Source organism: Sphingobium algorifonticola, assembly GCF_004005485.1.
In the GTDB taxonomy this organism is placed as follows: Bacteria; Pseudomonadota; Alphaproteobacteria; order Sphingomonadales; family Sphingomonadaceae; genus Sphingobium; species Sphingobium algorifonticola.
This window is the reverse complement of record NZ_RZUL01000001.1, coordinates 222,168-446,013: the sequence shown is the minus strand read 5'-3', so window position 1 is coordinate 446,013 and position 223,846 is coordinate 222,168. Positions and strand designations below refer to the sequence as shown.

At 64.4% G+C, this 223,846-nt stretch carries 224 protein-coding genes, 1 tRNA gene and 1 riboswitch (2 of these 226 only partly in view); of the genes, 124 read left to right on the top strand and 101 right to left on the bottom strand.

Annotated elements, in window-relative coordinates; all coding sequences use genetic code 11:
- Positions 1-630, bottom strand: partial view of an HNH endonuclease gene (locus ENE74_RS02240; RefSeq protein WP_127689006.1) — the 5' portion only. 84 nt of this gene lie to the left of the window's left edge; only the first 630 of its 714 coding nucleotides appear in the window; it begins with the start codon at positions 628-630; the stop codon falls past the left edge of the window.
- A 194-nt stretch (positions 631-824) separates the two neighbouring features.
- Here ENE74_RS02240 and ENE74_RS02235 point away from each other — a divergent pair, with 194 nt between their 5' ends.
- Complete coding sequence (locus tag ENE74_RS02235) at positions 825-1,088, top strand: glycerate kinase (protein ID WP_127689005.1); 264 nt, start codon at positions 825-827, stop codon at positions 1,086-1,088.
- 17 nt (positions 1,089-1,105) lie between these two features.
- Here ENE74_RS02235 and ENE74_RS02230 read toward each other — a convergent pair whose 3' ends face one another.
- The 5 genes from ENE74_RS02230 to ENE74_RS02210 all read right to left on the bottom strand — a co-directional run bounded on the left by ENE74_RS02230 (position 1,106) and on the right by ENE74_RS02210 (position 9,763).
- Complete coding sequence (locus ENE74_RS02230; RefSeq protein WP_127689004.1) at positions 1,106-2,008, bottom strand: sugar phosphate isomerase/epimerase family protein; 903 nt, start codon at positions 2,006-2,008, stop codon at positions 1,106-1,108.
- A gap of 19 nt (positions 2,009-2,027) precedes the next feature.
- Positions 2,028-4,268 (bottom strand): outer membrane protein assembly factor BamB family protein, encoded by a 2,241-nt coding sequence (locus tag ENE74_RS02225; protein ID WP_127689003.1) that lies wholly within the window; start codon positions 4,266-4,268, stop codon positions 2,028-2,030.
- 70 nt (positions 4,269-4,338) lie between these two features.
- Positions 4,339-7,212, bottom strand: coding sequence for a TonB-dependent receptor (locus ENE74_RS02220; RefSeq protein WP_127689002.1), 2,874 nt, complete (start codon positions 7,210-7,212; stop codon positions 4,339-4,341).
- A 38-nt stretch (positions 7,213-7,250) separates the two neighbouring features.
- Positions 7,251-8,411 (bottom strand): iron-containing alcohol dehydrogenase, encoded by a 1,161-nt coding sequence (locus ENE74_RS02215; RefSeq protein WP_127689001.1) that lies wholly within the window; start codon positions 8,409-8,411, stop codon positions 7,251-7,253.
- On the bottom strand, positions 8,408-9,763 hold the full coding sequence (locus ENE74_RS02210; RefSeq protein WP_127689000.1) for an FGGY-family carbohydrate kinase: 1,356 nt from the start codon (positions 9,761-9,763) through the stop codon (positions 8,408-8,410). Before ENE74_RS02210 ends, ENE74_RS02215 begins: the two co-directional genes overlap by 4 nt.
- A gap of 336 nt (positions 9,764-10,099) precedes the next feature.
- Between ENE74_RS02210 and ENE74_RS02205 the strand changes: the two genes are divergently transcribed.
- From ENE74_RS02205 to ENE74_RS02175, 7 genes are read left to right on the top strand one after another with little or no spacing between them, the layout of a single operon-like run.
- Positions 10,100-10,927, top strand: coding sequence for an IclR family transcriptional regulator (locus tag ENE74_RS02205; protein WP_127688999.1), 828 nt, complete (start codon positions 10,100-10,102; stop codon positions 10,925-10,927).
- On the top strand, positions 10,899-11,639 hold the full coding sequence (locus ENE74_RS02200; protein WP_127688998.1) for an SDR family oxidoreductase: 741 nt from the start codon (positions 10,899-10,901) through the stop codon (positions 11,637-11,639). The genes ENE74_RS02205 and ENE74_RS02200 overlap by 29 nt, the downstream gene beginning before the upstream one ends.
- Positions 11,640-11,663: 24 nt before the next feature.
- Positions 11,664-13,133, top strand: coding sequence for an FAD-dependent oxidoreductase (locus ENE74_RS02195; RefSeq protein ID WP_127688997.1), 1,470 nt, complete (start codon positions 11,664-11,666; stop codon positions 13,131-13,133).
- Positions 13,130-14,695, top strand: a complete 1,566-nt coding sequence (locus ENE74_RS02190) for a glycerol-3-phosphate dehydrogenase/oxidase (RefSeq protein ID WP_127688996.1) — start codon at positions 13,130-13,132, stop codon at positions 14,693-14,695. The genes ENE74_RS02195 and ENE74_RS02190 overlap by 4 nt, the downstream gene beginning before the upstream one ends.
- Positions 14,692-15,543, top strand: coding sequence for a class I fructose-bisphosphate aldolase (locus tag ENE74_RS02185; RefSeq protein ID WP_206517620.1), 852 nt, complete (start codon positions 14,692-14,694; stop codon positions 15,541-15,543). The genes ENE74_RS02190 and ENE74_RS02185 overlap by 4 nt, the downstream gene beginning before the upstream one ends.
- Entirely contained in the window at positions 15,540-16,952 is a 1,413-nt protein-coding gene (locus ENE74_RS02180) for an MFS transporter (RefSeq protein WP_127688995.1), read from the top strand. The genes ENE74_RS02185 and ENE74_RS02180 overlap by 4 nt, the downstream gene beginning before the upstream one ends.
- A 25-nt stretch (positions 16,953-16,977) precedes the next feature.
- The gene (locus ENE74_RS02175) at positions 16,978-19,674 is read left to right on the top strand and encodes a hypothetical protein (protein WP_127688994.1); all 2,697 of its coding nucleotides are present in this window, start codon (positions 16,978-16,980) and stop codon (positions 19,672-19,674) included.
- A 43-nt stretch (positions 19,675-19,717) separates the two neighbouring features.
- On the opposite strand, the gene ENE74_RS02170 is transcribed toward ENE74_RS02175, so the two are convergent.
- The 7 genes from ENE74_RS02170 to ENE74_RS02140 form a co-directional block, all read right to left on the bottom strand.
- Positions 19,718-20,509 carry an SDR family NAD(P)-dependent oxidoreductase gene (locus tag ENE74_RS02170; RefSeq protein ID WP_164847356.1) on the bottom strand — a complete coding sequence of 264 codons (792 nt, stop codon included), beginning with the start codon at positions 20,507-20,509 and terminating at the stop codon, positions 19,718-19,720.
- 217 nt (positions 20,510-20,726) lie between these two features.
- Positions 20,727-22,925, bottom strand: coding sequence for a TonB-dependent receptor (locus ENE74_RS02165; RefSeq protein ID WP_127688992.1), 2,199 nt, complete (start codon positions 22,923-22,925; stop codon positions 20,727-20,729).
- A 5-nt stretch (positions 22,926-22,930) separates the two neighbouring features.
- On the bottom strand, positions 22,931-23,776 hold the full coding sequence (locus ENE74_RS02160; RefSeq protein ID WP_127688991.1) for a fumarylacetoacetate hydrolase family protein: 846 nt from the start codon (positions 23,774-23,776) through the stop codon (positions 22,931-22,933).
- Positions 23,777-23,816: 40 nt separating this feature from the next.
- Positions 23,817-24,548 (bottom strand): SDR family oxidoreductase, encoded by a 732-nt coding sequence (locus ENE74_RS02155; protein WP_127688990.1) that lies wholly within the window; start codon positions 24,546-24,548, stop codon positions 23,817-23,819.
- Positions 24,549-24,552: 4 nt separating this feature from the next.
- On the bottom strand, positions 24,553-25,371 hold the full coding sequence (locus tag ENE74_RS02150) for an amidohydrolase family protein (protein WP_206517619.1): 819 nt from the start codon (positions 25,369-25,371) through the stop codon (positions 24,553-24,555).
- Positions 25,365-26,405, bottom strand: a complete 1,041-nt coding sequence (locus ENE74_RS02145) for an aldo/keto reductase (protein WP_241241779.1) — start codon at positions 26,403-26,405, stop codon at positions 25,365-25,367. Before ENE74_RS02145 ends, ENE74_RS02150 begins: the two co-directional genes overlap by 7 nt.
- On the bottom strand, positions 26,402-26,719 hold the full coding sequence (locus ENE74_RS02140) for an L-rhamnose mutarotase (RefSeq protein ID WP_206517618.1): 318 nt from the start codon (positions 26,717-26,719) through the stop codon (positions 26,402-26,404). Before ENE74_RS02140 ends, ENE74_RS02145 begins: the two co-directional genes overlap by 4 nt.
- Positions 26,720-26,853: 134 nt before the next feature.
- Between ENE74_RS02140 and lldD the strand changes: the two genes are divergently transcribed.
- Together lldD and ENE74_RS02130 are read left to right on the top strand one after the other, a co-directional pair.
- Complete coding sequence (lldD, locus tag ENE74_RS02135) at positions 26,854-28,011, top strand: FMN-dependent L-lactate dehydrogenase LldD (RefSeq protein WP_127688986.1); 1,158 nt, start codon at positions 26,854-26,856, stop codon at positions 28,009-28,011.
- Positions 28,004-29,275 carry an L-fuconate dehydratase gene (locus ENE74_RS02130; protein WP_127688985.1) on the top strand — a complete coding sequence of 424 codons (1,272 nt, stop codon included), beginning with the start codon at positions 28,004-28,006 and terminating at the stop codon, positions 29,273-29,275. The genes lldD and ENE74_RS02130 overlap by 8 nt, the downstream gene beginning before the upstream one ends.
- Before the next feature lie 114 nt (positions 29,276-29,389).
- On the opposite strand, the gene ENE74_RS02125 is transcribed toward ENE74_RS02130, so the two are convergent.
- On the bottom strand, positions 29,390-30,274 hold the full coding sequence (locus tag ENE74_RS02125; protein ID WP_127688984.1) for a LysR family transcriptional regulator: 885 nt from the start codon (positions 30,272-30,274) through the stop codon (positions 29,390-29,392).
- Positions 30,275-30,368: 94 nt separating this feature from the next.
- Here ENE74_RS02125 and ENE74_RS02120 point away from each other — a divergent pair, with 94 nt between their 5' ends.
- Complete coding sequence (locus ENE74_RS02120; RefSeq protein WP_127688983.1) at positions 30,369-31,868, top strand: CoA-acylating methylmalonate-semialdehyde dehydrogenase; 1,500 nt, start codon at positions 30,369-30,371, stop codon at positions 31,866-31,868.
- Positions 31,869-32,083: 215 nt separating this feature from the next.
- On the opposite strand, the gene ENE74_RS02115 is transcribed toward ENE74_RS02120, so the two are convergent.
- From ENE74_RS02115 to lnt, 3 genes are all read right to left on the bottom strand, one after another.
- Positions 32,084-33,391 (bottom strand): GntP family permease, encoded by a 1,308-nt coding sequence (locus ENE74_RS02115; RefSeq protein WP_127688982.1) that lies wholly within the window; start codon positions 33,389-33,391, stop codon positions 32,084-32,086.
- Between the two features lie 316 nt (positions 33,392-33,707).
- Complete coding sequence (gene metK, locus ENE74_RS02110; RefSeq protein ID WP_127688981.1) at positions 33,708-34,907, bottom strand: methionine adenosyltransferase; 1,200 nt, start codon at positions 34,905-34,907, stop codon at positions 33,708-33,710.
- A gap of 50 nt (positions 34,908-34,957) precedes the next feature.
- Complete coding sequence (lnt, locus tag ENE74_RS02105) at positions 34,958-36,565, bottom strand: apolipoprotein N-acyltransferase (protein ID WP_241241778.1); 1,608 nt, start codon at positions 36,563-36,565, stop codon at positions 34,958-34,960.
- Positions 36,566-36,617: 52 nt separating this feature from the next.
- On the opposite strand from lnt, the gene ENE74_RS02100 reads away from it, so the two are divergent.
- Complete coding sequence (locus ENE74_RS02100) at positions 36,618-37,091, top strand: VOC family protein (protein WP_241241777.1); 474 nt, start codon at positions 36,618-36,620, stop codon at positions 37,089-37,091.
- A gap of 333 nt (positions 37,092-37,424) precedes the next feature.
- Here the strand turns inward: ENE74_RS02100 and ENE74_RS02095 are convergent, their stop codons facing one another.
- Positions 37,425-38,078: a YqaA family protein gene (locus ENE74_RS02095; RefSeq protein WP_127688978.1), complete on the bottom strand. Its 654-nt coding sequence runs from the start codon at positions 38,076-38,078 to the stop codon at positions 37,425-37,427.
- A 129-nt stretch (positions 38,079-38,207) separates the two neighbouring features.
- Between ENE74_RS02095 and ENE74_RS02090 the strand changes: the two genes are divergently transcribed.
- The 4 genes from ENE74_RS02090 (at position 38,208) to ENE74_RS02075 (ending at position 41,703) form a co-directional block, all read left to right on the top strand.
- Entirely contained in the window at positions 38,208-38,873 is a 666-nt protein-coding gene (locus tag ENE74_RS02090) for a glutathione S-transferase family protein (protein ID WP_127688977.1), read from the top strand.
- A gap of 170 nt (positions 38,874-39,043) precedes the next feature.
- Complete coding sequence (locus ENE74_RS02085; RefSeq protein ID WP_127688976.1) at positions 39,044-39,430, top strand: VOC family protein; 387 nt, start codon at positions 39,044-39,046, stop codon at positions 39,428-39,430.
- Between the two features lie 216 nt (positions 39,431-39,646).
- Complete coding sequence (locus tag ENE74_RS02080; protein WP_164847355.1) at positions 39,647-40,309, top strand: hypothetical protein; 663 nt, start codon at positions 39,647-39,649, stop codon at positions 40,307-40,309.
- A gap of 62 nt (positions 40,310-40,371) precedes the next feature.
- Positions 40,372-41,703 (top strand): DNA-packaging protein, encoded by a 1,332-nt coding sequence (locus ENE74_RS02075; protein ID WP_127689522.1) that lies wholly within the window; start codon positions 40,372-40,374, stop codon positions 41,701-41,703.
- 251 nt (positions 41,704-41,954) lie between these two features.
- On the opposite strand, the gene ENE74_RS02070 is transcribed toward ENE74_RS02075, so the two are convergent.
- Positions 41,955-42,302, bottom strand: coding sequence for an endonuclease domain-containing protein (locus tag ENE74_RS02070; RefSeq protein ID WP_127688974.1), 348 nt, complete (start codon positions 42,300-42,302; stop codon positions 41,955-41,957).
- A 103-nt stretch (positions 42,303-42,405) separates the two neighbouring features.
- On the opposite strand from ENE74_RS02070, the gene ENE74_RS02065 reads away from it, so the two are divergent.
- From ENE74_RS02065 to gp17, 10 genes are all read left to right on the top strand, one after another.
- Entirely contained in the window at positions 42,406-43,701 is a 1,296-nt protein-coding gene (locus ENE74_RS02065; RefSeq protein WP_127688973.1) for a phage portal protein, read from the top strand.
- 133 nt (positions 43,702-43,834) lie between these two features.
- Positions 43,835-44,146: a DUF6127 family protein gene (locus ENE74_RS02060; RefSeq protein WP_127688972.1), complete on the top strand. Its 312-nt coding sequence runs from the start codon at positions 43,835-43,837 to the stop codon at positions 44,144-44,146.
- Positions 44,143-44,622 carry an HK97 family phage prohead protease gene (locus tag ENE74_RS02055; RefSeq protein WP_277601344.1) on the top strand — a complete coding sequence of 160 codons (480 nt, stop codon included), beginning with the start codon at positions 44,143-44,145 and terminating at the stop codon, positions 44,620-44,622. The genes ENE74_RS02060 and ENE74_RS02055 overlap by 4 nt, the downstream gene beginning before the upstream one ends.
- A gap of 222 nt (positions 44,623-44,844) precedes the next feature.
- A complete protein-coding gene (locus ENE74_RS02050; protein ID WP_164847354.1) occupies positions 44,845-45,135 on the top strand; it encodes a DUF1902 domain-containing protein in 291 nt (96 codons plus the stop codon).
- A gap of 17 nt (positions 45,136-45,152) precedes the next feature.
- Positions 45,153-45,347, top strand: coding sequence for a type II toxin-antitoxin system HicA family toxin (locus ENE74_RS02045; RefSeq protein WP_127688969.1), 195 nt, complete (start codon positions 45,153-45,155; stop codon positions 45,345-45,347).
- Positions 45,348-45,408: 61 nt separating this feature from the next.
- Positions 45,409-45,975 carry a hypothetical protein gene (locus ENE74_RS02040; RefSeq protein ID WP_127688968.1) on the top strand — a complete coding sequence of 189 codons (567 nt, stop codon included), beginning with the start codon at positions 45,409-45,411 and terminating at the stop codon, positions 45,973-45,975.
- A gap of 132 nt (positions 45,976-46,107) precedes the next feature.
- Positions 46,108-47,250 (top strand): phage major capsid protein, encoded by a 1,143-nt coding sequence (locus ENE74_RS02035; RefSeq protein WP_127688967.1) that lies wholly within the window; start codon positions 46,108-46,110, stop codon positions 47,248-47,250.
- A 220-nt stretch (positions 47,251-47,470) separates the two neighbouring features.
- The gene (locus ENE74_RS02030) at positions 47,471-48,013 is read left to right on the top strand and encodes a head-tail connector protein (RefSeq protein ID WP_127688966.1); all 543 of its coding nucleotides are present in this window, start codon (positions 47,471-47,473) and stop codon (positions 48,011-48,013) included.
- 11 nt (positions 48,014-48,024) lie between these two features.
- On the top strand, positions 48,025-48,228 hold the full coding sequence (locus ENE74_RS02025) for a hypothetical protein (protein ID WP_127688965.1): 204 nt from the start codon (positions 48,025-48,027) through the stop codon (positions 48,226-48,228).
- Positions 48,225-48,623: a tail completion protein gp17 gene (gene gp17, locus ENE74_RS02020; protein WP_338142971.1), complete on the top strand. Its 399-nt coding sequence runs from the start codon at positions 48,225-48,227 to the stop codon at positions 48,621-48,623. The genes ENE74_RS02025 and gp17 overlap by 4 nt, the downstream gene beginning before the upstream one ends.
- A gap of 112 nt (positions 48,624-48,735) precedes the next feature.
- Here gp17 and ENE74_RS02015 read toward each other — a convergent pair whose 3' ends face one another.
- A complete protein-coding gene (locus tag ENE74_RS02015) occupies positions 48,736-48,960 on the bottom strand; it encodes a DUF3800 domain-containing protein (protein ID WP_338142977.1) in 225 nt (74 codons plus the stop codon).
- 503 nt (positions 48,961-49,463) lie between these two features.
- The gene (locus ENE74_RS02010) at positions 49,464-49,802 is read right to left on the bottom strand and encodes a hypothetical protein (protein WP_127688964.1); all 339 of its coding nucleotides are present in this window, start codon (positions 49,800-49,802) and stop codon (positions 49,464-49,466) included.
- 85 nt (positions 49,803-49,887) lie between these two features.
- Between ENE74_RS02010 and ENE74_RS02005 the strand changes: the two genes are divergently transcribed.
- From ENE74_RS02005 to ENE74_RS01955, 11 genes are all read left to right on the top strand, one after another.
- A complete protein-coding gene (locus ENE74_RS02005) occupies positions 49,888-50,295 on the top strand; it encodes a phage tail tube protein (protein WP_127688963.1) in 408 nt (135 codons plus the stop codon).
- A gap of 98 nt (positions 50,296-50,393) precedes the next feature.
- Entirely contained in the window at positions 50,394-50,720 is a 327-nt protein-coding gene (locus tag ENE74_RS02000) for a gene transfer agent family protein (protein ID WP_127689520.1), read from the top strand.
- A gap of 211 nt (positions 50,721-50,931) precedes the next feature.
- Positions 50,932-51,153, top strand: a complete 222-nt coding sequence (locus tag ENE74_RS01995; protein WP_127688962.1) for a phage tail assembly chaperone — start codon at positions 50,932-50,934, stop codon at positions 51,151-51,153.
- Positions 51,146-51,730 carry a tail tape measure protein gene (locus tag ENE74_RS01990; RefSeq protein WP_127688961.1) on the top strand — a complete coding sequence of 195 codons (585 nt, stop codon included), beginning with the start codon at positions 51,146-51,148 and terminating at the stop codon, positions 51,728-51,730. Before ENE74_RS01995 ends, ENE74_RS01990 begins: the two co-directional genes overlap by 8 nt.
- Positions 51,731-51,967: 237 nt before the next feature.
- Positions 51,968-54,295 carry a DUF2460 domain-containing protein gene (locus tag ENE74_RS01985; RefSeq protein ID WP_206517643.1) on the top strand — a complete coding sequence of 776 codons (2,328 nt, stop codon included), beginning with the start codon at positions 51,968-51,970 and terminating at the stop codon, positions 54,293-54,295.
- On the top strand, positions 54,292-55,113 hold the full coding sequence (locus ENE74_RS01980; protein ID WP_127688959.1) for a DUF2163 domain-containing protein: 822 nt from the start codon (positions 54,292-54,294) through the stop codon (positions 55,111-55,113). The genes ENE74_RS01985 and ENE74_RS01980 overlap by 4 nt, the downstream gene beginning before the upstream one ends.
- A 170-nt stretch (positions 55,114-55,283) precedes the next feature.
- Positions 55,284-55,682: a peptidoglycan endopeptidase gene (locus ENE74_RS01975; protein ID WP_127688958.1), complete on the top strand. Its 399-nt coding sequence runs from the start codon at positions 55,284-55,286 to the stop codon at positions 55,680-55,682.
- A 130-nt stretch (positions 55,683-55,812) separates the two neighbouring features.
- Positions 55,813-58,050 (top strand): GTA baseplate fiber-binding domain-containing protein, encoded by a 2,238-nt coding sequence (locus ENE74_RS01970; protein WP_127688957.1) that lies wholly within the window; start codon positions 55,813-55,815, stop codon positions 58,048-58,050.
- A gap of 142 nt (positions 58,051-58,192) precedes the next feature.
- Positions 58,193-58,693 (top strand): DUF2793 domain-containing protein, encoded by a 501-nt coding sequence (locus tag ENE74_RS01965; protein ID WP_127688956.1) that lies wholly within the window; start codon positions 58,193-58,195, stop codon positions 58,691-58,693.
- 231 nt (positions 58,694-58,924) lie between these two features.
- Positions 58,925-60,001, top strand: coding sequence for an OmpA family protein (locus ENE74_RS01960; protein WP_127688955.1), 1,077 nt, complete (start codon positions 58,925-58,927; stop codon positions 59,999-60,001).
- Between the two features lie 198 nt (positions 60,002-60,199).
- A complete protein-coding gene (locus ENE74_RS01955) occupies positions 60,200-61,207 on the top strand; it encodes a bifunctional helix-turn-helix transcriptional regulator/GNAT family N-acetyltransferase (protein ID WP_127688954.1) in 1,008 nt (335 codons plus the stop codon).
- Here the strand turns inward: ENE74_RS01955 and ENE74_RS01950 are convergent.
- The 4 genes from ENE74_RS01950 to ENE74_RS01935 are packed head-to-tail and all read right to left on the bottom strand — an operon-like array spanning position 61,136 to position 63,797.
- Positions 61,136-62,191: a nucleotidyltransferase domain-containing protein gene (locus tag ENE74_RS01950; RefSeq protein ID WP_127688953.1), complete on the bottom strand. Its 1,056-nt coding sequence runs from the start codon at positions 62,189-62,191 to the stop codon at positions 61,136-61,138. The genes ENE74_RS01955 and ENE74_RS01950 overlap by 72 nt on opposite strands.
- The gene (locus tag ENE74_RS01945) at positions 62,188-63,054 is read right to left on the bottom strand and encodes an HprK-related kinase A (RefSeq protein ID WP_127688952.1); all 867 of its coding nucleotides are present in this window, start codon (positions 63,052-63,054) and stop codon (positions 62,188-62,190) included. Before ENE74_RS01945 ends, ENE74_RS01950 begins: the two co-directional genes overlap by 4 nt.
- The gene (locus tag ENE74_RS01940; RefSeq protein WP_127688951.1) at positions 63,051-63,335 is read right to left on the bottom strand and encodes an HPr-rel-A system PqqD family peptide chaperone; all 285 of its coding nucleotides are present in this window, start codon (positions 63,333-63,335) and stop codon (positions 63,051-63,053) included. Before ENE74_RS01940 ends, ENE74_RS01945 begins: the two co-directional genes overlap by 4 nt.
- 45 nt (positions 63,336-63,380) lie before the next feature.
- On the bottom strand, positions 63,381-63,797 hold the full coding sequence (locus tag ENE74_RS01935) for a hypothetical protein (protein ID WP_127689519.1): 417 nt from the start codon (positions 63,795-63,797) through the stop codon (positions 63,381-63,383).
- 84 nt (positions 63,798-63,881) lie between these two features.
- Here ENE74_RS01935 and ENE74_RS01930 point away from each other — a divergent pair, with 84 nt between their 5' ends.
- Both ENE74_RS01930 and ENE74_RS01925 read left to right on the top strand, forming a co-directional pair.
- Positions 63,882-65,141: a sensor histidine kinase gene (locus ENE74_RS01930; RefSeq protein ID WP_127688950.1), complete on the top strand. Its 1,260-nt coding sequence runs from the start codon at positions 63,882-63,884 to the stop codon at positions 65,139-65,141.
- Entirely contained in the window at positions 65,138-65,857 is a 720-nt protein-coding gene (locus ENE74_RS01925) for an aspartate/glutamate racemase family protein (protein WP_127688949.1), read from the top strand. The genes ENE74_RS01930 and ENE74_RS01925 overlap by 4 nt, the downstream gene beginning before the upstream one ends.
- A 212-nt stretch (positions 65,858-66,069) precedes the next feature.
- Here the strand turns inward: ENE74_RS01925 and ENE74_RS01920 are convergent, their stop codons facing one another.
- Complete coding sequence (locus ENE74_RS01920; protein ID WP_127688948.1) at positions 66,070-66,825, bottom strand: Bax inhibitor-1/YccA family protein; 756 nt, start codon at positions 66,823-66,825, stop codon at positions 66,070-66,072.
- A gap of 280 nt (positions 66,826-67,105) precedes the next feature.
- Positions 67,106-67,651: a superoxide dismutase family protein gene (locus tag ENE74_RS01915; protein WP_164847353.1), complete on the bottom strand. Its 546-nt coding sequence runs from the start codon at positions 67,649-67,651 to the stop codon at positions 67,106-67,108.
- Positions 67,652-67,987: 336 nt separating this feature from the next.
- Between ENE74_RS01915 and ENE74_RS18120 the strand changes: the two genes are divergently transcribed.
- Positions 67,988-68,164: a hypothetical protein gene (locus ENE74_RS18120; RefSeq protein ID WP_164847352.1), complete on the top strand. Its 177-nt coding sequence runs from the start codon at positions 67,988-67,990 to the stop codon at positions 68,162-68,164.
- Here the strand turns inward: ENE74_RS18120 and ENE74_RS01910 are convergent.
- Both ENE74_RS01910 and gph read right to left on the bottom strand, forming a co-directional pair.
- Complete coding sequence (locus ENE74_RS01910; protein ID WP_127688947.1) at positions 68,149-68,901, bottom strand: enoyl-CoA hydratase/isomerase family protein; 753 nt, start codon at positions 68,899-68,901, stop codon at positions 68,149-68,151. The two genes, ENE74_RS18120 and ENE74_RS01910, sit on opposite strands and share 16 nt — an antisense overlap.
- Complete coding sequence (gene gph / locus ENE74_RS01905; RefSeq protein WP_127688946.1) at positions 68,898-69,581, bottom strand: phosphoglycolate phosphatase; 684 nt, start codon at positions 69,579-69,581, stop codon at positions 68,898-68,900. The genes ENE74_RS01910 and gph overlap by 4 nt, the downstream gene beginning before the upstream one ends.
- 88 nt (positions 69,582-69,669) lie before the next feature.
- On the opposite strand from gph, the gene glmU reads away from it, so the two are divergent.
- The 5 genes from glmU to glmS are packed head-to-tail and all read left to right on the top strand — an operon-like array spanning position 69,670 to position 73,638.
- A complete protein-coding gene (glmU, locus tag ENE74_RS01900) occupies positions 69,670-71,016 on the top strand; it encodes a bifunctional UDP-N-acetylglucosamine diphosphorylase/glucosamine-1-phosphate N-acetyltransferase GlmU (protein ID WP_127688945.1) in 1,347 nt (448 codons plus the stop codon).
- Between the two features lie 30 nt (positions 71,017-71,046).
- The gene (locus ENE74_RS01895) at positions 71,047-71,187 is read left to right on the top strand and encodes a ribbon-helix-helix protein, CopG family (protein WP_127688944.1); all 141 of its coding nucleotides are present in this window, start codon (positions 71,047-71,049) and stop codon (positions 71,185-71,187) included.
- Entirely contained in the window at positions 71,184-71,429 is a 246-nt protein-coding gene (locus ENE74_RS01890; protein WP_127688943.1) for a ribbon-helix-helix domain-containing protein, read from the top strand. The genes ENE74_RS01895 and ENE74_RS01890 overlap by 4 nt, the downstream gene beginning before the upstream one ends.
- 3 nt (positions 71,430-71,432) lie before the next feature.
- A complete protein-coding gene (locus ENE74_RS01885) occupies positions 71,433-71,798 on the top strand; it encodes a type II toxin-antitoxin system VapC family toxin (RefSeq protein WP_127688942.1) in 366 nt (121 codons plus the stop codon).
- 16 nt (positions 71,799-71,814) lie between these two features.
- Positions 71,815-73,638 carry a glutamine--fructose-6-phosphate transaminase (isomerizing) gene (gene glmS / locus ENE74_RS01880; protein ID WP_127688941.1) on the top strand — a complete coding sequence of 608 codons (1,824 nt, stop codon included), beginning with the start codon at positions 71,815-71,817 and terminating at the stop codon, positions 73,636-73,638.
- A gap of 21 nt (positions 73,639-73,659) precedes the next feature.
- Here the strand turns inward: glmS and ENE74_RS01875 are convergent, their stop codons facing one another.
- Together ENE74_RS01875 and ENE74_RS01870 are read right to left on the bottom strand one after the other, a co-directional pair.
- Positions 73,660-74,838, bottom strand: coding sequence for a PepSY-associated TM helix domain-containing protein (locus ENE74_RS01875; protein ID WP_127688940.1), 1,179 nt, complete (start codon positions 74,836-74,838; stop codon positions 73,660-73,662).
- A 10-nt stretch (positions 74,839-74,848) separates the two neighbouring features.
- On the bottom strand, positions 74,849-77,032 hold the full coding sequence (locus tag ENE74_RS01870) for a TonB-dependent receptor (protein ID WP_127688939.1): 2,184 nt from the start codon (positions 77,030-77,032) through the stop codon (positions 74,849-74,851).
- A 198-nt stretch (positions 77,033-77,230) separates the two neighbouring features.
- Between ENE74_RS01870 and ENE74_RS01865 the strand changes: the two genes are divergently transcribed.
- Positions 77,231-77,944 carry a L,D-transpeptidase family protein gene (locus ENE74_RS01865; RefSeq protein ID WP_241241776.1) on the top strand — a complete coding sequence of 238 codons (714 nt, stop codon included), beginning with the start codon at positions 77,231-77,233 and terminating at the stop codon, positions 77,942-77,944.
- 129 nt (positions 77,945-78,073) lie between these two features.
- On the opposite strand, the gene ENE74_RS01860 is transcribed toward ENE74_RS01865, so the two are convergent.
- The 9 genes from ENE74_RS01860 to ENE74_RS01825 form a co-directional block, all read right to left on the bottom strand.
- The gene (locus ENE74_RS01860; RefSeq protein ID WP_127688938.1) at positions 78,074-79,003 is read right to left on the bottom strand and encodes an electron transfer flavoprotein subunit alpha/FixB family protein; all 930 of its coding nucleotides are present in this window, start codon (positions 79,001-79,003) and stop codon (positions 78,074-78,076) included.
- Positions 79,000-79,749: an electron transfer flavoprotein subunit beta/FixA family protein gene (locus tag ENE74_RS01855; protein WP_127688937.1), complete on the bottom strand. Its 750-nt coding sequence runs from the start codon at positions 79,747-79,749 to the stop codon at positions 79,000-79,002. The genes ENE74_RS01860 and ENE74_RS01855 overlap by 4 nt, the downstream gene beginning before the upstream one ends.
- A 128-nt stretch (positions 79,750-79,877) precedes the next feature.
- A complete protein-coding gene (gene sucC / locus ENE74_RS01850) occupies positions 79,878-81,077 on the bottom strand; it encodes an ADP-forming succinate--CoA ligase subunit beta (RefSeq protein ID WP_127688936.1) in 1,200 nt (399 codons plus the stop codon).
- Positions 81,078-81,197: 120 nt separating this feature from the next.
- Positions 81,198-81,530: a hypothetical protein gene (locus tag ENE74_RS01845; protein WP_127688935.1), complete on the bottom strand. Its 333-nt coding sequence runs from the start codon at positions 81,528-81,530 to the stop codon at positions 81,198-81,200.
- A 215-nt stretch (positions 81,531-81,745) separates the two neighbouring features.
- Complete coding sequence (locus tag ENE74_RS18115; RefSeq protein ID WP_164847328.1) at positions 81,746-81,910, bottom strand: hypothetical protein; 165 nt, start codon at positions 81,908-81,910, stop codon at positions 81,746-81,748.
- A gap of 153 nt (positions 81,911-82,063) precedes the next feature.
- Positions 82,064-82,258 carry a hypothetical protein gene (locus ENE74_RS01840; protein ID WP_127688934.1) on the bottom strand — a complete coding sequence of 65 codons (195 nt, stop codon included), beginning with the start codon at positions 82,256-82,258 and terminating at the stop codon, positions 82,064-82,066.
- Positions 82,259-82,398: 140 nt separating this feature from the next.
- Complete coding sequence (locus ENE74_RS01835; protein WP_127688933.1) at positions 82,399-82,605, bottom strand: cold-shock protein; 207 nt, start codon at positions 82,603-82,605, stop codon at positions 82,399-82,401.
- A gap of 350 nt (positions 82,606-82,955) precedes the next feature.
- Positions 82,956-83,195: a hypothetical protein gene (locus ENE74_RS01830; protein WP_127688932.1), complete on the bottom strand. Its 240-nt coding sequence runs from the start codon at positions 83,193-83,195 to the stop codon at positions 82,956-82,958.
- Between the two features lie 248 nt (positions 83,196-83,443).
- On the bottom strand, positions 83,444-86,110 hold the full coding sequence (locus ENE74_RS01825) for a M1 family metallopeptidase (RefSeq protein ID WP_127688931.1): 2,667 nt from the start codon (positions 86,108-86,110) through the stop codon (positions 83,444-83,446).
- Positions 86,111-86,301: 191 nt separating this feature from the next.
- Here ENE74_RS01825 and ENE74_RS01820 point away from each other — a divergent pair, with 191 nt between their 5' ends.
- The 3 genes from ENE74_RS01820 to ENE74_RS01810 all read left to right on the top strand — a co-directional run bounded on the left by ENE74_RS01820 (position 86,302) and on the right by ENE74_RS01810 (position 88,936).
- Entirely contained in the window at positions 86,302-87,864 is a 1,563-nt protein-coding gene (locus ENE74_RS01820; protein ID WP_127688930.1) for an alkaline phosphatase D family protein, read from the top strand.
- A gap of 74 nt (positions 87,865-87,938) precedes the next feature.
- The gene (locus ENE74_RS01815; protein WP_127688929.1) at positions 87,939-88,139 is read left to right on the top strand and encodes a hypothetical protein; all 201 of its coding nucleotides are present in this window, start codon (positions 87,939-87,941) and stop codon (positions 88,137-88,139) included.
- Complete coding sequence (locus ENE74_RS01810; protein ID WP_127688928.1) at positions 88,139-88,936, top strand: SDR family NAD(P)-dependent oxidoreductase; 798 nt, start codon at positions 88,139-88,141, stop codon at positions 88,934-88,936. The genes ENE74_RS01815 and ENE74_RS01810 overlap by 1 nt, the downstream gene beginning before the upstream one ends.
- Positions 88,937-88,987: 51 nt before the next feature.
- Here the strand turns inward: ENE74_RS01810 and ENE74_RS01805 are convergent, their stop codons facing one another.
- Positions 88,988-90,181, bottom strand: a complete 1,194-nt coding sequence (locus ENE74_RS01805; RefSeq protein WP_206517616.1) for a PKD domain-containing protein — start codon at positions 90,179-90,181, stop codon at positions 88,988-88,990.
- A gap of 440 nt (positions 90,182-90,621) precedes the next feature.
- On the opposite strand from ENE74_RS01805, the gene ENE74_RS01800 reads away from it, so the two are divergent.
- The 4 genes from ENE74_RS01800 (at position 90,622) to ENE74_RS01785 (ending at position 96,456) form a co-directional block, all read left to right on the top strand.
- Positions 90,622-90,945: a c-type cytochrome gene (locus tag ENE74_RS01800; RefSeq protein ID WP_164847351.1), complete on the top strand. Its 324-nt coding sequence runs from the start codon at positions 90,622-90,624 to the stop codon at positions 90,943-90,945.
- On the top strand, positions 90,942-91,337 hold the full coding sequence (locus tag ENE74_RS01795; protein WP_127688926.1) for a c-type cytochrome: 396 nt from the start codon (positions 90,942-90,944) through the stop codon (positions 91,335-91,337). Before ENE74_RS01800 ends, ENE74_RS01795 begins: the two co-directional genes overlap by 4 nt.
- Before the next feature lie 304 nt (positions 91,338-91,641).
- Positions 91,642-94,617 (top strand): TonB-dependent receptor domain-containing protein, encoded by a 2,976-nt coding sequence (locus ENE74_RS01790; protein ID WP_164847350.1) that lies wholly within the window; start codon positions 91,642-91,644, stop codon positions 94,615-94,617.
- Positions 94,618-94,638: 21 nt separating this feature from the next.
- Entirely contained in the window at positions 94,639-96,456 is a 1,818-nt protein-coding gene (locus ENE74_RS01785) for an outer membrane protein assembly factor BamB family protein (protein WP_164847349.1), read from the top strand.
- Between the two features lie 40 nt (positions 96,457-96,496).
- On the opposite strand, the gene ENE74_RS01780 is transcribed toward ENE74_RS01785, so the two are convergent.
- The 4 genes from ENE74_RS01780 to ENE74_RS01765 are packed head-to-tail and all read right to left on the bottom strand — an operon-like array spanning position 96,497 to position 99,818.
- Positions 96,497-96,928 (bottom strand): HIT family protein, encoded by a 432-nt coding sequence (locus tag ENE74_RS01780; RefSeq protein WP_127688923.1) that lies wholly within the window; start codon positions 96,926-96,928, stop codon positions 96,497-96,499.
- Positions 96,925-98,004, bottom strand: a complete 1,080-nt coding sequence (locus tag ENE74_RS01775; protein ID WP_127688922.1) for a CDP-alcohol phosphatidyltransferase family protein — start codon at positions 98,002-98,004, stop codon at positions 96,925-96,927. Before ENE74_RS01775 ends, ENE74_RS01780 begins: the two co-directional genes overlap by 4 nt.
- A gap of 16 nt (positions 98,005-98,020) precedes the next feature.
- Entirely contained in the window at positions 98,021-99,154 is a 1,134-nt protein-coding gene (locus ENE74_RS01770) for a glycosyl transferase (RefSeq protein ID WP_127688921.1), read from the bottom strand.
- Position 99,155: 1 nt separating this feature from the next.
- Entirely contained in the window at positions 99,156-99,818 is a 663-nt protein-coding gene (locus tag ENE74_RS01765) for an HAD family hydrolase (RefSeq protein ID WP_127688920.1), read from the bottom strand.
- Between the two features lie 129 nt (positions 99,819-99,947).
- Between ENE74_RS01765 and ENE74_RS01760 the strand changes: the two genes are divergently transcribed.
- The 15 genes from ENE74_RS01760 to gcvPB all read left to right on the top strand — a co-directional run bounded on the left by ENE74_RS01760 (position 99,948) and on the right by gcvPB (position 116,849).
- Positions 99,948-100,733, top strand: coding sequence for a succinate dehydrogenase iron-sulfur subunit (locus ENE74_RS01760; RefSeq protein WP_127688919.1), 786 nt, complete (start codon positions 99,948-99,950; stop codon positions 100,731-100,733).
- 4 nt (positions 100,734-100,737) lie between these two features.
- Complete coding sequence (locus ENE74_RS01755; RefSeq protein WP_127688918.1) at positions 100,738-101,208, top strand: PaaI family thioesterase; 471 nt, start codon at positions 100,738-100,740, stop codon at positions 101,206-101,208.
- A gap of 4 nt (positions 101,209-101,212) precedes the next feature.
- A complete protein-coding gene (gene zapE, locus ENE74_RS01750; protein ID WP_127688917.1) occupies positions 101,213-102,325 on the top strand; it encodes a cell division protein ZapE in 1,113 nt (370 codons plus the stop codon).
- A 120-nt stretch (positions 102,326-102,445) separates the two neighbouring features.
- Entirely contained in the window at positions 102,446-103,408 is a 963-nt protein-coding gene (gene mdh, locus ENE74_RS01745) for a malate dehydrogenase (protein ID WP_127688916.1), read from the top strand.
- Complete coding sequence (locus ENE74_RS01740; RefSeq protein ID WP_127688915.1) at positions 103,405-103,701, top strand: hypothetical protein; 297 nt, start codon at positions 103,405-103,407, stop codon at positions 103,699-103,701. Before mdh ends, ENE74_RS01740 begins: the two co-directional genes overlap by 4 nt.
- A gap of 15 nt (positions 103,702-103,716) precedes the next feature.
- Entirely contained in the window at positions 103,717-104,601 is an 885-nt protein-coding gene (sucD, locus tag ENE74_RS01735; RefSeq protein ID WP_127688914.1) for a succinate--CoA ligase subunit alpha, read from the top strand.
- 204 nt (positions 104,602-104,805) lie between these two features.
- Complete coding sequence (locus ENE74_RS01730; protein ID WP_127688913.1) at positions 104,806-107,622, top strand: 2-oxoglutarate dehydrogenase E1 component; 2,817 nt, start codon at positions 104,806-104,808, stop codon at positions 107,620-107,622.
- A 9-nt stretch (positions 107,623-107,631) separates the two neighbouring features.
- A complete protein-coding gene (gene odhB, locus ENE74_RS01725; RefSeq protein WP_127688912.1) occupies positions 107,632-108,882 on the top strand; it encodes a 2-oxoglutarate dehydrogenase complex dihydrolipoyllysine-residue succinyltransferase in 1,251 nt (416 codons plus the stop codon).
- Between the two features lie 83 nt (positions 108,883-108,965).
- Positions 108,966-109,232, top strand: coding sequence for a GIY-YIG nuclease family protein (locus ENE74_RS01720; RefSeq protein ID WP_277601354.1), 267 nt, complete (start codon positions 108,966-108,968; stop codon positions 109,230-109,232).
- A 55-nt stretch (positions 109,233-109,287) separates the two neighbouring features.
- Positions 109,288-110,688 (top strand): dihydrolipoyl dehydrogenase, encoded by a 1,401-nt coding sequence (lpdA, locus tag ENE74_RS01715; protein ID WP_127688910.1) that lies wholly within the window; start codon positions 109,288-109,290, stop codon positions 110,686-110,688.
- A gap of 153 nt (positions 110,689-110,841) precedes the next feature.
- The gene (locus ENE74_RS01710) at positions 110,842-111,999 is read left to right on the top strand and encodes a deoxyguanosinetriphosphate triphosphohydrolase (RefSeq protein ID WP_127688909.1); all 1,158 of its coding nucleotides are present in this window, start codon (positions 110,842-110,844) and stop codon (positions 111,997-111,999) included.
- Between the two features lie 75 nt (positions 112,000-112,074).
- Positions 112,075-112,172: riboswitch (glycine riboswitch) on the top strand.
- A 191-nt stretch (positions 112,173-112,363) separates the two neighbouring features.
- Positions 112,364-113,521: a glycine cleavage system aminomethyltransferase GcvT gene (gene gcvT, locus ENE74_RS01705; RefSeq protein WP_127688908.1), complete on the top strand. Its 1,158-nt coding sequence runs from the start codon at positions 112,364-112,366 to the stop codon at positions 113,519-113,521.
- 2 nt (positions 113,522-113,523) lie between these two features.
- On the top strand, positions 113,524-113,895 hold the full coding sequence (gcvH, locus tag ENE74_RS01700) for a glycine cleavage system protein GcvH (RefSeq protein WP_127688907.1): 372 nt from the start codon (positions 113,524-113,526) through the stop codon (positions 113,893-113,895).
- 21 nt (positions 113,896-113,916) lie between these two features.
- Positions 113,917-115,275 (top strand): aminomethyl-transferring glycine dehydrogenase subunit GcvPA, encoded by a 1,359-nt coding sequence (gcvPA, locus tag ENE74_RS01695; protein ID WP_127688906.1) that lies wholly within the window; start codon positions 113,917-113,919, stop codon positions 115,273-115,275.
- Positions 115,272-116,849 (top strand): aminomethyl-transferring glycine dehydrogenase subunit GcvPB, encoded by a 1,578-nt coding sequence (gene gcvPB / locus ENE74_RS01690; protein ID WP_127688905.1) that lies wholly within the window; start codon positions 115,272-115,274, stop codon positions 116,847-116,849. The genes gcvPA and gcvPB overlap by 4 nt, the downstream gene beginning before the upstream one ends.
- Before the next feature lie 35 nt (positions 116,850-116,884).
- Here gcvPB and ENE74_RS01685 read toward each other — a convergent pair whose 3' ends face one another.
- The 7 genes from ENE74_RS01685 to ENE74_RS01655 all read right to left on the bottom strand — a co-directional run bounded on the left by ENE74_RS01685 (position 116,885) and on the right by ENE74_RS01655 (position 121,384).
- Positions 116,885-117,760, bottom strand: a complete 876-nt coding sequence (locus ENE74_RS01685; protein ID WP_277601353.1) for a DMT family transporter — start codon at positions 117,758-117,760, stop codon at positions 116,885-116,887.
- A gap of 150 nt (positions 117,761-117,910) precedes the next feature.
- Positions 117,911-118,669 (bottom strand): class I SAM-dependent methyltransferase, encoded by a 759-nt coding sequence (locus ENE74_RS01680; protein WP_420902559.1) that lies wholly within the window; start codon positions 118,667-118,669, stop codon positions 117,911-117,913.
- Between the two features lie 304 nt (positions 118,670-118,973).
- A complete protein-coding gene (gene rplA / locus ENE74_RS01675; RefSeq protein ID WP_127688903.1) occupies positions 118,974-119,672 on the bottom strand; it encodes a 50S ribosomal protein L1 in 699 nt (232 codons plus the stop codon).
- Positions 119,673-119,676: 4 nt separating this feature from the next.
- The gene (gene rplK, locus ENE74_RS01670) at positions 119,677-120,108 is read right to left on the bottom strand and encodes a 50S ribosomal protein L11 (protein ID WP_127688902.1); all 432 of its coding nucleotides are present in this window, start codon (positions 120,106-120,108) and stop codon (positions 119,677-119,679) included.
- 260 nt (positions 120,109-120,368) lie between these two features.
- Positions 120,369-120,905 carry a transcription termination/antitermination protein NusG gene (gene nusG / locus ENE74_RS01665; RefSeq protein WP_127688901.1) on the bottom strand — a complete coding sequence of 179 codons (537 nt, stop codon included), beginning with the start codon at positions 120,903-120,905 and terminating at the stop codon, positions 120,369-120,371.
- Positions 120,906-120,955: 50 nt separating this feature from the next.
- The gene (gene secE, locus ENE74_RS01660; RefSeq protein ID WP_127688900.1) at positions 120,956-121,156 is read right to left on the bottom strand and encodes a preprotein translocase subunit SecE; all 201 of its coding nucleotides are present in this window, start codon (positions 121,154-121,156) and stop codon (positions 120,956-120,958) included.
- A gap of 152 nt (positions 121,157-121,308) precedes the next feature.
- Positions 121,309-121,384 (bottom strand) — tRNA-Trp (locus tag ENE74_RS01655).
- Positions 121,385-121,565: 181 nt separating this feature from the next.
- Between ENE74_RS01655 and aat the strand changes: the two genes are divergently transcribed.
- Positions 121,566-122,297 (top strand): leucyl/phenylalanyl-tRNA--protein transferase, encoded by a 732-nt coding sequence (gene aat / locus ENE74_RS01650; RefSeq protein ID WP_127688899.1) that lies wholly within the window; start codon positions 121,566-121,568, stop codon positions 122,295-122,297.
- Between the two features lie 209 nt (positions 122,298-122,506).
- Here aat and ENE74_RS01645 read toward each other — a convergent pair whose 3' ends face one another.
- The 14 genes from ENE74_RS01645 to flgB all read right to left on the bottom strand — a co-directional run bounded on the left by ENE74_RS01645 (position 122,507) and on the right by flgB (position 133,282).
- Positions 122,507-122,905 carry an NADH:ubiquinone oxidoreductase subunit NDUFA12 gene (locus ENE74_RS01645; RefSeq protein ID WP_127688898.1) on the bottom strand — a complete coding sequence of 133 codons (399 nt, stop codon included), beginning with the start codon at positions 122,903-122,905 and terminating at the stop codon, positions 122,507-122,509.
- A gap of 72 nt (positions 122,906-122,977) precedes the next feature.
- Positions 122,978-124,018, bottom strand: coding sequence for a flagellar motor protein MotB (locus ENE74_RS01640; RefSeq protein ID WP_127688897.1), 1,041 nt, complete (start codon positions 124,016-124,018; stop codon positions 122,978-122,980).
- A 3-nt stretch (positions 124,019-124,021) separates the two neighbouring features.
- Positions 124,022-124,885: a flagellar motor stator protein MotA gene (motA, locus tag ENE74_RS01635; protein ID WP_127688896.1), complete on the bottom strand. Its 864-nt coding sequence runs from the start codon at positions 124,883-124,885 to the stop codon at positions 124,022-124,024.
- Positions 124,886-125,043: 158 nt separating this feature from the next.
- On the bottom strand, positions 125,044-125,883 hold the full coding sequence (locus tag ENE74_RS01630; RefSeq protein ID WP_127688895.1) for a flagellin: 840 nt from the start codon (positions 125,881-125,883) through the stop codon (positions 125,044-125,046).
- Between the two features lie 15 nt (positions 125,884-125,898).
- Complete coding sequence (gene flgK, locus ENE74_RS01625; protein ID WP_127688894.1) at positions 125,899-127,233, bottom strand: flagellar hook-associated protein FlgK; 1,335 nt, start codon at positions 127,231-127,233, stop codon at positions 125,899-125,901.
- Positions 127,230-127,568, bottom strand: a complete 339-nt coding sequence (locus ENE74_RS01620; protein WP_127688893.1) for a rod-binding protein — start codon at positions 127,566-127,568, stop codon at positions 127,230-127,232. Before ENE74_RS01620 ends, flgK begins: the two co-directional genes overlap by 4 nt.
- Positions 127,568-128,710 carry a flagellar basal body P-ring protein FlgI gene (locus ENE74_RS01615; RefSeq protein ID WP_420902558.1) on the bottom strand — a complete coding sequence of 381 codons (1,143 nt, stop codon included), beginning with the start codon at positions 128,708-128,710 and terminating at the stop codon, positions 127,568-127,570. The genes ENE74_RS01620 and ENE74_RS01615 overlap by 1 nt, the downstream gene beginning before the upstream one ends.
- A gap of 11 nt (positions 128,711-128,721) precedes the next feature.
- On the bottom strand, positions 128,722-129,393 hold the full coding sequence (locus tag ENE74_RS01610; protein ID WP_206517641.1) for a flagellar basal body L-ring protein FlgH: 672 nt from the start codon (positions 129,391-129,393) through the stop codon (positions 128,722-128,724).
- 14 nt (positions 129,394-129,407) lie between these two features.
- Positions 129,408-130,196 (bottom strand): flagellar basal-body rod protein FlgG, encoded by a 789-nt coding sequence (flgG, locus tag ENE74_RS01605; protein ID WP_127688891.1) that lies wholly within the window; start codon positions 130,194-130,196, stop codon positions 129,408-129,410.
- 39 nt (positions 130,197-130,235) lie between these two features.
- On the bottom strand, positions 130,236-130,979 hold the full coding sequence (gene flgF, locus ENE74_RS01600; RefSeq protein WP_127688890.1) for a flagellar basal-body rod protein FlgF: 744 nt from the start codon (positions 130,977-130,979) through the stop codon (positions 130,236-130,238).
- A gap of 29 nt (positions 130,980-131,008) precedes the next feature.
- Positions 131,009-131,839 (bottom strand): flagellar hook-basal body complex protein, encoded by an 831-nt coding sequence (locus ENE74_RS01595; protein ID WP_127688889.1) that lies wholly within the window; start codon positions 131,837-131,839, stop codon positions 131,009-131,011.
- A 26-nt stretch (positions 131,840-131,865) separates the two neighbouring features.
- A complete protein-coding gene (locus ENE74_RS01590) occupies positions 131,866-132,519 on the bottom strand; it encodes a flagellar hook assembly protein FlgD (RefSeq protein WP_127688888.1) in 654 nt (217 codons plus the stop codon).
- Entirely contained in the window at positions 132,516-132,929 is a 414-nt protein-coding gene (gene flgC / locus ENE74_RS01585) for a flagellar basal body rod protein FlgC (protein WP_420902555.1), read from the bottom strand. Before flgC ends, ENE74_RS01590 begins: the two co-directional genes overlap by 4 nt.
- A complete protein-coding gene (gene flgB / locus ENE74_RS01580) occupies positions 132,926-133,282 on the bottom strand; it encodes a flagellar basal body rod protein FlgB (protein ID WP_127688886.1) in 357 nt (118 codons plus the stop codon). Before flgB ends, flgC begins: the two co-directional genes overlap by 4 nt.
- Before the next feature lie 269 nt (positions 133,283-133,551).
- Between flgB and ENE74_RS01575 the strand changes: the two genes are divergently transcribed.
- The 8 genes from ENE74_RS01575 to ENE74_RS01540 all read left to right on the top strand — a co-directional run bounded on the left by ENE74_RS01575 (position 133,552) and on the right by ENE74_RS01540 (position 139,984).
- Positions 133,552-134,235: a MotA/TolQ/ExbB proton channel family protein gene (locus ENE74_RS01575; RefSeq protein ID WP_127688885.1), complete on the top strand. Its 684-nt coding sequence runs from the start codon at positions 133,552-133,554 to the stop codon at positions 134,233-134,235.
- Entirely contained in the window at positions 134,235-134,726 is a 492-nt protein-coding gene (locus ENE74_RS01570) for a flagellar motor protein MotB (RefSeq protein ID WP_127688884.1), read from the top strand. Before ENE74_RS01575 ends, ENE74_RS01570 begins: the two co-directional genes overlap by 1 nt.
- A gap of 78 nt (positions 134,727-134,804) precedes the next feature.
- Positions 134,805-135,359, top strand: coding sequence for a flagella basal body P-ring formation protein FlgA (locus ENE74_RS01565; RefSeq protein WP_127689513.1), 555 nt, complete (start codon positions 134,805-134,807; stop codon positions 135,357-135,359).
- Positions 135,360-135,434: 75 nt separating this feature from the next.
- A complete protein-coding gene (flgM, locus tag ENE74_RS01560; RefSeq protein WP_127688883.1) occupies positions 135,435-135,710 on the top strand; it encodes a flagellar biosynthesis anti-sigma factor FlgM in 276 nt (91 codons plus the stop codon).
- A gap of 7 nt (positions 135,711-135,717) precedes the next feature.
- Positions 135,718-136,020 carry a hypothetical protein gene (locus ENE74_RS01555; protein ID WP_127688882.1) on the top strand — a complete coding sequence of 101 codons (303 nt, stop codon included), beginning with the start codon at positions 135,718-135,720 and terminating at the stop codon, positions 136,018-136,020.
- Positions 136,021-136,238: 218 nt separating this feature from the next.
- Positions 136,239-137,087, top strand: a complete 849-nt coding sequence (locus ENE74_RS01550) for a lytic transglycosylase domain-containing protein (protein WP_127688881.1) — start codon at positions 136,239-136,241, stop codon at positions 137,085-137,087.
- A gap of 9 nt (positions 137,088-137,096) precedes the next feature.
- A complete protein-coding gene (gene flhA / locus ENE74_RS01545) occupies positions 137,097-139,232 on the top strand; it encodes a flagellar biosynthesis protein FlhA (protein WP_127688880.1) in 2,136 nt (711 codons plus the stop codon).
- 14 nt (positions 139,233-139,246) lie between these two features.
- Positions 139,247-139,984 carry a sigma-70 family RNA polymerase sigma factor gene (locus tag ENE74_RS01540; protein WP_127688879.1) on the top strand — a complete coding sequence of 246 codons (738 nt, stop codon included), beginning with the start codon at positions 139,247-139,249 and terminating at the stop codon, positions 139,982-139,984.
- Positions 139,985-140,007: 23 nt separating this feature from the next.
- Here ENE74_RS01540 and mdoH read toward each other — a convergent pair whose 3' ends face one another.
- The 3 genes from mdoH to ENE74_RS01525 all read right to left on the bottom strand — a co-directional run bounded on the left by mdoH (position 140,008) and on the right by ENE74_RS01525 (position 144,653).
- The gene (gene mdoH / locus ENE74_RS01535; RefSeq protein ID WP_241241775.1) at positions 140,008-141,987 is read right to left on the bottom strand and encodes a glucans biosynthesis glucosyltransferase MdoH; all 1,980 of its coding nucleotides are present in this window, start codon (positions 141,985-141,987) and stop codon (positions 140,008-140,010) included.
- Positions 141,988-142,082: 95 nt separating this feature from the next.
- Complete coding sequence (locus ENE74_RS01530; RefSeq protein WP_127689511.1) at positions 142,083-143,588, bottom strand: OpgD/OpgG family glucan biosynthesis protein; 1,506 nt, start codon at positions 143,586-143,588, stop codon at positions 142,083-142,085.
- Positions 143,589-143,843: 255 nt separating this feature from the next.
- Positions 143,844-144,653 carry a flagellin N-terminal helical domain-containing protein gene (locus tag ENE74_RS01525; protein WP_127688878.1) on the bottom strand — a complete coding sequence of 270 codons (810 nt, stop codon included), beginning with the start codon at positions 144,651-144,653 and terminating at the stop codon, positions 143,844-143,846.
- Between the two features lie 386 nt (positions 144,654-145,039).
- On the opposite strand from ENE74_RS01525, the gene ENE74_RS01520 reads away from it, so the two are divergent.
- The 19 genes from ENE74_RS01520 (at position 145,040) to ENE74_RS01430 (ending at position 161,533) form a co-directional block, all read left to right on the top strand.
- Positions 145,040-146,311 carry a sigma-54 interaction domain-containing protein gene (locus ENE74_RS01520; protein WP_127688877.1) on the top strand — a complete coding sequence of 424 codons (1,272 nt, stop codon included), beginning with the start codon at positions 145,040-145,042 and terminating at the stop codon, positions 146,309-146,311.
- A 16-nt stretch (positions 146,312-146,327) separates the two neighbouring features.
- Positions 146,328-146,690 (top strand): flagellar hook-basal body complex protein FliE, encoded by a 363-nt coding sequence (fliE, locus tag ENE74_RS01515; RefSeq protein WP_127688876.1) that lies wholly within the window; start codon positions 146,328-146,330, stop codon positions 146,688-146,690.
- A gap of 3 nt (positions 146,691-146,693) precedes the next feature.
- Positions 146,694-148,445, top strand: a complete 1,752-nt coding sequence (gene fliF / locus ENE74_RS01510; protein WP_127688875.1) for a flagellar basal-body MS-ring/collar protein FliF — start codon at positions 146,694-146,696, stop codon at positions 148,443-148,445.
- Positions 148,438-149,445, top strand: a complete 1,008-nt coding sequence (gene fliG / locus ENE74_RS01505) for a flagellar motor switch protein FliG (protein WP_127688874.1) — start codon at positions 148,438-148,440, stop codon at positions 149,443-149,445. The genes fliF and fliG overlap by 8 nt, the downstream gene beginning before the upstream one ends.
- Entirely contained in the window at positions 149,438-150,091 is a 654-nt protein-coding gene (locus ENE74_RS01500) for a FliH/SctL family protein (protein ID WP_127688873.1), read from the top strand. The genes fliG and ENE74_RS01500 overlap by 8 nt, the downstream gene beginning before the upstream one ends.
- 9 nt (positions 150,092-150,100) lie before the next feature.
- A complete protein-coding gene (locus ENE74_RS01495) occupies positions 150,101-151,432 on the top strand; it encodes a FliI/YscN family ATPase (RefSeq protein ID WP_127688872.1) in 1,332 nt (443 codons plus the stop codon).
- A complete protein-coding gene (locus ENE74_RS01490) occupies positions 151,429-151,851 on the top strand; it encodes a hypothetical protein (RefSeq protein WP_127688871.1) in 423 nt (140 codons plus the stop codon). Before ENE74_RS01495 ends, ENE74_RS01490 begins: the two co-directional genes overlap by 4 nt.
- On the top strand, positions 151,848-153,419 hold the full coding sequence (locus tag ENE74_RS01485) for a flagellar hook-length control protein FliK (protein ID WP_127688870.1): 1,572 nt from the start codon (positions 151,848-151,850) through the stop codon (positions 153,417-153,419). Before ENE74_RS01490 ends, ENE74_RS01485 begins: the two co-directional genes overlap by 4 nt.
- A gap of 58 nt (positions 153,420-153,477) precedes the next feature.
- On the top strand, positions 153,478-154,146 hold the full coding sequence (locus ENE74_RS01480; RefSeq protein ID WP_127688869.1) for a flagellar basal body-associated FliL family protein: 669 nt from the start codon (positions 153,478-153,480) through the stop codon (positions 154,144-154,146).
- Positions 154,147-154,199: 53 nt separating this feature from the next.
- Positions 154,200-155,069 carry a flagellar motor switch protein FliM gene (locus ENE74_RS01475; protein ID WP_127688868.1) on the top strand — a complete coding sequence of 290 codons (870 nt, stop codon included), beginning with the start codon at positions 154,200-154,202 and terminating at the stop codon, positions 155,067-155,069.
- Positions 155,070-155,079: 10 nt separating this feature from the next.
- The gene (gene fliN, locus ENE74_RS01470) at positions 155,080-155,421 is read left to right on the top strand and encodes a flagellar motor switch protein FliN (protein ID WP_127688867.1); all 342 of its coding nucleotides are present in this window, start codon (positions 155,080-155,082) and stop codon (positions 155,419-155,421) included.
- Between the two features lie 40 nt (positions 155,422-155,461).
- On the top strand, positions 155,462-155,785 hold the full coding sequence (locus ENE74_RS01465) for a FliO/MopB family protein (RefSeq protein ID WP_127688866.1): 324 nt from the start codon (positions 155,462-155,464) through the stop codon (positions 155,783-155,785).
- 106 nt (positions 155,786-155,891) lie between these two features.
- Positions 155,892-156,671, top strand: a complete 780-nt coding sequence (gene fliP, locus ENE74_RS01460) for a flagellar type III secretion system pore protein FliP (protein ID WP_127688865.1) — start codon at positions 155,892-155,894, stop codon at positions 156,669-156,671.
- A 144-nt stretch (positions 156,672-156,815) separates the two neighbouring features.
- Positions 156,816-157,088, top strand: coding sequence for a flagellar biosynthesis protein FliQ (gene fliQ, locus ENE74_RS01455; protein ID WP_127688864.1), 273 nt, complete (start codon positions 156,816-156,818; stop codon positions 157,086-157,088).
- Positions 157,085-157,867 (top strand): flagellar biosynthetic protein FliR, encoded by a 783-nt coding sequence (fliR, locus tag ENE74_RS01450; protein ID WP_127688863.1) that lies wholly within the window; start codon positions 157,085-157,087, stop codon positions 157,865-157,867. The genes fliQ and fliR overlap by 4 nt, the downstream gene beginning before the upstream one ends.
- A 6-nt stretch (positions 157,868-157,873) precedes the next feature.
- Entirely contained in the window at positions 157,874-159,016 is a 1,143-nt protein-coding gene (locus tag ENE74_RS01445) for an EscU/YscU/HrcU family type III secretion system export apparatus switch protein (protein WP_127688862.1), read from the top strand.
- 85 nt (positions 159,017-159,101) lie between these two features.
- Positions 159,102-159,581, top strand: a complete 480-nt coding sequence (locus ENE74_RS01440; RefSeq protein ID WP_127688861.1) for a hypothetical protein — start codon at positions 159,102-159,104, stop codon at positions 159,579-159,581.
- A gap of 85 nt (positions 159,582-159,666) precedes the next feature.
- A complete protein-coding gene (gene fliD / locus ENE74_RS01435) occupies positions 159,667-161,064 on the top strand; it encodes a flagellar filament capping protein FliD (RefSeq protein ID WP_127688860.1) in 1,398 nt (465 codons plus the stop codon).
- A 52-nt stretch (positions 161,065-161,116) separates the two neighbouring features.
- Entirely contained in the window at positions 161,117-161,533 is a 417-nt protein-coding gene (locus tag ENE74_RS01430; RefSeq protein ID WP_127688859.1) for a flagellar export chaperone FliS, read from the top strand.
- A gap of 131 nt (positions 161,534-161,664) precedes the next feature.
- On the opposite strand, the gene ENE74_RS01425 is transcribed toward ENE74_RS01430, so the two are convergent.
- Entirely contained in the window at positions 161,665-163,842 is a 2,178-nt protein-coding gene (locus ENE74_RS01425; protein ID WP_127688858.1) for a xanthine dehydrogenase family protein molybdopterin-binding subunit, read from the bottom strand.
- The gene (locus tag ENE74_RS01420; RefSeq protein ID WP_127688857.1) at positions 163,839-164,312 is read right to left on the bottom strand and encodes a (2Fe-2S)-binding protein; all 474 of its coding nucleotides are present in this window, start codon (positions 164,310-164,312) and stop codon (positions 163,839-163,841) included. Before ENE74_RS01420 ends, ENE74_RS01425 begins: the two co-directional genes overlap by 4 nt.
- A 308-nt stretch (positions 164,313-164,620) precedes the next feature.
- On the opposite strand from ENE74_RS01420, the gene ENE74_RS01415 reads away from it, so the two are divergent.
- The 6 genes from ENE74_RS01415 (at position 164,621) to queE (ending at position 169,949) form a co-directional block, all read left to right on the top strand.
- The gene (locus tag ENE74_RS01415) at positions 164,621-165,817 is read left to right on the top strand and encodes an aspartate aminotransferase family protein (RefSeq protein ID WP_127688856.1); all 1,197 of its coding nucleotides are present in this window, start codon (positions 164,621-164,623) and stop codon (positions 165,815-165,817) included.
- 159 nt (positions 165,818-165,976) lie between these two features.
- Positions 165,977-166,906, top strand: coding sequence for an ornithine carbamoyltransferase (gene argF, locus ENE74_RS01410; protein WP_127688855.1), 930 nt, complete (start codon positions 165,977-165,979; stop codon positions 166,904-166,906).
- 124 nt (positions 166,907-167,030) lie between these two features.
- The gene (gene hslO, locus ENE74_RS01405) at positions 167,031-167,951 is read left to right on the top strand and encodes an Hsp33 family molecular chaperone HslO (RefSeq protein WP_127688854.1); all 921 of its coding nucleotides are present in this window, start codon (positions 167,031-167,033) and stop codon (positions 167,949-167,951) included.
- A 177-nt stretch (positions 167,952-168,128) separates the two neighbouring features.
- The gene (locus ENE74_RS01400; RefSeq protein WP_127688853.1) at positions 168,129-168,539 is read left to right on the top strand and encodes a hypothetical protein; all 411 of its coding nucleotides are present in this window, start codon (positions 168,129-168,131) and stop codon (positions 168,537-168,539) included.
- A gap of 65 nt (positions 168,540-168,604) precedes the next feature.
- Positions 168,605-169,312: a 7-cyano-7-deazaguanine synthase QueC gene (queC, locus tag ENE74_RS01395; protein WP_127688852.1), complete on the top strand. Its 708-nt coding sequence runs from the start codon at positions 168,605-168,607 to the stop codon at positions 169,310-169,312.
- A 4-nt stretch (positions 169,313-169,316) separates the two neighbouring features.
- Complete coding sequence (queE, locus tag ENE74_RS01390) at positions 169,317-169,949, top strand: 7-carboxy-7-deazaguanine synthase (RefSeq protein ID WP_127688851.1); 633 nt, start codon at positions 169,317-169,319, stop codon at positions 169,947-169,949.
- Positions 169,950-169,971: 22 nt separating this feature from the next.
- Here the strand turns inward: queE and ENE74_RS01385 are convergent, their stop codons facing one another.
- From ENE74_RS01385 to lipB, 3 genes are all read right to left on the bottom strand, one after another.
- Entirely contained in the window at positions 169,972-170,664 is a 693-nt protein-coding gene (locus ENE74_RS01385) for a hypothetical protein (RefSeq protein WP_127688850.1), read from the bottom strand.
- Positions 170,665-170,767: 103 nt separating this feature from the next.
- On the bottom strand, positions 170,768-171,037 hold the full coding sequence (locus ENE74_RS01380) for a hypothetical protein (protein ID WP_420902554.1): 270 nt from the start codon (positions 171,035-171,037) through the stop codon (positions 170,768-170,770).
- A gap of 111 nt (positions 171,038-171,148) precedes the next feature.
- Positions 171,149-171,841: a lipoyl(octanoyl) transferase LipB gene (gene lipB, locus ENE74_RS01375; protein WP_420902553.1), complete on the bottom strand. Its 693-nt coding sequence runs from the start codon at positions 171,839-171,841 to the stop codon at positions 171,149-171,151.
- A 69-nt stretch (positions 171,842-171,910) separates the two neighbouring features.
- On the opposite strand from lipB, the gene ENE74_RS01370 reads away from it, so the two are divergent.
- The gene (locus ENE74_RS01370) at positions 171,911-172,717 is read left to right on the top strand and encodes a hypothetical protein (protein WP_127688848.1); all 807 of its coding nucleotides are present in this window, start codon (positions 171,911-171,913) and stop codon (positions 172,715-172,717) included.
- A 12-nt stretch (positions 172,718-172,729) separates the two neighbouring features.
- Here the strand turns inward: ENE74_RS01370 and ENE74_RS01365 are convergent, their stop codons facing one another.
- Genes ENE74_RS01365 through ENE74_RS01355 form a run of 3 tightly spaced genes read right to left on the bottom strand, consistent with a single transcriptional unit; the run spans position 172,730 to position 174,663 of the window.
- Positions 172,730-173,314, bottom strand: coding sequence for a GNAT family N-acetyltransferase (locus ENE74_RS01365; protein ID WP_127688847.1), 585 nt, complete (start codon positions 173,312-173,314; stop codon positions 172,730-172,732).
- Between the two features lie 6 nt (positions 173,315-173,320).
- The gene (gene hemF / locus ENE74_RS01360; RefSeq protein ID WP_127688846.1) at positions 173,321-174,208 is read right to left on the bottom strand and encodes an oxygen-dependent coproporphyrinogen oxidase; all 888 of its coding nucleotides are present in this window, start codon (positions 174,206-174,208) and stop codon (positions 173,321-173,323) included.
- A complete protein-coding gene (locus ENE74_RS01355; RefSeq protein ID WP_127688845.1) occupies positions 174,205-174,663 on the bottom strand; it encodes a tRNA (cytidine(34)-2'-O)-methyltransferase in 459 nt (152 codons plus the stop codon). Before ENE74_RS01355 ends, hemF begins: the two co-directional genes overlap by 4 nt.
- Before the next feature lie 213 nt (positions 174,664-174,876).
- Here ENE74_RS01355 and petA point away from each other — a divergent pair, with 213 nt between their 5' ends.
- The 7 genes from petA (at position 174,877) to ENE74_RS01320 (ending at position 184,532) form a co-directional block, all read left to right on the top strand.
- The gene (gene petA / locus ENE74_RS01350; protein ID WP_127688844.1) at positions 174,877-175,443 is read left to right on the top strand and encodes a ubiquinol-cytochrome c reductase iron-sulfur subunit; all 567 of its coding nucleotides are present in this window, start codon (positions 174,877-174,879) and stop codon (positions 175,441-175,443) included.
- A gap of 11 nt (positions 175,444-175,454) precedes the next feature.
- A complete protein-coding gene (locus tag ENE74_RS01345; RefSeq protein ID WP_127688843.1) occupies positions 175,455-176,768 on the top strand; it encodes a cytochrome b in 1,314 nt (437 codons plus the stop codon).
- 15 nt (positions 176,769-176,783) lie between these two features.
- The gene (locus tag ENE74_RS01340) at positions 176,784-177,626 is read left to right on the top strand and encodes a cytochrome c1 (RefSeq protein ID WP_127688842.1); all 843 of its coding nucleotides are present in this window, start codon (positions 176,784-176,786) and stop codon (positions 177,624-177,626) included.
- 108 nt (positions 177,627-177,734) lie between these two features.
- Positions 177,735-178,271: an adenine phosphoribosyltransferase gene (locus tag ENE74_RS01335; protein WP_127688841.1), complete on the top strand. Its 537-nt coding sequence runs from the start codon at positions 177,735-177,737 to the stop codon at positions 178,269-178,271.
- A 332-nt stretch (positions 178,272-178,603) separates the two neighbouring features.
- On the top strand, positions 178,604-179,878 hold the full coding sequence (locus ENE74_RS01330; protein ID WP_127688840.1) for an efflux RND transporter periplasmic adaptor subunit: 1,275 nt from the start codon (positions 178,604-178,606) through the stop codon (positions 179,876-179,878).
- A complete protein-coding gene (locus ENE74_RS01325) occupies positions 179,878-183,069 on the top strand; it encodes an efflux RND transporter permease subunit (protein WP_127688839.1) in 3,192 nt (1,063 codons plus the stop codon). The genes ENE74_RS01330 and ENE74_RS01325 overlap by 1 nt, the downstream gene beginning before the upstream one ends.
- On the top strand, positions 183,066-184,532 hold the full coding sequence (locus tag ENE74_RS01320) for an efflux transporter outer membrane subunit (protein ID WP_241241774.1): 1,467 nt from the start codon (positions 183,066-183,068) through the stop codon (positions 184,530-184,532). The genes ENE74_RS01325 and ENE74_RS01320 overlap by 4 nt, the downstream gene beginning before the upstream one ends.
- A gap of 107 nt (positions 184,533-184,639) precedes the next feature.
- Here ENE74_RS01320 and galE read toward each other — a convergent pair whose 3' ends face one another.
- From galE to ENE74_RS01305, 3 genes are all read right to left on the bottom strand, one after another.
- Positions 184,640-185,641: a UDP-glucose 4-epimerase GalE gene (galE, locus tag ENE74_RS01315; RefSeq protein ID WP_127688838.1), complete on the bottom strand. Its 1,002-nt coding sequence runs from the start codon at positions 185,639-185,641 to the stop codon at positions 184,640-184,642.
- A 224-nt stretch (positions 185,642-185,865) separates the two neighbouring features.
- On the bottom strand, positions 185,866-188,043 hold the full coding sequence (locus ENE74_RS01310) for a 3-hydroxyacyl-CoA dehydrogenase NAD-binding domain-containing protein (protein ID WP_127688837.1): 2,178 nt from the start codon (positions 188,041-188,043) through the stop codon (positions 185,866-185,868).
- A gap of 125 nt (positions 188,044-188,168) precedes the next feature.
- Positions 188,169-189,377, bottom strand: a complete 1,209-nt coding sequence (locus ENE74_RS01305; protein WP_127688836.1) for an acetyl-CoA C-acetyltransferase — start codon at positions 189,375-189,377, stop codon at positions 188,169-188,171.
- Between the two features lie 268 nt (positions 189,378-189,645).
- On the opposite strand from ENE74_RS01305, the gene ENE74_RS01300 reads away from it, so the two are divergent.
- Positions 189,646-190,890 (top strand): cytochrome b/b6 domain-containing protein, encoded by a 1,245-nt coding sequence (locus ENE74_RS01300; protein WP_127688835.1) that lies wholly within the window; start codon positions 189,646-189,648, stop codon positions 190,888-190,890.
- Here the strand turns inward: ENE74_RS01300 and ENE74_RS01295 are convergent.
- Together ENE74_RS01295 and ENE74_RS01290 are read right to left on the bottom strand one after the other, a co-directional pair.
- Positions 190,887-191,519, bottom strand: a complete 633-nt coding sequence (locus tag ENE74_RS01295; RefSeq protein WP_127688834.1) for a nucleotidyltransferase family protein — start codon at positions 191,517-191,519, stop codon at positions 190,887-190,889. The two genes, ENE74_RS01300 and ENE74_RS01295, sit on opposite strands and share 4 nt — an antisense overlap.
- A 2-nt stretch (positions 191,520-191,521) precedes the next feature.
- Complete coding sequence (locus tag ENE74_RS01290) at positions 191,522-192,460, bottom strand: XdhC family protein (RefSeq protein ID WP_127688833.1); 939 nt, start codon at positions 192,458-192,460, stop codon at positions 191,522-191,524.
- Between the two features lie 157 nt (positions 192,461-192,617).
- Between ENE74_RS01290 and folE the strand changes: the two genes are divergently transcribed.
- A complete protein-coding gene (gene folE, locus ENE74_RS01285) occupies positions 192,618-193,199 on the top strand; it encodes a GTP cyclohydrolase I FolE (RefSeq protein ID WP_127689508.1) in 582 nt (193 codons plus the stop codon).
- Entirely contained in the window at positions 193,196-194,053 is an 858-nt protein-coding gene (locus ENE74_RS01280) for an SDR family oxidoreductase (RefSeq protein WP_127688832.1), read from the top strand. Before folE ends, ENE74_RS01280 begins: the two co-directional genes overlap by 4 nt.
- A 151-nt stretch (positions 194,054-194,204) precedes the next feature.
- Here ENE74_RS01280 and ENE74_RS01275 read toward each other — a convergent pair whose 3' ends face one another.
- Positions 194,205-194,990, bottom strand: a complete 786-nt coding sequence (locus ENE74_RS01275; protein WP_127688831.1) for a 3-hydroxybutyrate dehydrogenase — start codon at positions 194,988-194,990, stop codon at positions 194,205-194,207.
- Positions 194,987-196,204: a DUF3734 domain-containing protein gene (locus ENE74_RS01270; RefSeq protein WP_127688830.1), complete on the bottom strand. Its 1,218-nt coding sequence runs from the start codon at positions 196,202-196,204 to the stop codon at positions 194,987-194,989. The genes ENE74_RS01275 and ENE74_RS01270 overlap by 4 nt, the downstream gene beginning before the upstream one ends.
- A 149-nt stretch (positions 196,205-196,353) precedes the next feature.
- Here ENE74_RS01270 and ypfJ point away from each other — a divergent pair, with 149 nt between their 5' ends.
- Positions 196,354-197,229 (top strand): KPN_02809 family neutral zinc metallopeptidase, encoded by an 876-nt coding sequence (ypfJ, locus tag ENE74_RS01265; protein ID WP_127688829.1) that lies wholly within the window; start codon positions 196,354-196,356, stop codon positions 197,227-197,229.
- Positions 197,230-197,283: 54 nt separating this feature from the next.
- On the opposite strand, the gene ENE74_RS01260 is transcribed toward ypfJ, so the two are convergent.
- Positions 197,284-198,507, bottom strand: coding sequence for a polyhydroxyalkanoate depolymerase (locus ENE74_RS01260; RefSeq protein ID WP_127688828.1), 1,224 nt, complete (start codon positions 198,505-198,507; stop codon positions 197,284-197,286).
- A gap of 214 nt (positions 198,508-198,721) precedes the next feature.
- Here ENE74_RS01260 and ENE74_RS01255 point away from each other — a divergent pair, with 214 nt between their 5' ends.
- From ENE74_RS01255 to ENE74_RS01240, 4 genes are all read left to right on the top strand, one after another.
- Positions 198,722-200,542 carry an ABC transporter transmembrane domain-containing protein gene (locus tag ENE74_RS01255; RefSeq protein ID WP_127688827.1) on the top strand — a complete coding sequence of 607 codons (1,821 nt, stop codon included), beginning with the start codon at positions 198,722-198,724 and terminating at the stop codon, positions 200,540-200,542.
- 86 nt (positions 200,543-200,628) lie between these two features.
- The gene (locus ENE74_RS01250) at positions 200,629-201,111 is read left to right on the top strand and encodes a RidA family protein (protein ID WP_127688826.1); all 483 of its coding nucleotides are present in this window, start codon (positions 200,629-200,631) and stop codon (positions 201,109-201,111) included.
- 88 nt (positions 201,112-201,199) lie between these two features.
- On the top strand, positions 201,200-201,631 hold the full coding sequence (locus ENE74_RS01245; RefSeq protein ID WP_127688825.1) for an OsmC family protein: 432 nt from the start codon (positions 201,200-201,202) through the stop codon (positions 201,629-201,631).
- A gap of 51 nt (positions 201,632-201,682) precedes the next feature.
- Complete coding sequence (locus tag ENE74_RS01240; protein ID WP_127688824.1) at positions 201,683-202,693, top strand: LLM class flavin-dependent oxidoreductase; 1,011 nt, start codon at positions 201,683-201,685, stop codon at positions 202,691-202,693.
- On the opposite strand, the gene ENE74_RS01235 is transcribed toward ENE74_RS01240, so the two are convergent.
- From ENE74_RS01235 to groES, 3 genes are all read right to left on the bottom strand, one after another.
- Positions 202,668-203,822, bottom strand: coding sequence for an acyltransferase family protein (locus tag ENE74_RS01235; RefSeq protein ID WP_241241773.1), 1,155 nt, complete (start codon positions 203,820-203,822; stop codon positions 202,668-202,670). The genes ENE74_RS01240 and ENE74_RS01235 overlap by 26 nt on opposite strands.
- A 211-nt stretch (positions 203,823-204,033) precedes the next feature.
- A complete protein-coding gene (gene groL / locus ENE74_RS01230) occupies positions 204,034-205,686 on the bottom strand; it encodes a chaperonin GroEL (protein ID WP_127688823.1) in 1,653 nt (550 codons plus the stop codon).
- A 50-nt stretch (positions 205,687-205,736) separates the two neighbouring features.
- Entirely contained in the window at positions 205,737-206,024 is a 288-nt protein-coding gene (gene groES, locus ENE74_RS01225) for a co-chaperone GroES (RefSeq protein ID WP_127688822.1), read from the bottom strand.
- A gap of 314 nt (positions 206,025-206,338) precedes the next feature.
- Here groES and sppA point away from each other — a divergent pair, with 314 nt between their 5' ends.
- Entirely contained in the window at positions 206,339-208,222 is a 1,884-nt protein-coding gene (gene sppA / locus ENE74_RS01220; protein ID WP_127688821.1) for a signal peptide peptidase SppA, read from the top strand.
- Positions 208,223-208,378: 156 nt separating this feature from the next.
- Complete coding sequence (locus ENE74_RS01215) at positions 208,379-208,684, top strand: hypothetical protein (RefSeq protein WP_127688820.1); 306 nt, start codon at positions 208,379-208,381, stop codon at positions 208,682-208,684.
- A gap of 116 nt (positions 208,685-208,800) precedes the next feature.
- Here ENE74_RS01215 and ENE74_RS18110 read toward each other — a convergent pair whose 3' ends face one another.
- The 9 genes from ENE74_RS18110 to ENE74_RS01175 form a co-directional block, all read right to left on the bottom strand.
- Positions 208,801-208,950, bottom strand: coding sequence for a hypothetical protein (locus tag ENE74_RS18110; RefSeq protein WP_164847348.1), 150 nt, complete (start codon positions 208,948-208,950; stop codon positions 208,801-208,803).
- 169 nt (positions 208,951-209,119) lie between these two features.
- Complete coding sequence (locus ENE74_RS01210; protein WP_127688819.1) at positions 209,120-209,764, bottom strand: trimeric intracellular cation channel family protein; 645 nt, start codon at positions 209,762-209,764, stop codon at positions 209,120-209,122.
- 209 nt (positions 209,765-209,973) lie between these two features.
- Positions 209,974-211,425, bottom strand: coding sequence for a 2-oxo acid dehydrogenase subunit E2 (locus tag ENE74_RS01205; RefSeq protein WP_127688818.1), 1,452 nt, complete (start codon positions 211,423-211,425; stop codon positions 209,974-209,976).
- Positions 211,426-211,430: 5 nt separating this feature from the next.
- Positions 211,431-212,447 carry an alpha-ketoacid dehydrogenase subunit beta gene (locus ENE74_RS01200; RefSeq protein ID WP_127688817.1) on the bottom strand — a complete coding sequence of 339 codons (1,017 nt, stop codon included), beginning with the start codon at positions 212,445-212,447 and terminating at the stop codon, positions 211,431-211,433.
- Between the two features lie 19 nt (positions 212,448-212,466).
- Positions 212,467-213,429, bottom strand: coding sequence for a thiamine pyrophosphate-dependent dehydrogenase E1 component subunit alpha (locus ENE74_RS01195; protein ID WP_127688816.1), 963 nt, complete (start codon positions 213,427-213,429; stop codon positions 212,467-212,469).
- Between the two features lie 33 nt (positions 213,430-213,462).
- Positions 213,463-214,671, bottom strand: a complete 1,209-nt coding sequence (locus tag ENE74_RS01190) for an acyl-CoA dehydrogenase family protein (protein ID WP_127688815.1) — start codon at positions 214,669-214,671, stop codon at positions 213,463-213,465.
- A gap of 2 nt (positions 214,672-214,673) precedes the next feature.
- Positions 214,674-215,819, bottom strand: a complete 1,146-nt coding sequence (locus tag ENE74_RS01185) for a thiolase family protein (RefSeq protein WP_127688814.1) — start codon at positions 215,817-215,819, stop codon at positions 214,674-214,676.
- Positions 215,816-216,094 carry a Zn-ribbon domain-containing OB-fold protein gene (locus tag ENE74_RS01180; RefSeq protein ID WP_338142970.1) on the bottom strand — a complete coding sequence of 93 codons (279 nt, stop codon included), beginning with the start codon at positions 216,092-216,094 and terminating at the stop codon, positions 215,816-215,818. The genes ENE74_RS01185 and ENE74_RS01180 overlap by 4 nt, the downstream gene beginning before the upstream one ends.
- Before the next feature lie 311 nt (positions 216,095-216,405).
- Positions 216,406-217,287, bottom strand: a complete 882-nt coding sequence (locus ENE74_RS01175; protein ID WP_241241772.1) for a helix-turn-helix transcriptional regulator — start codon at positions 217,285-217,287, stop codon at positions 216,406-216,408.
- Between the two features lie 213 nt (positions 217,288-217,500).
- On the opposite strand from ENE74_RS01175, the gene ENE74_RS01170 reads away from it, so the two are divergent.
- The gene (locus ENE74_RS01170; protein ID WP_127688812.1) at positions 217,501-218,592 is read left to right on the top strand and encodes an acyl-CoA dehydrogenase family protein; all 1,092 of its coding nucleotides are present in this window, start codon (positions 217,501-217,503) and stop codon (positions 218,590-218,592) included.
- Between the two features lie 79 nt (positions 218,593-218,671).
- Here ENE74_RS01170 and ENE74_RS01165 read toward each other — a convergent pair whose 3' ends face one another.
- The 3 genes from ENE74_RS01165 to ENE74_RS01155 all read right to left on the bottom strand — a co-directional run bounded on the left by ENE74_RS01165 (position 218,672) and on the right by ENE74_RS01155 (position 221,113).
- A complete protein-coding gene (locus tag ENE74_RS01165; RefSeq protein WP_127688811.1) occupies positions 218,672-218,965 on the bottom strand; it encodes a putative quinol monooxygenase in 294 nt (97 codons plus the stop codon).
- Between the two features lie 42 nt (positions 218,966-219,007).
- Entirely contained in the window at positions 219,008-219,430 is a 423-nt protein-coding gene (locus ENE74_RS01160) for a nuclear transport factor 2 family protein (RefSeq protein ID WP_127688810.1), read from the bottom strand.
- Between the two features lie 123 nt (positions 219,431-219,553).
- Positions 219,554-221,113, bottom strand: coding sequence for a fatty acid--CoA ligase (locus ENE74_RS01155; protein WP_206517615.1), 1,560 nt, complete (start codon positions 221,111-221,113; stop codon positions 219,554-219,556).
- Positions 221,114-221,241: 128 nt separating this feature from the next.
- Here ENE74_RS01155 and ENE74_RS01150 point away from each other — a divergent pair, with 128 nt between their 5' ends.
- Positions 221,242-222,003 (top strand): SDR family NAD(P)-dependent oxidoreductase, encoded by a 762-nt coding sequence (locus tag ENE74_RS01150; protein ID WP_127688808.1) that lies wholly within the window; start codon positions 221,242-221,244, stop codon positions 222,001-222,003.
- Between the two features lies 1 nt (position 222,004).
- Entirely contained in the window at positions 222,005-222,757 is a 753-nt protein-coding gene (locus tag ENE74_RS01145) for a ThuA domain-containing protein (RefSeq protein WP_127688807.1), read from the top strand.
- 70 nt (positions 222,758-222,827) lie between these two features.
- Here ENE74_RS01145 and ENE74_RS01140 read toward each other — a convergent pair whose 3' ends face one another.
- Positions 222,828-223,193 carry a Rieske (2Fe-2S) protein gene (locus ENE74_RS01140; protein ID WP_127688806.1) on the bottom strand — a complete coding sequence of 122 codons (366 nt, stop codon included), beginning with the start codon at positions 223,191-223,193 and terminating at the stop codon, positions 222,828-222,830.
- Positions 223,194-223,327: 134 nt separating this feature from the next.
- Here ENE74_RS01140 and ENE74_RS01135 point away from each other — a divergent pair, with 134 nt between their 5' ends.
- A protein-coding gene (locus ENE74_RS01135) for an NADP-dependent oxidoreductase (protein WP_127688805.1) crosses the window boundary here: on the top strand, positions 223,328-223,846 show its 5' portion. The gene runs 492 nt beyond the window's last position; 519 of the gene's 1,011 nt are visible here — the first part of the coding sequence; it begins with the start codon at positions 223,328-223,330; its stop codon lies beyond the right edge, outside the window.

Below are 223,846 nucleotides of genomic sequence, written 5' to 3'. Positions count from 1 at the left end.
TGCCACCCAGCGCTCGTAACTGCGAGCATGAAGCTGGAAATCGGCGATGATCGCTTGTTCTGCGGGCGTGAAAGCATGGACGCCTTCGTTTAGAACCTCAGCGATGCGGCGATTATTCGGTACGATCGTCCCCAGTCGCTCAGAAAGCCAAACAGCATAGGCTGCATCGTTATTTGGGTTTTTGCGCGCGAAGTCGGACAGTGGGCCGTAGTTCAACCAAACCTGATGGTTGGCGGCAAGCAACGGTGAAATTTCACGCGCTATCGCCTGCTTGTCGGTCGCTGGCACTGCATGAAGCCGCAATCGAACGAAGGCTTCGTGGTCAGCCTTGATCTGGTGCAAAAATTCGACCGGGAATCGTCCTTCGTTTTCGGCACGATCGATGAGGGTGTGATGAGTGGGGCACAAGAGAATGAGATTCTGATAGTCATCCCGCTCTTGAGGCGTCTGCGCTGCGTTATGGCGGTTTGCGCCGGGTTGGTCACCGCAAATATGCGCCATCTCGCCCAATGTGTAAGGAGCAAAATCACCGGCTTCGCTGAAAGTCAGTCGCTGTCGACAATCAGGAAACGCACATAGCCCGCCCGAAGCGGACCAAAGAATCTTTATTGATTTTTGGGTAATTGCCATGCCGCTACTGCTTCATTTCGCATATCCGTTCAGACCGCCACCCATTCCCCATTGGCTGCAATCTTTGTGTTGGCAGAAAGCGAAGCATATCTTTCTGGGTGCACGGTATGTATCGGCAAAAGGCGTTGCGGCGCAACGGCCTGTGCCATTCGGTATAGGTCTGCGCTGGAAGCGTGGCCGGAGCTGTGAACGATATGGAAATCAATTTCCTTGCGCTTCGCCCACATGCCGCGGGCAAGCCCGTCGTCGCCCTGGCCGGTGCCGTGCCGCCGGATGCCGATGATGCACCGCACCGGCTGTTTGATGCGCTGCTGCCGATTGGCCCGCATCCGCGCACAGTCGCTGCCGCGATCGCCGCCACCGAACCCGATCTTGTCCGCACAGCCAAATCGATTGGCGACATCATGCATCTGGCCGGGCCGTGGCAAGGTCCGCCGACCGCACTCCCGGTTAGCTGAGATACTGGTGGCCCGCGCTAGATGTCGAATATCTTCTTGATATATTTGCGACTGGCCGCATAGGATTGCCAGACCGGCTGCGTTGGCGTGAAGCCCTTTTCAAACGACAGTTCCACCGCAAGACCGCCGCTAAAGCCTATCCTGTCCAGCGCCGCTGCGATGGCTGGAAAGTCGGTTGCACCTTGGCCCAGATATTCGGTCCAGCGGCCGTCGGCATATTGATCGCGCAGATGCAGATAGATGATCCTGCTGCCGAACATTTCTATGAACGACGCCGGGTTCATCCCCGCCCGCGTGAGCCAGTTTACATCAGGACCCAGCATCAGGTCCGGCACACGTTTCAGGGTTTCGCGCAGGTCGAACATGTCGTCGGCGATCTCGTGCACATGGTTGTGGAGCGACGCGGCAATGCCGTGCTTTGCACATAGGGCGAGAATGTATTTCAGAATATCCGCCTGCGCATCCAGCTCTGCGGATGTCTTGCGCCGGCCCGCATCCCCGACGTTCAAATTGAACGTGGAAACACCGATTGCCGCCATCCGTTCGATCATGGGGGTGACATCGGAAACGATGTGCGAGTGCCGTGCCTTGTCCCACATGGGCTCATTGTAGGTGCAGCCGGTCAACGGCAGGCCGAATTGCTTGCCGAGCCGCTTCATGTCGGAAACGACGTTCGGCTGGCGCATGTTGTAGGAATAGAATTCGAAGCCGTCATAGCCCAGCGGCGCCAGCTCCCGGATGGCCCTTTCGGTTCCTGGCAACGGGTCCAGTCCGACGGTATGGGCGTCGTAATAAGCGTAGAGATTGGCGATGACCTTGGGCTTTGGTCGACGCGATCTCGCCAGCGCGGACTGTGACGATGACCCGCACAGACATGCATAGCCAGCCGCTTGCAGGACGGATCGCCGATTGATGAACATCGCATTTGTCTCCGGGAAATCAGGGATTGCCGTAGGCCTGCGTCAAATAGTCGACGACCCGTGCCGCCTTGGCATCGTCGCCGGGCGCGCCGCGCCCGCGCATATCGCTTACCGTGTCGCGCCAGTCGCGCGCCGTCCGCCGACGCATGAGCGACGTGGTTACGTCATGGCACGCCGTGCACATTTCAACGAAGGCCGCTTTGCCCGGCAAGGGTGCCAGTTCCTCCACCGTGCGTGGCAGGGGGGCTGACGATACGGCTGCGGTCTCGACCTTGGCCTGCGCGGCCTTTCCTGCCGACCGCGGCGCGATGTCGATCGTGCGCTCTCCGGGCCGTGGAATGGCAAAGGCAATCAGACTGTTTTCCTCGCGGGATCGGCCGCCCGCGATCACGACATATTGCCTGCCGCTCTTGCCGATATAGGTGATCGGCGATCCGGTTGCATGGGCAGGCAGATTGTGCACCCACAATTCCTTGCCGGTAAACCCGTCGAAGGCCCGAAAACGCGCGTCGCTGGTCGCGCCGATGAATATGAGGCCTCCAGCCGTCGCGACGGAACCGCCATTGCCGGGATTGCCGACCGACAGCCCCCGTTCGCCCAGCGCCTCCACGATACCCAGCGGCCGCCGCCACGCGACATCACCCGTCGAAGCGTTGATCGCGATCAGTTCGCTCCAGGGCGGATTGGCGCAGGGAAGGCCCTGATCGTCGGTCAGGCCGCGATAGGGCCCCTTGATGCGGATTCCGCCTTTGCCATCCTCTTCCACCGCATGATAGCCAATAGCCCGCCGGGTATGGATGTAGATATAGCCGAGGTAGGGATTGATCGACGCGCCCCCATAAGTGCCGCCTGCCGCCGAATTGTTGCTCGGCGCGACCACTGTGCCGCCGTGCAGCCGTGTCGGCTGATAGATTTCGCTGTCGCGCAAGCCCTCCCGGTCCCAGCGCGCGTTGCAGGCGCGATTGGATTCGGGGGTTACCTGGGTCATGTCGGCGCGGCGAAACCCGAGCGGAACGAGCGGCAGCGGCTTGATCGGGAACGGTTGGGTCTCGGCCGCGATTTCGCCCGGAATCTCGCTGCGCGGCACCGGACGATATTCGACCCCGAATACGGGCTTGCCGTTTCGCCGGTCCAGGATGAACATCAGGCCGGTCTTGCCCACCTGCACGATGGCCGGTATCTTTTTGCCGCGAACCACGATGTCCATCAGGGCCGGTGGCGACGGCAGGTCATAATCCCATATGTCATGGCGCGTCGTCTGAAAGTGCCAGCGATAGCGGCCCGTCCGTGCGTCGAGCGCGAGTATGGAATTGGCGTAAAGATTGTCGCCGGGGCGATCCATGCCGAGCATGACGGCATTGGCCGTTCCGACCGGAACATAGACCAGACCCAGTGCGGGATCGACCGCCATGATGGCCCAGGCGCTGGGGCCGGTCCGGTTCTTCCAGCTGTCGCCTGCCCACGTCCCGAAATTGCGCTGGCCCGGCCGCGGCACCAGGTTGAAGCGCCATATCTGCTTGCCAGTGCGAATGTCATAGGCGCGCGGATCTACCGAGGCGCCCTGGCTTGTGAACTGGACACGCGACGTTGCGCCGCCGACGATCAGAAGATTCTCGAAAATCGCCGGAGGGGATGTGATTTGCCATTCATTGTCCGGCCAATCCTCCGTGATCCCCTTGCGCAGATCGATATAGCCATGGCCATCGCCAAAGTCGGCGATCGGACGGCCGGTCGCCGGATCGAGCGCGTAGACGCGGTCATAATGGCCAAAGATGATGCGGGGACCATGTGTGGCGTCGCCGGGCCAGTAGCTGATCCCGCGTACCCGCAATTTGCGGTCGGGAACCCGGAAGGTCCAGAGCACCTTGCCCGTTTCCGGGTCAAGCGCCACGGCCCCATCATACGGATCGGTCAGATACATGACCCCGTTGACGACAAGCGGCGTCGCCTGCCACACGCCCGCCGTCGCATCCGGGCCGGGGCTGTATTTCCATATGGCCTTGAGCTGTGAAACGTTGCGCACGTCGATCTGGTTTGCATTCGAAAACCGCAGGTTGCCCGCCGTATTGCCCCAGTGCGCCCATGTCGCCGTGTCGGGGATCATGCCTTTCGGCACGGTAAGCGGTGCCGCTTCCCCCATCTGATGGAACGGCATGGGGTCGGCGGCGACCAGCGAAGAGACGCCCAGGCTTGCGGCAACGCTGCATGTCCACGCGACAGACAGGCGATGCTTGATGAAACGGCCGAGAGCATCGTGCATTATGGGATCCGCATTCGGTGATGATGCGGAGGGCCGTCCAGATATCGGAATGCCCTCCGCATGCAGGCGTTCAGAAGCTCATCGAAAGCTCGAGGCGATATTGTGCGCCCGGATTATGCAGGCGGAGTGGCAGCGAGGTGATGCCGTCATCCTGTGACGTGAGGGTTTTGGCTTCGAGTATGTTCGTGCCGTCCAGGCTCAGCTGGAGCGCCTTGCCCATCAATTCGAATTTGTAGCGCGCTGACACATCGACCTGAGAGCGTGCCTGCTCCCGCTGTACGGCATTGACGAAGCCGTTTGTCGGGGCCCCGGCCACCACACGCGATGCCTGACGCACCCAGCTTACGCGGAGCGACAGATTGTCGTTTTCGTAATAGCCGATCAGATTGTAGATGCGCGGCGCGATCGCGGTCACCACATTGGTGTCGCCGTCGTCGACATAGGTGAATGACGCGTTGAAGCCGATCCCCTTGAACAGGAAGTCGAGAGGTTGCACCCAGGTTGCTTCCAGTCCCTTGAGTTTCACGACATCCGTGTTGACCGGGCGGCTGATAATGATCGGCGCGTTCAGGCCGCCATTGGCGTTGACCGCGTCTTGCTGAAACGCCAGCAACGCACTGATGGGAATGCCCAGATCGCCAAATATGGCGTTGGTGAACTGGGTTGTCGGAAATCCGGTTACCTTCTTGGTAAAGCCGCCCAGCGCGACATAGCCTGACTGGCTGAAATAATATTCCAGGCCCAGATCATAATTGTCGGAGAAATAGGGCTTGAGTTCCGGGTTGCCCGCGCGCGCATTCTGCACGGTGGCATCGGTAATCACCGTGCCGGGCAGAATCTGTTGCGGATTGGCGCGGGTCATGGTGCGTGAAACCGCCCCGCGGACGATCAGATTGTCCATCGGTTCGTAAGACAGGTTGAGCGACGGCAGCCACGCGTCATAATTTGTCTCGATGTCCTGAAAACTGATGACAGTGCCCAGCTGGATCGGCCCGGACACGATCTGATCGGTCGCCGTGTAGCGAACACCGCCGCTGATGCGCAGGTCCCGGTCAAAGATCTGGGTGGTGCCGGAGAATTGCAGATAGGCGCCTTTTACCTTTTCCTCGACATCGCCGATGCTCGTGCCCAGGGCCGTCAGCGTGCGCAAGGGGGCGTTTGCTTCCAGCTCTTCGAGGTTGGTCGCCGCCAGCAGCTTTTCGCGATCGACAACAGTGTAGGTGGTATATCCCCGGTTCGGGATGCCGCGCGGTGTGATCGTCGTCAGATAATTTGCGATCTGATCCTGTGGTATCTGGGATCGCAAGGCTGCCGTGGCGTCCGCGCTGTAGGCGAGGATCGATCGTTTCGACTGGTCATAAGCGCCGCCGAACGACACCCGAAAATCCGGGTCCACATCATAGCGGAAATTGAGACGCGCACCCTTGCTGTCCGTTGTGCGTTCCTCGCGCTGGACCGTTTCGTTTTCCCACGTCCAGATGCCCGAGGTTGGATTGGCGACATCGAAGTTGAAGGAGACCGTTGGGACCTTCTGATCCGCGCCATAGCTGTAGTTCGCCGTGATGCCCTGATTGAGGCGTGTCGTAATCCACAGGGTCGGAATGCTGCGCTTGAGTTCGGCCTGGCTGTAATAGCCGCTCAGATCGATTTCCAGATTGTCGGCGGGATTCCAGAATACGGACGGATTGACGTGATAGAAATAGCTGCGGTCGACCGTGTGCCGCTGCGTGACGAAGAAGTTGGAATTGGCGAACGTGCCGGATGTCACGACATTGTTTTCGTCGACCTTGACATTGATGGGCACCATGCCACCCGTGGTTGCCGGCGCGCTGCTGCGAACATACCAGTTGGAGTTGTAGCGGTCGAAGACATTGCGGGTCTTGTTCCCCATGGCGTCAACGGTAAAGCGCAGACTATCGCTCGGCCGCCATTCCAGGGAGACAAGGCCGGTCCCGCGCTTCGTCGTTCCCGAAAGATATTCATGCCGGTCGGCGCGGGGCAGATAGGCGTTTGTCAGCTGGTTCCCGGTCAGGCCGGGGTTGAGCGCCAGCAACGTGTTGAGCGTGATCGGCGTGCCGGCGACCAGCCCGTTCCCGGAATTGGCGGGGACGGATGTGGCAAAGGTGAACTGGTTGCTCTGCGTATTGTCGCATCCGGCGCAATTGAGATTCGCGTTCGTCCAGCCGCTCGACCAATAGGCGTCGTTCGAATAGCGACGGACATTGCCGACCGCGCCGATCAGAATGCCGAAATTGTCCCAGGTGTTCGAATAGATCAGCGACGCGCCATATCCGGCCTTGCGTGCGCTCGTGCTGTAGCTGCTGTTGGCGGCCAGGTACATGTGCTGCCCGGGCTTGTCGAAGGCGTGCGCGGGTCTCAGATTGACCAGCGACAGGCCGCCTTCCAGCTGTTCGGGCTGCGCCGACTTGGAGATTTCGAGTTTCGTGAACAGTTCGGACGGAAACAGATTGAGATCCACTTCACGGCCGTTGGAATTGTCGTCGATACCGCCATCGGTCGCCGGATTGATCGGCGTTCCGTTCAGAACAACGCGCGTGAAGCTCGGGCCCAGGCCGCGCACACGGACTTGGGTGCCTTCGCCGCTGGAGAGATCGCGCGAAATCTGGACGCCGGGGACACGCTGCAACGATTCAGCCAGGTTGAGGTCGGGAAATTTGCCGATGTCGCTGGCATTGACGGATTCGGTGAAATTGATGGCATCACGCTTGGAGCGTGCCGCGCTTTCAAGGCTGGCGCGATAGCCGGTGACGACGATGTCCGCCACGCTGGCGTCGGCCTGGGCCTCCTGCGGCTGACTGGATGATGCCTCGGGGGCGGGAGGAGGCGTCTCGGTCTGGGCGTCTGCGGTTCCCATGCTCAGCGCCAGTGCGCTGACGCTGCAGGCCGCGCTTGCGAGCATTTTCCGTGAAATGTGCATTTTCATGATGTCCTCCCTTTGTTTTCAGATGATTTATGTTTTGGTCAGTAGGCTTCTTCGTAAAGGCGGATGATCTGCGCCGCGTCCGGCACGACCGGATTATGGTTGGCGCTGCCGGATGCCAGCGCATCCTCGGCCATCTTGGCCTTGACTGCATCGAAGGCATCGCCGCTCACACCCCGGCAGTGTCGCAACAGCGGCACCGACAGATCATCGTTGAGTGCGATCAGCCATTCGATCAGCCTGGCGCAGGCCACGCCATCGTCCTGATCCGGCGTCGCCGCGCCGACCGCATGGGCAACCTCGGCATAGCGTTTCGCATTGCCGTCGATGGAAAAACGCGTGACCGTCGGCAGGAGCACTGCGTTCGACAGGCCGTGCGGCACATGGAACAGCGCACCGATCGGGCGGCTCATGGCATGAACCAGCGCCACGCTGCTGTTGGTGAAGGCCATCCCCCCCATCATTGCCGCGCGCATCATTCCGTCGCGGGCATCGTGATTGTCCGGCTCTGCTACCGCCGTACGCAGATGGCGCGCGACAAGCCGCACGCATTCCAGCGCAAACAGATCGCTGATCGGCGTGGACCGGCGCGACACATAGGCTTCGATACCGTGCGTCAGCGTGTCGATGCCTACAAATGCCGTCAATGATGCGGGCATCGACAGCGTAAGTTCATAGTCCACGATCGCGACGGTCGGCATGACGAAGGGATCGAGCAGCAACATCTTCACCTGCCGCTGCGTATCCGTGATGACCGCAACCTTGGTGGCTTCGCTGCCCGTGCCTGCCGTGGTCGGAATGGCGATCAGCGGCACGCCCCTTATGGGCACATTGCCGACACCTTCCAGCGCCGCAAGCGGCACATCATTTGTCGCGAGAACGGCCGCCGCCTTGGCGGTGTCCATCGCGCTGCCGCCGCCCAGGGCCACGATCGCATCGCCGTCCATTTGCTTGAGCGCCGCAACCGCGGCCGCCACATTGAGGTCGGTGGGATCGGGCTGGATGTCGTCGAAGATTTCGAGATGATATCCATAGGCGCGGACCGCGCCCGCCACCGCCGCCGCGACGCCGTTCGCCTGCATGAACGGGTCGGTTATCAGCAGGATGCGTGACGTCCCGAGGCGGCGCAGCTGCGGCGCAAGGTCCGCCAGCGCATTGCCACCGTAGATGATGACCGGCGGCGCATGAAAGGTGGCCGTCATGCCGCGCGCTCCAGCTCGCGAACGTAACGCGCATAACGCTGTTCATATTCGCCGAACGGATGGAATGCCGCAAAATTGGCGGTCATGACGGCCTGCGCAACGGGCAGGTCGTCATATATGCCGCTGGCGACCGCCGCGATCATCGCAGCGCCCAGCGCCCCGATGTCGCTGGTTTGCGATACGAGCACCGGCAACCCCAGAATATCGGCGAACAGCTGGCTCCACAACGGGCTGTACGATGCGCCGCCGGTCAGCCTGGCGCGCAGCGGTGCAACGCCGGCATCCCGCAAACGATCGATGTGATGGCGATGGGCAAAGGCCACGCCTTCCATGACGGCGAAGGTCATCGTGTCGATGGAGTCGGATGCTTGCAGTCCGCTGAAACGGGCACCGCCTTCAAACAGGCCAGGCACGAAAATGACATTGCCGGGCCCATGCCGTGCCGCCTGTTCGGCGGCATGCGCGAAATCGTTCGACCGGCGGACTGCGCGGATCATCCAGTCGAAGTGGCTGGCCGAATTGGGGCTGCCATCCAGCAGCAGCCAGCGGTCTGCAAAAACCGAAGGGTTGGAAAGGAATATTTCGCCCGTGCGCGCGGGGCGATCCGAATAGCTCTGGTTGATGCTCCAGGAGCCTGCAACGATCGACACTTCGTGCGCAGGCTGCAATCCGCATCCGATCGCCGCCGCCTCGAAATCGACGCAGCCGACGGCAACCGGAATACCCGCCTTGAGACCGGTCTGCGCCGACGCGCGCGCTGTTACATATCCTGCGGTCTCGAGACTGGACTTTATCGGCGGCACTGCGCGATGCGGCGCATCCGGCGCGCAGCCATCTTCGTCGAGCAGGCCGCCAGCACCGGCATCGGTGAAGTCCGTCGCCAGCCCGTCCGTCAGGCGCAATCGCACATAATCTTTCCAGAACAGTGCCGAACCCAGCGCAGGTCTGTGGCCGTCATGCAGGTCATCGTACCATTGCAGGAGCCATTTGAGCTGTCCCGGATAGGCCTGCATGCGGGGCAGCGCCTCTGCGTCCACATATTTCCGGGCGCGCCGATCCATCGCCAATATTCCCGGCGCGATCGCATTGCCCTCTTTGTCGAGAAACACGGCGCCATTGCCGCATCCGGTTACGCCTATGCCCAGGATGGGCTGCGTGGGCAGCGCATCCACGACATCCCTGATCGCAGCGCATGTCAGCGCCCAGCACAGATCGGGATCACGTTCAACCGTGCCCTGTTCAGAGACCACTGAGGGCAAGGCTCGGCTTGCCTGCGCAAGGGCACGGCCGGTGGCATCAAAAGCAGCGACCTTGATGGCCGAACTGCCGATGTCGATGCCAAGCAACGCCATAATCGCCTCACCCTCCTCGTCGCTTGTCCGGCCGCTTTCCACGCATGCCGCCACAGCGCCTTGTTGGTTGACGATATATAGAACGTTGGTCTATGAGTCAATCACATCAAGTATGCTTTCATGGCTACCAGTGGAAAAGGGTTGCTCGACGGCCAGTGTCAGGACCGGCGACCGCACAGCAAAAGGGCTTTGCCGGCAGCTCGATGACGATGGGGTTTGACAGCACCAAGCGAGGATGTTTGACAAAATGGCTTGCGTCGATCATCTACAGACCATATATAAAACATCGATCTATAAATCGACCAAGCTCGAAAATAGTCAACAGGAACATGTGCTATGAGCAAGGTTGATGAGTTTCAGGTGCCGGCATTGGATCGCGCCCTGACGATATTGGAACTTCTCGCCAGTCATTCTGATGGGATGCGCATGCGCGAAATCGCAGACCATCTCGAATTGCCGCCGAACAGCGTATTTCGCATCACCGGTGCGCTGGAGGCGCGCGGCTATCTCAACCGGGATGGCGACATGCGCTACCGGCTCACGCGCAAGCTGCTGTCGCTCGGCTATGCCGCGATCGGCGAAGACAAGCTGATCGAACATGCCATCGATGTGATGCAGGGGCTGCGGGATGCCACCGGCGAGACGGTTCTCATCGGTGTCCGCGTCGATATGCAGGGTGTGGTGCTGGAGCAGGTTGCCGCCAGCAATCCCATCAAATTCCTGGTCGATCCGGGTACGCATTTCCCCTTGCATGCTTCGGCGCCGGGTAAAGTGTTCATTGCCTATATGCGCGCCGCCGAGCGCAATGCCCTGCTGGACCGCATGACGTTCACGCGCTTCAACGAACGCACGATCGACAGCCGTGAACGCTTCGATCAGGAAATCGAAAAGGTTCTCGCGGACGGCTTCGCCATCGACTGTGGCGAGGAGATCGAGGGGTTGCGCTGTGTTGGCGCACCGATCTTCAATCATCGTGGCGCGCCGACTGCGGCAATCTGGGTGACCGGGCCGAGCTTCCGTTTCGATGACGCGCAACTGAGGGTGATCGGCAGGCAGGTGGCCGCTGCGGCCGCTACGATATCCAGACGGTTTGGGTTTGAATTGCTGCCGGACAAGAAAAAAGACAGGAGACAAGATGTACAAGGGAATGCAGCCGCTCACTGACAGCGTCGCGATTGTAACGGGGGGAGCCAAGGGCTTCGGCCTGGGTATCGCCAAGGCCCTTCATGGTCGGGGCGCGCGCGTCTATATTACTGGCCGAGACGAGGCTGCACTTGCTCGCGCTGCCGATGGAACCGGCTTGATCGCCGTGAAGGCCGATGCGACGAGCGGTGCCGACTGGGATGCTCTCATCAAGCAGGTTGTGGATGAAGCCGGTCGCCTGGACATATTGATCAACAATGCTGGCGGTGGCGGTCGCATCCTTGCGATCGGGGAGTTGACGGACGAGGATATCGAATCGGTCGTCAGTCAGAATTTCGTTGCACCTCTGCTCGGTTGCCGACGCATCGCGCCGCTGCTGGCGGCACAGAAATCCGGCACGATCATCAACGTATCGAGTGTTGCGGCGCATCAGGCCTGGCCCTGCTGGGGCTTGTATGGGGGCGCAAAGGCAGGCCTCGCTCATTTCTCCAAGGCGCTGTACGGGGAACTGCGGGAACAGGGTGTCCGCGTGACGACCTTCACGCCGTCCTGGGGCGCGACCGAGTTTGACGGCGCCGCCGGGCTGCCCGCGCGTGACGCGGACACCGTAGCGCGCTGTATCCAGCCCGAAGAGATCGGTGAAATGATCGCCGATATCTGTGCCCTGCCGGCGCATTTGTGGGTCCAGGAAACGATCCTCTGGCCGATGGTGCAGGAAGTCGTTCCGCTCTGACCGGAGGCCATCGGGAGCGGTATCATGAACCTGCATTATAATCTCGTCGTCATCGGCGGTGGCAGCGGCGGCTTCGGATCGGCGCTCGCGGCGGCACGGCTTGGCATCCGCGTCCTTCTGGTGGAGCAGTCCGACATGCTCGGCGGCACCGCAACCCGTGGCGGCGTCAACAATTGGGAGCCGGGCGTCGGCGGCACCGGCATCGCCTTCGATCTGTATCGCAGGCTCCGTCGGCACGAAAATGCCATCGGCATCTACCGCTATCACCGCCATTTCAAATGGCAGTCCGGCCCGACCAATCAGCCTGTCGTGCCCGGGTCGGAACTGCTGATCGATCCCGCGAGACAATATCTCGACTCGCTTCGGCGGCATGGTGCGGGGCCGTTCGCCGAAAGCGAAGCCTTCATCCGCAGCCACTGGTCGGGCGTGCCCTTCGAACCCGCGATTTATGCGGCCGAAATGGAAGCGATGCTGCTGGAAACGGGATGCTGCACCATCTGGAAAACCACGTCCTTCCTGCGGTGCGCCGTGGCAGGGACGCGCATCGATACCCTGTTTTTCGACAATGATGCGGCGGTCACGGCCGATTTCGTCATAGATGCGACGGCCAACATCCTAGTGGCCAAAGATGCAGGATGTCAGACTCTGCTGGGCCAGGATGCCCGATCGCGCTTCGATGAGCCAAGTGCGCCCGTCACGCCCAATGATCGCCTGAATGGCGCCACGCTCATTTATCGGGTCAGTCGCATGGGCAAGGCCGCGCCGGGCACGGACCCGCTGCCCGCCGATATTCCTGCGGATTGCTGGTGGGCCGATGCTTTTCCGCCGGCCGTGTTCACGCAATATCCCAATGGCGACTTCAATGTAAACGCGCTCCCCACCATGTCCGGTCGAGAGGCGATGGACCTGGGCTATGCCGCAGCGCGCGCAGAATGCATGCGGCGCATCCGGGCGCACTGGCACCATGTCCAGACGATTTTTCCCGAATATCAGGCTTTTCATATGGTCTGGATCGCACCGGGGCTTGGCGTGCGGGAGGGCCCGCGCATCATCGCGCGCAAGATGCTGACCGAACATGATTTGCTCGCAGGCATCAGCGCGCAGACCGATCCCGACATCGTCACGATTGCCGATCACGCGCGCGACACGCATGGGGCGGACACCGGGCGCGCCGGTTGCGGCGAACTGGACCAGCCTTATGGCGTTCCCTTCCGTTCTCTGCTGCCGCTGGATGTCGACAATCTGGCGGTGGCCTGCCGTGGTGCGGGCTTTTCCTCGGTCGCGGCGTCAAGTTGCCGACTGTCGCGCACGATGATGCAGCTTGGCCAGGCCGCCGGAACCGCGGCCGCGATCGCCCTCGAACAGAATGTGGACAGCTTTGCCGAAGTCGACGCTTCGGACTTGCGTCGCGCGCTCGCCGCGCAGCATGTCGAACTGTCCTGGCCGCGCACGCCAGCCATGCTGGATTATCTGGCGAACGAGGCCGCAGCATGAAGCTGCCCGCGCGACCCGAAGCCCTGGCCCGCCTCGAGAAGATGCAGGACGTCGATGTGCTGATCGTCGGCGGCGGGATAAACGGTGCGGGTCTGCTGCGAGAGCTGGCCATCAACGGCGTGGCGGCATTGCTGGTGGACAAGGGCGATTTCGCCAGCGGGGCAACCGCCGCTTCGTCCCGGATGATCCACGGTGGTCTGCGCTATCTCGAAAATGGCGAATTCCGGCTCGTCGCCGAATCCGTGGCGGAGCGGGACCGGCTTTTGCGCAATGCGCCTCATGCAGTGGAGCCGCTGGCGACGACCATTCCCGTGCTGCGGCGCTGGGCGGGCATCGTGGACGCGATCCTGCGGCCGTTCCGCCGCACCGGACGACCGCCCGTTCGCGGTCTCTGGCTGATCCGCATCGGATTGACCATCTATGATGTGCTGACAGCCCGGCGCGGCATTCTCCCGCGCCACCGGATCGAAAACCGCCGCGAAGCCCTGTCGCGGCACCCGCTCCTGCGGCAGGATATCGTCGGCACCGCCACCTATCATGATGCCATGGTGGCGCTGCCGGAACGGCTCTGCCTCGAACTGATCGACGATGCGCTCGCCGCTTCCCCGGACAGTCTCGCCGTCAATTATGTCGCGCTGGACGGCATCGCCGGGGATGGCGTCGTTCTGGTCGATGTCCTGTCGGGGCATCGCCATACGGTCCGTCCGCGGATCATGGTCAACGCAACGGGGGCGTGGATCGACATCGCGAACGCGGCGGTGGGGACGAGCACCCGCTTCATCGGCGGCACCAAGGGATCGCATCTCGTCATCGATCATCCCGACTTGCTGGCGACATGCGCCGGACATCAGATTTTCTACGAGAACGCGGAAGGCAGGATTTGCATCACCTTTCCGGTCAACGGACGCATGCTGGTCGGTTCCACGGACTTGCGGATCGACCATCCCGATCAGGCGCGCTGCACGGATGAGGAAGTGGACTATATCCTCGCGTCGCTGCGATCCGTCTTTCCCGCGCTTCAGATCGATCATGGCCATATCGTGTCGCGTTTCTGCGGCGTACGCCCCTTGCCGCGCAGCGATGCCGGAAGCACGGGGCAGATCAGCCGCGACCACCATATCGCCGACTTGCCGCCCGATGCCGATCGCCCCTTTCCCGTCCTTTCCATGATCGGCGGAAAATGGACCACATTCCGCGCCTTTGCTGAACAGGCTGCCGATCGGATATTGCCGCTGCTGGGCCGGACGCGCGTGGCCGATTCGCATATGCTGGCGATCGGCGGCCATTCCCCGGCGCCCGCTGACGCCGATGATGCCGCCATTGCCGCGGCCTGTGTCCATGAAGCGGTTGTGCATCTCGATGATCTGCTGCTGCGCCGCACCGCAATGGGCCTGTTTCGTCCCCCGGATCGCGAACGGCTGGAGGCTGTCGCCCGCATCGCCGGCGCGGCGCTCGGGTGGGACGAGGTACGGATCAACAGCGAGGTCGAACGCACCACGCGCGTCCTCAGCGAACGTCACGGCGTGATGATCGCGCCAGTCAAGAAAATGGAGAAAGCATGATGTTCAATTCCCACAAGCCGCGGATCAACCGGTTCCTGGCTGCGGACGGCAAATGCCTCGATGTCGCGATAGACCATGGCATCTTCAACGAGCCAAGTTTTCTGGACGGCTTGCAGGACATGGCCGGTGTCGTGGATGCGCTGGTGAAGGCCGCTCCCGATGCCATTCAGATGAACATCGGGCAGGCCGATCTGCTGCAATCCGTCGCAGGCCCGCACAAGCCGGGTCTCGTGCTGCGCACCGATGTCGGCAATCTCTACAATCCCGTCACCCATGCCGTGATGTACGATCAACTGGTCCATTATGACGAACCGATCATCGGCGCGCTGAAGGCCGATGCCGCCGCCGTCGTCGTCAATCTGCTGCTCATGCCCGGCCAGCCGGACCTGCATCGCCAGTCGGTCCTGAATGTCGGTCGCCTGCGCGCCGCCTGTGACCGCTACGGCATGCCGCTGATGGTCGAACCGCTGGTGCTCAAGTCCAACGAAAATGGCGGCGGCTATCAGGTCGATGGCAACAAGCGGCTGATCGTCTCGCTCGTGCGGCAGGCGCGGGAACTGGGCGCCGATGTCATCAAGGCCGATCCGACGGACCATGCCGACGATTATCATGAAGTGGTGCAGGCGGCGCGCTGCCCGGTTCTCGTCCGTGGCGGCGGACGCAAGCCGATCGAACAGGTGTTCGCGGAGGCCGCTGCATTCCTGGCGCAGGGCGCACATGGTCTGGTCTATGGGCGCAACATCTATCAGCACCCCAATCCGGCACGCATCGTGGCGGCATTCATGGCGATGATCCATGATGGCGCCGATGCGGAAAAGGCACTCGCCATCTATCGGGATGAAGCGTGACCACGCCTGCGCAAACGATGCCTGCCAGCGACGGGGCCGACCGGGTTCCGTCGGGCCGCAAGGCGCGTTTCGCAACAGGGGGGCTGGTGGCGGGCTTCACGCTGAATGCGCCCAACTATCTCGCCAATCCCATTCTCAACCTGACACTGGGCGTCAATCCGCTGTGGATTGGCGTCGTCATCGCGCTTGCCCGTTTCTGGGATGCCGTAACCGACCCGCTGTTCGGCTATCTTTCCGACCGGACATCGACCCGATGGGGGCGGCGCAAGCCCTATCTGTTTGTTTCGGCCTTTCTTCTCGGCGCATCCTTTACAGCCATGTGGTGGATACCGCGCGGCGCAGGAGAAACATTCTATGTCATCTGGTTTCTGGTGTGGAGCCTGATCTTCTACACCGCGGCGTCGGCTTTTCTGGTGCCCTGGCAGGCGCTGGGGATCGAACTTTCGTCCGATTATGATGAGCGTACGCGCATCAACGCGTTCGTTGGCATCGCACACAAATCGGTCGGCATGACCTATGCCTGGCTGTTCCCGCTCGCCCAGCTCGCGATCTTTCAGGATACGCTGACAGGCGTGCGCTATGTCGGCCTGGGCTGCGGCCTTCTTCTGACGGCCGCCTGCCTTGTCGTCGCGATCGGCGTTCCCGAACCGCGCCAGCCACGGCAGATCGTCGAGAGGCCCAGAGTGCCTTTCATGGAATCGATGCGGTTCATCTTGTCATCACCGGATTTCATGCGGGCCACCCTTGCCAGCGTGCTGACGATGATGTCGCTCATGACCGTGTCGTCGCTCTCCCTGTATATCAACATCTACTGGGTGTTCGGCGGCGACAAGGTGGCGGCCGCGACGATGGCGGGGCTTTTCGGCATCGTGTTCAACACGCTGGCAATATTGGCTGTGCCGTTCGTCACGCGCCTGTCCCAGTTGCTCGGAAAACATGGCGCGATGATGCTGTGCCTGGGATTGATAGCAATATCCGCGATCCTGAAGTTCTTTGCATATTCGCCGCAATGGCCATGGGGCCAGTTCCTGATTGCGCTTCTCCACGCACCGGGCCTGTCGGCATTCTATGTCCTGATGTCGTCGATGACGGCGGATCTGACCGATGCCGATGAGTTGCGCTCCGGGCAACGCAACGAGGCCCTGCTTGCCGCGGCCAACCAGTGGATCACGAAGCTTGGCATGTCGCTGTCCTACATCTTCGCGGCGCTCATTCTCAATCTGTCGGGTTTCGATGCGTCGCTGCCCCTCCAGCATCCGGATACGGTCCTGATGATGCGGATATTGTTCTGCGCCGTACCCTTCACCGGCGTGACGCTGGCGATCCTCTGCCTGCGAAAATACTCGCTGACCGCCGCCGAACTGACGCGCGTTCAGACACAATTGCGCGGTCGTGCATCGACCGGGTGAAACATTACCGAATGGGAGAGAGACAATGACGACGATCAGAAACATCGCGTTTGCCCTGATACTTGGAAGCAGCCTGCCGACGCTGGCCATCGCACAGACCGCCCAAAATTTTTATGTCGATCCGGCGCGGGGAAACGACACCAACAGCGGCACCGGTGCCGATCGCGCCTTCCGGTCGATCAGCGCCGCACAAAAGGCCGTTCGCAAGGCGAAACACATATCCGACATCACGGTGCATTTGCGCGGCGGCTATTATTTCGTCGATCGCACCCTCGTTTTTGGCCCTGAAGATGGCGGTGGCGCCAAGGCCAGGGTTGTTTATCGCGCTTATGCCGCTGACGAACGCCCGGTCATCAGCGGCGGCGTGAACCTGACCGGAAAGTGGAGCGACCCGGACGGCGACGGCATCTTCGAGGCACCGGTGCCTGCGGGCACACGATCGCGCAACCTCTATGTCGGCGGCACGCCTGCGTCACTGGCGGCGGGGCCAAGTCCGTTCAAGTCGGTGACGATCACGGACACGGGCTTTGTCGGCGATGGAACCGCGATACCCGCCTATCGCAATCCCGATCTTGTCGAGTTCGTCTGGCCGGGGTCTTGGAAGTGGCGCATTCTGTCGATGTCCAGGGCGGAGCTGATCGATGGCAAGACCGTGGTGACGATGAAGCAGCCCGGCTGGAGCCTGCGCAGCGGCGGCCGGGATTCCATCGAAAATCCCGGTTCGCCGATGCATGAGGAGTTGATCGCGAATCCGACCGAGGTGCGCAACGCTTTCGAACTGCTCGACCAGCCGGGCGAATGGTATCTCGATACGGCGCGAGATCGGATATTCTACAAACCGGTCGTCGGCACGGACATGGCCGCTGCGGAAACGATACTGGCTGTCGTGCCGGACACGCTGGTGCGGATCAATGGGACTGCCAAGCGCCCCGTGCGCAACCTTGTTTTCGAGAACATTGGTTTCGCACATGCCACGAACCTGCGGCCGCAATCTTCGTTCGGGCACATCGGAAATCAGTCCAACAGCTTGCGCGACAAAGCGGGCAGTTGGGAAGTGGGAAGCCCACCGGCCACGGTTCACACCCGCTTTGCCGATGCCGTTGCGTTCAGCGGTGTGCATATCTTCAACTCGGGCACTGCCGGTCTGTTTTTCGATCGCGGATCGAAGAACGGGACAGTGTCGGGCGCGACGATCGCCAATCTCGGCGGCAATGGTGTCCAGATCGGCGATCTTCGTCGTTCGATCGACGACATCGATTCATGCGTCGGATGCAATTCCAGATCGGCTGCGGATCGTGTGACCGCCGTTGCCGTCAACAACAACCATATCTATCGGATCGGACTGGATGCGCCCAACGCCGCCCAGGCCATTCACGCGGCGATGGCGGATAATGTTCTGGTAGCGCACAACGATATTCATGATGTGGGGTATACGCCCATCGCGCTTGGCTATCGCTGGAGCGACACGCCCGGCCCCTATGGGTCGAACCGCGTCATTGCCAATCGCCTGTACGATATCGTCAAGGCGGGCCGCGACGGCGGCGGCATCTACAACGTCGGCAATCAGCGGGGCACGGGGCAGCCCACGATCATAGCCGGAAATCACATCTTCATGATGCGGCACGATTTTGCGGCGCTGTATCCGGACGAGGGCAGTTCCGACATCCTGTGGGAGGGCAATGTCATCGAGAACATGGGGGAACGGACGTGGTTGCATAACAATTCCTATGCCCAGGGCATGAGTCAACGTGACCTGGTTATCCGCAACAACTTCAGCGACACCCCGTCCGCCAATTACGGGGGAACCCGCACAATCGATGCCGCGCGTTTCTTCCTTCCCGGCGCCCGACCCGTCGAAACCGATGCGATCGTTGCCAAGGCCGGTTTGGAACCTGGCCATCGTGCGATGCTGGCCTATGCGCCGATCTATCAGGCGGAACATGGCACCGGCTGCGTCGCCACCAGTCAGCATATCTCCGGCTTCAACGGGTCCGGTTATGCCTTGTGCGAAGGCGGCAAGCCACTCAAGATCATGCTGGACGCCGGTTTGGGAGGCCGCGCGTCCCTGTCGCTGCGTCATGCGGTTCAGGCGGACACCAAAGTCGATATCCGCATCGGCAAGCAGCGATATGCCGCAACGCTGAAAGCGGCGGATGCGGGCGGCTGGTCTACGGTCGCGGTGCCGATCATGACGACCAGGGGGCAGAATGAACTGACGATCATTCCCGAAAAGAGCATCAGCCTTGACCAGGTGACTCTCGGCGGCACGATCGCCGCGAATGGCCCGGACGATCTGGTGCCGGTTTCCGGCGCGCTGACGCGGCGCTCGACGATTGATCCCGATGCGGACTGGGATAATCTCGACCGCGTGGTCGACGGCAGCATTACAAGCGGAGAGGCCGTCGCCAAAGGCGCGGAAGCGTCGATCAGTTTTACGCTGGACGGTCGCTATCGTCGGATCACCGCAACCCTGACAGAGGACAATCAGGGCAAGGATCAGGTTACCGCCTGGCGCCTGCAACTCGAAAAGGACGGCAAGTGGGTCAGCCTGTCACCCTGGCTCAATTCCAACACCGATGCACCGCAGACCTATGCCATACGGAGAGATCATACATCGGGAAAACTGCGCGTTCTGCTGAAGAATGACGCGCCGGGTGGATCGGTTGGTCTGGTGGAGTTTCGCGCTTTCGGTGCCGACGCCGCATTGCCGCCGATGGAATGACCGGCGGACCGGCGGTCGCTTTTCGCCAGTGGCTATTGGGCGGCTATTCGAATGACCGCCTGACATTTTTCAGGAACAGACGGCTGGGCAGCACAAGCTTCATATAGGGCAGTATCTTCGCCAGCGCCCCGATGCGGATGATGTGCGGCCCGCCCGATCCTTGGGCGCGTTTGAGTATCATCTGCGCCAGATCGGCCGGTTCCATGCCGCTATCCTGATCCTCGATGAACGCCGCGATGGCGCGATCCCTGCTGCCGTCATAAACAGGCAGACGGGCGGCGGACCGTATACTCTTGCTTGATGCCGATGTGCGCACACCTGTGGTGAGGACGGTGATGACGTCGATATTGAACGGGGCCATTTCATGCGCGAGGCATTCGGCGAACGAGGCGATCGCCGCTTTGCTCGCGCTATAGAAACCGTGAAACGGTATCGCCGCGTCAGCGGCGCTGGACGCCATGATGATGATCTTGCCTGAGCGTTGCTCGCGCAGTTTCGGCAGAAAGGCCTGGATGACCGCTATCGTCCCGAAAACATAGGTGTCGAACTGCGCCTTGCCCTCGTCGATCGACGTTTCCTCAATAGCGCCAGCCGTATAGGCCCCCGCACTGACAACCAGCATGTCGATCCGGGCGAAGCGCGCAAGCGTCGCTTTGGCAAAGGCGTCAATCGAAGGCAGGCTGGTGATATTGACCGGTTGCCAGCCGATTGACGGTGCCGCCCATGTCGATGGACTGCGACTGCCGGCCTGAACGACATGGCCTTGCGCCGCCAGGGCTTCCGCCAACGCACGGCCAATGCCGCTGCTGGCCCCGATAACAACGCTGTTTCCCATGACGCCACTTTCTGCTGTTTCGGCAGTTGGCACCTGGTCTCTGAATATTGCTGCCTTATGTTTGATGATCTTTTTTTCCTCGACGACGCTCTGCTGCTGGACGCCGAGGCCCTCGATGCCCAGCCGGACGCTATCCCCCGGTTGCAGATAGACGGGCGGTTTCTGCCCCAGGCCGACGCCGGACGATGCGCACTTTCGACACGATCGGTTCCCCCCGTCAGAAATTGCGGACGGGCGCAGCCAAGTCCGCATCGCTGCCTGCAACTTTCGTAGCGCCCAGTCCAAATCGAAAGACAAGGAAAACGCTGCTGTCACGCACACGGCGGTCGCCGATCTCCTGCACCAGTTCATTTTTCGTGCGTGTCTTGACGTTTTGCCAGCGAAAGGGATTGTTGAAAGTCACATTCGCCGCGATGCGGGAGGACAAGCGGCGTTGATAGGACAGGTTGGTCGTAAGCAACGATCCTTTGATGCCCTGGCCGGTAAGGATACGGTTCGAAGCCTCGAAATTGGCTTGGATCTGATCGTCATCCGTAACGCGATAGTCTGCGCCGACCTTCACACTGGGGGCAAATATGCGGTCTTGCTGCGGATCACCAAACAAGCCCGTATAGTTGACTTGCATAATGGCTAGAACGCTGCTCAGCGACACACTAAAGCCCTGCGCAATTGCGTGCTTTCCACTTACATCGAGCCCATAGCTTTTTGCAGACCCGCTATTGACCTTGGTAGCCAGCAAGACGGATGATTGGATTAAATCCAGCCTGTCCACGATGTAACCCGCGGTATCGCGATAGAATAGTTTTCCGCTGAATTGCTGACCGCCGCCTTCCTTGCTCAATCCCAATTCCAAGAGATCAATGACTTCCGGTTTCAGGTCGGGATTGCCTTGGTACAGATTGAAGAGGTTGCCGAAGATTATGGCCGGGTTAAGGTCGGTAGGGACTGGCCGCTGAATGCGCCGCGCATAGTCAAACCGCACATTGGCACCAGATCTGGTTTTCAACGCCGCCGAAAAACTTGGGTTGAACCGGTCCGGTCCTTGAGACATCCAGCTGCGTTCGCCTATTTTCTGGCGGGCGTGTTCATATCGGACGCCAACACCCAGTAAAACTCCGCCAAGGCGCAAATCACTTTTGGCATAAAGCCCCAATATGGCGCGTTTATATGCGAAACTGGAAACAAAATCGCCGTTCTCGGTCGTTACATCCGTGTCAGGGTCTATCAGGAACGCAGAGTTCTCATATGCCTGATCCAGGCGTTCGAACTGTCCACCCATAGCCAAGTTCAGGCGCCCGGCCTTGCGCTGATAGTCTGTGCCCAGCGTTAAAAATCGATTGTCCCGTCGCTCGATCAGATAGTCGATATAATCTGATCTGACAGGAACCGAGAACTGGTTGAGAACGAAGTCGAATCCGTCGAAAGATGTCTTCCCGATACTGGCATTCAAGGACAACGAGTCTTTTTTGCCGTTATGTGCGTAGCGGGCGGTTGCCTCGGCATCATATCGCCGGTCATAGCTGCGCAGAGCCGTCCGCATGAGGTCTAGAAGTGTGATCCCGCTTTGTGCAAATTGCTGCTGCCGCGCGTCGGACTGACAATCCCCTCTGCGTCCCCACATGGTTCCGCCAAGGGTGACAGTATCGATGGACGAGAGGTCGGCAGAGGCGCTGCCGCCCAGATCCCATCTTTTTTGCGCACATCGGTTGTTGCGCGCGATGGTCAGGCGGGTAGTCTCGCCGGTATCGGGGTCTGTCGTGATACGATCAGTCCCGTTGATGCTGCCGGGATAATCGCGCCGATAGCCCGCATTGCCTTCAACACGCGCCCCTGATAGCTGCCCGCTGCCTGACAACGACACCTTGTACCGCCTGCTGGAGCCAACTGCGGCAAGCGCAGAGCCCTTGGGGCGTGTGTCGCGCGTCTTTCGCGTCACAAGGTTGATGACGCCGCCGCCGCCGTTGCTGGTGAACTGGACTGGCGGCGTTGTGTACACTTCCACACGCTCAAGCTGATCGGCGGACATGGATTGTAGAGCCACGGCCTGCTCGTCACCCTGAAGCGAGGTCGCAAGCTTGCCATCGATCAAGATCGTCACATCTTCCTGACCGCGCAATGCGACTTTGCCGTCAGGGTCGACACTGACCGAGGGCACGCGATTGAGTGCATCGGCGACGGTGACCGTCGCATTGCTGGTGGCGGCCTGAACATTGTAGGTCACGCGGTCGGACGGGCCGGATCGTGTCGCCGTCACTACGATATCATTGGCTTGCTCTACCGGGGGCTGCGGGGGATTGGCGCTCCCTTGCACTTCGGCCGGCGTATCTTTTTGAGGCAAGGGGCGCCCAGTTTCGGGAAGAGGCGGCGCATCGGAGAGGGTCGCCATAGCTATCAGGGAGACTATGGCCGCGCTCATGTCGCTCACCCTTCCTCGACGACGCTCTGCTGCTGCACGCCCAGCCCGTCGATGCCCAGCCGGACGCTATCCCCCGGTTGCAGATAGACGGGGGGTTTCTGCCCCAGGCCGACGCCGGCCGGCGTTCCGGTCGTAACGATGTCGCCGGGCTGGAGGCTCATGAACTGGCTGATATAGGACAGCAGAAAGGCAGGGCGGAAAATCATGTCTGCGGTGCTGCCATCCTGATAACGACGGCCGTTGACCTCAAGCCACATCCGGCGATCGAGGATGTCGTGCGCCTCGTCGGCGGTGACCAGCCACGGGCCGATCGGACCGAAGCTGTCGCACCCCTTGCCCTTGTCCCACGTTCCGCCGCGTTCCAGCTGGAATGCCCGCTCGGACACATCATGGCAGACGAAATATCCCGCGATCGCCGCGGCGGCCTGCGCTTCGTCGACATACCGGCATTCGGCACCCACGACGAACGCCAATTCGACTTCCCAGTCCAGCTTCTGCGCGCCGCGTGGGCGGATCACCGGGTCATTCGGGCCGGACAGCGCGCTCGTCGCCTTGGCGAACAGCACCGGTTCTTCGGGTATCGCAGCGCCGGTTTCGCGGGCATGATCGTGATAGTTGAGGCCGATGCACAGGAACTTGCCGGGTCGGCCGACGCAGGGCCCGATCCGCACGTCGCCGGAAACGACTGGCAAGGTCGATGGATCGATAGCGCGCAGACGGTCGATCGCGCCGCTGCCGAGCATGGGGCCATCGATATCCGTCACGATCGCCGACAGATCGCGGATTTGATGATTGGCGTCCAGAAGGGCGGGGCGTTCCTGTCCCGCGGTGCCATAGCGTAACAGCTTCATCGCATATCCTTTAACGGGGTGGAATAAGCGGGAGCGGGCGTCAGTTCGCCCATCCGCCATCGATCACATGCACCTGACCGGTCGTGAAGGCGGCGTCATCCGATGCCAGATACAGCGCCAGCGCCGCAATTTCCTCAGGCCGTCCGATCCGCCCCATGGGTTGTCTGGCGGTGAAGGCGGCCCAGGCGGCCTCATAGTCGCCCGTCGCCCGCAGGCGGTCATGCAGCGACGGGGTGTCGACCGTTCCGGGGCAGATGGCGTTGCACCTTATGCCGCGCGTGACATAGTCCATCGCCACCGACTTGCTCAGCCCGACAACGGCGGCCTTGCTGACGCTATAGGCAAAGCGATTGGGCACGGCCTTTACCGATCCGGCGACCGACGCCATGTTGATGATCGATCCGCCGCCGTTGTCGATCATGGCGGGCAAGGCGGCCTTCACCATCGTCGCCATGGCCGTGACGTTGAGGTCAAGGGAAAAGGCCAGGTCCGCCTCGGTGCATTCCAATATGGCGCCGTTGGCAACGAACCCCGCGCAGTTGAAGAGAACGTCGAGCGGGCCACTTTCGGCAAGCAAGGCCTCTATGGCCTGTGCATCCCGCACATCCAGTTGCCGCACGATCAGGCCGTCTGCATCGGCAAGCGGTTCGACATTGATGTCCGTCGCAAAAACCTGCGCGCCTTCCGCCGCGAACAGTTCCGCCGTCGCACGGCCGATCCCCTGTGCCGCCGCGGTTACCAGCGCGACCTTGCCATTCAAACGGCCTTTCATCCTGTCATCCCCTGTCAATGCCATAGATACGCAGCGCGTTTGCGCCGAAAACTGCGGAATGCTGGGCCGCCGGTACGGATCGACGGCAAAGGTCGATCCAGTCGCCATAGCGGCCCGCCAATGTCAGGACAGGCCAGTCGCTGCCCCAGATCAGCCTGTCCGGTCCGAACAGATCGACAAGCACTGCGATCGTCGCAACAAGGTCTGCTTCGGTGGCACCGGCGGTCATTTCCGTCATCAGGCCGGACAGCTTGCAGGCGATGTTCGGCCGCAGCGCCGCCTCGCCAATTGCTGACCGCCACACCGCTTCGGCCGCCCTGTCGCCGATCGCTGGCTTGCCCGCGTGATCGATCACGATGGTCAGTCCGGGAAATCGGTCAGCGAGCCGGGTGATTGCGGCGATCTGGTCGGGGCGCACCAGCGCATCGAACACCATGCATCGATCGGCCATCGCGCAAAGGGCTGGTTCAAGGGCCGTCCCCAATATCCACTCCCTGTCCGCCATGTCCTGCAACATCGGGCGCAAGCCGACGCAGGGGCCAGCGCGTTGGGCAACCCTGGCCGCCGCGTCTGGGGCCGCGAGATCAATCCAGCCGACAATCCCGACGACCCATGGCGTCGCACGGGCCAGTGCGATCATATAGTCGGTTTCGGCCTCGGTTTCCGCGGCCTGGACAAGAATGGTTCCGGTAACGCCATGGGCGCGAGACTGATCAATCAGGTCAGCAGGGCCGAACACCCGGTCGAGCGGCGAGCCCGGAGAAAGCCAGTGATAGTCGCCGCGCGACGGATCCCAGAAATGCTGATGCGCGTCGATCAGCACGGTGTCGGCAATCCGGGCAAGGGCGCATCCGGGCGCACCAGACCCTCGGCACGAAGCTGCGCCCAGAAGTCGCCGGGAATGGCCTGCGTCGCCAGCGCCTGCGTCTGCTGCACCCGCGCCACACTGCCCAGGCCCGGAATGACGCTGGCCACCGCAGGATGCGCCAGCGGAAACTGAAGCGCGGCGGCGGCAAGCGGTATGTCATGATCGCGGCACAGGGCCTCGATGCGCGCAACTTTTTCGACCACATGTGCCGGGGCCACCCCGTAATCATAGTGAACGGGCCCGGCCTGACGGGTGCCGGTGGCGAGGATCCCCGAATTATAAGGGCCACCGATGACCACTGCCGTCCCTGCGGCGAGGCAGGCCGGCAGCATGTCATCAAGAGCGTCTTGTTCCAGCAGCGTATAACGGCCAGCCAGCAATATCGCATCGAGCTGCGCATGCGCCATCACCTCCGCGCACGCTTCAAGCTCGTTCACCCCTATGCCGAAGCCCGATATGACGCCTTCCTCGCGCAACGCCTCCAGCGCGCGCAGCCCGCCGCCCGCTACCAGCGCGTCCATGTGCTGACCGTTCGCCGCGCCATGGGTGCGATGGCCGATGTCGTGGATGTAGAGCAGGTCGATCCGCGCCAGGCCGAGCCGCTGAAAACTGTCCTCGACCGACCGCATGATCGCGTCATGACTATAATCGTAATGCGGCGCGAACGGCATGGGGGAGCAGAAGCCGTGCCGTTCGCGATCGTCGCCCACCGAAGGATCGGGGCGCAGCAGTCGCCCGACCTTTGTTGAAAGAACGATATCCTTGCGTCCCCGCACCACATCGCCGACACGCCTTTCGGACAGGCCGAACCCGTAATAAGGCGCGGTGTCGATATAGGTCATGCCCGCATCAAGGGCGGCCAGAACGGTCGCCTCGGCCTCCGCATCCGAAACCGGTCGGTAAAGATTGCCTATCGAAGCCGCGCCGAAGCCCAGCGCCGGAAGGGCCAGGCCGGATTGGGCAAGCCGGTTCACCAAAGGGCTGCTCACGTCTCGGTATCCGGCAAAATGAAGATACGTTTCATCTCCAGCCATTTTGCATCGGGCGAGGCCGCCGGCAGTGGCTTCTGGTACAACAGCATCTCGTTTTCCCATTGTACGACGCGGGAATGGGGCGGCAGCGGGCGGGGATAGTCTTCCGAAACCTCGCACAGCATCACCAGACGATCCGCCGCGCGCCATATCTCCATCTCGATGACGCCCTGCTGCCGGATGTGGCGCAGGACTTCGGGCCAGACGGCACCTGGTGCATGACGTGCTTCGTAAGCGGCGATCAGGTCGCGGTCGCTTTTCAGGTCCAGCACGAAGCATCGCCGCATGCCTCTCTCCCTTATTGCTTGACTATTTCTTCCAATATATAGAATGTCGATCTATCAGTAAATCAAAATCGTTCGTTTTGAACGGCGGTGTTTCAATTGCAATCGGATCTGCCAGAAATATGATCGCCCGTTCTCCAGCCGATTTCCGTACCTTGGCGAAACGGCGACTGCCGAGATTCCTGTTCGACTATCTGGATGGCGCGGCCCAATCGGAAGGCACGGCGGCGCGCAACGTCCGCGATCTGGCCGCAATCCGCCTGCGCCAGCGGGTACTGCAGGATGTGTCGCGCATAGACTTGTCCACCAATCTTTTCGGCACGCATCAGTCCATGCCGATCGGACTTGGTCCCGTTGGCATCGCCGGGCTTTATGCGCGGCGCGGAGAGGTGCAGGCGGCGCGGGCGGCGCAGGCAGCCGCTATTCCCTTCGCGTTATCCACGGTATCCCTGTGCAGCCTCTCGGAGGTCGTACGCGACAGCGGTGCCACACCATGGTTCCAGCTTTATGTGATCCGCGATCGCGGCTTCATGAAGGAACTGCTGGCCGAAGCGCGGTCGCAGGGATGTCCCGGGCTTTTCTTCACCGTCGATATGCCTGCCCCCGGCATCCGGTATCGGGATGCCTATTCCGGCATGTCAGGCCGCCACGCGCCGGCGCGACGCGCACTGCAGGCGCTGACGCATCCCCGATGGCTTTGGGATGTGGGCATCCGGGGCCGTCCGCATGTGCTCGGCAATGTAGCGCCGGTCCTCAAGCAGGGTAGCGGCCTTGAGGATTTCATGGGCTGGCTGGGTGCGAACTTCGACCCGTCGATCGCCTGGCGCGATATCGCCTGGCTGCGCGAGCAATGGGACGGGCCACTGGTCATCAAGGGCATATTGGATGCCGGTGACGCGCTCCAGGCCGAAGCCCTTGGCGCCGACGGCATAGTGGTATCCAATCATGGCGGCCGACAGTTGGACGGTGCGCCATCCACAGCAGAGGCGCTGCCGCACATTGCGAAAGCGGTGGCGGGGCGCATGGTCATTCTCGCTGACTCCGGTATCCGGTCGGGTGTGGATGTGTTGCGGATGCTGGCGCTTGGCGCGAATGGCGTACTGCTGGGGCGTGCCTGGGTCTATGCGCTGGCCGCCGGAGGTGAAGCGGGCGTGACTCGCCTGCTGACTTTTCTGGAAAGCGAATTGCGGGTCGCGATGGCGCTGACCGGCTGCGTTTCGGTCGCGTCGATCCATAATGGCGTGCTGTACGACACAAAAAAAGGTGAGGATGATGCCTAAGATTACTGCAATGCGCGTGCTCGATATCCGCTTTCCCACGTCACTATCCCTCGACGGGTCGGATGCGATGAACCCGGAACCGGACTATTCGGCCGCCTATCTGATCCTCGAATGCGACAACGGTTTTGCCGGACACGGGCTGACCTTCACGATCGGTCGCGGAAATGAAATCTGCTGTGCCGCCATCCGTTCGCTCGCGCCAAGAGTCGTGGGCCTCGATCTCGACTGGATCCGCGAAGACGGCGGGCGCTTCTGGCGGCACATCACCGGCGACAGCCAGCTTCGCTGGATCGGGCCGGACAAGGGGGCGATGCATCTGGCAACCGGGGCGGTCGTCAACGCCGTCTGGGATCTGTGGGCAAAGACGCAGGGCAAGCCGGTCTGGCGCCTGATTGCCGACATGGCACCGGCAGACATCGTGCGGCTGGTGGATTTCCGCTATCTTACCGACGTTCTGCCGCCGGAAGAGGCGCTGGACCTGCTTGAAGCCAGGGCAGACGGCAAGGCAGCGCGGATTGCCGACCTCGAAACGAACGGATATCCCTGTTACACGACATCCGCGGGGTGGCTGGGCTATGCGGACGACAAGCTGCGCCGCCTGTGCCAGGAAGCGGTCGATGCCGGTTTCCAGCATATAAAGCTGAAAGTCGGTGCAAGCCTTGATGATGATATTCGCCGCGTACGGATTGCGCGGGAGGTTATCGGCAACGACCGGCAGCTGATGATCGACGCCAATCAGGTCTGGGAAGTCGATCAGGCGATCGCATGGGTGAACGCGCTCGCATTTGCCGAGCCTTGGTTCATCGAGGAGCCCACCAGCCCGGACGACATCATCGGGCATCGGCGCATTCGCTCCGCTGTGGCGCCGGTGAAGATTGCGACCGGCGAGATGTGCCAGAACCGTATCCTGTTCAAGCAATTCATGGATCAGCAGGCCATCGACGTCGTGCAGATCGATGCGTGCCGCATCGGCGGCCTCAACGAAGTGCTCGCGGTGTTGCTGATGGCGGCAAAGTTCGACCTTCCGGTCTGCCCCCATGCCGGCGGCGTGGGGTTGTGCGAATATGTGCAGCATCTCGCCATGATCGACTATGTCGCGATCGCCGGCAGCCGGGAAGGGCGGGTCATCGAATATGTCGATCACCTGCACGAGCATTTCGTCGATCCCTGCATCGTCCGCAACGCCGCATATATGCCTCCGGCTGCACCGGGCTTCTCCATAGAAATGAAGCCGCAATCGATCCTCGATCATTTGTGGAGCTGACATGATCGCCCCGCGCTTCGTCGGCTAGGTCATCGCTCGAAGCGCGCCGATCCGGGGACGACGTTGTTCCTCCTGCCGATGCGGACGTGACGGCACCGTCGGCTTTTCGGGCGATCAGCTGCGATCGATCATATGGTCCACCAGTTCGCCGAGGAAATCGACGACCGCACGAATGCGAGGCATTTTCTGCTGGTCGGCGTGCATGACCAGCCAGTAGCTGCGCCGCACCTCGACGAGATCGGGCAATATGCGGGTGAGCCGCTGGTCACGCTCGGCCGCTATGCAATGCAGCATCGCCAGTCCCGCTCCGGCGGCGACGGCGGCCTGCTGCGCGGAGCTTGAGCTTGACCGGAACACGGTCGCAACACCGGGCAGCGCCGTTTCCAGTGCGTTCAATTCCGGATAATCGAGCAACTCGTCGATATAGGATATGAAGGCGTGCCCAGATAGCGCCGCTCTGTCCGTGATCGGGCCATGCGCCGCAAGATAGCTTCGCGCGGCATACATGCCGATACGATAATCGGCCAGCTTGCGCGCCACCAGCCGTCCGCGCGGTGGAGGCTTCAGCGCAATCGCGATATCCGCTTCGCGCTTGGAAAGACTGACAAACCGGCTTTCCGGTGCCAATTCCAGCACCAGGGAGGGATATCGCGATCGGAATTCGGCCATGCGCGGCGCAACCAGCGATGTTCCAAACACCTCAGGCGTGGCGAGCCGCACGGTGCCGGTGATTTCGCCGTCCGCGCGCGCGACGCAGGAGGCTGCGGCGATCAGTTCTGTTTCGATCCGTTCCGCGTGGCCGATCAGCGCGCCCGCCGCCTCTGTTGGGGTCAATCCTCTCGGCGAGCGGTCAAAAAGCCGCGCGCCCAGTGCCCGCTCCAATGCCGTGAGGCGACGCGACACCGTGCTGTGATCGACCCCCAGCCGCTTGGCCGCCGCGAGCGTATTCCCAAAGCGCAGAATGGCGAGGAAAACACGTAGCTGTTCGGAATCGAGCATTGGTATCTCTGCACAATGGATATGCATCCATAGGCCTGTTTGTGCAAAGCTGACAAGTTTATGTCGCGACTCTCAATCGGACCTGGAGGGTATCTTGCGCAGCATCACGCATTTCATCGGAGGCAGATCGGCAACGTGGGACGGCACCCACACCAGCGATGTCTATGACCCGTCAACGGGCCAGGTGCAGGCGAAGGTCAGTCTGGGCGACGCGTCTCAACTCGCGCGTGCCGTGGAAAACGCCCGGACTGCGCAGCCGGAATGGGCCGCGCTCAATCCGCAGCGCCGCGCCAGGGTGATATCCCGGTTCAAGGATCTGATCGAGCAGAACATGGACGACCTTGCCCGCCTGCTCTCTTCGGAACATGGCAAGGTGATCGCCGATTCCAAGGGGGACATTCAGCGCGGGCTGGAGGTCGTCGAGTTTGCATGCGGGATTCCCCATCTGATAAAGGGTGAGTACACGGAGGGCGCTGGTCCTGGCATCGACGTCTATTCGCTGCGTCAGCCTCTGGGCATCTGCGCTGGCATCACGCCTTTCAACTTCCCGGCCATGATCCCGTTGTGGATGGCCGCGCCCGCAATCGCCTGTGGCAACGCCTTCATCCTCAAGCCATCCGAGCGCGATCCGTCCGTGCCCGTGCGCCTGGCCGAGCTGGCGCTGGAAGCGGGGCTGCCCGAGGGCATCTTCAATGTCATCCACGGAGACAAGGAAATGGTCGATGCCATTCTCGATCATCCCGACATCAAGGCGGTCAGCTTCGTGGGATCATCGGACATTGCGCAATATGTCTATGGCCGGGGGGCATCACAGGGCAAGCGGATGCAGTGCATGGGTGGTGCCAAGAACCATGGCATCGTCCTGCCCGATGCGGATATGGATCAGGTCGTGGCCGATATCGTGGGCGCTGCCTTCGGTTCGGCAGGCGAGCGGTGCATGGCGCTGCCGGTCGTGACGCCCGTGGGTGACGCGGTTGCGACCGAGCTGCGGCAACGACTGGTCGAAGCAATCGGCAAATTGCGGGTCGGCATCGCTACCGACCCGGACGCGCATTACGGCCCTGTCGTCGGCGCGCAGCACAAGGCGCGGATCGAAAGCTATATCCAGATGGCGGTCGATGAGGGCGCTGAATTGGTGATCGACGGCCGTGGCTTCAGCCTTCAGGGCTATGAGCAGGGGTATTTTCTTGCGCCGACGCTGATCGATCATGTCCGGCCGGACATGACCAGCTATCAGGAGGAGATATTCGGACCCGTTCTCCAGATCCTGCGGGCGCAAAGCTTCGATGAGGCCCTCAGCTATCCGTCACGTCATCAATATGGGAATGGCGTTGCGATCTTTACGCGCAATGGCGACTATGCGCGCAAATTCGCGAGCAGCGTGGACGTTGGAATGGTCGGCATCAACGTGCCGATCCCTGTTCCGGTGGCCTATCACAGTTTCGGCGGCTGGAAGCGGTCAGGCTTTGGCGACCTGGACCAATATGGGGAAGATGGCATCCGCTTTTTCACGCGCACCAAGAAGGTAACGCAACGCTGGCCATCGGGCGGGGCCGTGATCGACCAGAGTTTCGTCATACCGACGATGAAATAGGGGGCGATTGCCCCGTCAGGCATGGATGTCTCGTTCCCCTGCGAAAGCAGGGGGGCAGGGCCTGAAATGCTGGTCCGAGCGGCCCTGGGCGCCCCGCTTTTGCGGGGGAACCATACCCTGGTTGCCGGAACAGTAGAGCGGCCAAACAGGCATCTGTGCCAATTCGTGGTCGCGCCGCAATGCCTGCCGAAGTGCCGCGTCAGCGCATTGGCCGTTCAAACCAGAGCGTCGATCAGCAGTACCATGATGATCCCCACGAGTCCCACCAGGGTCTCCATGAGCGACCAGGACTTGATCGTCTCCGCAATGGTCAGGCCGAAATACTCCTTGAACATCCAGAAGCCGGAGTCGTTGACGTGGCTGAACATCAGGCTGCCCGCGCCCACGGCCAGCACCATCATGGCGGGATCGGTGCCGGAGGCCGCGAGGAGGGGGGCGACGATGCCCGCAGCCGCAAGGCCCGCGACCGTTGCCGAGCCGAGCGCCGCACGCAGCAGCGCCGCCGTCCCCCAGCCGAGGATCAGAGGATTGAGCGGGATGTCGGCCAGCCCCTCCGCCAGCGAACCGCTGACGCCGGTAACGGTCAGCACCTGCTTCAACGCGCCGGCGCCCGCAATGATCAGCAGTATCGGGGCGACGGATGCGATGGCATCATTGAAGCTGGCCATCAGCGGTGGCAGTGCCCGCCCCGCGCGGATCCAAAGGACGTAGGTCGCGACGACCAGCGATAGCAACAGGGCCGTCATGGGATGGGACAGCAGGGCAAACCACCCGCTGCCCGTCGCGCCCGCATGACCGGACGACAGCACGGTGCCCGCTATCGCAAGGATCGGCAGCAAGGCCATGGCGAAGCTTGCCAATGGCGAGGGCAAGTCATCCGCCGGTGCCGAGGCGGCGTTGCCCTGGTCGATGGGTGACGATGCGCCTTTGGGCATCAGCCGCAACGTCAGCAGGACGGCAATGAACAATGTCGGCAACGCCACCATCAGGCCGTACAGCAACGTTCTTCCGATATCGGCCTGGAACTGCGCGACGAGCGCGAGCGGGGCGGGGTGCGGCGGGAGGAAACCATGGGCGACCGACAGCCCCGAGAGTAACGGAATGGCTATTACCGTCGGTGATGCGCGGGCCTGCTGCACCAGGGCCAGCACGAGGGGGACGAGCAGCACAAAGCCGACGTTGTACAGCAGCGGCAGACCCACCACGAACCCGGTCAGCATCAGCGGTACCGTCAGCGCGTTGCCACTGAACCTTCCAAGCAAGGACTGCGCGATCTGTTGCGCTGCGCCGCTTTTGGCAATGAGCTGCCCGAACATCGCGCCAAGACAGATAATCACCGCAAGCGAACCCAGCATGTCGGCAATGCCCCGCTCGATCGTCGGCGCGATCTGCTCCGGCGGAAGCCCGAGCAGGATGGCGCAGCTGATCGCGGAGACCAGAAATGCGACGAATGGCTGGATTTTCAGCCACCCGATCAACACAATCAGAATAACGATCGGTAGCGCCGCGAGGATGTAGATCATCGATCAACCTTGACGATGGGCATCATGAAGAGGTGATTGACCGAATGTCCCGCCGATCGCCCCTGATATGTCTATGGCATCGATCTCCCCGCCGATCCATACCGGTTCGGCACGGACCCATTCGCGGCGGTCGCCGACGATTGGTGGCAGCGGATGTGAAAGGGATGCCGAGAGGTCGGCGTTGCCCGCCGCCGCTGCTGTTCGCCGGGGCCGACAGCGTGCAGCACTATGGTTGGACCCCGATCGCCGCGATGTCACGCGCGATGTCCGGTTCGGTGCGACAGTCTTGCCGGACCGGACACCGCGCCGGGCGCTATCAGCCCAGTTTCGCCTTGAGCTGATCGACCAGATCGGTCTTTTCCCAAGGGAAGAAGTCGCCATCGGGCGCGCGGCCGAAATGGCCGTAGGCGGCGGTCTTCTGGTAGATGGGCTTGTTGAGCTTCAGATGAGTGCGGATGCCCTTGGGCGTCAGGCGGACGAGCGTGGGCAACACCGCCTCGATCGCGCTTTCGGGCACGGTGCCGGTGCCGTGGGTATCGACATAGAGCGACAGCGGTTCGGCGACGCCAATGGCATAGCTGAGCTGGATCGTGCAGCGGCGGGCAAGGCCGGCGGCGACGATGTTCTTCGCCATATAGCGGCTGACATAGGCAGCCGAGCGGTCGACCTTCGTCGGGTCCTTGCCGCTGAACGCGCCGCCGCCATGGGGCGATGCGCCGCCATAGGTGTCCACGATGATCTTGCGGCCGGTCAGCCCCGCGTCGCCATCCGGTCCGCCGATTTCGAACAGGCCGGTGGGGTTCACGTAAATCTGCGCGTCGTCCGGCATCCAGCCTTCCGGCAGCACATCGGCCATCACGCCTTTGACATAGGCGCGCAGCTTGGCGCGGCTTTCGTCATTGTCCATGCCCGCGGCATGCTGCGTCGAGACGACCAGCGCGGTCGCGCGGACCGGCTTTTCGTCGATATATTCGAGGGTGACCTGGCTCTTGGCGTCCGGCTCCAGGAAATCGACCACCTTGGCGTGGCGATCATGGGCGAGGCGCTCCAGAATCTTGTGGCTGTAATAGAGGGTCGCGGGCATCAGGTCGGGCGTTTCGTCCGAGGCATAGCCGAACATGATCCCCTGATCGCCCGCGCCTTCATCCTTGTTGCCGCTTTCATCGACGCCCTGCGCAATATGGGCGGACTGGCCGTGAAGATTGTTTTCGAAGCGGAAGCTTTCCCAGTGGAAGCCGTCCTGCTCATAGCCGATGCGCTTGACCGTTTCCCGCACGACCTGCTCGACACGCTCGGGGATGCCGGGTGCCCACTGGCCGTCCTCATAGATGCCCTTGCCGCGGATCTCGCCCGCCAGCACGACAAGCTGGGTCGTCGTCAGCGTTTCGCAGGCGATGCGCGCCTGATCGTCGATCGACAGGAACAGGTCCACGATCGCGTCGCTGATCTGGTCGGCGACCTTGTCCGGATGGCCTTCGCTGACGCTTTCGGACGTGAAGAGAAACTGGCTGCGCATGGGACTCCCGTCATTCTGAACTGATATAAACAAAAGTTTATATAGGCCCTTTAATGACGGTTGCGGCGTGTGGCAACCGCCAAGGCGACGAGCGCGAGCATCAGGGCGAGCGCGGCCCAGTTTCCGACCCGGGAAAAGAGCGTTCTGCCGCCCGGCGGGGGAAGCAGCGCGTCGATGAAGCCCGCCGTGCGGTGCGGCAGGCTGTCGACGATGCGGCCCTGCGCGTCGACCAGCGCGGAGATGCCGGTGGGGGTGGAGCGGATGACCGGTATCGCTTCCTCGATCGCGCGCAGCCGCGCCTGCGCCAGATGCTGGGGCGGACCCCAGCGCCCGAACCAGGCGTCGTTGGAGGGATTGAAAATGAAGTCCGGCCGGTTGGCCTGATCGACGACATGGCCGGAAAAGATGATTTCATAGCAGATCTGCACCCCCATTTTGAGCGGCGGGCGACCGGTGCCCGCAGGCAGGGGCAGGGAGCGTGCGCCGGGACCGGGCCAGAAGTCCACGTCACCGGGGACGAGGCGGGAGAGGCCGAGCGGCGTGAGCAGCTGCCGCATCGGCAGATATTCGCCATAGGGGACGAGATGCGCCTTGTCATAGCGGCCCAGCAGCCGCGCGCGGGCGTCGACGATCCACAGGCTGTTGTGCGCGCCGGAGAGGACCTGGCTGGTATAGCCGTTCACCGTCCTGTCCTCGAAATAGACTTTCTCGCCGCCGGTCAGCAGCAGGTCGCCTGGCCCCAGCAGGCTGGCGAGGCGGGCGCGCCATTGCGGCTCCATGTCCAGCCAGGCGGGAATCGCCGCTTCGGGCCAGAAGATGAGGCGGCTGCGCGGTTCCGCCGCGCCAGAGAGCGACGCGAGCTTGCCGAAATTGGTCGCCTCCATCGCCGGGCTGTATTTCACGTCCTGCCCGATATTGGGCTGAACGATGCGGATCGCGGGGGCGGTCTGCCGGGCGGGCGGCAGGACGGTGAAACTGCTCCACAGCAGGCCGATGGCAGCCGCCCCGGCGAGCGGCAGCGCCATCGCCAGCGCCGAGCCGATGCGGCGGCCGAGCGCGAGATGGAGCGCACCCGCCGCGACGATCGCCAGCCCCGAAAGGCCGTAGGTGCCGACCAGCGTCGCGCTGTGCGCCAGCGATGTCGGCAGCCAGATAATGCCGAGCGGGTTCCAGGCAAAGCCGGTGAACAGGGTGGCGCGCAGATATTCGGTGCCGATCCAGCTTGCCCCCAGCAGCAGCGAGAGCGCGGCGCTGACGCGGGGAACCCGGCCATTCACGCGCCGGGGCGGCGGCAGGCGGCGCGCGCCTTCCCAGGCGATCAAGGTGGCGAGGCCGGGATAGACCGCGAGATAGAGCGAGAGGAGGACGACCGCGCCATAGCCGAACCAGTGCGGCATCGCATCCTGATAAGTGAAGGCATGGGCGATCCAGTTGAGACCCGCGGCGAAATGGCCGACGCCGAACAGCCAGCCGAGCAGGAAGGCATGCCGTCTGCCCTGCGACGCCTGAAGCAGCAGGATGAGCAGCGTGAGGCACAGCAGCGTGATCGGCCAGAGCGAGAGCGGCGCAAGGCCGACCGCCGAGGCGAGGCCCGCGAGCAGCGCGGTGACAGAGGGATGCGCGGCGAGCAGGGCAGGTAAAGGGGGGCGTTGGGGCACGGATGCTGCTATTGCGCGCTTTGGTGACAGTTTCAATGACGGAGCGACTTCAATGACCGAGGAACGGGCGATGCCCAAGGCCGTCATCCGGCCCTTTCATCTGGCCTTTCCGGTGCATTGCCTGGCGGCGGCGCGACGCTTTTATGGCGGCGTGATGGGATGCGCGGAAGGGCGCAGCGCCGACCAGTGGATCGATTTCAACCTGTTCGGCCATCAGATCGTGGCGCATCTGGTGCCGGGCCAGGGCGGGGCGGGCCAGGGCGGGCCCGCCCATCACAATCCGGTGGACGGGCACGACGTGCCGGTGCCGCATTTCGGGGTCGTGCTGGAGCGGGCGGACTGGGACGCCCTCGCCGCGCGGCTGACGGCGGCGGGTGTGACATTCGGCATCGCGCCGCATGTGCGCTTTGCCGGGCAGGCCGGGGAGCAGGCGACGATGTTCTTCCACGACCCGAGCGGCAATGCGCTGGAGTTCAAGAGCTTTGCCGACGATGCGATGCTCTTTGCCACTGAGATCCTCCCCTGAAGGGGGAGGGGGATCGCCCGCAGGGTGGTGGAGGGGTGTCCCGCTGTCGATAGGGTGACACCCCTCCGTCATCGCTTCGCGATGCCACCTCCCCTTCCAGGGGAGGATCGGGGGTGCGCCGCCGCCGCCCCGCTCTGTTACCCGTCACCCCAGCGACGGCTGGGGTCCCAGGCGGCGACATTCGACCTGGAGGCACGAGACCCCAGCCTTCGCTGGGGTGACGGATGGGGGCTGAGGTGATGTGTAGGGGCAGCGGACCTTTGGTTGGCGCTCGCCTTGCGCGCGCATACCCCTCACCCTCCCACCGCTGCGCGGCGGGCCCCTCCCTCTCCCTCAAGGGGAGAGGGGTTTTCCAGCTGTGGCCGCCACCGTCGCGCGGCTGCACTTGTCGGTCTTGCCTTCGCCGCTGGTCAGCAGCGAGGCGGCGATGAAGCCGCCGACGACGAGGACGAGGAACAAGGCGGAGAGCCAGGCGAGATATTTTTCGATGAACGCCTTGATCGGTCGCCCGAACTTCCAGAACAGAAAGCCGACGATCATGAACTGGAAGGCGCGGCTGGCGATGCTGGCCCACAGGAAGGTGAACAGCGGCAGGCCGACGAAGCCCGCGGTGATCGTGATGAGCTTGAAGGGGATGGGCGTCGCGCCCTTTATCAGGATGATCTGCGCGCCATATTCGCGCAGATAGCATTGCGCGGTCGGGAAGCTTTCCGCCAGCCCCAGCGTATCGAGAATCGCGGCGCCGAACAGGGTGAAGAAGAAATAGCCGATCGCATAGCCGAGCAGCCCGCCGAGCACCGACGCCAGGGTGCAGACAAAGCCGTAGCGCAGCGCCTTTTCCGGCCGGGCGAGGCACATGAGGCCGAGCAGCGGATGCGGCGGAATGGGGAAAAAGCTCGATTCCATGAAGGAAATGGCGAACAGCCACCGTTCCGCATGGCGGTGGGCGGCCTTGGCCAGGGTCCATTGATAGAGGCGGGTGAGCATGCTGCGCTGCGGTAGCGCGAAGCCGACGCCGGAGCCAGCGCAGAAAATCGTTGCAATATGCAACCTGTTGGATAGAATGCGCGCCTGTCCAACAGGGCATCCGACAACGGACCAGCGGGAGAGCATGAAATGATCCTCTACGGGATGCGGCCTTCGCCTTTCGTGCGCAAGGTGCTGCTGTTCGCCGCGGAAAAGGGCATCGCGCTGGACTTGCAGCCCGCCGGGCTGGGGCGCGGCAACGATATATTTGAAAAGGCGTCGCCTTTCGGCAAGATGCCGGGCTTTGCCGACGCGGATTTCGCGATCAGCGACAGCAGCGCGATCGTGCATTATCTGGATGCGCAATATCCCGAGCCGGCCCTGATCCCCGCCGAACCGCGCGCGCGGGCGCGGACGATCTGGTATGACGAGTTCGCCGACACGATATTGTTCGCGACCGGCGGCAAGCTGTTCTGGAACCGCATCGTCGCGCCCAAGTTCATGAAGGTGCCGAGCGACGCGGCGGTCGCCGATGCCGCCGAGCGCGACGAACTGCCCCGGCTTTTCACCTATCTGGAGAGCGTGATCCCCGACAGCGGCTTTCTGGTCGAGGATCGGCTGACACTCGCGGATATCGCTGTCGCATCACCTTTCATCAACCTGGCCTATTGCTGCCCCCCGGTGGACAAGGCACTCTATCCCCGCATCTGCTCATGGCTGTCGGCGATGAAGGCGCGGCCCGCCTTTGCCGCGGTGCTGGAAGCGGAGAAGCCAATGATCGAAGGGATGGCGGATCGGCCCGAGCTGGTGGTGTAGCGGATAACTGAATTGTACCTGGCGACCATGGCCGTCCCTACCATATCTTCCGTTCCCCTGCGAAAGCAGGGGTCCATCGTCGCATAAAGCCGTCCTTCATTGCCCTGGACCCCGGCTTTCGCCGGGGAACGGGTTACGCGATCGTTTTTAACCTGAAAGGAGACGAGACCATGTTTAGCCATATCGTGCTGGGAGCGGAGGATGTCGATGCGTCCAAGGCATTTTACGATGCCACCCTGGGGGTGATCGGCGTGGCGCCGGGCAATCCGACGCCGGATGGCGGCCGCGTCGTCTATATGTCGCCGTCGGGCGGGCTGCTCATCATCGGCAAGCCGATCAACGGCGAACCGGCGAGCTGCGCCAATGGCGGCACCATCGGCTTTTCGATGACATCGGGCGATCAGGTCGATGCCTGGCACGCGGCGGGCGTGGCACACGGCGGCACCCCGTGCGAAGACCCGCCGGGTATCCGCCAGGGGCCGTTCGGTCCGCTCTATCTGGCCTATATGCGCGATCCGGCGGGGAACAAGCTGTGTGGGGTCTATCGCGCGGGGTAACACCCCTCCACCACCGCTTCGCGGCGGTCCCCCTCCCCTTCAAGGGGAGGAATTGTGTAACCAGATAGGCACAAATGTCTTGACAGCGTGACGCTGATCTGGCATATGAGTCGATATTGGGAAAAGTGAGTCGCCGCCGCAGGGTGTGCAAGCAAGGGTCGGTCCGTGAGGGTCGGCCCTTTTGCTTGTGCGCGGCCCGCGGGCGGGGCTTGGCGCATGCGGGAGGCGGACATGGCGAACGGCGGCAAGGGGAAGGGGCGCGCGCGACAGGATGGCGGGATAGCGGTCTATTCCGGTCCGCTGGTGCTGCAATCCTGCGCGCGGGGGGATGGCACAACGCGCAGGCAGCTGCGCAAGGCGCGCAAGGACGGGTGGACCGACGCGCGGCGCGCGCTGTTCCTGCAGGTGCTGGCGGCGACATGCAATGTGCGCGAGGGATGCCGCGCGGCGGGGCTGCATTATTCCAGCGCCTATGATCTGCGCCAGCGCGATCCCGCCTTTGCCGAGGCGTGGGACGATGCGATCGAGCAAAGCTATTGCGAGCTGGAGATGCGGATGCTGCGCGATTGCCTGCACGGGGCGGAGCGGGTGGAAGTGATCCGTGAGGGCCATGGCCCCATGGCGCGGGTGAAAGCGACCAAGACGGTGACGGCGGTGCCGCATGCGATCGCGCTGCGCCTGTTGCAGGCGCACCGGGCGACGGTGGAGGCGCGGCGCGCGGCGCGGCTGGCGATGCAGCAGGGTGGGCAACAAGGCGGGCAGCAGGGCGCGCGGCCCGACGCGCCCGATGTGGTGGCGCGGATGAAGGCGGAAATGGACGCGATGGCGGCCCGCTATGCGGCGAACCGGGCGATGATCGAAGCGCAGGCCAGGGGGTGACGGGCGTGACGGAGGTGAAGCAGGCCCATGGGGAAGCGGACCATCCGGGGGGCCTGGCGCGGATGGAAATGCTGCTGCGATCCGACCGGGCGGCGCGCGATGCGCTGTTCGCGCGGCTGGGCGCGGCAGGCGTGGCGGCGATGCGGGCCGACTGGATGCAGCAGGCGCGGCCCGCGCAGATCGCGCCGGAGGGCGACTGGCGCATCTGGATGCTGATGGCGGGGCGCGGTTTCGGCAAGACGCGCGCCGGGGCGGAATGGGTGCGCGGCATTGCCGAAGGCGACGGTCGCGCGCGCATCGCCCTGATCGGGGCCAGCCCGGCAGAGGCGCGCAGCGTGATGGTGGAAGGCGAAAGCGGCCTGCTGGCGATCGCGCCGGAATGGAACCGGCCGATGTGGTATCCGGCGCTGCGGCGGCTGCAATGGCGATCGGGCGCGGTGGCACACATCTATGGCGCGTCGGACCCGGAGGCGCTGCGCGGGCCGCAGTTCAGCCATGCCTGGGCCGACGAGATCGGCAAATGGCCGCTGGGAATAAAGGCGTGGCGCAACCTGGAGCTGGCATTGCGGCTGGGCGAGCGGCCGCGCGTGGTGGCGACGACGACGCCGCGGCCGGTGCCGCTGGTGCGGGCGCTATTGGGTCGTATCGAGCAGGATGTCGTGCTGACGCGCGGGGCGACGCTGGAGAATGGCGCGAACCTGCCGCCTGCCTTTCTGGAAAGCGTGACGGCGCAGTTCGGCGGCACGCGGCTGGGGCGGCAGGAGCTGGACGGGGAGCTGGTGGAGGATATCGACGGTGCGCTGTGGACCCGCGCCCTGATCGAGCAGTGCCGGGTGGCGCATGTGCCGGGCGGGGATGCGGGGGGTGTGGACTCGCCGGTGCTGACGCGCGTGGTGGTGGCGGTCGATCCGCCGGCCGGGGCGGGAGATGGCGACGCGTGCGGCATCATCGTGGCGGGGACGGGCGGCGACGGGCGCGCCTATGTGATCGCCGATGCGAGCGTCGCGGGCCTGCGTCCCGAAGGCTGGGCGCGCGCGGTCGTGCATGCGGCGCATGCTTATGGTGCGGACCGGGTGGTGGCGGAGGCGAACAACGGCGGGGCGATGATCGAAAGCGTGCTGCGCGCGGTGGACGCGAACCTGCCGCTGCGCCTCGTCCATGCATCGCGCGGGAAAGTGGCGCGGGCGGAACCGGTGGCGGCCCTGTACGAAGCGGGGCGCGTGGCGCATCGCGGCGCTTTCCCGATGCTGGAGGACCAGATGTGCGGGATGCTGACGGGCGGAGTCTATGCGGGGCCGGGACGATCCCCGGACCGCGCGGACGCGCTGGTGTGGGGGATCAGCTGGCTGATGCTGGGGAAAGGCGGGGGTGAGGCTAGGGTGCGGGGGGTGTGAGAGGGGCGTCGTTGCTGGCGGGGGAACGCCTCTCCAAGCTGCGGTAGGCAGCCAGGCTGCCAACCTTCGCTATCCTCTCCGTCCGGAGAGGCGGTGGGGGGCTGCGTCGGGTGCGGAGACAAAGGTGCGCTGCCTTTCTCTCCTCTCCGTTGGGAGAGGATACGTAGACTTGGCCGCAGGCCTAGTCGCAGTTGGAGAGGGATTGCGCCGCCTGTGATGATGCGCAGGATGCCGGGGGGGGCGAGAGGGGATCAGTCGCCTGTGATGATATGCAAGGTGCGGCGGATTTCCTCCACGACGCCTTCGGTATTGCCCAGCACATCATGGTTCCAGAAGCGCAGGACGGTGTAGCCCTGGCTTTGCAGGATGGCGGTGCGGTTGGCGTCCTGTTCGGCGTCGATCGCGTGCTGGCCGCCGTCTATTTCGATGACGAGTTTCGCGCGGGCGCAGAGATAATCCGGGATATAGTCGCCGACCGGGGACTGGCGACGGAAATGGTGGCCGTCGAGGCGGTTGGCGCGGAGGTGGGGCCAGAGGGCTTTTTCGGCGTCGGTGGGGTTGCGGCGGAGGGACTTTGCGAGGGTTGTTCTGCGTCTCATCGTTCGGAACGCCTCTCCAAGCTGCGGTAGGCAGCCAAGCTGCCAACCTTCGCTATCCTCTCCGTCCGGAGAGGATAATACAGGATAACAGGAGCACACACACATGAAATGGTTCGGCTTCAAGGCCGCGCAGGCGATTGCGCGGCCTTTTTTTGCGCGGCCTTTTGGCGGGGGATGGGGCGGGGGTGCCGTGACGCCGCTGGGGGACTGGCCCGCGTCCTACGAGGCGCAGGTGCGCGCCGGGGTGATCGGCAATCCGGTGGCGCAGCGGGCGGTGCGGCTGGTGTGCGAAAGCGTGGGCAGCGTGCAGGTGCTGGCGAGCGGCGGCGGCGCTGACGCCTCCACAGACGCACTACCCCTCCCCGCACAAGCGCAGCCCGATGCAGCAGAGGGGCCATCCGCCGTGCAGGCCTCCGCGCGACTCTCCGCGCAATCCTCCGCTCGGGCCTCCGCTCAGGCCGCGGCTCTTGCGCTGATCGACCGGCGATCGGGCGGGCAGCGGCTGATCGAGACGCTGGCGATGCACCTGTTGCTGCACGGCAATGGCTATGTGCAGATCGCCTGCGATGCCGACGGCATGCCCGCCGAGCTGTTCGCGCTGCGCCCCGAGCGGGTGAGCGTGGAGGCCGACACGCGCGGCTGGCCGATGGCCTATCGTTATCGCGTGGGCGACCATGTGACGCGGCTGTGGTCCGAAGATGCAGCGGGGCGCATCGCGATCATCCACCTGAAAAGCGCGCATCCGCTGGACGATCATTACGGCCTGGGCTGCGCGGGCGCGGCGGCGGGCGCGGTGGCGATCCACAATGCGGCGACGCTGTGGAACAAGGCGCTGCTGGACAATGCGGCGCGGCCTTCCGGCGCGCTGGTGCATGATCCGGGGGCGGACGGCGTGCCATTGTCCCCCGACCAGTTCGACCGGCTGAAGGCGGAGCTGGAAAGCGCCTTTCAGGGGGCGGGCAATGCCGGGCGGCCGATGCTGCTGGAAGGGGGCCTCAAATGGCAGTCGATGAGCCTGACGCCCGCCGACATGGACTTCGTGGGGCTGAAAAGCGCGGCGGCGCGGGAAATCGCGCTGGCCTTTGGCGTGCCGCCGATGCTGATCGGCCTGCCCGGCGACAATGCTTATGCCAATTATCGCGAGGCGAACAAGGCGCTGTGGCGGCAAAGCGTGCTGCCGATGGCGGCGATGATCCTGGGCGGGATTGCGCAGGGATTGTCGGGCTGGTGGCCGGGGCTGGTGCTGCGGGTGGACATGGATGCGGTGCCTGCACTGGCGGATGAACGGTCGGCATTGTGGGAGCGGGTGGCGGCGGCGGATTTCCTGAGCGGCGAGGAGAAAAGGGCGATGCTGGGGATCGGGGTGGGGGGGAGGAGGAGGCTTCCGAGCTGTCCATGAACCGTTCGGGCTGAGCGAAGTCGAAGCCTTCCACTGAACGAAGTGAAGTGCCTTCGCTTACGCTCAGGCTGACCCTTCGACTTCGCTCAGGGCGAACGGGGAGGGAGTGTGTTTGTAAAGATGGAGCGGTTTCATGCACGATACGGACATGCTGGCGCGGCTGGTGAGCCAGGCGGAAGCCGATGGCGGCGATCTGGTGATGATCCGCGCGCTGGTGGAGGAGGCGTCGGACCTGGGCGCGGGGCGGGCGCTGGAGCGGCTGGGGCTGGCCGATCGCGGCGCGGAGAAGGATGTGGCGGAGCTGCGCGAGCTGCTGCGTGCGTGGCGCGACGCGAAAAAGACGGCGCGGGCGGCGGCAATCGGCTGGGCGGTGCGCGGGTGCCTGGCGCTGGTGCTGATCGGGATGGCGGTGAAGATGGGGCTGTTTGCGCTGGTGCGGTCGTGAGGGGGGGTGTGGCCGTGGATCAATCGGACAGGCCCTCCCCAGACCCCTCCCGCAGGCGGGAGGGGGGCTTTGGCGACGGTGAGGGGCTTAGGTTTGCGGGCTATGCGGCGGTGTTCGATGCGGTGGATCGCGGGGGCGATGTGGTGCGGCGGGGGGCGTTCGGGGCGCTGAAGGGGCGGCAGGTGCCACTCTTGTGGCAGCATCGGCCCGATACGCCGCTGGGCTATGTAGAGACGCTGGCCGAGGACGCCCGCGGCCTGCGCGTGGTGGCGCGGGTGAGCGGGCGGACGGCGGCGGGGCGGGCGGCGATGGCGATGCTGCGGGAGGGGGCGATGGGCGGGCTGTCGTTCGGATACCGGGTGAAGGCGGCGCGGGGGGCGCGACCGCGGGAATTGCTGGCGCTGGATCTGGTGGAGGTGAGTCTGGTGCGGGCGCCGATGCAGCCGCTGGCGCGGGTGGTGGCGGTGGAGGGGTGAGATGGGTACAACGCAGTACGCACAACATGCGTTGTAAACACAATTGCGATTTTCATACTGAGTATGTAATCGTCACGGAACTATCGAGGGGGAATATATGCTGACCGTTGTATGGTCGTTCGACGACACCATATGGAATATCGGAGCATTATGAGTCGCTTTATAGCTTTTCAATCTTTGTGGGGCACCATTAGCAGGGGGCTGCAATGGAGCAATCGGACCATGAACGAGACGTTCGAGCTGACTGTACACATCGCCTGCGATGATGAGACAAATCGCTGGTACGTTGCGGAATCCGATATCCCCGGCCTGTGGCTGGAAGCCGATGACCCTTGGTCGCTTATCGAGCGCCTTAAGGAAGCTGCGCCCGAAATGATCGCGCTTAACGAGCAAGAGATCATCGCTGCCTGCCTCGCGAAAGCAAAGCCGGTAAAGCATGGTGCCCTATCCGACGATCGACCCCGCCCCACCATCCGGCCTATTTTCGATAGTCCGCTGCAACTCGCCTACTGACAGGCAAGCCGGGCGGCGTGGCAGGCTATTACGGTGATGTGAAAGCCTTATTGCTGGCCGCAGGATGTAGCTTCGTCCGACATGGCAAGGGCGATCATGAAATCTGGTACAGCCCGATAACCGATCGCCATGTAACCTTGGATCGTGGCGTGAAGGTGAAGCATACCGCCAATGGAACGTTGAAGGATGCGGGGTTGCCCAAGGCGTTTTGAGGGGGTGTGCGGATATGCTTGGCACGAAGTGGTCCCGCGATTTTCAGTCACGGAGCAAGCGATGATCGGATGGGTACGTTTTACAACGGGATCGGTGGTTGCGATAGTTGCCATGGGACAGGCCCATGCCGGAGTCATCGAATATGACTGCGATACGCGGGCGGGTCGCTATTCGCAGGTCAAGATGGAGCAATCCGGGCCGGACTATGTGTTGCGCGGCACGGTGAATGCCGTGGAATTGCTTTCGGATGCACAATATATGCCGGTTGCCAATGCCCGGCTCCAGAGTGTTGATGGCAATCATATGGTCGGCATTCGCATAACAGCCGAAAGACAACAGAAAGCCGTAAAAAAAGGTGAAGTCTTTGTGGCATTCCAGTCGAGTAACAATAGCCGCGAGCCGGAGGTGTTCGGCAAAGTAGGCATGAATGTCGCTGTTCCCTTCGCAATCATCACTGATGGAAAGGGGAAGGCCAAAGTTACATTTGCCGGTGTCGAACGCATTCTGCCGTTCAAGATTGAGGGACCGGTCATCGCATCGGCAAGTTGCTCCACCGGGCAGTTCTATTTCAAGAGCCTGGACATGCAGGCTGCGGCATCATCAGATGGCGTCGATGTGCAGCGATAGGTTTCGGCTTTAAGCCCATCAACGCCTGAGATCCCTGCCTGCGCAGGGGTGACGATATAAGCGGTTTTCACGAGCGGTCCTTCGGGGCCGCTTTTTTTGTGCCGTTTGAAGATCACCAAAGAGGAGAAGTCTATGTTGGAAGTGAAGGCGGATGCGCTGGAGAGTGCGTTTGACGCGGTTCTTCAGGGCGAGAAGATCGCGGCGCTGGAGGCGGATGTCGCTGCCTTGCGCCATCAGGTGACGGCGCGGGGCGTTGCGGCGCAGCGGCCTGCGCTCGATGGCGTCAAGGGCATAGCGGAGGATGATCCGGCGCGGACCGCGTTCGTCGAACGCTATCTGCGGCGCGGGCAGGAAGCGGGGCTGGAGCTGAAGAGCCTGTCGGGCGCTTCGGGTCCGGTGGGCGGCTTTGCAGTGCCGCGCGAAATCGATGCGTCGATCGACGGGGTGCTCAAGGCCGCCTCGCCGATCCGCGCCATCGCTAATGTCGTGCGGACGGGCACGGCGGGATATCGCAAGCTGGTGGCGACGGGCGGCATCGCTTCGGGCTGGGCCGCGGAGACGGGTGCGCGGGCGGAAACGGCGACGCCGAACTTCGCGGAAATCGCGCCGCCCTCCGGTGAGCTGTTCGCCAATCCCGCCGCGAGCCAGGCCATGCTGGACGATGCCGCGTTCGATGTCGAAGGCTGGCTTGCGCAGGAAATCGGGCGCGAGTTTGCGGCGGCGGAAGGCGCGGCGTTCGTGACCGGCAACGGCACCAACCGGCCCAGGGGCTTCCTGACCTACACCACCACGGCCGAGGCGGACGGGGTGCGCGCGTTCGGATCGCTGCAATATGTGGCGAGCGGGGCGGCGGGCGCCTTTGCCAGCGGCGCGGGGGCGGACAGGCTGATCGACTTGGTGCAGGCGCTGCGTGCGCCTTATCGCCAGGGGGCGAGCTTCGTGATGAACAGCAAGACGCTGGCGACGATCCGCAAGCTCAAGACCGCCGATGGCGCGTTCCTGTGGCAGCCGGGGCTGAACGGCGGCGCGCCCGCGACCTTGCTGGGCTATCCCGTGGTGGAGGCCGAGGACATGCCGGATATCGCGGCGGACAGCCTGTCGATCGCGTTCGGCAATTTCATGACCGGCTATGTGATCGCGGAGCGCAGCGAAACGAGCATCCTGCGCGATCCGTACAGCAACAAGCCGTTCGTGCATTTCTATGCCGTCAAGCGGATCGGCGGCGCAGTGGCGAACAGCGAGGCGATCAAGCTGATGAAGTTTGCGGTGTCGTAGGCAGGATGAGAACGGACCTACATTCCGTTCGCCCTGAGCCTGTCGAAGGGTTCGCCTGAGCCGTAGGCGAAGGCCCTTCACTCCGTTCAGGGGAAGGCTTCGACAAGCTCAGCCCGAACGGGTTGTGGGGTGCGAACGGGTGGAGGGGTTAATGAGGACCGCCCGGTGTGTGGTGCGCCGGGCGGTCCTTTTTCTGACGGAAGCGGGAAAGGACAGGCCGATGGGACTGGCGATTGTCGAGGCGGCGGGGCTGGCGGTGCCGGTGGCCGACCTCAAGGCCTATCTGCGGATCGACAGCGGCGGCGAGGACATGCTGCTGGAGCGGCTGATCCGCGCGGCGACCGACCTGTGCGAGCGGTTCATCGGCCAGTGGCTGATCGTGCGGGCAGGCGAGGATGTGATGCCGGTGCGGACCGGGACATGGCAGCGGCTGGATGCGCGGCCGGTGGTGGCGATCGAAAGCGTGACGGGGGTGCCGGCGGAGGGGGCGGCGTTTGCTCTGGCGGTCGACGCTTATGCGATCGACATCGATCGGCACGGCGATGGCTGGGTGCGGGTGATGGAGCCAGGGGCGGCGGGCCGCATCCGGGTGCGGTATCGCGCGGGCATTGCGGACGATGCGGCGGCGATCCCCGAAGGCATCCGGCACGGCATCGTGCGGATGGCGGCGGAGATGCACGGGCTGCGCGAAGGCGATGCGGCGACGCCGCCCGCTGCGGTGACGGCGCTGTGGCGACCCTGGCGGCGGATGCGGCTGGCATGAGGAGGATGGGCATGAGGGGCATATTGGAGCGGGGCCGCGCGATCGGGGAACGGGCGGCGGATCGGCTGCGCGACCGGGTAGCCGACGAGGCACGCGCCGTGCCGGGTGTCACGGTTTCGACCGAGGGCGACGCTATCGTGATCGAAGGCCGCGCGCTGATCGACCGCTGGGTTGAGGATGCGCGGCTGCGCTATGTCGGGAGGACGGGCGGATGAGTGCGGAAATGGCCCCGGAAATGGCGGTGCGCGCGGCGGCGCTGGCGGCGTTGCGCGGGGATGCGGCGCTGGACGCGCTGCTGAACGGCATGTTCGACGGGCCGCCGGGCAAGGCGAGCGCGCCTTATGCGATCCTGGGCGACTGCATCGGCGCGGACTGGGGCACGAAGGACGCGCCGGGCCGCGAAGTGCGCCTGACGCTGATCGTGCAAGACAAGGGCGAGACGGGCGCGGCGCTGGCGGAGATGCTGGCGCTGGCCGATGCGGCGATCGGGCGGATCACGGTGCCGGGCTGGCAGGTGGCAAGCGCGCGACTGCTGCGATCGCGGATCGTGCGGGCGCGGGAAGAAGGCTGGCGCGCGACGGTGGATTATCGGGTGCGGGTGTTGGGGTGAGTTGACAAGTCAATTGACTTTTGTAGCAATTTTGCTACATTATCAACAAATGGACAGGGGGTTGTTCCCAGTCGGCGTCATGGCCTCGGTGTAACCGGGGCCCTTCGCTTTTTTAGGGAAAGCACTTCAGGCCTATGCCGTCGAATCTGCCATTTGCACTGCGGTGAAACTTGGTGGTGATGATATCATAGGCCCTGTTTACCTGCTCCGGGCGTAGTCGTTTTATACCGATGGGCCTGGCGATCAGATCGGCCAATTGCAGGCCGCCCGAGTTGGCTTTCTTGTCTGTGAAGATCATTTCAAGAACAGATTTGCAAGCGCAACCCCTTGACCGAATCTGCGACTCGCGGGATAACCTTATTCGGTAGTCACACTACCCCACATTTTGAACTCCGACCCAAAGTCCCTTTTACGCGCGAGGGGCACGGGGCTTCTCGGAGGGTTGGCCTCAAGCCAACGTCCAAAATGTGAGGTGTGTTATGAAGCGCGTATTCGTACGTTCTTATACTCGCTGGCGATTTGGGTCTTTGGAAAGTGTGCGACAACACACTCGCCGGTGGCCCCGCCAGTATTCGTTTGGTTTCTAAAGCAAAGACCCTGACGATAAGGTAGTGTGACTATCACTGCAGCGGATGGATGCTGCGTTGCGCATACTGTGAAAAAAAATTGCAATCGTCAAGTTGCGCTGACACATAAGCAAAAGTTTATATGCCAGCATTTCTGCGGTTTTGTCACGCAATTGACGACCGGTAGATTGATACGCTGGCTGCGCAACCCCTCTCCAAGTTTCGGTAAGCCTTCGGCTAACCTCCACTATCCTCTCCCACTGGAGAGGAGGGGTTATGCCCCCGGCGGTGCCGCGTTGCTCTGATAGTCCTCATATTCGGATGTGAACTTGTCGAGATATTCGGCGATCTGGTCGTCGGCGTCGGCGGCGGAGTCTTTCGCGTTCATGCCGTCCGCCTTGTCCGAGGCGAGGATGGCGGTGCGGAAGGCGGCTTCCTGGTCGGCGCATTTGGCTTTCAGCGCGCCCTTATATTCATCCTTGTCCATCTTCCGCTCCAGCGCGTCCTGCATGAAGCGGGAGAGGCAGGCCGAATAATCCTGCCGGGCCTTGCCCATCGTGTCGGCCGGGTTGGCGGCAAGCATGAGCATCAGTGCGGATGTGAAAGCGATCATGTCCAGGTTCCTCTCCCTTGCGCGACATCAAAAGCTGTCCGGCCCGTTGCGGGCCTGTGACCAATCATGAACGGAGACATGCGATATGGCTGTGGAAAATGGAAGTAGCTTTCTGTTGAAGGTGAGCGATGGCGCGGTGCCGCCGGGCTATGAGACCGTCGCGGGGCTGCGCACGACGCAGATGTCGGTGAGCGGCGAGGCAGTGAACATCACCAGCAAGGACAGCGGCGGATGGCGGGCCTTGCTGTCGGGCGCGGGGGTGCGTGCCGTCAGCGTATCGGCGGCGGGGATCTTTACCGGATCGGCGGCCGAGGTGCGCATCCGCAACCATGCGCTGGCGGGGACGATCGACGATTTCGAGCTGAGCTTCGACAGCGGCGAGCGGATGCGCGGGCGGTTCCTCGTCACGCGGCTGGACTATGCCGGGGATTATAACGGCGAGCGCAATTATACCGTGAGCCTGGAAAGCAGCGGGCCGGTGGTGAGCCTGTGACGGGCAAGGTGGCGGCGGGCGGTGCGCGGGGTGCCTCGACCTTGGCCTGTCCTGAGCGCCTGCCTTCGCAGGCAGTCGAAGGGCTCGGCACGAACGGAGTGGGAGTATGGAGTGATCCGCCCAATATCGCGCGGGGTGAGGCGGGGCTGGTGATCGGGGGCGCGACGCTGGTGGTGCGACCGAGCTTTGCGGCGCTGGTGGCGGCGGAGGCGGAACTGGGGCCGCTGTTTGCGCTGGTCGAGCGGGCGGCGGCGGGGGAGCTGGCGCTGGGCGAAATGGCGGCGCTGTTCTGGCATTGCCTGGCCGCGCGACCCGAGGGGATGACGCGCGCGGCGTTCGGCGAGGCGCTGGTGCAGGGCGGGGTGGCGCAGGCGATGCCGGTGCTGCGGACCGTGCTGCGGCAGGTGCTGGAGGGGGCGGGGTGAGAATTGGGTTCGCGCGGAGGCGCGGAGGCGCGGAGGGAATGGGCTTGGGGCGAGCATCTCCGTGCCTCCGCGGCTCCGCGCGAAATCTTGTTCTCCTGCGGAAGCAGGAGTCCAGTGTTCCGGGCGCGGTGCGTGCCGCTCTGGACACCCTTCGACAGGCTCAGGACGCAGCCTGCTTTCGCAGGAGAACGGCTGTGAACAGGGCGATCTCATGACGCAATTCACCGACACTGCCATTCGCCTCTCCGGCGTGACGGCGCTGGTGCTGGGGTGGGTGCCCGACGTGTTCTGGGGGGCGACGCCCGATGAGCTGGGGGCGATACTGGATGCGGCGAACAGCGGGACGGTGCCCTTTGGCGGGGGCGGGGGCGGGGGTGCGCCGCCCGACGCCGCAACGATCGCGCGATTGATGGAGATGTATCCCGATGGATGAGGAAGTGGAACGGCTGGTGGTCAGCGTCCGGGCCGATGTGCAGGGCTTTGCCCGCGATGTCGAGGCGATGCGCGGTGGCCTGGAAGGGCCGCTGGCGGCAGGCGCGGACCGGGCGGGGCGGGCGATCGAAAGCGGGCTGTTGCGCGCGGTGCGGACCGGCGCGTTCGGGTTCGAGGATCTGCGGCGGGTGGCAGTGGGGGTGCTGGACGAGATCGCGCGATCGGCGCTGCGCAGCGGGATCGGGGCGCTGGGTGGCGGGTCCGGCGGCGGTGGCGGATTGCTGGGGCTGGCGGGCAGCGTGGTCGGCGGATTGCTGGGATTGCCGGGGCGGGCGACGGGCGGGCCGGTGGTCGGCGGGCGCGGCTATATCGTGGGCGAGCGCGGGCCGGAACTGTTCGTGCCGACGTCGAGCGGGCAGGTGGTGCCGGGCGGCGGCACGGGTTTCGGCATGGGCGGCGGCGTGCGCGAGGTGCGGGTGGTGGTGAACGTCAACGGCGCGGGCGGCGATGCGCCGCGCGCCCTGGCGCGGAGCGCGCGGCAAGTGGCGCGGGCGGTGCGGGGGGCTGTGGGGGATTAGCGGGGGGCGCACTGTTGCTCCTTAAATCCTCTCCTGTGGGAGAGGATAGGGGAGGTTTGCCAAAGGCTTACCGGACCTTGGAGAGGGATTGCGCGCTATCGATAGGGCGCGGCCCCTCTCCCGCTGCGACTAGGCAGCACGCTGCCAAGTCTCGCTGCCCTCCCCCAATGGGGGAGGAGGATTTGCGGCGCGCGAAAATCCTCCCCTGCAAGGGGAGGATTTATAGGGGAAATCATGATGGATCACTGGTTGGCGGATGCCCGGGCGGGGCAGGAGGGGGCGTGGATGAAGCGGTTTGCCGCGCCCTATTGGACAGTCAATTTTCCGCGGCCGATGATGGCGGCGGTGACGACGACCGGGCCGGACAGTCTGCGCGTCGATGCCACATTTTGCGGGTCGGGCGATCTGGCCGGGCTGATCTGGGACGCGGAGGACCGGTGGGATCACCCTTTGCTCGTCTATGAAACGAACCGGGATTTCCGGGGCTGCGTGTTGCGGTTTCGCTGGCGGAGCGGGGGAATACTGCCGCTCGACGCGATCAATGGCCCGACCTTGACGATCGAGGGTCGCGACGCCGCCGGAAATCCGCGAAGCTGGTATGTGCGGCTGTGGAATTATGCCGTCGGAACGCCGGAGGATGCGACGATCAGCCTTGATTTCGCGGCGCTCGACGGCGGCTTCCTGCTGCCGGGCGAGGCCGATCCGGTGTGGGCGGGGGACGTGGACCGGATGTTCGTGTCGCTGGTGCCGCCGGGCTATGACGAAGGCGGCACGCCCTTTGCCGCGCCGGTCGAAGGCTGGGCGGCGATGACGGACATGGCCTGCGACGGGGCGGGATCGGTGCTGGCGGTCGGCGACGTGATGCTGCCCGAACATGGGATCGGCATCGCCAACGGTTACGACGACTGTTTCAACCAGACGTCCGAACGGCTGATCCGGGCGATGCTCGCGCTCGGCTATCGCGGCGACATTCTGCATTATGTGGGGATGAGCCATTATTTCGCGCTGGCGCGTGACGGGGCGGGGTGGATCGCGACCGGCGCTGGCGGCGCGGCGCTGAACGCGCCGTGCGTGGCCTGGCACCGGGACTTTGCGGAACGGGCACAGGCGCTGGGCTTCGGCATCATCTGGTCGCTGTCCTACGAACTGTTCGACGCGCATTGCCCGCAGGCGTGGAAGCAGCGGGCGGAGAACGGCGATCCGGCGCTGACGGGGTGGGTGCCGCCCTCCACCCTGCTGTCGCCTGCCAATGCGGCGGCGATGGGCTATTTGCAGGGCGTCGCGCAGGCATTCGTGGGGATCGCGCTGGACGCGGGATTGCCGGTGCAATTTCAGGTGGGGGAACCCTGGTGGTGGGTGTTGCCCGCCGACGGGCGGATATGCCTGTATGACGATGCGGCGCGGGCGCGGTTCGGCGCGGCGCTGGTTTCCATTCCCGATGTGCGGGGGAGCAAGGATGCGGCGCAGCGGGCGCTGCTCGATCTGGCGGGCGTGGTGCTGGCGGAGTCGACGGCGGCGCTGTGCGCGGCGGTGAAGGCGGTGGCGCCCGACGCGGTGACGCATCTGCTCGTCTATCTGCCGACGATCCTGGACCCTGACGCGCCGGAAGCCAAGCGTGTGAACATGCCGGTCGGCTGGGCGGCCCCGGCGTTCGACGTGCTGCAACTGGAGGATTATGACTGGGTGACGCAGGGGCGCGTGGCGCTGACCGCGCGGGGGATCGCGGAAGCCACGGCGCGGCTCGGCTATCCGGTGGCGGCGCAGCATTATCTGTCGGGCTTCGTGCTGCTGGCGCAGGATGCGGCGGCGCAATGGCCAAGGATCGTGGCGGCGGCGCGGGCGGCGCGCGACCGGGGGACGGCGCGGACCTTCCTGTGGGCGCTGCCGCAGGTGGCGCGCGACGGCCTGACCCTATTCACGCTGGACGAGGAGAGCGATGTGCAGGCGTTCGACGATGTGATCTTTCCGCTGGCGCTGGGACGCGAGGCGAGCGTCGTTCCGACATTTTCGACGCAGACGGTCGAGAGCCTTTCGGGGCATGAGCGGCGCAGCAGCGACTGGGCGGATGCGCGGATGCGCTATGATGTCGGGCCGGGGGTGCGATCCGAAAGCGACGTGGCGACGCTGATCGCCTTTTTCCGGGCGCGACGGGGGGCGGCGCGCGGCTTTCGCTTTACCGATCCGTTCGACGACCGGTCCTGCGCGCTGGGCGACACGCCGGGGCCGCTCGACCAGTTTCTGGGGACGGGGGACGGCGCGGCGAGCGCGTTCCAGTTGTGCAAATATTACGGAGCGGGCGGGGACGCGCAGCAACGGATCATCACCCGGCCGGTGGCGGGGAGCATCAGGATCGCGGTGGACGGTGTGGAGCGTACGAGCGGGTGGAGCCATGCGGGGCTGGGGGTGATCGCCTTCGATATCGCGCCCGCCGCCGGGGCGGCGATCACGGCCGGTTTTCGCTTCGACGTGCCGGTGCGCTTTGCCGAGGATGCGCTGGAAGTGAGCCGCGCAACGCATGCGGCGGGCGAGGTGCCTTCGGTGCCGCTGGTGGAGCTGCGCGCATGAGCGCGGCGGCGATACTCGGGCAGGATCTTTCGGCGCTGGCCTTTTGCTGGCGGCTGGCGCGGCGCGACGGCGTGACGATCGGCCTGACCAGCCACGACCGCGATCTGACGGTCGGCGGGGTGCGGTATCGCGCGGCACCGGGGCTGGTGCCCTCGGCCATCCGGCAGGGGACTGAGCTGGAACCGGAGAGCATGGACGTGCGCGGCGCCCTTTCCAGCGATGCGATCACGGTGCGCGATCTGGAGGCGGGGCGCTGGGACGGCGCGGCGGTGACGCTGGCGCTGACCGAGTGGACCGATCCGGGTGCGCTGTGGCTGGTGCTGGCGCAGGGCACATTGGGCGCAGTGGAGCGCGAAGGCGCGGCGTTCACGGCCGAGCTGGCGGGCGCGGCGGCGGTGCTGAACGCGCCGGTCGCGCCCGAGACGACGCCCGATTGCCGTGCGACCCTGGGCGACAGGGATTGCCGCGTGGACCTGGCCAAATGGCGGCGGGTGGCGGTGGCGAGCGGGGCGGACGATGCCGTGGTCGGGATTACGGGCGGGATGGGGGCGGAAGAGTATTACGCGTTCGGGACGCTGCGCTGGCTGGGCGGGGCGAATGTCGGGATCGTGCAGGCCATCGTGGCGGGCGACGCGGACGGCGTGACGCTGGCCGATGCACCGCCCTTTGCCGTGACGCCGGGGACGCGGGTGCTGCTGACGCAAGGCTGCGACCGGCGGCTGGAAAGCTGTGTGGGGCGCTTTGCCAATGCGGTCAATTTTCGCGGCGAGCCGTGGCTGCCGGGCAACGATCTGCTGACGCGCTATCCGGGGGCGTGAGCGTGGTTCGCGCGGAGGCGTGGAGGCGCGGAGGGCTATTTTGCTCGCCGCGTCTTTGCGTCTTTGCGCGCGATTTTGTTCTCCTGCGAAAGCAGGAGTCCAGGGTTGCCGGGTTCTGACCAAGAGACACTGGGTTCCTGCTTTCGCAGGAACACCGAAGGGGAAGGCACATGAAGAGAGGCGACAGGATCGTCGCGGCGGCGCGGGCGCTGGTCGGCGTGCCGTTCCGCCTGCATGGGCGGGTGGCGGAGAGCGGGCTGGATTGCGTGGGGCTGGTCGCCTGCGCGCTGGCGGCGGCGGGGCATCGGGCTGCGGTGCCCGAGGGCTATGGGCTGCGCGGCGGCGATCCGGCGCGCTTTGCCGGATGGCTGCGGGCCGCCGGGCTGCGGCGGGTGCGGACAGGCAAGCCGGGCGATGTGCTGCTGGTGCAGGCGGGACCGGCGCAATTCCACCTGATGCTGCGGGTGCCGGGCGGGTTCGTGCATGCGCATGCGGGCTTGCGGCGGGTGGTGGAGATGCCGGGCGCGGCGCTGTGGCCGGTGATCGGGATGTGGCGCTGGGGGCGGTAGGGGGCGCGCTTGGGCGGAACCCCTCTCCAAGTTCCGGTAGGCCGCACGCGGCCAACCTTCACTATCCTCTCCCACCGGAGAAGAGATGCTGGCCTCTCCCGCTGGAGAGGAGAGTTACAGGGAATATCATATGGCGACGATTGTGCTGGGGGCGGTGGGGACGGTGCTGGGCGGGCCGGTTGGCGGGGCGATCGGGGCGCTGGCTGGGCGGGCCTTCGATCAGGCGGTGCTGTTTCAACCGGGGCGCAGGCAGGGGCCGCGCCTTACCGAATTGCAGGTGCAGACATCCACCTATGGCACGCAGATACCCCGCGTGTTCGGCACGATGCGGGTGGCGGGCACGGTGATCTGGGCGACCGACCTGCGCGAGACCGCCACGAACAGCGGCGGCGGCAAGGGACAGCCGGGGGTGACGACGTTCAGCTATGCGGCGAGCTTTGCCGTGGCTCTATCGGCGCGGCGGGTGCTGCGCATCGGCCGGATATGGGCGGACGGCAATCTGCTGCGCGGGGAAGCGGGCGATTTCAAGAGCGAGATCGGCGCATTCCGCCTGCATGACGGCGGCCCGGATCAGGCGGTCGATCCGCTGATCGCGGCGGCGGAAGGCGTGGGGCAGACGCCCGCGCATCGCGGCATCGCCTATGCGCTGTTCGAGGATCTGCAACTGGCCGATTATGGCAACCGCATTCCTTCGCTGACGTTCGAAGTCGTCGCCGATGACGGGCCGGTATCGGCAGGGGCGATCGTGGCGGATCTGACCGGGGGTGCGATCACGGGCGGGGCGACCGCGGCTGAGGGCGAGAGCGTCGATGGCTATGCCGCGAGCGGCGAGGATATCGCGGCGGCGATCGATCCGCTGGTGCAGGCGCAGGGGCTGGTGCTGACCGCGCGCGCCGACGGCCTGTCGCTGACCCAGCCACAACCGGGCGGGACGATCGGCCTGCCGAGCCTGGCGGCGCGGATCAACGGTACGGCGGAAGCGGCGCGCAGGGCAGCGCGCGACCCCGCCGAGGATGTGCCGCTGCGCCTTGGCCTGCGCCATTATGCGCCCGCGCGCGACTATCAGGCGGGCATGCAGACAGCCGTGCGGCCGGGCGTGGGGCGCGTCGCGCGGACCATCGACCTGCCCGCCGCGATGGATGCGGAGGCGGCGAAGGCGCTGGCGCAGGCCCGGCTGACGCAGGCGTGGCGCGCGCGCGGGCGCATCGACCTGCTGTGCGGATGGGATGCGCTGTTGCATGTGCCGGGCAGCATCGTGACGGTTGCAGGGGATGCGGGCGAGGGGGAGGCGGGCATGGGGGAAGCCGGGCGCTGGCGGGTGGAAACGCGCGAATGGGCGGACATGGGCGTACGCCTGCGCCTGCGCGGCTGGCCCGGTGCGGCCGCCCCCGTCACGGCGGCGAGCGGCGGGCGCGTGCTGCGCCAGCCGGATGCGCCGCATGGGGCCACCCGGCTGATGATCGCGGAATTGCCCGTCGTCGGCGACAGCGCGCCGGATGCGCCGGTGGTGATGCTGGCGGCGGCGGGGGTATCCGAAGGATGGCGGCGCGCGGCGCTGTTCACGGTCGATCCGGCCAGCGGCACCGCCAGCCCTATCGGCCGGACGGCACCCGCCGCTGTGATGGGCCATGTGGTCGTGCCGCCGGGTGCAGGATCGGCAAGCCTGTTCGACCGGCACGGCAGCATCGACGTGGCGGTGCCGACCGGTGGCGCGGCGCTGACGGGGGCGGACGACGCGGCGCTGCTGCGCGGGGCCAATCTGTGTCTGGTGGGCGAGGAGCTGATCCAGTTCGGGCGCGTGCAGCCGATAGGGCCGGGCCAGTATCGGCTGACGCATCTGCTGCGCGGGCGTCGGGGCACCGAATGGGCGATCGCCGGGCATGCCGCCGGTGAGGCGTTTCTGCTGATCGATGCCGACCGGCTGGTCGCGGTGCCGGGCGAGGCGGTGGCGCGCGGGGCGCTGTTTCAGGCGATGGCGATCGGGATCGGCGACACGGTGCCGGTGGACGCGGTGCGGCTGATCCGGGGCGAGGCGATGCTGCCGCTCGCGCCGGTGCATCTGGCGGCGCAGGCGGAGGGCGCGGGCGACTGGCGCATCAGCTGGATACGCCGCAGCCGGACCGGATGGGACTGGGCCGATGGCGTGGATGCGCCGCTGGGCGAGGAACGCGAAGGCTGGGCGATCGCGGTGGTGGCGGGCGGGGCAGTGCTGCGGACGGTCGAGACCGACGTGGCGTCCTGGCTCTATCCGGCGGCCGACCGGGCGGCGGACCTGGCTGCGGCGGGCGGCGGCGCGATTACGCTGCGGGTGCAGCAGCGCGGGACGCATGGCCTCGGCCGTCCTGCGATGCTGGGGATCGGGGGGTGAGGATCACATACAGCGGGCGGTTCCCCTGCGAAGGCAGGGGGCCAGGGCAACGAAGGGCAATTCCATGTGGCCCTGGGCCCCTGCTTTCGCAGGGGAACGGGATGGGGCTGAATACGAGCCTTAAACCATGCAAGGAGACGGAATGATGGCGAATGAGAGCGCGCGACTGGCGCTGCCCCTGTTGCAGGCGGGGCAGGCGCAGAAGGAACTGACGCATAACGAGGCGCTGACGCGACTCGACATCGCGGTGCAGCCGCTGGTGGAAAGCGCGACGCTGGCCAGCCCGCCGCCAAGCCCCGTGCCCGGCCAGTGCTGGATCGTCGCGGCATCGCCGACCGGGGCCTGGGCGGGGCAGGCGGACGCGATCGCCGGATGGACCGAAGGGGGATGGCGCTTCGTCGCGCCGGTCATGGGCATGGCGGCGCACGTGCGCGATCGCGGCCATGCGATGGCATGGGACGGCACAGCCTGGCGCGACGGGGCGGTGCGCGCCGACGGCTTCTATCAGGGCGGCCTCCGCGTGATCGGCGGGCGCGGCGCGGCGATCCCCGACCCCTCCGGCGGGGGTGTTATCGACGTCGAGGGGCGGGCGGCGACCGGGGCGATATTGGCCATGCTGCGCCTGCACGGTATGATCGCCTGAATGCTGATCTGGAGCGCGACTTTCGCGCACCGTTCCGCAAAGCCAACAAAAAAAATGCACGAGCGAAACTATGCAAGAAATGCAGCAATTCCAAGGGTATCGAAGGCGAGATTTGGTTGCGGCACTGCGGCATTTTGGCCACAGTTCCGCGATTTGCGCACTTGCCATGAAACTTTCCACAAGCTAGACGGTTTCCGCAGTCCTTCGTGACCATTTTGAAAGGGGAATATTATGCGGAAGCTTGCCCTCGCAGCAGCGCTCGCTACCACGGCCTTGGCGACCCCCGCCATGGCGCGTGATGATGCCTGGTACATCGGCGCCAACGCCGGTGGCATGATCGTGGAAGACATCGATCTGACGATCATCAACCCGGTTGCCACGGCCGACTACAACACCGGCTATGATGTCGATGGCGTCATCGGTTACGATTTCGGCGGCTTCCGCCTTGAATCGGAAGTCGCGTTCAAGCGCGCCTACACCGACGTCGTGGCCTACAGCAACGGTGTCAACAGCACGCGCGGCAACGTGCGCTCGCTCAGCTTCATGGTCAACGGCCTGCTTGACTTCGGTCCCGACGATGGCCTTCAGGGCTTCATCGGCGGCGGTGTCGGCGTTGCCCGCACCTATCTCTACACGCTGACCACCGATGATTCGGACACCGGTTTTGCATGGCAGGCTATCGCCGGCGTGCGCTTCCCGCTGACCGACAAGCTCGATGCTTCGCTGAAGTATCGCTTCTACAACCACCCCGACATGGGCCTGGTCACCAGCAACCGCCCCGATCCGCGCTTCAACGCGGCCGGTTCGGACGTCGATGCCCGCCTGCGCACCCACAGCGTGCTCGTCGGCCTGAGCTACAACTTCGGCGAACCGGCAGCTCCTCCGCCGCCCCCGCCGCCGCCGCCTCCCCCGCCGCCCCCGCCGCCGCCTCCCCCGCCGCCTCCGCCGGCTGTGGAATGCACGCCTGGGCCGTACATCGTGTTCTTCGAATGGGACAAGTCGAACATCACCCCCGATGCCGCGACCATCCTGGACAACGCGATTTCGGCGTACAGCAACTGCGGTTCGGCGCAGGTCATGCTGGCCGGTCACGCGGACAAGTCGGGTTCGGCTTCGTACAACGTCGGCCTGTCGCAGCGTCGCAACGACGCGGTGAAGAGCTACCTGACGTCCAAGGGCATCCCCGATGGCGTGATCTCGACCGAAGCGTTCGGCGAGAGCAAGCCCCGCGTGGAAACCGCCGATGGCGTTCGCGAACTCCAGAACCGTCGCGTGGAAATCACCTACGGTCCGGGTTCGGGCATGTAAGCCTTGCCGTCAGCCCTTCGGGACTGATGCAAAAGAAGGGGCTGGTCGCAAGACCGGCCCCTTTCTTTTTGTGCCGTCGCTGCGGGATGCGGGAATGAGATCAGTGTTGCCGATGCGTCCGCTTCGTTTCTTCAAAAATCGGCGATGTACATATGTAGATAGTTGACACAGTCAACAAATCGGGCTGAATGGGGGGGCATGGACCAAGCCATCGAATCCGTTCGCGCTTTCAACCGCTTCTTTACCCGGCATGTCGGAGCAATTGATGCGCGGTTTCTCGACACGGATGTCAATCTGGCGGAGGCAAGACTGCTATTCGAAATTGCCCGGCAACAGCCCGTGCTGGCCAATGCGCTCCAGGATACGCTGGGGCTTGATCGCGGCTATCTGAGCCGGATGATTGCCCGGTTCGAGACTCGTGGCTGGGTGATCCGGGATCGCCTTTCCGAAGATGCTCGCGCCCGTCCCATTGCCCTGACACCGAAAGGCCATGCGATCTTCACGCTGATCGATGAGCGGCAACGCACGGCTGTCGCGCAGGATCTGGATCGGCTGAGCGTCGTGGAGCGCGATGACCTGATGCAGGCGCTGACAAAAGCGCGCCTGCTGCTCGATCCGCAGGCCTGCGCCCGTTTTACGATACGGCCTGCGCGGACCGGCGAAGTCAGCCAGGTCGCCACGCGCCAGTCCATTTTATACGCGCAAAGCCATGGCTGGGGCCGTGAACTGGAGGCGCTGGAGGCCGAGACGACCGCCGCATTCCTCCGCAATTTCAAGCCGGACCGTGAGCAATGCTGGGTGGCCGATATCGAAGGCGTGATGGCCGGCGCGGTTTTCCTGACCGATGAGGGCGAGGATGTTGCCCGCCTTCGCCTGTTGCATGTGGAACCCTTTGCCCGACAACGCGGAATCGGCGATGCGCTTGTCCGCACTTGCATCGGCTTTGCGCGGGACAAGGGCTATGCCGCAGTCACGCTGTGGACTCACACTGTGCTGGATGCAGCGCGGCGCATCTATGCGCGCAACGGCTTCACATGCGTCTCCACCGATGTGCATCACGCCTTTGGCGATCCGGTGCAGGGCGAGACATGGCACCTGCCGCTGAGCCAGGCCGCGATAGGGCCGCACGCTCGATCACCCCGGCCGGTGCCCCTTGCGCCATTTGGTGAGGAGGTGGCGGGCGAGCATCGGGGGGGGCATGCGTAGCAGGTGGGAGCGGACGTAGAACAACTGGCGAAGTGCCTTGTGCGTTTCGCGGCCCCAGCCGTCGCGCGCGAGGAGGCGCGTGAGGAACAGGCGGTCGCTGGGCCGTAGCCGAAGGTCGAGCGAGATTGGCGCGCTGTAGGCTTTGACCGGCGTTCCGTAGAGATGATGCGCCAACCGCAGGGCGCGGGCGACGGGCGCGGCGAGATCGTGCCGGGCGGCTTCTTCCATCAGGCTTAGGGTGAAATCCTCTTGCGCCGCGCCGGATGCGCTGCACAGACAGTGAATATCCCACAGATTGCGCAGGCCGCCCGCCAGATCGCCATCGGCAAGCAGATGCGCGGCGGCATGGCAGACCCTATGTTCGAGCGACAATATCCGCAGGCCGCCGGGCAGCGCGATGCTGGCCGCGATCATGGCTGCGATATCGGGCTTTGGCCGCGCGGTGAGCGGCAGAATCGTGTGATGCACGTCGATCATCCGGTCGCGGTCGCGGTGGATGAGCGGGGGCAGCTCGTGCATCCACTGGCGGTAGTAAGCGTCGTCATAGGGATCGGGCTTCACCCATTCCCAGCCTGCATCCAGCAGCGCCGCCTCGACCGCATCCAGCGCGTCGCGGGGCACCAATATGTCGAGATCGCCGATGAAGCGGCCCAGTGCAGGGGAGAGGGGCGCGGCCAAGAGTCCGGCGGCGGCATAAGCGGTGCCCTTGAGCAGGATCACCGGGATAGCGAGAGGCGCGAGGGCGGCGGCGGCGCGATCGGCCTCCCACAGGGCGGTCTGCGCCTCCCGCGCGGCATCGAAGCGGGCATCGGCGAGGATGGGGCGGACGGCGGGCGGCACAGCGACGCCTTCGAGCCGGAAGGCGAGCGTGCCGATCAGCCGTTCGGCGCGGGCGGCGGCGATCAGCGCGTTCCACTGCGCGCCCGACAGCCCGGCGACGGACGCGGGATCGCGCAGCGCAGCGACGAGAAGCGCGGCGCTCACCGCAGCGCGTTCCACAGATCATCGACCAGCGCCAGGGCGCTGTTCCCGTCGGGAAAGTCGATGGCCTGGGCGGGAATGGTCTGAACGAAGCGACTGAGACAATCGAACCCCGCTTCGCCGAGCGCGGTGTAATTGGTCGAAGCCTGCGTCAGCCGCATGAAGCATTCGCCGGGATCGACGGGGCGGATATCGACAGGCTGGCCATAGCGCGGGAAGAGCAGCAGCGCCGGCGTGGCGGGGCGATCCATCCGCGCGATCGCATCGGCGCGCGGGCGCAGATGGCGGATGTCGCCTTTCGCCGTGCCGCGCAGCAACGGGCCGAAACGGGCGGCGTCCGCCACCTGCGCCTCCATCGCCGCAATCGCGCTGTTCTTGAGCGAAATGAGGCGGGGGAAGGCATGCACCGCCCCCGTCGCCGGATCGAGCAGCGCGAACTCGTCCCCCATGAAGCGCCAGCCGCGTTCGCCGAGCATCGCGGCCAGCGTGGATTTGCCCGAGCCGGATTCGCCGGTCATCAGCAGCGCGCGGCCATCCTTTTCCACGCAGGCGGCATGCAGCAGCAGATGCCGCCGCCAGCCGAGCGCCATTTGCAGGTTCATCCCCATTTCCGCGGCGAGCAGCCCGTGGGCGAGCGCCATCGGCGCGGCATCGGCCAGGCCATGATCGCCGGTAATGTGGATCGACGGGCGGATGTAGCGCCGCCAGGGCCGGACCGGATCAAGCCGCACGGTGAAATCGGCAATGCCACCGGGCGGGGCGGGATAATCATGATAAAGTGCGGCGAGCCGCGCCACCGGTGCGCGCCATGCGGCGCCGATGCGGAAGCTGGCCGGGCCGATGGTGAGGGCGATGCGATGCTTCATGCGGCGCGGATCAGGCCGAGCGCCGCCATTTCGGCGAGATGCGTGGCGATGGCGGCGCGCGCCTCATCAGGATCGCCCAGGTCGTAGCAGGTGGCGAGGCGCGCATGGATGGCGTGGCTGTCTAGCGGATGCGCGCCTAGCGCGGCCAGGATTTCCGGTACGGGGCTGGCGACCATATGCGTCTGGCCGGACGGGCGATGATAGAGGAGGGTGATGTCCGCGAGTGGCCGGATGACAAGATCGGTGGCCGGGATGGCACGATAATGGGGAAGGCTGGTCATCGCGCCGCGCATTCTATTGCGCGCCGGTTAAAAAAGCGCGGTCAATCAGCGCGGCATCTGGAGCGAGGCATAGCAGGTGAAGCCGCTTTGCCCGGATTGCAGGCGGCGGATATAGTTGAGATAGGCCTGGCTCTGCTGATAGCTGGCGCCCGGCAGGGTGCGGCCGCGCAGCGCCGCGCGCACTTCCTCCCCCGTGAAGGGGCGGCGCGACCCGGCGAAGGCGCCCTTCGTGCCCGCTGGCACCAGCGATCCGTTGGCCGCGATGTGACTGGCCGAGCGCGCGGGATCGGGCACCGGGATCTGGCAGGAAAGCACCGAGGCCGCCGTCTGCGCCAGCGCGGGGCGGATCGAGATGATCGCCGAAGCCGCCGCCGCACCGCCCATCAGCAACTGTCGCCGCGACGGTGCGCCGGAACGGGTTTGATCGGGGCCGATGGGGTCGCGGCCGGTTCCCTCCGGCATGTCCCCGTTCGGGCCGTCAGTTTCTTGCGCGCTCATGGCGATTAGCCATCGCAGCAATTGCGCGAATAATCTAGGCCGGTAACCATGAATCGCACCAGCCCGCTCCAGAACATCGTATCCGTCGCCGTGGTGCTGGCGGGGGCGGCGGGCACCTATCTGTTCGGCGGTCATTGGGAAAGTGGCGTGATCGCAGGGGTGGCCGGGCTGCTTGCGCTGTTCATCATGGCCGACAGCGCGCCGCCGCCGACCGCCGCGACGATCGACCAGCCCGCAGGGCCGACGGCGGTCGATCTGCTCGACCATCCCGACTTTCCCGCCGTGCTGGAAGGGATATCCGAACCGCTGCTGATCGCCGCGCGGGGCAAGGTGGTGCGGGCGAACCGCGCGGCGCTGCGCCTGCTGGGCACGCATATCGTGGGGGAGGATGCCCGCATCGCCATCCGCCACCCCGCCGCCGCCGAGCGCCTTTCCAGCCCCGGCCCGATGGCCGAGCCGGTGTCGATCAATCTGGTCGGGCTGGGTACGCGCGAACAGCGATGGGAAATGCGGATAGCGGCGCTGCCCTCGCATGACGACAATGCCGTCAGCGGCGACGACAAGCGCCGCATCGTGCATCTGATGGACCGCACCGGCAGCTATGCCGCGGAACGGATGCGCGTCGATTTCGTCGCCAATGCCAGCCACGAACTGCGCACCCCGCTGGCCGCGATCCTGGGCTTCATCGAAACGCTGGCCGATCCGATCGCGGCGGAGGACAAGAATACGCGCGGCCGCTTCCTGAAGATCATGGACGGCGAGGCGCGGCGGATGCAGCGGCTGGTCGACGATTTGATGTCGCTTTCGCGCATCGAGGCGGAGAAATATCGCACCCCGGACGATGCGATCGACCTGCGTGAGCTGGCGGCCGAAGTGGTGGCGGTGTTCCGCGACAGCCACGGCCCGCGCGGGCAGGATGTGGTGGCGCAGATCGATAGCGCCGCGCCGCCGGTGCAGGGCGACCGCGCGCAACTGTCGCAGGTGCTGCACAATCTGGTCGGCAATTCGGTGAAATATGCGCGGCCGGGCACGCCGATTACCGTCAGCCTGACGGGCGGCGCATCGGGCATGGTGCGCCTGTCCGTGGCGGACGAAGGCGAAGGCATCGGCCCGGACCATCTGCCGCGCCTGACGGAGCGTTTCTATCGCGTCGATTCAGGCCGCAGCCGCGCGATGGGCGGCACCGGCCTTGGCCTTGCGATCGTGAAGCATATCGTGGAGCGGCACCGCGGCCGGATGGACATCGCCAGCATCGTGGGCAAGGGAACGACGATCACGATCTTGCTGCCGGTGGCGGAAGAGGCGTGAAAACCATCGGCCTGGTCGGCGGTATGAGCTGGGAAAGCTCCGCCCATTATTATCGCATCATCAACCAGGCGGTGCAGGCGCGGCTGGGCGGGGTCCATTCGGCGCGATGCCTGCTCTATTCGCTGGATTTCGGGGATATTGCCGCCAAGCAGCATGCGGGGGACTGGGACGCACTGACCGCCGACATGATCGACGCGGCGCAGCGGCTTGAACAGGGCGGGGCGGACGTCGTCCTGATCTGCACCAACACCATGCATCTGATGGCCGATGCGGTCGCGGCGGGCATCAGGGTGCCGCTGCTGCATATTGCCGATGCGACCGGCGCAAGGATCAGGGCGGACGGGCTGGAGAAGGTCGCGCTGATCGGCACGGCCTTCACGATGGAGCAGCCCTTCTACACCGCGCGGCTGGCCGAGCGGTTCGGGCTGGAAGTGATAGTGCCCGAGGCGGATGACCGCAGGACGGTGCATGCGATCATCTATGACGAGCTGGTGAAGGGCGTGGTCAATCCCGCCTCACGCGTGGCCTATCGCGAGGTGATGGCCCAACTGGCGGCGCGCGGGGCGCAGGCGATCATCCTTGGCTGCACGGAAATCATGCTCCTGGTGGAGAAGGGCGACGCCAGCGTGCCGCTGTATGATACAACCACGCTGCATGCGATGGCGGCGGTGGAGATGGCTCTGGCGGTGGATAGCCCCAAAGAATTGAGGCTGTAACGCTCTCCCTCGAAAGTCGGAGAGGGCAGGCTTAGCTGCAAAAAATGTCCGAAAGCGGATATTTGAAAGCTGTGTCCGAAGCGCAACAGGGAGCTACAGCCCCCTCTCCCCGGCCCTCTCCCCTGAAGGGGAGAGGGGGTTGGCGCACACGAAAAGGCCCGGCGGATTGCTCCGCCGGGCCTTCGCGTTTTTGTTCGCTTTTCGGGCTGCGATTATTCGCGGTTGCCCAGGAAGCGGAGGAGGAACAGGAACATGTTGATGAAGTCGAGGTAGAGCGTCAGCGCGCCCATCACTACCGACTTGCCCATGAACTCCGTACCCGCGACATAGGCGTACATGCTCTTGATCTTCTGCGTGTCATAGGCCGTGAGGCCCGCGAACAGCAGCACACCGACCGCGCTGATCGCCAGGTCCATGACCGGCGAGCGCAGGAAGATGTTGATGAGCGATGCCACGATCAGGCCGATCACGCCCATGATGAGGAACGTGCCGAAGCCCGACAGATCCTTCTTCGTGGTGTAGCCCCAGAGGCTCAGCCCCAGGAAGGCCGCGGCCGTGGCGAAGAAGGTCGTCGCGATCGACGCGCCGGTATAGACCAGGAAGATCGTCGAGAGCGACAGGCCCATCACCGCGGCATAGACCCAGAACAGCGCCTGCGCCGCCGTGGTCGACAGCTTGTTGATGCCGAAGCTCAACACCATCACGAACACCAGAGGCGAGAACATGATGACATATTTCAGGATGCCCGGACCCATCATGATCTGGGCAGCCGGGGAGCTTGCGCCACCCCAGGAAAACAGCATCGCGACGAGACCCGTCAGGAGGACGCCACTCGCCATGTAATTGTAAACGGACAGCATATAGGACCGCAGCCCCGCGTCGAACGCAGCGCCGCGCGTCTCCGCGCCTGCGCCGAAGCCCGTGCGAAAGCCGGTGTCCGGCGTCCGGGGGTCAGACCAGTTAGCCATTGTAATCGTCTCCTTTGCGGCGGCACATGCTTGTACCGCCATACCGCTATAATATCGTGGACGTGCAGGCATATTCAAGGAAAACCGGGCGCCGTCCGTCGAATTAACCTTCAAATCGTTCGAGCAATGTTCCAGCAATGTTTGCGGGATGGTGCTGGTGTGCGGGTTTGCTGTGCCGTCGGAATATTGGCTGTTCCCCGGCGAAAGCCGCTGCCCAGCATGACGACGTGCAATCCTTGCCGCCCTGGACCCCGGCTTTCGCCGGGGAACAGCCAGAAGCCTAACCCTTCGCGAGCACGCCGCAGGCGATGCGGCCGCCTGCGTTGCCCGCCGGGTCGCTCACATTGTCATCCGCCTTGGCATGGATGACGATCGCCGCGCCGTCGGCATCGAACAGCGGGTTGGCGCCATCGGTGAGGGTGCCGCCGGCGATCGTGTAGACGAGCGTCCCCGTGCCATCCGCGCCCACGGTCATGTTGGGCATGTCGCCCATATGGCTGCCATTGGGATTGTCCATGCCATGCTGCCTGCCCATCGGGTTCCAGTGGCCGCCCGCGCTGGCGAAATCGGGCGCGGTGCAGGTGCCGGTGGTGTGGACGTGGACGGCGTGGATACCCGGCGGCACGGCGATTGCCGAGAGCGTGACGGTCAGCCCGCTGGTCGTCTGTTCGATGCGCGCCGTGCCGTGCGCGGTGCCGTCAGCGCCCCGCAGGGCGGCACTGGCCGAGGGGGCGGCGGCGCTTTCACCCATCGTCGTGCAGGCGGGCAGGGCGGCGAGGGCGACGAGAGCAGTGGCGAAAGCGAGGCGGGGGTGGAGGCGAGTCATGGGGAGTCTCCTGACGGGGCTGTTGTGGCGGTATAGCGCACTATTCTGTCATGCAAACGCGGGACATGCGGGGGAGTTGCAATCGGGGTTTGCCGAGGCGTGATGTTCCCCAGCTTGCGCGAGACTTCTACGAAATGTACAAAGCCATATATTTGTCCGTCATCCCCGCGAAGGCGGGGACCCATCTCACGACACATTGCTAAGGTGCGAATGGCAATATGGGTTCCCGCCTTCAGCCTTTGGCTGAAGTTTATCCTGAGCTTGTCGAAGGGCAGGAATGACGACGATCTTTATTGATTCTCTTTTCGCGCGGGAAAAGTTTGAAAGGCAGCCACCATGTTTATCGACGAGCATGGATATTTCACCGGTCCGCCGCCTGCGGAGCCGCCCCCGCCCGCCTTTCGCCATGAAGCGGCGGTGAGCCGGATCGTGCTGGGGGTCATGCTGGCGCTGCTGCTGCTTCCGCTGTCGGCCGAGGGACTGGCGGCGCTGGTGCGCTATGTTTTGCGCTGAGCGAAGGCGGCGACGCGGGCGGCGAACTCCGCGCGGGTGAAGGCGTCTCGGAAAAGGGCAAGGGTTTCGGCGTCGTCATCGCTCTGGCCGTCCAGGATCTTGCGGACGATCGCCTTGGTCGCGCGCACGGAATGCTGTGCATTGGCGGCGATGCCATGGGCAAGCGAGATAGCGCGGGCGCGGGGATCGTCCGCCCGCTCGTCGATCAGGCCGATGCGCAGCGCCTCCTCCGCATCGATCAGCATGCCGGTGAACAGCAGGCGTTTCGCCTGACCCGGCCCGACGAGATCGACCAGCAGTTTCGTATCGAACAGGCTGTAGACGATGCCGAGCTTGGCAGGCGTGATGCCGAGCCGTGCGGCGGGGGCGGCGATGCGGATGTCGCAGGCCATGGCGAGGCCGCAGCCGCCGCCGATGCCATCGCCGTCGATCGCCGCGATCACCGGCTTTGGCGCATGGGCAAGGGCGGCATGGGCGGCGCGAATCGCCGCCTGATTGGCGACGCGCCAGTCCGCATCACCGCTGCTTTCCGCAAACTCGCCGATGTCCGCCCCGGCACAGAACAGGCCGGGGGTGGCTGAGGCGAGGATGAGCACGGCGATGCGTTCATCGGTCATCGCCTGATCCACCAGCGCGGGCAGTGCCGCCCACATCGCCTGCGTCATCGCGTTGCGCTTGTCCGCGCGATCGATCAGCAGGGTGGCGACCGGGCCGTCGCTTTCGAGGCGCAGGGTCATGACGGCCAGCGTTCGAGCGTGGGCAGCAGATCGTCGAAATGATCGATCACGGCGTCCGCGCCCAGACTATCCACTGCGCCTTCCAGAAAACCGAAGCTGACGGCGATGCTGGCGATGCCGGCGTTGCGCGCGCCGGCGATGTCGTTGATCGTGTCGCCGACGAAAAGGCAGCGGGGGTTTTTCATGTTGGCGCCGCCCGCGCGGGCGATCATCGCGCGGATCGGCGCGGGATCGGGCTTGGCGCTGCCCACCGTGTCGCCGCCGATGATGCTGGCGAAGCGATCGGCGAGGCCCAGTTGCTGCATCAGCGGAACGGCAAACCGCTCCGCCTTGTTGGTGCAGATCGCAAGGCGCAGGCCGCGTGCCGCAAGCGCATCTAGTGCGGCGACGCAGCCGGGATAAGGCAGGCTGTGGATGGCGAGGTTCTGCTGATAATAATCGAGCAGCACCGGCAGGCGATCCTCCACCAGCTCTGCGGTGCAATCGCCCGATGCGGCGAGCGCCCGTTCCAGCATGATCCGTGCGCCCTTTCCGACGAAAGGCCGGATCGCATCGGCGGGATAGGCAGGGCGGCCGATGGCGGTGATCGCATGATTGACCGCCGCCGCCAGATCGCCGCTGGTGTCGATCAACGTGCCGTCGAGATCGAAGCCAATAATATCGAAAGGAATGTCTGCCATCCCCGCCGCCATGCCTGCTGCGCAGTGGCTAATGCAAGCCAAACATGGCAGAGGGTGAGCCGTAAACAGCGCAGGACATCCCCCGATCGTGACACGCCCCGTTGCCGCCATCATCCTTGCCGCAGGGCAGGGGACGCGTATGCAATCCAAGCTGCACAAGGTGCTGCACCCGATTGCGGGTCGGCCGATGCTGCTGCACCTGATCGCCAGCCTGGCGGAATTGGGGCCGGAGCGGCAGGTGGTCGTGGTCGGCGCGGGCCGCGAGCAGGTCGAGGCGGCGGTGGCCGGCCGGGGTGTTGCGATAGCCGTGCAGGCGCAGCAGCTTGGCACAGGCCATGCCGTCGCGCAGGCGCATGATGCGCTGGCGGGATTCGTGGGCGATGTTTTGATCCTCTATGGCGACGTGCCGCTGGTGAGCGCCGCGACGATGAAGGCGTTGCTCGATCGCCTGAACCGGGGCGATGATCCGCGCGCAGTGGTGCTGGGCTTCCGCCCGGACGATCCGGCGGCTTATGGCCGCATCATCGCCGACGGGCAGGGGATCATCGAGAAGATGGTCGAATATAAGGACGCAAGCGAGGCGGAGCGCGCCGTGACATTGTGCAACAGCGGGCTGATGGCGGTGCGGTCCACCGACCTGTTCGTCCTGCTCGACCAGATCGGCAACGACAATGCGGCGGGGGAATATTATCTGCCCGATATCGTCATGCTGCCGGGGCAGAAAAGCGCCGTGGTGGAGACCGATCCGCTGGAAGTGGCAGGCGTGAACAGCCGCGCCGAGCTGGCGGGGGTGGAGGCGGCGTGGCAGGCGCAGCGGCGGACGGCGGCGATGCGCGACGGGGTGACGCTGGTGGCGCCGGAGACGGTGTTCTTTTCGCACGACACGGTGCTGGCGCGCGACGTGACGGTGGAACCGCATGTCGTCTTCGGCCTTGGCGTGGTGGTGGAGGAGGATGTGGTGATTCACGCCTTTTCGCATCTGGAGGGCGCGGTGGTGCGCAAGGGCGCGGAAATCGGCCCCTATGCGCGGCTGCGGCCCGGCGCGGATATCGGGATGAAGGCCAAGGTCGGCAATTTCGTGGAGATCAAGAAGGCGACCCTGGGCGAGGGCGCGAAGGCCAATCACCTGTCCTACATCGGCGACGCCAGCGTGGGCGCGGGCGCGAACATCGGCGCGGGCACGATCACCTGCAACTATGACGGGTTCCTGAAATATCGCACGGAGATCGGCGCGGGAGCGTTCATCGGCTCCAACAGCGCGCTGGTGGCGCCGGTGACGATCGGCGATGGCGCGATCGTGGGGGCGGGATCGGTGGTGACGCGCGATGTGGAGGCCGATGCGCTGGCGCTGGCGCGGGGCAAGCAAGAGGCGTTACCCGGCTGGGCAAAGCGGTTTCGCGCGAAGATGGCGGAGCGGAAGGCGGGGCGGTCTTGACATGATATCATGATGTGATATCATTGTGGCATGACACGCATTCTTGCTGATCTGCCTGATGAGGATATTCAGTGGCTCGACCAGCGTGCCGCCAAGCAGGGCAAGTCGCGTGCGGCGCTGCTGCGTGAGATTGTCGTTTGGTATCGGGCCAGAATGAGTGCTGCGAAATGAGAATCCTCACCGACATACCCCAGGAAGATATCGAGAAGCTGGATGCTCTCGCCGCCAGGTCGAAGCGTTCGCGGGCGGCGGCTATTCGCGAGGCGGTGAAGCTGTATCTGGTGAGCAACGCGAACAACAACGACTGGATTGCACGGGGGGCCGGTTACTGGAAGGGACGCGACGATATCGGCGATGGAGTCGAGTATCAGCGGGCCATGCGGGAAGATCGCACACCCTATGACGAAATCTGAATTGTGTCCGACCCGTTCTTCGACACCAATATCCTGATCGACTGGCTGAAAGACAAGCCCCAGGCAATTGCCGAGTTGTCGCGATACAAACGGCATCGGATCAGCAGGGTCGTATGGACCGAAGTGCTGGCTGGCGAGCCGCTGGAGCAGCGGGATGTCGTGGAGCACCTCATAACCCCATTCGAGATCGTCGAGATCGACAGCCACATCGGCAGGACGGCAGCGGACATCAGGCACCGGACCAAGATGAAGTTGCTGGATGCCTATATCCTCGCGACGGCGCAGGTGAATGGCGCTATCCTCATCACCCGCAACACCAGGGATTTTCCGGCGAACATGCCGGGTATCCGCGTTCCCTACCAACTCTGAAAGGCTCCCCCCAGGCATGTGTGGCATTATTGGTATCGTCGGAGCGGGAGACGTTGCCGAGCGGCTGGTCGACGGGCTGAAGCGGCTGGAATATCGCGGCTATGACAGCGCGGGCGTCGCCACCGTTCATGATGGCGCGATCGAGCGGCGGCGGGCCGAGGGGAAGCTGGTCAATCTGGTGCGCGAGTTGCGGGACGAGCCGCTGCCCGGCGTGACCGGCATCGCCCATACCCGCTGGGCGACGCATGGCGCGCCGACGACGAGCAACGCCCATCCCCACGCTACCAGCGAAGTCGCACTGGTCCACAACGGCATCATCGAGAACTTCAAGCCGCTGCGTGATGCGCTGGTCGCGCGCGGACGGCATTTCGACAGCGAGACCGACACCGAAGTCGTCGCGCATCTGGTGAGCGAGAAGATCGAACAGGGCCTGTCCCCGAAAGACGCAGTGGCGCAGGTGCTGCCGCAACTGCATGGCGCGTTTGCCCTGGCGATCCTGTTCCGCAGCCATCCCGACCTTCTGATCGGCGCGCGGCTGGGATCGCCGCTGGTGGTCGGCTATGGGGACGGCGAGACCTATCTGGGGTCCGACGCGCTGGCGCTGGCACCGCTGACGCAGAAAATCGCCTATCTGGAGGAAGGCGACTGGGTCGTCATCACCCGCGAGGGCGCGGAGATTTTTGACAAGGACAACCAGCCCGTCGCGCGCGCCGTAACCCTTTCCGGCGTGTCCGGCGCGCTGATCGACAAGGGCAATCATCGCCATTTCATGCAGAAGGAAATCTTCGAGCAGCCGGTGGTCGTGGCGCAGACGCTACGATCCTATCTGCGGCGCATGGAAAATCAGGTGGCGCTGCCCGACATGGATTTCGACCTGGGACAGGTGAAGCGCATCACCATCGTCGCCTGCGGCACCAGTTTCTACGCCGGGCTGGTCGCGAAATACTGGTTCGAGAAGTTCGCACGGGTGCCCGTGGACATCGATGTGGCGAGCGAGTTCCGCTATCGCGATCCGGTGCTGGAAAAGGGTGGCCTCGCGCTGTTCATCAGCCAGTCGGGCGAGACGGCCGATACGCTGGCCGCGCTGCGCCATGCGAAGGCGGCGGGGCAGATCATCGCCGTGGTGGTGAACGTGCCGACCAGCTCCATGGCGCGGGAGGCCGACCTGCTGCTGCCCACCCATGCCGGGCCGGAAATCGGCGTGGCATCGACCAAGGCGTTTACCTGCCAGCTTGCGGTACTCGCGGCGCTGGCGGCCAATCTGGCGCGGGCGGCAGGGCACCTGAGCCCGGAGGAGGAAGCCGAGATCGTCTGGCACCTGTCCGAAGCGCCGGCCGCCATGAACCAGGCGCTGGGCCATGATCGCGAAATCGAGGCCATGGCGCATCTGATCGCGCCCGCACGGGACGTGCTGTATCTGGGGCGCGGGCCGGATTATCCGATGGCGCTGGAAGGGGCGCTGAAGCTGAAGGAAATCAGCTATATCCATGCCGAAGGCTATGCGGCGGGCGAAATGAAGCATGGGCCGATCGCGCTGATCGACGAGCTGGTCCCGGTGATCGTCATTGCGCCGTCCGGGCCGCTGTTCGACAAGACCGTGAGCAACATGGCCGAAGTGCAGGCGCGCGGGGGTAAGGTGGTGCTGATTTCCGACGCGGACGGCATCGCGCAGGCAGGCGAGAATTGCATGGCGACGATCGAGATGCCCAAGGTGCATCCGCTGATCGCGCCGCTCGTCTATGCGGTGCCGGTGCAGTTGCTCGCTTATCATGTCGCGGTGCTGAAGGGCACCGATGTCGATCAGCCGCGCAATCTGGCGAAGTCGGTGACGGTGGAATAGGCGCGTCGCGTGCCCGGATGATCAGGCGCGCAGCATGCGCCAGCGGCCCGTCGTCCGCCCCGCGACCTGTGCCCTCGCCCGGCGCTTGCGTGCCCAGATGGTGACGCCGGTAATGATGACGAGGCTGAGCGCGAGACCGGATAACGCAATCGCGATCCGGCCGGTCCAGCCAAACGCCTTGCCGCTGTGCAGCGGAAACATCCACGCACTGAAGACGTCGCCTGCGCTGCCCTGCGCCATATGCCGGTCGGACAGGATCGCGCCGTCGCCGTAGCGCACCACGATCCAGCGACGGCCGCTGTCGTCCAGATCGCGCGAATCGAACAGCCGCAGCCAGTACACGCCGAGATCAGGGTGAAGCGATATTGCCTGGACATTCTGGCCGCCCGCCTTCCGCTCCGCCAGCGCGACAGCACGATCGAGCGACAGCGCGGGGGCATGATCGGGCCGCGCCAGGGGTTTGAGATCGTCGGTCGGAAAGCCGCTGGTCGGCGAAAAGACCCGCACGGCGGAGTCAAATGTCTCCGGCCAGGTGAGCGACAGGCCGCTGATCGCCAGCATCAGGGTGATCGGGAACAGCCACAGGCCGATGGCGCGATGCAGATCGAAATGCCGTTTGTAGCCGCTGACGCCACGGCGGATGCGGAAGCTCTCGCGCCAGCGCCGCGGACTGGGGAAGCTCAGCAATGCCGAGACGATATGGTCGAGCGTCCACAACAGCGCCAGCAGGCCGAGCAGCCAGGTGGCCACCGGACCGAGGCTCAGATCCATATGCAGCTGATAGAGAAATTGCGCGAGGCGGCGGCGGTCCAGCCCGGCCTCGCCGAAAATGCGTGTACCTAATATCCGGCCGTCATGCGGATCGACATAAATCTGCCGATAGACGAAATCGTCCGGGGCCTTTGCGCCCGGCGCGAGGCGCGGGCCGACGAAGGCGAGGATGCTGTCGCCCGGATGCTGCGGCAGCATGAGATAGTCGAGGGCGCTGCCCGGCTGATACGCCTCGACCGAAGCCCGGATGTCGTCCAGCGGGGCGGTGCCCGCCCGGATTGCGACGCTGCGCAGGTCAGGATTGAGGCTGCGGTCGATCTCGTCGTAGAACACGATCAGCGAGCCCGTGATCGCCAGCAGCAACAGCCAGAGCGCGGCGATCAGGCCGAACCAGCGGTGCCACAGCAGCAGGGCGTTGCGGATCGACACGGGGTCGCCGCTATAACTCGGTCGACAGCGTCAGGCGAATGGTGCGCGGGGCACCGGGCTGCGCCGTGAAATCGGTCGACTGATAATAGCTTTTGTCGAAGACGTTGCTGACGTTGATGCGCGCCGTCAGCGGCCTTCCGCCCGCCGCAAAACGATAACGCGCGCCGACATCGAAGATCGTGAAGCCGGGGATCGTGCGGACGTTGGACGTGTCATAGACCTGCCCACTGCTGTAACGCATGTTGGCAAGCAGCGCCGCGCCGGGAAGGCCGGGCACGTCGGCGTCGCCGCCCAGGACCAGCACATGCTTGGGCACCGACACCGGCCGGTTGCCGTTCACTGCAGGATCGGCATTTTCCAGCAGTTCGGCATCGAGATAGGCGTAGCTCGCCAATATGCGCACGCCCGGCAGGGGTGTGCCGAACAGGTCCAGCTCCACACCGCGATGCCATTGCCGCCCGAACACGTCATAGCGCCCGAACGTCGGCGAGGCGGGATCGCGATCGATATAGGCGGACGGACGCTCGATGTCGAACACCGCCGCCGTTGCGCCGAAACTGCCGAAATTGGCCTTGACCCCCCCTTCATACTGGCGGGACACGCCCGGCGGGATGATCTGCCCGTTGTTGCTCGCCTCGATCGGTGCGGTGGAGCCTGCTTCCACGGCTTTGAGATAATTGGCGTAGACCGAGACATTGGGTGTCAGCTTGAACAGCGCGGCAAAAGCAGGCGACCAGTCGTCGGAACGATAGGATCGTACTTCGGCCGGCGTGGTTGGCGCGGCGTAATTGAAGCTGTCGATCGCGATCTTCGTATAGCGCGCGCCGACCGTCACCAGCAGGCGATCGTCGAACAGCGCCAGTTCATCGGCGATGACGACGCCTTGCGTCTCACTGTCGCTGAGCGGGAAGAAGGTGCCCGTGCCGGACAAAGCAGGGGCGGGCAGGTTCTGGCTGGCATCGTCGTAGATGTTGAAGCGCGGGACGGCATAGGCCGGATCGGTTGACAGATCGGAATATTGCGGCTTGGAGCGGATCACGCCGTAGGACAGCGTGATGGCATGGCCGACGGGGCCGGTGCGGAAACGCCCGCGCAGGCCAACGTCGATGTTGTAGCCGTCGCCCCATTCCACTTCGCCTTCCTGCGCGAAGGCACCGCCCTCGGCATTGCCCGCGGCGTCGATCACGCTGTTGAAGAAGCCGACATAGCGTTCCTGGCTGCGCAGCAGACCGCCGACGGCAAAGGCGCTCCATCCCTCGGCGAGGCGGACGTTGACCATCGCGCGCACGAACTGGTCATGCTGCATGCGGCGGTCCCAATCAGGCCCGCTGACCCGGTCGCCCTGCGGCGCGGGGCCGATCGGCACGCCGGGCGCGAAGCTGTACCCGCCCGCGCCGCCGCGCGTCAGCGAATAGAAATTGCCATATTGGAGGTCGAGACTGACCGGTCCCTTGCGCCAGTTGAGCGCGAGATGGGCGACATTGCTCTTTTCCTCGATATCGTCGATCGCGCTTTCGCCGTCGCGCAGCGAGAGATTGGCGCGCACCCCGAACTGGCTGTCCGGCCCGAACCGGCGGCTGATATCCAGCAGGCCGCCGAATGTCCCCTGCGAGGCGAACAGGCCGGTGACGCGCGTGAGCGGCGTATCCAGCGGCTTTTTCGACACATAGTTGATCGTGCCGCCCACGCCGCCGACGATGCCGGTGAACACGGCCGTCGGCCCTTTCAATATGTCGACGCGCTCGAGCATTTCGATCGGGTAGCGGCGCGTGGCGACGGTGGCGAAGCCGTCATAGCTCGATTCGAACGGTTCCATCCGAAAGCCGCGCAGCCGCCCTGCGCCCGCCCCGTTCAGCGTCGTTGCGTTGGTGATGGAGAAGGAGGCGTCGCGCGCGACGATGTCGTTGGATGTGAGCGCGATCTGATCGGCGATATAGGCTTCGGTGAAGGATTTGGTGCTGACCGGCGTGTCGAACAGGTCGCGATCGCCAAAGGCCCCCAGTGTCGCGCCGCGCGCCACTTGCCCGCCCTCGATATCCGGCAGACGCTGGCCGGTGACGATGATGCCGCGATCGTCGGCGCTGTCCGCGCTGTCGGCGGGGGCGGCGTCTTCGGCGAAAGCGGGTGACCAGGATGCGGCGGCCAGCAGGCTGGATGCGCCAAGCAGCGCGGCGGCGATAGGACGATGGACCACGGGAACCCTTTAATGCAAATCAGTCGCAAACGCATGCCATCGCCGGAATTGCGAGTCAATCGCAATTGCAGGAAATGCCGTGGTTCGATGTTCCGTTAACGGGCGAGGGGCCGATCGTCCCGGAGCGGCACAGGCAAAATCAGGGTCTGGCTTTTCCCGCCGGTGCCGATATGCAGGCCGTCAGGAGTCCCCCGGCCCATGAATATCGTTAACAAAATCAGGCAGCTGCGCCCGCAAAGCTGGGTGCGTTTCGGTCTTTTCCTGGCCCTCGTCGGCACGGCCATCGCCGCGACCAACATGCCGGGCGGGGCACGGCCCCGCGCCGAGCCGCCTGCCGCGCCGCCTGCCGTCAATCAGGGCAAGCCGATCGTCGTCGCGGTGACGAAAGCACCGGCATCCGCAGCCAAGGCCGCAGTGCCGACACCGGCCGACGATCCGATGGCCGACGATCCGATGACAGTCAAACGCGTGCTCAAGATCGACGGGCCGTTCGAACATGGCGACTATGTGTGGGACGACAAGGGCGTGCCCGCCGGGCCGCTCATCATCACGGTGGACCTGAAAGCGCAGACGCTGTCGGTGTTTCGCGCCGGATATGAAATCGGCGCGGCGGTGATCGTTTATGGCGCGACGGACAAGGCGTCCCCGGTCGGCACCTTCCCGATCACGCAGAAGGATGCAGACCATGTGTCCAACCTGTATGACGCGCCAATGCCCTATATGCTGCGGCTGACCAATGACGGCGTCGCCATCCACGGCAGCGATGTGAAATGGGGCAATGCGACGCATGGCTGCATCGGCGTGCCGACGCCCTTCGCGAAGCTGCTGTTCGCGCAGGCGAAACTGGGCGACCGAGTCATCATCACCGACGGCAAGATGCTGGATGTAAGTGGAGCGGCGACAGCTTCCTGATTCCTCCGCTGACAGGGGAGGTGGCAGTGCGTAGCACTGACGGAGGGGTGTCACCATCACGATAGGGGGACACCCCTCCACCACCCTGCGGGCGGTCCCCCTCCCCTTACAGGGGAGGACTTTAGCGGATCAGAGCTTTTCCGTCAGTTCGGGCACGATCTTGAAGAGGTCGCCCACAAGGCCGATGTCCGCGACCTGGAAGATCGGGGCGTCCTCGTCCTTGTTGATCGCGACGATGGTCTTTGAGTCCTTCATGCCGGCCAGATGCTGGATCGCGCCGGAAATGCCGACTGCGACATAGACTTCCGGCGCAACGATCTTGCCGGTCTGGCCGACCTGATAGTCGTTGGGCACATAGCCTGCGTCCACCGCCGCGCGCGATGCGCCGACCGCCGCGCCGAGCTTATCGGCCAGCGGATAGATGGTCGCTTCGAAGGTCGGGCCGTCCTTCAGCGCGCGACCGCCCGACACGATGATTTTCGCCGATGTCAGTTCCGGCCGTTCGAGCTTGACGATCTCCGCGCCAACGAAGCTGGACGTGCCAGCGTCGCCGGTCGCCGCGACGGCTTCGATCGTGCCGCTGCCGCCTTCCGTCGCTGCCTTTTCGAACGCCGTGCCGCGCACGGTGATGACTTTCTTCGCGTCCTTCGACTTCACGGTGGCGATGGCGTTCCCCGCATAAGTGGGCCGCGTGAACGTGTCCTCGCTTTCGACCGACAGGATGTCGCTGATCTGCATGACGTCCAGCAGAGCGGCGACGCGCGGCGCGATATTCTTGCCATGGCTGGTCGCGGGCGCGAGGAACGCATCGTGATGGCCCATCAGGTCCACGATCAGCGGCGCGACATTTTCAGCGAGCGCATGCGCATAGGCGGCGTCATCCGCGACGTGGACCTTCTGCACGCCCGCGATCCGCGCGGCGGCATCGGCGACCGCGCCGACGCCTTCGCCCGCGACGATCAGATGGACTTCGCCCAGCTTCGATGCGGCGGTGACGACGGCGAGCGTCGCATCCTTCAGATGGCCGTTCTCATGTTCGACCCAGACGAGCGTCTTCATGCTGCCACTCCCATTGCCTTGAGCTTCGCCACCAGTTCATCCACATCGGCGACCTTGATCCCCGCCGACCGCTTGGGCGGTTCGACGACCTTCAATGTTTCGAGGCGCGGCGCGATGTCCACGCCGTAATCGGCGGGGGTTTTCTGCGCGAGCGGCTTGCTCTTCGCCTTCATGATGTTGGGCAGCGAGGCGTAGCGCGGTTCGTTCAGGCGCAGGTCGGTGGTGATGATCGCGGGAAGCGAGAGCTTCACGGTTTCGAGACCGCCGTCGACTTCGCGCGTGACCGACACGCTGTCGCCTTCGACTTCGACCTTCGACGCGAAGGTGCCCTGCGGACGGCCGAGCAGTGCAGCGAGCATCTGGCCGGTCTGATTGCTGTCGTCGTCGATCGCCTGCTTGCCCAGGATGATGAGGCCAGGCTGTTCTTCCTCCACGACCTTGGCGAGCAGCTTGGCGACGCCGAGCGGCTCCACTTCGTCATCGGTCTGGATCAGGATCGCGCGATCGGCCCCCATGGCGAGCGCGGTGCGGAGCGTTTCCTGCGCCTTGGCGACGCCGATCGAAATCGCGACGATTTCGGTCGCGGCGCCCTTTTCGCGCAGGCGAATGGCTTCTTCCACCGCGATCTCGTCGAACGGGTTCATCGACATCTTGACGTTGGCGAGGTCCACGCCGGTGCCGTCCGCCTTCACGCGCGGCTTTACGTTATAGTCAATCACCCGCTTCACGGGCACCAATATCTTCATTTCACGAGCCTCCAGTCATGCCTCTTCCCGGGGAGTTATCGGCATCAGATGGGCTTTTCGCCTGCCCAAAGCAAGGGTATCGCAGGGGCCGGGCGGTGCCGTAGCGTCGCCCGGTCGCCGCGCCCGAATCACGCCGCCTGCTTCACCTGCGCGACGATCTTGCGCGCGGCATCGCCCAGATCGTCGGCCGACACGATCGGCAGACCCGATCCGGCCAATATGTCCTTGCCCTGCTGCACGTTCGTGCCTTCGAGACGGACGACGAGCGGCACCGAAAGGTTCACTTCCTTGGCCGCCGCGACAATACCGTCCGCGATGATGTCGCAGCGCATGATACCCCCGAAGATGTTGACCAGAATGCCCTTCACCGCCGGATCGGACAGGATGATCTTGAACGCGGCCGTCACCTTTTCCTTGCTGGCGCCCCCGCCGACGTCCAGGAAGTTGGCAGGGAACATGCCGTTCAGCTTGATGATGTCCATCGTCGCCATGGCAAGGCCCGCGCCGTTCACCATGCAGCCGATGTCGCCATCCAGCTTGATATAGGCGAGGTCATATTTGCTGGCTTCGAGTTCGGCGGGGTCTTCCTCCGTCTCGTCGCGCAACTCCATCAAGTCCTTGTGACGGAAAAGGGCGTTGCCGTCGAAGCCGACCTTCGCGTCGAGCACGAGCAGATTGCCCTGTTCGGTCTGCGCCAGCGGATTGATTTCGATCTGCGCCGCGTCGGTCGCGAGGAAGGCGTCGTAGAGCGACTGCGCGACTTTTGCGGCCTGCTTCGCGAGATCCCCGGTCAGGCCGAGCGCAGCGGCCACGGTGCGGCCATGATGCGGCATGAAACCGGTGGCGGGATCGACCGAGAAGGTGTGAATCTTTTCGGGTGTCGAATGGGCCACTTCCTCGATATCCATGCCGCCTTCGGTCGACACGACGAACGCGACTTCGCTGCTGGTGCGATCGACCAGCAAGGCGAGATAATATTCCTTCGCGATGTCCGCGCCGTCGGTGATGTAGAGGCGGTTGACCTGCTTGCCGGCGTCACCCGTCTGGATCGTCACCAGCGTGTTGCCGAGCATGTCGGTGGCGTGGGCCTTCACTTCATCGAGGTTGAAGGCGAGACGGACGCCGCCCTTGGCATCCGGTCCAAGCTCCTTGAACTTGCCTTTGCCGCGACCGCCCGCGTGAATCTGCGCCTTCACCACATAGAGCGGTCCGGGCAGCTTGGCGGCAGCCTCAACCGCTTCCTCCACCGTCAACGCGGCATATCCAGCCGCAATCGGTGCGCCATATTTCGCCAGCAGTTCCTTGGCCTGATATTCATGAATGTTCATGGACGCCGCCTCTTTCGTGCAGAATGGGAAGGGAATGGCAGCCCCTAAAGCACAGGCGGCGCGGCAACGCCAGTGTGACTTCGCAAATCGATTTTGCAAAATTGCAAAGTCGATTTGCCGTCAGCCCTCGATGGCGCAGACCAGCGCGGCCTTGCTGGTGACGGTCAGGATCTCGGGGTCCTGAAGCGCGCGGACGCGGAACAGAAATTGATCGACCGAAATGGTACGAAAATCAGTCTTTCCGACCTTCGACAGCGACTGGAGGCGGCGCAACTGCACCAGGCTGAGCCGATCGACCATCCGGTCCGCCATGCAGGCCGCCATCCGGGGAGAAATGCCCGCATCGACCAGCCCGGCCTCGACGCGGTTTTGCGGCGTCGCGCAGGCGGACAGGGCGGCGACAAGGAGGAGGGTGGCAGCGTATTTGCGGCGCAGGGCAGTGGGCAGGATCATCCGTGCACAGTCGCATGGCGCAGATGAATGGCGCTTTTACGAAAGCACATGGGGGATTATCCTCTTCAAGCAAATAGATGCTGTTCCCCTGCGGAAGCAGGGGGCCAGAGTCTCAAAATACCGTCCCAGGCGACCCTGGACCCCTGCTTTCGCAGGGGAACACAAGGCACAGGTTCGCAGCATATGTAGCCGACATCACGCGTACCGGCTGTGGATCAATGCACGGATGCGGCGCGGTTGCTGTCGCGATAGGCATTCACGCGCGCGCGATAGGCGCGGGCCTGATCTTCCAGCACGGCACGGGTGGCGGCGCTTTCGGCGCGCGCCGCGCGCAGCAGCGAGATTTGCTGGCGGTGCAGAAGGTCGTTTACATCCATCATGCCGTCACTCCTCTCCAGACATCCGCGCCGACGGTCGCGAAGGACTCGCCGATGCCATCCTATTGTTTCTGGAAGGTAGCAGATGCGACGAAGCGAGTCGCGTCTTTCCATCGCATGTGCCCGTCGGGCAGTCGCGAAAGCGGGACAGCGCCCCTATAGGAGGCGGGTGGTGGCGGACGCGGCTTCGCGTGTGGCGCGCTCGACCGCAACGCGTTCGGCGCGGTCGGCCATTTCGGTCCACGCGATCATGGAACGCAGGCATCGGTCACGGACATTGTCCAGCGAAGTGGCGTCGGCATCGGCCTGAGCCTTGGCGGCCTGGGCGCGGCAAAAATCGGAATGCGACATGGCAAGGTTCCCGGAGGCGAGAGAAGGCGGACCGGTCGGCACGCAGCGCCAGATGTACGGCGGCAGATTGTATGGCGGCGAGACTATACGGCGGCGGAGAGGGCGTCGCCGCCCCCGATCCGCCGCGCGCATCCGTGCCGTCAGGCCGCTTGCAGGTTTACCGCCGCAGGCTTGCCACGACGATCCGGTTCCAGATCGTAGGTGACGCGCTGGTTCTGCGTCAGGGTGTGCATGCCCGCTGCTTCAACCGCAGTGATGTGAACGAAGGCGTCATTGCCGCCTTCTTCCGGGGCGATGAAGCCATAGCCCTTGTCTGCGTTGAAGAATTTTACGGTGCCGATAGGCATAGGTCGTTCCTTTAAGGTCGTCTGTCATGCGGCGGCCGCAGCCGGGCGCATGTCGATAATGGGCCGGATAGTCGAATATGACAGCGCATTGTCCGGCTCCGGCCAATACGTCGAAACTGTCGCCTGTCGTGGCGTCCGTCCGGCGAAGAGCCGGGCTGGACGCGCCTGACGGGGCGGAAAACTGGCAAGAGGTCTTTGGAAGAGACGCTCTACTCCGGCTGGCAAGCGGGAGCGCATCGGGTCTCTCGGCCGCGTGAACGCTTGCGTTCGGTGTCACGCGATGGACGTGGCCCTAGCAGCATTGTCGCCGCCTGTCGCCTTTAATCGGCGGACGGCGCGGCCAAACGGGCCTAGTGCCGGTCGAACGGCAGCGGGCGGCGCGCCATGTAGAGGCCCGAACGCGTCACCGGACCCGTCAGCACCTGATCCTTCATGCGCTTGCGCAGGCTGTCGGCGCCATCCATGCTGAGCAGCACGACTCGGGTGCCGCCGGATTCCAGCGGCTCGATGCTCGAAATGCGGATGGCGTGCTTGGCACAGAGGGTGGTGACGGCGGCGGGCGCGGCAGACAGGTTGATGGCGCGGCTCATGCGGTAATTCCTTCGGCAGGTCAGAGGGGGCGAGCGGTTGACGCTCTCCCACCGCGGCATGCTCGGTCAATGCTGGCGCGCGATGGCTTGGCCCCTAGCAGGCTTGTGCCGGAAAGTCGCGCTGTTTCGGCGCGGGGGTGATCGTACCCCGCGATTATCCACTGCGCGTCGGCATTTCCTGTTCCCCAGCTTGCGCCGGGGAACAAAATATCCATGTTCGAAGGGGACAATCGCCAAAGACGTTTACCTCATTTCTTCGCGAGCCAGGTGGCGATGTCGGGGGCGATGCGGGCGCGGGTTTCGGCGCGGGCCTTGATCGCGGCGATGGCGCGATCGACGACCTTGCGCGATTCCGGCGTCAGATATTGCGTGGCATAGGCGTCAAGCTTGGTCACCATCGCCAGGTCCGCCGAACTGCCGCCCAGCCGCGCCAGTGCCTGCGACCGCGCCGACACGTCGATCATCGCTTCATATTGCGCGCGATGGGCGAGCACGAAGTCGACGGCGAGCATGCTGTGCGTATAGCCCACCGATGCGATGATCGCCGCGCTCGTCGTCTTGCCCGGCTCGTCAGTCAGCGCGAGGTCGAGCGCCTGCTGCGCCAGCTTCGGGTCCTTGGCTTCGCCGAGCAGCGCGAAAAGCTGGCTCTTTTCGAGGGCCGTCGGTGCGGCATTGGCCATGGCGCGCAGCCTGTCCCACGTCGCCTGATCGGCATTGGTCGCGACGATGCCGAGCCACACATTCTTGAGCGGACCGTCGAGCGCGGCGGGATCGTTCGCCAGCGCGGCGAAGCGCCTGCCCGCTTCGGCAACGACCGTCCGGTCGCCCATGGCGCCCAGCGTATCGACAAGAGTCTGGCGGAGCAGCGGCACCTGCGGCCCTTCGCCGGGCTTTGCGTCATAGCCGATGGCGGCGAGCACGGGCGTGAGCTTCGCCGAGGCATAGGCCGACACCTTCGCTTCCATGTCGGGCTTGCCCTCGAACATGAAATAGGCCCCTTGCAGATAGCCGGGGAGCGCCGCGAGCACCGCAGGGCTGGCATCGGCAGGCACGGCGGCGATCATGTCCAGCGGCCGGGCGATCGGCTGATAGCCCGCGATGCCGAGCGCCCAGTTGTCCGCGAGCAGGCCAAGCTGGTCGATGGCGGGCAGTTTCGTGAAACTGCCTGTCAGCGCGGACAGATTGTCCGCCGGATAGAGCGTGCGGTAATAGCCTGCCTGGCCCGTGTTGACGACATAGCCGCCGCAACCGGGCAACGTCATCGTGCCGCTGCCGTTCAGGATCATCCGCTGCGCTGCTCCGCCGATCGTCTGCGCCATCACCGGCACATGCCAGCGCAGCGGCGTCTTGCCCTTCGCGTCGCGGCTGAACTCGCCCTGTTTCAGGCTGAGCGTCGTCATGCCGCCCTTGCACTGCGCGCTCTCGACGGTGACGAGCGGAATGCCGGGCTGCGACGTGAAATCATGCGCGATCGTCACCAGTCCCTGCGCGCCCGCGCCTTCGACCGCGCGCCACAGATCGTCGGTCAGCGTGTTTCCATAGGCATGCTTCTGCATATAGGCGCGGATGCCGGTGCGCCACACGTCCTCACCCGCGTAGGATTCCAGCATGGTGATGACGGCTTCGCCCTTCTGATAGGCAATCGCATCGAACGCCTGGTTCACTTCATCGACCGTCGTGATTTTCTGAACGACGGGATGGGTGGTGGCGAACGCATCCAGCGCCATCGCCGCTTCCTTGCCGCCCACGCGCGTCAGCAGCATTTCCCACTGGGGTTTCAGCTTGTCGGTCACCTTGGTCGCCATCCAGCTTGCGAAGCCTTCGTTCAGCCACAGGTCGTCCCACCAGGCCATGGTGACGAGATCGCCGAACCACTGGTGCGCCATTTCATGCGCCACGGTTTCGTAGATGCGGCGTGTCGTCGCTTCGGACGTGAACTTGGGATCGACCAGCAGCGCGCGTTCGAAGGTGAAGATCGCGCCCCAGTTTTCCATGGCGGAAAAGAACTGACTCTGGCCCGGCCCGGCGACATTGTCGAGCTTCGGCAGCGGGTAGGGGGTGCCGAAATAGTCGTTGAACCAAGGCAGGATTTCAACGGCCCCGTCGAGCGCGAGTTGCGCCTTGCCGGTGTTGCCCTTGCCCGTCACCACCCCGATTTCCGTCGCCCCCGACATTTTCGTCGCGCGGTCCAGCTCGCCCAGACCGAAGAAGAGGAGATAGGAGGACATCTTGGGCGTAGTGCCGAATGTCACCAGCGTCTTCCCGGTCGCCGTCGCGGTCTTGCTCTTGACCGGCATGTTGCCGACGGCAAGCTGGTCTGAGGGAATGACGGCGCTGAGGTCGAACGTCGCCTTGTAGCTCGGCTCGTCCCAGCTCGGCACGAAGCGGCGGGCGTCGGGTGCCTCGAACTGGGTGAAAAGGGCGCGCTTGTCCTGGCCCGCATTGTCCTTGTAGTCGAGTGCGAACAGGCCGTTCGCCTGGGTGTTGATGACCCCGGCATAATCGATGAACAGGCTGTAGCGGCCCGGCGTCAACGCCTGCGGAAAACGGAGCGTCGCGGTCTGCGCCGCTGCATCGACCGTGGCGGTGCCTTCCGTGGCCGCCATCTTGCCGCGGGCGATCGACACCTTGCCGAAGGTCAGGTCGGCGGCGTTCAGCGTGATGCTGTCGGTCGCCTTCGTCACCATGATCTCGATCGTCACCTGGCCGGTGAACGTCAGCTTCGGCGCGTCGGGCGTGACGGTGATGGCATAATGGGTGGGGATGACGTTGCGCGGCAACTGCGTGGTGACCGTGTCTGCGGGGCCGCCGCCGGGGGCAGGCATCGGGGCGGGCGGCTGGGCAAGCGCCAGCGGGGCGGTGCCAAGGCAGAGGGCGAGCACGGCGGCCTTGAACGGCGAGGAGGCGAGCGACATGAAGGGACAACTCCGGGAAATACAAAAAAGGGCGTCGCAGCGCGCCCGATGGCATCGGTTTGCCACTTTGCGCCATCGCGTCAAGCCCTGAAGGATATAGTGTCTCGACAGCGTGTCGATCGTTTCGCCATAGTGTCGCAAAGCATCGGTAGGCAGACGAAGCCCATTCTCGACGACGGAACCTTGTCCGCATGACCAACGCTATTTCCCGCCGCACCTTGATCGGCAGCATCGCCGCAGGGTCCGCGCTGATGACCGCGCCCGCCATCCTGCGCGCGCAGCAGCTTTTCGTGGCCTATCCCTTTCGGCTGGGCGTGGCGGCGGGCGATCCCGCAGCGGACGGGTTCGTCATCTGGACGCGGCTGTGCCCCGATCCGCAGGACGCGCATGGCGGCATGCCGATGGCCCCGGTCGACGTTGATTGGGAAGTGGCGAGCGACAAGGCCATGCGCACGATCGTCGCCAAGGGCACGGCGAAGGCGCGGCCGGAGCTGGCGCACAGCGTGCATGTCGAAGTGGCGGGGCTGCAACCCGCGCGGCCCTATTGGTATCGCTTCTCGATCGGCCGGGAGCGGTCGATGCGCGGCAAGGCGATGACGTTGCCTGCGCCGGGCGCGTCGGTCGATGCGCTGCGTTTTGCGGTCGCGGGATGCCAGAATTACGAGGACGGCTGGTACACTGCCTATCGTCACCTGGCCCATGACGACCCGGCGTTCGTCTATCATTATGGCGACTATATCTATGAAGGGCGCAGTGCGCCGGTGCCGTTCGGCTATGACGGCCTGCCCCGGCCGTTCGTCCGCGCGCATGAAGGGCAGTTGCTCTACAGCATCGAGGATTACCGGCGTCGCTATACGCAGATCAAGCTGGACCCCGACTTGCAGGCCGCGCATGCCGCCGCCGCCTGGTTCCTGACGCCCGACGATCATGAGGTCGAGAACAACTGGGTCGGCCTGATCGACCGGGACAATAATCCGGCCGAAATCTTCGCGCTGCGCCGTGCCGCGGCGTTCCAGGCCTATTATGAGCATATGCCGCTGCGCCAGTCGTCCTTTCCCGCAGCGGGCGGCATGCAGCTTTATCGCCGCGCGCTCTATGGCAATCTGCTTGACCTGCATCTGCTCGATACGCGCCAGTTCCGCACCGACCAGCCGTGCGACGACGGCTTCAAGACCGTCTGTGCTGGCGTGTCCGACCCCAAGGCGCAGGTGATCGGCGAGGCGCAGGAAGCCTGGCTGGACCGCAACCTGAAGCAGAAGGCCGCGCGCTGGAACGCGATCGCGCAGCAGATCATGGTGATGCCGCTCGACCGGCGCACCGGCGACGAGCCGGAGGTGATCCGCAACATGGACAGCTGGGGCGCCTATGACGCGCCGCGCGAGCGGCTGCTGGCGCGCGTGAAGGGCCTCAATAATGTCGTCGTACTGACGGGCGACGAGCATCAGAACTTCGCAGGCGAGCTGCGCCAGCGGCAGGGCACGGGCGACGCCGTGGCCGTCGAGTTCGTCAGCACGTCGATATCCTCGGGCGGGGACGGCGCGGACAAGCGCGCCAACACCGACCGGATCATCGCGCGCAACCCGTTCCTCAAATATACCGGCGACCGGCGCGGCTATCTGTTGTGCGACGTGACCGCCGCGACATGGCAGAGCCGCTGCCGCGTGGTGCCGATGGTGAGCGAGAAGGGCGCGCCGGTATCGACGGCGGCGACGATCACGGTCGAGCACGGACGGCCCGCGCTGAACATCGGCTGATCCGTTCGCCTTGCCCGACGACGGTTGCACTCCGGGAGCGAGGCCCATAGATGCGTCCGAAAGGAGAAGTTCGCATGAAATCCGTCACCCTGACCTTTACCGAGGACGAAGCCGAAATCCTGGTCGATGCGCTGGAAACCGATCTGGAAGGCTATGAGGATTCGGCCAAGGACGCCCGCGCCAATGGCAATCGCGCCGATGTCGCGACCTTCACCGAAGCGGCAGGGCGCATCAAAGCGGTACGGGATCGCATCCGCGCCGCCATCGACGCCTGATGACCGATATCTTTTCGCGCGGCTCGCTTTTCTCGCTGGCGGGGAAGACCGCGATCATCACCGGTTCCTCGCGCGGGATCGGCAAGGCGATAGCGCAGGCCTATGCCGCGCAGGGCGCGAATGTCGTGATATCCTCTCGCAATCAGGACGCGTGTGACGCCGTCGCCGATGCGATCAATGCCGAGGCGGGTGGCCGCGCCATCGCGATCGCCGCCAGCATATCGGCCAAGGCGGACCTGGCGCGGCTGGTCGAGCAAGCCGAAGCGGCGTTCGGCGGCATCGACATTCTCGTCTGCAACGCGGCCGCGAACCCTTATTATGGGCCGATGGCGGGGATCAGCGACGCGCAGTTCGAAAAGATATTGCGCAACAATGTGCTCGCCAATCACTGGCTGATCCAGGCGGTGTCGCCCGGCATGGTCGCGCGGCGGGATGGCGCGATCATCATCGTCTCGTCGATCGGCGGCTATCGCGCATCGCCCGTGATCGGCGCATATAATGTCTCGAAGGCAGCGGACTTTCAGCTTGCGCGCAATTATGCGGCGGAACTGGGCCATGCCAATGTGCGGGTGAACTGCATCGCGCCGGGGCTGGTCCGCACCGATTTCGCCCGCGCCCTGTGGGAGGACGAGGCGAACCTGACCGAGGCGCTGCGCGGTACGCCGCTCAAGCGGATCGGCGAGCCGGAGGACATTGCCGGCGCGGCCGTCTTTCTGGCCGCGCCCGCGGGACGCTATGTCACGGGCCAGTCGATCGTCGTGGACGGCGGCGCGACGGTGACGATCGGCGGCATATAGGCCACCGACGCTTTCAGCGCGGATCGGCGCGGTCGCCGATCGGCAGGACGATCAGCGAAGCTGCACGTCCCAGACTTTCGAACGGCGCGCCGTGCCGTCAGCCCCCGTCACGTCGAGGATGACGACATAATTGCCCGGCTTGGCGTAGCTGTGCTGGGGATGCTGCTCGGTCGAGAACGACCCGTCGCCGAAATCCCATTTCCAGCTGCGGATGTCGCCCGCGCTTTCATCCCGGAACGCCACCAGCCTGCGATCCATGTCGACGACGGTGAAGGACCATTGCGCATCGGGCGACCGGCGCGATCCCGCCTCCATCGGCATCAGCCGGAACAGCGGCAGATCGGACGCATTGCCGAACATCCGGCGCTGCTTCGACAAGGTCCAGAAGCCGTTGTTTTCGGACTTCTTCACGTCGTCATAATCGATCACCACCCAGCCAAGGCCAATCAGCTTGTTCTCGCGCAGGACCGATTCGACGGCGCGCTCCGGCCCTTCCGCGCCCGCATAGTCATAGGGGGTGATCCAGAACTCCAAGGTCAGCCGCCCTGCCTGGCCGGGCTGAAAATCATATTCCACTTTGGCATTGGCATAAGGAAAGGCCTTGATCCAGGTCGGCGACCCCCAGGCCATCGTCCAGTCCTTGTCGCGGGCGGGCGTGAACACATGATAATTCTGCGCATGCACCCCGTGATTGGCCCAATGCGCTTCCGCCACGCTGATGCGCGGATCGCGGACCGCGCGCGCCGCACCGACGACATCAGGCGTCCAGACATCCTTGTGCCCGTTGTCGATGAGCGGGCCGCCCGAGGCATCGCCGTCAACCACCACCTCGAACGTGTCGTTGTGCAGGCCGGGCAAGGCGAAATCCCAGTAATCGTCATAGGCTTCATACAGGAAATAGAGCCGGTTGAGGCCCTTGACCCAGCCGACCTTGACGCTGATGTCGAGTGTCGCGGGGTTCGGCCCGGCATGCTTGCCGTCATTTTCTGTCATGTGCGCGGTGGTGACGGCATAGCTTTGCGGGACCATCGCCCAGTCGGCGGCGTCGCCGTCGATCCGGGGCATGCCGTCGGCGGGAAACTGGAAAATCTGGAACGTCGGCGTACCGTCCTGCGCCGTTGCGGAGGCAAATGGCATCGATACCGCCAACGTGCCGCCGGTCAGCGCGAACAGGGCGCCGCGCACCCACCTTCGCACGTGCCGCCACGGCGGGCAAAGCACGGGGGAAGCGGCAATGGGTGCCACGCTCTGCTTCCTGATCAATCCCCTCACGATCTTGTCCCCTGCCTGTCGCGCGCCGAGCCTATGCGGCGAAGCCTGCGCCCGCAGTCTTGACCAGACAGCGCGCCAATGCCAGCCTCATCCGCAGCCAGACGGTGCACCGGTGTCACCCTATGTCGCTATGTGAGAGCGTCGGATCGCCGGTTATCGGCGGTTGCCTTGCTTTTTTGGACAGGATTGCGGCGTTGATCGACAGTTGCACACAGCATCGCGGTGGCAGCCGTAATCGTGACGACTTGATTTTCTCTCAATCCGTGAGATGAATGCCTGCAATATCCGCTTCGAATATTGGCGGCCGCTGATATAGGCGCGAAAACGCACAGATATTCATGCCCAATATTATTCATGCCCAATACAGGGCGCGGCGCTACAATTGGCTGTACAGTAGCTGGAGAGTGATGACCATGACCATGATGAGGAAGTCCGCTGTCGCGGCTGGCGGTGCGGCGCTGCTGGCGGCGCTGGCGATGCATGCACCGGCGCAGGCGGATGCGTCCGCAGCCATGCCCGAAGGCCCGGCGCGCGGCATCGTCGAAAAGACGTGCACCGGCTGTCACGTTGCCTCGCAGGTGACGGCGCAGCGCAAGACATCCGACCAGTGGGCGCAGACCGTGGACCAGATGATCGGCTATGGCGCGCAGGTTTCCGATGAGGATTATGCGAAGATCGTCGATTATCTCGCCACCAATTTCGGCAGCGAAGGCCAGGCGGGGTCGCCCACGTCATGAGCAGGATTTCCACCGAGTCCCGTCGTCTGTGCCAAGCCGCCGCCATCGGTGCGCTGTCACTTCTGGCACTGCCATCGGGGGCGCTGGCGCAGACCGCGGCCGCAAAACCCGCCGGCTTCGCGCAATGCGCGATCTGCCACAAGGTCGGCAAAGGGGAGCCATCGGTGATGGGGCCGAACCTGTGGTCGGTCGGCGGGCGCAAGGCAGGCGCGACCAGCTATGCCTATTCCCCCGCGATGAAGGCATCCAAGGTGGTGTGGACCAAAGCCACATTGACCGCCTTCATCGCAGCGCCGCAGAAAGTGGTGCCCGGCACCAAGATGGCCTATGCCGGGCAGAAGGACCCCGCCGTGGCGGCAGCAATCGCCACCTATCTGTTGACGCTGAAGTGACCGTCCGGCAGGGTGGCGTCTCTCGCACGGCTGTAGCAACGCACTGAATATATTGATGTAATCGGGGCGGATCGATCGTCTTTGATGGCCGCCCGCCCCCATCGTTCAACGGCATCCTCTGCCCCGTTTCGCGCGTCGCTGAAGACCGCTGTACGCCGGAAGCGGATGGCATCGATTGTATCTATTTTCGTTCTTTGCATACAAAACTGTAAATCTTGCATGTAAGAAGTTGACAGCTTCCCTTCGGACTGCGATGACTCGGGCCAAGGCTCAGAGAGGCCTGCATCGAGGAGAGGGAATTGTCATGAAAGCTTTCGTGGTTCAGCTTGCGCGTGGCGCATCCGCCATTGCGATCGGGGTAGCCGCCTTCACCGCGACCACTGCCGCAGCCCAGTCGGGTGCAGCGGATGCACCGGTCGGCACTGTCGTCACGCCCCCGCCCGCCAGCGCAGGCGAATCGCCGATCGGTACGCCGGTCGTCGAAGGCACGGAAAGCGACATCAGCACCCAGGATATCGTCGTGACCGGCACCAGCCTGCGCGGCGTGGCGCCGATCGGCTCCAATCTTGTGTCGGTCAGCACCGCGGCGCTGGCAGCGACCGGCGCGCAGACCGTGACCGGCGCGTTGCAGTCCGTCCCTTCGCTCAGCGGCACCACCGGGCAGGGCACCACCGCCGCCTTCTATCAGCCGAGCATCCACCAGCTTGGCGCGAGCGCGTCCAACTCCACCCTCGTCCTCATCGACGGGCACCGTGGGCCGACCGGCGGCACGAACCACACCTTCCTTGATCCCAACATCGTGCCGTTCAACATGATCCAGCGTGTCGAAGTGCTCGCGGAAGGCTCCTCGTCGATTTACGGGTCGGATGCCGTCGCGGGCGTCATCAACTTCATCACCCGCAGCAAGTTCGACGGGTTGCAGGCCGACGCCGCGGTCACGGTGCGGGATGGCACCACGGGCTATCAGGGCGGTCTGCTGTTCGGAAAGACATGGGATCGCGGGTCGGTCGTCTTCGGCGCGACCTACATCTACCAGGACAATCTGCGCAACCGGGACCGGGACTTCACCTTCCCCGACCATCGCACGGTGCCCGTGGGCAATGGCCGCTTCGGCGCCAATTTCCAGAATCTCAACTGCGGCCCCGCCTCGATCCAGCCCGGTGGCCTGGCCGGTCCCAACAACATCTATCCTTCGGTCACCTCGACCACGCCGGTGGCCAACAACGCCAGCGGATTTCAGTGCACGCCCTGGGCCGACACCGATCTGGTCGGCAAGGAAGAGCGGCAGAACATCATGGGCAAGATGTCGTTCGACCTGACCGACAAGCTGACCGTGGGCCTCGACCTGCTCTATGCGCGCCGTCGCGGCACTTCGCTGGGCAGCGCCGGTTCGATCTCCCCCGCCACCGTGTTCCAGACGGGGGCGCAGGCCAATCCCTTCTACACCAACCCCGCCGGGATCACCGCGACCACGCAGCAGATCCGCTGGGACGCGACCGAGCTGTTCGGCCCGGCGCGCAACCGCAACGATTCCGACAGCATGTACGCCAGCTTCACATCGGCCTATGAGCTGGGCGGCGACTGGACCTTCGATTTCCTGGCGAGCGCCGGGCGCGACGAAAGCAGCACCTTCAGCGAAGGGGCGATCAACCAGTCGGCGGCGCTGCTTGCCCTCAACGGCACGACCAACGGCGGCGGCAGCCTGACGCAACCCTCGATCCCCGGCACGACGACAATCGTCACGCAACTCCCCCTGACGACCGCCAATGCTTTGGACGTGTGGAACCCCCGCGCCACCAACCGCACGTCGCAGGCGACACTCGACCGTATCCTCGACAACACCAATCTGCTGCGCAACACATCGGGTTATCAGCAGGTCCGGGCCAGCGTCGGCGGATCGCTGTTCGAATTGCCCGCCGGGCCAGTGAAAGTGGCGGTCGGCGGCGAATTGCTGTTCACGCAGCTGGGCCAGTTCGTGACCCGCGCCAACGCCGGGCCGGCCCGCACCAATTCGCAGCAGTTGAAGTTCGATTTCGACCGGAACGTCAAGTCGGCCTTCGCGGAAGTCAACGTGCCGATCGTTTCGCCCGACATGAATGTGCCGCTGGTGCACAAGTTCGACCTGTCGCTGGCAGGCCGCTATGACCGTTATTCCGATTTCGGTTCGACCACCAACCCCAAGATCGCCTTCAACTGGGACATCGTCGATGGCGTCCGGTTCCGCGGCAACTGGTCCACGTCCTTCGTGGCACCGCCGCTCACCATCCTGGGCGACGAGTTCGGCGCGTTCGGCACCGCCAACTGGGTGCCGGGGCTGCGCAACGTGACCGTCGATACCGCGCTGTTCCCTGAAATCCGAGGCACCTTGCCCGGCTGCGCCGCCAACGCGACTTCATGCAGCCTCGCGGCGCTGAACGGTATCCAGGTCACGCGCGGCGATCCGCAGGCGGGCGCACAGGAAGGCGACGGCTGGTCGCTCGGCGTTGATTTCGCGCCAAAGGCGGTCCCCGGCCTGCGCGCGGCCGTCACCTACTGGCAGACATCGTTCACCGGGGGCGTAACCGGCAGCCAGATCGAACAGGTGCTGGGCATTTCGTCCGCCAATTATCTGATGAGCTTCTACCCCAACTGCGCCACCCCGGCGCAGATTTCCGCCTCAACCGTCGGCATTCCGCAGGCCGGGACACTGGCGGCCTGTACCTACTATATCTACCAGACGCTCAACACCAACTGGCTGAACCTCGACATTGCGGGCGTCGACTATCAGATCGACTATGACCTGCGGACCGATAGCGCGGGGACCTTCAGCGCGGGGATTTCCGGCACGGAGTTCACGAAATACACCCAGTCCTTCGGCAGCGGTGCGACCTATGACATTTTGAACACGGCGGGCAACAACGGCACATTCCCGTCGATCCGAACCAAGTTCCGCGGCTATCTCGGCTGGGCCGATGCAGGCTTCTCCGCGCGGGCGTTCGTCAACTACACGGGCTCGTTCCGCAACTATGCCGCGTCCTCCACGGTCAATCCGCTGACGCGCGACGCCAATGGCAACCCCAATGGCGGCGGCGACAAGATCAAGGCATTCACCACCTTCGATCTCAATCTGGGTTATGAGTTCAACGGCGATTTCCTGAACGGCACGCGGCTGTCGCTGGTCGCGGCCAATGTGTTCGACAAGGATCCGCCTTATTACAACAGTGCCGCGGGCTATTACAGCCTGGCCCACAATCCGTTCGGGCGCACGGTGACGCTCAGCCTGACGATGAAGTTGATGTAGGTCCCCCTGGGGGAGCGTCGCGTGGCGACGCTCCCCGCTTTTCGGCGGCGTTGGCCGCTTGCGTGGCGGCGGCAGCGGGATTTTTCCGATGTCGCCTTGTTCGTTCCCTGCGTGCAGGATGGAGTGATGATGAGGATATTGGCTTCCCATGTGGCGCTGGCGCTCAGCCTGCTGAATTTCCCTGCCGCGGCGCAACAAGCCGCGCCGGAGGCGGGGACAGCCGTCAGCGAATGGACGACATGGGGCTATGACCCCGAACGCACCGGCTGGAACCGCGCCGAAACCCGCCTGTCGAAAGCCAATGTGTCGCGCCTCAAGGTGCAGTGGGAAACGAAGCTGTCGACCCCGGTGTCGAATGTCGTCCTTTCCACATTGACCGCGCCGGTGGTGGCCGCAGGCGTGGCGACGCCGCAGGGCGCAAAGGACATGCTGTTCGTGCTGGGCGCCGATGATGTGATAACCGCGATCGATGCCAACAGCGGCGCGACCCTGTGGCAGAAACGCTTTCCCAATCCGCACACGCCCGCGAAGGTGCCCGACTGGCTGTGCCCCGGCACGGCCAATGCCACGCCGGTGATCGACAAGGCGCGCAGCCTGCTGTTCTTCATGGCGAGCGACGGGATGTTGCGCGCGGTCAGCCTGGCCGACGGCACGGAGAAGATGAAGCCGACCGAGATGGTGGCCCCCTTTGCACGGGCATGGAGCCTCAACCTCATCGACAATGTAGTCTATACCACCAGCGGGCGGGCCTGCGGCCAGGTGACGGACCGCAGGTCGCCGCTGTGGGCGGCGCTTTCGCCGACACCGCGGCGGCCCGGCATGCCCGAACCCAGCGCAACGGCGGCGCGGACCGATGCCTCGGCCATCACCGCGGTCGATGTCGAAAATCTTGACGCGCCGGAAGTGACGCGCTTTTTCACCAGCGGCAATCGCCCGGCGGGACCGTGGGGTCGGGGCGGGCTGGCGCGCGGGCCGGGCAACAGCCTGATCTTCGAGACGTCCGACGGGCTGTACGATCCGGCGGCGGGAAGCTGGGGGGACACGATCATGCGTCTGTCGCCCAAGGCGGTGCGGGTGCAGGACAGTTTCACGCCCGCCAATCACGAATATATCCTGTCGAAGGACTTGGGCGGATCGGCCAGCCCGGTGGTGTTCGAGTTCGGCGGCAAGACGCTGATCGCGGTGTCGCAGAAGGAAGGCATCTTGCGCATCCTCGACGCGGCCAACATGGGCGGCGGCAAGGCGGCGGCGCATGCCAAGCCGCTGTATCAATCCGCTCAGCTCGGCAATGATGCCGCATCCGGCACCGATCCCAGCCAGGGCGTGTGGGGCGCGATCACCACCTATCTGACGCCCGATGGCCGCCGCTTCCTCTATGTGCCGATGTGGGGTCCGCCATCGAAGGATGCGCCGACGTTCAAGACGACCAACGGCGCGATTGCCGACGGCAGCATCATGGCGTTCGAAGTGGTGAAGGCCGGGGACGGCATCGACGTCGTGCCGCAATGGACATCGCCCAACATGATCATGCCCGATCCCCCCAGCGTGGCGAACGGCGTGCTGTTTGCGACATCGACGGGCGGGCAGGCGTTGCAAAATCCGGTGCGCGCCGATGGCAGCCGGATACCGGCGGTCGATCCGATCTCAGCCAACAAGCGCGCGACGCCCGTTTCCAACCTGACGCTGTATGCCATCGACGCGGTGACGGGAAAGCCGCTCTATTCCAGCGGCAAGACGATCCCCGGCTGGGTACATTTCGGCGAGCCGGTCATCGCGCTGGGCAAGGTCTATCTGGTGACTCACGACGCGCGCATTTACGCCTTCGGGACCGGCCGCTAGAGTGTTTTGGCCGGAAAGCGCGGTTTAGTTTCGGCGGTTCTCAGGCGGGGAAAAGGGGTTTCAGCATGGCGACGAGGGCGGCGATCTGATCGTCGTCCAGCTTCGTCGCCGTACCCAGATCGGGCTGGCCGGGCCAGCCTGCGTCCGTCAGCGTCAGCCCCGCGACGTTGCGGTCCCCCTGATAACGGGGGATGACGTGAAAATGGACATGCGGATCGACCATCATCAGCATCAGATAATTGATCTTGGCATAATCGACGGCGCGGGCGAGGGCCGCCTCTATGGCGACAGTCACGGCTTTCAACTCGGTATGGGCTTCTGCGGGCAAGGCGCCGAAGGCGGTCGCGTCACTTTTCGCCGCCAGCACCAGCGACCCGAGCGTCGGCTGGGCCGGGCGCAGCAGCACCACCCAGTGCGTGAAATCGGCGATCAGGGTGGCGGGATAGCCGAACTTTTCGATCGTCGGGTTCATGGTCGTTGTTCCAGCCAGCTTGTGATGGTGCCGCCCGCCGCCCGCGCGGCATAGGCCTGCGCCAGGCGCACGGCATGCACGATCAGCGAGATCACCGTCCATATCGCCAGCCACAGCAGCCCCTGATCGGGGCGGCCGACCAGCAGCGACACGAACAGGATCACCATGTTCGGATTGCGGCGCGCAGTGATGAGGCGGAATTGGGAATCGAACCGCTGCCAGACATGAATGTCCATGCCGAAATCCTTGATGAACGCGCCTTCGATCAGGCGTTGCAGCACATAGCCCGCGACGATGGCGATCATCAGAATGGCGAAGGTTTCATTCTCCAGCGTCAGCCCATGCGCGGCCAGGCCCACGCCCCAGGCATACCACCAGAAAGGCGGATGAATGAGGTCTATGCCATGGTCGAACACATTGCCCCATTTGGATGAGGTGATCGTGCAGCGGGCGAGCTTTCCGTCCACCGTATCGAACACCATGAAGACGAAGGCGCTGGCCATGCCTGCCCAGTATTGCCCCTCGGCAAAGAACAGCGTCGCCAGCACGCAACACAGCGCGCCGATGGCCGTCACCATATTGGGCGTCATGCGGAGCTGTGCGGCAATGCGGGTGAGGAACAGCGCCAGCTCCGGCCAGAGATATTTGGTCAGAATGTCGGTCACGCCCTTGTACGCGCCGAAATAGCTTTGCCGCTCTATCGCGCGGCGGGTTTCGGGTGTCAGGCGGCGGGCGAAGGGCACTTCGAGCTTGCGAAGCTGCCGGTTGTAGACTTTCTCGCCCTTTGCGAGGTCGGTGACGTGATCGCCGACTGCCATCGGATCGGTGCCTTCGGGCAGATGCGCGAGCACCAGATCGTCGCCACGGCGGAACACGCTGCCCGGCGTGTCGAGCGCGAGCCGCAGCAGCAGCGGGTCGAACGCATAGGCCAGATTGGCGTGGAGGACGTGGCCGTCCGCCGGATGCTGCCCGCCCTTTGCCGCGCCCGCCACCATGCGGCGCAGCCGCTCCGCATTGGACATGCCCCAGATGGGGGTATCGTTGGCACCGGTGAAGCGGATCGTTTCGGTCGTCATCGCGCGCGGTGTTAGATCAGCGCCCTGCGCCTGTCGCGGATTTTTTGAGGAAGGCGCGGATGGCGTCTGCCTGCCGCTGGGAGGCGGGGACGGGCGAGAGGTCGATCGAGTGGGCGACGGCGGCTTGCTGCGCTGCCCGATAATCGTGGTGACGCACGGGCGCCCGGCGCAATGCGGCAGGCAGATCGGCGATATCCGTGACCACCTCGCCCAACTGCCAGTGCGCGAAAGCCTTGTCCCCCACATGGTCGATACGGTCGAGATTGAGGAATACGCAGGGGCGCGGGCGCAGCAGGAACTCGTAGACCTGGCTGCTGACATCGCCCAGATAGATGTCGGCGGCGGCAGTGTAGCTCATGTCGATCGAGCGGGCGCTGCCCATATCCACCCGTATATGCGGAGCAGCGGTGACGATCGGTCGTGCGGCGCGCGCCATCTTCACATGCGGCGCGATGACGATGCTGAAATCATGCAGCGTTTCAAGGCAGCGCAGCACCGCCGGGCCATGCCGCATCCAGGAGGACAGGCGCCTGTCGAAATGCGGGTTGTACAGCACCACCGGCCGGTCGCTGTCGAACAGGCGCACCGGCTGCGCCATCATCTCGGCCTTGGCATAGCCGGTGACGACACAATTTTCCGCCGTAGCCAGTCCGCGCGCGATCAGTTCCGCCTTGTCCTTCTCCCCTGCGACGAGCGTCAGGTCATAGGCTGCGTGCCGCCCGCGATAGCCGCCCTCGCGGTCGCCCGCGCCATGCTTGATCTGGATGAGACGCGCGCGGAAGCCTGGTATGGACCGCAGCAGCGCGCTGGACACTTCGGTTGTGACGATCGTCGGCGCAGCGGCGATGATGCGATAGTTGGCGAGCAGCGTCGCGAGGCGCGACGGCAGGTCGAACAGGCTGTCAGGGCGGAGCGAGGGCCGCCGCAGCCTGACCGGGCGCAGGCGGCCTGCCGGGTCATGCGCGGCGACCATATCCAATATGGCGCAAGAGGGTGACAAGACGCTGACCGCCATCGCGGGATCGGCGGCGAGACGCAAGGCGACCGGCAGCCAGTGCGGCACCTGATGCGCCTCCGCAATGGCGAGGAACGCGATCGGTTCGGGCGGCGCGGCGGTGCGCCCGTCGGACGGACCTTCAGCGAAAGACATATCAGCGGAACACAAGCGTCTGCCAGCCCCGCAGGGCCGCCGCCTGGCTCAGCCGCGCGTCGGGGTTGACGACAAAGGCGACGTCGGCCCAGTCGAGCGTCGGTGCGTCGGACAGGTCGTCGCTGTAGAAGCGCACCGTGTGCGGCGCGTGGCCGGTGGCCGCCAGCCAGTCGCGGATCATGACCAGCTTGTGCGCGCCATAGCAATTCTCGCCGACAATGCGGTGCGAGACGCCGCCATCGGCCGCGGCGGCGTGGCGTGTGGCAATCACGGCGTCAAAGCCCAGCGCGGCGCCGATGGTGCGTGCGTAGAAATCCGGCGCGGCCGTCGCCATCACCAGCATCCGCCCCTTGACGCGATCCTGCGTTATCGCCGCCAGCGCGCCCGGCTGCACATTGCGCGCCATGACATGGGCGGCATAACGCGCCGCCAGGTCATGCGCCGTCCCCGCCGGAATGGTCCGGCCCACCAGCAGGCGAATGCCATATTGCTTGAGCGGCTTGCGCGCGATCAGCCCCGCCTTGTGACAGGCCATGGCCAGCAGCCAAAGCGGCAGCGCGACCAGCCGCCAGGGGGCGCGGCGGCGCGCCGCGAACAGCAGGAACGGCGTGAAGGTGCCGCGTATCGTGATCGTCCGGTCCATATCGTAGATCGCCAAGTGCATGCCTGATCCCTAAACGCTCTCTACGGCATCGCAACCGTTTCGATCAGTGTCATCGATGCTGGCAGCTTGACTAAGCCGTCCCCATATTGTTGAGGGGGCGCATCGGGACTCATATGGGACACGAGGAATATGGCCGAATTCAGACTGCCCGCGAACAGCCGCATCAACGGCAAGGGCGCGACGACGCACAAGGCTGAAGGCGCGACCAACGTTAAATCGTTCCAGGTTTATCGCTATGATCCCGACAGCGGGGAGAACCCCCGTTACGACACGTTCGAAATCGATCTCGACAATTGCGGCCCGATGGTTCTCGACGCGCTCATCAAGATGAAGAGCGAGCAGGACCCGACGCTGACGTTCCGCCGGTCGTGCCGCGAAGGCATTTGCGGTTCCTGTTCGATGAACATCAATGGCAAGAACGGCCTCGCCTGCACCACGGCGATCGAGGATTGCGGCAGCGAAGTGAAGATCACGCCGCTGCCGCACATGGACGTCATCAAGGATCTGGTGCCCGATTTCACGCATTTCTATGCGCAGTACAGCTCGATCCAGCCCTGGCTCAAGACCGTGACGCCGCCGCCTTCGGGCAAGGAGCGGCTCCAGTCGCCTGCAGAGCGCGAGAAGCTCGATGGGCTTTACGAGTGCATCCTGTGCGCCTGCTGCTCGACAAGCTGCCCGTCCTACTGGTGGAACAGCGACAAGTTCCTCGGCCCGGCGATCCTGCTTCAGGCCTATCGCTGGCTGGCCGACAGCCGCGACGAATATACCGGCGAGCGGCTCGACGAGCTGGAAGACCCGTTCCGGCTCTATCGCTGCCATACGATCATGAATTGCGCCAATGTCTGCCCGAAGGGCCTCAGCCCGGCAAAGGCAATCGCCGAAACCAAGAAGCTGATGGTGGAACGGGCGATTTGATCGCGTGAAGCCGACCACTCTGGATCTCTTCCGGTGGGAGCCTGATCCTGCCAATCCGGGCTGGATGCTATGGGGACCGCGTGAAAATGCGCAGTTCAACAGCCTCTATGGTCCCTTGTCGGTGCTTTCCGAAGGGCCGGCGCGGGCCAGGGTTCGCTTCACGCCGCAGCCGTTGCTGACCAGCATCAGCGGGGCGATGCACGGGGGCGCGATTGCGGGATTCATCGATATCGCCCTTTTCGCGGGCTTGCGGGGATGCGGCGTCGAACAGGGCGGCTTTGCCTCCACCATCGATCTGTCGATCCAATATGCGGCACCTGGCAGCGGTGACGAGCCGATGGACGCCATCGTGGAACTGACGCGGGAGACGCGGCGCATGGTGTTCCTGCGCGGCACGGTGGAACAGAGTTTCGGCACCGTTGCGGCATTCATGGCGACGATCCGCAAGGGCAGCGCCGCCCCGCCCCAGGCCTGAGACCATGCCCAACGTTCTGGCCCGCTATCATCGGCTGATCGCGGCAGGCGAGTTGCGCGCCGATCCCGACCAGGAAGCCGCTGCCCGCCGCCTCGATGCCTTGCAGCAGGAACTGGAGGCCGTGCCGCCGCGCGGATCGACATTGTGGCGGATGCTGCGCAAACTGCCCGAACCGGCGCGCGGCATCTATATGTGGGGCGGCGTCGGGCGCGGCAAATCGATGCTGATGGACCTGTTCCACGATTGCGTGGCTGTCCGCCGCAAGCGCCGCGTCCATTTTCACGAGTTCATGATCGACGTGCATGCCCGGCTGGCTGAGGCCCGCAAGAGCGAGACGGGCGATCCCATTCCGCCGGTGGTGGCGGCACTCGCCGATGAAGCGCGGCTGCTGTGTTTCGACGAGATGGTCGTCAACAATATGGCGGACGCGGCGATCATGTCGCGCCTCTTTGCGGGGCTGATCGCGGCGCGCGTCACCATTGTCACGACATCCAACCGCCCGCCCGACGATCTCTACAAGGACGGCCTCAACCGGCAGTTGTTCCTGCCCTTCATCGATCTCATAAAGGACCGGCTGGACGTCGTGGGCCTGAACGGCCCGACCGATTATCGCCGCGACCGGCTGGGCGACGCCGCCTTGTGGCATGTGCCCAACGGCGAGGCGGCCTCCGAGGCGCTGAGCGCCGCCTTTTTCCGCCTGACCGACTATCCCCCCACCGACCGCGCCAATGTACCCACCGAGGAATTGCCGGTGCAGGGCGGGCGCACGCTGCATGTGCCCAAGAGCCTGAAGGGCGTTGCGGTATTCTCGTTCAAGCGGCTGTGCGCCGAAGCACGGGGCGCGACCGATTATCTGGCGATCGCGCGGCGCTTCCATACGGTCATCATCGTCGGCATTCCCGTGCTGGGGCCGGAAAAGCGGAACGAGGCGGCACGGTTCGTCACGCTGATCGACGCGCTCTACGAATATAAGGTAAAGCTGCTCGCCTCCGCTGACGCCCCACCTGCTGCCCTCTACCCCAGCGGCGACGGGGCATTCGAGTTCGAACGCACGGTCTCGCGTCTCCTCGAAATGCAGTCGGACGACTATCTTGCCGTGGGCCACGGCAATCATTAATGCAATTGCGAATGATGTGCAAAGATAATTGCCGTATGGCTGCTTTGCACGGTTGAAACCTTAACCTATTCGGCTTAAGCGATCCCCCAATTCCAGCTTGGTAACGTTTGGAGGATGACAATGGCCCGTAAGAAGATCGCGCTGATCGGCGCTGGCAACATCGGCGGCACGCTCGCGCATCTCGCGGCATTGAAGGGCCTGGGCGACATCGTCCTGTTCGACGTGGTGGAAGGCATTCCGCAGGGCAAAGCGCTCGACCTGTCGCAGTGCGGCCCTGTCGAAGGGTTCGACTCGCAGATCACCGGTTCCAACGATTATGCCGACATCGCCGGCGCAGACGTCATCATCGTCACCGCCGGCGTCGCCCGCAAGCCGGGCATGAGCCGCGACGACCTGCTCGGCATCAACCTCAAAGTCATGAAGGCAGTGGGCGAGGGCATCAAGAACAATGCCCCCGACGCCTTCGTCATCTGCATCACCAACCCGCTCGACGCGATGGTATGGGCATTGCGCGAGTTTTCCGGCCTGCCGCACAACAAGGTGGTTGGCATGGCGGGTGTGCTCGACAGCTCGCGGTTCAGCCATTTCCTCGCCGACGAGTTCAAGGTGTCGATCAAGGACGTAACCAGCTTCGTGCTGGGCGGCCATGGCGACACGATGGTGCCGGTGATCGAATATTCGACTGTATCGGGGATCCCGATCCCCGACCTGATTGCCATGGGCCGCTCGACGCAGGAACGCATCGACGCGATCGTGCAGCGGACCCGTTCGGGCGGCGGCGAGATCGTGGGTCTGCTCAAGACGGGCTCAGCCTTCTATGCGCCCGCCACCAGCGGCATTGCAATGGCGGAAGCCTATCTGGGTGACCAGAAGCGCGTCCTGCCCTGCGCCGCCTATGTCGAGGGCAAATATGGCGTCGATGGCCTGTATGTCGGCGTGCCGGTGGTGATCGGCGCAGGCGGTGTCGAGGAAATCATCGAAATCGCGCTGAGCGACGAAGCGAAGGCGAACCTTCAGGTGTCGGTGGACGCGGTGAAGGAATTGCTGGTGGCGTGTCGGGGTATCGATAATTCGCTGGCATGAACGACCAGCTCATCAGCATTGCCGCTCCGGCATGTATGCTGGGGTGGTACTTGTTGCATGTTTGGATAGGTTCTCGAATTAAGCGTCGATGGGCTTTAATCGTTTCTATAATTGAGATTGTTGCGTTTTTTGCTTTGGTATTTTTGATCTATTGGCAAATCAATGCATCATCTGACAAAAGTGGAATGATGTCAGGTGGAATGTTTCTTATATTGGCTTTCTTTGTCTTAGTCATCCCTGCGCTGTTATCGCTGATATCACTTTTTATTTCACGTTGGTGGCGCCGCATTTAACTTTCTGGAGATATGATGAGCATTCTCGTAAATAAGAACACGAAAGTCATCACCCAGGGGATGACCGGGGCCACCGGCACCTTCCATACCGAACAGGCGCTGGCCTATGGTACGCAGATGGTCGCAGGCGTTACGCCGGGGAAGGGCGGGAGCAGCCATATCGGCCTGCCGATCTACGACACGGTGCTGGAAGCCAAGACCAAGACGGGTGCCGACGCATCGGTCGTCTATGTGCCGCCGCCATTTGCCGCGGACTCCATTCTGGAAGCGATCGACGCGGAAATCCCGCTGATCGTGTGCATCACCGAAGGCATTCCGGTGCTCGACATGGTGCGCGTGAAGCGCGCGCTCTCGGGCAGCAAGTCGCGGCTGATCGGTCCCAACTGCCCCGGCGTGCTGACGCCCGGCGAATGCAAGATCGGCATCATGCCCGGCTCCATCTTCAAGAAGGGCAGCGTCGGCGTGGTCTCGCGTTCCGGCACGCTGACCTATGAAGCGGTGTTCCAGACCTCGAACGCGGGTCTTGGCCAGACCACGGCGGTCGGCATTGGCGGCGACCCGGTGAACGGCACCAATTTCATCGACGTGCTGGAGCTTTTCCTGGCCGACGATGCCACCGAAAGCATCATCATGATCGGCGAGATCGGCGGCGACGCCGAAGAGCAGGCGGCGCAGTTCCTGATCGACGAGGCGAAGCGCGGCCGCAAGAAGCCGATGGCCGGCTTCATCGCGGGCCGCACGGCGCCTCCGGGCCGTCGCATGGGCCATGCCGGCGCGATTGTTTCGGGTGGCAAGGGCGATGCGGAAAGCAAGATCGCGGCGATGGAAGCAGCAGGCATCAAGGTTTCGACCAGCCCGTCGGAACTGGGCACCACGCTGCTCGAAGTGTTGAAGGGCTGACAGAGACCCTTCTCCCTTGACGGGAGAAGGATACGAAGCCTTGCCAGCGTGCTGGCTAGGCGAAGTTGGATGAGGGTGAGCAAGCCTTTGGCTCGCGCGGTTCCGCTGGAACCGCATACCCCTCACCCAGCTATGACTAAGCCACTTCGTGGCTAAGTCTGCGCAACCCTCTCCCGCAAGGGGAGAGGGGAAGTGAGGTGGAACATGGGTTACGAAGGTCAGGACGTTTTTGCGGGCGTGGGGGAAATCGAGCAGGGTCCAAGCTGGGCACGCTCCAACTGGCCGCCGGTGGACACCGACGACCTGACCGGCGCGCTTGACCCGACGCAGATGCAGGTCGCTGTGAAGGCTGCGGCGAAGGCGGCGGGCAAGACCGTGTCCGATGCCGACATCGCCGAAGCGGCAGGCGATTCGATCCGCGCGATGATGCTCATCCGCACCTATCGCGTGCGCGGGCATCTGGCCTCCAACCTCGATCCGCTCGGCCTTTCGCAGCGCGAGCTGCCCGCCGATCTGACGCCGGAATATCATGGCTTTGCGGGCGCGGCGCTGGACAAGAAAGTCTATCTGGGCGGTACGCTCGGCCTTGAATATGCGACAGTGCGCGAGCTGGTCGAGATATTGCGCGCCAACTACTGCGGCAATGTCGGCCTGGAATATATGCATATCGCCGATGTGGAGGAGCGCCGCTTCCTGCAGGAGCGGATGGAAGGCAAGGACAAGGAAATTCATTTCTCGCCCGAAGGCAAGAAGGCGATCCTGACCAAGGTCATCCACGGCGAGCAATATGAGAAGTTCCTGGGCCGCAAATATGTCGGCACCAAGCGTTTCGGGCTGGATGGCGGCGAGTCCATGATCCCGGCGCTGGAGGCGATCATCAAGCATGGCGGTGCGCAGGGCGTGCGCGAGATCGTGTTCGGCATGGCGCATCGCGGGCGCCTCAACGTGCTCGCCAATGTGATGGCCAAGGGCTTTCGCGTGATCTTCCACGAGTTTTCCGGCGGTACCGCCAACCCGGAGGACGTGGGCGGATCGGGCGACGTCAAATATCATCTCGGCACCTCGACCGACCGGGAGTTCGACGGAATCAAGGTGCACATGAGCCTGGTGCCCAATCCTTCGCATCTGGAAACCGTCGATCCGATCGTGCTGGGCAAGGTCCGCGCGCAACAGGTGTTCCGCGACGATCTCGGCACGCACGAACAGGTGCTGCCGGTGCTGATCCATGGCGACGCGGCGTTCGCGGGGCAGGGGATCGTGTGGGAGTGCTTCGGCTTTTCGGGCATTCGCGGCTACAATACCGGCGGCTGCATCCATTTCGTCGTCAACAATCAGGTGGGCTTTACGACCTCGCCACAATTTGCGCGTTCGTCGCCCTATCCCAGCGACGTGGCGAAGGGCGTGATGGCGCCGATCCTGCACGTCAATGGCGACGATCCCGAAGCGGTGACCTTCGCCTGCAAGCTGGCGATCGAATATCGCCAGACCTTCCACCGCGACATCGTGATCGACATGTGGTGCTATCGCCGCTTCGGCCATAACGAAGGCGACGAGCCGAGTTTCACCCAGCCGCTGATGTACGCGAAAATCCGCCAGCATCCGCCGGTCAGCGATGTCTATGCCGCCCGGCTGAAGGCGCAGGGCGTCATCGATGACGGCTTTGTCACGGCGACCACGCAGGAGTTCGTCGATCATCTGGAAGACGAGTTCGAGGCGGCCAAAAGCTACAAGGCGAACAAGGCGGACTGGTTCGCCGGGCGCTGGTCCGGCCTGTCGCAGCCCGCCGACGCCGAAACCGCGCGCGGCAATGTCGAAACCGGCATTCCCGCGAAGCTGTTCGAAAGCCTGGGCCGGACGCTGACCAGCGTTCCCGACACGATCAACATCCACAAGACGCTGCGCCGCATATTGGAAGCAAAGGCGGAGATGTTCCGCACCGGCGACAATTTCGACTGGGCGACCGGCGAGGCGCTGGCGTTCGGATCGTTGCTGTCCGAAGGCTATGGTGTGCGCCTGTCGGGTCAGGATTCCGGCCGCGGCACGTTCAGCCAGCGGCATTCGGTGTGGGTCGATCAGGATAGCGAAAGCCGCTATATTCCGCTGTCGACGGTGCCGCACGGCCGCTTCGAAGTGCTGGATTCGCCGCTGTCGGAATATGGCGTGCTGGGCTTCGAATATGGCTATGCGCTGGCCGACCCGAAAAGCCTTGTGCTGTGGGAAGCACAGTTCGGCGATTTCGCCAATGGCGCGCAGATCGTGATCGACCAGTATATCGCGTCGTCCGAATCCAAATGGCTGCGCGCCAACGGCCTCGTCATGTTGCTGCCGCACGGCTATGAAGGGCAGGGGCCAGAGCATAGCTCCGCGCGTCTCGAACGCTTTCTGCAACTGTGTGCGGAAGGCAATATCCAGGTCGCCAACTGCACGACGCCGGCCAATTACTTCCACATCCTGCGCCGCCAGATGCTGCGCTCGTTCCGCAAGCCACTCATCATCATGACGCCCAAGTCGCTGCTGCGGCACAAGCTGGCGGTCAGCAAGGCATCGGATTTCCAGGGGCAGACGCATTTCATGCGGCTGCTTTCGGACACCAATCCGGCGGCGGACGACAAGACGAAGCGGCTGGTGCTGTGCAGCGGCAAGGTCGCCTATGACCTGATCGAGGCCCGCGACGCGGCAGGCGACAAGGCCACGCAGATTGTGCGTGTGGAGCAGCTCTATCCCTTCCCCACAGAGGCGCTGGCCGCCCGCATCAAGCGCATGACGAACCTGGAAGAGGTCGTCTGGTGCCAGGAAGAGCCGCGCAACAACGGCGCATGGTTCTTCGTCGAGCCGTTCATCGAGGAAAGCCTGGAGCAGGCCGGCAAGGCACCGATGCGCGCGCGCTATGCGGGGCGCAAGGCGTCGGCATCGCCTGCCACCGGTCTTGCCAAGCGTCACATCGCCGAACAGGGCGCGCTGGTGGCCGATGCACTCGGTCACAGCGTCCGCACCGAAATCCGTCGCCAGAAGAAGGGCTAAGTCTGCACCATGGCCACCGAAGTCAAAGTCCCTACCCTGGGCGAATCCGTTACCGAAGCCACCGTCGGCGCATGGCTGAAAAAGCCGGGCGATGCCGTCGCGCTGGATGAACCCATTTGCAGCCTGGAAACAGACAAGGTTGCGGTGGACGTGCCCTCGCCGGTCGCAGGCACGCTGGGCCAGCAGCTCGTCAAGGAAGGCGATACCGTCAATGTCGGCGCGGTGATTGCGATCATCGAGGCGGGCGGTGCGGCAGCCTCGCCCGCCCCCGCGGCAGCGGCAGCGCCTGCGAAGGCGGAAGCCGCAGCCCCCGCGCCGACGGCCTCTGCCCCCGCGGACGAGGACGATGGCGAAGGCGGCAATCTGACCCTGTCGCCGGCCGTGCGCCGTCTGGTGCTGGAGCATGGGCTTGACCCCAGCAAGATCAAGGGCACCGGCAAGGACGGACGGCTGACGAAGGACGACGTGGTCGCTGCCGTCGCTGCGGGGACGGCCAAGGCCACAGCCGCACCGGCCGCCAGCGCCGCGCCTGCCGCCGCTGCCGCCCCTTCCGCGCCCGGTCGCGGCGAAGAGCGTGTACGCATGACACGCCTGCGCCAGACGGTCGCCAAGCGGCTGAAGACCGCGCAGGAAACCGCAGCCCTGCTGACGACGTTCAACGATGTCGACATGAGCGCGGTGATCGAAGCGCGGGCGAAGTACAAGGATCTGTTCGAGAAGAAGCACGGAGTGCGCCTGGGCTTCATGGGCTTTTTCACCAAGGCGGTGACGATGGCCCTGCGCGACGTGCCCGGCGTGAACGCGCAGATCGAGGGCGACGAGATCATCTATCACGACTATGCCGACATTTCGGTTGCGGTCAGCGCGCCCAATGGCCTCGTCGTGCCGGTCATCCGCAATGCCGAAAGCATGAGCGTCGCGCAGGTCGAAAAGACGATCGGCGAGTTCGGCAGGAAGGCCAAGGACGGTACCTTGACGATGGAGGACATGAAGGGCGGCACCTTCACCATCTCCAACGGCGGCGTCTTCGGATCGCTGATGTCCACGCCGATCATCAATACGCCGCAGAGCGCGGTGCTGGGCCTCCACCGCATCGAGGATCGCGCCGTCGTCCGCGACGGACAGATCGTCATCCGCCCGATGATGTATCTCGCGCTCAGCTACGACCACCGCCTGATCGACGGCCGCGAAGCCGTGACCTTCCTGGTCGCGGTGAAGAACGCGATCGAGGATCCGACCCGCCTCCTGATCGATTTGTGAGACGCTGAGAGATTGAATAGCCGTTCTCCTGCGAAAGCAGGAGTCCAGGGCGGAGAAGTGCAACGAAAGCCGGTTTTGTCTATCTGATGGCGAACAAGCGCAACGGAACGCTGTATATCGGCGTAACCAGCAATTTGATCGCCAGGGCATATCAGCATCGCAATGGCCTGATTGACGGGTTTACAAAGGATCACGACTGCAGATTGCTGGTCTGGTTTGAATATCATGACGATTTGCAGGACGCACGGTTACGCGAACTGCAAATGAAGAAATGGAAACGCGCTTGGAAAATCGAACTGATCGAGCGGACCAATCCGCGATGGCATGATCTGTTCGATAGCCTTGCCTGAAACGCCCTGGGCTCCTGCTTTCGCAGGAGAACGGCCTGTGGTGATGGAGTGAAGAATGGCCGAATATGATTACGATGTGCTGGTGATCGGTGCCGGACCCGGTGGTTATGTCGCGGCGATCCGGGCGGCGCAGCTTGGCCTGAAAACCGCCTGTGCGGAAAGCGGGGCGACGCTCGGCGGCACCTGCCTCAATGTCGGCTGCATCCCCTCGAAGGCGCTGCTCAATGCCTCCCATCATTATGAGGCCGCGCATTCGGGCGCGCTGGCGAAGCACGGTATCAAGGTCGGCCAGGTCGAACTGGACCTGCCCGCGATGCTCGCCGACAAGGACGGTGCGGTAAAGGGCCTGACCGACGGCATCGCCTTCCTCTTCAAGAAGAACAAGGTCGACTGGATCAAGGGCCTCGCCACCTTCCAGGATGCGCATAGCGTGGACGTCGGCGGCAAGACGGTGACCGCGAAGAACATCGTCATCGCCACTGGCTCCTCCGTCACCCCGCTTCCGGGTGTCGAAGTGGATAACGCCAAGGGCATCGTCGTCGATTCCACCGGCGCATTGGCGCTGGAAAAGGTGCCGGGGCATATGGTCGTGATCGGCGGCGGCGTGATCGGGCTGGAACTGGGATCGGTGTGGCGGCGGCTGGGCGCGCAGGTGACGGTCGTGGAATATCTCGACCAGATATTGCCCGGCATGGATGGCGACGTGCGCAAGGAAGCGGCGAAGCTGTTCAAGAAGCAGGGCTTCGACATCAAGACGGGCACCAAGGTAACCGGCGTGTCGGTCAAGGGCAGGAAAGCCACCGTATCGGTCGAACCGGCCAAGGGCGGCGACGCGAGCGTGATCGAGGCCGACGTGGTGCTGGTCGCCATCGGCCGCAGGCCCAATACCGAGGGCCTTGGCCTCGACGCGATCGGTCTGGCGGTCAACGCGCGCGGGCAGATCGAAACCGATCATGATTTCGCGACCAAGGTGCCGGGCGTCTGGGCGATCGGCGACGTGATCCCCGGCCCGATGCTGGCGCACAAGGCGGAGGACGAGGGTGTTGCCGTTGCGGAGAATATCGCGGGCCTGACGGGTATCGTGAACCACGACGTCATTCCTTCGGTGGTCTACACCCATCCCGAAATCGCGGGCGTCGGCCTGACCGAGGAGCAGGCGAAAGAGCGCGGCCCGGTCAAGACCGGCAAGTTCCCGATGATGGCGAACAGCCGTGCCAAGGCGATCCGCGACACCGAAGGCTTCGTGAAGGTCATCGCCGACGCGGAAACCGACAAGGTGCTGGGGGTGTGGATCATCGCGACGCCTGCCGGTGACATGATCGCGCAGGCGGCGCAGGCCATGGAGTTCGGCGCATCGAGCGAGGACATCGCCTATACTTGCCACGCGCATCCCACCCATGCCGAAGCGTTCAAGGAAGCGGCGATGGCGGTGCGGGGCAAGCCCATTCATATGTGATGGGGTTGGTGTGGTCGCGTTTCCGTTCCCCGGCGCAGGCCGGCGCGGACTGCACTTTGTTGCTCTGGACCCCGGCTTTCGCCGGGGAACTGCGTGATAATAAACCCTGCGCCAGCGGTTCTCTTTGACGCCATCGCACCCTAGGTAGCGCGCATGACCAGCCCCGCCCCCTATGCCGCGCGCCCCGATGCCAGCCGGGGGCGGCTCCACGCCGAACCGGGGGGCGAGACGCGGGGGCCGCGCGACATGTTCCAGCGGGATCGGGATCGGATCATCCATTCGATCGCGTTCCGGCGCCTGCGCCACAAGACGCAGGTGTTCATCGCGCCCGACGGCGATCATTATCGTGTACGCCTGACCCACAGCCTTGAAGTCGCGCAGATCGGCCGCACCATCGCCCGCGCGCTGGGCCTGAACGAGGACCTGACCGAAGCTTTGTGCCTGGCGCATGATATCGGCCATCCCCCTTTCGGTCATGCGGGGGAGGATGCGCTGAAGGCCGCGATGGCGCGGCAGGGCGGCTTCGATCACAATGCCCATACGCTGCGCACGCTGATGCGGCTGGAATGCCCCTATCCGCGCTTTCCCGGCCTCAATCTGAGCTGGGACATGCTGGAGGGGCTGGCGAAGCACAACGGGCCGGTCGTGCAACCCGGTTGGGCCATGGCCGATGTCGATGCGCTGTTCCCCCTCGACCTGCGGGACTGGCCGAGCCTGGAGGCACAGGTGGCGGCGATCGCCGACGACATCGCCTATGACAATCACGATATCGACGACGGGCTGCGCGCGGGCCTGCTGACGCTCGACCAGTTGCTGGAGGTGCCGATGGTCGCGGCCTGCTGGGCGCGGGTGAAAGGACGGCATCCCGGCATTGCCGACGCGCGTCTGCTGCGCGAACTGGTGCGCGACCAGATCGGCGTGATGGTGAACGACGTTATCCAGACCGCACGGGCGACGATCGCCGACAGTGGGGTGCGGACGGTCGATGACGTGCGGCAGGCGGGGCGCGCGCTCATCGGCTTTTCCGACGAGATGGCGGCGGCAGAGCGCGTGCTCAAGCGGTTCATGTATGCGCAGCTCTATCATCATGCCGATCAACTGGCGGCGGCGGACCGGGCACGGGTGATCGTGGCCGATCTGTTTGCGGCCTATCGCGCCGATCCCGCGCTGATGGCGGACGGCTGGCCGGAAGGCTGCGACGCCGACGAGCCGGACCGCAGCCGCCACATCGCCGATTTCATTGCCGGCATGACCGACCGCTATGCGGAAAATCGGCATTTCGCCCTGTTTGGCGGTCAGCCCAGTTCATAGCCGGATTGACGCGCCGCAGCCTTTGGGCAATGGACGATCTGTCTTCGCGTCGGATTCGGTCAACGGATCGGGCGCGGGCATGATACGGGAGAGTGCCGAGCGGTCAGCGCCGCGCGGACGCCGAAGGAGCAACCGCCCCGGAATCTCTCAGGCCAAGGGACCGTATCATGGCTGGACACTCTGGAAAGCGAACGGCCGCATGCCGTTCCACCGAAGGTGTAAACCGCCCGATCGCTCCGTTGTGGAGAGGATCGTCCGGTCAAAGCTCTCAGGTTCCGTGACAGAGGGGGTGATGACATGAGGGACCGCCGTCCGTGGTTCGTTATGTGATTGCAGAAGCCCTTTTCGTGCCGGAGACCGGAAGATGACCACCCCCAGTGACGTTCTGGACACGGCACCCGACAGCGATGCTGCCGGTTCAGTGCCCGAAAAGCTGCCGCTCGATGCCTGGCACCGCACGCGGGGCGGCCGGATGGTCGCCTTCGCCGGCTATGACATGCCGATCCAGTATGAAGGCATCATGGCGGAGCATAGCTGGACGCGCAGCCATGCCGGGCTGTTCGATGTCAGCCACATGGGGCAGATCGGCTTTACCGGCGAAGATGTCGACGCGGCACTGGAAACGGTGCTGCCGGGCGATATTCTGGGCCTCAAGACATTCCGCCAGCGTTATTCGCTGCTGCTCGACGAGGAAGGCGGCATTCTTGACGACCTGATGGTCAGCCGCCGCCCGGACGACTTCTACATGGTGGTCAACGGCGCAACCAAATATGAGGACATCGGCTGGCTGCGCGAACAGCTGTCGGATGACATCACCATCAACCACATGGAGGATCAGGCGCTGCTCGCCTTGCAGGGACCGGAAGCGGGCGTTGCACTGGCCAGCCTGATCCCGGCGACGGCCGACCTGTATTTCATGCAGTGCGGCCCGTTCGTCTGGCAGGGGCATGATCTGTGGATCTCGCGCTCAGGCTATACCGGCGAAGACGGCTTTGAAATCAGCGTGCCTGCCGAAGCGGTTGAGGCGCTTGCCGATGCGCTGTGCGCGCTGGATCAGGTCAAGCCGATCGGGCTTGGCGCGCGCGATTCCTTGCGGCTGGAGGCGGGCCTGCCGCTCTACGGGCATGATATCGATACCGCGGTCAGCCCGATCGCCGCCGACCTGGGTTTTGCGATATCGAAGCGTCGCCGCGAACAGGGCGGCTTCATCGGCCATGCGCGCATCGCGCGGGAACTGGCTGAAGGTGCGCCATCGCGACGGGTCGGCCTGACGATCGAAGGGCGGCTGCCCGCGCGTGAAGGGGCCGCGATCTTTCTGGGCAACGACCGCATCGGCACCGTGACATCGGGCGGCTTTGCCCCGACGGTCGGTGCGCCGATCGCCATGGGCTGGGTCGAAACCGCGCATGCCGCAATCGGCACCGTGCTTGACGTCGAAGTACGCGGCAAGCGGCTTGCCGCCACGATCGCGCCGATGCCCTTCGTCCCTCACCGCTATCACCGCCTGAAGCCAGGAGCCTGACAATGAGCCGTTACTTTACCGACGAACATGAATGGATCGATGTCGACGGCGACATCGCGACCGTCGGCATCACCGATTATGCGCAGGAGCAACTGGGCGACATCGTGTTCGTCGAATTGCCTGCCGAAGGCGCGAAGTTCGACAAGGGCGACGATGCCGCCGTCGTCGAATCGGTCAAGGCGGCGTCCGACGTCTATGCGCCGATTTCCGGCGAAGTGGTCGAGGCCAACGCCGCACTGGAGGAGGAGCCGGCGCTGGTGAACAGCGATCCCGAAGAGGACGGCTGGTTCTTCAAGCTGCGGATCGCGGACACCGCCGAGCTGGAAGGCCTGATGGACGAGGCCGCCTATCGCAAGTTTGTCGCCGGTCTCTGACCGGCCAGTCAAGGAACCCTGATGCGCTATCTTCCCCTGACCGATACCGATCGCAGCGCGATGCTGAACGTCATCGGTGTCCAGTCGATCGACGATCTTTTCATGGATGTGCCTGTCGAGGCGCAGCTTGCAACGAAGATCGACGGGCTGCCCGATCATGCCAGCGAGCTGGCGGTGGAGCGGCATATGGGGAAGCTGGCGCGGAAGAATATGGTCGCGGGCGACGTGCCCTTCTTTCTGGGGGCTGGCGCTTATCGCCATCATGTGCCCGCCAGCGTCGATCATCTGATTCAGCGCGGCGAGTTCCTGACCGCCTATACCCCCTATCAGCCGGAAATCGCGCAGGGGACGTTGCAGGTCCTGTTCGAGTTCCAGACGCAGGTGGCGCGGCTGTTTGGCTGCGATGTCGCCAATGCATCGATGTATGACGGGTCCACCGCCTGCTGGGAAGCGATCGGCATGGCGCGGCGTATCACCCGGCGCGGCAAGGCATTGCTGTCGTCCGGCCTGCATCCCCATTATGTGTCCGTCGCGCGCACGATGGCGCGCTTCACCGGCGATCAGCTTGTCTACACCACCCCGCGCGTCGACGCCGAACCCGACATCCAGACGCTGATCGACGCCATCGACGGCGACACCAGTTGCGTCGTCGTGCAATATCCCGACATATTGGGGCGCATCGGCGATCTGTCCGCGCTTGCGGCCAAGGCCCATGCTGCCGGCGCGCTGCTGATCGCGGTGGTGACCGAGCCGGTGGCGCTGGGCGCGATCACCCCGCCCGGAGACATGGGCGCGGACATCGTTGTGGGCGAAGGCCAGTCGATCGGCGTCGGCCTGCAATTTGGCGGGCCGTATCTCGGCCTGTTCGCCTGCAAGCAGAAATATGTGCGGCAGATGCCCGGTCGCCTGTGCGGCGAGACAGTGGACGCGGAGGGGAAGCGCGGTTTCGTGCTGACGCTCTCCACCCGCGAACAGCACATCCGCCGCGAAAAGGCGACGTCGAACATCTGCACCAACAGTGGCCTGTGCGCGCTGGCCTTTTCCATTCACATGACTCTGCTGGGCGAAAGGGGGCTGACCGATCTTGCCGCGCTGAACCACGCGCGCGCGGTGCAGGCGGCCGAGGCGCTGGAAGCGGTGCCGGGCGTGCGATTGCTCAACAGCAGCTTCTTCAACGAGTTCACGATCCTGCTCGATCAGGATGCGCGCGAAGTCGCGCGGGCGCTGGCCGATCGGGACATATTGGGGGGCGTATCACTGGGCCGCCTGTTTCCCGATGCGGCGGAGCTTTCCGGCGGGCTGGTGGTGGCCGTGACCGAAACCACGACCGAGGATGATATTGCGGCCCTGTGTGGGGGCCTGAAGGAGGTGCTCGCATGACGATGCTCAAGGAAGGGCGTCCGACGCGACCCGTCGCGCTGGCCCAGGACAAGGCGACTGCGAACCCGACGATCACGGGCAACAAGGCTCTGATGCTGGAAGAGGCGCTGATCTTCGAAATCGGATCGCATGAGACGACAGGCGTCGACATCGCACCCGCGCCGCAGGTGAAAAGCCGTCTGGGCGGGCTGGAGCGGCGCAAGCCGATCGCGCTGCCCGGCCTTTCGGAGCCGGAAACGGTGCGGCATTACACGCGCCTGTCGCGGCAGAATTACGGGATCGACCTGGGCTTCTTTCCGCTCGGTTCCTGCACGATGAAGCATAACCCGCGCCTCAACGAGAAAATGGCGCGCCTGCCCGGCTTTGCCGATATTCATCCGCTGCAACCGCAATCGACGGTGCAGGGCGCGCTGGCGGTGATCCACGAACTCGCCGAATGGCTGGTCACGCTGACCGGCATGCACAGCGTCGCGATGAGCCCGAAGGCTGGCGCGCATGGCGAGCTCTGTGGCCTGCTGGCGATCCGCGCCGCACTGGAAGCGCGCGGCGACGCCCGTTCGGTCGTGCTAGTGCCTGAGAGCGCGCACGGCACCAACCCGGCGACGGCCGCCTTCTGCGGCTATGCAGTGGAGGATATTCCGGCCACGCCCGAAGGCCGCGTCGATCTCGCGGCGCTCAAGGCCCGGCTTGGCCCCGATGTTGCGGCGGTGATGATCACCAACCCCAACACCTGCGGCCTGTTCGAGCGCGATTTGCGCACGATTTCGGAAGCGGTGCACGCAGCGGGCGGCTTCGTCTATTGCGACGGGGCCAATTTCAACGCCATAGTCGGGCGGGTGCGCCCCGGCGATCTGGGCGTCGACGCCATGCACATCAACCTGCACAAGACTTTTTCAACCCCGCATGGTGGGGGCGGCCCCGGTTCCGGCCCGGTGGTGTTCAGCGAGGCTCTGTCGCCCTATGCGCCGCTGCCCTTTGTGGAAAAGACCGCCGATGGCCATGTGCTGATCGAGGAGGAAACGGCGGGCGAGCATCATGCCGGCAGCTTTGGTCGCATGGTCGCGTTCCACGGGCAGATGGGCATGTTCACCCGCGCGCTGACCTATATCATGAGCCACGGTGCCGACGGCCTGCGGCAGGTGAGCGAGGACGCCGTGCTCAACGCCAACTATATCCTGCGCAGCCTGGAGGATGTGCTCGATGCGCCCTTCGCGGCGTCCGGTCCGTGCATGCATGAGGCGCTGTTCAGCGACAAGGGCATGGCCGAGGGCTTCACGACGCTCGACATCGCCAAGGGGCTGATCGACGAGGGCTTCCATCCGATGACCGTCTATTTCCCGCTGGTCGTCCATGGCGCGATGCTGGTGGAACCGACCGAAACCGAGGGGAAGGCCGCGCTCGATCAGTTCATCGTGGCATTGCGATCGGTCGCGCAAAGGGCAAATGCCGGAGACGCGGCGCTCAAGGGCGCGCCTTATTTTGCGCCACGCCGCCGCCTCGACGAAACGCTGGCGGCGCGTAAGCCGGTGCTGGTGTGGACCGAGCCGGAAGCCGTGGCGGAAGCAGCGGAATAAAGATATTCTGTTCCCCGGCGCAGGCCGGGGGACGGTCAGGCTACGACCACATCCCGCGCGGCCTTCAGCCGGATATGTTCGCGCCAGGCAATATACAGGCCCGAAGCGACGATGAGCGCCGCGCCGATCCAGGTAGTCGGTTGCGGCCACTCGTTCCAGAACAGCCAGCCCAAAGCTGTCGCCCAGAGGAGCGTGCTGTAATCCATCGGCAGCACGACCGATACCGGCGCCCAGCGCAGCGCGCCCGTCATCCCCAGTTGGGCGAGGCCGCCGCTGATCCCGATCATCGCCAATATGCCCCATGTAAGCGGGTCATGCGCCTGCGCAACGAAGATCATGGCGATGCCCAGCGGCGGTATGGACAGGAAGGTGAACCAGAACACGGTGACGCTTGCGCCTTCCGTGCGCCCCAGATCGCGCAGCAGCAGCGCGATGAAACTGGTGAGGACCACGGCGACCAGCGCAACGGCGAGGCCCAGCGGCGGAAAATGCGCCGTATCGGGCCGCACCACCACAAGGACACCGACAAAGCCGATCAGCACCGCGCTCCAGCGGTGGATACCGGTCGCTTCCTTGAGCAGCACCGCAGACAGGATGGTGGCGACAATCGGCATGGTAAAGCCGATGGTCGTCGCTTCGGTCAGCGGCAGCAGGATATAGGCCCCGAAGTTGAACACCATACCGACAAGGCCCAGCGTCGTGCGGCTAATATGCCCGCCGATACGTTGCGTGCGCACCGATGCTGCGCCTTGGGTAAGCATGATCCAGCCGAACACGATCGGCATCGCCAGCGCCTGACGATAGAAAAGCGATTCGACGAGATGGACGCCGCGTTCGCTGGCAAGTTTCACCAGTGCGAACATGATCGCCAAACACAGCATCGCGAACAGGCGCAGACCGATGGCGAACAGCGCGCGTTCCTCGCGCGGGGATTCAGGTTGCGGCGCTATCGTCGCGATGGGATCGGCAGAGGGGGCGGTGGCGCTGTCCACGCCACCGCTTTAACCGCTTTGCTGCGCCGCGCAATGGAGCGGCGGCGCAGAAGCGGTAATTGGCTGGCCCTATTTGGCGGGCTTCACGAACTTCAGCGTCATGCGATCGCTTTCGCCGATCGCCTGATATTTCGCCTTGTCGGTTTCGCCATTGGTCAGGACCGGGGGCAGCGTCCAGACGCCCTTGGCCCAGTCGGCCGTATCCTTCGGGTTGGCGTTCACTTCGGATGCGCCGACATATTGGAAACCGGCGGCTTCCGCGAGGCGACGGACGGTCGATACCTTGAGATAGCCGGACGACTTTTCCAGCGCCGTATCGCGATCCTCGGGCAGGCGGTGATCGACGATACCCAGCGTGCCGCCGGGCTTCAGCATCGTATAGAAAGCCTTGAAGTTCGCGGCCTCGGTGCCGTTCATCACCATGTTGTGGACGTTGCGGAACGTCAGCAGCGTATCGACGCTGTCCGCCGGAATACCCGTTTCCGGCCAGGGCACCAGCTTTGTCTTGCCATAGACGTCGGGGGTCGCCGCCAGCTTTGCCTTCAGATTGTCGAAGCCCCGGCCGGGCGCCTGTGCGGCATAGAGCGTGCCCTTGTCCTTGAGCAGGGGCGCCAGGATTTCCGTGTACCAGCCGCCGCCCGGCGAATATTCGACGACCGTCTGATCGGGCTTCACCCCGAAGAACATCAAGGTTTCGACCGGATGGCGATAGGCGTCGCGCGGCGTGTTGGTAGCGGAACGGCTGGGCGCCTTCACCGCCGCCATGATCGCCTGATGCGCGGCATGGTCCATCGGCTGCGCGCCGTGGTTCATGGTGCTGTGGTCCATCGCCTGCTGCGCGCCGAGCATGGCGACGGGGCTGGCAATGGCGATCAGGCCGAACGCGATTGACTTGGAGATTTTCATTGCGGGGGGACTCCTCTCGAAAGGTGTGCGGACCATGGCGGGAGAAGGAAATCCGCGCAAGCTGTTCCCCGGCGAAAGCCGGGGTCCAGAGCAACAAAGTGCAGAGCGTACCGCCCTGGACCCCGGCTTTCGCCGGGGAACGGGACGTTGTGCTGTTTCGAAATGCGAAAAAGGCCCCGTCCTTATGCCGAGGACGGGGCCTTTTCTCTAATGCTTCGGCCTCAGATCAGGCCGAGGCCACTTCCGACACGTCGACTTTCACGCCCGGACCCATCGAGGACGACAGCGCGATCTTGCGCACGTACTTGCCCTTCGAACCGGTCGGCTTTGCCTTCACGATCGCATCGACGAAGGCGTCGAAGTTCTTGCGTAGGTCCGCCTGGCTGAAGCTCGCCTTGCCGAGGCCGGCGTGGATGATCCCGGCCTTTTCGACGCGGAACTCGATCTGGCCGCCCTTGGCCGCTTTCACGGCTTCGGCGACGTTCGGGGTCACCGTGCCCAGCTTCGGGTTCGGCATCAGGCCCTTGGGACCCAGCACCTTGCCGAGACGACCGACCAGACCCATCATGTCCGGCGTCGCGATGACGCGCTGGAAATCGATGTTGCCGGCCTGGATGCTGTCGAGCAAATCTTCTGCGCCCACGATGTCGGCACCGGCGGCAGTCGCTGCTTCCGCCTTGTCGCCGCGCGCGAACACGGCGACACGCACCGTTTTGCCCGTGCCCGCGGGCAGGGTGACGACGCCGCGGACCATCTGGTCGGCGTGGCGCGGATCGACGCCCAGGTTAATCGCGACTTCGACCGACTCGTCGAACTTGGCGGTCGCATGGGTCTTGATAAGGGCCAGCGCCTCATCGACGCCGTGCAGCTTTTCGCGATCGATCGCCGTGGCCAGCGCCTTGGCCTTCTTGGTTTGCTTTGCCATGATCTCAGCCCTCCACCACTTCGAGGCCCATTGCGCGGGCGCTGCCTTCGATGATCTTCGTTGCGGCGTCGATATCGTTCGCGTTCAGATCCTTCATCTTGACCTGCGCGATTTCCGAAAGCTGCGACCGCTTGATCTTGCCCGCGACAACCTTGCCCGGTTCCTTGGAACCCGACTTCAGGCCAACAGCCTTCTTGATGAGGAAGGTGGCCGGTGGCGTCTTGGTGACGAAGGAGAAGCTGCGATCGGCATAGACGGTGATGACGGTGGGGAGGGGCGTGCCCTTTTCCACGTCGCCGGTCGCCGCATTGAAGCCCTTGCAGAACTCCATGATGTTGACGCCGCGCTGACCCAGTGCAGGGCCGATCGGCGGGGAGGGATTGGCGGCGCCCGCAGGCACCTGGAGCTTGATGTAGCCCGTAATCTTCTTGGCCATGGTTACTCACTCTGTTGCGGGATGGTCAAAAGTCCATCCGGTTCAAGTTTAGCGGTCAAGCAGCCGATCCGAAGAGCGGCCTCCCGCGGTGTAAGCATCCTCTCCGGTGGGAGAGGATACGAACGCTTGGCAGCGTGCTGCCTAGCGGTAGTTGGAGAGGGGGTGTGCCCGTCGCGATAGCGCGGAACCCCTCTCCCGTTGCGACTAGGCAGCAAGCTGCCAAGTCTCACTGCCCTCTCCCAAAGGAGAGGGGAATAACGCTACTTCGCCAGTTCGACCTGTTCGAAATCCAGCTCGACGGGCGTCGCGCGGCCGAAGATCGAGACGGAGACCTTTACGCGGCTCTTTTCGAAATCCAGTTCCTCGACCACGCCGTTGAAGCTGGCGAACGGGCCGTCGAGCACCTTGACGCTGTCGCCGATCTCGTAATTGACCGTGATCTTCGTCTTGGGGTTCGCGGCGGCTTCCTCCTTGGTGTTGAGGATGCGCGCGGCTTCCGCCTCGCTGATCGCCTGCGGCTTGCCCATGGAGCCGAGGAAGCCGGTAACCTTGGGCGTGTTCTTGACCAGATGATAGACATCGTCGTTCATCGCCAGCTTCGCCAGCACATAGCCGGGGAAGAACTTGCGTTCGGACTGCACCTTCTTGCCGCGCCGCACCTCGGTCACGGTTTCGACCGGCACCTCGACCGATTCGACCAGCTGGGACAGGCCCAGACGATCGGCGTCGGCGAGAATCGAATCGCGGACCTTGTTCTCGAAGCCCGAATAGGCATGGATGATGTACCAGCGCGCCATGAAACTTCCCAAAACTCCCGCGTATGAGCGATGTAACCATTAAGCCTGCCTCAGCCTGCCGCCAGCGCCAGCAGCCACTTCACCGCCGCCCCGAAAACGGTGTCGATGCCGAAAAAGAACAGCGCCAGAATCGATGTCATGATGACGACCATCACGGTGGTCATCATCGTTTCCCGACTCGTCGGCCACACGATCTTGTTCGCCTCGGCACGCACCTGATTGACGAAATCCGCAACGGATGTCTTGGCCATGGCAATCGCTCAACCCATTCAAAAACAACACAGATCGCGAAGCAATAGGCCGCCCTCCGGGCCTTGCCTGTTTCAGGCTTCCCGGATGCGGCCGCTGCTTCGCGACCAGAAACTCCGCGTCCATAGCCTTGCGCCCCGAAAGGCGCAAGTAATGGCAGGAGTGGAGGGACTCGAACCCCCGGCATTCGGTTTTGGAGACCGACGCTCTACCAACTGAGCTACACTCCTGTATCGACAACGCCGTGCCGACGAAGACGCGCGCTTTAGCTCGACCGGCGCAGGGTGGCAAGGCTTTTGCCGCCCGCCCCGGACCGCCGTTGCGCCGCCACCCTCGTGCCGCCGTCCGCGCTGTCCGATCCGGCGGATTGCGTTGGCGCGCCGGGCGAAAGCCGCGTAGCGTGAGGGGGTAATGACGATTGACCCCGTTCTGTTGCTGCAGGCCTATGCCATCGGCGTTTTCCCCATGTCCGACGACCGCGAGGCGCAGGATATCTATTGGGTGGAACCGAAACGACGGGCGATCTTGCCGCTCGACGGCTTCCGCCTGTCGCGGTCGCTGGCCAAGACCATCAGGCGCGACCGTTTCACCGTGCGGGCCAACAGCCATTTCGCGGCGGTGGTCGCGCTGTGCGCGCAATCGGCCCCCGATCGTCCGTCGACCTGGATCAACCACAGCATCGAGACGGCCTATCTGCATCTCCATCGCCTGGGTTTCGCGCACAGCATCGAATGCTGGGACGGCGACGATCTGGTCGGCGGGCTCTATGGCGTCGCGCTGGGCCGTGCGTTCTTCGGCGAAAGCATGTTCTCGCGCCGCACCGACGCATCGAAAGTGGCGCTCGGCTGGCTGGTCGCACGCTTGCGCAGCGGCGGCTTCACGCTGCTCGACTGTCAGTTCATGACGGGGCATCTGGCCTCGCTGGGGGCCATCGAGGTCCGGCAGGCCGACTATCTGATCCAGCTCAGCGCGGCGATCCGCGACGTGCCGATGGCGCGCGGGCGCGCGATACTGGACGCAGGACCGGGACCGGAAAGCGCGCTCGCGTTCGCGCCGATCGCGGACGCGGATGCCGAGATCACGGGGCGCGATGTGGTGGAATTGCTTGGGCAAGATTCCCTGCACAGCAGCCGTTCGCCCTGAGCTTGTCGAAGGGCTATCCTGAGCGCCTGCCGCAGGCGGGCAGTCGCAGGGGGCTATCCTGAACGAAGTGAAGGCGCTTCGCTTGCGCTCAGCGGAACCCTTCGACAAGCTCAGGGCGAACGGAGATGCTGATACAATAGCAAGTGTGCGGCCGATGAATTGTGGTCTTCGTCAGAATGACGATGGCCGCAGTAAGCGCGTATTGCCCCTCACCCCGCGTCGGGGGTCCATGCCTCATAGTCGCCGGTGGCGCTGGCGCGCTTGCCGCCCTTTTCGATCGCGCCGCTCGGGCGATAGGCCTGCGGCGTGCCGGTCAGGTTGGGCGTGAAGTCCTTTTCCCAGATGCGCGGGGGCGGCAGGAAACTTTCGGGTGCGGCCTCGAAAGTGTTGTGCAGCCAGCCGTGCCATTCGGCGGGGACGCGGCTGGCGTCGTTCGCGCCATTGTACATCACCCAGCGGCGGGGTTGGCCATGCACGTCCTTGCCACCCTGGAAATAGACGTTGCCCTGATGATCCTCGCCCACGCGCGTGCCGTTGCGCGCGCTCCACAGGGCGGTGCCGATGGTGGCGCCGTTCCACCAGGTGAAGATCTTGCCGAGGATTCCCATGCCTCGCCGCTTAGCGTTTCGACAGGGGAATTGGCAAGGCGGTTTTGTGCAGGTGCGTCCTGAACGCCCGGCTTATTTGCCCGGTTTGGTGCCCTTCGTGCCCGGATTGATGACGACTGCGCCCGGCGGCAGGCCGGTGCCTCCCATATCGAGCGCGCGCGCCTGTTCCGTGGCCTTGCGCTGCGGATCGTCCCGCTCCCGGATCGCCGCCTGCGTTTCCTGATCGAATCCCGCCTCGCCGCTGCCCTTCGACCAGGCGAGCACGATCGACATGCGCCGGTTGCGCGGATCGTAGATATCCTTCGCGACATAGGGATCGCGGTCGGCGACGCCCTCGATCTTGGCGAAGCGGCTGTTGCCGATCCCCGAATCGGCCAGTGCCTTGCGCGTCGCTTCGGCTCTGGCGGAGGAAAGCAGCCAGTTGTTCATCGTGCGGCCTGCGGCATAGGGCAGGCCATCGGTATGGCCGCGCACGATGATATCGTTCGGCAGCCCCTGCAACGCCTTGGCCACTTCGGCGATCAGCGCCCGCGCATTGGGCAGCAGCCGGTCGGTCGCCATGGCGAACATCGCGAAATCCGCCTCGTCGATCACGTCGATGCGCAGCCCTTCGCGGGTTTCGGTGAAGCGGATGTTCTTGCGCAGCTTCGCCATCGCCTTGTCGGCGGCCATCCGCGCTTCCAGCGTGGCCTTGATCTTTTCAAACTGCTGGCGGTCGGCGGCCTTCTTCATCCGCCCGCCTTCGTCCTTCGTGCCTGAAGCGTCGCGCGGGATGGTGATGGCCATATTGCCCTGGCCGCCGGTCGTCGGGTAATTTTCCTTGCCGGTAATGCTGTCGCCGCCGAGCAGGCCGGTCGCCCCCGCGCTGCCCGATTTCATCATGACCATGGTTGGCGTGAAATAGTCGGCAAGACCCTTGCGCTGCTTTTCGGTCGTCGCGCCGAGCAGCCACATCAGCAGGAAGAACGCCATCATCGCGGTCACGAAATCGGCATAGGCGACTTTCCAGGCGCCGCCGTGATGGCCGCCATGCGCCTCCACGATGATTTTCTTGACGATGATCGGCCGCGGTTCCGGCTCGTTCCCGCGCTTGCTCTTGCTGTCCCCCGCCATGGCTTATTTGCCCCGCATGCCGTCGAATACTTCGGCGAAGGCCGGCTGGTTGGCGTGGCTGAGGCTGGACCGCGCGGCCTCGATCACCAGCGGCTGCGGGTGACCGTGGAGGGACGCGATGATGATCTGCTTGACGACATGATAGATGGCGCCGTCCGCCTCGATCACGCTGCGGCAGCGATTGGCGAACGGACCGACCATGCCATAGGCGAGCAACACGCCCAGAAAGGTGCCGACCAGCGCGGAGCCAATCATCGCCCCCAGAATGGCGGGCGGCTGGTCGATCGACCCCATGGTCTTGACGACGCCCAGAACCGCCGCGACGATGCCGAGAGCGGGGAGGGCGTCTGCCAGCCCCTGAAGATTGTCGGCGGGCTTGATCGCTTCGTGGTGATGCGTCTTGAGGCTGTTGTCCATCACCTCCTCCACCGCATGCGGATCAAGCGTGCCCGAGGACACGACGACCAGCCGCAGCGTGTCGGCGATCAGGTGGACCAGCGTCTTGTCTTTCAGCAGCCGGGGATATTCGGTGAACACGGTGGACGAGGAGGGGTCCTCGATATGTGGTTCGAGCGCCACCGGCCCTTCGACACGCAGCATCTTCATCAGCTTGGAAACCAGGAAGATGCAGTCGAGAAAATCCTGCTTCTTGTAGGCAGGGCCCTTGAACACCTTGGCAAGGCCGCCACCCAGCGCCTTCAGGTCCGCGCCGCTGTTGCCGATGATGAGCGCGCCGACGGCCGCGCCGCCGATGATGAGCATTTCGTGCGGCAGGGCATGGAGCACCGGCCCGATGTCGCCGCCGGTGAATATGAATCCACCGAAAACCATGACGATGAGGACGACTAGGCCGATAATTGCGAACATGATGATCCCCGCGTGAAGCGTTTCCAGTGGCTGTGCCCTGCAATGCCACTCCCTTGTAAGGACGGTTTGGTTACCGTCGGGTTTAGACTGTTCGTTTTATATTGTGCCTTGCCCGTGAAATTTGCCCTTGGCCGTCGGCTTTGCCGTCGGGCGAAGGCTTATCGGATCAAGTCGAACAGCGTCTGCTGGTTGATCTTCGCGAACACGGCCTGCGCCGCTTCCAGGGTGGTCAGCTTCGCCTGCACATTGGCCAGCGTTTCGGTCAGGTCGGTGGATTCCAGCGCGCTGCGCCGCTCGCTCAGCGTCAGGTCGATATCGACCAGCCTGTCCTTCGCGGTTTCCAGCCGGTCGCCGCGCACACCCTGCGCGGCCTGTTCGTTGATGATATGGTCCAGCCCCTTGCGGATGCCGTTCAGCGCCGCATCAGGATTTCCGCTGGTCGATACGGTGGTGATCGCCGCCGCCAATATCGCGTCGAGCGACATTGCGGTGCCGGACACGTCGATACCTTCGGATATCTGCTGCCGAGTGGCCACGACCTGCAGGTTGATGCCGCGCGACACCGGGATGGCGGTCGCCTGGCCGTCGTCGAACACCGGCGTCCCCTGAAAATCGGTTTCGTTGACCAGTTCGCTCACGACGATGCGGATGTTTTCCAGCTCGGTCGTGATCGCCGCGCGGCCCGACACGTCGAGCGAGGCGGTCGATGCCTGGATCATCAGTTCCTGCGCCCGTGAAAACAGGCTGTTCATTTCCTCAAGGTTCGAATCGGCCTTGGCGGCGCGACCCTGCGCATAGCCGACGTTGGTCGTCCATGCCGCCTGCTGTGCCTGCTGCCGGGCAAGATCGGACACCTGCACCCAGGCAAGCGGGTCCTGTGACGCTTTCGTCAGGCGGATGCCCGTGGACACGGCGGTCTGGTCGGCGGCGATGCTTTGCGACAGCGCCTTCTGGCGCCGGATTTCATCGGCCAGCGTCTGGGCGGTGATGGCGACCATGGGGACTATTCCTTATCAGATGATGGAAAGAATGGCGTCGATGGTTTCCCGCGCGACCTGAATGATCTTCGCACAGCCCGAATAGGCCTGCTGGATACGCAGCAGATCGGCCGCCTCGGCATCGAGATCGACGCCGCTGACATTCTCACGCGCGGCGCGCGCCTGTTCGTCGCGGTTTTCCGCGGCCGTGAACTCCGCCTTGGTGGCGTTGAGCAGATTGGCGTTGGTCGCGATAAGCGCGGTCCAGCCCTGTTCCACCCCGCCGGTGCCGCGCACCGAGCTGATGTTGAGCAGATTGCCGTTCAGCCGTCCGTCGGCCGATCGCGTCGCGACATCGGCATTGCTGCTGATCGCCAGGGTCAGGCTGGCGGCGGTGGTGCCCACGGTGAACAGGGCGCCGCCCGGATTGCCGGCGTCGGTGGTGCCCTGCGCGTGCCAGGCGTTCATGTCGGTCGCGAACTGCACCGCCAGCGTATCGAGCGCGGCGAGACGATCGCGTGCGATCGTGCCGCTCTGGAACAGGCCGCCCAGTGATCCGTTGGCGGGCGCGGCGACCGCGCTCCCTTCCAGCGCCAAAGCCAGCGTTCCATCGCTGTTCTGCGTGACGGCAAAGCTCATCGGGTCACCGCCCGAAACGATCGTCTGTCCGGCATAATCGAGCGCGACAGTGCCATTCGTACCAAAGCTGACGGTGACGTTGAGGCGCTTGGTGACTTCCGCCATGGCCGCATCGCGGCTGTCGAGCAGCTGCGCATGGTTGGCGGTGCCATCCTGCGCACGCAGCAGATTGGTATTGACCCGCGCCAGCTCGTCGAGCGCGTTGTTGACCGCCAGCACGTCGGCACTGGCATCGGCGGCAATGCCGGTCTGCGAGTTTTCGAGCGCATTGGCGGTCTGGTGAAATGACTCGACCACGCGCTGCATGCCGTAGATCAATGTGGTGCGCAGCGCGTCGTTGGACGGGTTCGCGGCCAGTTTCTCGACACCCCCGAACATGTCGGACAGCAGGTGGCCGACCCCGGTATCGCTGTCGTCGAGCCCCGTTTCGATATCCGACAGCCAGCGCATCCGTGCGTTGGCGCTGCCCATGGCCGTGCCGGTCAGGCGCGCGGTCGCATCCAGATAGGGATCATTGGCGCGATTGACGCGCGCGATATCGACGCCGCTGAAGCTTACTTGCGGACTGTAGAGCATCATGGTCGAAACCGATGACGGGGCTTCCCGCATACTGATCGAACGACGATTGTAGTTCGCGGTATTGGCGTTGGCGATATTCTCCGAAACCGCGCTCAGCGCCGCGCGATAGGCTTTCGTGCCCGAAGCGCCGATGATGAACAGGTCGCCGCTCATGCGGGCGATCCGTCAGGCGATGCTTTGGTGGCGGGATCGGTCGGCAGCGTTTGCGTCAGATGCTTCACCAGGAGCTCGGCAATGCCGAACTTGCCCGTCTCGGCCATGTTGTCGGCCGTTCGTGCGTCCGCCATGTCGCGAAATTGCGCGCTTTCGCCATTGTCGGTCAGCCCTTCGCCCAGGCTGGACGACCGCATGGTGGCAATCATCTGCCGCAGAAAAATGGCCTCGAATGCCTTGGCGGTCTTTTCAAGCTGTGCCTTCGCCTGGGGATCGGGTGACGCGGCTGTGCGGCCTGCACCCGAAGCGGCGGAAGGAAAGGCAATTTGCGTCATCACAGCACCACCAGTTCGGCTTTCATGGCGCCCGCTTGCTTCAGCGCCCCCAATATCTCGACCAGGTCGGCCGGGGATGCGCCAATTGCGTTCACCGCCTTCACTATATCGGCCAGCGAAGCGCCACCTTTAAAATCTATTACCGGCCGCCGTTCTTCATCGACGTTGATCGTGCTCGATTGCTCGACGGCGGTCTGGCCCTGGCTGAAAGGCGCGGGCTGCACGACGGTGGGCGATTCCTTGACGCTGACGGTCAGCTTGCCGTGGGCGACGGCGGCAGGGGCGATACGCACCGCGCCGTTGATGACGACGGTGCCGGTGCGGGCGTTGACGATCACGCGGGCCGGCGCCTCGGCAGGCTTGATTTCGATATTCTCAATGAGGCCCATCATCAGGATGCGTTCTTCGGCACCTTGCGCCGCGTCGATGGTGACCGACACGGCATCCATGGCGCGCGCGCGGCGATCGCCGAACGCCCGGTTGATGCCGTCCGCGACGCGCAGCGCGGTGGTAAGGTCCGCTTCGGCCAAGTTGAACGTCAGCGTCGGGGCGGTATCAAAGCCGGTGGCGACGGCCTGCTCGACCGTCGCACCGCCCGGAATGCGGCCCGCCGACGGCACGTTCACGGAAACCTGGCTGCCGTCCGCGCCGGAGACGCCCAGACCGCCGACCGCAAGATTGCCCTGCGCCATCGCGTAAATCTGTCCGTCCGCGCCGCGCAGCGGCGAAAGGATGAGGGTGCCGCCGCGCAGCGACTTCGCCTTGCCCAGTGCGGACACCGTCACGTCAAGCCGCTGGCCGGGCTTGGAAAAGGCAGGCAGCTCCGCCGTGATGAGGACAGCGGCGGCATTCTTGAGCGCCGGGTTGACGCCCTGCGGCAAAGTCAGGCCGAAGCGGGCGGCAACGCCCTTCATGCCTTCGGTCGCATATTGGATCGCATCGTCGCCGGTGCCGGCCAGCCCGACCACAAGGCCATAGCCGGTCAACTGGTTCGGCCGGACGCCCTGGAACGTGCCCAGATCCTTGATCCGTTCCGCCCGTGCCTGTGGCATGAAAGCGATCGCCGCGATCAGGCAGACAAGCACGCCGATGGCTTTCAGGAAGAGGTTCGATGTCCGGGTCATGGCTTTGGGCTGTTCCATCGTGCGATGCATCAGAAGGGGCTGAGCATGGTGAAGAAGCGTTGCAGCCAGCCCTGACGGCTGGCGCGGGCGATTTCGCCCTTGCCGGTGTAGATGATCTTGGCATCGGCGACGCGTGTCGAGAGCACCCGGTTGTCGGGGCTTACATCGGCTTGCCGGATCAGCCCGGAGATCTGGATGAACTCGTCTCCGCGATTGAGCGTCAGCGCCTTTTCGCCGCGCACCAGCATGGTGCCGTTGGGATAGACCTGCGCGATCGTCACCGTGATTTCGCCCGACAGCGCATTGGATTGCGATGCCGCGCCCTGACCCTTGAAGGTATTGCCGCCGCCTGCGCCGACATCGCTGGGCTTGAAGAGCGAAAACGGCCCGGTGGTGGGCGGCGTCAGGCTGATGGAGCCATCGCGGCTGGTGTCCGCGCTGTTGCTTTTGGTTGCCTGCGTGCGTTCGACCAGCGTGATGGTGATGATGTCGCCGACGGTGGCCGCGCGCGCGCCGCTGGTCAGCGCCGAATAGCCTGACGCCATCTGGAATATCGATCCGTTGGGTTGCGCCGGGGGCGGGACGGGCGCCGCATAGGTCGGCGTATATTCGACCTTCGGTGCCTTGCGCCTGGCGGCATCGCCCGGTTGCGCCGCAAGGGCGACGGACAGCAGCGCGATCGACGTGGTGAGGAAACGCATGGTCATCCTTTTCATCACATCTGCTGATTGATGAATTGCAGCATTTCGTCCGTCGCCTTGATCATCTTCGAATTGACTTCATAGGCGCGCTGGGTCTCGATCATGTCGACCAGCTCTTCCACGACATTGACGTTCGATCCTTCGAGCGAGCCGGAGCGCAGCGCACCGCGCCCTTCCAGCCCGGGCACGCCGATCTGCGGAATGCCCGAGGCCGCCGTTTCGACCAGCAGGTTGCTGCCGACCGCCTGGAGGCCCGCCGGATTGACGAACCGCGCCGTTTCGATGCGGCCCAGCTCCGTCGGTGCGGCTTCACCCTGCAAGGTGGCCGAAACAGTGCCGTCGTTGCCGATGGTGACGCTGGTGGCGCCTTCGGGCACCTGAATCTGGGGGATGAGCGGCAGGCCATCGGAACTGACAACCGTGCCTTCCGCCGTCAGGCTGAAATTGCCCGCGCGCGTGTAGGCGATCGTGCCGTCGGGCTTCTGCAACTGGAAATAGCCAGCGCCTTCGATCGCCAGGTCCAGCGCGTTGCCGGTCTGGCTGACGGTGCCCTGCGTGTCGATCTTGCTGGTGCCGGTCAGCGCCACGCCCGATCCGAGCGACAGGCCGGTCGCGAACTTGTTCTCGCTGTCGGACGCGGAACCCGCGGCGATCATCTGCTGATAGGCCAGCGTTTCGAAATCGGCGCGGTCGCGCTTGAACCCGGTGGTGTTCACGTTCGCCAGATTGTTGGCGATCACGCGCATCTTGGTGTTCTGCGCGTCGAGACCCGTGCGGGCGACGTGGAGGGCGGCGTTGCTCATCGTTCAATCCTTCCTAAGCGTGTCGGTCGGGGATGCGTATCAGGCATCCAGGCGCATCAGCGATGCGCCCCCGTCGTCGATTTCCCTGGCGGTGGTGATCATCTTGATCTGCGTTTCCCAGGCGCGGCTGGCCTCGATCATCTGGACCAGCGCCTGCGTCGGGTTGACGTTTGATCCCTCGACCGAACCCGATGTCACGCTGGCTAGCGGGTCCTGCGGCAATGCGCCGCCGTTCACTTCGCGGAACAGGCCATCGGTACCCTTCTTGATGCTGCTGCCGCTGGCGTTGGCGAGCTTGAGTGCATCGACGCGCTGAGGCTGGTTCGCTTCGCCGCCCTGCGGCACGATCCAGATGCTGCCGTCCTTGGCAATGCTGATGCTATCGGCGGCGGGCAGGGTGATCGGTCCGCCTTCGCCCAGCACGGGCTTGCCGTCGCCGGTGGTGAGCAGCCCGCTTTCGCTGAGTTTGAGGTCACCGCGCCGGGTGTAGGCCTCTGCGCCGTCGTCGGCCTGCACCGCCAGCAGCGCGTCGCCGTTCAGCGCTACGTCGAGCGGGTTGCCGGTCTGAGTGACGGCACCCTGGTTCATGTCGGCCGCCACCACCTGTTCGGCCTGCTGCGCGCGCGTCTTGAACGTCTGCCCGTCGAGATAGCGGGTGGAGGCGTTCGCGATCTCCGCGCGGAAGCCGACGGTGTTGGCGTTCGCCAGATTGTTGGCGACAGCCGTTTGCCGCGCCATCGCGCCGCGCAGTGCCGTAAGCGATGTGTGAACCAGCCGATCCATGAGCGTTCCTTGCCTTTATCCGACCGCGATCACGTACGCAGCTGGATGATCGTCTGCGTCATCGCGGTGCCGGTTTCGATTGCCTTGGCATTCGCCTGAAAATTGCGCTGTGCGGAAATCAGGCTGACCAGTTCCTCGGTAATATCGACATTGGAGCGTTCCAGCGCGCCCGAGCGGACCGATCCGTAGAGGCCCTGGCCCGCGCCGCCATATTGGGCGTTGCCGCTGCTGATGGAGGCTTCCCAATGCGCGTCGCCCTTCTGGCGCAGGCCGTCCTGGCTGGCGAAATTGGCCATTGCCACCGCGCCGATCGGTTCGGTGGTGCCATCTGCATAGGTCGCGCCGATGATGCCCTTTTCCGATACCGACACGCTGGCGAGCTGGATCGTGGGATCGCTGGGCTTCGTCAGCGGGATCTGGAGATCGGTCAGGTCTGCCGTGGTGGTGCCGGTGATGTTGCCGGCGGTATCAACCGGCAGCACCTGCAGCCGCGCACCGGTGGTGTCGATCACGAAGCGGTTGTTGTCCACGCTGAACGCGCCGTTGCGGGTATAGGATGTCGTGCCGCCGGTGCCGACGGTTCTCACCGTGAAGAAGCCTTCGCCGGTTACCGCAAGATCGAGCGTCTTGTCCGTCGTCTCGATCGTGCCCTGCACGAACTGCTGGTTGATGCCGAGCACGCGCACGCCCTGGCCCGCGACCTGGCGGGTGTTCTGCGTCGGCGCGGAGGCGAAGATATCGCCGAAAGCAGCCTTGCTCTTCTTGAAGGCGGTCGTGTTGACGTTCGCGACGTTGTTCGAAATCGTCGACAGGTCGGACTGGGCGGCTTTGAGGCCCGAAAGCGAGGTGTAGAAGGACATGGTTTATACTCCCTGCGTGAGGATGGTCAGCCGAGCCGGATGGCTGCGGACGGATCGAAGGTGCCAAGCGGCGTGATGAGTTTGGAGGCGCTGCCATCCGCGGGTGACTGCACGGCGGCGATGCTGGCCCAGGTCGCGACTTGCGCATTGGCGGCGCCACGCACTTTCACTTGCAGCGTCTGCGTGCCGATGTTGTTGCCTGCGTCGTCCTTGCCGTCCCAGTAGAAGGCGACATTGCCTGCGTCCTGTGCGCCAAGGTCGATGGATTTCACGACATTGCCGCTGCCATCGACCAGATCGACGCTGAGCGCCGTACTGGCTTCGGTGATCGCGACTTCGCCGGCATATTGACCGGCCGCGTCGGGCGCGGCGAGGTTGCTTTCGACCAGCATCGAGCGACCGATCCAGCTTGCCGCATCGCCAAGGCGCGTGCCTGACAGCTCATTCTTGATCTCTTTCAGCGAGGCATTCATTTCTGCGATGCCGCTGGAATTGGTGATGGTCGCCATCTGCGACACCATCTCGCTGTTGTTGACAGGCTCGAAAGGATCCTGCGTCTGCAACTGCGTGGTCAGCAGCCGCAGGAAATCGGCCTGGTCCATGTTGGAATTGCCGGTTTCCTTCGCAGTCTTGGTCTGCGTAAGCGTCAACCCGGCGCTATCGGTGACAGTCGTGGTCATTTGCCGATCCTTATGGTTTCGAGCATGAGGGACTTGGCGGTCTGGAGGACCTGCACATTGTTCTGATACATCCGCGCGGATTCGAGCATGTCGACAAGCTCCGCGCTGCTGTCGACCGCCGCTTCGAACACGTCGCCATTGGCATCGGCCAGCGGATGATTGGGATCGTGGCGCTTCACCGGCTTGGCATCCGTGGTGACGACGCGATCGACCGTGACCGTGGACACGCCCGGCTTTTCGGTGACAGACTGGAACACCGGGCGGATCGCGCGATAGGCGGACTTTTCGCTGCCGGTCACATTGCCGGCATTGGCCATGTTGGACGCGGTCGCGTTGAGGCGCACAAGCTGTGCCGACATGGCACGCCCGGCGATGTCAAAGATGTTCATGGGATCACCGGCCATCGTCATTCTCCCCGAAGCGCGCGGTTGAGGGTGTTGATGCGGCCTTCGAGGAAAGACAGCGTCGTGCGGTATTTGACCGCATTTTCGGCGAACAGCGTCTGTTCGGTTGAAAGCTCGACGGTGTTGCCATCGACGCTGGGCTGAAGCGGAATGCGATAGCCCATCGCGCCCTGTGCCGCGGTGCCTGCGCTGGCGCCTTCCTCCGTCGCGGTTTTCAGCGCGGCTTCGAAATCGATATCGCGCGCCTTGTAATTGGGCGTCGATGCGTTGGCGATGTTGGACGCCAGCAGGCTCAGCCGCTGCGAACGCAGCGCAAGCGCCTTGCCGTGCACACCGAACAGGCTGTCTTCCAGGCTCATCTGCCGTTTCGTCCCCGTTAAAGTTTCCAAGCCGACTGCCGTTCTGATCGTTGTGGATCATGGGGTGGCCGGTCCAGACGGATATCTGCAAAGGCCGTGCCAGTTTTTGGCGCGATGGCCTTTGCCGGTTCGGGACCCAAGCATTTCCGTGGTTTTGCCGTGCATCTGCGGCAAGGGCGGCAATTTTTTGCCGGTCGCTGGCCGGCTTTTGCCGCCCGGCAGGCGCGGCGCGATGCGGGCGGAAAACGCCGGTGGAAGGGGGATTGCGGGTGACGAACATTCTGGATGCGATCCTCGATCCGTTCACTCTGGTGCTGATGCTGGGCGGCATGCTGACTCTGGCCCTGCTCCAGAACGGTGCGGCGGCGCTGGGCAATGCCATGCGCGCGCTGGGTCCGCTGGTCACCGCAAAGCCCGATCGGGATCGCGATGCCGCGCGCGCCGCCATGCTTCAGGTCGATCATCTCGCGCAATTGCGCGGCATTGCCTGCACCGATCGCCTCTGCACCGACACGGTGCGGCGCGCCCATCCCTTTCTGGCCGAAGCAGTACGGAAGTTTTCCCATTGCGAGCGGATCGAACAGTTCGAAATGTGGGCAACGCAGACGCTCGCCGATCGCGCCGAGCGGCACCGATCGGTCCATAACGTCTGGTATTCGCTGGCGGATTCCGCACCCGCGCTCGGCATGGCGGGCACCATCATCGGCCTGATCGGCATGTTCGCGGCGATGGATGATCCCGCCCGCATCGGCCCCGCCATGGCGCTGGCATTGCTCACGACGCTCTATGGCGTGGTCCTGGCCAATTTGATCGCGGCGCCGGTGGCAGCGCGGCTCATCAGCCTTTCGCAGCGTGAACACGCCTGGCAGCAGGCTTTGTGCGAGCGGATGCTGGCCGTCGCCCGGCGCGAAAATGCGCCGGTGCGCCGCGCCGCCATGCGCGAAGTCGCCTGATGCGCGCCGATGGTCAGATGCGCAGCGCGCGCTGGGCCATCAGCTTTGCTGATCTGGCGCTGCTTCTGCTGGGTTTTTTCGTGCTTCTGCAGGCGAGCGGCCACAGCAGCACCCAGGTGCTGAACGGCGTTGGCGCACAATTTGGCGCAAAGCCGATGGCGCAAGGCGAAAACTGGCGCGCCGACGCGCTGTTCGTGCCGGGCGAGGCGATGCTGACACCTGCCGGTATTGCGAAGATCGAAGCGGTGGCGCGGCACTATGTCGCGCAAGGTGCCAGTGTCGAGCTGGCCTCGGCCGGGCAGGACAGTGGGACGGCCCGGTTCGATAGCTGGGATCTGGCAGCCGCGCGGCTGGGCGCAGTCGCGCGATCGCTGAAAAACGCCGGATTGCGGGAGGATGCGCTCGTTATTCGCGGGCTTGACCAGCGCGCCGAAGGGGCATCCGGTCAAGTGATCCGCGTCATACCGGGCCGCCGGAGCCCGCCACACTGAGCGACTGGCACGACAATTGCTTTCGTATGTGCATTGAATGTCAGGAGACAGGCTTTGCGCATATTTTCGACGATGACCATGGCGGCACTGGCGGCGATACTGGCGGCAGCACTCGCGGCCGGTCCGGCGATGGCCCAGCAGAGGTTCGAAAATCTCGACCGGCTGGACAGTCTGGTGGCGATGACCGTGGGTGCCAATCTCGGCCAGCCGGGCGGTCCGGTCGCGCCGATTGACCGGCGGCTGAAACTGGCCCCGTGCCCGTCCACGCCGAACGTGGAAGGCCCGGTTTTCGGGGCGGCGATCGTCAAATGCGATGCGCTGGGATGGCGGATTCGCGTGCCCTTGTCCACCGGCGGGGTGCAGGCCAATGTCACACCGGTGGCGGCGCCCGTTGCGCGGCCTGTCGCCGCCCGGCCCGCGCCCAGCCGCGACATCGTGGTCAAGCGCGGCGATCCGGTGCAGCTTGTTGCCGGGGGTGCGCTGTTCCAGGTCTCGCGCCTGATGGTAGCGGATGAGGATGGTGCGATCGGCGCGATGATCCGCGTGCGCGGCGAGGACAAAAAAGCAGCGCCGGTTTTGGCGCAAGTGGTCGAAACCGGGCTTGTGAAGATTCCGGGATTTAAGGATTACTGAATGCTGCCGTATATAGGCCTGTACAGGCATTTTTTCCGGCGCTCTGGACCGCCGGATACGAGAAGGACGTGACCCATGATTAATGCGATTGGACTGGGGTCTGGCTCCGCCATCGACACCGCAAAGCTCCGGGAAAGCGGCAAGAGCGCGCCGTCCGGCAGCGTTTCGGGCCGGAAATCGGGGGCCGATGGCGTATCGCCCAGCCCCGCAGCGCGGATGGCGGCCGAGGGCGCACCCATCGACATGGACCGTATCGGCGCCATCAAGGCGGCGATCGCATCGGGCAATTATCCGGTCGATGCCGACGCGATTGCGCAGAAGATGCTCGACCTCGATCTGCCGCAGGATTGATCCGGGCATGACGGTTGCTGCCCTTGATATGTTGCGCGATGCCTTCGCCGCGCTGCGCACCGCGCTTGAGGGCAACGACGCCATCGCGCTGGACGCCGCCGCCGCCCGCGTGCGCGAAGCGACGGCACAGGTGCGCGCGGCAGGCGCGTGGCGCGATGAACCGGCGGTGCGCGCGGGGTTGAAGGATCTGATGCCGGTCATCGAAAGCGCCCGTATCCACACCAATGTGCTGCAGGACCATGTCCGTCAGCGCATGGAAATGGCCGCAGCCCATGGCGCGCGGCAGACGCCGCTGACATACGGCCGCTGAGTGGGACGCTATCTGACTGTACGGTAATTGTTCCCCGGCGAAAGCCGGGGTCCAGGGTCTCACACAGCAGTATTCCGTTATCCTGGACCCCGGCTTTCGCCGGGGAACGATATTTGAAAATGGCCCGGATTTCCGGGCTTTTTTCATGTCATTTCAAAAATCCAAAAATGGCACGGTACTTGCTTAAATAACCCTGTACCAATTGGGGGTTATCATCAGTGTCTGCCGTTGCCGACATGAACAGTACCGGAAATGCCAGCGTCGGCGGCGTCGGCAATCGCGTGACCAACGCGATTGCGATGGCAAGCCGCCGCACCGGCGTCGATTTCTCCTATCTGCTGGGGCAGGCGAAAATCGAAAGCAGCCTGAACCCGACCGCGAAGGCAAGCACATCCTCTGCCACGGGTCTTTACCAGTTCGTCGACCAGAGCTGGCTGGCGGTCATCAACGACCATGGCAGCGAATATGGGCTGGACTGGGCTTCGGATGCGATCAGCCAGGGCAGCAATGGACGCTATTATGTGTCCGACCCGCATCTGCGCCAACAGATCCTCGACCTGCGCAATCATCCCGAAACGGCGTCGGTGATGGCGGCGGAACATGCGTCCGACAACAAGGCCTATCTCGAAAAGCGGCTGGGCCGGGAGGCGCAGCCCGTCGATCTCTATCTCGCGCATTTTCTGGGCGTCGGCGGCGCGGCGAAGTTTCTTTCCGCGCATGACGCCGCGCCTGGGGCCAGCGCCGCATCGCTGTTTCCTTCGGCCGCGCGCGCCAATCGCTCCATCTTCTACGACCGGCAAGGCAATGCCCGGAGCTTCGCCGACATCCGCGCCGGGTTCGAGGCGAAGCTGAACCGGGGTGCGCAGGGTGTGGCGGTCGAATATGTCGATGCCGCGATCCCCGCCGACTGGTCGCTGCCCGCCGGATCAAAGCCGGTGCAGCCCGCCGATTATGTGCGGATCGAAACGCAGCGGCTCGCGGCCAGCACCACTGCCGTCGATACCAACAGGCCGGAGCCGGCGACGGCCCGGCTCGCCTATCTCATGCTCGCGACGTTCGGAAGGTAAGATCAGGATATGACACGCAGTCAGGCCAGCGGCAAAGTGTGGATGAGCGCAGCGAAGGGAGCGGTGCTGCCGCTCGCGACGCTGATGGTCGTGATGTTCATGATGGTGCCGGTGCCCGCACTGCTGCTCGACATCGGGTTCATCACGAACATCATGATCTCGCTCGCGGTGCTGATGGTCGCCCTCAACGCCGCCAAGCCGCTCGATTTCTCCAGCTTTCCCACGGTGCTGCTGTTCGCGACGCTCCTGCGCCTGGCGCTCAACGTCGCCTCGACGCGCGTGGTGCTGGTTGACGGGCATACCGGCGCGGATGCGGCGGGGCACGTCATCGAATCCTTCGGCAATCTGCTGATCGGCGGCGACTATGTCGTCGGCATCTTCGTCTTTGCCATTTTGATGATCATCAACCTGGTGGTCATCACCAAGGGCGCGGGCCGCGTGTCCGAAGTGTCCGCCCGCTTTACGCTGGACGCCATGCCCGGCAAGCAGATGGCGATCGACGCGGATCTGAACGCGGGCTTGATGACCCCCGAAGAAGCCAAGCGCCGCCGCGCCGAAATCGCGACCGAAGCAGATTTCTACGGCTCGATGGATGGTGCGTCCAAGTTCGTGAAGGGCGATGCCATCGCCGGTATTCTCATTCTCGTCATCAACATCGTCGGCGGCATCGTGCTGGGCCTTGTCAGCCATGGTCTGACACTGAGCGAAGCGGCCTCGACGTACATCATCCTGGCGATCGGCGACGCGCTGGTGGCGCAGGTGCCTGCGCTCCTGCTGTCCATCGCCGCCGCGTCCATCGTCACCCGCGTCACCTCCGAACATGATCTGTCGGGCCAGATCGCCAGCCAGTTCGGCGCGGGCAAGGCCTGGCTGCCGGTCGCTGCGATCCTGGGCTTCCTGGGCATATTGCCGGGCATGCCGCACATGATCATCCTGCCCGCGGCGGCGCTGTGCGCGTTCATCGCATGGAAGCTCAACAAGGCAGCCAAAGCCAAGAAAAACGCGCCCGCGCCGCAGCCCGAACCCGTCAATCCCGCGCATATCGAATGGGAAGACGTGTCCGACGGCGCGGTGCTCGGCCTCGAAATCGGCTATGGTCTGATCGGCATGGTGGACGAGCGCAAGGGCGCGCCGCTCATGACCCGCATCACCGGCATCCGCCGCCAGTTGTCCCGCGAACTGGGCTTCGTCGTGCCGATGGTGCGGGTGAAGGACAATCTGGCGCTTGAACCCAACGCCTATCGCATCACCATCGCCGGTGTCGTGGTCGGCGAGGATGAAATCTGGCCGGAAGATCTGCTGGCGCTCGACAGCGGTGCGCTCGAAGGCGAAGTGCCCGGTCGCGCGTGCAAGGATCCGACCTTCGGTCTCGACGCGGTGTGGATCGCGCAGGACAAGCGCAGCGAAGCGGTGGTGTGCGGCTATACGGTGGTCGATCCGGCCACGGTCGTCGCCACCCATCTCAACCAGCTCATCGCCATGAACGCCGCCGAAATGTTCGGTCTGGACGAAGCGCGCAAGCTGCTCGACGCGCTGAAGGACAATGCGCCGCAGCTGGTCGACGGTCTCACGCCCGCGCTGCTCAGCCTTGCCCAGATTTCCGCCGTCTGCCGCTCGCTGCTGATGGAAGGCATTGCGCTCAAGGACTTCCGCCGCATCTGCGAGGCGATGATCGATGCCGCACGGCCCGATTACAGCCACGAGCAACTGGTGGAGGCCGTCCGTCAGCGGATCGGTTCGCTCATCATTCAGGGCCTTGTGCCGGTCAAGATGCCGCTGCCGGTCATTACGCTCGACGGCGATCTGGAAGCCCTGCTGGCGCAGGCAATGCGCGTTGCGGGCGACGCCAAACATCCGATCGAACCTGCCCTCGCCGGGCGGATCGTGGAAGCCGTGACGCAGGCCGCGCGTCCGATCATGGGGCAGGCCCGCAATTTCGCGATTGTGACGTCGCCGATGGCCCGTCGCGCGCTTGCACGACTTTTTAAGCCTCATCTGCCAGAAACGCCTGTGCTGTCCTTCCTTGAGATTCCCGACGGGAAGCCTGTGGAAGTGGTGGCGGTGGTTGGGGGAGAGCAGCGAGCGATGCCGCGGCATGATCCCCTGCCGGGGACGATGCCTGCGCCACGCGAGCGGGTTGCCTGAGGAGTCGCGCGCCGATGTATATGAAAAAGATCACCGCGGCAGACGCGAATACTTATGGCCGCACCGCCGGGCCGCTCACGCCCGCGCAGCTTTCGAAGCAATATATGCCGCTCGTCCGCAAGATCGCCTGGCATGTCCATGGCCGGGTATCGAGCGCGATCGAGATCGAGGATCTGCTCCAGATCGGCATGCTCGCACTGGTCGAGGCCGCCAACGGCTTCGAGGATCGTGGCCATGGCTTTGCCACTTATGCGCAGATGCGCGTGCGTGGGGCGATGATCGATCATCTGCGCCGCCATGCGACGCTGTGCCGCTCCGCCATGGCGACGCGCAAGAAACTGGGGAAGGCGCGCAGCGAACTCGAACAGCGCCTCGGCCGGGTGCCTACGGAAGCGGAAATGTCCGCGCATCTCGAAATGACGCCTGCCGACTATCGCGTCGCCGCCGACAGCGCCGAAATGGTCCAGCACAGCAGCATCGACGAAGCCTATTCGGACCAGTCAATGTGGTTTGCCGATGTCGAGGATCGCGCCGACGACGTGCTGGAACGCGAAAGCCTAAAGAAAGCGATCGCACAGGGAATATCGAAACTGCCGCAGCGCGAGGCGATCGTCCTGCAACTCTATTTCGTCGAGGAACTGAACCTCGAGGAAATCGGCGCGACGCTGGACATCGGTGCCGCGCGCGTCTGCCAGATCAAGAAAGCCGCGCTCGACAAGCTGCGCGGCATGCTGGCCGACTGGAACGACTGACGGCTGACGAATGATCCTGTCTGTCAGGCGTCGTTTGCCACGGCGATGGGCGCAGTCCACACCGACGTCGCGCGCCCGACCGACAGCCGCGTGCGCAGCGGGCGATAGCTTGCCGCCTGCCACCATGCCTTGGGCACGTTGAACAGGCCGTTGCGTTCCAGCATCCGCCCGATATCCTTGCGTGCCGTCACGCACGCAAGCGCCGGTGCGAGCAGCAAGCCGGCGATGATCGGCGTCAGCCATAGCAGACTGATCCCCGACGAGGCACCGCCAACCAGCAGGACGACACCCAGCGCGACATGATAGCGGAAGGTGCGGATCGCCTCGCGCATCGGAATGCCGTCGCAATCGCGCGACTGGCCGTTCCACGCGCTCTTGCGGCCCGCCAATATGCTGGTGAGGTTGATGCTGTGTGTCAGCATCTGCACCGGGGCGGTCAGGACCGACAGCAGGGCTTCGGCAATCGCGCTGACCGCGAGGCGTCCCGCGCCGCCGAAGGTCTTCAGCCGCGCCTTGTCACGCAGGGTAAGGCCAATGGCCATCAGTTTCGGGCCGAACAGCAGCAGCAGCGTCAGCCCCAGCAACGTGCCGGAAGGCAACATTGCGTTCACTGCCCAGGCCCCGGCAAACTCGCCCGCGACGACCAGCAGGATGAGCGCAAGCCACATCGGCGAGGTGACATAGGCGGACGCGCCGACCAGCAATTGAAACCGGTTGACGACATGCAGCCCGGCAATCCGCGCGATCAGCGGCACATGCTGGATATTGCCCTGGCACCACCGCCGGTCACGAATCGCAAGGTCCGGCATGGAGGGTGGAAACTCCTCGAAACTGTCCTGCGTCATCACCATGCGGACCGACCAGCCGCGCCGCCGCAGCAGCGCCGCCTCCACCATGTCATGACTCATGATATGCCCGCCGAAAGGCGCGCGCCCCTTCAGCTCCGGCAGGCCGCAGCTCTGCGCGAAGGCGGCGACCCGGATGATCGCATTATGGCCCCAGAATGTCGCCTGCCGGTCCGACCACCAGATCGCGCCATGCGCCGACATCGGCCCGTAAAGGCGGCTGGCGAATTGCTGCCAGCGCGCAAACAGCGTCTGGCCGCCGACAACCGCCGGGATCGTCTGAATCAGCGCCACGTCGCTTTGCGCGTCCATCTGCGCGGCGAGGCGGCACATGGTCTGGCCGCTCATCACGCTGTCGGCGTCCAGCACCACCATATAGTCATAGGCACCGCCGAACCGCTTTACCCAGTCGGCGACATTGCCCGGCTTGCGTCCGACATTGCGGGTGCGCCGCCGGTAATAGACCGGGCGGACGAACGCGTCGCGGACGCAGGCATAGGCTTCTTTCTCTTGCTGACCATTCTCGGCGCTGGAATCGGAAAGGATAAAGAAATCGAAACTGTCCCGGCCGGGCAGATCCTCCAGCGACCGTTCCATGATCGAAAGACGCCCGATGATCGTCAGGAAATCCTCATTGCACACGGGCAGCAGGATCGCCGATCGCCCACGTGGCACGACATCGGTTGCCGTCGCGCCACCGTCATCCGCCCCGCGCAGCATGGCGGCAAAGCCGATCAGGCTGTTGGCAAAGCCGAATGCAATCCAGGTGAACAGCGGCACCGCCAGTAACAGATAACCGATTTCCCACCCCGAAAGGCCCTGCGGACGCAGGGGCGCGAGCATCAGCGCGATGCCCGGACCGGCGACAAGCGCGCAGAGCAGTAACAGCACGGTCATGCGCCGCAACCCCGGTCCGGCGGGCGGCGCGGCACGCCGGCGTTCGGGCTTTGCGGCGAAATCCTGCTCAGGCATCGCCAACGGGCTTTCGGGCGGCAGGCTGGGCGCTTCGTCGGCAGGATGCGGAGCGGGTACGGGCATGTGCCATGCGCGCGGCTCGGCAAAGACGGGCAAGGGGGCACAAGCGGCGGCCGCACGATCGCGCCTGACCATCCGGTCGTTCCAGTCCGCACGGCTGTTGCCGGTGACGAGGCTGTCCATGTTCTTGTGACCCTTTGTCTTATGCCGATGTGACGCATAGCGCCCATTGCCTATCCGTCGGACGGATAAAGTCTGGAAATCCCTCAAAAGTTCCGTCAGGGATTGAGCGGATAATGCACCATTTCGCTGATCGCCCGGTCGCCCTGCCGCAATTGCGCGCGGATTTCCGCACCCAGCCCGGCGTCGATCCGCAGGTCGAGCACGGTGCGCCACCGCCCCGTCTGTCCCAGAACCGGATAGGCGGCGCTTTTGAGCAACTGCGCCTTCATCGTATCGACATGCACCGCCACGCCGTCGGCCGTCGCGGGGCCACCTGCAAAGTCGAGTACCAGCCGGACGCCGCCACTCTCCAGCACACCACGAAACACATCGGCTAAGCTCGCCAGCGCGGCGGGCGGCGAGGGTGCGTCGTCCTGCCAGTCGAGCCGATAGCCAAGGTCGATCCGCTTTCCTGCCGCGACCGGGGCATCGGGCACCCAGTAAGCGGCGATATTGTCGTCATACTCGCTGGTCGCCGGAAAGCTGTATAGGCGCACCTTGCCACCGCCCAGAGGCTGGCGTGGCGTGGCGAACAGCGACGGGCGTCGATCGTAGAAGACGCCGTCATCCTGATAATGATCGAAATTGCGGTCGCGCTGCAACAGGCCAAAGCCCCGGGCGTCCGGCTCGGTGAAGCTGCTGACATGCGGTGCGCGGGGGTTGACCATCGGCCGCGCCTGCGCAGCGCCATTGGCCGACCGGATGAGCAGCATGTCGGAATCGTGGATTTCCGGGCGCCAGTCAGTCGCGCGCGCGTCCGTGCCCGCGCGATGCGCCTGATCGTACCAGAACATGCTCGTCATCGGCATCAGGCCCAGCTCACCGATGGCACGCCGGGGGAAGAGCGCGGCATCCACGTCCTGATGCACGCCGCTCTGGTCGAGCCGGTTGCGAAAGCGATAGGCACCCGCGATCCCCGGACCGTCGAGCAGAGCATAGACGGTAAGGGCCGCCGGGCCGTCATGCTCCAGCCAGAAATGGGTGAAGCGCGGAAACTCCTCACGTCCGCTACTTGTGTCGATCGCGACGGCGCGGGCGGACAGGCCATACTGCTTGCGCGCACCCGCCGCGCGGAAATAGCTTGCACCCATATAGACCAGCCAGTCCGCGTCGCGCGCCTGCGTCATCACGCGAAAGCCCGCAAATCCGGCATCCTTGCCCAGCGCCCGCACTGGGCTGTCGTCCGGCATATCGAAAAAGCCGGGATCGTAAGCGATCGGCGTAGCCTGACCCCGATCCACCAGATGCAGGAACACCGGCTGGTTCGCATTGCGGCTGAGCGGGAACAGGCGGATGCCGGTGGCGTCGTTGCGGTCGTTCCATAGTGTGCGGTCGTCTCGGAACCGCACGGCATTGAGCGCATCATAATCCACCGCCTGTGCGCCGGGGTTCGGCGGCACATTGCGATAGGGCGTGGCGGAAAGCGCCTGCGCCCGTGCGACCAGCGTTGCCCAGTCGAACCCCTGGGGGCCAGCGGTCGCGGCAGCCAGCGATCCGCTGCGCGCCATGACCAGCGCCGCCCCTGTCGCGGCAACCATTTCGCGTCTGTTCCATTCCGTCATCGCCATGACCTTGGGCAGGATCGGCCGATTATCAAGCGCCGCGGCATGCTGCACCTGCGAAGCGCCCTTCCCGTGCGATGAAAGACAGCGCGCGCGCGTGCCCATGCGAAAAACCCCCGCCCGGGGGGACGAGGGTTTCGGTTGATCCTGATCGAAGGTTAGACCCCCGGCACAGTGGGGACTGTTGAGTGCCGGGGGTCGTATCGGGCGGCAAGGTGGACCAAGACCCTGCCGCCCAATCCGTATCAGCCGATCTTAGCGGATCAGGCTGAGGACACCCTGCTGGCTCTGGTTCGCCTGAGCGAGCATCGCCGTCGAAGCCTGCGAAAGGATCTGCTGCTTGGCGAGAGCGGTGCTTTCGGCCGAGAAGTCAGCGTCTTCCACCCGCGAGCGGGCTTCGGTCAGGTTGGTGATCGAGGTCGTCAGCGTGCTGATCGATGCTTCCAGACGGTTCTGGACACCACCGAGCGACGCACGGTCGGTCGCCAGGGTCGTCAGCGCCGTGTCGATCGCCGTCAGCGCGGTGCTGGCACCAGCCTGCGTGCCGAGTGCCGGAGCGGCGGTGAACAGGGTGGAGGCGTCGGTCAGCGTGACGGTGACGACTTCGCCCGACTTCGCACCGGTCTGAATGTCGACGGTGGCGGCCGAACCGTCCAGCAACTGCGTGCCGTTGAACGACGTGCGGTCGGTGATGTCGGTATACTGTTCGAACAGCTGATCGACTTCCGCCTGGATGCCGGTACGGTCTGCGTTGGTCAGCGTGCCGTTGGCCGACTGCACGGCCAGTTCACGGAAACGCTGCACGATGTTGGTGATTTCGCTCAGCGCGCCTTCGGCGGTCTGTGCCAGCGAAATGCCGTCGTTGGCGTTGCGGACCGCGGCGGAGAGGCCACGGATTTCCGAAGTCATCTTCGTCGAGATGGCGAGGCCGGCGGCATCGTCCTTCGAGCTGTTGATACGCTTGCCGGTGGACAGGCGCTCCAGGGCGGTCTGCAGGCCAGCGTTGGCCTTCGACGATGCATTGGAAGCCCGCATTGCGGCGACATTGGTGTTAATGACAGTCATGATGTTTCCCTTTCCCGCTTCAACTCAGGTCGCTTGCCTTCGTGGCGGTTGCGGCCTCGAAAGGGGAGAACGGCGGCAGCACGCAGAGCTTTAAGCAATGTTGCATTTTTTTTGCCGCCGCCTCGCGCATGCGCGGGATTCATTGATTTTCCGGGGCTTGCCACGTAAGCCGTTTCGCTCCCGGTGCGGCGCGCGCCAATGCTGCCGTCCGTCTGGCGGATCAGCGGGAGGCACGGCCTTGCCGCCCCCCGGAAGGAAATTGCCGCTCACCGGCAAATCTTTATTGCTGTTAACCATATCATAAGGTCTGGAAGCCAGATTGGCCCTATCGAAGGGATGGTCGGGCACGGGGGTGCCGGGGCATCGCAACATGGGGACCTTATTGCATGTCGGCACTGGACATGAGCCTTGGCGTTTGCGCGCTCCTTCCGGGGTTGCCGGTCTGGCTCGAAAACGCCTTCCACAGCATAGCGCAGGTTGACGCCGCGGCCCCGCGCGACAAGGGCACGACCCGTATCCTGCTTGCCAGCGAAATTGCCCATGCCACCTATCGCGACATATTGATCGACCTGCGCGAAGGCGCGCCCTGCTATCAGCCTGCTGCGGCGGGCATGCCTGCGCGCGTTGCCTTCGGCCTTGCCGACATGGGCCTTGCCATGGCGCTGATCGCCGAACTGGCGCGGCCTGCCGGCCTTCCTGCCGTCGGCGATGTCGGCAGTGCGAAGCTGATGGGCCTTGCCGCCCGCATCGCCCGCAGCGACGCCACCGTCCTGGTGCAGGGCGATACCGGCACGGGCAAGGAAGGCATGGCGCGCTTCCTTCACGCCCACAGCAACCGGGCCGACAAGGATTTCATCGCCGTCAACTGCGCCGCGCTGCCCGAAACCATGATGGAAGCGATGCTGTTCGGCCATCGCAAAGGCAGCTTCACCGGAGCCGCCGCGGCATCGGACGGGCTGTTCCTGGCGGCGGACGGCGGCACCTTGTTCCTCGACGAAATTGCCGAACTGCCGCTGGCGCTTCAGGCCAAGCTGCTGCGCGCGCTTCAGGAAGGCGAAATCCTTCCCGTGGGCGCGACGCATCCGGTGCCGGTCAACGTTCGCGTGATCGCCGCCTGCAACCGCGATCTGGCCGCCGAATGCGAGATGGGCCGGTTCCGCAACGATCTCTACTGGCGCCTCAACGTCATGCCGCTCGAACTGCGCCCGCTCGCGCAGCGCCGCAACGACATTTGCGCTATCGCGGCCGCGCTCCTGCTGCGCCAGCACAAGCAGATGGTGCAACTGGGCGCGACCGACGCATTCCCATGGCCCACGCCTGATGCGATGGACAAGCTCGCGGCGCACAGCTGGCCGGGCAACGCCCGCGAACTGGGCAATGTCCTTCAGCGCGCAATGGTGCTGCGCGAAGGCGACCGGATCGAGGCGGACGATCTGCATATCACGGGCGTTGCCCCGCAGGCGGAACTCAAGGCGCGCGCGCAGATCACCGCGCCGGTGCGCCTTCAGGACGTCGCCCGCCTGTCGAAGATGGACGCGATCCGCATGGCCCTGCGCGAGACCGACGGGCATCGCGCGCTCGCTGCGCGCAAGCTCGGCATTTCGGAACGTACCTTGCGCTATCGGCTTGCCGAAATGCGCGATCTGGCAGCGGCATGAGCGGAGGGGCTGAACGATGAGCAGCGGCATTTCCACAGATGGCGTGATGGCGATCCGCAACGCCATCCTGCAAAAGAACGCGGCACTGCGCGACGTCACGGCGCCGATCGACGGCGGCAGCGTAGGCGGCGTGGGCGGTGGCACGGGCAGTGCAAAGCCCGGCGACTTCACCGCCGCCCTCAAATCCGCGCTGGAACAGGTCGACGGTCTCCAGGCCAAGGCCGGGGACGCCGCCGCTGCCTTCGAGCGCGGGGAAACGACAGATATCGCTGCGGTCATGCTGGCCAAGCAGCAGGCTTCGATCGGCTTTGAAGCGACGCTTCAGGTCCGCAACAAACTCCTGTCCGCCTACAAGGACATCATGAGCATGCCGGTATAAACCATGAGCGACGCAAATCTCACACTCGAGGGCGCATCGCGCTCACCGTCCCTGGTGCCTGCCGCGCCCGGTGGCATGGGCAGCGGTATAGGGGGCGGCGCTGGCCTCGACGCAATGCGCGCCCGCTTTTCCGGCTTCATGGGGCAACCGGCGGTGCAGAAAAGCCTGCCGATGCTGGGCCTTCTGGTCGTCATGGCGCTGGCCGGTGCGGCCTGGCTCTCGCTGCGCGAGCCGCCGCAGCGCGACCTGTTCCGGGGCCTGCCCGACAGTGACAAGGCGGCGATCGGCGAAGTGCTCGACAAGAGCGCGATCCCCTATAATTTCGACAAGAACGGTGCGTTGACCGTCAGCGAAGACGATTATTTCAAGGCGAAGATGACGCTGGCGTCCGAAGGGTTGCCCAAGAGCGCGCCGGACGGCAACAGCATGATCGACAGCCTGCCGATGGGCGCGAGCCGCGCCGTCGAAGGGGAAAAGCTCCGCTCCGCCCGTGAAATGGATCTGGCCCGCACGATCGAGGCGATCGACGCGGTCGATAGTGCCCGCGTCCATCTGGCCGTCGAACCGCCCAGCATCTTCCTGCGCGATCGGGTGAAGCCTGCCGCGTCTGTCATGCTGCGCCTCGCCAATGGTCGCAAGCTGAGCGATCAGCAGGTGCAGGCGATCGTCCACCTCGTTGCTTCCTCGGTGCCCGAACTGTCGCCCGATGCCATTTCCGTGGTCGACCAGAACGGCCGACTGCTTTCCGACAATGGCGGCGATGGCACATCCGACAAGCAGATCGAAGTGCAGGCGCGGATCGAGGAACGCTATCGCCAGGCCGTCGTCGCACTGCTGACGCCGATCCTGGGCGCGGACAAGTTTTCCGCCGAAGTCCACGCCGAACTCAATTTCGCCGAACGCCAGGCGACGCGCGAAACCTATCCGCAGGATGAAGCGCGCCTTCGCGTCGAGCAGGGAAGCTGGCAGACCGACAAGGGCCTCAATGGCAATGGCGAAGCAACCGGCATTCCCGGTGCGCTTTCGGACCAGGCACCCGCCGCCGCCACGGCCACCGCGACGCCGACGGTGCAGCCGGACGGCACGGCCGCGGGCACGGCGACCGCCGCCGCCCCCGCCATCCCCGCCATGCCGCCGTTCAAGACGGCCGAAACCTTCAACCGCAGCTTCGAACTGGGGCGTGAAGTCTCCGTCACCCGCGATGCCGTCGGCACGGTCAAGCGCGTCTCGGTCGCCGTCGCGCTCGACACCGACGCAAAGGGCAAGCCGCGCTCGAAAGAAGAGATCGCCGCCCTCGAAGCCCTGGTCAAAGGCGCGGTCGGTTTCGATCAGGCACGCGGCGATACGGTCGCCCTGTCGTCGCGCGGCTTCGTGAAGGAAACGGTCGAGGAAGCGCCCTGGTATGAAGCAAGCTGGGTCTCGATGCTGACGCGCAACCTCTCCGCGCTGGGTGTCGCCCTCGTCCTGATCCTGGGCATCGGTCGCCCGCTGATGAAGCGCCGCGCCGCCGCAAAGGAAGAGGCGACGGCGCGGGCCGTGGTTCAGGGACCGGTGCTCGGCAAGGAAATCGCGACCGAGCTCACCCGCACCGCACAGGCCGATCCGGCCCGTCCGGTCACGCTCGACATGATATCCTCGACGCCAGACTATGCACAGCGCGCCAGCCTCATTCGCAACTTCGTGAAGCAGGATCCCGATCGCGCCGCGCTGGTTGTCCGCGATCTCCTGAAGGAAGGGAAGAAGGACAATGCCTGACGCCCAGACCGTCATGAAGGGCAGCGCCGCGGCCGCCGTGCTGCTGATGCTGTTCGATGAGGATGAAGCCGCGCAGATACTCTCGCGCCTGGAGCCGGACGAAGTGCGCGCGCTCGGCTACGCCATGTATGATGTCGCCGACGTCGAGATCGACGAAGTGAACGAGGCGCTCGACCATTTCGTCAACAAGGCGAAAAAGCGCACGACCATCGGCTATGGCGCCACCCAGCATATTCGCGGCGCGATGACCAAGGCACTCGGCCCGGACCGGGCGGACAATATCCTGGCCCGCATCACCCCGCCGACCCGGTCGAACAAGCTTTCCGTCCTCAAATGGCTGGAAGCGAAGGAAATCGTCGCGCTGATCGAGCTGGAGCATCCGCAGATCATGGCGATCGTGCTGGCGCATCTGGAACATCCCGTCGCCGCCGACGTCCTTCAGATGCTGCCTGCCGAATATCAGGAAGAAGTCATCTATCGCGTCGCGACGCTGGGTCCGGTGAGTGCGGAGGCGCTCGACGATCTGGAACAGTTGCTGATGGGCGGATCGCCCAGCGCGAAGAGCGGCAAGTCCTCGCAGCGCGGCGGCACGCTCGAAGCCGCGGCGATCATGAACAACGTCCGCAAGGATAATGAACAGCGGATCATCAAGGCACTGGCGAAGCGCGACAAGATGATCGCCCTGTCGATCGAGGAGGAGATGTTCGTTTTCGACAACCTCATCGACATGGACGACAAGAATCTGGGCGCGCTGATGCGCACCATCGACAACGAAATCCTCGTGGTGGCGCTGAAGGGTGCCAACGACATGCTCAAGGGTCGCATTTTCGGCTGCATGTCCGCCCGCGCCGCATCGTCGATCGCCGACGAGCTGGCCGAACGCGGGCCGATGCGCCTGGCCGACGTGATCGAGGCGCAGAAGCTCATCATCGCCACTGCGCGCAAGATGGCCGAAGCGGGCACGATCATGCTGACTGGCAAGGGGAACGACTTTGTCTAACCTGTGGCGTGACGGTTCGGCGGCCGATGCGGTGTCCGTGGGCATCGGCTCGATCGGTGACGCCGTGGCAGCCACGCGCCCGGCGTTTCGCGCATTTTACGGCGACCGGCAGGATGCTGCGCCACGCAGCCTGCATCCCGCGCAGCGCCCCGCGCCGCCGGTGCAGGAAGACCCGATCGAACAGGCGCGCATCGACGCCTTCACCATGGGCTTCGAAGAAGGCTGCCGGGTGACGCAGGAATCGATCGTCGCCGATCAGGATGCCTGCGCCCGGCTGGCCGACGCGCTCGAACAGCTTGCGCCCGCCTCGGCCGGTACGCTGTCCACGGTGCTCTCCGCCGCCGTCATACGGCTGGTCAGCCAGATCGTGGGCGAAGTGGCAATCGACGAAGCGTTGCTGCTCGAACGCTGCCAGGCGGTTGCCGCCTTCATAGAGGATAGCGACACGCGCCATGCCCTGCATGTGAATGCGGAAGATCTGCCGTTCATCGAAGCCGTGCAGATCGGGGTGCCGGTGGTGGCCGATCCCACCCTGCGGCGTGGCTCGGTACGGCTCGATACCGCCGATGGCTGGATCGAGGATGGCCCGGATGTGCGCCTCTCGCGGCTCAAGGCCATGCTGGACGATATGGAAGGCAGATTGTGAGCGGGCAACATGCTTAAAGCGGCCATCCGCCAGGCGGAAACGCTGTTCGATCATCTGCAATTGCAGAACAACCAGCCGCGCCATGTCGGGCGGCTGGTCAGCCATGACGCGGGCATGCTGGAAGTCACCGGCTTTCGCCGCCCGATTGGCGCAGGCGCGCGCGTGACGGCGACGGACGGAACGACCGCGCGCGCCGAAGTCGTGGGCTTTCGCGGCACCCGGACCTTGCTGGTCCCGCTCGACAATGATGCGCCGCTGGAAAGCGGCGCGCGCGTGGAGCCGGACAGCGCCGCCAACATGGTGCAGGTGGGCGAGGGGCTGATCGGTCGCGTGATCGACGCCATGGGCCAGCCGCTCGATCGCAAGGGACCGATCATCGCGGGCGGCATCTGGCCATTGAACGGGGTGCGCGGCAATGTGCTTGATCGCGGCCGCGTGACCGAACCGTTCGATCTGGGGGTGCGCGCCGTCAACGCGCTGCTGACCGCCGGACGGGGGCAGCGGATCGCCATCATCGCCGGGTCCGGCGTCGGCAAGTCGGTGCTGATGGGGCAGATGATCGCGGGTGCCGAAGCCGACATCGTGGTCGCGGGCCTGATCGGCGAGCGCGGGCGCGAGGTCGCCGATTTCCTCGAAACCAAATTGTCCGGCGGCATGATGCGCAAAAGCGTCGTCGTCGCCGTGCCGGCCGACCATCCCCCGGTGCTGCGCCTGCGCGCGGCCGCGCGCGCGACGGCCATCGCCGAATATTTCCGGGCGCGGGGCAAGAATGTGCTGCTGCTGCTCGACAGCCTGACGCGCTGCGCCCATGCCCAGCGGGAAATCGGGCTGGCGCTGGGCGAGCCGCCCGCAATGAAAGGCTATCCGCCATCCGCCCTCGCGCTGATACCGCGCCTTGTGGAACGGGCTGGGGTCGATACCCGCTCGGGCGGGTCGATCACGGCCTTGTACACGGTGCTGGCGGACGGCGACGATACTGACGATCCGATCGTGGATGCCGCCCGCGCGATCGTCGACGGGCATTTCGTGCTTTCGCGCCATCTTTCGGAACAGGCGATCTTTCCGGCGATCGACATCGGCAAGTCCCTGTCGCGCGTGATGGCCGATGTCGTGGACGACGAACATCTGGCGGCCGCTGCATCCTATCGACGGCTGTGGGCGGCCTATGAGGAAAATCGCGATCTCATCCTGATGGGGGCCTATCGCCCCGGCAACGATCCGGTGATCGATGAGGCCGTTGCGCGGCGACAGGAAGTGCTCGATTTCCTGCGGCAGGACGTGAAGAGCCGCGTCGACCTCACTAGCAGCGCGGCGGCGCTGGTCAATGAGTTCGGCGCATGAAGGGCCTGCTCGCCCGCCGCCATCGCGTGCTGCGCGCTCGCCATGTCCAGCATGCGCTGGCCGTTGCGGACACGGTGCGCGCGCAGGATGAGGCGAACGCCATTGCAAACAACGCGCAGCGGCTCAGCCAAGTGCGCAAGCAGCTTTTTCAGACCGACAGCATGTCGAGCGGCGCGGCCTTTGGTGCTTACCGCGAGCTGGCCGATCGGCTCGAACAGGCGGGACGGCAGCTGGATGGCGCGCTCTACGACGCCAATCTGCGGCTGGAGGAGAAGCAGGGCCGACGGATCGAGGCGAACCGCGAGAAGGAAATCGCCGCACGGCTGAAGGACCAGACACGCACGCTGATGGCGGAGCGGCAGGAAGCGCGGATCGCCGCGCTCCCGCGCTATCGCAGGATACAGAAAGCAGAGGGATGACGATGATGGTGGACAGTGGACTGGCGAAAGGCCTGAGCGCGACGACCCCGGCCGCGCCGACATCCGGCGGCGCTCCGGCGCCGAGCGGCATCGCCGCGCTGTTTGCCACCCTGATGGGCAGCGCGACGCGCCCCGTCGCGGCATCGGACCTGGCGTCCGCCGCGGCTACGCCGGCTGGCGCAGAGGCACCGCCACTTTCGGCGACCGAAACAGCCGGCGCGCAACCCGTCGCAGGGGTCACTGCGCCCGGCAGTGCGGAAGGCCAGCCGGTCACATCAAGGTCGGACACAGCGTCGCTTGCTTCGGAACTGACAACCTATCTGGATCAAGTGGAAAGTATCGTTGAACCGGTGCGGCATATCGTTCCACGGACATTCGCCAAGTCGGCCATGGCGCCGGTCGCTGACGAAGCGGTTGGTCCGCCATCGACGACAGGTGATGCATCGCCCGCGACCGAGACCATGAAGGCGGAAACGCCCGAGAGTGAACGGCTGGTCGCCGGGTCATCGCCTGCGCCGATGACTGTAATGCCGACCGAACCGGGGGTTCTGCCATCTGCGACAACCGGCTCTGTTGCCGTCGCCACCGATACGGTTCGCACAGTGCCACCGGCATCAATCACGCGTGCACCGGCCAGCGGTGCGCCGGACGATCTGGCGCGCAACAACGCCGCGCCGGTGGCATCGTCCGCCGCGCCGTTGACGGGATCACCGCCGTCCGATCTGGCGGCGGCCATCGCCGCTTTTGCGCAATCGCCGCAGCCGACCGGGGAAAAGGCATTGCCGACAGCAAAGCCGACGACCGCCCGGCCGATACCGACGGAGCGTGGCGCCGGGTCTCTCCCGCCGTCCGTGACTGCCCTCCCAACGCTGTCGCCCGCCACCGAGCCGTCAAAGGCCGATGCATCGCCCGCCGCACCGTCGCAAACCGTTGCGGCAGGTACATCCGCTATCGGAACGGCGACGCCGTCTGCTCCGCTCGCCGCAAATGGCGGCGCGCCGACGTCGCCCGTCGCCGACATCGGCGGCATGCTGGGCCAGCAGGTGATCGACATGGGATCGGGCGGGCAGTGGATCGACGGGCTGGCGCGCGAGATTGCGGCGCTGGGGAAGGGCGATGGACAGGGCAGTTTCCGCCTGTCGCCCGAACATCTTGGCCCGATGCGCGTCGATATCCGGGCAGGCGATCAGGGTGCGAATGTGACGCTGACGGTCGAGACGAAAGTAGCCGAGGCGATGCTGGTGCAGGATCGCCATCTGCTGAAAGCCGACGCACAGCTTTCCGCACTGCGGATCGGCGAGGTCACGGTCGAGCGGGTCGCTGCGGTTTCCGAAACGGCGCGCGCGGACGGCGGCATGGGGCAGGGTACGTCGTCGGGCCAGTCCGGCCAACAATCCAGCCAACAGTCTGCAAATGCAGCGCTTTCGCAGGGTCAGTCGCAAAATCATGGTCACGCCGCCGCTAACCGTAAAGGTTCCGACGCTGCGACCGTATCTAGTGAGGCGGAGCCACGCGATGCGGGGGGCCATGCGCCTGCCGACGCCACGCGCCGCGCACGCTATGCCTGATCGCGCCCGCCATGGCGCGTGATGCGTCATACGGACCGTAGAGCCAGGGGAACCAGTGATGAGTGACAGCGCCGAGCCGAAGAAAGCCAAGGGGAAGGGGATGAAGATGATCCTCATTCTGGGCGTCGTCGCGCTGCTGGGTGGTGCTGGCGCGGCCGGTGGCCTCTATGCCGCCGGGGCCTTCTCGCACGAAGAGACCGGACCGAAGGAAGATCCGAACAAGCCTGTTCTGGTGCTGAAGGGCGAGGACCCGGAAGAAATCGCCAAGGCGCATGCCGCACCGGCCGAAAGCAAGGGTGAGGACGGCGACAGCGTTGCCGCGTCCGCCCATGGTGCCGCGCCGGGCCTTGGCCATGGCAAGGGCGCGGGCAAGGGCATCGACCTGCCGACACCGGCCGACCCGTCCAAATATCAGGCGACCTATTTCCAGGTGCAGATGCCGTTCACATCGAACATGGCGGACAGCGATGCCTTCGCCCAGATTTCGATCGCGGTCAGCACTTATTATGACGCCCGCGTCGTCGAAGCGATGACCACGCATGAAATGGCGATCCGCTCCGAAGTGTTGCTGATGCTCGCGCAGCAGGAGCAGATGGCGCTGATCACGCCGCAGGGCAAGGCTCAGCTCCAGAAGAAATTAAAGAGCCTTATCAACGATGTGCTGAAACAGAAAACCGGCTACGGCGGCATCGATAACGTTTATTTTACCAATTTCGTTATTCAATAGGGCGTCCGGTGCCGGGTCAGTCCCTTTGGCATCGGCCAGGGGACTGATTGCGAATGGACGACGTTCAATCTTTTGCGTTCGGCAAGGGTGATACCCAGGCGCCCGTCATGCTGTCCGGGCTGGACCGGCTGGCGGAAAAGCTCGCGCGGCGCATGCGCGGCATCCTGGAACCGCTGATTGGCGCCCGCCCGGATATCGGCCCGCATCCTGTCAGCGTCACCGATTATGCAAGCTGGGCCGGCGAAGTGCCGAGCAGCAGCAGCATGAGCGTCTATCGCGCGCTTCCGCTGAAAGGCGCGATGATCCTGCGCCTCGATGCGGGCATGATCTCGACTCTTGTCGACTGTTTCTATGGCGGTGCGGGCAACCGCACCCTGCCGATGCGCCCGGAGTTCACGCCGACCGAGGAACGCCTCATCACCCGCCTGTCGCAGGCGATCGTGACGCAGCTTGCCGATTGCTGGTCGGACGTCGTGCCGCTCGACATGAGTCTCATCGGCCGGGAAATCGGCGTCGGCTTTGCCTGCGCCATGCCGCCCACCGATCAGGTGGTCGTGCAGCGTTTTACCATATGCCTGATCCGTAACGAGGAATGGCCGGTCGATGTGGTGTTCCCGCTCGCTGCGCTGCGTGCCATCGATGCGCTGACCGGATCGAAGGTGCATGACGACAAGGCGACGCAGGACCCCGAATGGCAGACGCGCCTTGCCCGCCAGATGAAGAATATCCGCCTGCCAGCGCGCACCGTGCTGGCCCGGCCCAGCCTGACGCTGGCGGAGCTGCGCGACTTGCAGGTCGGCGACATCATTCCCGTACATATCAACCGCAGCCTGCCGCTGATCGTGGGGGATCGCATCATCGCCCACGGCAATATCGGCGAGCAGGATGGACGCGCCGCGTTCATGATCGAAAAGATGAATTGAGGACCAGACCATGAGTGACATGACCGAAGCACCCAAGATCGAAAGCGCCGCAGCCTTCGGGCAGGCCGCGCGCCCGTCTGACAACCGGCAGTTCCGCCTGCTGTCCGACATTCCCGTGCGACTGTCGGTCGAAGTGGGATCGACATCGTTGAAACTCGCCGAAGTGATGGACCTGGCGGAAGGCAGCATCGTCGAACTCGACCGCCAGGCCGATGAATTGCTTGACATCATGGTTAATGGTGCGCTCATCGCCAAAGGTGAGGTGGTGACGGTGAACGGGCGCTATGGCATCCGTATCGTCGAAGTCGCCAATACGGAAACGCGGATGGCGGGCGTCGAACGACGCACCTGATCCGCGGTCTGCCGGACGGTAACAGGGGCGCGGGGCTTTCATGCTGGACTATATCATCAGGCTGCTCATCATGGTGCCGCTGGTCGGCGGCATGGCGTTCGGCGCGCTGTGGCTGTGGAAGAAATATCAGCCCGGCCTGATCGGCGGCTTCGGCGCGCAGGGTGACCGGGCTTTGAAGATCGTCGAGGCGCTGCCCATGGGCACCTTCGGCAAGCTCGCCATTGTCGAGTTCGACGGCCAGCGGTTGCTGATCGCGGTAACGCGCGGCCGGATCGAAAAGCTCGCCGAAGGGAAGGCGGTGCCGGTGAGCCTGGCGGGTGGCGTGGGTACTGGTGTGGCGGGGGGCATCGGACGTGTCCGGTAGCTGCTCCGTCGGATCATATCCCACCGTCATTCCCGCGAAGGCGGGAACCCAACTTGCCAACGCCACCTCGGCTCATGCCGATAGATGGGTCCCCGCCTTCGCGGGGATGACGAAAATCATTGTGGTTGGTCTGGTACTTCTGCTTGCCGCCTTCCTGCTCATCGACCCTGCCTTCGCGCAGGCGGCGCCTGCAGGCCCCGCCGCGACGTCCGGTGCCCTCACCCGCGCATTGAGCGATGTGTCCGGCGATGGCCGTCCGCTGTCGCTGAGCCTCCAGATCCTGATCCTCATGAGCCTGCTGACGGTGTTGCCGTCGCTAGTGCTGATGATGACCAGCTTCACGCGCATCATCATCGTCCTGTCGCTGCTGCGGCAGGCGCTGGGCCTGCAACAGACGCCGCCCAACCAGGTGCTCGTCGGCCTTGCACTGTTCCTCTCGCTGTTCGTGATGCGTCCGGCGATCGACCAGATCAACGGGCAGGCGTTCGATCCCTATGGCAAGGGGCAGATTTCTATCGAGGAAGCGATCGGCCGCGGCGGCAAGGTGCTGCACGGCTTCATGGCGAAGCAGACGCGCGAAAGCGATCTCAAGCTGTTTTCGGGTCTTGCCGAAGCGCCGCCCTATCGCACCGTCGCGGATGTGCCCTTCACCATCCTGCTGCCCGCCTTCGTCACCAGCGAACTCAAGACGGCGTTCCAGATCGGCTTCATGATCTTTCTGCCCTTCCTCATCATCGATCTTGTCGTCGCCTCCACGCTGATGGCGCTGGGCATGATGATGCTCTCTCCGACCATCATCTCCATGCCCTTCAAGCTGCTGCTGTTCGTGCTGGTGGATGGCTGGGCGCTGACGATGGGGTCGCTTGCGGGATCGTTCGCGACGTGAGCCTTCAAACCATCCTATCCCCGTTCGCCCTGAGCCTGTCGAAGGGTTTGCCTGAGCGCAGCGAAGGCCCTTCACTTCGTTCAGGGGAGGGCTTCGACAAGCTCAGCCCGAACGGGTTGAGGGATGGGTGTACGGGCGCACCCCATGGATAACGCCGATTTCTTCATGGGCCTCGCGCAGCAGGCGCTCTGGATCACCGCGCTTGCCGCTGCGCCTATATTGCTGCCCGCGCTGATCGGCGGGGTCATCATCGGCATGATCCAGGCGGCGACCTCGATCAACGAACAGACGGTCAGCTTCGTGCCGAAACTCATCATCGTCATGGCCACGCTGGCGCTGTTCGGCGGCTCGATCCTGCTGCTGCTCACCGATTTCACGCGCGAGATATTCGAGCGCATACCGGATATGCTGCGATGATCGCGCCGGGCTTCGCGGGTGTCGAGGCGCAGCTGTGGATATGGTTGGTCGCGATGATCCGCCCCGGCGCTGCCTTCCTCGCCGCGCCCATCTTCGGCGCCAACGCCGTGCCAGTGCAGCTGCGCCTGATCCTCAGCCTCGCGCTCGGCATGGCGGCGCTCAATTCGGTCACGATCACGCTGCCCGATGGCGGCATCGCCAGCATCAGCGGTTTCATGCTGGTGATCGGCGAAGTGCTGGCCGGGCTCGCCATGGGGTTCGCGCTCCAGATCGGCTATGCGGCCGCGTTCGTCGCGGGGGAAACGATCGGCAACACCATGGGGCTGGGGTTCGCAGCGATGGTCGATCCCCAGTCGGGCCAGTCGACCCAGGCGATCGGGCAATATCTCTCGATCGTCGCGACCTTCATGCTGCTGTCGATGGACGGGCATCTGATGCTCGTCAGCTATGTCGTGCAAAGCTATCAGGCGCTGCCCCCCGGCGGCCCGCTGCTGTCGGCCGATGCATCCTATAATCTCGTGATGTTCGGCGGCACCTTGCTGGGCGCGGGATTGACCGTGGCCTTGCCCGTCGGCTTTGCGCTCGTGCTCGTGCAACTGGTGATGGCGATGCTGGCGCGCTCGGCTCCGGCACTCAACCTGTTCTCGGTCGGCCTGCCGGTTACCCTGCTGGTCGGGCTGCTGCTGATGGCGATGGCCGCGCCGATCATGGGCCAGGGGATCAGTGCGGCGCTGCGCGCGGGCCTCGAACGGGCCGAAGCCATAGCGACGGGGCGGTAACGGGCAATGGCGCAAAACCCCACCGGCGGCGGCGAAAAGACCGAAAAACCGACAGCCAAACGGCTGAAGGACGCGGCCAAGAACGGCGACATCCTCCAGTCGCGCGAACTGGGCACCGCGATGGTCGTCTTGGCGGGCGTCGGCTGCCTCGCGGTGACAGGACCGCTGCTGTTTTCCGCGCTGGGCGACATGCTGCGGCTGGCGCTGCGCTTCGATCGCGGCGATCTGACGGACTTTTCGCCCGGCGAACGGGGCATCGCCCTCTTGCAGACCGTGGCTCTGCCGGTCGCGGCGATCCTGCTCGCGACGGTGCTGGCGGCGGTGGCCGCGCCCGCGCTGCTTGGCTCCTTCGGCTTCCGTACCGGGGCCTTCGCGCCCAAGGCCTCGAAACTCAACCCCATGAGCGGCCTCAAGCGGATGTTCGGGCCGCAGGGGTTCATCGAACTGCTCAAGTCGCTGGCGAAAGTCGCGCTGATGGGTTCGATCGGCTTCTGGCTGATCTGGGACCAGCTCGAAGCGATCGTCGGCATGGGCAGTGCCCCCCTGCAACCCGCGCTGATGGAACTGGGGGGGCTGTTCGTCACCGCCTGCCTCGCGATGGGCGGCGCGCTGTTCGTCGTCGCCGGGATCGACGTGCCCGCGCAGATTTTTCAGCGCGCCAAGCGGCTGGCGATGACCAAGCAGGAAGTGAAGGACGAACACAAGGAAACCGAAGGGTCGCCCGAAGTGAAGGGGCAGATCCGCAGGCGGCAATATGAGATGCTGAGCGGTTCGGCGCGCAAGGCGGTGGCGGAGGCCAACGTCATCATCACCAACCCGACGCATTTTGCGGTCGCGCTGCGCTACCACCCCGGCAAGGACGCCGCGCCGGTCGTGGTCGCGCGCGGGCGCGATGCCATTGCCGCGGCAATCCGTGAACTGGGCGATGCCAATCAGGTGCCGGTGCTGCAATATCCAGAACTGGCCCGTGCCATCTATTTCACCTCGCGCGCCGGGCAGATCGTGGACGAGGCGCTCTACATGGCGGTGGCGACCGTGCTCGCCTTCGTCTTCCGCGTCGAAAACCGCATGGCGAGCGAGATGGACCGGCCGTTCATCACCGTGCCCGATGCGCTGCGCTTCGACGCCGATGGCAACAAGGTGCGATAGTCGTCGCCGCCCGCTGATAGGGTAAATTAAACTTTAGGGTCGTTCGTCCGTAATCTCTTCATGGGGACGCTTTAGGATAGGCGTCATGAACGACTATGTGCAACGCAGCGACATATCGCCCGTCGATCGCGGAACCCCGGTTCCCGCGACGCCGCCGGTTGCACCCGTCGCCGCCGCCCGGTCGGGCAACAGTGCCGATGCGGCGCTGGACAATCGCACGCGGGCCGTTCCGATCGACAGCGGCGAAGGCGCGGACATCGATGCCGGGGTGGAGGATCAGCTTGCCAGCGCGGCGGAGTATGCGCGCGTCAACGCCGAAGTCGCCGATATCCTCGCCTCGATCCGCGCCACCGGCAGCAGCGCGCAGAGCATCGCCAGTGCCGAAGCCGCGCTGACGGCGCTCACCCCCATCATCATCGTGCCGCTGCCCCCCGCCAGCAAGGACATGGTCGAACAGGTCGCGCGGATCGCCCAGCGGATCGTCGATCAGGCGGCACTGGCGCAGGGTGCGCAGGCCAATCTGAAGCCGGGCACCGTCGATCAGATACTCGCCCAGGTGGCTTGACGGTCGCTGCCCGACCCGCGGTTGCGATAATCGCTAAACATCCGGTTCCTGCGGTCGTTCTTCCTCTCTGAAAGGACCGCCGTTCATGTCGTCGATCAGCAGCAGCATCGCCAATTCGCTCGGGGTGGGATCGGGCATCGATTCCGCGCAGATCGTCGCCGATCTCGTCGCCGCAACGCGGGAGCCAAAGGAAACGGCGATCAACAATCGCATTTCCACCAACAATGCCCGCATTTCCGGCCTGGCATCGGCCACCAGTTCGCTCACCGCCTTTTCCAAGGCGCTGACCGACCTGCTCGGCGGGACCGGCTTTTCGGGACAGCCTGCCTCCAACGATCCGACCATTGCCAGCGTCGCCCTGCTCCCCGGCGGGGTGCCCACGGGCCTGCCCGCGCAGCTCGAGGTGCAGCAGCTGGCGTCGGCACAGACGATGGAATCGGCGATGCTTGCGGCCAAGACGACACCGGTCGGGCTGGGCACGCTCACGCTGACGACGGGCGGAACGGACTACACGATCGACATCACCGGCGCGAACAACAGCCTGGAAGGGCTGGCGGCGGCGTTCAACGCCACCGGCGCGGACGTCAAGGCCTCGGTCGTCACCGACAATCGCGGCGCGCGGCTGGTGCTGAAGGGCGCGACCGGCGAGGCGAGCGCCTTCACCATTACAGCGGGCACCGCCGACGCGGACCTTCAGCGGTTCACGACCAGCGGCGCGCCCGGCGCCCTGGTGCAGCGCGCCGACGCGCGTGACAGCATCATCCTGATCGACGGCATAGAGATGCGCAACAAGACCAACACGGTCGATACCGCCATTCCCTATGTCCGCATCGACCTCAACAAGGCTGCACCGGGCACCAAGGTGACCTTGGCGAGCACCGAACCGGCCTCGACCATGCGCGATCTGGTGACCGAGTTTGTCGAGGCGTACAACGAACTGCGCAAGACGCTGAACGAAGCGACCGCCGTCGGTGCCGATCCTTCCTTGTCCGGCGCGCTGGCGGGCGATTCGGGCGTGCGCGAAATGATGCGCCAGTTGGGGCGCCTGACATCGACCAGCCTCGTTTCCTCCGGTCCCTATGCGACGCTGGGCGACATTGGCGTGGGCACCAATCGCGACGGCACGCTGAAGATCGACACGGTGCGGCTGGACAAGGTGCTCGCCGAAAATCCGACGGCCGTCACGCAGATGCTGAACCCGGCGGTGCCGAGCGAAACCAATCCGGGCCTCGCTGGCGCAGTGCAGAAGGTCAGCGACACGCTGCTGTCCGATACCGGCGCAGTGAAGAGCGCCACCACCAAATATGAGAACCTCAAGAAAGCCTATGCCGAACAGCTCGAAAAGCTGGATGAGGACATGGAACGGTATGAAACGCGCACCGCCGCCGCCTTTGCCGCGATGGATACGCAGCTGGCGGCGCTCAAGGCGACGCAAAGCTACATCGATCAGCAGATCAAGGTGTGGACCAACAGCGAAGACTGACGCGGGATCGCCATAAAAAGCAGCAGCCTTATTTCAGGGAAACGGACAGACCATGTTTTACAGCAACGGATATGCAGGCATCGGTATCGGCGCACGGGCAGGCAACGCCAGCCGCGCCTATGCGGCTGTCCACGCAGGCAGCCGCATCGAAGGCGCGACGCCGCACGGCCTCGTCAAAATCCTGTTCGATGAACTGCTGCTCGCCTTCGACGCCGCGATCCTGTCGCAGGAACAGGGCGATATGGCCAAGGCGTCGGAAAAGCAGGCGCGCGCCATGTCGATCCTGCATGCCCTCGAATCCAGCCTCGATTTCGAGCGTGGCGGCGATGTCGCCGTCTCCCTTGCGCAGATCTATCGCGCTGCTCGCCGCAACATGATCGACGCGGTGCGCGAACGCAGCATCGAACCGATGACGCAGGCCCGCGGGATGATCGCGGACATCGCCAGCGCCTGGGACCAGATCGGCTGAAGGCGATGCTTAACTCTCTTGTTCCCCGGCGAAAGCCGGGGTGCAGAGTCTCGCAGAACTGTACCCCGTTGCTCTGGACCCTGGCTTTCGCCGGGGAACATTTCGACAAGAGGTCTTAGTATTTATCGCGATCAGGCGCTGGTCACCATCGGCAAGACCGAAGGCCGGGCCTTGCCGAGCGCCGCAAGCGCATTGGCGACGGCAGGTGCGATCGGCGGAACGCCGGGTTCGCCGACCCCCGTGGGGGCTTCGTTCGACGCGACAATCACGACCGCGATTTCCGGCATCTCGTTGATGCGGAGCGCGCGGTAGCCGTCGAAATTGCCGACGGTCGCCGCACCCTTTTCCAGTGGAACGGCGGCATAAAGCGCATGGCCAAGGCCAAAGCCGATGCCACCTTCCATCTGTGCGCGGATGACATCCGGGTTCACCGCCACGCCGCAATCGACGGCGCACCACACTTTGTGCACACGCGGGCTGCCATCCTCGTTCAGCGACACTTCGGCGATCTGCGCAACATAGCTGCTGAAGCTCTCCACCGCGGCGACGCCGCGGGCGCGGCCCTTGGGCGCGCTTGAGCTGCCCCATCCCGCCAGCTTCGCCACGGCCGCAAGCACACCCGCCATGCGCGGCTTTTCGGTCAGCAGGGCAAGCCGTCCGGCCACCGGGTCCTGACCCGCCGCCACCAGCAACTGGTCGATGAAACATTCGACGGCATAGGCGGTGTGGGTGTGCCCCACCGATCGCCACCACAATGTCGGGACGGGCGAGGCATCGACATGCACGTCGCAGCGCATGTTGGCGATGGCGTAGGGAAGGTCCGCTGCACCCTCGGTCATGGTGGTGTCGATCCCGTTGCGCACGATCAACGGTTCCAGCGCCGATCCGAAGGCGAAGGACTGGCCACATATGCTGTTGGACCAGGCGGCGACCTTACCGTCCTTCACGCTGCCGCGCATGGCATGGACCATGACCGGGCGATAGTAGCCGCCCTGGATGTCGTCCTCGCGCGTCCACACCAGCTTGAAAGCGCCGGGACCATAAGCCTTGGCGACGGCCGCCATTTCCGCTGCAAAATGCGAGTCGCCGGTGGCCCTGCGCCCGAAGCTGCCGCCCGCCAGTGTCACGTCGATGCTGACGGCGTCGGCCGCGACGCCCAGTGTTCGCGCAATCGCGCCCTTGTCGAGCCCCGGCCCCTGCGATCCGAACAGGGTCTTTGCCGTCTTCCCGTCCCACTGGATGACGCCGGACAGAGGCTCCATCGGCGCATGCGCCAGATAGGGGAAGGCATATTCTGCCTCGATCAGCTTGGCGCCTGCCAATGCGGCATCGACATCGCCGCGCTTGCCCGCGACCGTGCCGGGGGTTTTCACCTTCGCGCGATAGGCATCGATCATTTCGGCGGAACCGCGGCTCTCGGCCTTGGTGAAGTCCCATTCCGCCTTCACGGCATTGCGCCCCTGGATCGCCGGCCACATGCCCTTGGCATAGACGGCGACACCCGTCGGAACGGCCTTCACCGCGACGACGCCCTTGATCTTCAACGCATCGGCGGCATCGAAGCTTTTCAGCGTACCGCCGAAGCGCGGGGACCGGGCGACCACCACCGTCAGCATGCCGGGCATCTGCGTGTCGATGCCGAACTTCGCCGTGCCGTTGGTCTTCGCCACCGTATCGAGCTTGCCCAGCGGCTTGTCGCGACCGATCAGCGTGAAGGCCTTGGCGTCCTTCAGCGGCACGTCGGCGGGCGGCGTCAACGTTGCGGCATCGGCGGCAAATTCGCCGAACGTGCCGGACTTGCCGGATTTGGCATGCGCGATGACGCCTTTGGTCACCGTCACTTCGCTCGCCGGGACGCCCCATTTGCGGGCAGCCGCCGCCACCAGCATGGCGCGCGCCATGGCACCGGCCTTGCGCATCTGCATGAAGCTGTTGGCGATCGCCGTCGATCCGCCAGTCAATTGCGACCCCAGGAACAGATTGGCGTAGAGCGTGTCGTTGCCCGGCGCGCTTTCGCTGCGCATCTGGCTCCAGTCCGCGTCCAGTTCCTCGGCGACCAGCGTCGCAAGCCCGGTGTTCGGACCCTGGCCGAACTCGATATGCTTGATCAGAACGGTCACGCTGCTGTCCGGCGCGATGCGGATGAAGGCGTTGGGATCGACCGGCGGCATCGGCGGCGCGCCCTGCGACTGCAATGCGCCGCCCATCGGCAACATTATGCCGATGACGAGCGCGCCGCCGGTGCGCAGCGCGTCGCGGCGGGAAAAGCGACCAAAAGACCGCGCAGAGCTAGGAATGATCGCGTTCATGCCGCCTTCTCCTGCGGATTGAGGCTTTTCGCTGCCTGATGGATCGCCGCGCGGATGCGGACATAGGTCGCGCAGCGGCAGAGATTGCCACTCATCGCGCTGTCGATGTCGGCGTCGCTGGGCGTCTTGTTATCCTTCAGCAGGCTGACCGCGCTCATGATCTGGCCGGACTGGCAATAGCCGCACTGCGGCACGTCGAGCGCCACCCAGGCGGCCTGCACGGCCTTCGCCTCTGCGCCGTCGATCGCCTCGATCGTGGTGATCGCGCCCGTGGCGGCGGAGATCGGCAACTGGCAGGACCGTGTCGGCGCACCGTCGACATGCACGGTGCATGCGCCGCACTGCGCCACGCCGCAACCGAACTTCGTGCCCGTCAGATTGAGGTCGTCGCGCAACACCCACAGCAAAGGTGTGTCGGGATCGGCGTCGACTTCGCGCGCCTGCCCGTTGACGGTCAGTGTTGTGGCCATGCTTTAGCCTCCCCGATGAAGATTGCGCGGCACAAGGCGACAGAGAGCCGCAGGTTGCCGGTCATAACTGGATTTTGAAGTGCAACTATTTCCTATTCATGACGGCTTGTAAAGGCACCGACTCGCACCCGGAATCGCGCTATGTATCCCGCTATGCACGGTGTTGACGCTCCGCCGTCCGCCACTGTATAGACGGATTGCGCAACAGGGCGGCCCGGCGGGGGCCGCCTTTTTGCTTTCAGGCGCTGGTGCCTGGCCTCAATTTGCCCCCGCCGCGCAAATGCAATCGTGAACTGAAAGGGACGCTCATGTCGATTACGCCGCTCATGCCCGTTTATCCCCGGTGCGATGTCCGGCCGGTGCGTGGCGAAGGCTGCTATCTGATCGGCGAGCGCGGCGAACGCTATCTGGATTTTGCCAGCGGCATTGCCGTCAACCTGCTCGGCCACGGCCATCCGGTGCTGACCAAGGCGATTGCCGATCAGGCGGCGACCTTGATGCATGTCTCCAATCTGTACGGCAGTCCGCAGGGTGAGGCATTTGCCAGGCGGCTGGTCGATGCGACCTTCGCCGACACCGTGTTCTTCACCAATTCGGGTGCCGAAGCGGTCGAATGCGCGATCAAGACGGCGCGGCGCTATCATTATGCCAATGGCAATCCGCACCGGCACAAGATCATCAGCTTCGACAACGCGTTCCATGGGCGGACGCTCGGCACGATCAGCGCGACCAGCCAGCCCAAGATGCGCGACGGGTTCGAGCCGCTGCTGCCCGGTTTCGACGTGGTGCCCTTCAACGATCTGGAAGCGGCGGCGGCGCGGATCGACGACAATACCGCCGGTTTCCTGCTGGAGCCTGTGCAGGGCGAAGGCGGCGTGACGCCCGCGACGCAGGATTTTCTGCAAGGCCTGCGCGCGCTCTGCGACGAACATGGCGTGCTGCTGATCCTGGATGAAGTGCAGTGCGGCTATGGCCGCACCGGCACCTTCTTCGCGCATGAGCAATATGGCGTCATCCCCGACATCATGGCGGTGGCGAAAGGCATCGGCGGCGGTTTTCCGATGGGCGCATGCCTTGCGACCGAGGAAGCGGCGAAGGGCATGGTGTTCGGCACGCATGGCTCCACTTATGGCGGCAATCCGCTGGCGATGGCGGCGGGCAGCGCGGTGATGGACGTGGTGATGGCGCCGGGTTTCCTCGATCAGGTGAAGGCAACAGGTGCGCGCCTGCGCGCCGCGCTGGAACAGATGATCCCCAATCACGACGATCTGTTCGCCGAAGTGCGGGGCATGGGCCTGATGCTGGGCCTGAAGCTGAAGGACAGCGCCGACGCGCGATCCTTCGTGGCGCATCTGCGCGATCATCACGGGCTGCTCACGGTGTCCGCGGGGCAGAATGTGGTCCGCATCCTGCCGCCGCTGGTGATCGAGGAAAGCCACATCACCGAATGCGTCGAACGCCTGTCCGCAGGCGCACGGAGCTTTGCCGTGCCGGTTGCGGCCTAGTTCGGCCGATTTAACCCCGTTCGTCCTGAGTAAGGACTGAGCTTGTCGAAGGCCGGTATCGAAGGATCTGCGCCAAAGCTCATGTCCTTCGATACGCTGCTTCGGCTTCGCTCGGCAGCTACTCAGGACGAACGGAGTAGATGGAAGGATAGCCTTCTCATGACAAACCATTTCCTGAACCTCTCCGACGCGGGCGGCAACGCGATCGCCGCGATGATCGGCGACGCCATCGACCGCAAGGCCGCGCGCGCCGGTTTTCCGAAAGGCAAGGCCGATGCCGACGCGCCGCTTGCCGGGCATACGCTGGCCATGATCTTCGAGAAGAACTCCACGCGCACCCGCGTGTCGTTCGACATGGCGATCCGGCAACTGGGCGGCACCTCGCTCATCCTCGACGGCGCGACCAGCCAGTTGGGCCGGGGGGAGACGATCGCCGATACCGCGCGCGTCCTTTCGCGCATGGTGGACGCGATCATGATCCGCACCGACGATCATGCGAAAATCGAGGAAATGGCGCATCACGCGACCGTTCCGGTCATCAACGGCCTGACCGACCTGTCGCACCCCTGCCAGATCATGGCGGACCTGCTGACCGTCATCGAACATGGCCTCACCCTGCCGGGCAGCGAATGGGCCTGGCTGGGCGATGGCAATAATGTGCTGCATTCGATCATCGAGGCGGCGGGACTCATGAAGTTCAACGTCCGCATCGGCGTGCCGCAAGGCTATGAGCCGGACCCGCGCTTTGCCGAGCAAGCCACCGCACGCGGTGCGACGATCAGCTTGTCACGCGACGCCGCCGAAGTCGCGCGCGGTGCCGACGTGATCGTGACCGATACGTGGATTTCAATGGGGCAGGACCATGCCGACGCGAAACTGGCGGCGATGATGCCCTATCAGGTCGATACCGCGCTGATGGCGCTGGCGAAGCCGACGGCCCGTTTCCTCCACTGCCTGCCCGCCCATCGCGGAGAGGAAGTGACGGCGGACGTGATCGACGGCCCGCAGTCGCTGATCTGGGACGAAGCGGAAAACCGCCTGCACGCGCAGAAGTCGGTGCTGCTGTGGGCTCTTGGAAAGCTCGGTTGAGTTTTTCCGATTGACGCCTATCTAACGTCTATCTGTGTTCCAACCTCCGTTCGTCCCGAGCGAAGTCGAGGGACGCTGCGTGACCTGTCCCTCGACTTCGCTCGGGACGAACGGAGCCTTTGTCTTGCCCCTTTCCCTCGATCTCGATCAGGCTGTCGGCTTCACGATTCCCGCGCGCAGCGTGCGGGGTCGCCTCGTGCGGCTCGGCCCGGTGCTGGAGCAGGTGCTGGCCGCGCATGCCTATCCGCCGCCGATCGAGCGGCTGCTGGCACAGGCGCTGGTGCTCGCCGCGCTGCTGGGATCGACGCTCAAGCATGTCGACGGGCAACTGACGCTTCAGGCGCAGACCGAAAATGGCGTCGTCCGCCTGTTGGTAGCGGACTATCAGGCTGGCGCGGTGCGCGGCTATGTTCAGTTCGATGCCGACCGGTTGGCGGAGCTGGGCACCGATCCCACCTTGTTCGGCCTGTTCGGCAAGGGCTATCTGGCGATCACTTTCGACCAGGCCGCGCCTGCGAGCGAAGGCGCGAGCGGTCGCTACCAGGGCATCGTCCCGCTCGAAGGCAGTTCGCTGGGCGAAGCGGCGGAACATTATTTCTGCCAGTCGGAGCAGATCCCCAGCATCGTTCAGATCGCCAGCCGCCACGATCCTGACGGGCGCTGCCTCGCCGCAGGCATGCTCCTTCAGCATCTCCCCGAAGGCGAAGTGGGGCGCGAGCGGCTGCATGTCCGCCACGACCATGTCGAATGGGAACATGCCAAGGCCCTGGCGGCGACGTTGCAGGATGCCGAACTGACCGATGACGGGCTGCCGCTCTCCGACATCATCTGGCGCCTGTTTCACGAGGAAGAGGAAGTGCGCCTGTTTGATCCCGGCCCGATCGTGAAGGGCTGCCGGTGCAACATCGCGCATATCCGAGACGTCATCGCGCGCTTTCCGGCGGAGGAGCGCGCGGACATGGCCGACGAGGCCGGGCAGATCACCGTAGACTGCGCCTTCTGTTCACGGCTGTTCCCGATACCGCTGCACAGTTTCGATAACTGATCGGCCTGACCCGCGCCTCCGATCGCAGCGGATGATTGCGGCAGAGCCGTTCCGGTTGCGCTATGAAGTTGCCACAATTCTGTGGCAAACGATGGTCGCAAGGGGATATCGCGCTCGGCCATCAAAAGGTGCCCGTACCTGTCCATCGGCTGCGCGCGCAGTGGGGAACGCTTGTTTATGGCCACGACCGTTTCGCGCAAGGCGCTTGTCGGCGCCGTCCTGCTGACCGCCCTCATTGGCGCGGGTCGGCCCCAGTCTGTTCCGCCTGCCCCGCGCGGGCTGACGACGCTGGAGCCTGGCGACTGGGTGCTGCATGATCGTGAAAGCGGGAAGGACGTGCATCTGTGCCTGGGCGATACGCGCCAGTTGCTCCAGCTGCGCCATCCCGGCGCGCAATGCCGCCGTTTCGTGGTGACCGACAGCGCGCAGTCGGTCGCCGTGACCAATGATTGTGGCCTGGCCGGTAACGAGCGGACGGACATCCGCATCGAAACACCACGCCTCGTCCAGATCGAGGCGCAGGGGATCGTCGATGGCGCGCCGTTCTCCATGGCGATGGAGGGGCGGCGCGTCGGCGTCTGCCGATAACCTGTCGTCTCTGCGTCGTCGCGCCCGGTCTTGCGCCCGCGCGACGGCGGGAGTAGCGGCAGGCGATGCCTAGTTCCTCCAGATCCGATACCGATAACAGCTTTGCCGTCGTCCTGCTTTCCGGTGGCCTCGATTCGATGGTCGCGGCGGGCCTGGCGCGGGAGGCCGGGCACCGACTGTTCGCGCTGACGATCGACTATAACCAGCGTCACCGGGTGGAATTGCAGGCCGCGGCGCGCGTCGCCAAGGCCCTTAATGTCCTGTCGCACATCGTGTTGCCGCTCGATCTGACTGCATTCGGCGGATCGGCGCTGACCGCCGACATCGCCGTGCCGAAGGGCGGGGTAGGGAACGATATTCCCGTCACTTATGTCCCGGCGCGCAACACGATTTTTCTGTCGCTCACCTTGGGCTTTGCAGAAGTGACGGGCGCGCGGGACATTTTCATCGGCGTCAACGCGCTCGATTATTCGGGCTATCCCGACTGCCGGCCGGCGTTCATCGCCGCGTTCGAGGCGATGGCCGCGCTCGCCACGAAGGCCGGGGTGGAAGGGCATGCCGTCCGCATCAACGCGCCGCTCCAGCACATGACGAAGGCGGATATCGTGCGGGAAGCGGACCGGCTGGGTCTGGATGCGGGGATGAGCTGGTCCTGCTATGATCCGACGCCGGACGGGCTGCATTGCGGCCTGTGCGACAGTTGCCGCCTGCGCGCGAAGGGGTTTGTCGAAGCGGGCCTGCCCGATCCCACCCGCTATGCCGTAAAGCCCTGATCGCATGGCCTATTCCGTCAAGGAAATGTTCCTCACCCTGCAGGGGGAAGGGATGCAGGCCGGGCGGCGCGCGGTTTTCCTGCGCTTTGCCGGGTGCAATCTCTGGTCGGGCCGCGAAGGCGATCGCGCGACCGCCGTCTGCCGGTTTTGCGATACCGATTTTGTCGGCACGGATGGCGCGGGCGGCGGGAAGTTTGCCGATGCGGCGGCCGTGGTTGCCGCCGTCGAGCGGTTCTGGGGCGAAGGGCGCACGCTGCGCTACATCGTCCTGACCGGCGGCGAACCGATGTTGCAGGTGGACGACGCGCTGGTCGATGCCCTGCACGATGCCGGGTTTGAGATTGCGATCGAGACCAACGGCACGCTCCCGGTGCATCCGCGCATCGACTGGATCTGCGTCAGCCCCAAGGCGGGGAGCGAGGTCGTCCAAACATCCGGCCATGAGCTGAAACTGGTGTGGCCGCAGCCGGGCAGCGATTATGCGGCGATGGAAGGCTGGGCATTCGACCACTGGCTTGTCCAGCCGCTCGACGATCCCGATGCCGCCGCGCATGTGGATGTGGCGATCGCCTTCGTCATGGACCGGCCGCAATGGCGCCTGACCTTGCAGACGCACAAGACGCTCGGGCTGCGGTAGGCCTTCCGCGTCCCGCCCGCCCTCAGCCCGCGGGCTTTTTCGCGGCCTCGGCATCCCAGCGGGCCTTGCAACTGGCCATCAGCTTGCCCTTTTTCCAGCATTCCTCGGTCAGCGGCGGCAGAACCGCGCTATAGTTGTAGCCGGGCGATCCGAAATAGCGTTCGCCGCTCAGCACCAGCGATTTCTTGAGCTCGCCCATCCGCTTGCGCGCGACGTCGACCAGTTGTCCGCGCGGCATGAAAATCGCGTCGCGGCCGATCGAGGATGCCGTCTGACAGAAATTGCGCTGCGCCTGCACCGTCGAATAGCCCGAATAGATGCGCGTGCCATATTGATCGAGCGCCGCCTGGCCCGGCTTCCCCTTGCCGACGGTGCGCTGGAAATAGGCACCCAGGGTGGCAAAGGACTGCGCCAGTTCCTTGCTGTGATGGGCGATCATGGCGTTGTAGTTGGAAACCGTCAGCAATGTCGGCTCGAAATCGCATTGCAGCGCCGCGACGTTGAGTGCCGCACGCAGGTTCCACACCAGCCCTGCATCCAGTTCCGCCTGCGTCGCGCCGGGCATGTTGAGGCCCAACGTCGGCTCCGCGCCGGTCACCGGCGGGCTCGAAAGATCGGGCGGCGAAAAGAAGAACTGCGCCTGTGCGGGCTGTGCGGCCAGGGCGGTCGCCGTTACCAGCGCGAGGATCGGGCGGCGGGTGTAAAGGCGTGTCACTCTTGGGTAATCCTTGGTTGGCGTCAGCTCAATGCGGCCTAGCGCACCCTGGCGCCGCTGTCAGCGGCCGATATCGGTTCCGCGATGAACCGAGGGTGAAAGCTCACTGGTCGGCGATCACTTCGGTGTCGGCGACATCCGCCGGGGCGCTGGCATTGTTGGCGGCGGTCCGCGTCGCGGCGGGGGTGCTGTTGCTCTCTCCGGTCGGCGCGAGGGCGGTGCCTTCGCTGCGTACCCCGTCCAGATCGGTCATGGCGTCGCTGGCGGTGCCGTCGACGACTTCCAGGTCTTTCATGCTCACATTGCTTTGCGTTTCGGTGGTGCCCGATCCGCAGGCGGCGAGGGGAAGGAGAGCCGCCGTTAACAGGGCCACGCGACGAAGCGGCAACAATGATGGCATCCAAGGCTCCTGAAACGACCGGCTATTTGTGCGTGACCTTAACGCGCTGTTATCCTTCGTCAAGCGCGCCGCCTTACGTCAAGGTCAGGCAGGCCGTCCGCATCGCCCCAGCCGCGCCATAAACTGGTCGAACCGGGCGCCCAGCGCTGCGTCGAAATCGTCCATCGTCACTGTCTTGCCCAGCGCCGCCAGGCTGGTGACGGGGAACTCTGCGATGCCGCACGGCACGATCCCGCCGAAATGCGACAGGTCCGGCGCGATATTGACGGAGAAGCCGTGGATCGTCACCCATTTGCGCACACGTACGCCGATGGCGCCGATCTTCGCCTCGCGCCCGTCCAGCGTGTCGGTCCAGATGCCGATGCGTCCGTCCGCCCGCCGGGCCGCCACGCCGAAGTCGGCCAACGTGTCGATCACCCAGCCTTCCAGATTGTGGACAAAATTGCGAATGTCCTTGCCGCGCGTGCCAAGGTTGAGCGTTAGATAGCCGACCCGTTGCCCCGGCCCGTGATAGGTATAGCGCCCGCCGCGCCCGGCGTCGTACACGGGAAAGCGCGGGTCGAGCAGTTCGGCGATGTTGGCGCTGGTCCCGGCGGTGTAGAGCGGCGGATGCTCCAGCAGCCAGACCCGTTCCTGCGCCTGTCCGGCGGCGACGGCGGCGGCGCGCGCTTCCATGTCCGCAAGGGCGTCGGGATACGCGACGGGATTGGCGTCGCGACGCCATTCGATGGGCGATGCCATGGTCGCGGCCGGGGCGGGGGCAGGCAGATGATCCATGCCAGCTTCCTTGACTTGCCCGCGCGCCGCGATCAAGGGTGCGTTTCCCGCGCAGCCACCGGAAACCCCATGATGAAGCCACTTTCGATCGGTCGGGCCTGGGAAGAGACGCTGGCCTTCGTGAAGCGCGAGGGGGCGCTGCTGTTTCCGGTCGCGTTCGTCTTTCTGGCGCTACCCTCGGTGCTGGTGCAGCAGATCGTCCCGCCACAGCTTGTCGCCTATATGGCGGCGATTCAGTCGGGCGCGACGAATGTGCCGGTGCCTGCGCTGCCCGGCAGCTTCATTCTGGCGCTGATGCTGGCGATCGTCGCGATCCTGGCCGGGGCGCTGGCGCTCTATGCGCTCAGCTTGCGCAGCGGGATCAGCGTGCGCGAGGCGATGGTGCTGGCGTTCCGGCGTCTGCCCGTGCTGTTCGCCGCCGGTCTGCTGGTGATGGCGGGCGGCGTGGGTCTGGCAATAGGGCTCAGCCTGATCGGCGCGCTGGTGCATGCCGCGGGCGGCGCGGGTGCGATGGTGGCGCTGCTCAATATCCTGGTGCCCGCGGCGATGCTGTTCGTGGGCGTGCGGTTGCTGCTGCTCTATGCCCTGATGGCCGACCGCACGATCGGCCCGGTGGGGGCCATCCGCCAGAGCTGGGCCCTGTCGCGTGGCCATTTCCTGCGGCTGTTCGCCTTTTTCATTGTGTTTCTGGTCGTGACCTTGGTGGTGCAAGGCGCCGCCGAGGCGGTGTTCGGCATCATCGGGCGGCTGGCGGGCGGGGCGGGGCTTGCCGCGCTGCTGGGCAGCATCGCCGTGGCGGCGCTTTCCGCCGTCATCCAGGTCTATTTCATCGTGATGACCGGGCGTCTCTATCGCCAGTTGGAAGCGGCGGCCTGAGCGAGGCGTGGCCTAAGCCAGCAGCGGTACATGCGGCGCAGCTTCCCGGGGCAGCACGCCATGCATGCGTGGATCATCGAACGTTTCGATCGCCCGGCCAAAGGGGACGAACCCCGATTTGATATAGAATTGCAGCGCGGCGGGGTGATCGAGCGTGCAGGTGTGCACCCAGAACCGCTCCACGCCCTTGCGCCATGCCAGCATCTTCGCCTGTCCCATCAGCCAGCGGCCATGGCCTTGCCCGGCCAGTTGCGGCACCAGCCCGAAGAAGGCCAGTTCGCAATCGGGCAGGGACCGGAAATCCAGCTCCAATATCCCGATCTCGATCCCCCGTACATCGGTGACGGCATGGATTTCGACGGCCGGGTCGTGGATGATCGCGGCCAGCGCATCATCGGCCATTAGCAGCCGCGAAAACCATAGCCAGGGTTCGCCCACCCGCCGGAACAGCAGGCGATATTTCTCGACGGACGGGGCTTTCCACCGCACCAGCCGCAGTGTCGATGGCGGCAGCGGCGCAGGCTTTGGCCTTTCGCGCATCTCCAGATGCGTCACCACCGCCGCCACCTGACGCGGATCGACATGCGCCAGCGCCATCGGGGTTCAGCTCCAGGTGGCGCGGGGCGGCAGGCTCATCAGGATCGCGTCGATATTCCCGCCGGTCTTGAGGCCGAACAAGGTGCCGCGATCGTGCACCAGGTTGAACTCTGCATAACGCCCGCGCCATTCGAGCATCTGCGCCTCGTCGGCTTGCGTGAAGGGCATATCCATCCGCTTGCGCACCAGCGGCGGATAAGCGGCGAGAAACGCCTCGCCGACGGATCGGGTCAGCGCGAAATCGGCATCGAAATCGCCGTCGCGATGATCGTAGAATATGCCGCCGACACCACGATGCACGCCGCGATGCGGAATGTAGAAATATTCGTCTGCCCATGCCTTAAACGCTGGATAGAACGCCGGATCGTGGGCGTCGCAGGCATCTTTGAACACGCTATGGAAAAAGGCGGTATCCTCGGCATAGGGCAGGGGCGGGTTCAGGTCCGCACCGCCGCCGAACCAGCGTTTGGTCGTCACCAGAAAGCGCGTGTTCATGTGCACGGCGGGTACATGCGGGTTGGCCATGTGCGCCACCAGGCTGATGCCGGTCGCGAAGAATTGCGGATCGTCGCCCGCGCCGTGGATCGACCGGGCGAACTCCGGCGCAAAGGCACCGCCGACGGTCGAGACATTGACGCCGACTTTCTCGAACACCTTGCCTTTCATCACCCCGCGCACACCGCCGCCGCCTTCGCCGGGGGTCAGCCCCTCGGCCTCCCGGTCCCAGGCGGTATAGGCGAACGCGGCGTTGCTGCCCGCTTCCCGCTCAATGCTTTCGAACGCGGCGCAGATCCGGTCGCGCAACGTCTCGAACCACGCCCGCGCCGCGGCCTGCTGCGCATCCAGTTGCAGGGTGATTTCCGGGCGTGGCCGGTCGATCGTCGTGTCGTTCATTGCGGATATTGCCCCGTCTGTCTCAATGCCTCACTTAAAGCGATGCCCGTGGAAACGGCAATGTTCAAGGATCGAAATCCCGCCGCCATCGGAATGCGCACGCGCAAATCGGCGCGATCCCGCACGAAATCGGGCACGCCTGCACTCTCCGATCCCATCAGCAGCACGTCGTCGGCGCGGAAAACGGCGTCCGGCAAAGGTACGGAGGCATGGGTGGACATCAGCACGATACGCCGCCCGGCGGCGCGGCAGGCGGCATCGAAATCGGCAAAGGCGGCGTGGCGGGTGACGTCGGCGGCGGCACCATAATCCATCGCCGCGCGCCTCAGTTTCGCGTCCGAAAAGGCGAATCCGCAGGGCATGATGATGTCCACGGGCACCGCGAAACAGGCGGAAAGCCGCAGGATCGCGCCGACATTGCCGGCGATTTCGGGCTGGTAGAGAGCAACGCGCATGAAGGCTCGATAGCGCGTTGCAACAAAATATAACATGGCCTGTGAAAATGCTGTTGGCAAACCGCACTTTTCGACGTTATTGGGCGGCTGAACTACGTCATCGCTGTCAGGGCTGCGCTTGCGCGGCCCCAAAACTCTGCCTTCTTGCAAGGGGGGTGGATCTGGCGGCGGAGCATGCGTGGTCTGGGATGATAATGGCAAGGGTCAAGGTGCATGGCGAGCGTTGAGCACATCGAAACGGAAACGCCGGTGGCAGGGGAAGGCGTGCGTCGGCGCGACTTCATCAACATCGCGGCGGTCAGCTTTGCCGGGGTCGGCGCCGTTGCGGTCGTGCTGCCTCTCATCAACCAGATGAACCCGAGTGCCGACGTGCTGGCGCTCGCTTCCACGGAAGTCGATCTGTCGGCGATCCAGCCCGGTCAGGCGATCAAGACGACCTTCCGCGCGCAGCCGCTGTTCGTCCGTCATCTGACGCCGGACGAAATTGCCAAGGCCGATGCGGTGGACGCGTCCTCGCTGCGTGACCCGCAGACGCTGGAGGAACGCACCGTTGACGGCAAGAAACAGTGGCTCGTCACGATGGGCGTCTGTACGCATCTGGGCTGTGTGCCGCTGGGCGCGGGCGAAGGCGAGAACAAGGGCGAGTTCGGCGGCTATTTCTGCCCCTGCCATGGATCGAGCTACGACACCGCAGCCCGCATCCGCAAGGGCCCGGCGCCCACCAATCTTATGGTCCCGGAGTATAAGTACACCTCCGACACCGCCATTCTCGTAGGCTGAGGAACAGACAGATGAGCTTCCCCTGGGCAGAGCATTACACCCCCAAGGCGCCGGTGATGAAGTGGCTGGACGAACGCCTGCCGCTCCCGCGTCTCGTCTATGGCGCGGTCGGCGCGGGCTATCCGGTGCCGCGCAACCTCAACTATTTCTGGAACTTCGGCGTCCTCGCCGGTGTCGCGCTGATGATCCAGATCGTCTCGGGCATCGTGCTCGGCATGCATTATGCCGCGAATGAACTGGTCGCGTTCGGCACGACCGAGCATATCATGCGCGACGTGAACGCAGGCTGGGCCATCCGCTATGCGCATGCCAACGGGGCCAGCTTCTTCTTCATCGTCGTCTATCTGCATATTTTCCGCGGTCTTTATTACGGATCGTATAAAGCCCCGCGCGAAATGGTGTGGCTGCTCGGCCTGGTCATCTTCCTGCTGATGATGGCGACGGCATTCATGGGCTATGTACTGCCCTGGGGCCAGATGTCCTATTGGGGCGCGAAGGTCATCACCGGCCTGTTCGGCGCGATCCCGGTGGTCGGCGAGCCGATCCAGACCTGGCTGCTGGGTGGTTTCGCACCCGGCAATGCGGCTCTCAACCGCTTCTTCTCGCTGCACTATCTGCTGCCCTTCGTGATTGCGGGCGTTATCATCCTGCACATCTGGGCGCTGCATATCCCCGGCTCGAACAATCCCACGGGCGTGGACGTCAAGGGTCCGCAGGATACCGTGCCGTTCCACCCTTATTACACGGCGAAGGACGGTTTCGGCCTCGGCGTGTTCCTCATCCTCTTCTCGATCCTGCTGTTCTTCGCGCCCAATTTCCTGGGCCATCCGGACAATTATATCGAGGCGAACCCGCTTTCGACGCCCGCGCACATCGTGCCCGAATGGTATTTCTGGCCCTTCTACGCGATCCTGCGCGCCTTCACTTTCGACTTCTTCTTCGTGCCCGCCAAGTTGCTGGGTGTGGTCGCGATGTTCGCGTCGATCCTGCTGCTGTTCTTCCTGCCCTGGCTGGACAATTCGCCGGTGCGCTCGGGCAGCTACCGGCCGCTGTTCAAGAAGTTCTTCTGGTTCGGCCTCATCCCCTGCGTCCTCATCCTGGGCTATTGCGGTGGGGCACCGGCCGAAGAGCCTTATGTGATGCTGAGCCAGCTTGCCTCGGCCTATTATTTCGCGCACTTCCTCATCATTCTGCCGGCCATCGCCTATTTCGAAAAGCCGCTGCCCCTGCCCAATTCGATCACCGAAGCGGTGCTCGCGAAGCATGGCGCGAAGAATGATACGGACAGCCGGGGGCTGACGCCCGGCGCGGTTCCGGCCGAATAAGGGGACTATAACAATATGCTTCGTCCAGCTCTTGTTGCCATCGGCGCGTTCTTCACGCTGATGCTGCTGTATTCCTTCGGCGCGGGTGCCGTGTCCTACATCAGCGAGCCGCCCGCCGCGACCGTGGAGCATGAGTTCCACCTTCCGCCCAAGGAAGTCGCCTTCTCGTTCAACGGGCCGCTCGGCCATTATGATCGCCAGCAGCTTCAGCGCGGTTTCCAGGTGTACAAGGAAGTCTGTTCGGCCTGTCACAGCCTGAAGTTCGTGTCGTTCCGCGATCTTCAGCAGATCGGCTATAACGAAGCCGAAGTGAAGGCGATCGCGAAGCAGTGGGCGATCAAGACCCCTGACGTCGATCCCGCAACTGGCGAAATGTCGACGCGCGATCCGGTGCCTGCGGATAAGTTCCCCAAGCCCTTTGCGAACAATGTTGCGGCGGCTGCGGCCAATAACAATGCGATCCCGCCCGATCTCTCGCTGATGACCAAGGCTCGCCATCACGGCAGCGCCTATGTCTATTCGCTGCTCACCGGCTATCAGCCGCAGCCTGCGGAGCTTCTCAAGAAGTTTCCCGACGCCGCGACGCCGCCGGGCCTCAACTACAATCCCTATTTCCCGAACCTCAATCTCGCGATGGCGCAGCCGCTGGTGGCCGAAGGTCAGGTGACCTACACCGACGGGACCAAGCCGACCGTGGATCAGATGGCGCAGGATATCGCCGCCTTCCTGACGTGGACGGCGGAACCGAAGCTGGAAAACCGCCGTAGCGCGGGTCTGGCGGCGCTGGTCTTCCTCGCGATCGCCACGGGCCTTGCTTATGCGGCGTATCAGAACATCTGGCGCGACAAGAAGCATTGAGGGGACTGCGGTGGCCATGACGGCGCCGTATCCTGAAACTTTCGAAAGGCGCGGCATCCCGTTCACGGATGCCGCGCCTTTTCCCTGCGTTCGACAACCGGAGGCCGCATGACCGCCGACAGCCTGAAGGCGCTGGTGCGCACCATCCCCGATTTCCCCAAGCCAGGCATTCAGTTTCGCGACATCACCTCGCTGCTCGCCGATGCGGACGGCTTTGCCGCGCTGATCGCGCTGATGGCGGATGCTGCCCGCACGCTTGATGTGGACTATGTCGCGGGTATCGAGGCGCGCGGGTTCATCCTCGGCGCGGCCATTGCCACGGCGCTTGGCGCGGGTTTCGTTCCGGTGCGCAAGGCAGGCAAGCTGCCCGGCGCTGTCGTCGGTATCGACTATGCGCTCGAATATGGCACCGACCGACTGGAAGTGCACCGTGGCCAGTTTCCCGGCGGTGCCAGAATATTGCTGGTCGATGATCTGATCGCCACCGGCGGCACAGCCCTTGCGGCCGCCCGGTTGCTGCGGGGAGAGGGCGCGCAGCTTGCGATGGCGCTGTTCGCCATCGACTTGCCTGATCTGGGCGGCATGGCGGCGCTGGTGGCCGAGGGCCTGCCGAGTCGCGCCGTCATGACCTTCCCGGGGCATTGACCGACGGCTGCGGGCCCGCGTCCCTCTGCGACGCTTTATGGAGCATAACCGCGGTTTTCACGCGTCATCTTGATCGGCAATCGATGCCGTTTCGGATACGACATAAATATGTCATGTTATTACGCAATATCATTGGGCACCGGACGTAATTGGCGCGCTCTGCCGGATCGCAACCTGCGGCCCAGTAACGCAATCATTGTCGCGCGATAGTGCATGACAGACGTCGAAGCGTGACAATGGTTCGCGCGATTCCTTTATCGACATCAAACTTTATTGCGCCTCGATATAAGTTGCTACTTGCAATTGATACTGCGGTGCAGCAGATAGCGAGGATGCGTTTGCTCTCCCCCCCCGCCGCTTCGCTCCTCCTCACGCTCACCGTTGCGCTTGCCGCCTGCGGTCAAAAGCCTCCTCAGGCACCGCCGCCTCCGACCGTCACCGTCGCCGCGCCGCTGGTGCGCGACGTGACCGACTGGGATGACTATGTCGGCCGGTTCGAGGCCGTGGAGGATGTGCAGGTGCTGCCCCGTGTATCAGGGCAGATCACGCAGATCGGCTTTCGCGCGGGCGTAGAGGTCGGCAAGGGCGCCATGCTGTTCCAGATCGACCCGCGCCCCTTCCGCGCGCAGCTTGAACAGGCCCGTGCGCAACTCGTCCGGTCACAGGCGACGCTCGCCAATGCCCGCAGCGAGCTGAAGCGTGCCGAAGATCTGCGCAAGTTCCAGGCGGTCAGCCAGGAAGAATATGAAACGAAGCTGGCGACCCTGCGTTCGGCCTCCGCCGATGTAGCGGCGGCGCAGGCGACGGTGCAGGCGCGGGCGCTCGACGTGGAGTTCACGACCGTCCGGTCGCCGATCAGCGGGCGAGTGTCCGACAAGCGTGTCGCGATCGGCGATTATGTCAACGCGGGTCAGACGTTGCTGACCACGGTCGTCACCGTCGATCCCATCTGGTTCAGCTTCGAAGGCGCCGAAAGCCTCTATCTCAAATATATCCGCCAAGCCGCCAAGGGGGAGCGCGCCTCCTCGCGCTACGCCGCCAATCCCGTCGAGGTGCAACTGGCCGACGAGACAGGGTATAATTGGCGCGGTCGCATGATCTTCGTCGACAACGCTATCGATACCAACTCCGGCACCATCCGCGCCCATGCCGAAATCGCCAATCCCAGAGGGTTCCTGGTGCCCGGCATGTTCGGCCGCGCGCGCCTGCTCGGTTCGGGCACCTATCGCGCGATGCTGGTGCCGGACGAAGCGATCCTGACAGACCAGACCCGCAAGCTCGTCTATCTGGTCGGGAAGGATGGGAAGACGGTGCCGCGCCCGGTCGAAACCGGGCCGATGGTCGAAGGGTTGCGCGTCGTCCGTACGGGCCTCAAGCCGGGCGAGAAAATCGTCATAGACGGTCTTGCGCGTCTGCAGCCGGGCATGCCGGTCAAGCCGCGCGACGGCAAGATCGCACCGCGCGCCTCCGCCGTCGAATCGCGCCCGGCGGCGCCGCCCAGTCCCACGGTCGCCACGCCTGCGGATGACGGCCCGGCGGGCAACGGTGCGGCGGGCAATGGCGCGGCCAGCGACAGGAAGGCTGCGCCAGCCGGGACGGCACGCTGATGCGCCTGCCCCATTTTTTCATCGATCGCCCGATCTTCGCGGCGGTCGTCTCCATTCTCATCGTCATCATGGGCGCGATTGCCTATCCCACCTTGCCGGTGGGGCAATATCCGGAAATCGCGCCGCCGACGGTCGTCGTGAATGCCAGCTTCCCCGGCGCATCGGCGGAAACACTGGCGGAAACGGTCGCCGCGCCGCTGGAAGAATCGATCAACGGCGTCGAGGACATGATCTACATGCAGTCCTCCTCCACGGCGTCCGGCGCGGTGGCGATCACGGTGACCTTCAAGCAGGGCACCGATGTCGATCAGGCGCAGGTGCTCGTGCAGAACCGCGTCTCCTCCGCCGAACCGCGCCTGCCGGAACAGGTCCGCCAGATCGGCGTGACCGTGCGCAAGAACTCGCCCGATCTGCTGATGGTGGTGGCGCTGACATCGCCCGATGGCACCCTGTCCAACCAGTATATGTCCAATTATGCGACCTTGCAGATCAAGGATCGGCTGGCGCGTATTCAGGGCGTGGGCGGTGTCCAGACATTTGGTGCGCGCGATTACAACATGCGCGTGTGGATCGATCCCGATCGTGCCGCCGCGCGCAATCTGACGGTTGATGAGATCAGCAATGCCGTGCGCGCGCAAAATGCGCAGGTCGCGGCCGGTTCGGTCGGCGAAGCGCCGTTCAACCAGGGTGGAACCGCCTTTCAGCTCAACATCCAGACGCAGGGCCGCCTGTCCTCGCCCGATCAGTTCGGCCAGATCATCATCAAGCGCGACGATCAGGGCCGCCTCACGCGGCTGGCGGATGTCGCGCGGATAGAGCTGGGCGCGCAGGATTACGGGACCGAAGGCTATATCGACGGCAAATCCTCCGTTGCGATCGTCGTGACGCAACTGCCCGGTTCTAATGCACTGGAAACGGCAGACGCGGTGCGCGCGGAAATGCAGTCGCTGTCGAAGACGTTCCCGGCGGGCCTTGCCTACACCATTCCCTATAATCCCACCGAATATATCACGGCCTCGATCGAAGCGGTGCAGAGCACGCTGGTCGAGGCGATCATATTGGTCAGCCTCGTGGTGCTGCTGTTCCTGCAAAGTTGGCGCGCGGCGATCATCCCGATCATCGCCATTCCGGTGTCGCTGATCGGCAGCCTGGCGATGATGGCGGTGTTCGGCTTTTCGCTGAACAGCCTGTCGCTGTTCGGGCTGGTGCTGGCCATCGGTATCGTCGTCGACGACGCGATCGTGGTGGTCGAGAATATCGAGCGTCTGATGCATGAGGAGGGGCTGTCCCCGCTGGCCGCCGCGCACAAGACGATGGACGAGGTTTCCGGCGCGCTGATCGCGATCGCGCTCGTGCTGTCGGGTGTGTTCATCCCGACGGCTTTCATTCCGGGCATCTCCGGCGCATTCTATAAGCAGTTCGCGCTCACGATCGTGGGGGCGACTGCCATTTCCGCCTTCGTGTCGCTCACGCTTTCGCCCGCGCTCGGCGCACTGATCCTGAAGCCGAAAAGCGATCATGCGCCCGCGGCCGGGTGGCGCGGCTATCCGGCCCGCTTCGCCACGCGGTTCAATCGCGGCTTCGATCGGCTGGGCAAGCGCTATGGCAAGGTCACGGCGAAAACCGTGCGGAAGCTGGCCATTGTCGGCATCTGTTACGCGCTGCTGCTGGCGCTTGCGGGCTGGCGCTTCACGCAGACGCCTTCGGGGTTCGTGCCCGCGCAGGATCAGGGCTATCTGATCGGCGTGGTGCAGATGCCGCCGGGCACCGCCCTGCAACGGACGGACGAGACCGTGCGCGAGTTGATCGCTATCGCGTCGAAGAATCCGGCCGTCGACGGCAGCGTCGCCTTCGCCGGGTTCGATGGCGCGACCTTCACCAATTCGCCCAGCGGCGGCACGATGTTCGTCCGTCTGAAGCCGCATGCCGATCGCAAGTCCGCCGACGCCATCACCGGTGAATTGATGGGCGCGGTCTCCAACATCACCGCTGGCAGCGTGTTCTTCCTCGCCCCGCCGCCGATCCGTGGCCTGGGCACCGGGGGCGGGTTCAAGATGATGATCGAGGACCGCAGCGGCGCGGGCTATCAGGCGCTGGAAGGGGCGGCGTTCGGCATGATGATGGCCGCCAACCAGACGCCCGGCCTCACCTCTGTCTTCACGACCTTCAACACGCGGACGCCGCGCCTCTATGCCGATATCGACCGGCAGAAGGCCGAGCAGATGGGTGTGCCGGTGGACAATATCTTCGCGACGCTCGGCACTTATCTCGGCTCGTCCTACATCAATGATTTCAACTATCTGGGCCGCACATTCCGCGTGACGGCGCAGGCCGACGCCCCCTATCGCGACGATGTCGACGATATCGGCCATCTGCGCACCCGATCGGCCAATGGCGCGATGGTGCCGCTGTCCGCCGTCATGCAGTTGCGCAACGAAAGCGGGCCGTATCGCGTCGTGCGCTACAACCTCTATCCCGCTGCCGAATTGCAGGGGGATACCGTGCGCGGTTTTTCGAGCGGACAGTCGCTGGCGAGCATGGAGGCGCTGGCGGCCAAGATACTGCCGCCGGGGTTTACCTATGAATGGACCGAAATCGCGTTCGAGCAGAAGCAGGCGGGCAATACCGGCATCGTCGCGTTCGTCCTCGCCGTCGTGTTCGTGTTCCTGCTGCTGGCCGCGCAATATGAAAGCCTGGTTCTGCCGCTGGCCGTCATCCTGATCGTGCCGATGTGCCTGCTTGCGGCGATATTGGGCGTCAACCTGATGGGTGGGGACAACAACATCCTTACGCAAATCGGTCTGGTCGTGCTGATCGGGCTGGCGGCGAAGAATGCCATTCTGATCGTGGAGTTCGCCCGCCAGGGCGAGGATGAGGGGCTGGCGCCGCGCGCCGCGGCTGAGCGGGCCGCGCAGCAGCGTCTGCGGCCGATCCTGATGACGTCGATCGCCTTCATCCTGGGCGTGCTGCCGCTCGTCATCGCCAGTGGACCGGGCGCGGAAATGCGGCAGGCGCTCGGGATCGCCGTGTTCTTCGGGATGATCGGCGTCACGATTTTCGGCCTCATGTTCACGCCGGCCTTCTACGTCATCAGTCGCATGCTGGGGGACAAGACGTCGGCCTGGATCGCATCCCGTCGCAAGACGCCGCCGCCGCCGCGCAATACCGAAGGTGGGGAGGCGCTGTCGTGAAGGCCGCTACCTTTACTCTGCGCACGGCGCTGGCTTTCGCGTCGGCTCTCGCCTTGTCCGCGTGCGCCGTTGGCCCCGATTACCGCCCGCCCGCATCGCTGCCCGCCGATCAGGCGCGGCTGGCGGAGCTTTCCGGCACCACCGCCGTTACCGATGCACCGGCGGCAACGCAGTGGTGGCATCTGTTCGAGGATCCCGCGCTCGACCGGCTGGTGGCGAAGGCGCTGGCCCACAACACAGATCTGCGCGTCGCCGCCGCCAATGTCCGTCGCGCCCGTGGCCTGCTGTCGGAGGCGCGCGCCGCAGCCCTGCCGACGACCACCACATCCGGGCAGTTCACCCGCTCGCGCAACGTTGTCAACTTTGGCCAGGGGCTGACGGGCTTCACCCAGGAAGTCTATACCGCCGGTCTGGATGCGTCCTATGAGCTCGATCTTTTCGGTGGCGTCCGCCGGTCGATCGAAGCATCGCGGGGCGACATCGGCGCGGCGGAGGCGGCCCTGGATGCCGCCCGCGTGTCGGTCGCGGCGGAAACCGCGCTGACCTACGCCAATGCCTGCGCGACCGGTGCCCAGGCGCAGGTCGCGCGCGACACGCTCGCCTTGCAGGAAAAGACGCTCGACCTGACGCGCCGTTTGCTGGCCGGTGGCCGCAATACCCAGCGTGATGTCGACCAGAGCGTCGTGCTGGTCGAGCAAGCGCGCGCGCAGGCGGCGGGGTTCGAGGCCGAACGTCGCGCTTCGCTCTATGCGCTCGCGGTGCTGACCGGCGAACCGCCTGCATCCTTCGATGCGGCCGCGGCCGCTTGTGTCACGCCACCGGCGGTACGCGCGCCGATCGCCGTGGGTGACGGACAGGCGCTGCTTGCGCGGCGACCGGATGTGCGGCAGGCCGAACGTCAACTGGCGGCGGATACGGCGCGGATCGGCGTCGCGACGGCTGCGCTCTATCCGTCGATTTCGCTGCTGGGTTCGGTCACCACGACGGGGCTAAGCCCCAGCGATCTGGGAACGTCGGACTCGTTCGGCTATTCGGTTGGACCGCTCATCAGCTGGAACTTCCCCTTCAGCGGCGCGGCGCGCGCGCGGGTGCGGCAGAACAAGGCAATCGCCGAAGGCTCGCTCGCGTCCTTCGACAAGGCCGTGCTGACCGCCTTGCAGGAAACCGAGCAGGCGCTTGCCCGCCTGAAAGGCGCCATCGAGCGTGAGGAGGCACTGTCGCGCGCGCTCAAGGCCAGCGAAAGTGCGGCCTTCATCGCCGAAAAGCGATTTGGTGCGGGGTCTGACAGCTTCCTGCAACTGCTCGATGCGCAGCGCAGCCGTGCCGACGCGCGGGCCGCCTATGCCGACGCACAGGCCGCGCGGGCCGAATCGCAGGTTGCGCTGTTCAAGGCGCTCGGTGGCGGTTGGGAAGGTGCGCCGCAGCCCGTGGCAGCCGGGCAGGAGCCGTCCGGCACGCGTTGAGGCTGCTTTTGTAGGAAAGCGCCGATTTCTGCGGGTTTCAACGCCGCAACTTCCGCAACATCACCGTCGTCCGGGGGAGGTCGTATCCTCCCGAACCGGCGGCGACATCACTTGCGCATATCGTCCAACCGGCGTTCCCATGCCAGCGCATGCGTCACGATCTGATCCAGGTCGGCGTGGCGCGGCTGCCAGGGTAAGCGCGCCAATATGGCGCTGTTATCGGAGATCAGCGCGGCCGGATCCCCCGCGCGGCGGCCATCCATCCGCCGCGTGATCGGGCGGTTGGTGATGCGATCCACTGCGTCGAGCACTTCCAGAACCGAAAAGCCACGGCCATAGCCGCAATTGAGGCGATGGCTGGTGGCCGGATCGGCGATCAGCGCCTCCAGCGCCAGCACATGCGCTGCCGCCAGATCGCTGACGTGAATATAGTCGCGCACCCCGGTGCCGTCGGGCGTATCGAAATCACTGCCGAATATGCTGACATGGTCGCGCTTGCCCAGCGCCGCCTCGACCGCCACCTTGATGAGATGCGTCGCCCCGGCGGTCGACTGGCCGGTGCGCGCCTGCGGGTCGGCACCTGCGACATTGAAATAGCGCAGCGCGCAATAGTTGATCGGATGCACGGCGGCGACATCGGCCAGCATCGCCTCGGTCATCAGCTTCGACATGCCATAGGGGTTGATCGGCTGCTGCGGCGCGTCCTCGCGCACCGGGCTTTCCTCCGGCGTGCCATAAGTCGCGGCGGTCGAGGAGAAGATGAAATGCGGCACGCCGCAGCGCACGGCCGATTCGATGAGCGCGCGGCTTTTGACGGTATTGTTATGGTAATATTTCAGCGGATCGGCGACCGATTCGGGCACCACGACCGATCCGGCGAAATGCATGATCGCGCCGACATGATGGCTGCGCAGCAACGCCTCGACCAGCGGCTGATCCGCAATATCGCCCTGCGTGAACGGAACGTCATCGGGCACCGCAAAGCGAAATCCGGTAACAAGCGTGTCGATCACCGCGACCGGCCAGCCGGCATCGCGCAGCGCCAGCACCGCATGGCTCCCGATATAGCCCGCGCCGCCGGTCACCAGAACTGTCGGCTTGTCCGTCATTGCGTCACTCCATGTCCTTGGCCGCGGCGATAGGCAGGCGGACATGGCATGGCAATGGTTAGAACGGCGTTAGAGTATCCTCACGACATACAAACACCGTTCGGGCTGAGCCTGTCGAAGCCTTCTCCTGACCCCGGACTTGATCCGGGCGAAGGGCCTTCGCTGCGCTCAGCTACGCCCTTCGACAAGCTCAGGGCGAACGGTGAAGATATTACAGCAAAACCCTAAGCCGCCTCCTTCGCCGCCGCCTTGCCATAAAATGTCGCGCCGCGCGCGGCCATGTCGCGCAGTTGCTCCGTGGGGGCGAAGCGCGCGCCATGTTCGGCGGTCAGCCGGTCGAGCGTCGCGACGACGGTCGCGATACCGACGGTGTCCATATGGCTGAAGGGTCCGCCGGTCCACGGTGCGAAGCCCCAGCCGAAGATGGCGCCGATGTCGCCATCCTCAGGCGTTTCGAGCACACCCTCGGCAAAGCAGCGCGCGCATTCGATAAGCTGGCGATACAGCAGCCGCTCGCGCACCACTTCCGGCGAAGGCTGCACCGCGGCAAGCGGAAAACTGTCCGCCAGGCCCGGCCACAACGCTTTCTTGCCGCCCTCGGGATAATCATAATAGCCCTTGCCGTTCTTGCGGCCCAGGCGGTCCATCTCGACCATTTTCGTCATCACCGCATCGGCGGCGCTGTCGACATAGGCGTCGCCCAGTTCCTTCTTCGCGGCGGTCATCACCTTGTAACCCAGCTCGATCGACACTTCGTCCGACACCGCAAGCGGGCCGACCGGCATGCCAAGCTGCTTGCCGACATTCTCGATCAGCGCCGCTCCGACACCCTCGGCCAGCAGTTCCGCGCCTTCCTGCACATAGGTGCCGAAGCAGCGCGAGGTGTAGAAGCCGCGCGAATCGTTGACGACGATCGGCGTCTTCTTGATCTGCGCGACATAATCCAGTGCCTTGGCGATGGCTTCCGGCCCGGTCTTTTCGCCGACGATGATTTCGACCAGCGGCATCTTCTCGACCGGCGAGAAGAAATGGACGCCGATGAAGTTCTCCGGCTTGCTCCACGCCTTGGCCAGCCCCGTGATTGGCAGCGTCGAGGTGTTCGATCCGAAGATCGTGTCCGCGCCCAGAACGGCCTCGACCTTCTTCGTGACTTCGGCCTTGATCGCCGTATCCTCGAACACCGCCTCGATCACGAAGTCGCAGCCTTCAAGCTGAGCGAAATCGGTGGTCGGCGTGATGCGCGCCAGCGTCTCTTCCAGCTTTTCGGGGGTCATGCCCTTGCCGAGGCGCTTGGAGAGGACAGAGCGGGCATGCTCCTTCCCCTTTTCGGCATAGGCCTGATCGCGGTCGAGCAGCACGACGTCGATACCGGCCTGTGCCGAGACGGTGGCGACGCCCGCGCCCATCATGCCGGCACCCAGCATCGCGAGCTTCGCCGTGGGGGCCTTGGGCAAATCCTTCGGCCGCCGTGCGCCGCGTTCGGCGGCCTGCTTGCTGACGAACAGCGTACGCACCATGTTGCTCGCCTGCGGATCGGCCATGATCTTCGCGAAATATTTGCTTTCCACGCGGATCGCGCGATCCATCGGCAGGGTCGCGCCTTCGTAGACAGCGGACAGCAGCGCCAGCGGACCGTTCAGGTTGCGCTGCGTCTGCTTCATCGTCATCGCCGTCGCGCCGATGAAGGTCTGCACGAAATTGGGGTTGAAGCCGCCAGCGCCCCCGGGAAAGCGGTAACCTTTCTGATCCCATGGCTGAACGCTGGCGGCAGGATTGGCCTTCAACCAGGTTTTGGCGGCCGCGACCGTATTACCAGAGGGAACGAGTTCGTCCACCACCTTGAGACCAAGTGCTTCCTGCGGGCGGAACAATTTTCCCTGGAGCATGTACATCAGCGCCGTCTGCACACCGGTAATGCGCGGCAGGCGCTGGCTGCCGCCACCACCGGGGAACAGACCGACGAGGATTTCGGGCAGGCCCAGTTGCACCTTGGGATTGTCGGCGACGATCCGGCGATGGCAGGCGAGCGCCAGTTCGAAGCCGCCGCCCACGCACGTGCCCTCGATCGCGCAGACGACCGGCTTGCCGCAGGTTTCGAGGCGGCGGAACAGGGCGTTGAGAACGAACACCCGGTCGAACAGCGTCGCCATGTCGAGCTTGCCGTCATGGGCCGGGATCAGCATCGTCTCCATGTTCTTGAGATCCATGCCGCCCATGAAGCCGCTGGCCTTGCCGGAGCAGATGACGGCGCCCTTGATCGCCTCTTCGCTCCCGATCCGGTCGATCGCAGCGGAAAGGTCGGCCAGAAACTCCGGCCCGATCACGTTCATGGACTGGCCGGGTACGTCGATGGTCAGGGTGGCGATGCCGTCTGCGTCGATGTCGAAAGCGATGGTGGTCATGTCAGTCTCTCCCTTGGGGGACATCTCTCCCCCGTTCGCCCTGAGCTTGCCGAAAGGTCTTTCTTCTTGAAGAAGGACAGGGCTTCGAAAGGCTCAGCCCGAACGGCCGAGAGGTTATCTCGAAATCAAATCCGCTCGATGATCGTGCCGGTGCCCATGCCCGCGCCGATGCACAGGTTGACGAGCGCAGTACCCTTGCCGGACCGCTCCAGTTCATCGAGCGCGATGCCGAGAACCATTGCGCCGGTGGCGCCGAGCGGATGGCCGAAGGCGATCGCGCCGCCGTTCACGTTCACCTTGCTGTGGTCCAGGTCCAGCGCCTGCATGTAGCGCAGCACGACACTGGCGAACGCCTCGTTCAGTTCCCACAGGTCAATGTCGTCCTGGGTCATCCCGGTCTTTTTGAGCAGCTTGCCTGCGATATATTCCGGGCCGGTCAGCATGATCGTCGGTTCCGATCCGATCGACGCCATCGCCTTGATCCGCGCGCGCGGCTTCAGACCATATTTCTCGCCCATCGCCTTGCTGCCTACCAATATGGCGGCCGCGCCGTCGCAAATGCCGGAGCTGTTGCCGGCATGATGGACATGGTTGATCCGCTCCAGCTCGGGATATTTGAGCAGGGCGACGGCATCGAAGCCGGGCATGTCCTCGCCCATCGCGGCAAAGCTGGGTTTCAGGCCGCCCAGCGACTGCATGTCGGCCTCAGGGCGCATATGCTCGTCATGGTCGAGCACGACCTCGCCGATCACGTCCTTCACCGGCACGATGCTGTTGGCGAAACGGCCTTCCTTCCAGGCCTGCGCCGCGCGCTTCTGGCTCTCGACGGCATAGGCATCGACATCGGTGCGCGAAAAGCCGAACTTGGTGGCGATCAGATCCGCCCCGATGCCCTGCGGCGCAAAATAGGTGTGCCACGCCACCGCCGGGTCAAAGGCCCATGCGCCGCCGTCCGATCCCATCGGCACGCGGCTCATATGCTCGACACCCCCGCCTATGGCAAAGTCCGCCTCGCCGGAAATCACCTTGGCCGCGGCGATATTGACGGCTTCGAGACCGGAGGCGCAGAAGCGGTTGACCTGGACCCCCGCCGTTGTCTGCGCATAATCCGCATTCAGCACGGCAACGCGGGCGATGTCCGCACCCTGTTCGCCCACCGGCGTCACGCACCCCAGGATCACGTCGTCGACATCCGCCGTGTCGACCTGCGTACGGTCCCGCAGCGCCTGCAAGGTCTGCGTCGCGAGCTGTATGGGGGTGATTTCATGCAGCGACCCGTCGGCCTTGCCGCGTCCGCGCGGTGTCCGCACGGCATCATAGATATAGGCTTCCATCCTGCGTCCTCTCTCTGGACTCGCCCGACCGGGCGTCTTGATCCTGTCCATGTCATGTCCGGGGGGCGAAAGGCAAGAGGACTTTACGTTTCCGTAAAGCAGCCCGTCGGCAGAGGTGACGGGAATGACAGTCTGCCGTAAGGGCAGCGCCGCCACAGCGGCGCGCATTTTTTTTCGCACAGGGCGTCGGCGCGCTGTTTTGCACAACGGTGATGGCCGATTCGCGCGATATCGGTTAGGCATCGTCATTCACTCGCCGGGAGCCGACATGCACAGCTACAGCCGCACCGCCATCATCCTCCACTGGGCCATCGCCGCCGCGCTAGCCTTTCAATTCTCGGTAGGCTGGTCGCTGGAAACGCTGGGGCAAAAGGGTTTTGCGCTCTACCAGTTGCACAAGTCGGTCGGCATGCTGATCCTCGCGCTCACGTTGGCGCGCGTGCTCACCCGCTTGCGCAAGCCGCGACCCGCGGCGATGGAAGGCGGCTGGGAAGGGGCGCTCGCGAAGGGCGTGCATATCGGCCTCTATGGCTTCATGCTGCTGGCGCCGCTCAGCGGATGGGCGCTGGTTTCCACCGCGAAGATCAAGGTGCCGACCTTGCTGTTCGGCACAGTGCCGCTCCCCCATCTGCCGCTGCCGCAGGCGGCGCACGAGCTGAGCGAGAACGCACATGGGCTGCTCGGCTGGATCGGTGTTGCGCTGTTTGCCCTGCATGTCGCCGGTGCGATCCGCCATCATCTGCTGCTGCGTGACGGGCTGATCTGGCGCATGGTGCCGGGGCGGTCGGTCGCGCTGATGGCGGTGCTGATCGCGCTCATCCCCGGCGCGTTCGTAATCGGCGGCGTGATGGCAAACCGGGCGGCGGGCACTGCACCCGCTGCTGTAGCGGCACCCGCCGCCAAGGTCGCCGATGTCGTCGCTGCCCAGGAAGCACCTGCCACCAATGCGAGCGAGCCGGTGGTCGCGAATGCCGCACAGCCGGAAAACATGACTGTGGCGGACGAAGCGGCCGGGCCGCCGCCGCTCTGGACTGTCCGGCCTGGCGGCACCCTGGGCTTTTCCGTGGGCAACGGCAGCGACCGGATCAGCGGCGGTTTTTCCCGCTGGACCGCCAGGATCGTGATGGACCCTGATCGCCCGGAAACCGCCGACATCCGTGTCGAAATCGACATGGCGAGCGCGCATATTGGCGATCCGACGCAGGATGAAATGCTGCCCAATGACGAGTTTCTGGGCGTCGCCGCGCATCCCAAGGCGATTTTCGTGGCGAAAGGCGCCCGTGCGACGGGCGCGGATGGCTATAGCGCAAGGGGCACCCTGACGCTGAAGGGGGTCAGCGCACCGCAGACCATCCGCTTCACGCTGAAAGGCGCGGGGCTGACGCGCAGCGTTTCGGGCAGTGCGACGATCGCGCGGCAGACCTTCGGTGTCGGCAATGGTGACAGCAGCACGGGGCTGGACCCCTCGGTCGCCGTCAGCTTCCGCTTCGAGGCGACGGGAAAAACGCCCTAGTCGCTGCCGACCGCGCCGGGTTCGCTCGTACTTTCCGTGGCCTTGGCCGGTTCGGCCGGGCGCAGGTCTTCGGGCGTATCGACGTCGTGCAGCAGGGCACCGCTGGTTTCCAGCAGCAGATTCTGGCTGATGAGTGCGCGCGCGCCCAGATCGCCCTTCAGCGCCTGAAGCTCGGCGAAATGGCGTCGGCCGAAAAAGGCGGGCGGGCCGGGGGTGAAGCCGTCGGTGCTGCCGACCACCGAGCGGATATCCTCGGCCGTCAGCACCAGCCGCATCAGATGGCTCTGCGGAACGTGCGGCATGTCGGCCAGGCACATGAGCATGCCGTTGCAGCGCAGCTGCGCGACATGGGCCGCGGCGATGCGGATGCTGCTGGACAGTCCGCCTTCGGGGTCGTCGTTCACCAGCAGCGTATAGCCGCGTCGGTCCAGCTTGCGGTGGATGATCGGGGCCAGCGCGATCGGGCGGACGACGGCGATATGATATTTGAACGGGATCGACGCGACGGCTTCCAGCGCGTGCACGATCAGCGGCTTGCCGCAATGTTCCGCCATCAGCTTGTCTTCGTCGCCAAAGCGTGTGGAATTGCCCGCGGCAAGCAAGACGGCGGCAACGCGATCGGGGCGCATCGCTACACCGTCTCTGGCTGTCGGGCGGCCACCCGGTTGAACGCCTGCACCATGCCCGCCGCGATCGACAGCGCGATTTCGCCCGGGCCGACGGCCCCTATGTCGAGACCCGCCGGGCCGTCGATCCTGTCCAGGTCGCGATCGGCAAAGCCTGCCGCCGCCAGCCTCTCGCGTCGCGCTGCATGGCTTTTGCGCGATCCCAGCGCGGCAATATAACCGGTCGGCGCGTTGAGCGCCGCGATCAGCGCGGGATCGTCGATCTTGATGTCGTGGCTCAGTGTCACGATCGCACTCGCGGGATCGGGGCGCAGGGCGGTCACGGCTTCGTCCGGCCAGCGGTCGTCCAGCGTCGCATGCGGGAACCGCTCGCGCGTCAGGAAGCGTCCGCGCGGATCGATGACCGTCGTGGCGATCCCCATTTCACGCGCCAGCCCGGCCAGCGCCTGCGCGATCTGCACGGCACCGGTGATGATGAGGCGGCGCGGCGGGCGATAGCAATAGACGAAGGCACCCTCTGCCGCGCCGATCACGCTGCGACCGCTGTCGAGGTCGGTCGACACCGCAAGGCTTTCGCCTGCCGCGCGGGCCGTGGCGATCGCCTCGATCACAGCCAGCGGAAAACCGTGGTCGGCGACCGGCTGGACGAGCACTGCGATCTCTCCGCCACAGGGCAGGCCCGCTTCCCAGGCATCGCCGTCGCTCACGCCGAAACGGTGGAGCGCGGCCTGGCCGCTGGCGATCACCTGTTCGGCGCTGGCGAGGATCGCATTTTCAACACAGCCACCGGACACCGATCCCTCGAACCGGCCGTCGCGATGCACCAGCATATGTGACCCGCGTGGCCGCGGCGCGGACCCCCAGGTCTGAACGACGGTGGCGATGGCCATCGGGGCCGGGGTCCATTCTCTCGCCTTGGCAATCATGTTCGCGACATCATCCATGCGATCGACATGCCATTCCTGCCCGATACTGTCCAGTTGCCTGCGTTTCGGGGCGTGTCGGGGTCTGGCAATTTGCCGGATGCGTCGCCATATCCCTGTCACAAGTCAAGGCAAGGGGACGGGCGTGAGCGCACAATTTGAGGATGCCGGGCAGGATATGGCGCGCCCGAAAAAGATCGACGTGCCGGACGATGTGCAGGATGCCATTCGCACGCTGATCCGCTGGTCGGGCGACGATCCGGCGCGCGAGGGCCTTATCGATACGCCCAAGCGCGTGGCGCGCGCCTGGCGGGAATATTGCGAAGGGTATCAGGATGATCCTGCCTATCATCTGAGCCGGATATTTCACGAAGTGGGCGGTTATGACGAGATCGTGCTGCTGAAGGACATTCCGTTTCAGTCGCATTGCGAACATCATATGGCACCGATCGTGGGCAAAGCGCACATCGCCTATCTGCCCGACCAATGGGTTGTGGGGATTTCGAAGCTCGCGCGGGTGCTCAACGCCTTTTCGCGGCGTCTTCAGGTGCAGGAGCGGATGACGGCGGAAATCGCCGACTGCATCTGGGATAATCTGAAGCCCCTGGGCGTGGCGGTCGTGATCGAAGGGGCGCATGGCTGCATGTCGGGCCGCGGCGTGCGGACGCATGGGGTGTCGATGAAAACCAGCCGGATGATGGGCGTGTTCCGCGACGACGAAAAGAGCCGCAAGGAAGTGCTCAAACTGATGGGCGTATGACCGAGCTGCCGGAGGAACCGGCAGGCGCGGCCTTTCGCCCGCTGTCGCGCCCGGCCGATGATGCCGCAGCGCAGGACGGCATCGGCCCATTGCCCCTGTCGGCCAAACGGCTGGCGCTGGTGACGGGCGGCCATCGTCGGCTTGGTGCGGCGATCAGTGTGGCTCTGGCGGCGCAGGGCTATGCGTTGGCGCTGCACGGCAGCCATGACGTGCGGCTGGAATCGGCGTTGGCGCTGGCGCTGGAGGACCATGCGACCGAATGGGAAGGCTTCGTCGCCGACTTTGCCGATCCCGAAGCAGCGGAGGAACTGATCGCGGCCATCGCGCTGCATTTCGGCCGTCCGCCCGATCTGCTGGTGAACAGCGCGGCGATATTCGGTCAGGACCGGCTGGATAGCGTAACGGCGGACGATCTGATGCGCCATTATGCCGTCAACTGTGCGGCGCCGGTCCTGCTCAGCAAGGCTTTTGCTACCGTGCCGGCGGGTCTGACCGACCGTTGCATCATCAACATTCTGGACCAGCGGATCGATCATCCGCATGGCGACCAGCTGGCCTATACGCTGTCGAAAATGGCGCTGGCGGGCTTCACGCAGCTCGCCGCTCGCGATCTTGCGCCGCGTATCCGGGTCAACGCCGTGGCGCCGGGGCTGACGATCGCGACGGAGGACTACAGCGCGGCGCAGATGGACCGGCTGCGCGATGCGATGCCGCTGCATCGCCTGCCGGAAGCGCAGCAGATCGCGCAGGCTGTCGTCTATCTGGCCGAGGCGACGGCGGTGACCGGACAGGTGCTCTACATCGACGGCGGCGCCCACATACAAAGCTACCCCCGCGATTTCATGCATTTGTGAAGGGGGAGCGGCGGAAATGCCTGCCGTTCACTTCCGTTCCCCCTGAGCGAAGTCGAAGGGCTAAGTTGAGCCGCAGGCGAAACGCACTTCACTTCGTTCAGCATCACCCTTCGACTTCGCTCAGGGTGAACGGCTTTTGGATTGCTGTTTACTACTGCGCCGTCCAGCCGCCATCGACGGACAGATTTGCACCGGTGATCTGGCTGGCGGCATCGCTGCACAGGAACAGCGCGATCGCCGCGACCTGCTCGGCAGTGACGAACTCCTTGGTCGGCTGACCGGCCAGCAGGACATCGCTGATCACCTGTTCGCGCGTCATCCCACGCGCCTTCATTGTATCGGGAATCTGGTTTTCCACCAGCGGCGTCCAGACATAGCCGGGGCTGATGCAGTTGGCCGTGACGCCGAAGGTCGCGACTTCCAGCGCAACCGTCTTCGTGAAGCCCGCCAGCCCATGTTTCGCGGTGACATAGGCACTCTTGAACGGAGACGCGGCCTTCGAATGCGCCGATGCGGTCTGGATGATGCGACCCCATTTCTGCTGCTTCATATAGGGCACTGCCAGGCGCGTGGTGTGGAAGGCGGCGGTGAGGTTGAGGGCGATGATGAGGTCCCACTTGTCGACCGGAAACGCCTCTACCGGGGCGACATGCTGCATACCGGCATTGTTGATGAGGATGTCGACGCCGCCGAAGGCCTTGGCCGCTTCCGCCATCATGGCCTCGATCTGGTCCGCCTTGGTCAGATCGTGCCCGCTGTAATGCGCCTTCGCGCCGCTCGTCGCTTCCAGCGCCAGCCGTTCCTTCTCGATCGCGTCCTTGTCGCCGAAGCCGTTGATAATGATGTTCGCGCCTTCGCCCGCCAGCGCCTTCGCATAGGCAAGGCCGATGCCGGACGTCGATCCGGTGATGAGTGCAGTCTTGCCTTTCAGTGTCATGCCGGGGTTTCCTTGAGATGGGAAGGATGGTCGAGGTCGAAGGCGGCGCTGGTGCCGTCCAGGATATTGCGGGCGATGATGTCCCCCTTGTGCATGACGCCATCCACCGCTTCTCGCCCTTGCGCCCAGTGATCGAGCATGGTCGCACGCGAAAACTCGAAATCGCGCGCGCCGCTCTCCCACGCGCGGCTGCGATAGATCAGGTGGACGATATTCACGGCGCTGTCGTCGATCAGTGCGCGCACCTTCGCGACTTCGGGGTCGGCGCACATGTCGGCGGGCAGGTGATTGAGGACCGCCCGGATCGCCTGATGCTCGCGGCGCAGACGCAGATACTGGTCGGTCACCTGCCGGGTGCGGCTGGAATATTGAATATCCTTCTGCCGCGACCAGACGTCGGTCATCTGTCGGGGCATCGGTCCTTCTGCGGGGAACAGGTCCACCTGGAACACCAGCATGTCGGAACATTGGTGATCGAGCACATAGGCCAATGGCGTATTCGATACCATGCCGCCGTCCCAGTAATGCCGCCCGTCGATTTCCACCGGCGGCAGGCCCGGCGGCAGCGCGCCCGACGCCATGATATGCCGCGCGTCTATCCGCACATTGGATCGGGTCATCCCGTCCGCGCCGCGATTGTCCCAGTAAGAGAAATTGCCGCTTTCGACATCGACCGCGCCGATCGAGATGCGCACCGGTCCATCGTTCAGCAGGTCCCAGTCGACCAAGGCGTTCAGCGTGTCCACCAGCGGCGTGGTGTCATAATAGCTGATCGCGCCGGGCGATCCGTCGGGTTGCCACGACTGGGGAATAAGGTGCGGCCGGAAAAAACCGGGAACGCCGAACATCATCACAGCCTGCGCCGCCGCCAGATGGGCCGCTTCGCGAATGCGGTCGTTGTCGGGTATCCACAGATTCGGCATGCCGCCGCTCACGGTGTCCCAGAATCGCTTCAGCCTTTCCAGCCGCAACTCCGGCGGATTGCCTGCAATGATGGCCGCATTGACCGCACCGATCGAAATGCCCGCCACCCAGTCTATCTCGATCGCCAGTTCATCCAGCTTCTCGAATACGCCGGCCTGAAAAGACCCGAGCGCCCCGCCGCCTTGCAGGAGCAACGCGACATGATCGGGCAGGGGCATCGGAGGCGCGGCCCGGCGACGTTTTGCATGGGACAGGCCGACGGCGGGCGATTCGGACAATGGCTTGGTCATATTGCACTGCAATACAACAAAGCGCGCCGTCTGCGCCATGGGTCCGCGATTGCAAAGATTTCATCCGGGCGGAGCGGAAGGGGGCGTGGGCCGTTTCCTTGACGCATAGTTTGCCCTACCGTGGGCAGCACTTGAAGGAGGGACATCCGATGCGGCTCGACGACGAACGCGAAAGCAGCCATTTCGAAGTGCAGAGCGGCAGTGGCGGCGGTGGTGGAGGCGGGCTGGGTGGTGGCCTGGGCCTGATCGGCATGCTGCTGGGCAGCCGGTTCGGCATCGGCGGCATCGCAATTCTCGTCATCGGGGCCATGATTCTGGGCATCAATCCGCTGAGCCTGCTGGGCGGTGGCGGCGGCGCGCCGCAGGTGCAGACGGGGCAGCCTGACGTGCAGGCGCTCACGCCTGTGCAGCGCATCTCGCTTCAGGTGCTGGGATCGACCGAACGGCGCTGGGCCGATATTTTCCAGGCCGAGGGGCAGCAATATCCGCCGCCGACACTGGTATTCTACAGTCAGAACGGCATGTCGGGCTGCGGCGCGGCGCAATCGGCAATGGGGCCGTTCTATTGCCCCGCCGATCAGAAAATCTACATCGACACCGATTTCTTCAACGAGATGGAAACACGGTTCAACGCGCCGGGCGATTTCCCCATCGGCTATATCATCGCGCATGAGGTGGGCCATCATATCCAGACGATCACCGGCACGGCCGAGAAAGTCCGCGCGGCGCAGAAGCGTGCGTCCGAAGCGGAAGGCAATGCCTTGCAAGTCGCGATGGAATTGCAGGCGGATTGCTATGCCGGGGTCTGGGCCGCGCGCGACACCAATCTGATGGAAGCGGGCGATCTGGAGGAAGGGATGCGCGCGGCGCAGGCCATTGGCGACGACACGCTCCAGAAAGCCGCGGGGCGTCGCCCGGTGCCCGAAAGCTTCACGCATGGCACCGCGGCGCAGCGGATGGAATGGCTGCGCAAGGGGCTGGACAGCGGCGATCCCGCGCAGTGCGATACGTTCAAAGGGGTGTGAGCTGACGCTGCACAGGCGCTGCGCCGTCAGGGCCGCGCCCGCGTCTCCTGGTCGTCACCCGTTGTGCCGGGCGATCCACTCCTCGACGACCGGCGCAACTTTCGTGCGCCACTTGCTGCCGTTGAAAATGCCGTAATGGCCTGCGCCCTTGGCCATATAATATTTCTTGTGGCTTTCCGGCAGACCGGTCGAGATTTTGAGCGCCGCCTTCGTCTGCCCCAGGCCCGAAATGTCGTCGCGTTCGCCTTCGACCGCCAGCAGCGCCACGTCGGACAGCGCGGCCGGATCGACGCGCCGTCCGCGATGCATCAACTCGCCCTTGGGCAGGCTGTGCTTCTGGAACACCTCGCTGACGGTCTGGATGTAGAACTCCGCCGTCATGTCGCAGACGGAGCGATATTCCTCGTAGAACTTCTTGGTCGCGTCGGCACTGTCCTCGTCGCCGTCAACCAGATGCTTGAACATTTCCCAGTGGCTGGTCAGATGGTCCCCAAGGTTCATCGTCATGAACCCGGCCAGCTGCATGAAACCGGGATAGACGCGGCGACCGTTGCCCGGATAGTTGAACGGCACCGTCGCGACGACATTCTGCTCGAACCAGCCCAGCGGCCGTTCGGTCGCCATGATGTTGACGGCGGTGGGTGCCTCGCGCGTGTCGATCGGACCGCCCATCATGGTGAGCGTACGCGGCCGCGCGGGGTTTTTGTCTGCGGCCATCAGGCAGGCAGCGGCATAACAGGGGACCGAGGGCTGGCAGACCGCCAGCATGTGCGCGCCGGGTCCGATATGCTCCAGCCATTCGATCAGATAATCGATATAGTCGTCGAGGTCGAAACGCCCGTCGGACAGAGGCACGTTGCGCGCGTCGCGCCAGTCGGTGATCCAGATGTCATGCCCCGGCAGCAGCCGTTCCACGGTGCCGCGCAACAGCGTGGCGAAATGGCCCGACATCGGGGCCACGATCAGCAGCCGAGGGTCGCTCGGGTGCGCGCCTTCGCGGGTGAAATGGCGAAGCTGTCCGAAGGGTTTGCGCGCCTCGATCACTTCGGTCACGGCAACCGTCTGGCCGTCGATCTGCGTGGTCGGCAAATTGAAATCCGGCTTGCCGCGCGGCGCTGCGGCATGCGCAAACACGTCGAGCGCCGAAGCGAGGATCGGCCCGCCACCAAAATAGGAGAAGGGATTGGCCGGATTGTTCAGCAATTCCGCACCGGCATTGGCCAGCGCGCTGGCCCCGGCCAGAAGGTTACGCTGAAACTCATATGCGCTGTAAAGCATCGTGAACCCACATTCCTTGTTGCGCTTGCGTAGCACGCTTTCGCTAACAAAAGCCTGTTTCGTGCCGCGCTGCAACGTAAATTCCTCGATAACTGTCTTGCGGTGGATCAAATATGCCCCGGATCGGCTCATGCCTCGGGACAACGGGGCTGAAGACCGGGGGCATCCCGCCTTTGCGATTGAGGGTGCACCGGAGGGCTGCTAAGCACCGGCCATGAGCAGAGACGCAAGCGGGGCGACGCCGCAGGACATCGGTGGCGGCAAGGACGAAAAATCGCCCAAGGGGCGCAAGCTTGCCAGCCTGGGCATGGTATGGCGGTTCGCCCGCAACTATCCGGGCCGCTATATCTGCGCGCTCACGGCCCTGCTCTGCGCGTCGGCAGCTACACTCGCCATTCCCAGCGGTTTCAAGCTGGTGATCGATCGGGGTTTTGCCGGCGGCGGCGACGGCAGCGATATCGGTCGCTGGTTTCAGTATCTGCTGCTGATCGTCATCATCCTGGGCATATCCACGGCGTGCCGCTTCTATTTCGTCTCCTGGCTGGGTGAGCGGGTGGTGGCCGATATCCGTGCCGCGGTGCAGCGCAACCTGCTGCGGATGGCACCACGCTTCTTCGAGGACAATCGGCCTTCGGAAATCGCCTCGCGCATGACGTCGGATACTGCCGTCATCGAACAGGTGGTCGGCACCACGGTATCGGTCGCGCTTCGCAACTTCGTCACTGGCGTGCTGGGCGTCGGCTATATGGTTGCGCTCGCGCCAAAACTGGCGGGCATGATGCTGCTGGGCATCCCGCTCATCATTTTGCCGATTGTCATCATGGGCCGCAGGGTGCGCAAATTGTCGCGCAGCAGCCAGGACCGGCTGGCCGATGTCGGCAGCATGACCGCCGAAGTGCTCGGCGCGATGCGGATCGTTCAGTCCTTCGGTCAGGAAGAGCGGGAAGCCGCGCGCTTCCGTGGCGCGGTGGAACGCGGGTTTGACACAGCCCGCAAACGCATAATGCTGCGCGCGGTGATGACCGGCGTAGTCATCTGCCTCATCTTCGGCGCGGTTACGATGATCATGTGGCAAGGCGCGATCGACGTTGCGAGCGGCGCGTTGTCGGGCGGCAGCATCGCCGCCTTCGTGCTGACCAGCGGCCTCGTCGCGGGGGCGTTCGGATCGCTGACCGAAACCTGGGGCGATCTGTTGCGTGGGGCGGGCGCGGCCGAGCGGCTGAACGAACTGCTGACGGCGGTGCCGGAAATCGCTGCGCCTGCCGCACCCGCCGCTATCCCCGCCAGCGACAAGGCGCAGATTGCGTTCCGCAATGTCACATTCCATTATCCGACTCGCCCCGACACGACGGCGCTCGACGATTTCACGCTGGTTGTGGAGCCTGGCGAGACGATTGCGGTTGTCGGGCCATCGGGCGCGGGCAAGTCCACACTGATCCAGTTGACGCAGCGATTCTATGATCCACAGGGCGGGGCAATCACGCTGAACGGCGTCGATCTGCGCGCGGCCGATCCGGCCGACATTCGCGGACTGATGGCGCTTGTACCGCAGGAAACGGTGATCTTCGCGGCGTCGGCCCGTGATAATCTGCGCTATGGCAATTGGGACGCGACCGACGAGCAGTTGTGGGAAGCCGCCCGCGCCGCCCATGCCGAAGATTTCCTGCGGGCGCTGCCCCAGGGTCTCGACAGCTTCATGGGTGAAAGCGGCACACGCATGTCCGGCGGCCAGCGCCAGCGGCTCGCAATCGCGCGCGCGCTGCTGCGCGACGCGCCCGTCCTGCTGCTGGACGAGGCGACGTCGGCGCTAGACGCGCAGTCGGAAAGGCTGGTGCAGGATGCGCTCGACCGGCTGATGCGCGGCCGCACCACGATCGTTATCGCCCACCGCCTTGCTACTATCCGCGCCGCCGACCGCATCGTGGTGATGGATCAGGGCCGCATCGTGGAACAGGGTACGCATGCCGTCCTGACATCGCAAGGCGGTCTCTACGCCCGCCTCGCCCGATTGCAGTTCCAGGACGAGGCGGCGTAAGGCAGCAGCCTGCGGCATCGCGTCATGATGGCGGAACGACAGCAACGGATCGTCTGTGATCGTGACGCATGTTGAGGAGGACCATAATGGCGCGGCAGAGATATCGAGCACGTTGGGTAGCGATCGGCATCGCCACGCTCGTTCAAGTCGCGGCGCATGGTGCCGCACCGCTTCATGCCCAGACGGCCGCGTCTCCCGGCCCGCAATATCTTGGCCCGGTCACGCCGGGGCGGCCGCTGAGTTCGGCGGTCCGGGCTGGCGACACGCTCTATCTGTCCGGTCAGCTCGGCACGGCAGCCGACGGCACCCTGCCGCCCGATTTCGACACCCAGGCCCGTAACGCGATGGCCAACGTCGCCAAGACCGCGGCGCTTGGCGGCGCGAGCCTGGACGATCTGGTCAAATGCACGGTGATGCTGGCCGACATGCAGACATGGCCGCGCTTCAACGAAATCTACATCACCTATTTCAAGCCCGGTCGCCTGCCTGCGCGCAGTGCCTTTGGCAGCAGCGGCCTAGCGCGTGGCGCAGCGGTCGAAGTGGAGTGCATCGCCTATATGGGGCGCTGAGCGGCAGGACCCATCCGCTGTTGGCGTCGTTATACTGTCTCTATCGCGCGTTATGGCCATGTTGTGCCCCCAAGAAGGAGAGAAAGTCATGAAGATCAATCGCAGCGGATCGGCCGTATGGAGCGGCGGTATCAAGGACGGTATCGGCGCGATATCGACGCAGAGCGGCGCGCTTGATGCGCATCCCTACGGCTTCGCTTCGCGCTTCGAAGGGGTAGCGGGCACCAATCCCGAAGAGCTGATCGGCGCGGCCCATGCGGGCTGCTTCACCATGGCATTGTCGCTCATCCTGGGCGAAGCGGGGCTGACGGCGGAGAAAATGGAGACAAAGGCTGTGGTTACGCTGGAGCAGCAGGACGGGGGTTTCACGATTACCGCGGTCGCGCTAACGCTGACCGCCAACATCCCCGGCACGACGGACGAAACCTTTCAGGACCTTGCCGCGAAGGCCAAGGCGAATTGCCCGGTATCGAAGCTGTTCAAGGCGGACATCACGCTCACTGCGACGCTGGAAGCCTGATCGGCAAAATAGCGTAGTGAAATGCAACTGGTCATGCCCTATATCAGGGGCATGACCAGATTATCCCTTCTCGATCTCGTCCCCGTCCGCCAGGGCAGCGATGTCCGCACCGCGCTGACCGAGGCCGCCGATCTTGCCCGCACCGCCGAGACCTTGGGCTACAGCCGTTACTGGACCGCAGAGCATCATGGCATGGCGGGTATCGCGTCTGCCGCCACGGCGGTAGTGCTCGCGCATGTCGGCGCGGCGACCTCCACCATCCGTATCGGCGCGGGCGGCATCATGCTGCCCAATCACGCGCCGCTCGCCATCGCGGAACAGTTCGGGACCTTGGCGGCGCTTTTTCCCGGACGCGTCGATCTGGGTCTGGGCCGGGCACCTGGATCGGACCAGCGTGTCGCGCAGGCCATGCGGCGCGCGCTCACCGGCGGGGCGGATCAGTTTCCGCGCGATGTGATGGAATTGCAGGCCTACTTCGCGGGCGACGACCGGCTGGGGTTCACGGCCACGCCCGGCGCGGGTGCAGATGTGCCGCTGTGGATATTGGGATCGAGCCTTTATGGCGCGCAACTTGCGGCGGTGCTGGGTCTTCCCTATGCCTTCGCATCGCATTTCGCGCCTGATGCGCTGGATGCCGCGCTCGCCGTCTACCGGCGTGATTTCAAACCGTCGGAGCAGCTTGACCGGCCCTATGCAATGGCGGGGTTCAACGTCTTTGCGGCCGATACGCGGGAGGAAGCCGAACTGCTGGCCTCGTCGATGATGCAGAGCTTCGTCGCTCTGCGGACCGGTACGCCGGGCAAGCTGCCGCCGCCGGTGCGCGATTATCGCGCGTCGCTACCCCCGCAGGCGCAGGCGATGCTGGCCAATGTGCTGGCCTGTTCGGCCATTGGCACGCGGCAGGATGTGGCGCGCGATCTGGCGGCGTTCATTGCCCGCACGGGTGTTGACGAAGTGATGGTGAGCGGCGCGATGTTCGATCCCGATGCGCGCAAGCGTTCCATCGTGATCGCCATGGATGCCGCCGAAAGCCTGGTCAGGCCGCAGCCGGTGTTGGCCTGACCTGACGCTTTGCAGAGGGCATCTTCCGAGCCGGGGCAAGGCCATCGTCCGATCGCGCCAGACGCCCGCCGCTGAGTATCCGGGCCGCGCGCGGCGAAATATGGCTTATCGCCTTGGCAAGAAGGATGGATGCCGCCAATGCCAGCAGCGGCTGCATCAGCAGAAATGTGGGGTACAGCGGCGTACCGAGCGGGCCGGTCCACTGGCCGATGGCCGGACCACCAAGCCATATCAGGACAAGATGGGCACAGAACAGGAAGAAAGCATAAGGCTCTATTCGTAGGAGCGGAATGCGCAGACGCGTTTGTGCGATGCCGTGCGCCATACGCCAGAAGGCGAGTGCCGCCGCGATCCGCATGGCGAGATCAAGCAGCGCCATGGCGTGCGGATGGCTGACGGAAAATGGTGCCGGAGGCAGCGACAGCGCAACCTTGACCGGCATCAACAGCAGGAAAGGCAATAGTGCGACGATCAGCGGCAATGCGGCGGCGCGTTCGGCCAGCACCGTCTTGCCCGCGATCATGCCCGTCACGAAAAACAGCAGGATGATCGGCCGCAACAGCAAAGGTTGTGGCAGGCCGATGACCGCGACGCCCGCGATTGCCGCCGCCAACAATGCCAGCGCCGGTGGCCGCCAGCGGACCAGCCATGGCGCAATCAGCATGCACACGAACAGGTCGCGCAGGAACGGCATCTGCACGTTGATGTCGGGCGCACGGGTCAGCGCCAGCATTTCCTCGATCATCCAGCGCGCCGAATGCGGCACGGGTGCCTGAATAAGGCCCGCCATCGCCGCGCCGGATACGCACCCAATCGCAATGGCATTCCACAGCAGCATGGGCAGCAGGATCGTGCGGGCCTTGGCCGACACATGGCTGCGCCAGTGCAGCGCCCTTCGGGACCCCGCCAGCAGATAGCCCGATATCATCCCGAGCAGCGGCACCGCGCTTTTGCCCAGCCCTTCCATGACGGTCCATCGCAGCAATTCCTGTCCGCTGCCCGCCATATGCGCCAGTTCCTCCCCCGTCCGCCCTGTCCAGGCATGCACGTAAACCACGCCCAGGATGCACAGGACGCGGGCGATGGCGATCGGGTCGTTACGGGTTGATGCGGCAAAGGCTGGTGGCACGAAGAAGGTTCCGTTGAAATTATTGTCTGGAACAAGGATGCGCCGCGCAGATCGTTCCGGTTGCGGGCGATTTTGGGATCGGGCGCACGATAATTGCGACGTACCCGGTTCTCCGGCGAAAGCCGGGTTCCAGAGTGGTGAGAGCCGCAAAGAAAAAGGGCCGGAGGATTGCACCTCCGGCCCCGATTTTCCTGGGTATGAAAAGCAGGACTTAGAAGTCCATGCCGCCCATGCCACCCATGCCGCCCATGCCACCGGGCATGCCGGCGCCGGCCTTGTCGTCGGTTGGCGTATCGCTGATCGCCGCTTCGGTGGTGATCAGCAGACCGGCGACCGATGCCGCGTCCTGCAGCGCCGTGCGAACGACCTTGGTCGGGTCGATCACGCCGGCAGCAACCAGGTTTTCGTAGGTGTCGGTCGAGGCGTTGTAGCCACGGGTCTCGTCATTTTCACGCAGCAGGTTACCGGCGACGACGGCGCCATCGACGCCTGCGTTCTGGGCGATCTGCTTGACCGGCGCGGTGATCGCCTTGCGGATGATGTCGATGCCGCGGGTCTGGTCGTCGTTCGCGCCCTTCAGGCCTTCGAGAGCCTTGGTGGCGTACAGCAGGGCCGTACCACCGCCCGGAACGATGCCTTCTTCCACGGCAGCGCGGGTTGCATGGAGGGCGTCGTCAACGCGATCCTTGCGCTCCTTCACTTCCACTTCGGTCGAACCGCCGACCTTGATGACTGCAACGCCACCGGCGAGCTTGGCAAGGCGCTCCTGCAGCTTTTCCTTGTCGTAATCGCTGGTCGTGTTCTCGATCTGCGCACGGATCGCTTCGACGCGGCCCTTGATCGCCGTGGCATCACCCGCACCGTCGACGATGGTGGTGTTGTCCTTGTCGATGGTGACGCGCTTGGCGGTGCCGAGCATCTGGATCGTCACATTTTCCAGCTTGATGCCGAGGTCTTCGGAAATCAGCTCGCCCTTGGTCAGGATCGCGATGTCTTCCAGCATCGCCTTGCGACGATCACCGAAGCCCGGAGCCTTGACCGCTGCAACCTTCAGGCCGCCGCGCAGCTTGTTGACGACCAACGTGGCGAGGGCTTCGCCTTCGATGTCTTCCGCGATGATGAGGAGCGGACGGCCCGACTGCACGACCGCTTCCAGAATGGGAAGGATCGCCTGCAGGTTCGAAAGCTTCTTCTCGTGGATCAGGATATAGGGATCCTGAAGCTCGACCTGCATCTTTTCCGGGTTGGTGATGAAGTAGGGCGACAGGTAACCGCGGTCGAACTGCATGCCTTCGACGACATCCAGCTCGAAATCCAAACCCTTGGCTTCTTCAACGGTGATGACGCCTTCCTTACCGACGCGCTCCATCGCTTCGGCGATCTTTTCACCGACGATGGTGTCGCCATTGGCGGAAATGATGCCGACCTGCGCGACTTCGGCCGAACCGGAAACCGGCTTGGAACGGGCCTTGAGGTCTTCGACGACCTTGGTCACGGCCAGATCGATGCCGCGCTTCAGATCCATCGGGTTGATGCCGGCCGCGACCGACTTCATGCCTTCGCGGACGATGGCCTGCGCCAGCACCGTCGCGGTGGTGGTGCCGTCACCGGCGACGTCGTTGGTCTTCGAAGCGACTTCGCGGACCATCTGGGCACCCATGTTCTCGAACTTGTCCTTCAGCTCGATTTCCTTGGCGACGGTAACGCCGTCCTTGGTGATGCGGGGCGCACCGAAGCTCTTGTCGATCACGACGTTGCGGCCCTTGGGACCAAGCGTGACCTTGACCGCGTCGGCCAGGATATCGACACCACGCAGAATGCGCTCACGCGCGTCGCGGGAAAATTTTACGTCTTTTGCAGCCATGAGATTATACCTCTGCTTGTAATGTGAAAGGAACTACAGGGCGGCTGAAATCAGCCGACGATCCCGAGGATGTCCGATTCCTTCATGATGATCAGGTCTTCGCCTTCGACCTTCACTTCGGTGCCCGACCACTTGCCGAACAGGATCTTGTCACCGGCCTTGACGTCCAGCGGGGTGACCTTGCCGTCTTCGGACTTGGTGCCCGAACCGACGGAGATGACTTCGCCTTCCTGCGGCTTTTCCTTGGCGGTGTCGGGGATGATGATGCCGCCAGCGGTCTTCGCTTCGGCTTCGATGCGACGGACCAGAACGCGGTCATGCAACGGACGGAATGCCATATATTTGCCTTTCCCTTCGTGGAGGGAACATGGCGGGCCGGACCCGATGCGTGTGCGCCACCTCCATGATGGCACAGGGCGCAATGGATATGCCGACTCGCTTCCGCTCCCAGTGAACTTCTGTCTGTTAGCACTCTATGAGGAAGAGTGCCAGCGCCGCAGATATGGCGCGCGCCGATCCCCGGTCAAGACCATGACCAAGAAAAATGTGATGGCGAGAGAGGCTTGCAAGGTGGATCGTGGGCGGCCCCGCCATTGAAGCGTAACCGCCGAGGCATTAGGTGACAGGAACACCGGCACGGAAGGCGTTTCCCTTGGCATTCATTCGCGGCGCATGGCGCATATTGGTTGGCATCAAGGATGCGCTGGTTCTTCTGTTCCTCTTGCTGTTCTTCGGCTTGCTCTACGCTGCGCTGTCCTATTCTCCCGCACCGGTTGCCAGCGTGACGCAAGGCGCGCTGCTGCTCGATCTGGAAGGCGTGATCGTCGAACAGCCGCAACAGGCCAATCCTTTCTCCGCCTTGCCCGGCAACGCGCCGCAAATGAAGGAATATCGCCTGCGCGATATCGTGACGGCGCTGGAAGCGGCAAAGGGCGATGCCAATGTCAAGGCGGTGGTCCTCAATCTCGACGGGTTCTTGGGTGGCGGACAGGTGGCGCTCACCCGCATCGGCAAGGCGCTGGACGCAGTGCGCGCCGCCAAGAAGCCGGTGCTGGCCTATGCCACCATCTATTCCGCGGACGGCTATCAGCTTGCCGCCCACGCCAGCGAAGTCTGGCTTAATCCCTTCGGTCAGGTGTTTCTGGCCGGGCCGGGCGGATCGCGGCTCTATTACAAGGGGCTGATCGACCGCCTGGGCGTCACCACCCATGTCTATCGCGTCGGCACCTACAAGAGCTTCGTCGAACCCTATACCCGTGCCGACCAGTCGCCCGAAGCGAAGCAGGCCGATCAGGCCCTTGCCGGGGCGCTGTGGCAGACCTGGCTCGATGAAGTCGGCAAGGCGCGGCCCAAGGCGAAGCTCGCCCCCTATATTGCCGATCCCATGGCTGTGGCCGCTGCCACGCAAGGCGATCTGCCCAAGGCCGCGCAGGCGTCCGGGCTGGTGGACAGGCTGGGCGGCAGCGAAGCGTTCGCCGCGCGCGTCGCACAGATCGCGGGCAAGGCCAGCGACGGCAAGGCCAGCGCCTTTGCCGCGATCGACTTTGCCCGCTATGCGAAGGCCAAGACGCCTGCCAACAGCGGCCAGATCGGCGTGCTGACGGTCGCGGGCGAGATCATCGATGGAGAAGCCGGGCCGGGCAGCGCGGCGGGCGATACGATATCCGACCTGCTCTACACCGCGCTTGCCGAAAAATCCTTGAAGGCGCTGGTCGTGCGCGTCGATTCGCCGGGCGGATCGGTGCTCGCGGGCGAAAAGATCCGGCAGGCGATATTGGAAGCGAAGAAGCGCGGTCTGCCCGTTGTCGTCTCGATGGCCAATGTCGCGGCGAGCGGCGGCTACTGGATCGCGACACCCGCCGACCGCATCTTTGCCGAGCCGGGCACGATCACCGGATCGATCGGCGTATTCGGCATCCTCCCCAGCTTCGAAGGGACGCTGGCGAAGATCGGCGTGACCACGGACGGCAGCAAGACGACGCCGCTGTCGGGCGAACCCGATCTGGCAGGCGGCGTCAGCCCGCAATTCGACGCGCTGGCGCAGGCCAGCGTGGAAGCCGTCTATACGCGCTTCGTCGGGCTGGTAGCGCAGGCGCGGAAAAAGTCCCCGCAACAGGTGGACGGCATCGCGCAGGGCCGCGTGTGGGACGGCGGCACCGCACGGCAAATCGGCCTCGTCGACCAGTTCGGCGGTCTGGAGGACGCGATCGCCGAAGCCGCGAAACTGGCAAAGATCGACCCCGCCGAGGCGCAACCTTATTATATCGAGAAAGCCCCCGACAAGTTCGCGCAGTTCGTGGAGGAGTGGATAGGCTCCGGCACCGAGGAAGCGGCGATCCCGCGCGACTGGCTGGGGCGACAGGCCTGGCTGAACCGGCAATGGGCGTTGCAGGCGGTGGGCGACGCGCGGGGGCTGATTACGGGTGGCGCGATCCGCGCGGCGTGCCTTGAATGCCGCGGCTATGGCGCGCCGCGGGCTGTGGGTGCTGAGGAAGAGCGGTCGTTGTGGGCGATGATTGTGGGTAGGGGTTGGTAGGCAGCAGGTCCGTTAGCGACCATTCTTGGTCACTCCGCCAAATCAGACACATCATTAAAACCGGCCATTCATTTTGATGGCACATCAGGTGGTGAATGACAAAATCTGGTGGGGAGCCGACATTGATACCGGAGGACAATCGTGTAGGTTGAGCATATGACCGAAGCACTGTTCATATTCTCAGCAAAAGGTGTCGCGACCGAGGCCACCCGCTTCCGTCCCGGCGCGCGACATGCGCTCATGCTCTTTGGGAGAGGGTCAGGAATAGAATCTGCCCGGTCAACTGCCATAGCGGGGGCTGAAGATAGAGGGTGGAACTTCGTCGAGGTTCAGCGGGAGAAGGAACTTAACGCTGATCTCTCGGCCATGGAGGACGAAACTCTAAGATCGGCAGCGCAAGATGCAGCGCTTCTGGGCCATTCCATAGTCGTCTACCGGGACGAGTTGCCTCTGAACGGGTAGGTCGCGGTTGGCAGCTCCGGGCGATTGTTGCCGAAGAATTTTCGCGCGCATCGTCAGCTATTGCGCACTATCTCTCCAAAACCGGACTAGCTGCTTCCCACCCGTTTCAGCAATCATTATCGAGCACCGACGCAATGCTGGCTGCGGGTAAGACCCCCCACGACGATGCCATTCTGTTTCGTACAGCCATCCGCGCTGGTGATTTTCCAGATCACACCGCCTGCAAAAATCAACAGGCCGATGATGGCAAGAAATAGCGGATACATGCGCCTCATACCTCCGGCTTTTCTACTTTGACTTCGCCTGCGTCAATGTCCACAAATCTCACTTTTCGTCCCGAAGCCGCCGTTCCGCTACCCACCCATAACCGTCGTTCCCGCGTTTGCGGGAATGACGAAAGAGGGTTGGCCCATCACAACCACTAAAGTCGCACCCTCACCCCCGTCTGTACCCCGGCAGCGCCAGCCCCTTCGCGATCGCCACTGCGCGCAGTGCGAAGCCCGCCAGCGCCGCGATCACGCTGGCGACCGGCACGGGGACGCCCAGCGCGGCCAGCGTCACGAACAGGCCGGAGGCGAGCGCGGCGGCGGTGACGTAGATTTCCGGGCGCAGCAGGATCGAAGGTTCGCCCGCCAGCAGATCGCGGATGATGCCGCCCATGCAGCCCGTCACCACCCCCATGATCCCCGCGACGAACGGATGGATACCGAACGACAGCGCCTTGGCCGCGCCGAACACCGCGAAGGCGGCGAGACCTACGGCGTCGAGCCAGTCCAGCGCACGATCGCTCCACCAGTGCCGCGGCGTCATCCACACCAGTAGCGCGGCGGCGACGCAGGCGATGGCGGGCAGCGGGTCCGCCACCCAGAACACCGGCGCACCGATCAGCAAATCCCGCAGCGTGCCGCCGCCCACGCCCGTCACCAGCGCGAAGAAAGCGAAGGTCACCAAAGTCTGGTGCAACCGCGCCGCCGCCAGCGCGCCCGATGCGGCAAACAGCGCAGTGCCGACGATGCTCAATGTTTCGAGCACCGGCCCGATCTGCGGCGCAAGCGGGGGGAGGGTGAGCGGGAGGGACATCGGGGCGCGATAGCATTGCAGCCGCAGAGAGCCAAACCTTCTCCCTTGAAGGGAGAAGGATACGCAGTCTCATGGGCGCAGCGAATGAGGCGGAGTTGGATGAGGGTGAGCGGATCTTTGGTCCGCGCGGTTCCGATGGAATCGCACCCCTCACCCTCCCACCGCTGTGCGGCGGGCGCCTCCCTCTCCCTCAAGGAGAGAGGGCAAAACTACCCCACGATCCCCGCCGGTTCCTCGATCAGCCCTTTCAGCGTCCGCATGAAATCTGCCCCCACCGCGCCGTCGATCGCGCGATGGTCGCAGGAAAGGGAAAGCTTCACGACCGTGGCGAAGGCGAGCGCATGGCCGATCTCCACTGGCCTGCGCACCCCTGCGCCCACCGCCAGGATCGCGCCCTGCGGCGGGTTGATGATCGCGTCGAACTGGTCGATGCCGAACATGCCGAGGTTGCTGATCGAGAAGCTGCCGCCCTGAAACTCCTCCGGTGCCAGCTTTCCGGCCCGTGCCTTGTCGGCCAGCGCCTTTACCTCCCGCGATATGGCGGCGACCGACAGCGCCTCCGCGCCGCGCACGATCGGCGTGATCAGCCCCTTGTCGGTGGCGACGGCAACGGCGATGTCGGCGCTGGCGAAGCGGTGAATCTCCTCGCCATGCACCTGCACATTCACATCGGGATGCCGCGACAGCGCCAGCGCGACCGCACGCACGATATAGTCGTTGATGCTGGGTGCCTCGCCCGTCGCCGCCTTGGCCTGCGCGCGCAGCCCCAGGATCGCGTCGATCCGCACTTCGGCGCGCAGATAGAAATGCGGGATCGTCGATTTGCTGTGGCTGAGCGCACGGGCAATCGCCTTGCGCATCGGCGACATGCGGATGATCTCGACGCTGCCCGATGCCGGGGCGGGCGCCGCAGGCGCGGCCGCAACCGGCGCTTCCGGCGCGACCTTCGCCAGCACGTCCGCTTTGCTGATCCGCCCGCGCGGGCCGGTGCCGGTGATCGCGGACAGGTCGATCCTGTGCTGCACCGCCAGCCGCTTTGCCAGCGGGCTAGCGAACACGTCGCCCAGCACATTGCCGACCGGCGTCAGATCGACCGGCGCGCCGCCTCCGGCCGGGGCGGGGGCAGGCGCATCGGCGAGGCTCGCCTGCAACACATCCTGAAAGCTGATGCGCCCCTTCGCGCCCGATCCTGCGATGCCGGAAATGTCGACGCTCTTCTCGACGGCCAACGCGCGGGCGGCGGGCGAGATGTTGATGTCGTCTGCGATGACGACCGCCTTGACTGGCTGCGGCTCCGGTTCGGGGGCCACAACAGGTACCGCTTCCGACTTTGCCCCCGCCTGCGATGCCACCCGGTTATCGGCAGGGGTGAAGCCCGCGATGAAGGCGTCGACTTCACTGTCGGCGGGCGCGTCGCCTGCATCGGCCAGCACCGCGATCAGCTCGCCGACCTGCCATGTGCTGCCGGGCGTCGCGATCAGGCGCGGGAACATGCCCGGCGCTTCCGCCTCGACTTCGTTGGTGATCTTGTCGGTCTCGATCAGCGCCAGCGTATCGCCTTTCGCAAACGGCTGACCTGGCGCGACCATCCATTCGGCGACGACGCCTTCCGTCATTTCGATGCCCCATTTGGGCATGGTGAAGGCGCGCAGTTTGGCCATGACGATCAACCCCGCTTGTACGACATGAGGCGGGTGGCCGCCGTCACGATCTTGTCGGGGGAGGGGAGATAGGCCGATTCCAGTTCCCGCGCGAAGGGAACCGGGGTGTGCGGCGCCGTCACCATTTCAATGGGCGCGCGCAGGGAAGCGAATGCCTTGTTCGCGACGATCGCGGACAGGTCCGTCGCCAGGCTGCATCGCGGCGGGCTTTCGTCGACGATGAGCAGGCGGCCGGTGCGCTCCACGCTGTCGAGGATCGCTTCCTCGTCCAGCGGGCTGGTGGTGCGCAGGTCGATGATGTCGCAGCCGATGCCGTCCTCTGCAAGCTGCTTCGCCGCCTTCTCCGCAAAGCCGACCATCATGCCCGTCGCCAATAGGGTGATGTCGTCGCCCTGCGTGACATGGCGGGCATGGCCGAAGGGGATCAGATATTCGCCATCGGGCACGTCGCCTTTCACCGCGTAAAGCGCCTTGTGTTCCAGGAAGATCACCGGATCGTCGTCGCGGATCGCCTGCGTCAGCAGCCCCTTGGCGTCGGCGGGCGTGCTGGGCATCACGACTTTCAGGCCGGGCATCGCCGTCACCATCGCGTGGATCGACTGGCTGTGCTGCGCGGCGGCGTTGAACCCGGCACCATAGACCATGCGGATGACGATGGGGCAGGTGGATTTGCCGCCGAACATGTAACGGAACTTGGCGACCTGATTCCAGATCTGGTCCATGCACACGCCGATGAAGTCGGCGAACATGATTTCCGCGATCGCCCGCTTGCCCGTCAGCGCCGCGCCGGATGCCGCACCGATGATCGCGCTTTCGGAAATCGGCGTGTCGATCACCCGGTCCGGGCCATATTTCGCCCACAGGCCGGTGGACGTGCTCCAGATCCCGCCAATCGCTTCGGGACCGCCCGGTGCGCCGTTGCCGCCGACGATATCTTCGCCCAGCATGATGACGCTTTCATCGCGCGCCATTTCCGCGTCGATGGTTTCGAGGATCGCCTCGCGGATCATCTTTATGGCCATGTCTGAATGATCCCTGCGGTCAGTAGCTGATGTACACGTCTTCCAGGACGTGCTCGGGCTTGGGTTTTTCCGCGGCCTTGGCTTCCGCGACGGCCCGGTCGATCAGCGCCTCGACTTCGGCGTCGACAGCGTCGATGTCCGCGCCATCCAGCAGCTTCGCCTCGGTCACTTTCTCGCGGAACGTCTTGAGGCAGTCGCGCTCTTCGCGGATGCGGTCCAGTTCGCCGGGGCCGCGATAGCGTTGCGGATCGCCTTCGAAATGGCCGAAATAGCGTTCGGTATCCAGCTCGACCGCTGCGGGCAGCTTGGTCGTGCGGCAGTATTCGATCACTTCGCGCATGGTTTCGTACACCGCGAAGAAATCGGTGCCGTCCGCCCGGAAGGTCTTCATGCCGAATGCGCCCGCCCGATCGAGGATGCTGTCCGCACCGACGGCATAATCCACACCGGTATGTTCCGAGTAATGATTGTTCTCATAGACGAAGATAACCGGCACTTTCAGGACGACGGCCATGTTCATCGCCTCGAACGTCGTGCCCTGGTTGCATGCGCCGTCGCCGGAAAAGGCGATGGAGACATGGCCCGTTGCCTTGGCGGAAATGCCAGCGCCCACCGCGATCGGCGCGCCTGCGCCGACAATGCCGTTCGCCCCCAGCATCCCGACATTGACGTCGGCGATGTGCATGGAGCCACCGCGTCCCTTGCACAGCCCCTCGCGGCTCCCGTACAACTCCTTCATCATGTCCACCACGTCGCATCCCTTGGCGATGCAGTGGCCGTGACCGCGATGCGTCGATATTATATAATCCTTTGGCCCCAGATGCTCGCACACGCCCACGGCGCAGGCTTCCTGACCGGCATAGAGATGCGTGAACCCGGCGATCTCGCCCAGCGCGATCTCGTCATGCAGGCGGTTCTCGAACGCCCGGATCGTCTTCATCTGGCGATAGGCCTTCAGCAGCGCGTCGCGGCTCAGTTGCATCTCACTCTCCGTCTTTTGTCGTTGCGGGACATGCTACAGGCCCAGCACGGTTTTGGCGATGATCGTGCGTTGCACTTCATTGGTTCCGCCGAAGATCGTCCAGGCACGGCTATTGAGATAGCGCGGCGCGGCAAGCTGCGCATCCTTGCTGTACAGCGGCGCGGGGCTGTCATTGCCGTACAATGGCCGCGCCTCCTCCAGCGCCAGCCCGGCATAGGCGAACAGCCGCACCGCCAGCCCGTCGACTTTCTGCCGCAAGGTGGAGGCGACCATTTTCGACAGCGACGTTTGCGGTCCCGGCGGCAGCCCCTTGGCCATTTCCGCCAGCACCCGCAGTTCGGTCATCTCCAGCGCCTGACTTTCCAGCTCGACGAACGCCAGTGCGGCCATGAAGGCGGCGTCCTGCGCCATGTTCCCGCCCATGCCATCCGGTTCCAGCCCCGCCGCCGCGCGCAGCTTGCGGATGTCGGCAAGCAGCTTGGGGGCATGACAGGCGCCGCCACGCTCATTTTCCAGCAGGAACTTGGCGATGGTCCAGCCTTCGCCTTCCGCCCCCACCAGATTGTCGAGCGGCGCGACCACATCGTCCAGATAGACTTCGTTGACTTCATGATCGCCCGCCAGCCCCTTGATCGGGCGGACCTCCACACCAGGCTGATTCATGTCCACAAGGATGAAGCTGATGCCCGCCTGCGGCTTCACCGTGCCGTCGGTGCGAACGAGGCAGAAGATGTTTGTCGCGTGATGGGCATGCGTCGTCCACAGCTTGCGCCCGTTGATGACATAATGGTCGCCGCGCTTTTCCGCCCGGGTCTTCAGGCTGGCAAGGTCCGATCCCGCGCCGGGTTCCGAAAAGCCCTGACACCAGTAATCCGTGCCGTCCAGAATGCGCGGCAGTAGCGTCGCCTTCTGTTCCGGCGTACCGAACCGGCAGATCACCGGCCCCAACAGTTTAAGCCCCAGCACGGGAAGGCCCGGCGCATCGGCCAGCGCACATTCCTTCTCGAAGATATAGCGTTGCACGGTGGTCCAGCCCGTCCCGCCGCAATCGACCGGCCAATTATAGGCGAGCCAGCCTTTCTCGTGCAGGATGCGCTGCCATTCGCGGCCGATATCCGGTTCCACGAACACCGATGGCGTCGCCCGCATGCCCGCGCGCAGATGCTCGGGCAGGTGGGTGTCGAGAAAGGCGCGCACCTCGGCCCGGAAGGCTTCGTCCTGCGGAGAGAAATTGAGGTCCATGTTTATCGTTCCAATATCGTCACGCCGGATATGCCGGGCGCGCCATAGACATGCGAATAGGCTGTCCTGGGGTTGCCGGGCACCTGACGCCCACCACCGCGCCCCAGCAATTGCGTTACATTCTCATAGACCTGACGCAGGCCGGACGCGCCGATCGGTTCGCCGCAGGCGAGGCATCCGCCATCGGTATTGACCGGAAGCCGCCCGTCGATGCGGCTCCAGCCTTCCGCCAGCCATTCCTCCTGCGCGCCGTCCGCGCAAAAGCCGTTTTCGGCCATATGCATGATTTCCGCGCCGGATTCGGTATCCTGCAACTGCGCGACGTCGATGTCGTCCGGCCCTATTCCCGCCATCTCAAAGGCGGCTGCCGATGCCAGCAGCGTGGGTGCGCCGCCGCGTTCTATGGCGATGCTTGGGGCGAAAACCTCGAACGAACCGGGCGGCCGCGTACGGATCGCCGCCGCCTTGATTCGCACCTGTGCCTTGCCCAGTTCCCGCGCCTTCTTCTCGCTCGCCAGGATCAGCGCGACACCGCCCTCGGCGGGCGAACAGAACATATATTTGGTCAGCGGATCGCTGATCATCGGGCTGTCGAGAATGGTATCGAGATCGACCGGCACGCGCCGCCAGGCATGATCGGCATGGGCGGCGTTCGCAAAGGCCTTTTCCGCGACACGCCCCAGCGTCGCCTGCGATATGCCGTGCAGCGCCATATAGCGTTGCAGCTTCATGGCGAAGAATTGCGTCGTCACCATCATGCCCATCGCACCATACCAGTCGGGCAGGCCATATTCGGCGGGCATGGCGTTGAACGCGCCGCGCGGATGCTTGTCGAAGCCGATGGCGATGCCGATGTCATTCTGGCCCGAGGCGATCGCCTGCCATGCGCCGATCAGCGCCGATCCGCCGGTGGCGCAGCCATTTTTGACGTTGATGAAAGGCAGGCCGGTCAGCCCCAGTTCGTTGACGATCGAATCGGCATTGCCCGCCGCGTCCGATCCACCGAAGCCGAACTGCATGTCGCGCCAGTCGACGCCCGCGTCCGCGAGAGCGACGCGCGCGGCATGCGCACCCTGTTGCAATCCCATAAGTCCGTCGGTGCGGCCGAAGGGGTGGATGCCGATGCCGACGATGAACACGTCGCTCATGCCTGCAACTCCGCAGGGGCGAAGGCGAAGGTGACGACAGTGCGGCCCTCGCTGTCACTCGTCAGCGGCACGAGCACCGTCTCCAAGGTCATGCCGATGCGGATTGCGTCGAAAGCAATGCCCGTGAGCGGTGCCTCGACGATCACCGCGCCCGGCAACTCGACATAGCCAAGCGCAAAAGGTTCGAAGGCCTCCGGCCCGGCATAGGGCGGCGATTTGGGACGGAAACGCTGTATCGTCCACGACCATAATATACCCTGGCGAGGCAGCGGCACTGGCTCCCAGCGGGTGGAGTCGTCCGGGCAGGGGAAGACGATGCGCCCGCTTGTGCGTTCCCGCCCGCCGATCAGGCACGGGGCCTCGCTCTGCGTGAACAGCCCTTCCGCTATGGCAACCCGGCTGGAAATGACGCGCGCCCTCCTTGCGTTTCTCGTCCTGACTATGGGGAGAGACGCAGGCGATTTCCGCTGTAACAAAGCATAGGTTGCCGCAGGTTGCTGCGGACGGGACTGGATGATCTCGTGTCCCGAAACGAAAAAGGCTTGCCGTTGCCGACAGGCCATTTTGGGCGCATCCGCGGCGTGGCTTAATTGTGAGCCAGATTTTCCGGGTTGGTGGAGCGCGGCGATATTGCGGCGACGGCACCCAGGAAACCCAGTTGCGTCGCCTTGAACACCGTCTGGCTGCGGTTCACCGCTTCCAGCTTGGTGGCGGCATTGTGAATGTGAAAGCGCACCGTGGCGCAACTGCGGCCCAGGATCATTGCGATTTCGACATCGGTCTTGCCGACCGCCGCCCAGCGCAGGCATTCCACTTCCCGTTTGGACAGGCGGCAATTCTTCGGAATCCAGGGCCGCTGCATCGTCACGCGCGAATAGCCGCTGATGAACCGCCGCGCATGATATTCAAGCTGGTCGGCGTACAGATCGAACTCGCGGGACAGGTCGTCGCGCCCGTTGTCGATCGGCGTGAAGCTCACTGCGCCGATCTGACCGAACGGCAGATGAATAGGCACCACGATCGCCGCCGCGCCGTTCACATCGTCGTTGAAATGCGAAAGGTCGATCTGGTCGAGCAGCGGATTGGGCGCGCGCGTGTGGATGCCGCGCGCATTGGCCCAGAATGGTTCGCTTTCATAGCGGCAGGCAAAGGGCAGCGGCGAACTCAGCGCCAGCAGCGGTTTCTTCCACCATTGCTCGCGCGATGCAGGCCAGCCGAACACAGTGGAGGCGAGCACTTCGCCCGCTTCGTCGCACATCGAGAGTTTGGAGGCGATATTGGCGCAGGCCGCCACGCGAAAATTGCCGAGTTCAAGCGCGATGTCGCGCAAGGCTTCCGCAGCCGGGCGGATATCGGCCGCCGTGGCTATCGCGGTGGGCACATGCCTGCGTGAACGGATATCGGTGCCTATTGGGGTCTTGCCGCTATCATCCATGCAGGCGGCAAAGCTGTCGCCTGTTCTCTCCATGCATAGGAGAATATACCGCCGCAGGGGTGGCGACAAGAGCGCAAAAACCTATGACTCCGTATAGGTTTTCCGCCCTGCCCCGTTCCAAACTATTGGAAAACGCAGGCGATGCATGGGGCATCACGGTGCTTAGTGGGTATTGCACAGAATATGACAGAATATGCCGGTTCGGAGGGAATGGCCGACCGGCGGAGCCATTAGGGGACGGCAGCTTTGGATTTCGATCTCAGCGACGAGCAGGGGATGCTCCGCGATCTGGTCGAGCGGTTCGCGAACGACCGGTACGACTCGGTCAAACGGCTTGCCTATGTGCGTGCCCCGTCCGGGTTTAGCGCGGAAGGCTGGGCGCTCCTGGCGGACACGGGTCTGCTTGCTTTTCCCTTTGCCGAAGCGTTTGGCGGGCTGGGTGGCGGTCCGGTAGAAATGATTACCGTCATGGAGGCACTGGGCAGGTCGGTCGCCGTTGAGCCGGTGTTGCCCGTCATCATTCTCGCGGGTAAAATCATAGAACGCGCCGGATCACCGGATCAGGCCGCGGCATTGCTACCCGCGCTCACATCCGGCACGCAGTTCGCGGCCCTCGCCGTGGCAGAACGCAACGCACGTTTTGGTTACGCAGCAATTGCGACCAGTGTGGGCGGCGCCGGCGCGCAGCCGCTTCTGTCCGGCACAAAGCAGATGGTGCTGGGCGGCCCCTATGCGGACAATCTGGTGGTTGTCGCGCGCGGGGCCGATGGCGCGCTCGGCCTCTATCTGGTCGAAGCGGATGCGCCGGGCATCACCCGCCGCAATTATCGGCTGGCGGATGGATCGGCCGCGAGCGACATCGACTTCGCGCAAACCCCCGCAACGCCGATGCCCGGCTCCATTGAGGCGCTGGAATCGACGTTGAACGATGCGCGCCTTGCGGTCTGCGGCGAGCTGATCGGCCTGATGGGCATGATGTTCGACGCGACGCTCGACTATCTCAAGACCCGCAACCAGTTCGGTCAGGCGATTGGCGATTTTCAGGCTGTCCAGCATCGCATGGCGGACCATTATGCACGGCTGGAGTTGAGCCGCGGGCAGTTGTATCGCGCGGCCGCGCAGTCAGGGGACGCGTGCGTCGCCGCCATCGCCGGGGCGAAGGCCTATATCGCCGCAAACGCCATGACTCTCGCGGAGGATGCCGTGCAATTGCATGGCGGCATCGGCACGACGGAGGAGCTGATGGTAGGCCAGGCGTTCAAGCGTGTGCTGGTGCTCGCGTCGCTGTTCGGCGACAGCGAATGGGAATTGCAACGCTATGTGGCGCTGACCGCATAAGGTCATAAAAAGGCCCGGTCTGCGCGCGCAAACCGGGCCTTCCTCTTCCGCCCGATATGGAGAGAGGGCGGAAAAGCCCTTACAGCGCCTGAGTAGAGGATACCTCGTGCAGCGACACCTTGTTGGTGTAGCGTCCTTCGAAATCCGCAAGCAGCTTGACGACTGCGGGCAGGGCAAGATGCGTTTGCAACGCTTCCATGTCCCGCCAGCCTTCCATCGCCATGATGATGCCCTTTTCGGCATCCTCGATCCCCATGTGATAGAAATGGCATCCGTCTTCGGCGCGCGAAGGCTCGCACAGCGCCTGAAGACGCCCGAACAACTCAGGCAGGGTCGCAGGGTCGGTGAAAATCTGGCCGGTGATGACAAGCATGAGGCATCCTTTGTGTTGCGGGAATGTGGTCGATGCGGCCTATCAGGTCTGGTGGATTATCGTGAAGGACCGGCTCTGGATAAGCCATTGGCCATCGCGCTTGACGAACACGTCATTGTAGCAGGCGCGCGCCCGCTTGTCCTTCAGCGTGCCTGGCTCCTCGTAGATTTCGGAGATATAGGCGCGTACCTCCGCACGATCGCCATCCACGCGGATCATGCCGGGCATGACCATGAAGCTGAGCTTGGGATAATGCGGCATCGCCCCCGCCCAGAGCGCGACAACGGCATCCTTGCCGGAAACGATGCCAAGCTCGGGATAATGCGACAGATCCCAGTGGCAATCTTCCACCCAGAGCGACGCCCATAGCGCCTCATCCACGCGATTGACGGCATCGGCATAGCTTTCGAGCACTTCGCGAATGGCGATCCGGTCTTCCAGCGGCCCGGTAAAATTGGCGGTCATCTGCGTGGTCCACTCCCGTTGCGGGCATTTTTTCTTTCGTCAGGATGACGGACGAGGGTTTTGCGCCCTATGCACGCAGTCTAGGCTGTCCTGAAATCCGGCAAACCTGCAACAAGCGCGAGGTCAGCGATATTCCTCGCGCAGCACGCGCCGCAAAATCTTGCCGGAGGGATTGCGGGGCAGGCTGTCGCGGAAATCGATGGTCTTGGGTGCCTTATAGGCTGCGATGCGGTCCCGTGCCCAGGCGATGAGCGCGGCCGGTTCGGGCGATGCGCCCTCCACCGGCACGACGATCGCCTTCACCGCCTCGCCCCATTTCGCGTCGGGCACGCCGATCACCGCCACATCGGCGACGTGCGGATGGCTGTAGAGCGCGTTTTCGACTTCGGCGGGATAGACGTTCTCGCCGCCGGTGATGATCATGTCCTTGATCCGGTCGGCAAGATACAGATAGCCGTCGGCATCCAGATAGCCCGCGTCGCCGGTGCGCAGCCATCCCTGCGCATCCAGCGTTTCTGCTGTCGCATCGGGCCGGTTGAAATAGCCGGTCATGGTCGAGGGGGAGCGGATGGCGATTTCCCCGATGGCACCGGGGATCACCTCTTGGCCAGCCTCGTCCAGAACCCGCACGGATACGCCGGGCAGGGGGATGCCCACGCTGCGCATGCGCACATTCCCCTGCGGGTCATGGTCCTCCGGCGGCAGGCCGACGACGGTGCCTGCCGTCTCGGTCATCCCGTACATCTGGGCAAAGCCGCATCCGAACAGGGCGATCGCTTGCCGCATGAGATCCAGGGGGATCGCCGATCCGCCGTAGCAGATGGTGTGCAGGAAGCTGAAATCGGCATCGGCCGCACCGGGATGATCGCACAGGATTTTCATGGCGGTCGGCACCATCATGATCTTGGTGATGCGATGGCGGGTGAGCAGGTCGAACAGCTGGTGTGGATCGAACTCGCGCACCACCACGGCCTTGCCGCCATGTTGCAGCGACCACAGGCCCCAGCCCGAACCGCTGATATGGAACACCGGCATCGCGACTAGGGCGACGTCATCGGCGCTCCACCGGTTCCACGTGGGCATCAGCGCGTCGGGCGTCTGCTGCCGCAGCGCCAGCAGGCTGCGGTTGCTCAGCATCGCGCCCTTGGGATGGCCGGTGGTGCCGGACGTATAGAGTTGCAGGACAGGGTCATCATAGCCTGCATCCTGCCGCGGATCGGCGTCATCCTGCGCGTCGCGCCACGCCGGTGCATCGTCGGTCGAGAGGATGACATAAGCGGCGGCCGGTTCGAGCCGGTCGACAAATGCGGGATCGGCGATGACGAACCGAGGCGCGCAATCGGACAGTATATAAGCGACTTCCGGCGGCGCGAGCCGCCAGTTGACCGGCACCAGTACCGCCCCCGCTTTCGCTGCACCCAGCCACAGGGCGAAATACAGGTCGCTGTTCTTGCCCAGAAACGCGATCCTGTCGCCCGGATGCAGCCCGGCGGCGATCAGGCCGTTGGCAATCTGGTTGGCCTGCCGGTCCAGCGTAGCAAAACGGGTCTCGCGATCCTCGAACACCAGCGCCACGGCGTCCGGCGTCATCTGCGCATGATGGCGGACAAGATCGGCGAGACGGATGCTGTCCATCGAAACTTCTGCCTCTTCCGTTCGCCGGTCCTCGTTGCGCAAGCGCATCCGTCGCCTGCCGGACCGGCAAAAGCCACTGACGGAATCGCCAGTGCAGTTCACGCGCCTCTGCACTAAGGTCATAGCATCATCCGTGCGCGAGGCTGTGCGCGCAACGTCTAAATGGGAGAGCGATCATGGATCTGGGCCTGTCCGGCAGGAAAGCCATATTGGTCGGCGCGAGCCATGGCATCGGCCTCGCCACCGCCAGAGTGCTGGCGGCAGAAGGCGTCTCGATTGCGCTCTGTTCGCGATCGCAGGCGAGTGTGGACAAGGCCGTCGACATGCTCAAGGCGTCCGGCGGCACCGTTATCGGCGGTGCGGTGGACGTGACCGACGCCGACGCGCATGCCGCCTGGATCGGTGCAGCGGCGGAACAGTTGGGCGGGTGCGACATCTTCATTCCCTTCACCTCCGCCAACACCGGCGTGGATGACGAGGCGGGCTGGCGCGCGGTGTTCGACGCCGACGTGCTGCCGCTGGTGCGCGGCGTACAGGCGGCCCTTCCGTATCTTCAGGCGTCCGATGCCGGGTCCATCGTCACCATATCCTCGACCGCCGCACTGGAGGATTTCATGGGACCGGGTGCCTATAACGCCCTGAAGGCCGCCGTCATCAACTATACCGCCGCGTTGTCGCAGAAGCTGGCCGGCGAGGGTATTCGCGCCAATTGCGTGTCGCCTGGCCCGGTCGAGATGGAAGGCCGCGCCTGGGACCAGATCAAGCAGGCGATGCCCGATTTCTACACCGGCATATTGCAGCAGATTCCGATGGGTCGCATGGGATCGGGGGAGGAAATCGCAAAGGCCATCGCCTTCATCGCGTCGCCTGCGTGCCGCTACATGACCGGTGCCAATGTCGTGATCGACGGCGGCTTCACCAAGCGCGTGCAATTCTGACATGACGGGCGAGACGGGCAAGCGCATCGATTGCGTGCTGATCGCGGGCGGTCTCTATCATGATATCGACTTTGCGCGGCTGGAACTGCTGAAACTGCTTGCGGAGGACGATCGGGTCCGCACCCGCGTGTTCGAGGATTATGCCAATATAGACGCGATCCGGCAGGCCGATTTCCTGGTGACCTACACCTGCGACGTCATCCCGCCGCTGGATGTGCAGGAGGCGCTGCGCGACTGGGTGCGCGGCGGCGGGCGCTGGTATGCCTTGCACGGCACCAATTCCGTGCTGCGCCTGTTCGACAACGGTCTCTACGGCAGCCCGCGCTGGGCGCCGCTGTTCATGGAGACGCTGGGCAGCCAGTTCATCGCGCACCCGCCGATCGCGCCTTATCGCGTGACGGTCGCGGACCCCGCGCATCCGCTGACGCAGGGCATAGAGCCGTTCGAGACGACGGACGAGCTGTATCTGATGGAAACGCATGGCGACCTCCATGTCCTGCTGGAAACGGCGTTCGAAGGCGAGGCGACGGGTTTCGACGAGGATCAGTGGGCCAATGCCTCGCATCCCGTGCTCTACATCAAGCCGCAGGGTGAGGGCGCCGTACTCTACAACACGCTCGGCCATTGCCGCGGCCATTACGATATGCAGCCGCATCTGGATTACTGGCCAACCGTCGATCGTTGCGCTTGGGACCTGCCGGTATTTTACGACCTGCTGCGGCGGGGGATTGGTTGGGCGAAGGCTGGGAAATAATCCCGTTCAGACGTAAAATCACCGTCATTCCCGCCTTTGCGGGAATGAGGATTGTGCGAGTAAGCTCACCTCACCCCAAAGGCTTGACCGGCAGATGCTCCATCCCCGGCGCGTCGTCCGGCACCGCGACTTCGATCCAGCCTTCGGCATCTTCGCGCCAGGCGAAAATCTTGAGCGGCTTGTAGCCGGCGCCGCCCAGGCATTCGCCGGTATCGAGCTTGAACCGCGCTCCGTGCAGCGGACACATGACCGCGCCACGCCGCACCCGGCCTTCGGGCGCAAGCTCCGCTGCGGCATGCGAACAGCGGTTGATGAGCGCATGGATTGCACCGTCCTCGCGGCAGACCAGCACTGGCCAGCGGTTGACGATGAATGGCAGCATCGCCCGCTCCTCCACATCGCTGGCCTTCACAACCCGATGATAAGTCTCCGCCATTCCGCTCCCTTTTCGCTGCTCTGTCGTCCGCACTGACGGCGGCGCATATCGCCTGCAATTGACGCTTTTCATAGCTGCGCCGCGCGGCTTGGCAACGCACATTCGCCACGATGCAATGGGAGAGGCGCGGAACCATGGCCGAAACGAACCGCGTCTGGCGGCTGGAACGCTATCCGCAGGGGCAGGATTTTGCGGGAGCGATGCGGCTGGATGATAGTCCGCTGCCGCAGATCGGGGCGCGTGAGCTTCTGGTGCGCAACTTGTGGTTTTCGCTCGATGCGGGGACGCGCATGTGGTTCACGCCGCGGACGGACAGCTATATGCCGCCGCTGCCGCTGGGCAGCCCGGTGATGGGCTTCGTGCTGGGGCAGATCGTCCAGTCGCGGCACCCGGACCATCCCGAAGGCGCGATCGTGCGGGCATACGGGCAGTGGGCGGATTATTCCCGTCTTGCCCCGGACGCAGGCAACATCTGGCAGGTGCCGCAGATCGCCGATATGCGGCAGCATTTCGCCGTGCTGGGGCCGAATGGCTGGACGGCCTATGTCGGCCTGAACGACTATGGCAAGGCGCGGCCGGGGGAGACGGTGCTGGTCTCCGCCGCGGCGGGCGCGACCGGGCTGCTTGCCGCACAATTTGCAAAGGCGAGCGGA

Excerpts from the sequence above, each read along its gene's own strand:
- ENE74_RS02235 (WP_127689005.1), top strand. The coding sequence starts at position 825 with ATGGAAATCAATTTCCTTGCGCTTCGCCCACATGCCGCGGGCAAGCCC.
- ENE74_RS02230 (WP_127689004.1), bottom strand. The coding sequence starts at position 2,008 with ATGTTCATCAATCGGCGATCCGTCCTGCAAGCGGCTGGCTATGCATGT.
- ENE74_RS02225 (WP_127689003.1), bottom strand. The coding sequence starts at position 4,268 with ATGCACGATGCTCTCGGCCGTTTCATCAAGCATCGCCTGTCTGTCGCG.
- ENE74_RS02220 (WP_127689002.1), bottom strand. The coding sequence starts at position 7,212 with ATGAAAATGCACATTTCACGGAAAATGCTCGCAAGCGCGGCCTGCAGC.
- ENE74_RS02215 (WP_127689001.1), bottom strand. The coding sequence starts at position 8,411 with ATGACGGCCACCTTTCATGCGCCGCCGGTCATCATCTACGGTGGCAAT.
- ENE74_RS02210 (WP_127689000.1), bottom strand. The coding sequence starts at position 9,763 with ATGGCGTTGCTTGGCATCGACATCGGCAGTTCGGCCATCAAGGTCGCT.
- ENE74_RS02205 (WP_127688999.1), top strand. The coding sequence starts at position 10,100 with ATGAGCAAGGTTGATGAGTTTCAGGTGCCGGCATTGGATCGCGCCCTG.
- ENE74_RS02200 (WP_127688998.1), top strand. The coding sequence starts at position 10,899 with ATGTACAAGGGAATGCAGCCGCTCACTGACAGCGTCGCGATTGTAACG.
- ENE74_RS02195 (WP_127688997.1), top strand. The coding sequence starts at position 11,664 with ATGAACCTGCATTATAATCTCGTCGTCATCGGCGGTGGCAGCGGCGGC.
- ENE74_RS02190 (WP_127688996.1), top strand. The coding sequence starts at position 13,130 with ATGAAGCTGCCCGCGCGACCCGAAGCCCTGGCCCGCCTCGAGAAGATG.
- ENE74_RS02185 (WP_206517620.1), top strand. The coding sequence starts at position 14,692 with ATGATGTTCAATTCCCACAAGCCGCGGATCAACCGGTTCCTGGCTGCG.
- ENE74_RS02175 (WP_127688994.1), top strand. The coding sequence starts at position 16,978 with ATGACGACGATCAGAAACATCGCGTTTGCCCTGATACTTGGAAGCAGC.
- ENE74_RS02170 (WP_164847356.1), bottom strand. The coding sequence starts at position 20,509 with ATGGGAAACAGCGTTGTTATCGGGGCCAGCAGCGGCATTGGCCGTGCG.
- ENE74_RS02165 (WP_127688992.1), bottom strand. The coding sequence starts at position 22,925 with ATGAGCGCGGCCATAGTCTCCCTGATAGCTATGGCGACCCTCTCCGAT.
- ENE74_RS02160 (WP_127688991.1), bottom strand. The coding sequence starts at position 23,776 with ATGAAGCTGTTACGCTATGGCACCGCGGGACAGGAACGCCCCGCCCTT.
- ENE74_RS02155 (WP_127688990.1), bottom strand. The coding sequence starts at position 24,548 with ATGAAAGGCCGTTTGAATGGCAAGGTCGCGCTGGTAACCGCGGCGGCA.
- lldD (WP_127688986.1), top strand. The coding sequence starts at position 26,854 with ATGATCGCCCGTTCTCCAGCCGATTTCCGTACCTTGGCGAAACGGCGA.
- ENE74_RS02130 (WP_127688985.1), top strand. The coding sequence starts at position 28,004 with ATGCCTAAGATTACTGCAATGCGCGTGCTCGATATCCGCTTTCCCACG.
- ENE74_RS02125 (WP_127688984.1), bottom strand. The coding sequence starts at position 30,274 with ATGCTCGATTCCGAACAGCTACGTGTTTTCCTCGCCATTCTGCGCTTT.
- ENE74_RS02115 (WP_127688982.1), bottom strand. The coding sequence starts at position 33,391 with ATGATCTACATCCTCGCGGCGCTACCGATCGTTATTCTGATTGTGTTG.
- metK (WP_127688981.1), bottom strand. The coding sequence starts at position 34,907 with ATGCGCAGCCAGTTTCTCTTCACGTCCGAAAGCGTCAGCGAAGGCCAT.
- ENE74_RS02100 (WP_241241777.1), top strand. The coding sequence starts at position 36,618 with ATGACCGAGGAACGGGCGATGCCCAAGGCCGTCATCCGGCCCTTTCAT.
- ENE74_RS02095 (WP_127688978.1), bottom strand. The coding sequence starts at position 38,078 with ATGCTCACCCGCCTCTATCAATGGACCCTGGCCAAGGCCGCCCACCGC.
- ENE74_RS02090 (WP_127688977.1), top strand. The coding sequence starts at position 38,208 with ATGATCCTCTACGGGATGCGGCCTTCGCCTTTCGTGCGCAAGGTGCTG.
- ENE74_RS02085 (WP_127688976.1), top strand. The coding sequence starts at position 39,044 with ATGTTTAGCCATATCGTGCTGGGAGCGGAGGATGTCGATGCGTCCAAG.
- ENE74_RS02080 (WP_164847355.1), top strand. The coding sequence starts at position 39,647 with ATGCGGGAGGCGGACATGGCGAACGGCGGCAAGGGGAAGGGGCGCGCG.
- ENE74_RS02075 (WP_127689522.1), top strand. The coding sequence starts at position 40,372 with ATGGAAATGCTGCTGCGATCCGACCGGGCGGCGCGCGATGCGCTGTTC.
- ENE74_RS02070 (WP_127688974.1), bottom strand. The coding sequence starts at position 42,302 with ATGAGACGCAGAACAACCCTCGCAAAGTCCCTCCGCCGCAACCCCACC.
- ENE74_RS02065 (WP_127688973.1), top strand. The coding sequence starts at position 42,406 with ATGAAATGGTTCGGCTTCAAGGCCGCGCAGGCGATTGCGCGGCCTTTT.
- ENE74_RS02060 (WP_127688972.1), top strand. The coding sequence starts at position 43,835 with ATGCACGATACGGACATGCTGGCGCGGCTGGTGAGCCAGGCGGAAGCC.
- ENE74_RS02050 (WP_164847354.1), top strand. The coding sequence starts at position 44,845 with ATGAACGAGACGTTCGAGCTGACTGTACACATCGCCTGCGATGATGAG.
- ENE74_RS02040 (WP_127688968.1), top strand. The coding sequence starts at position 45,409 with ATGATCGGATGGGTACGTTTTACAACGGGATCGGTGGTTGCGATAGTT.
- ENE74_RS02035 (WP_127688967.1), top strand. The coding sequence starts at position 46,108 with ATGTTGGAAGTGAAGGCGGATGCGCTGGAGAGTGCGTTTGACGCGGTT.
- ENE74_RS02030 (WP_127688966.1), top strand. The coding sequence starts at position 47,471 with ATGGGACTGGCGATTGTCGAGGCGGCGGGGCTGGCGGTGCCGGTGGCC.
- ENE74_RS02025 (WP_127688965.1), top strand. The coding sequence starts at position 48,025 with ATGAGGGGCATATTGGAGCGGGGCCGCGCGATCGGGGAACGGGCGGCG.
- gp17 (WP_338142971.1), top strand. The coding sequence starts at position 48,225 with ATGAGTGCGGAAATGGCCCCGGAAATGGCGGTGCGCGCGGCGGCGCTG.
- ENE74_RS02010 (WP_127688964.1), bottom strand. The coding sequence starts at position 49,802 with ATGATCGCTTTCACATCCGCACTGATGCTCATGCTTGCCGCCAACCCG.
- ENE74_RS02005 (WP_127688963.1), top strand. The coding sequence starts at position 49,888 with ATGGCTGTGGAAAATGGAAGTAGCTTTCTGTTGAAGGTGAGCGATGGC.
- ENE74_RS01995 (WP_127688962.1), top strand. The coding sequence starts at position 50,932 with ATGACGCAATTCACCGACACTGCCATTCGCCTCTCCGGCGTGACGGCG.
- ENE74_RS01990 (WP_127688961.1), top strand. The coding sequence starts at position 51,146 with ATGGATGAGGAAGTGGAACGGCTGGTGGTCAGCGTCCGGGCCGATGTG.
- ENE74_RS01985 (WP_206517643.1), top strand. The coding sequence starts at position 51,968 with ATGGATCACTGGTTGGCGGATGCCCGGGCGGGGCAGGAGGGGGCGTGG.
- ENE74_RS01980 (WP_127688959.1), top strand. The coding sequence starts at position 54,292 with ATGAGCGCGGCGGCGATACTCGGGCAGGATCTTTCGGCGCTGGCCTTT.
- ENE74_RS01975 (WP_127688958.1), top strand. The coding sequence starts at position 55,284 with ATGAAGAGAGGCGACAGGATCGTCGCGGCGGCGCGGGCGCTGGTCGGC.
- ENE74_RS01970 (WP_127688957.1), top strand. The coding sequence starts at position 55,813 with ATGGCGACGATTGTGCTGGGGGCGGTGGGGACGGTGCTGGGCGGGCCG.
- ENE74_RS01965 (WP_127688956.1), top strand. The coding sequence starts at position 58,193 with ATGATGGCGAATGAGAGCGCGCGACTGGCGCTGCCCCTGTTGCAGGCG.
- ENE74_RS01960 (WP_127688955.1), top strand. The coding sequence starts at position 58,925 with ATGCGGAAGCTTGCCCTCGCAGCAGCGCTCGCTACCACGGCCTTGGCG.
- ENE74_RS01955 (WP_127688954.1), top strand. The coding sequence starts at position 60,200 with ATGGACCAAGCCATCGAATCCGTTCGCGCTTTCAACCGCTTCTTTACC.
- ENE74_RS01945 (WP_127688952.1), bottom strand. The coding sequence starts at position 63,054 with ATGAAGCATCGCATCGCCCTCACCATCGGCCCGGCCAGCTTCCGCATC.
- ENE74_RS01940 (WP_127688951.1), bottom strand. The coding sequence starts at position 63,335 with ATGACCAGCCTTCCCCATTATCGTGCCATCCCGGCCACCGATCTTGTC.
- ENE74_RS01935 (WP_127689519.1), bottom strand. The coding sequence starts at position 63,797 with ATGCCGGAGGGAACCGGCCGCGACCCCATCGGCCCCGATCAAACCCGT.
- ENE74_RS01930 (WP_127688950.1), top strand. The coding sequence starts at position 63,882 with ATGAATCGCACCAGCCCGCTCCAGAACATCGTATCCGTCGCCGTGGTG.
- ENE74_RS01920 (WP_127688948.1), bottom strand. The coding sequence starts at position 66,825 with ATGGCTAACTGGTCTGACCCCCGGACGCCGGACACCGGCTTTCGCACG.
- ENE74_RS01915 (WP_164847353.1), bottom strand. The coding sequence starts at position 67,651 with ATGACTCGCCTCCACCCCCGCCTCGCTTTCGCCACTGCTCTCGTCGCC.
- ENE74_RS18120 (WP_164847352.1), top strand. The coding sequence starts at position 67,988 with ATGTTTATCGACGAGCATGGATATTTCACCGGTCCGCCGCCTGCGGAG.
- ENE74_RS01910 (WP_127688947.1), bottom strand. The coding sequence starts at position 68,901 with ATGACCCTGCGCCTCGAAAGCGACGGCCCGGTCGCCACCCTGCTGATC.
- gph (WP_127688946.1), bottom strand. The coding sequence starts at position 69,581 with ATGGCAGACATTCCTTTCGATATTATTGGCTTCGATCTCGACGGCACG.
- ENE74_RS01895 (WP_127688944.1), top strand. The coding sequence starts at position 71,047 with ATGACACGCATTCTTGCTGATCTGCCTGATGAGGATATTCAGTGGCTC.
- ENE74_RS01890 (WP_127688943.1), top strand. The coding sequence starts at position 71,184 with ATGAGAATCCTCACCGACATACCCCAGGAAGATATCGAGAAGCTGGAT.
- glmS (WP_127688941.1), top strand. The coding sequence starts at position 71,815 with ATGTGTGGCATTATTGGTATCGTCGGAGCGGGAGACGTTGCCGAGCGG.
- ENE74_RS01865 (WP_241241776.1), top strand. The coding sequence starts at position 77,231 with ATGAATATCGTTAACAAAATCAGGCAGCTGCGCCCGCAAAGCTGGGTG.
- ENE74_RS01860 (WP_127688938.1), bottom strand. The coding sequence starts at position 79,003 with ATGAAGACGCTCGTCTGGGTCGAACATGAGAACGGCCATCTGAAGGAT.
- ENE74_RS01855 (WP_127688937.1), bottom strand. The coding sequence starts at position 79,749 with ATGAAGATATTGGTGCCCGTGAAGCGGGTGATTGACTATAACGTAAAG.
- sucC (WP_127688936.1), bottom strand. The coding sequence starts at position 81,077 with ATGAACATTCATGAATATCAGGCCAAGGAACTGCTGGCGAAATATGGC.
- ENE74_RS01845 (WP_127688935.1), bottom strand. The coding sequence starts at position 81,530 with ATGATCCTGCCCACTGCCCTGCGCCGCAAATACGCTGCCACCCTCCTC.
- ENE74_RS18115 (WP_164847328.1), bottom strand. The coding sequence starts at position 81,910 with ATGATGGATGTAAACGACCTTCTGCACCGCCAGCAAATCTCGCTGCTG.
- ENE74_RS01840 (WP_127688934.1), bottom strand. The coding sequence starts at position 82,258 with ATGTCGCATTCCGATTTTTGCCGCGCCCAGGCCGCCAAGGCTCAGGCC.
- ENE74_RS01835 (WP_127688933.1), bottom strand. The coding sequence starts at position 82,605 with ATGCCTATCGGCACCGTAAAATTCTTCAACGCAGACAAGGGCTATGGC.
- ENE74_RS01830 (WP_127688932.1), bottom strand. The coding sequence starts at position 83,195 with ATGAGCCGCGCCATCAACCTGTCTGCCGCGCCCGCCGCCGTCACCACC.
- ENE74_RS01825 (WP_127688931.1), bottom strand. The coding sequence starts at position 86,110 with ATGTCGCTCGCCTCCTCGCCGTTCAAGGCCGCCGTGCTCGCCCTCTGC.
- ENE74_RS01820 (WP_127688930.1), top strand. The coding sequence starts at position 86,302 with ATGACCAACGCTATTTCCCGCCGCACCTTGATCGGCAGCATCGCCGCA.
- ENE74_RS01815 (WP_127688929.1), top strand. The coding sequence starts at position 87,939 with ATGAAATCCGTCACCCTGACCTTTACCGAGGACGAAGCCGAAATCCTG.
- ENE74_RS01810 (WP_127688928.1), top strand. The coding sequence starts at position 88,139 with ATGACCGATATCTTTTCGCGCGGCTCGCTTTTCTCGCTGGCGGGGAAG.
- ENE74_RS01800 (WP_164847351.1), top strand. The coding sequence starts at position 90,622 with ATGACCATGATGAGGAAGTCCGCTGTCGCGGCTGGCGGTGCGGCGCTG.
- ENE74_RS01795 (WP_127688926.1), top strand. The coding sequence starts at position 90,942 with ATGAGCAGGATTTCCACCGAGTCCCGTCGTCTGTGCCAAGCCGCCGCC.
- ENE74_RS01790 (WP_164847350.1), top strand. The coding sequence starts at position 91,642 with ATGAAAGCTTTCGTGGTTCAGCTTGCGCGTGGCGCATCCGCCATTGCG.
- ENE74_RS01780 (WP_127688923.1), bottom strand. The coding sequence starts at position 96,928 with ATGAACCCGACGATCGAAAAGTTCGGCTATCCCGCCACCCTGATCGCC.
- ENE74_RS01775 (WP_127688922.1), bottom strand. The coding sequence starts at position 98,004 with ATGACGACCGAAACGATCCGCTTCACCGGTGCCAACGATACCCCCATC.
- ENE74_RS01770 (WP_127688921.1), bottom strand. The coding sequence starts at position 99,154 with ATGTCTTTCGCTGAAGGTCCGTCCGACGGGCGCACCGCCGCGCCGCCC.
- ENE74_RS01765 (WP_127688920.1), bottom strand. The coding sequence starts at position 99,818 with ATGCACTTGGCGATCTACGATATGGACCGGACGATCACGATACGCGGC.
- ENE74_RS01760 (WP_127688919.1), top strand. The coding sequence starts at position 99,948 with ATGGCCGAATTCAGACTGCCCGCGAACAGCCGCATCAACGGCAAGGGC.
- zapE (WP_127688917.1), top strand. The coding sequence starts at position 101,213 with ATGCCCAACGTTCTGGCCCGCTATCATCGGCTGATCGCGGCAGGCGAG.
- mdh (WP_127688916.1), top strand. The coding sequence starts at position 102,446 with ATGGCCCGTAAGAAGATCGCGCTGATCGGCGCTGGCAACATCGGCGGC.
- ENE74_RS01740 (WP_127688915.1), top strand. The coding sequence starts at position 103,405 with ATGAACGACCAGCTCATCAGCATTGCCGCTCCGGCATGTATGCTGGGG.
- sucD (WP_127688914.1), top strand. The coding sequence starts at position 103,717 with ATGAGCATTCTCGTAAATAAGAACACGAAAGTCATCACCCAGGGGATG.
- ENE74_RS01730 (WP_127688913.1), top strand. The coding sequence starts at position 104,806 with ATGGGTTACGAAGGTCAGGACGTTTTTGCGGGCGTGGGGGAAATCGAG.
- odhB (WP_127688912.1), top strand. The coding sequence starts at position 107,632 with ATGGCCACCGAAGTCAAAGTCCCTACCCTGGGCGAATCCGTTACCGAA.
- lpdA (WP_127688910.1), top strand. The coding sequence starts at position 109,288 with ATGGCCGAATATGATTACGATGTGCTGGTGATCGGTGCCGGACCCGGT.
- ENE74_RS01710 (WP_127688909.1), top strand. The coding sequence starts at position 110,842 with ATGACCAGCCCCGCCCCCTATGCCGCGCGCCCCGATGCCAGCCGGGGG.
- gcvT (WP_127688908.1), top strand. The coding sequence starts at position 112,364 with ATGACCACCCCCAGTGACGTTCTGGACACGGCACCCGACAGCGATGCT.
- gcvH (WP_127688907.1), top strand. The coding sequence starts at position 113,524 with ATGAGCCGTTACTTTACCGACGAACATGAATGGATCGATGTCGACGGC.
- gcvPA (WP_127688906.1), top strand. The coding sequence starts at position 113,917 with ATGCGCTATCTTCCCCTGACCGATACCGATCGCAGCGCGATGCTGAAC.
- gcvPB (WP_127688905.1), top strand. The coding sequence starts at position 115,272 with ATGACGATGCTCAAGGAAGGGCGTCCGACGCGACCCGTCGCGCTGGCC.
- ENE74_RS01680 (WP_420902559.1), bottom strand. The coding sequence starts at position 118,669 with ATGGACCACAGCACCATGAACCACGGCGCGCAGCCGATGGACCATGCC.
- rplA (WP_127688903.1), bottom strand. The coding sequence starts at position 119,672 with ATGGCAAAGCAAACCAAGAAGGCCAAGGCGCTGGCCACGGCGATCGAT.
- rplK (WP_127688902.1), bottom strand. The coding sequence starts at position 120,108 with ATGGCCAAGAAGATTACGGGCTACATCAAGCTCCAGGTGCCTGCGGGC.
- nusG (WP_127688901.1), bottom strand. The coding sequence starts at position 120,905 with ATGGCGCGCTGGTACATCATCCATGCCTATTCGGGCTTCGAGAACAAG.
- secE (WP_127688900.1), bottom strand. The coding sequence starts at position 121,156 with ATGGCCAAGACATCCGTTGCGGATTTCGTCAATCAGGTGCGTGCCGAG.
- aat (WP_127688899.1), top strand. The coding sequence starts at position 121,566 with ATGACGATTGACCCCGTTCTGTTGCTGCAGGCCTATGCCATCGGCGTT.
- ENE74_RS01645 (WP_127688898.1), bottom strand. The coding sequence starts at position 122,905 with ATGGGAATCCTCGGCAAGATCTTCACCTGGTGGAACGGCGCCACCATC.
- ENE74_RS01640 (WP_127688897.1), bottom strand. The coding sequence starts at position 124,018 with ATGGCGGGGGACAGCAAGAGCAAGCGCGGGAACGAGCCGGAACCGCGG.
- motA (WP_127688896.1), bottom strand. The coding sequence starts at position 124,885 with ATGTTCGCAATTATCGGCCTAGTCGTCCTCATCGTCATGGTTTTCGGT.
- ENE74_RS01630 (WP_127688895.1), bottom strand. The coding sequence starts at position 125,883 with ATGGTCGCCATCACCGCCCAGACGCTGGCCGATGAAATCCGGCGCCAG.
- flgK (WP_127688894.1), bottom strand. The coding sequence starts at position 127,233 with ATGAGCGGCGACCTGTTCATCATCGGCGCTTCGGGCACGAAAGCCTAT.
- ENE74_RS01620 (WP_127688893.1), bottom strand. The coding sequence starts at position 127,568 with ATGACGCAAATTGCCTTTCCTTCCGCCGCTTCGGGTGCAGGCCGCACA.
- ENE74_RS01615 (WP_420902558.1), bottom strand. The coding sequence starts at position 128,710 with ATGGAACAGCCCAAAGCCATGACCCGGACATCGAACCTCTTCCTGAAA.
- ENE74_RS01610 (WP_206517641.1), bottom strand. The coding sequence starts at position 129,393 with ATGCGTTTCCTCACCACGTCGATCGCGCTGCTGTCCGTCGCCCTTGCG.
- flgG (WP_127688891.1), bottom strand. The coding sequence starts at position 130,196 with ATGAGCAACGCCGCCCTCCACGTCGCCCGCACGGGTCTCGACGCGCAG.
- flgF (WP_127688890.1), bottom strand. The coding sequence starts at position 130,979 with ATGGATCGGCTGGTTCACACATCGCTTACGGCACTGCGCGGCGCGATG.
- ENE74_RS01595 (WP_127688889.1), bottom strand. The coding sequence starts at position 131,839 with ATGTCCTTCTACACCTCGCTTTCGGGCCTCAAAGCCGCCCAGTCCGAC.
- ENE74_RS01590 (WP_127688888.1), bottom strand. The coding sequence starts at position 132,519 with ATGACCACGACTGTCACCGATAGCGCCGGGTTGACGCTTACGCAGACC.
- flgC (WP_420902555.1), bottom strand. The coding sequence starts at position 132,929 with ATGACGATGGCCGGTGATCCCATGAACATCTTTGACATCGCCGGGCGT.
- flgB (WP_127688886.1), bottom strand. The coding sequence starts at position 133,282 with ATGAGCCTGGAAGACAGCCTGTTCGGTGTGCACGGCAAGGCGCTTGCG.
- ENE74_RS01570 (WP_127688884.1), top strand. The coding sequence starts at position 134,235 with ATGCGCGCCGATGGTCAGATGCGCAGCGCGCGCTGGGCCATCAGCTTT.
- ENE74_RS01565 (WP_127689513.1), top strand. The coding sequence starts at position 134,805 with ATGGCGGCACTGGCGGCGATACTGGCGGCAGCACTCGCGGCCGGTCCG.
- flgM (WP_127688883.1), top strand. The coding sequence starts at position 135,435 with ATGATTAATGCGATTGGACTGGGGTCTGGCTCCGCCATCGACACCGCA.
- ENE74_RS01555 (WP_127688882.1), top strand. The coding sequence starts at position 135,718 with ATGACGGTTGCTGCCCTTGATATGTTGCGCGATGCCTTCGCCGCGCTG.
- flhA (WP_127688880.1), top strand. The coding sequence starts at position 137,097 with ATGACACGCAGTCAGGCCAGCGGCAAAGTGTGGATGAGCGCAGCGAAG.
- ENE74_RS01540 (WP_127688879.1), top strand. The coding sequence starts at position 139,247 with ATGTATATGAAAAAGATCACCGCGGCAGACGCGAATACTTATGGCCGC.
- mdoH (WP_241241775.1), bottom strand. The coding sequence starts at position 141,987 with ATGGACAGCCTCGTCACCGGCAACAGCCGTGCGGACTGGAACGACCGG.
- ENE74_RS01530 (WP_127689511.1), bottom strand. The coding sequence starts at position 143,588 with ATGACGGAATGGAACAGACGCGAAATGGTTGCCGCGACAGGGGCGGCG.
- ENE74_RS01525 (WP_127688878.1), bottom strand. The coding sequence starts at position 144,653 with ATGACTGTCATTAACACCAATGTCGCCGCAATGCGGGCTTCCAATGCA.
- ENE74_RS01520 (WP_127688877.1), top strand. The coding sequence starts at position 145,040 with ATGTCGGCACTGGACATGAGCCTTGGCGTTTGCGCGCTCCTTCCGGGG.
- fliE (WP_127688876.1), top strand. The coding sequence starts at position 146,328 with ATGAGCAGCGGCATTTCCACAGATGGCGTGATGGCGATCCGCAACGCC.
- fliF (WP_127688875.1), top strand. The coding sequence starts at position 146,694 with ATGAGCGACGCAAATCTCACACTCGAGGGCGCATCGCGCTCACCGTCC.
- fliG (WP_127688874.1), top strand. The coding sequence starts at position 148,438 with ATGCCTGACGCCCAGACCGTCATGAAGGGCAGCGCCGCGGCCGCCGTG.
- ENE74_RS01495 (WP_127688872.1), top strand. The coding sequence starts at position 150,101 with ATGCTTAAAGCGGCCATCCGCCAGGCGGAAACGCTGTTCGATCATCTG.
- ENE74_RS01490 (WP_127688871.1), top strand. The coding sequence starts at position 151,429 with ATGAAGGGCCTGCTCGCCCGCCGCCATCGCGTGCTGCGCGCTCGCCAT.
- ENE74_RS01485 (WP_127688870.1), top strand. The coding sequence starts at position 151,848 with ATGACGATGATGGTGGACAGTGGACTGGCGAAAGGCCTGAGCGCGACG.
- ENE74_RS01480 (WP_127688869.1), top strand. The coding sequence starts at position 153,478 with ATGAGTGACAGCGCCGAGCCGAAGAAAGCCAAGGGGAAGGGGATGAAG.
- ENE74_RS01475 (WP_127688868.1), top strand. The coding sequence starts at position 154,200 with ATGGACGACGTTCAATCTTTTGCGTTCGGCAAGGGTGATACCCAGGCG.
- fliN (WP_127688867.1), top strand. The coding sequence starts at position 155,080 with ATGAGTGACATGACCGAAGCACCCAAGATCGAAAGCGCCGCAGCCTTC.
- ENE74_RS01465 (WP_127688866.1), top strand. The coding sequence starts at position 155,462 with ATGCTGGACTATATCATCAGGCTGCTCATCATGGTGCCGCTGGTCGGC.
- fliP (WP_127688865.1), top strand. The coding sequence starts at position 155,892 with ATGACGAAAATCATTGTGGTTGGTCTGGTACTTCTGCTTGCCGCCTTC.
- fliQ (WP_127688864.1), top strand. The coding sequence starts at position 156,816 with ATGGATAACGCCGATTTCTTCATGGGCCTCGCGCAGCAGGCGCTCTGG.
- fliR (WP_127688863.1), top strand. The coding sequence starts at position 157,085 with ATGATCGCGCCGGGCTTCGCGGGTGTCGAGGCGCAGCTGTGGATATGG.
- ENE74_RS01445 (WP_127688862.1), top strand. The coding sequence starts at position 157,874 with ATGGCGCAAAACCCCACCGGCGGCGGCGAAAAGACCGAAAAACCGACA.
- ENE74_RS01440 (WP_127688861.1), top strand. The coding sequence starts at position 159,102 with ATGAACGACTATGTGCAACGCAGCGACATATCGCCCGTCGATCGCGGA.
- fliD (WP_127688860.1), top strand. The coding sequence starts at position 159,667 with ATGTCGTCGATCAGCAGCAGCATCGCCAATTCGCTCGGGGTGGGATCG.
- ENE74_RS01430 (WP_127688859.1), top strand. The coding sequence starts at position 161,117 with ATGTTTTACAGCAACGGATATGCAGGCATCGGTATCGGCGCACGGGCA.
- ENE74_RS01425 (WP_127688858.1), bottom strand. The coding sequence starts at position 163,842 with ATGAACGCGATCATTCCTAGCTCTGCGCGGTCTTTTGGTCGCTTTTCC.
- ENE74_RS01420 (WP_127688857.1), bottom strand. The coding sequence starts at position 164,312 with ATGGCCACAACACTGACCGTCAACGGGCAGGCGCGCGAAGTCGACGCC.
- ENE74_RS01415 (WP_127688856.1), top strand. The coding sequence starts at position 164,621 with ATGTCGATTACGCCGCTCATGCCCGTTTATCCCCGGTGCGATGTCCGG.
- argF (WP_127688855.1), top strand. The coding sequence starts at position 165,977 with ATGACAAACCATTTCCTGAACCTCTCCGACGCGGGCGGCAACGCGATC.
- ENE74_RS01400 (WP_127688853.1), top strand. The coding sequence starts at position 168,129 with ATGGCCACGACCGTTTCGCGCAAGGCGCTTGTCGGCGCCGTCCTGCTG.
- queC (WP_127688852.1), top strand. The coding sequence starts at position 168,605 with ATGCCTAGTTCCTCCAGATCCGATACCGATAACAGCTTTGCCGTCGTC.
- queE (WP_127688851.1), top strand. The coding sequence starts at position 169,317 with ATGGCCTATTCCGTCAAGGAAATGTTCCTCACCCTGCAGGGGGAAGGG.
- lipB (WP_420902553.1), bottom strand. The coding sequence starts at position 171,841 with ATGGATCATCTGCCTGCCCCCGCCCCGGCCGCGACCATGGCATCGCCC.
- ENE74_RS01370 (WP_127688848.1), top strand. The coding sequence starts at position 171,911 with ATGATGAAGCCACTTTCGATCGGTCGGGCCTGGGAAGAGACGCTGGCC.
- ENE74_RS01365 (WP_127688847.1), bottom strand. The coding sequence starts at position 173,314 with ATGGCGCTGGCGCATGTCGATCCGCGTCAGGTGGCGGCGGTGGTGACG.
- hemF (WP_127688846.1), bottom strand. The coding sequence starts at position 174,208 with ATGAACGACACGACGATCGACCGGCCACGCCCGGAAATCACCCTGCAA.
- ENE74_RS01355 (WP_127688845.1), bottom strand. The coding sequence starts at position 174,663 with ATGCGCGTTGCTCTCTACCAGCCCGAAATCGCCGGCAATGTCGGCGCG.
- petA (WP_127688844.1), top strand. The coding sequence starts at position 174,877 with ATGGCGAGCGTTGAGCACATCGAAACGGAAACGCCGGTGGCAGGGGAA.
- ENE74_RS01345 (WP_127688843.1), top strand. The coding sequence starts at position 175,455 with ATGAGCTTCCCCTGGGCAGAGCATTACACCCCCAAGGCGCCGGTGATG.
- ENE74_RS01340 (WP_127688842.1), top strand. The coding sequence starts at position 176,784 with ATGCTTCGTCCAGCTCTTGTTGCCATCGGCGCGTTCTTCACGCTGATG.
- ENE74_RS01335 (WP_127688841.1), top strand. The coding sequence starts at position 177,735 with ATGACCGCCGACAGCCTGAAGGCGCTGGTGCGCACCATCCCCGATTTC.
- ENE74_RS01330 (WP_127688840.1), top strand. The coding sequence starts at position 178,604 with ATGCGTTTGCTCTCCCCCCCCGCCGCTTCGCTCCTCCTCACGCTCACC.
- ENE74_RS01325 (WP_127688839.1), top strand. The coding sequence starts at position 179,878 with ATGCGCCTGCCCCATTTTTTCATCGATCGCCCGATCTTCGCGGCGGTC.
- galE (WP_127688838.1), bottom strand. The coding sequence starts at position 185,641 with ATGACGGACAAGCCGACAGTTCTGGTGACCGGCGGCGCGGGCTATATC.
- ENE74_RS01310 (WP_127688837.1), bottom strand. The coding sequence starts at position 188,043 with ATGACCACCATCGCTTTCGACATCGACGCAGACGGCATCGCCACCCTG.
- ENE74_RS01305 (WP_127688836.1), bottom strand. The coding sequence starts at position 189,377 with ATGGAAGCCTATATCTATGATGCCGTGCGGACACCGCGCGGACGCGGC.
- ENE74_RS01300 (WP_127688835.1), top strand. The coding sequence starts at position 189,646 with ATGCACAGCTACAGCCGCACCGCCATCATCCTCCACTGGGCCATCGCC.
- ENE74_RS01295 (WP_127688834.1), bottom strand. The coding sequence starts at position 191,519 with ATGCGCCCCGATCGCGTTGCCGCCGTCTTGCTTGCCGCGGGCAATTCC.
- ENE74_RS01290 (WP_127688833.1), bottom strand. The coding sequence starts at position 192,460 with ATGGATGATGTCGCGAACATGATTGCCAAGGCGAGAGAATGGACCCCG.
- folE (WP_127689508.1), top strand. The coding sequence starts at position 192,618 with ATGGCGCGCCCGAAAAAGATCGACGTGCCGGACGATGTGCAGGATGCC.
- ENE74_RS01280 (WP_127688832.1), top strand. The coding sequence starts at position 193,196 with ATGACCGAGCTGCCGGAGGAACCGGCAGGCGCGGCCTTTCGCCCGCTG.
- ENE74_RS01275 (WP_127688831.1), bottom strand. The coding sequence starts at position 194,990 with ATGACACTGAAAGGCAAGACTGCACTCATCACCGGATCGACGTCCGGC.
- ENE74_RS01270 (WP_127688830.1), bottom strand. The coding sequence starts at position 196,204 with ATGACCAAGCCATTGTCCGAATCGCCCGCCGTCGGCCTGTCCCATGCA.
- ypfJ (WP_127688829.1), top strand. The coding sequence starts at position 196,354 with ATGCGGCTCGACGACGAACGCGAAAGCAGCCATTTCGAAGTGCAGAGC.
- ENE74_RS01260 (WP_127688828.1), bottom strand. The coding sequence starts at position 198,507 with ATGCTTTACAGCGCATATGAGTTTCAGCGTAACCTTCTGGCCGGGGCC.
- ENE74_RS01255 (WP_127688827.1), top strand. The coding sequence starts at position 198,722 with ATGAGCAGAGACGCAAGCGGGGCGACGCCGCAGGACATCGGTGGCGGC.
- ENE74_RS01250 (WP_127688826.1), top strand. The coding sequence starts at position 200,629 with ATGGCGCGGCAGAGATATCGAGCACGTTGGGTAGCGATCGGCATCGCC.
- ENE74_RS01245 (WP_127688825.1), top strand. The coding sequence starts at position 201,200 with ATGAAGATCAATCGCAGCGGATCGGCCGTATGGAGCGGCGGTATCAAG.
- ENE74_RS01240 (WP_127688824.1), top strand. The coding sequence starts at position 201,683 with ATGACCAGATTATCCCTTCTCGATCTCGTCCCCGTCCGCCAGGGCAGC.
- groL (WP_127688823.1), bottom strand. The coding sequence starts at position 205,686 with ATGGCTGCAAAAGACGTAAAATTTTCCCGCGACGCGCGTGAGCGCATT.
- groES (WP_127688822.1), bottom strand. The coding sequence starts at position 206,024 with ATGGCATTCCGTCCGTTGCATGACCGCGTTCTGGTCCGTCGCATCGAA.
- ENE74_RS01215 (WP_127688820.1), top strand. The coding sequence starts at position 208,379 with ATGACCGAAGCACTGTTCATATTCTCAGCAAAAGGTGTCGCGACCGAG.
- ENE74_RS18110 (WP_164847348.1), bottom strand. The coding sequence starts at position 208,950 with ATGTATCCGCTATTTCTTGCCATCATCGGCCTGTTGATTTTTGCAGGC.
- ENE74_RS01210 (WP_127688819.1), bottom strand. The coding sequence starts at position 209,764 with ATGTCCCTCCCGCTCACCCTCCCCCCGCTTGCGCCGCAGATCGGGCCG.
- ENE74_RS01205 (WP_127688818.1), bottom strand. The coding sequence starts at position 211,425 with ATGGCCAAACTGCGCGCCTTCACCATGCCCAAATGGGGCATCGAAATG.
- ENE74_RS01200 (WP_127688817.1), bottom strand. The coding sequence starts at position 212,447 with ATGGCCATAAAGATGATCCGCGAGGCGATCCTCGAAACCATCGACGCG.
- ENE74_RS01195 (WP_127688816.1), bottom strand. The coding sequence starts at position 213,429 with ATGCAACTGAGCCGCGACGCGCTGCTGAAGGCCTATCGCCAGATGAAG.
- ENE74_RS01190 (WP_127688815.1), bottom strand. The coding sequence starts at position 214,671 with ATGGACCTCAATTTCTCTCCGCAGGACGAAGCCTTCCGGGCCGAGGTG.
- ENE74_RS01185 (WP_127688814.1), bottom strand. The coding sequence starts at position 215,819 with ATGAGCGACGTGTTCATCGTCGGCATCGGCATCCACCCCTTCGGCCGC.
- ENE74_RS01175 (WP_241241772.1), bottom strand. The coding sequence starts at position 217,287 with ATGGAGAGAACAGGCGACAGCTTTGCCGCCTGCATGGATGATAGCGGC.
- ENE74_RS01165 (WP_127688811.1), bottom strand. The coding sequence starts at position 218,965 with ATGCTTGTCATCACCGGCCAGATTTTCACCGACCCTGCGACCCTGCCT.
- ENE74_RS01160 (WP_127688810.1), bottom strand. The coding sequence starts at position 219,430 with ATGACCGCCAATTTTACCGGGCCGCTGGAAGACCGGATCGCCATTCGC.
- ENE74_RS01155 (WP_206517615.1), bottom strand. The coding sequence starts at position 221,113 with ATGCGCTTGCGCAACGAGGACCGGCGAACGGAAGAGGCAGAAGTTTCG.
- ENE74_RS01150 (WP_127688808.1), top strand. The coding sequence starts at position 221,242 with ATGGATCTGGGCCTGTCCGGCAGGAAAGCCATATTGGTCGGCGCGAGC.
- ENE74_RS01145 (WP_127688807.1), top strand. The coding sequence starts at position 222,005 with ATGACGGGCGAGACGGGCAAGCGCATCGATTGCGTGCTGATCGCGGGC.
- ENE74_RS01140 (WP_127688806.1), bottom strand. The coding sequence starts at position 223,193 with ATGGCGGAGACTTATCATCGGGTTGTGAAGGCCAGCGATGTGGAGGAG.